Origin of the sequence: Paraglaciecola chathamensis S18K6, assembly GCA_000314955.1 — a bacterium.
Classification (GTDB): domain Bacteria; phylum Pseudomonadota; class Gammaproteobacteria; order Enterobacterales; family Alteromonadaceae; genus Paraglaciecola; species Paraglaciecola chathamensis.
The window spans coordinates 57672-236091 of record BAEM01000056.1; the positions used below are offsets into that span (position 1 = coordinate 57672).

The 178420-nt window shown below is 44.0% G+C and carries 145 protein-coding genes, 5 tRNA genes, 1 other RNA gene and 3 pseudogenes (1 of these 154 running past the window's edge); 69 read left to right on the top strand and 85 right to left on the bottom strand.

Going from position 1 to position 178420, the window contains the following annotated elements:
- On the bottom strand, nucleotides 1-76 hold the beginning of the coding sequence (locus GCHA_RS19880) for a 2-dehydropantoate 2-reductase (RefSeq protein ID WP_007991565.1). Its footprint begins 1007 nt before the window's first position; only the first 76 of its 1083 coding nucleotides appear in the window; its start codon is at nucleotides 74-76; its stop codon lies off the left edge, out of view.
- A gap of 321 nt (nucleotides 77-397) precedes the next feature.
- Between GCHA_RS19880 and GCHA_RS19885 the strand changes: the two genes are divergently transcribed.
- From GCHA_RS19885 to GCHA_RS19900, 4 genes are all read left to right on the top strand, one after another.
- Nucleotides 398-1423, top strand: coding sequence for a GGDEF domain-containing protein (locus tag GCHA_RS19885; protein ID WP_007991566.1), 1026 nt, complete (start codon nucleotides 398-400; stop codon nucleotides 1421-1423).
- 4 nt (nucleotides 1424-1427) lie between these two features.
- Nucleotides 1428-2690 carry a glycosyltransferase gene (locus GCHA_RS19890; protein ID WP_007991567.1) on the top strand — a complete coding sequence of 421 codons (1263 nt, stop codon included), beginning with the start codon at nucleotides 1428-1430 and terminating at the stop codon, nucleotides 2688-2690.
- A 103-nt stretch (nucleotides 2691-2793) separates the two neighbouring features.
- Entirely contained in the window at nucleotides 2794-4245 is a 1452-nt protein-coding gene (locus GCHA_RS19895) for a GGDEF domain-containing protein (protein ID WP_193362840.1), read from the top strand.
- A 105-nt stretch (nucleotides 4246-4350) separates the two neighbouring features.
- Entirely contained in the window at nucleotides 4351-4650 is a 300-nt protein-coding gene (locus tag GCHA_RS19900; protein ID WP_007991569.1) for a hypothetical protein, read from the top strand.
- A 38-nt stretch (nucleotides 4651-4688) separates the two neighbouring features.
- On the opposite strand, the gene GCHA_RS19905 is transcribed toward GCHA_RS19900, so the two are convergent.
- Nucleotides 4689-5408, bottom strand: coding sequence for a DUF3307 domain-containing protein (locus GCHA_RS19905; protein ID WP_007991570.1), 720 nt, complete (start codon nucleotides 5406-5408; stop codon nucleotides 4689-4691).
- Entirely contained in the window at nucleotides 5408-6040 is a 633-nt protein-coding gene (locus GCHA_RS19910) for a hypothetical protein (RefSeq protein ID WP_007991571.1), read from the bottom strand. Before GCHA_RS19910 ends, GCHA_RS19905 begins: the two co-directional genes overlap by 1 nt.
- A 299-nt stretch (nucleotides 6041-6339) precedes the next feature.
- On the opposite strand from GCHA_RS19910, the gene GCHA_RS19915 reads away from it, so the two are divergent.
- Nucleotides 6340-6546: a DUF3565 domain-containing protein gene (locus tag GCHA_RS19915; protein ID WP_007991573.1), complete on the top strand. Its 207-nt coding sequence runs from the start codon at nucleotides 6340-6342 to the stop codon at nucleotides 6544-6546.
- A 76-nt stretch (nucleotides 6547-6622) separates the two neighbouring features.
- On the opposite strand, the gene GCHA_RS19920 is transcribed toward GCHA_RS19915, so the two are convergent.
- Complete coding sequence (locus tag GCHA_RS19920) at nucleotides 6623-7582, bottom strand: purine-nucleoside phosphorylase (RefSeq protein WP_007991575.1); 960 nt, start codon at nucleotides 7580-7582, stop codon at nucleotides 6623-6625.
- Nucleotides 7583-7884: 302 nt separating this feature from the next.
- On the opposite strand from GCHA_RS19920, the gene GCHA_RS19925 reads away from it, so the two are divergent.
- Entirely contained in the window at nucleotides 7885-8424 is a 540-nt protein-coding gene (locus GCHA_RS19925) for an isochorismatase family protein (protein WP_007991579.1), read from the top strand.
- Between the two features lie 87 nt (nucleotides 8425-8511).
- Here GCHA_RS19925 and GCHA_RS19930 read toward each other — a convergent pair whose 3' ends face one another.
- From GCHA_RS19930 to GCHA_RS19940, 3 genes are all read right to left on the bottom strand, one after another.
- A complete protein-coding gene (locus tag GCHA_RS19930) occupies nucleotides 8512-10209 on the bottom strand; it encodes a SufS family cysteine desulfurase (RefSeq protein ID WP_007991580.1) in 1698 nt (565 codons plus the stop codon).
- 124 nt (nucleotides 10210-10333) lie between these two features.
- On the bottom strand, nucleotides 10334-10948 hold the full coding sequence (locus tag GCHA_RS19935) for a DUF6942 family protein (protein ID WP_007991582.1): 615 nt from the start codon (nucleotides 10946-10948) through the stop codon (nucleotides 10334-10336).
- Between the two features lie 2 nt (nucleotides 10949-10950).
- Complete coding sequence (locus GCHA_RS19940) at nucleotides 10951-11343, bottom strand: DUF2750 domain-containing protein (protein WP_007991584.1); 393 nt, start codon at nucleotides 11341-11343, stop codon at nucleotides 10951-10953.
- A 164-nt stretch (nucleotides 11344-11507) separates the two neighbouring features.
- On the opposite strand from GCHA_RS19940, the gene GCHA_RS19945 reads away from it, so the two are divergent.
- On the top strand, nucleotides 11508-15809 hold the full coding sequence (locus GCHA_RS19945; protein WP_039992861.1) for a hypothetical protein: 4302 nt from the start codon (nucleotides 11508-11510) through the stop codon (nucleotides 15807-15809).
- Here GCHA_RS19945 and recD read toward each other — a convergent pair.
- The 6 genes from recD to GCHA_RS19975 form a co-directional block, all read right to left on the bottom strand.
- Nucleotides 15798-17966 (bottom strand): exodeoxyribonuclease V subunit alpha, encoded by a 2169-nt coding sequence (gene recD, locus GCHA_RS19950; protein ID WP_007991589.1) that lies wholly within the window; start codon nucleotides 17964-17966, stop codon nucleotides 15798-15800. The two genes, GCHA_RS19945 and recD, sit on opposite strands and share 12 nt — an antisense overlap.
- Nucleotides 17960-21907, bottom strand: a complete 3948-nt coding sequence (gene recB, locus GCHA_RS19955) for an exodeoxyribonuclease V subunit beta (RefSeq protein WP_007991590.1) — start codon at nucleotides 21905-21907, stop codon at nucleotides 17960-17962. Before recB ends, recD begins: the two co-directional genes overlap by 7 nt.
- Nucleotides 21904-25383, bottom strand: a complete 3480-nt coding sequence (gene recC, locus GCHA_RS19960) for an exodeoxyribonuclease V subunit gamma (RefSeq protein WP_008302792.1) — start codon at nucleotides 25381-25383, stop codon at nucleotides 21904-21906. The genes recB and recC overlap by 4 nt, the downstream gene beginning before the upstream one ends.
- 299 nt (nucleotides 25384-25682) lie before the next feature.
- On the bottom strand, nucleotides 25683-26339 hold the full coding sequence (locus tag GCHA_RS19965) for a peroxiredoxin-like family protein (RefSeq protein WP_007991592.1): 657 nt from the start codon (nucleotides 26337-26339) through the stop codon (nucleotides 25683-25685).
- Nucleotides 26340-26669: 330 nt separating this feature from the next.
- On the bottom strand, nucleotides 26670-27827 hold the full coding sequence (locus tag GCHA_RS19970; protein ID WP_007991593.1) for an SMP-30/gluconolactonase/LRE family protein: 1158 nt from the start codon (nucleotides 27825-27827) through the stop codon (nucleotides 26670-26672).
- 133 nt (nucleotides 27828-27960) lie between these two features.
- Nucleotides 27961-28962, bottom strand: a complete 1002-nt coding sequence (locus tag GCHA_RS19975; protein ID WP_007991594.1) for a zinc-binding alcohol dehydrogenase family protein — start codon at nucleotides 28960-28962, stop codon at nucleotides 27961-27963.
- 231 nt (nucleotides 28963-29193) lie between these two features.
- Between GCHA_RS19975 and GCHA_RS23090 the strand changes: the two genes are divergently transcribed.
- Nucleotides 29194-29370: a hypothetical protein gene (locus tag GCHA_RS23090; RefSeq protein WP_007991597.1), complete on the top strand. Its 177-nt coding sequence runs from the start codon at nucleotides 29194-29196 to the stop codon at nucleotides 29368-29370.
- A gap of 383 nt (nucleotides 29371-29753) precedes the next feature.
- Here GCHA_RS23090 and GCHA_RS19985 read toward each other — a convergent pair whose 3' ends face one another.
- From GCHA_RS19985 to bioB, 5 genes are all read right to left on the bottom strand, one after another.
- Nucleotides 29754-31817, bottom strand: coding sequence for a TonB-dependent receptor (locus GCHA_RS19985; RefSeq protein ID WP_007991600.1), 2064 nt, complete (start codon nucleotides 31815-31817; stop codon nucleotides 29754-29756).
- 353 nt (nucleotides 31818-32170) lie between these two features.
- Nucleotides 32171-32914: a dethiobiotin synthase gene (bioD, locus tag GCHA_RS19990; RefSeq protein WP_007991601.1), complete on the bottom strand. Its 744-nt coding sequence runs from the start codon at nucleotides 32912-32914 to the stop codon at nucleotides 32171-32173.
- 91 nt (nucleotides 32915-33005) lie between these two features.
- Nucleotides 33006-33926: a methyltransferase domain-containing protein gene (locus GCHA_RS19995; RefSeq protein WP_007991602.1), complete on the bottom strand. Its 921-nt coding sequence runs from the start codon at nucleotides 33924-33926 to the stop codon at nucleotides 33006-33008.
- Entirely contained in the window at nucleotides 33916-35142 is a 1227-nt protein-coding gene (locus GCHA_RS20000) for an aminotransferase class I/II-fold pyridoxal phosphate-dependent enzyme (protein WP_007991603.1), read from the bottom strand. Before GCHA_RS20000 ends, GCHA_RS19995 begins: the two co-directional genes overlap by 11 nt.
- On the bottom strand, nucleotides 35142-36269 hold the full coding sequence (gene bioB, locus GCHA_RS20005; RefSeq protein WP_007991604.1) for a biotin synthase BioB: 1128 nt from the start codon (nucleotides 36267-36269) through the stop codon (nucleotides 35142-35144). Before bioB ends, GCHA_RS20000 begins: the two co-directional genes overlap by 1 nt.
- A gap of 98 nt (nucleotides 36270-36367) precedes the next feature.
- Between bioB and bioA the strand changes: the two genes are divergently transcribed.
- Nucleotides 36368-37648, top strand: a complete 1281-nt coding sequence (gene bioA, locus GCHA_RS20010) for an adenosylmethionine--8-amino-7-oxononanoate transaminase (protein WP_007991605.1) — start codon at nucleotides 36368-36370, stop codon at nucleotides 37646-37648.
- Between the two features lie 33 nt (nucleotides 37649-37681).
- On the opposite strand, the gene GCHA_RS20015 is transcribed toward bioA, so the two are convergent.
- From GCHA_RS20015 to hemA, 6 genes are all read right to left on the bottom strand, one after another.
- Nucleotides 37682-38590 carry a SirB1 family protein gene (locus GCHA_RS20015; protein ID WP_007991606.1) on the bottom strand — a complete coding sequence of 303 codons (909 nt, stop codon included), beginning with the start codon at nucleotides 38588-38590 and terminating at the stop codon, nucleotides 37682-37684.
- A gap of 171 nt (nucleotides 38591-38761) precedes the next feature.
- Nucleotides 38762-39139 carry a SirB2 family protein gene (locus tag GCHA_RS20020; RefSeq protein ID WP_007991608.1) on the bottom strand — a complete coding sequence of 126 codons (378 nt, stop codon included), beginning with the start codon at nucleotides 39137-39139 and terminating at the stop codon, nucleotides 38762-38764.
- 82 nt (nucleotides 39140-39221) lie between these two features.
- Nucleotides 39222-40775, bottom strand: coding sequence for a response regulator (locus tag GCHA_RS20025; protein ID WP_007991610.1), 1554 nt, complete (start codon nucleotides 40773-40775; stop codon nucleotides 39222-39224).
- Between the two features lie 113 nt (nucleotides 40776-40888).
- A complete protein-coding gene (gene prmC, locus GCHA_RS20030; RefSeq protein WP_007991612.1) occupies nucleotides 40889-41743 on the bottom strand; it encodes a peptide chain release factor N(5)-glutamine methyltransferase in 855 nt (284 codons plus the stop codon).
- A 14-nt stretch (nucleotides 41744-41757) separates the two neighbouring features.
- Nucleotides 41758-42846: a peptide chain release factor 1 gene (gene prfA, locus GCHA_RS20035; protein ID WP_007991614.1), complete on the bottom strand. Its 1089-nt coding sequence runs from the start codon at nucleotides 42844-42846 to the stop codon at nucleotides 41758-41760.
- Between the two features lie 84 nt (nucleotides 42847-42930).
- Nucleotides 42931-44202, bottom strand: a complete 1272-nt coding sequence (gene hemA, locus GCHA_RS20040) for a glutamyl-tRNA reductase (RefSeq protein WP_007991617.1) — start codon at nucleotides 44200-44202, stop codon at nucleotides 42931-42933.
- Nucleotides 44203-44291: 89 nt separating this feature from the next.
- On the opposite strand from hemA, the gene lolB reads away from it, so the two are divergent.
- The 16 genes from lolB to GCHA_RS20120 all read left to right on the top strand — a co-directional run bounded on the left by lolB (nucleotide 44292) and on the right by GCHA_RS20120 (nucleotide 56267).
- Complete coding sequence (gene lolB, locus GCHA_RS20045) at nucleotides 44292-44948, top strand: lipoprotein insertase outer membrane protein LolB (RefSeq protein ID WP_007991619.1); 657 nt, start codon at nucleotides 44292-44294, stop codon at nucleotides 44946-44948.
- Complete coding sequence (gene ispE, locus GCHA_RS20050) at nucleotides 44933-45793, top strand: 4-(cytidine 5'-diphospho)-2-C-methyl-D-erythritol kinase (RefSeq protein ID WP_007991620.1); 861 nt, start codon at nucleotides 44933-44935, stop codon at nucleotides 45791-45793. The genes lolB and ispE overlap by 16 nt, the downstream gene beginning before the upstream one ends.
- Nucleotides 45794-45848: 55 nt before the next feature.
- A tRNA-Gln gene (locus tag GCHA_RS20055) sits at nucleotides 45849-45923 on the top strand.
- Nucleotides 45924-45953: 30 nt separating this feature from the next.
- A complete protein-coding gene (locus GCHA_RS20060) occupies nucleotides 45954-46901 on the top strand; it encodes a ribose-phosphate pyrophosphokinase (protein WP_006990502.1) in 948 nt (315 codons plus the stop codon).
- A 138-nt stretch (nucleotides 46902-47039) separates the two neighbouring features.
- Nucleotides 47040-48125 (top strand): mechanosensitive ion channel family protein, encoded by a 1086-nt coding sequence (locus tag GCHA_RS20065; RefSeq protein WP_007991624.1) that lies wholly within the window; start codon nucleotides 47040-47042, stop codon nucleotides 48123-48125.
- A gap of 209 nt (nucleotides 48126-48334) precedes the next feature.
- The gene (locus GCHA_RS20070) at nucleotides 48335-48976 is read left to right on the top strand and encodes a 50S ribosomal protein L25/general stress protein Ctc (protein ID WP_007991626.1); all 642 of its coding nucleotides are present in this window, start codon (nucleotides 48335-48337) and stop codon (nucleotides 48974-48976) included.
- Between the two features lie 5 nt (nucleotides 48977-48981).
- A complete protein-coding gene (pth, locus tag GCHA_RS20075; RefSeq protein ID WP_007991628.1) occupies nucleotides 48982-49566 on the top strand; it encodes an aminoacyl-tRNA hydrolase in 585 nt (194 codons plus the stop codon).
- A 44-nt stretch (nucleotides 49567-49610) separates the two neighbouring features.
- Nucleotides 49611-50702 (top strand): redox-regulated ATPase YchF, encoded by a 1092-nt coding sequence (ychF, locus tag GCHA_RS20080; protein WP_007991630.1) that lies wholly within the window; start codon nucleotides 49611-49613, stop codon nucleotides 50700-50702.
- A gap of 241 nt (nucleotides 50703-50943) precedes the next feature.
- Entirely contained in the window at nucleotides 50944-52179 is a 1236-nt protein-coding gene (locus GCHA_RS20085) for an ABC transporter substrate-binding protein (protein WP_007991633.1), read from the top strand.
- Nucleotides 52180-52288: 109 nt separating this feature from the next.
- Nucleotides 52289-53041 (top strand): glucose 1-dehydrogenase, encoded by a 753-nt coding sequence (locus GCHA_RS20090; RefSeq protein WP_007991635.1) that lies wholly within the window; start codon nucleotides 52289-52291, stop codon nucleotides 53039-53041.
- 117 nt (nucleotides 53042-53158) lie between these two features.
- Nucleotides 53159-53611 carry a hypothetical protein gene (locus tag GCHA_RS20095; RefSeq protein ID WP_007991637.1) on the top strand — a complete coding sequence of 151 codons (453 nt, stop codon included), beginning with the start codon at nucleotides 53159-53161 and terminating at the stop codon, nucleotides 53609-53611.
- Between the two features lie 654 nt (nucleotides 53612-54265).
- A tRNA-Met gene (locus tag GCHA_RS20100) sits at nucleotides 54266-54342 on the top strand.
- Nucleotides 54343-54387: 45 nt separating this feature from the next.
- Nucleotides 54388-54472: transfer RNA gene (locus GCHA_RS20105), tRNA-Leu, on the top strand.
- Nucleotides 54473-54476: 4 nt separating this feature from the next.
- A tRNA-Gln gene (locus GCHA_RS20110) sits at nucleotides 54477-54551 on the top strand.
- 36 nt (nucleotides 54552-54587) lie between these two features.
- Nucleotides 54588-54662, top strand: a tRNA-Gln gene (locus tag GCHA_RS20115).
- Nucleotides 54663-54851: 189 nt separating this feature from the next.
- Nucleotides 54852-56267, top strand: coding sequence for an alanine/glycine:cation symporter family protein (locus GCHA_RS20120; RefSeq protein ID WP_007991640.1), 1416 nt, complete (start codon nucleotides 54852-54854; stop codon nucleotides 56265-56267).
- Nucleotides 56268-56395: 128 nt separating this feature from the next.
- On the opposite strand, the gene GCHA_RS20125 is transcribed toward GCHA_RS20120, so the two are convergent.
- The 4 genes from GCHA_RS20125 to GCHA_RS20140 form a co-directional block, all read right to left on the bottom strand.
- Complete coding sequence (locus tag GCHA_RS20125; protein WP_007991641.1) at nucleotides 56396-56965, bottom strand: NADPH-dependent FMN reductase; 570 nt, start codon at nucleotides 56963-56965, stop codon at nucleotides 56396-56398.
- A gap of 25 nt (nucleotides 56966-56990) precedes the next feature.
- The gene (locus GCHA_RS20130; RefSeq protein WP_007991642.1) at nucleotides 56991-57170 is read right to left on the bottom strand and encodes a hypothetical protein; all 180 of its coding nucleotides are present in this window, start codon (nucleotides 57168-57170) and stop codon (nucleotides 56991-56993) included.
- A gap of 56 nt (nucleotides 57171-57226) precedes the next feature.
- The gene (locus tag GCHA_RS20135; protein WP_007991643.1) at nucleotides 57227-59119 is read right to left on the bottom strand and encodes a DUF885 domain-containing protein; all 1893 of its coding nucleotides are present in this window, start codon (nucleotides 59117-59119) and stop codon (nucleotides 57227-57229) included.
- 67 nt (nucleotides 59120-59186) lie between these two features.
- On the bottom strand, nucleotides 59187-60344 hold the full coding sequence (locus GCHA_RS20140) for an FAD-dependent oxidoreductase (protein WP_007991644.1): 1158 nt from the start codon (nucleotides 60342-60344) through the stop codon (nucleotides 59187-59189).
- Between the two features lie 315 nt (nucleotides 60345-60659).
- On the opposite strand from GCHA_RS20140, the gene GCHA_RS20145 reads away from it, so the two are divergent.
- A complete protein-coding gene (locus GCHA_RS20145; protein WP_007991645.1) occupies nucleotides 60660-62303 on the top strand; it encodes a response regulator in 1644 nt (547 codons plus the stop codon).
- Nucleotides 62300-62584 carry a hypothetical protein gene (locus GCHA_RS20150; protein WP_007991646.1) on the top strand — a complete coding sequence of 95 codons (285 nt, stop codon included), beginning with the start codon at nucleotides 62300-62302 and terminating at the stop codon, nucleotides 62582-62584. Before GCHA_RS20145 ends, GCHA_RS20150 begins: the two co-directional genes overlap by 4 nt.
- A gap of 39 nt (nucleotides 62585-62623) precedes the next feature.
- On the opposite strand, the gene GCHA_RS20155 is transcribed toward GCHA_RS20150, so the two are convergent.
- Together GCHA_RS20155 and GCHA_RS20160 are read right to left on the bottom strand one after the other, a co-directional pair.
- Nucleotides 62624-63541 (bottom strand): histone deacetylase family protein, encoded by a 918-nt coding sequence (locus GCHA_RS20155; RefSeq protein ID WP_007991648.1) that lies wholly within the window; start codon nucleotides 63539-63541, stop codon nucleotides 62624-62626.
- A complete protein-coding gene (locus GCHA_RS20160; protein WP_007991650.1) occupies nucleotides 63538-65379 on the bottom strand; it encodes a GNAT family N-acetyltransferase in 1842 nt (613 codons plus the stop codon). Before GCHA_RS20160 ends, GCHA_RS20155 begins: the two co-directional genes overlap by 4 nt.
- A gap of 258 nt (nucleotides 65380-65637) precedes the next feature.
- Here GCHA_RS20160 and GCHA_RS20165 point away from each other — a divergent pair, with 258 nt between their 5' ends.
- Nucleotides 65638-66621 carry a hypothetical protein gene (locus tag GCHA_RS20165; protein ID WP_007991651.1) on the top strand — a complete coding sequence of 328 codons (984 nt, stop codon included), beginning with the start codon at nucleotides 65638-65640 and terminating at the stop codon, nucleotides 66619-66621.
- Between the two features lie 630 nt (nucleotides 66622-67251).
- On the opposite strand, the gene ydiJ is transcribed toward GCHA_RS20165, so the two are convergent.
- Entirely contained in the window at nucleotides 67252-70293 is a 3042-nt protein-coding gene (gene ydiJ, locus GCHA_RS20170) for a D-2-hydroxyglutarate dehydrogenase YdiJ (RefSeq protein ID WP_007991654.1), read from the bottom strand.
- Between the two features lie 344 nt (nucleotides 70294-70637).
- Here ydiJ and GCHA_RS20175 point away from each other — a divergent pair, with 344 nt between their 5' ends.
- Nucleotides 70638-70856 (top strand): PGPGW domain-containing protein, encoded by a 219-nt coding sequence (locus GCHA_RS20175; RefSeq protein WP_007991656.1) that lies wholly within the window; start codon nucleotides 70638-70640, stop codon nucleotides 70854-70856.
- Between the two features lie 295 nt (nucleotides 70857-71151).
- Here the strand turns inward: GCHA_RS20175 and ppsA are convergent, their stop codons facing one another.
- Nucleotides 71152-73527: a phosphoenolpyruvate synthase gene (ppsA, locus tag GCHA_RS20180; RefSeq protein WP_007991658.1), complete on the bottom strand. Its 2376-nt coding sequence runs from the start codon at nucleotides 73525-73527 to the stop codon at nucleotides 71152-71154.
- Nucleotides 73528-73738: 211 nt separating this feature from the next.
- On the opposite strand from ppsA, the gene ppsR reads away from it, so the two are divergent.
- Together ppsR and GCHA_RS20190 are read left to right on the top strand one after the other, a co-directional pair.
- On the top strand, nucleotides 73739-74551 hold the full coding sequence (gene ppsR, locus GCHA_RS20185; protein ID WP_007991660.1) for a posphoenolpyruvate synthetase regulatory kinase/phosphorylase PpsR: 813 nt from the start codon (nucleotides 73739-73741) through the stop codon (nucleotides 74549-74551).
- A gap of 118 nt (nucleotides 74552-74669) precedes the next feature.
- Nucleotides 74670-75353, top strand: a complete 684-nt coding sequence (locus GCHA_RS20190; RefSeq protein WP_007991662.1) for a DUF2461 domain-containing protein — start codon at nucleotides 74670-74672, stop codon at nucleotides 75351-75353.
- Between the two features lie 24 nt (nucleotides 75354-75377).
- Here the strand turns inward: GCHA_RS20190 and GCHA_RS20195 are convergent, their stop codons facing one another.
- Both GCHA_RS20195 and GCHA_RS20200 read right to left on the bottom strand, forming a co-directional pair.
- The gene (locus GCHA_RS20195; protein ID WP_007991664.1) at nucleotides 75378-75704 is read right to left on the bottom strand and encodes an RnfH family protein; all 327 of its coding nucleotides are present in this window, start codon (nucleotides 75702-75704) and stop codon (nucleotides 75378-75380) included.
- Nucleotides 75701-76132 (bottom strand): type II toxin-antitoxin system RatA family toxin, encoded by a 432-nt coding sequence (locus tag GCHA_RS20200; protein WP_007991666.1) that lies wholly within the window; start codon nucleotides 76130-76132, stop codon nucleotides 75701-75703. The genes GCHA_RS20195 and GCHA_RS20200 overlap by 4 nt, the downstream gene beginning before the upstream one ends.
- A gap of 125 nt (nucleotides 76133-76257) precedes the next feature.
- Between GCHA_RS20200 and smpB the strand changes: the two genes are divergently transcribed.
- On the top strand, nucleotides 76258-76734 hold the full coding sequence (gene smpB, locus GCHA_RS20205) for an SsrA-binding protein SmpB (protein ID WP_007991669.1): 477 nt from the start codon (nucleotides 76258-76260) through the stop codon (nucleotides 76732-76734).
- Nucleotides 76735-76891: 157 nt separating this feature from the next.
- On the opposite strand, the gene GCHA_RS20210 is transcribed toward smpB, so the two are convergent.
- Together GCHA_RS20210 and GCHA_RS20215 are read right to left on the bottom strand one after the other, a co-directional pair.
- Nucleotides 76892-78685 (bottom strand): arylsulfatase, encoded by a 1794-nt coding sequence (locus tag GCHA_RS20210; RefSeq protein ID WP_007991670.1) that lies wholly within the window; start codon nucleotides 78683-78685, stop codon nucleotides 76892-76894.
- 109 nt (nucleotides 78686-78794) lie between these two features.
- Nucleotides 78795-81257 carry a TonB-dependent receptor gene (locus GCHA_RS20215; protein WP_007991672.1) on the bottom strand — a complete coding sequence of 821 codons (2463 nt, stop codon included), beginning with the start codon at nucleotides 81255-81257 and terminating at the stop codon, nucleotides 78795-78797.
- Nucleotides 81258-81456: 199 nt separating this feature from the next.
- Here GCHA_RS20215 and GCHA_RS20220 point away from each other — a divergent pair, with 199 nt between their 5' ends.
- Nucleotides 81457-82386: a LysR family transcriptional regulator gene (locus GCHA_RS20220; protein WP_007991674.1), complete on the top strand. Its 930-nt coding sequence runs from the start codon at nucleotides 81457-81459 to the stop codon at nucleotides 82384-82386.
- On the opposite strand, the gene GCHA_RS20225 is transcribed toward GCHA_RS20220, so the two are convergent.
- Together GCHA_RS20225 and GCHA_RS20230 are read right to left on the bottom strand one after the other, a co-directional pair.
- On the bottom strand, nucleotides 82383-83570 hold the full coding sequence (locus GCHA_RS20225) for an MFS transporter (protein WP_007991675.1): 1188 nt from the start codon (nucleotides 83568-83570) through the stop codon (nucleotides 82383-82385). The two genes, GCHA_RS20220 and GCHA_RS20225, sit on opposite strands and share 4 nt — an antisense overlap.
- Nucleotides 83571-83811: 241 nt before the next feature.
- Nucleotides 83812-85178: pseudogene (locus GCHA_RS20230) on the bottom strand (NADH:flavin oxidoreductase/NADH oxidase family protein).
- A 95-nt stretch (nucleotides 85179-85273) separates the two neighbouring features.
- Between GCHA_RS20230 and GCHA_RS20235 the strand changes: the two are divergent.
- The 3 genes from GCHA_RS20235 (at nucleotide 85274) to GCHA_RS20240 (ending at nucleotide 87923) form a co-directional block, all read left to right on the top strand.
- Entirely contained in the window at nucleotides 85274-85675 is a 402-nt protein-coding gene (locus GCHA_RS20235) for a MerR family transcriptional regulator (protein ID WP_007991677.1), read from the top strand.
- Nucleotides 85676-85758: 83 nt separating this feature from the next.
- Nucleotides 85759-86115, top strand: a transfer-messenger RNA (tmRNA) gene (ssrA, locus tag GCHA_RS22730).
- An 89-nt stretch (nucleotides 86116-86204) separates the two neighbouring features.
- Nucleotides 86205-87923 (top strand): site-specific integrase, encoded by a 1719-nt coding sequence (locus GCHA_RS20240; RefSeq protein ID WP_007991678.1) that lies wholly within the window; start codon nucleotides 86205-86207, stop codon nucleotides 87921-87923.
- A 169-nt stretch (nucleotides 87924-88092) separates the two neighbouring features.
- Here the strand turns inward: GCHA_RS20240 and GCHA_RS20245 are convergent, their stop codons facing one another.
- From GCHA_RS20245 to GCHA_RS20255, 3 genes are all read right to left on the bottom strand, one after another.
- Entirely contained in the window at nucleotides 88093-89526 is a 1434-nt protein-coding gene (locus GCHA_RS20245) for a hypothetical protein (RefSeq protein WP_007991679.1), read from the bottom strand.
- The gene (locus GCHA_RS20250; protein ID WP_039992864.1) at nucleotides 89513-90589 is read right to left on the bottom strand and encodes a nucleoid-associated protein; all 1077 of its coding nucleotides are present in this window, start codon (nucleotides 90587-90589) and stop codon (nucleotides 89513-89515) included. The genes GCHA_RS20245 and GCHA_RS20250 overlap by 14 nt, the downstream gene beginning before the upstream one ends.
- A 221-nt stretch (nucleotides 90590-90810) precedes the next feature.
- Nucleotides 90811-91578, bottom strand: a complete 768-nt coding sequence (locus GCHA_RS20255) for a hypothetical protein (protein ID WP_153810727.1) — start codon at nucleotides 91576-91578, stop codon at nucleotides 90811-90813.
- Nucleotides 91579-91842: 264 nt separating this feature from the next.
- On the opposite strand from GCHA_RS20255, the gene GCHA_RS20260 reads away from it, so the two are divergent.
- Complete coding sequence (locus GCHA_RS20260; protein ID WP_007991683.1) at nucleotides 91843-92496, top strand: recombinase family protein; 654 nt, start codon at nucleotides 91843-91845, stop codon at nucleotides 92494-92496.
- 111 nt (nucleotides 92497-92607) lie between these two features.
- Here GCHA_RS20260 and GCHA_RS20265 read toward each other — a convergent pair whose 3' ends face one another.
- The 3 genes and pseudogenes from GCHA_RS20265 to GCHA_RS20275 all read right to left on the bottom strand — a co-directional run.
- The gene (locus tag GCHA_RS20265; protein ID WP_007991685.1) at nucleotides 92608-94455 is read right to left on the bottom strand and encodes an acyltransferase family protein; all 1848 of its coding nucleotides are present in this window, start codon (nucleotides 94453-94455) and stop codon (nucleotides 92608-92610) included.
- Nucleotides 94456-94629: 174 nt separating this feature from the next.
- Entirely contained in the window at nucleotides 94630-95118 is a 489-nt protein-coding gene (locus tag GCHA_RS20270; protein WP_039992865.1) for a GIY-YIG nuclease family protein, read from the bottom strand.
- A gap of 361 nt (nucleotides 95119-95479) precedes the next feature.
- Nucleotides 95480-95710 (bottom strand): annotated as a pseudogene (locus tag GCHA_RS20275) (hypothetical protein); the annotation flags it as partial.
- A 62-nt stretch (nucleotides 95711-95772) separates the two neighbouring features.
- On the opposite strand from GCHA_RS20275, the gene GCHA_RS22935 reads away from it, so the two are divergent.
- From GCHA_RS22935 to GCHA_RS20295, 6 genes are all read left to right on the top strand, one after another.
- Nucleotides 95773-95937, top strand: a complete 165-nt coding sequence (locus GCHA_RS22935) for a hypothetical protein (protein ID WP_007991689.1) — start codon at nucleotides 95773-95775, stop codon at nucleotides 95935-95937.
- Between the two features lie 219 nt (nucleotides 95938-96156).
- A complete protein-coding gene (locus GCHA_RS20280) occupies nucleotides 96157-97893 on the top strand; it encodes a molybdopterin cofactor-binding domain-containing protein (RefSeq protein WP_318249024.1) in 1737 nt (578 codons plus the stop codon).
- 23 nt (nucleotides 97894-97916) lie between these two features.
- Nucleotides 97917-98480, top strand: coding sequence for a molybdopterin cofactor-binding domain-containing protein (locus GCHA_RS23260; protein ID WP_318249025.1), 564 nt, complete (start codon nucleotides 97917-97919; stop codon nucleotides 98478-98480).
- Nucleotides 98481-98483: 3 nt separating this feature from the next.
- The gene (locus GCHA_RS20285; protein ID WP_007991691.1) at nucleotides 98484-98957 is read left to right on the top strand and encodes a (2Fe-2S)-binding protein; all 474 of its coding nucleotides are present in this window, start codon (nucleotides 98484-98486) and stop codon (nucleotides 98955-98957) included.
- Nucleotides 98958-99339: 382 nt separating this feature from the next.
- Entirely contained in the window at nucleotides 99340-100860 is a 1521-nt protein-coding gene (locus GCHA_RS20290; protein ID WP_007991693.1) for an ISNCY family transposase, read from the top strand.
- A 589-nt stretch (nucleotides 100861-101449) separates the two neighbouring features.
- Nucleotides 101450-101767: a hypothetical protein gene (locus tag GCHA_RS20295; RefSeq protein WP_039992866.1), complete on the top strand. Its 318-nt coding sequence runs from the start codon at nucleotides 101450-101452 to the stop codon at nucleotides 101765-101767.
- Between the two features lie 628 nt (nucleotides 101768-102395).
- Here the strand turns inward: GCHA_RS20295 and GCHA_RS22735 are convergent.
- A pseudogene (locus GCHA_RS22735) lies at nucleotides 102396-102635 on the bottom strand (IS4 family transposase); the annotation flags it as partial.
- Nucleotides 102636-102764: 129 nt separating this feature from the next.
- Here GCHA_RS22735 and GCHA_RS20300 point away from each other — a divergent pair.
- Nucleotides 102765-103400 (top strand): hypothetical protein, encoded by a 636-nt coding sequence (locus tag GCHA_RS20300; protein ID WP_229816611.1) that lies wholly within the window; start codon nucleotides 102765-102767, stop codon nucleotides 103398-103400.
- A gap of 344 nt (nucleotides 103401-103744) precedes the next feature.
- On the opposite strand, the gene GCHA_RS20305 is transcribed toward GCHA_RS20300, so the two are convergent.
- The 11 genes from GCHA_RS20305 to GCHA_RS20355 all read right to left on the bottom strand — a co-directional run bounded on the left by GCHA_RS20305 (nucleotide 103745) and on the right by GCHA_RS20355 (nucleotide 118591).
- Nucleotides 103745-106090 (bottom strand): CehA/McbA family metallohydrolase, encoded by a 2346-nt coding sequence (locus tag GCHA_RS20305; protein ID WP_007991700.1) that lies wholly within the window; start codon nucleotides 106088-106090, stop codon nucleotides 103745-103747.
- A gap of 261 nt (nucleotides 106091-106351) precedes the next feature.
- On the bottom strand, nucleotides 106352-108721 hold the full coding sequence (locus GCHA_RS20310; protein WP_007991702.1) for a TonB-dependent receptor domain-containing protein: 2370 nt from the start codon (nucleotides 108719-108721) through the stop codon (nucleotides 106352-106354).
- Nucleotides 108722-108785: 64 nt separating this feature from the next.
- Nucleotides 108786-110003 carry a BCCT family transporter gene (locus GCHA_RS20315; protein ID WP_007991703.1) on the bottom strand — a complete coding sequence of 406 codons (1218 nt, stop codon included), beginning with the start codon at nucleotides 110001-110003 and terminating at the stop codon, nucleotides 108786-108788.
- A 103-nt stretch (nucleotides 110004-110106) separates the two neighbouring features.
- A complete protein-coding gene (gene betA / locus GCHA_RS20320; RefSeq protein ID WP_007991706.1) occupies nucleotides 110107-111777 on the bottom strand; it encodes a choline dehydrogenase in 1671 nt (556 codons plus the stop codon).
- Complete coding sequence (betB, locus tag GCHA_RS20325; protein WP_007991708.1) at nucleotides 111777-113240, bottom strand: betaine-aldehyde dehydrogenase; 1464 nt, start codon at nucleotides 113238-113240, stop codon at nucleotides 111777-111779. The genes betA and betB overlap by 1 nt, the downstream gene beginning before the upstream one ends.
- 1 nt (nucleotide 113241) lies before the next feature.
- Complete coding sequence (gene betI / locus GCHA_RS20330) at nucleotides 113242-113832, bottom strand: transcriptional regulator BetI (RefSeq protein ID WP_008302831.1); 591 nt, start codon at nucleotides 113830-113832, stop codon at nucleotides 113242-113244.
- A 520-nt stretch (nucleotides 113833-114352) separates the two neighbouring features.
- Nucleotides 114353-115711: an ATP-grasp domain-containing protein gene (locus GCHA_RS20335; protein WP_007991716.1), complete on the bottom strand. Its 1359-nt coding sequence runs from the start codon at nucleotides 115709-115711 to the stop codon at nucleotides 114353-114355.
- Between the two features lie 23 nt (nucleotides 115712-115734).
- Entirely contained in the window at nucleotides 115735-116553 is an 819-nt protein-coding gene (locus GCHA_RS20340) for a hypothetical protein (RefSeq protein ID WP_007991718.1), read from the bottom strand.
- A gap of 108 nt (nucleotides 116554-116661) precedes the next feature.
- Nucleotides 116662-117486, bottom strand: coding sequence for a hypothetical protein (locus GCHA_RS20345; protein WP_007991719.1), 825 nt, complete (start codon nucleotides 117484-117486; stop codon nucleotides 116662-116664).
- A gap of 129 nt (nucleotides 117487-117615) precedes the next feature.
- Complete coding sequence (locus tag GCHA_RS20350; RefSeq protein WP_007991721.1) at nucleotides 117616-117948, bottom strand: hypothetical protein; 333 nt, start codon at nucleotides 117946-117948, stop codon at nucleotides 117616-117618.
- Nucleotides 117949-118297: 349 nt separating this feature from the next.
- Nucleotides 118298-118591 carry a hypothetical protein gene (locus tag GCHA_RS20355; RefSeq protein WP_039992867.1) on the bottom strand — a complete coding sequence of 98 codons (294 nt, stop codon included), beginning with the start codon at nucleotides 118589-118591 and terminating at the stop codon, nucleotides 118298-118300.
- Nucleotides 118592-118829: 238 nt separating this feature from the next.
- On the opposite strand from GCHA_RS20355, the gene GCHA_RS20360 reads away from it, so the two are divergent.
- From GCHA_RS20360 to GCHA_RS20370, 3 genes are all read left to right on the top strand, one after another.
- Nucleotides 118830-119813, top strand: coding sequence for a hypothetical protein (locus GCHA_RS20360; protein WP_007991723.1), 984 nt, complete (start codon nucleotides 118830-118832; stop codon nucleotides 119811-119813).
- Between the two features lie 198 nt (nucleotides 119814-120011).
- A complete protein-coding gene (locus tag GCHA_RS20365) occupies nucleotides 120012-120215 on the top strand; it encodes a type II toxin-antitoxin system Phd/YefM family antitoxin (RefSeq protein WP_083881867.1) in 204 nt (67 codons plus the stop codon).
- Nucleotides 120196-120399 carry a type II toxin-antitoxin system YoeB family toxin gene (locus GCHA_RS20370; protein WP_007991728.1) on the top strand — a complete coding sequence of 68 codons (204 nt, stop codon included), beginning with the start codon at nucleotides 120196-120198 and terminating at the stop codon, nucleotides 120397-120399. The genes GCHA_RS20365 and GCHA_RS20370 overlap by 20 nt, the downstream gene beginning before the upstream one ends.
- Before the next feature lie 339 nt (nucleotides 120400-120738).
- Here GCHA_RS20370 and GCHA_RS20375 read toward each other — a convergent pair whose 3' ends face one another.
- The 3 genes from GCHA_RS20375 to GCHA_RS20385 all read right to left on the bottom strand — a co-directional run bounded on the left by GCHA_RS20375 (nucleotide 120739) and on the right by GCHA_RS20385 (nucleotide 121690).
- Complete coding sequence (locus GCHA_RS20375; RefSeq protein WP_153810728.1) at nucleotides 120739-121029, bottom strand: hypothetical protein; 291 nt, start codon at nucleotides 121027-121029, stop codon at nucleotides 120739-120741.
- Nucleotides 121030-121110: 81 nt separating this feature from the next.
- Entirely contained in the window at nucleotides 121111-121341 is a 231-nt protein-coding gene (locus GCHA_RS20380; protein ID WP_007991730.1) for a hypothetical protein, read from the bottom strand.
- 94 nt (nucleotides 121342-121435) lie between these two features.
- A complete protein-coding gene (locus GCHA_RS20385) occupies nucleotides 121436-121690 on the bottom strand; it encodes a hypothetical protein (RefSeq protein ID WP_007991731.1) in 255 nt (84 codons plus the stop codon).
- A 589-nt stretch (nucleotides 121691-122279) separates the two neighbouring features.
- On the opposite strand from GCHA_RS20385, the gene GCHA_RS20390 reads away from it, so the two are divergent.
- Nucleotides 122280-122501, top strand: coding sequence for a hypothetical protein (locus tag GCHA_RS20390; protein ID WP_007991732.1), 222 nt, complete (start codon nucleotides 122280-122282; stop codon nucleotides 122499-122501).
- 318 nt (nucleotides 122502-122819) lie between these two features.
- On the opposite strand, the gene GCHA_RS20395 is transcribed toward GCHA_RS20390, so the two are convergent.
- Together GCHA_RS20395 and GCHA_RS20400 are read right to left on the bottom strand one after the other, a co-directional pair.
- The gene (locus GCHA_RS20395) at nucleotides 122820-127124 is read right to left on the bottom strand and encodes a DEAD/DEAH box helicase (RefSeq protein ID WP_007991733.1); all 4305 of its coding nucleotides are present in this window, start codon (nucleotides 127122-127124) and stop codon (nucleotides 122820-122822) included.
- A 269-nt stretch (nucleotides 127125-127393) separates the two neighbouring features.
- Nucleotides 127394-128149 (bottom strand): DUF6515 family protein, encoded by a 756-nt coding sequence (locus GCHA_RS20400; RefSeq protein WP_007991734.1) that lies wholly within the window; start codon nucleotides 128147-128149, stop codon nucleotides 127394-127396.
- 350 nt (nucleotides 128150-128499) lie between these two features.
- Here GCHA_RS20400 and GCHA_RS20405 point away from each other — a divergent pair, with 350 nt between their 5' ends.
- The 5 genes from GCHA_RS20405 to GCHA_RS20425 all read left to right on the top strand — a co-directional run bounded on the left by GCHA_RS20405 (nucleotide 128500) and on the right by GCHA_RS20425 (nucleotide 132999).
- Nucleotides 128500-128964 carry a (2Fe-2S)-binding protein gene (locus GCHA_RS20405; protein ID WP_007991735.1) on the top strand — a complete coding sequence of 155 codons (465 nt, stop codon included), beginning with the start codon at nucleotides 128500-128502 and terminating at the stop codon, nucleotides 128962-128964.
- On the top strand, nucleotides 128961-131210 hold the full coding sequence (locus GCHA_RS20410; RefSeq protein ID WP_007991736.1) for a xanthine dehydrogenase family protein molybdopterin-binding subunit: 2250 nt from the start codon (nucleotides 128961-128963) through the stop codon (nucleotides 131208-131210). The genes GCHA_RS20405 and GCHA_RS20410 overlap by 4 nt, the downstream gene beginning before the upstream one ends.
- A gap of 10 nt (nucleotides 131211-131220) precedes the next feature.
- Nucleotides 131221-131817: a hypothetical protein gene (locus GCHA_RS20415; RefSeq protein WP_007991738.1), complete on the top strand. Its 597-nt coding sequence runs from the start codon at nucleotides 131221-131223 to the stop codon at nucleotides 131815-131817.
- Nucleotides 131818-132032: 215 nt separating this feature from the next.
- A complete protein-coding gene (locus GCHA_RS20420) occupies nucleotides 132033-132587 on the top strand; it encodes a hypothetical protein (RefSeq protein WP_007991742.1) in 555 nt (184 codons plus the stop codon).
- Nucleotides 132588-132654: 67 nt separating this feature from the next.
- A complete protein-coding gene (locus GCHA_RS20425; protein WP_007991743.1) occupies nucleotides 132655-132999 on the top strand; it encodes a 5-carboxymethyl-2-hydroxymuconate Delta-isomerase in 345 nt (114 codons plus the stop codon).
- A gap of 355 nt (nucleotides 133000-133354) precedes the next feature.
- On the opposite strand, the gene GCHA_RS20430 is transcribed toward GCHA_RS20425, so the two are convergent.
- From GCHA_RS20430 to GCHA_RS20450, 5 genes are all read right to left on the bottom strand, one after another.
- Entirely contained in the window at nucleotides 133355-134155 is an 801-nt protein-coding gene (locus GCHA_RS20430; protein WP_007991745.1) for a glycine betaine ABC transporter substrate-binding protein, read from the bottom strand.
- An 89-nt stretch (nucleotides 134156-134244) separates the two neighbouring features.
- A complete protein-coding gene (locus tag GCHA_RS20435) occupies nucleotides 134245-134793 on the bottom strand; it encodes a thioredoxin family protein (RefSeq protein WP_007991747.1) in 549 nt (182 codons plus the stop codon).
- 87 nt (nucleotides 134794-134880) lie between these two features.
- The gene (locus GCHA_RS20440; RefSeq protein ID WP_007991748.1) at nucleotides 134881-135171 is read right to left on the bottom strand and encodes a putative quinol monooxygenase; all 291 of its coding nucleotides are present in this window, start codon (nucleotides 135169-135171) and stop codon (nucleotides 134881-134883) included.
- A gap of 173 nt (nucleotides 135172-135344) precedes the next feature.
- On the bottom strand, nucleotides 135345-136478 hold the full coding sequence (locus tag GCHA_RS20445; protein WP_007991750.1) for an L-dopachrome tautomerase-related protein: 1134 nt from the start codon (nucleotides 136476-136478) through the stop codon (nucleotides 135345-135347).
- Between the two features lie 86 nt (nucleotides 136479-136564).
- Entirely contained in the window at nucleotides 136565-137590 is a 1026-nt protein-coding gene (locus GCHA_RS20450) for a zinc-binding alcohol dehydrogenase family protein (RefSeq protein ID WP_007991752.1), read from the bottom strand.
- A gap of 130 nt (nucleotides 137591-137720) precedes the next feature.
- Here GCHA_RS20450 and GCHA_RS20455 point away from each other — a divergent pair, with 130 nt between their 5' ends.
- From GCHA_RS20455 to GCHA_RS20465, 3 genes are all read left to right on the top strand, one after another.
- A complete protein-coding gene (locus tag GCHA_RS20455) occupies nucleotides 137721-138656 on the top strand; it encodes a LysR family transcriptional regulator (RefSeq protein ID WP_007991754.1) in 936 nt (311 codons plus the stop codon).
- Between the two features lie 280 nt (nucleotides 138657-138936).
- A complete protein-coding gene (locus tag GCHA_RS20460; protein ID WP_007991756.1) occupies nucleotides 138937-140193 on the top strand; it encodes a patatin-like phospholipase family protein in 1257 nt (418 codons plus the stop codon).
- A 241-nt stretch (nucleotides 140194-140434) separates the two neighbouring features.
- Complete coding sequence (locus GCHA_RS20465) at nucleotides 140435-141340, top strand: LysR family transcriptional regulator (RefSeq protein ID WP_007991759.1); 906 nt, start codon at nucleotides 140435-140437, stop codon at nucleotides 141338-141340.
- A 61-nt stretch (nucleotides 141341-141401) separates the two neighbouring features.
- Here GCHA_RS20465 and GCHA_RS20470 read toward each other — a convergent pair whose 3' ends face one another.
- Together GCHA_RS20470 and GCHA_RS20475 are read right to left on the bottom strand one after the other, a co-directional pair.
- Entirely contained in the window at nucleotides 141402-142508 is a 1107-nt protein-coding gene (locus GCHA_RS20470; protein ID WP_007991761.1) for an NHL repeat-containing protein, read from the bottom strand.
- Between the two features lie 84 nt (nucleotides 142509-142592).
- On the bottom strand, nucleotides 142593-143333 hold the full coding sequence (locus tag GCHA_RS20475) for a putative quinol monooxygenase (protein ID WP_007991764.1): 741 nt from the start codon (nucleotides 143331-143333) through the stop codon (nucleotides 142593-142595).
- 751 nt (nucleotides 143334-144084) lie between these two features.
- Between GCHA_RS20475 and GCHA_RS20480 the strand changes: the two genes are divergently transcribed.
- On the top strand, nucleotides 144085-145245 hold the full coding sequence (locus tag GCHA_RS20480; protein WP_007991766.1) for a serine hydrolase domain-containing protein: 1161 nt from the start codon (nucleotides 144085-144087) through the stop codon (nucleotides 145243-145245).
- A 315-nt stretch (nucleotides 145246-145560) separates the two neighbouring features.
- On the opposite strand, the gene GCHA_RS20485 is transcribed toward GCHA_RS20480, so the two are convergent.
- Both GCHA_RS20485 and GCHA_RS20490 read right to left on the bottom strand, forming a co-directional pair.
- Entirely contained in the window at nucleotides 145561-146070 is a 510-nt protein-coding gene (locus GCHA_RS20485; protein ID WP_229816613.1) for a DUF6265 family protein, read from the bottom strand.
- A gap of 161 nt (nucleotides 146071-146231) precedes the next feature.
- Nucleotides 146232-146942, bottom strand: coding sequence for a DUF1294 domain-containing protein (locus GCHA_RS20490; RefSeq protein WP_007991771.1), 711 nt, complete (start codon nucleotides 146940-146942; stop codon nucleotides 146232-146234).
- A 429-nt stretch (nucleotides 146943-147371) separates the two neighbouring features.
- On the opposite strand from GCHA_RS20490, the gene GCHA_RS20495 reads away from it, so the two are divergent.
- On the top strand, nucleotides 147372-148241 hold the full coding sequence (locus GCHA_RS20495) for an MYG1 family protein (protein WP_007991772.1): 870 nt from the start codon (nucleotides 147372-147374) through the stop codon (nucleotides 148239-148241).
- A gap of 436 nt (nucleotides 148242-148677) precedes the next feature.
- On the opposite strand, the gene GCHA_RS20500 is transcribed toward GCHA_RS20495, so the two are convergent.
- Nucleotides 148678-149577 carry a S1 family peptidase gene (locus GCHA_RS20500; protein ID WP_007991773.1) on the bottom strand — a complete coding sequence of 300 codons (900 nt, stop codon included), beginning with the start codon at nucleotides 149575-149577 and terminating at the stop codon, nucleotides 148678-148680.
- Between the two features lie 1762 nt (nucleotides 149578-151339).
- On the opposite strand from GCHA_RS20500, the gene GCHA_RS20505 reads away from it, so the two are divergent.
- Both GCHA_RS20505 and GCHA_RS20510 read left to right on the top strand, forming a co-directional pair.
- Nucleotides 151340-152194: an EamA family transporter gene (locus tag GCHA_RS20505; RefSeq protein ID WP_007991777.1), complete on the top strand. Its 855-nt coding sequence runs from the start codon at nucleotides 151340-151342 to the stop codon at nucleotides 152192-152194.
- A gap of 140 nt (nucleotides 152195-152334) precedes the next feature.
- Entirely contained in the window at nucleotides 152335-153750 is a 1416-nt protein-coding gene (locus GCHA_RS20510) for a hypothetical protein (protein WP_007991779.1), read from the top strand.
- 36 nt (nucleotides 153751-153786) lie between these two features.
- Here GCHA_RS20510 and GCHA_RS20515 read toward each other — a convergent pair whose 3' ends face one another.
- The 3 genes from GCHA_RS20515 to GCHA_RS20525 form a co-directional block, all read right to left on the bottom strand.
- The gene (locus GCHA_RS20515) at nucleotides 153787-154698 is read right to left on the bottom strand and encodes a 2OG-Fe(II) oxygenase family protein (RefSeq protein WP_007991782.1); all 912 of its coding nucleotides are present in this window, start codon (nucleotides 154696-154698) and stop codon (nucleotides 153787-153789) included.
- 613 nt (nucleotides 154699-155311) lie between these two features.
- Nucleotides 155312-155854, bottom strand: a complete 543-nt coding sequence (gene gloA, locus GCHA_RS20520) for a lactoylglutathione lyase (RefSeq protein WP_007991788.1) — start codon at nucleotides 155852-155854, stop codon at nucleotides 155312-155314.
- 115 nt (nucleotides 155855-155969) lie between these two features.
- On the bottom strand, nucleotides 155970-156398 hold the full coding sequence (locus GCHA_RS20525; protein ID WP_039992869.1) for a GNAT family N-acetyltransferase: 429 nt from the start codon (nucleotides 156396-156398) through the stop codon (nucleotides 155970-155972).
- Nucleotides 156399-156674: 276 nt separating this feature from the next.
- Between GCHA_RS20525 and GCHA_RS23265 the strand changes: the two genes are divergently transcribed.
- From GCHA_RS23265 to acuI, 4 genes are all read left to right on the top strand, one after another.
- Nucleotides 156675-157262 (top strand): alcohol dehydrogenase catalytic domain-containing protein, encoded by a 588-nt coding sequence (locus GCHA_RS23265; RefSeq protein WP_318249026.1) that lies wholly within the window; start codon nucleotides 156675-156677, stop codon nucleotides 157260-157262.
- Complete coding sequence (locus GCHA_RS23270) at nucleotides 157168-157695, top strand: zinc-binding dehydrogenase (RefSeq protein ID WP_318249027.1); 528 nt, start codon at nucleotides 157168-157170, stop codon at nucleotides 157693-157695. Before GCHA_RS23265 ends, GCHA_RS23270 begins: the two co-directional genes overlap by 95 nt.
- A 180-nt stretch (nucleotides 157696-157875) precedes the next feature.
- Nucleotides 157876-158508 carry an acrylate utilization transcriptional regulator AcuR gene (gene acuR / locus GCHA_RS20535; RefSeq protein WP_007991792.1) on the top strand — a complete coding sequence of 211 codons (633 nt, stop codon included), beginning with the start codon at nucleotides 157876-157878 and terminating at the stop codon, nucleotides 158506-158508.
- A gap of 56 nt (nucleotides 158509-158564) precedes the next feature.
- Nucleotides 158565-159581 carry an acrylyl-CoA reductase (NADPH) gene (gene acuI / locus GCHA_RS20540; protein WP_007991794.1) on the top strand — a complete coding sequence of 339 codons (1017 nt, stop codon included), beginning with the start codon at nucleotides 158565-158567 and terminating at the stop codon, nucleotides 159579-159581.
- A gap of 100 nt (nucleotides 159582-159681) precedes the next feature.
- On the opposite strand, the gene GCHA_RS20545 is transcribed toward acuI, so the two are convergent.
- The 8 genes from GCHA_RS20545 to GCHA_RS20580 form a co-directional block, all read right to left on the bottom strand.
- Nucleotides 159682-162099 carry a beta-galactosidase gene (locus tag GCHA_RS20545; RefSeq protein WP_007991796.1) on the bottom strand — a complete coding sequence of 806 codons (2418 nt, stop codon included), beginning with the start codon at nucleotides 162097-162099 and terminating at the stop codon, nucleotides 159682-159684.
- 70 nt (nucleotides 162100-162169) lie between these two features.
- Nucleotides 162170-163342 carry an SMP-30/gluconolactonase/LRE family protein gene (locus tag GCHA_RS20550; RefSeq protein WP_007991798.1) on the bottom strand — a complete coding sequence of 391 codons (1173 nt, stop codon included), beginning with the start codon at nucleotides 163340-163342 and terminating at the stop codon, nucleotides 162170-162172.
- Nucleotides 163326-165689: a beta-galactosidase gene (locus GCHA_RS20555; RefSeq protein ID WP_007991800.1), complete on the bottom strand. Its 2364-nt coding sequence runs from the start codon at nucleotides 165687-165689 to the stop codon at nucleotides 163326-163328. Before GCHA_RS20555 ends, GCHA_RS20550 begins: the two co-directional genes overlap by 17 nt.
- The gene (locus GCHA_RS20560; protein ID WP_007991801.1) at nucleotides 165686-166402 is read right to left on the bottom strand and encodes a bifunctional 4-hydroxy-2-oxoglutarate aldolase/2-dehydro-3-deoxy-phosphogluconate aldolase; all 717 of its coding nucleotides are present in this window, start codon (nucleotides 166400-166402) and stop codon (nucleotides 165686-165688) included. Before GCHA_RS20560 ends, GCHA_RS20555 begins: the two co-directional genes overlap by 4 nt.
- Before the next feature lie 66 nt (nucleotides 166403-166468).
- Nucleotides 166469-167473 carry a sugar kinase gene (locus GCHA_RS20565; RefSeq protein WP_007991802.1) on the bottom strand — a complete coding sequence of 335 codons (1005 nt, stop codon included), beginning with the start codon at nucleotides 167471-167473 and terminating at the stop codon, nucleotides 166469-166471.
- Nucleotides 167470-168843: an MFS transporter gene (locus tag GCHA_RS20570; RefSeq protein WP_007991803.1), complete on the bottom strand. Its 1374-nt coding sequence runs from the start codon at nucleotides 168841-168843 to the stop codon at nucleotides 167470-167472. Before GCHA_RS20570 ends, GCHA_RS20565 begins: the two co-directional genes overlap by 4 nt.
- Nucleotides 168844-168855: 12 nt before the next feature.
- Nucleotides 168856-170010, bottom strand: a complete 1155-nt coding sequence (locus tag GCHA_RS20575) for a mandelate racemase/muconate lactonizing enzyme family protein (protein ID WP_007991804.1) — start codon at nucleotides 170008-170010, stop codon at nucleotides 168856-168858.
- Nucleotides 170007-170702, bottom strand: coding sequence for a GntR family transcriptional regulator (locus GCHA_RS20580; protein ID WP_007991805.1), 696 nt, complete (start codon nucleotides 170700-170702; stop codon nucleotides 170007-170009). The genes GCHA_RS20575 and GCHA_RS20580 overlap by 4 nt, the downstream gene beginning before the upstream one ends.
- Before the next feature lie 300 nt (nucleotides 170703-171002).
- Between GCHA_RS20580 and xthA the strand changes: the two genes are divergently transcribed.
- Together xthA and GCHA_RS20590 are read left to right on the top strand one after the other, a co-directional pair.
- Complete coding sequence (gene xthA, locus GCHA_RS20585) at nucleotides 171003-171812, top strand: exodeoxyribonuclease III (RefSeq protein WP_007991807.1); 810 nt, start codon at nucleotides 171003-171005, stop codon at nucleotides 171810-171812.
- Nucleotides 171813-171826: 14 nt separating this feature from the next.
- Nucleotides 171827-172483: an energy-coupling factor ABC transporter permease gene (locus GCHA_RS20590; protein WP_007991808.1), complete on the top strand. Its 657-nt coding sequence runs from the start codon at nucleotides 171827-171829 to the stop codon at nucleotides 172481-172483.
- A 114-nt stretch (nucleotides 172484-172597) separates the two neighbouring features.
- Here GCHA_RS20590 and GCHA_RS20595 read toward each other — a convergent pair whose 3' ends face one another.
- Nucleotides 172598-173272, bottom strand: coding sequence for a type 1 glutamine amidotransferase domain-containing protein (locus GCHA_RS20595; RefSeq protein WP_007991809.1), 675 nt, complete (start codon nucleotides 173270-173272; stop codon nucleotides 172598-172600).
- A 148-nt stretch (nucleotides 173273-173420) separates the two neighbouring features.
- Between GCHA_RS20595 and GCHA_RS20600 the strand changes: the two genes are divergently transcribed.
- A complete protein-coding gene (locus GCHA_RS20600) occupies nucleotides 173421-174305 on the top strand; it encodes a LysR family transcriptional regulator (RefSeq protein ID WP_007991810.1) in 885 nt (294 codons plus the stop codon).
- Nucleotides 174306-174351: 46 nt separating this feature from the next.
- On the opposite strand, the gene GCHA_RS20605 is transcribed toward GCHA_RS20600, so the two are convergent.
- The gene (locus tag GCHA_RS20605) at nucleotides 174352-174852 is read right to left on the bottom strand and encodes a lactoylglutathione lyase family protein (RefSeq protein ID WP_007991811.1); all 501 of its coding nucleotides are present in this window, start codon (nucleotides 174850-174852) and stop codon (nucleotides 174352-174354) included.
- A gap of 163 nt (nucleotides 174853-175015) precedes the next feature.
- Here GCHA_RS20605 and GCHA_RS20610 point away from each other — a divergent pair, with 163 nt between their 5' ends.
- Together GCHA_RS20610 and GCHA_RS20615 are read left to right on the top strand one after the other, a co-directional pair.
- Nucleotides 175016-175900 (top strand): LysR family transcriptional regulator, encoded by an 885-nt coding sequence (locus GCHA_RS20610; RefSeq protein WP_007991812.1) that lies wholly within the window; start codon nucleotides 175016-175018, stop codon nucleotides 175898-175900.
- A gap of 87 nt (nucleotides 175901-175987) precedes the next feature.
- Nucleotides 175988-177274, top strand: a complete 1287-nt coding sequence (locus GCHA_RS20615) for an endo-1,4-beta-xylanase (RefSeq protein ID WP_007991813.1) — start codon at nucleotides 175988-175990, stop codon at nucleotides 177272-177274.
- 50 nt (nucleotides 177275-177324) lie between these two features.
- On the opposite strand, the gene GCHA_RS22960 is transcribed toward GCHA_RS20615, so the two are convergent.
- Nucleotides 177325-178420, bottom strand: a 1096-nt coding sequence (locus GCHA_RS22960; protein ID WP_039992870.1) for a hypothetical protein, incomplete at its 5' end; no start/stop codon positions are given.

Below are 178420 nucleotides of genomic sequence, written 5' to 3' on the forward strand. Positions count from 1 at the left end.
TTATCCCTAAATGGTGCATGCAGGCACCTAAAAAACTGCCTATTAAACCGGCTCCAAATACTACATGAGACGACATACGGCTCCTTTTAACAGATTGATAACATTCATTTATTTTGCACCAAATTAACACATACACTTATGAAGCAAACAAAAATTTCATACAATAGGGTTTTATGCCAAGTTCGAGCTGGACAATTTGACTTACTTGTACGCTATTTTTCGCCACCTCTTCGTTTATGCCGCGCTGTTTATCCTGGTTATTTATTTCGTTGAGGCTCAGCGGCCACTGCTACTGGACTGGTTTCTACCATTGCCTTGGATTGGCTATGTTGCATTAGCGGTGAGTGCAGTGATAGCGCTACAATTTGGCCGAAGCCGACTTTTCTGGTGCTGCGTAATGTTGGCTATATTACTGCTTATTGGCCATGAAAAAATAGACCTCTCGTCTGAATTTAGCCGCCGTTTACCGCTAATTGTGCTAATGATACTCAGTTATTTAAGTTGCGTTAAAGACAGCGGCTTTTCAGGGCACAATGTCGCGATAACCTTAGTAAAACTGTTAGTTGTCACTGTGCTAAGTTGGGCCGCTTTAACGTACTTGCCAGCGCTAGTCCAAAACCATCTCAGTCCAATCTACACCTTTGCTAATCGGCTTGACCCTGCATTAAATGCTATATACACCCCATTTGAGTGGCTGTTGGTTGGTCTGGCATTGTTTACCTGTTTGCTGCGCTTTATCTTTGTAACGGATAATAATCATGCAGCACTTCTTTTAGGCGCTCTGCTCGTTGCCATTATGCCAGCTTATTCAGGCTTTGAATTGCATAGCGTTTTAACTCTCGTTTTAGCCACAAGCTTTGTATACGCCATGCTAAAAGACAGCTTTAACATGGCATTTAAAGATGAACTGACAGGTGTCCCGTCACGCAGAGCCTTAATGCAATATGTAAACACCCTTGGGCGCAAATATGTGGTGGTTATGGCAGACATAGATCATTTTAAAAAGTTTAATGATACCTATGGCCACGACGTTGGTGACGAAGTGCTAAAATTGGTCGCCAGTCGGTTAAATAGAATTGGCGGAGGTGGCAAAGCGTTTCGGTTTGGCGGTGAGGAATTTATTATGATATTCCCTCGTAAAACCCCGCAACAAGCCTTGCCTTTCGTAGAGCAAATTCGACAACTTATCGCTGATTATCCAATCGCCTTACGTGAAAAACCACGCCCCAAGAAAGCGCCCAAACGCGGCACTGGCAAACCAAACCAGGGTAAAACCGTTAAAATTACCGCCAGTTTCGGGATCGCTAAGCGCAGCAGCGAGTTTAATCAGTTCAGTGATATCATGAAGCAGGCCGATATCGCCTTATATGCAGCGAAAAAAGCGGGCCGTAACTGCGTACAGCTTGCGAAGCAACCCGAGTAATTTTATGTCAATTCAACACGTTTTAGTTATCGGCTATGTATGGCCAGAGCCTAACTCATCTGCGGCTGGTCAACATATGATGAGCCTGTTAACCCTGTTTACTGAGCAAGGCTGGACGGTCAGTTTTGCCAGCCCCGCAGTGCAAGGTGAGCATAAAGTTGACCTTACGGAAATGGGCATAAGTGAGCACAGTATTGCCCTTAATTGCAGTAGTTTTGATGACTTTATTGTGCAGCAAGCTCCCGACCTCGTTTTATTTGACCGCTTTATGTTAGAAGAACAATTCGGTTGGCGAGTGGCCAAACACTGTCCCGATGCGCTTCGTGTGCTTGATACTGAAGATCTCCACAGTTTACGTGATGCTCGTCACAGGGCATTTAAGCAAGGCAGATCTGTTAATGAATGCGACCTCAAAAGCGATTTGGCTTTGCGTGAAATTGCCTCAATCTATCGCTGTGATATCAGTTTAATCATTTCTGACTACGAGCACGCCTTGCTGCAAGAAACTTTTGATGTGCCAGAGTATTTGCTGCACCACTGTCCGTTTATGCTTGATTTAGACAGCGCCGGCGAGCAAACCGCAAACAAGACGTTTTCCCAGCGACAAGATTTTATTAGCATAGGAAATTTTCGCCATGAGCCCAATTGGAATGCGGTTCTGTGGTTAAAATCTGAGATTTGGCCCTTGATCCGTCAGGCCCTGCCCGCAGCACAACTGCATATTTATGGAGCTTATCCTCCACCAAAAGCAACCCAGTTGCACAAGCCAAATCAAGGCTTTCATATCAAGGGCTGGGCAGAAGATGCAAAAGCCGTGATGAGTGATGCCCGAGTGTGTTTAGCTCCTCTTCGTTTTGGCGCAGGAATAAAAGGCAAGTTGGCCGAAGCCATGCTTTGTCAAACACCTAGTGTGACGACCTCAATTGGCATTGAAGGTATGTGCGGCGACAACCACTGGCCAGGTGCTGTGGCGAATACCGCCCAAGAGATTGCGCAGCATGCTATTGCGTTGTACCAAGATGAAATGACATGGCGAGGTGCTTTGCAAAACACAAAACAGGTATTACAGCGCTTCAACAAATCAACCCTTGGGCCTGAACTAGTAGCGCATCTCACAGAAACAAAACGTGCTTTGTCTGCCCATAGACTCAAGAATTTTACCGGCAGCATGTTGCAGCATCATCATCATAAAAGCACCCAGTATATGGCCCAATGGATCGAAGCCAAGAATCGACCTGAGGGTGGCTCAGCTCATTTAGCTAAATAAATATAGCGGCAAATTAAATGGTTGTTTTTTGAGCGATCTTTACCACTAAAATGGTATGTATTTCGTTCGCTTAAATCAGTAGCATTAACTCTTTTTGAACATAATGGAATACCTGTTGAGCACTTCGCAACGAACTCATTTGCCCGCGGTCGGCTTTAAAGTGCCCATTATGCTGTTTGTTATGGCGATAGCTGTTGCAATTAGCGGCTATTTTACCCTGTCAGACTCAGTAGAAGAACAAAGCCGCTTACAACAGCAATCCATGACCCCTGCTTTTGATTTGGTCACCGAGGAATTAGTAAAGCCTCTGCACACAGCTCAAATTCTCGCTAATACACAAACCCTACGCCGCCTAATGGCTGCTAAAACCATTGATGACAATGCATTACTCGATTTGGTTAAGCGTATGTCTATGGACTACAACATGGACTTTTTTGTAGCCAGTGAAAATAGCCGCAAGCAATATAACGCTGACGGCAGCACATTAGCGTTAAAAGAGGGGGAAGTTGAATGGTATTTTAGGATTAAGCAGCAATCGGTGAATGTCGCGGCAGCGCTGGGAAATAGGCAAGATATACATATTTATTTCGATGTGAAGGTGTTTAATGATCAAGGCACATTTTTAGGGTTTATTGGCGTGGGCAAGCGCTTAAAAACCTTTTTAGAAGCCTTTGATCGCTACAAAGACTCATTTGGATATGATTTTGTTTTTGTTGATCATAATGACGACGTTGTACTGGCGTCAGATCCTGAGCTATTAGCCGATGGAAAACGCATTTTATCGGTTGAGCAATTGTCGTGGTTTCAAGCCCTATCAGCACAGCAGAAAACCTTGCCTAGTTTAAATAATACTATTGTCAAAACAGCCAACTTCACTAGCCTAATTGCTCAAATCGACTTAAAAGCGCTGCACTGGAAATTGTACCTGATTACGCCCCTGTCATCACGTAAGGACGCAAGTACCAATGCGTATACCAGTCATACTTCATTCGTTTTATTGATTATTTTTGTGGTGTTTGTAACGGCGCATCTTATTATTCGCTTTTTTGAACATGAGTCATCCAAAAAGCACCAGCTTGATCCCCTAACGCAGTTACATAACCGAGCGCATTTGCAATGGCGTTTTGACAAAGTCGCTAGGGCTAATCAAGCGGCCAGCCTGATTATGGTTGATGTAGATAATTTCAAACGCATTAATGATACCCGTGGGCACAATGTAGGTGACAAAGTACTGATTGAAATTGCGCAATTACTGCAAAGTGAATTACGCGAACATGACGCAATTGCCCGCTGGGGAGGAGAAGAATTCGTTATCTTGTTGCCTGCAACAAAACTCGACAAAGCCCAGAGTATAGCCCAGCGCACCTGCACAAAAATCGCCCAGCGCCCATTGCAGTTAGTCGGTGAAGAAAGTTTAGCCGTTTCCGCGAGTTTCGGCGTTACCTATACAGCGCAAGTGCGTTCACTAGAGCGATTGCTTAAAGTGGCAGATGATGCGTTATATGAAGCTAAGCATGCTGGAAAAAATTGTGTACGCGTACACAAGTTAAGTTAGTCATCTTAGGACTAGCTAAGCACTAATGATATTAAAAAACGATTGTTCACCTATGTTATAATCTATTTTTAGTTTTATTCTTCCAGCCATTTTCTCGGAGTGTTTGTGTTAGCTCGTGTTCGCAACAAGGTGTTATTTACCTCTAAACGTTTCTCAGCTTATTTGGTGACTTACCCAAATCAACATAAGGTTATGAACCATATTGACCCTGTAGCCAAAGGGAAGTACTTCAAATTTAATATTGTATTGCGCCAGCCAAAAATGGGTGGCGTGTTTCATTGTCAAAAGTGCATAGTTAATTTGTTCGGCCGGGTGTATTTATTCAGACCTGACAAATACGAGCACAGTGTTACTCGAATTGAAGAAGGTGAGCGCAAGCTATTGAGTTTTGCGCTTATTCTGTAACGCCTAGTGGTTCTGCAACACTCAAAGAAATAACGTTTTCACAGTCGGTTGACCCACCAGCCCAAAATCAATGCACATGAAAAACTCAGTAATGTGCCCAGCATCATATACTCGGTCAACTTCATGTCTTTTTCTTTTGTTAAATCGCCAAATCGAAAAATCGTTTTGGCGGCCAGCAAGAAACCGACGCCAGCAAATTGCTCAATTAACACAAACGATATAATCAGACAGCGCTCTAAATAACCAATCCAACGTCCTGCAGAGGCAAGGCCTGTTTGTTTATCTTTCAGCTGTACAGTGTATTGATCAAGGGCAATTGAAATAGCGATAGAGACTGGGCGACAGGCAATCACATAGGCGCAGCCTATGGCCAAGTATTTCACCGTTAATAGTGAAAGCAGTTGGTTTTTAATCTGTTCGATGTCAGCGCCGCTCAGTACCCATGCAGCTAAGGCGATAATCAGTACATGAAAAAGTTGATCTAGTAAAAAATAAATCAATTTGTCTGCTTGATAAGACTTCCATATATCAATAAGCAGGTGAGAAAACCCTATTAATACAATCGCAATCCAAGCTTTTGCACTTAAGTCGCCTGCCAGCCATACAGCAATAACCAGTAAAACAAGATGCGACAGGACATGCTTACACAGGCCCCATGAGGCATAATGATGGGTATTTCTGCACGCCACCCATTGATTTTTTTGCAGATAGAAATCCCCTAATACATGGGCCACAATCATCAATAAAAATAGCGTCATTATTCGCTTTCCTTAGTTAACTTTTCCTCAAAAAACACCACATAGGCTTTGATTAAGTCAGCTCCAATGCGCGCTAAATGTTTCGTCACGTTTTGCTGGCTGGTGCTTAATGCCTTCGCCAATTGGGTGTGAGTAGGAAAGTCCATACTTAAATAATGATAAAGCACTTGGGCTTGCTTTTGCGTATGTGAATACAGCACGCTATCTAAAAATTTGGTCGCCAAAACCAGTGCATCGTAAAAAGCGGTGCTCTCGTGATGTAAGCTAATATGCCCGCTAGGCGTATTGTCTAATCCCCTACCAGACAAGGTGAAAGCACTGCCTTGGGAAACGCTGGGCTTATTGCCGTCAATAAGTTGCTCGCCTAAGCCGATTGATAAGGTGATCCCTAGAGGTTGCTGGGTATTTTCAGCGCAAAAAAGTAGGCTTCTCAGTTCAATCGCTGCACGCATTGCGTGTTGTGGCTGTTTAAAAATAAGTTGTAAGCTATCGCCGCGATAAATCTCACCTTGGGTGCTAAAACGTGCTTGGCATTTTGCTAGGTATTTCTCCATTATACCCACTGCAAGCTGGTAATCTTCTAAGGGCATTGCCGTTGAATCCACCAAATCTCCGGTTAATACAGCGATCATATTCGAGCCTTAATGCGTATATTTTGTTCAACTAGGGTAACGAGTTTACGATGAATAAGGGTGAACAGGCAACAAAAACAACCAATTTAGATTGTTAACCAGCTTAACAACCTAAAAAAGTTGTTTCATGAAGATACAACCTGAAAAAGCTGTGGAATAAAAACAGGGGTATTGAGGTAGGATACCAAGCCTTGGCTCAAAACGGCTATCAAATTGCTCGTCGCCTGGAGCATTGAAAATACCGTGGTATACCTCTACAACAGTATTGGGTAAAACGAATAAACACAGGAAAAGCGTAAATGAAACAACCGATTATCGGTTACACCAAAGACGAAGAAGATCATTGGGTAGCCAAACTTGCTTGTGGCCATCATCAACATGTGCGCCACGACCCGCCCTGGACCAACCGCCTCTGGGTGACAACCCAAGAAGGCCGTGAACGTCATATAAATGTTGAACTTGAATGTAAAAAGTGCGACCAAGGAGCAGTTCGAGACTTTCCTTAGCCCAAGCGTATTACTTGCTAAACTCACGTTTCCACGAACAACAAGCCATACTTCGCCGTAAAAGCAAAAGTACTAATTATTCCGCTGCGTAACCGTCTTTAAAGTCGGCCCAGTGCGTAACGATATGATCGACCACCTTACCACCCACGATAACGATGTTATCAACGGTTTCAGCAAACCCACCCGCAGTTTCACCCGGCGCAGGATCAAGGTGCGCTAAGGTTGTTTCATTAGGGTTGCCCTGATCAAAATTCACAGCTCCACGTAAACTCAGCACCCTATCAGTCCCTAATGTTCTTGATAACACTTGGGCAATCGCTACCCCCTCCATTTCAGCAATCATGTAATCATCAGCTCCATATAATTCGCTGATGTACTGAGCTTCAGCAGACAAGCCCGGGCCATGAAAGAAGGTGTCTCCCGCAATGTGAGTACCAACGGTAACCGCGGGTTTACGCCGCGCCTGAGGCTCTGGGTAACGCATACGATACGCTTGAGCTGACGCAGAATCTTTTAACGGTGCGTCTTTGCTTAATGAGAACGCCAAATTGACTAGAGCAGGGTTAAGTTGATAAACACGAATATCTTCATAGCCTTGCCTTGGCATAAACACCGCAGACCCAGGTTCGCCTTCATCCGGCATCCATCGGTGGCCCAAGTCATAATCGATTAGCCAACTTCCCCAATTCACATCTGCGATAGTGCCTTGTGAAGGTGGAATGCCCCCTACTCCACTGATCATGAAATAACTCTGACTGAAATCAAATTGACTGTTCAAAATAATTGCTTGCATTGAAGATGACGAGGCCACTTTCCCCATGCCTAACACAGAACCACACACACCACTTTTATTACAAAATACTGGTGTCAGTGCACCAGCAACATCCATCGATTGAGCATCGATAAAATAACGTTCAAACCAATGTTGAAATTCGCCGGGCTTATCACCTTGATTGGCCCCAATTTCAAACATACCGGCGATAAACACTTTAACCTTTATGGGTTTATTCTGTGCCCCAAGGGCTGACACACTCATTACACAACACAAGACGCAGATTAAAAACTTCAACTAACACTCCAAAATAACTAAATCATTTATAAAACTAAATACTGGCTGCAGCATAGCAATAACCGCACCTGCTACACCCAAAAAATAAACAACTAAAAATCAATACGTTAAGCAGTGATAAGTACAAAGGACAATCCCTCAATGCACCAAAATAAAGCAACATTGGGATCATAACCATGCAGTAGCGTAACGATAATAACGACAAGCATATTGTGCTTGCCACCCATCTTGGTTAACGTATCACTTGGTAACCGCCAGCGAGCCTAAGCATGTTAACGTCAAAAAATACCGGACTAGTGGTCATTGATATTCAAGGCAACTTGGCCCAACAAGTGTTTCAAAGCGAGGCACTGTTGCACAATACATTGACATTGATTAAAGGCGCAAAATTGTTAGCGCTTCCTATCATCCACGTTGAACAAGCCCCGTTAAAATTGGGTAATACCGTTAAATCACTCGCCGACGAGCTTACCCACTACCCGCTGATTAGCAAGCATACATTTGACGCCTGCGAAGAAGCGTCATTTACCAGAGCCTTACAAGAAAGCGACAAAAAAAACTGGCTGGTATGCGGGATAGAAGCGCACGTCTGTGTCTATCAAAGTGTGAGAGGTTTATTGAATTTAGGCTACCAAGTAGAGCTTGTCAGTGACGCTATTTCCTCAAGAACCCATGAGAACAAATCGTTAGCGATGGAAAAATTAACAGCGCTTGGGGCGAATATCACGGGGGTAGAAATGGCTCTATTTGAATTAGTAAAAGATTGCCGCCTGCCAGTATTCAAAGCACTTTTACCTCTGATAAAGTAGTCGGCTAGTCTTTATCTACCCAGCAGCATTGTACTAACGCACTTATCTGTACTAACGCAGCTATTTGTACTAACGCGCCTATCTGCACTAACGCACCTGCCGTTGAATTTCATCAATCACGGCTTGTAAACCATTGCCTCGAGATTGGCTCACATGCTTACCCAGCCCCAGTGACTGAATATACGACGTCAAACTAAATTGCTTTATCTCACTAAGCGTTAAGTGCGCCAGCGGCTCAAAGATAATCGCCAGCAAGCCGCGTACAATTTTACTAGAAGAGTGGGCCGCCAAGACAAGGTGCTTCCCTTGTTTTTCGCATTTCAGCCATACTTGGCTTTCACACCCCATCACTTCGTATTGACCGATTTGATCTTCTGGAGGTAATTTGTTTAGTTGCTTACCTGCCAACATAATCTGCCGATAAATTTCATCCCAACTGCGCGCCTCACGGATTTTGCTCGCAATCGGTAGAACGTCAGTATTTACCGAACTGGCACCATTGTGCGTATTATCAATTTTGCCCTTTTGCTCCAGTTTGTCCTGCCTAGCCGCGGCTTCGACAGAGGGTGATGTAGGGCGAAGGGTATGCAATACACGCTTTAGCACATCCACAAATCGGCTAATATCGTCATGGGTGTTGTAACAGCTTAATGAAGCACGCACCGTACCATCAATTCCTAGCGCCTCCATCAACGGCATCGCACAGTGATGCCCCACCCTTAGCGCAATATTATGCTCATTGAGCAAGACGCCAAGATCCTGATTATTAACCCCTTCAATCGTAAATGACTGGGTACAAATGCTATTGTTAACCTCCCCCCAAAAACGTATACCATCTATCGATTGTAAACCGCTTATAAGCGCCGTATACAAAGCCTGTTCTTGGCTATGAATATCAGACCTATACTGGCGCACAAATGCCAGTGCAGCACCAAGCCCCAACACACCTGCAATATTAGGAGTGCCAGCTTCAAATTTAAACGGTAAGCCTTGAAAGGTAGTATCAGAAAAGCTGACTTTTTCGATCATTTCACCGCCCATTTGATAAGGGGGCAAACCGTCCAATAAGACTTGGCGACCGTACAATACGCCGATCCCCGTTGGGCCGAACACCTTATGCCCACTAAAAGCATAAAAATCACAGTCAAGCGCCTGCACATCAACAGGCATGTGCGCTATTGCTTGCGCACCATCAACGAAGGTTAGCGCTCCATGCTTTTTCGCCTGCGCAATAATCATCGCCACTGGGTTAATATTACCCAGCGCATTAGAAACATGACTAATGGCCACAAGGGCCGTTTTGTTAGTGATCACATTCTTAATGTTATCTATTTTTAATACGCCCTTTTCGTCCACCGGAATGATTTTAAGACGTAATCCATGTTCATTAGCAACTTGCTGCCATGGCACAATATTCGCGTGATGCTCTAAAGCAGACAAAACAATCTCGTCCCCTGACGCCAAGTGGCCCTTAGCTAAAACACTCGCAATTAAGTTAACGCTTTCAGTGGTACCTTTTGTCCAAATAATTTCCTTTTCACTGCTAGCATTAATAAAAGCCGCGACGTCTTTACGCGTCTGTTCAAAAGCCTCTGTGGCTGCCGCCGAGACGCTATGACTCGCACGATGTACATTTGCGTTTTGTTGTGAATAAAAACGGTTGACTGTATCAATCACGATCTGGGGTTTTTGAGTAGTCGCACCATTATCGAAATACACCCATGATTTATCATCATTTAGTTGCTGAAAAATGGGAAATTGTTGACGCAAAAACGACTCAGACATAGCACACTCGATGGGAATTAATAATGGGGGCGAATTGTTGTTAATATAGGCGGCTTAATCAAGTCTAATCATTACATTTATCGCTTGGTCGCTTAGGCGAGCAATACAAGATTACTCATAACACTCACGGCTTATCTAAGCTCATTAATAACTCGACCAAACGGATAATTTTAATATTGGATAATTGCCGATAATCAAAGTACGGGCAGACCACAGTCCGAGCCTTACTATCAATGGCAAATTCTTGATCTAACCAGTATAAATTCAACGCTTGTGCATTAACTGTACTGGCGGTCAACATTGATTTTGCATAGGTGCGCCCCATGATGATGTGAAAATTAGCGACGTCTTCATTGCCATTGTGCCGCTGGCCAATATCCACAGGAGCCGATTGATTATTTATATCTAGAGAGGGAAATATCAATGCGGTTTGACTTGCTCCTTGAAGTAAAAAGCGATCCCTGTAGGCCTGCCAGCTTTGACATTCAGCACCGGCAAGTTGAGCATTTAGCGTGGCATCAGCACCGCGCCAGGCAAAGATTAACTTGGCATACACGTTGAATACTTTACGCCAGCCATTGCCGCATTCTCTATTGATCGCTTCGATATCCCCATTATTGAGCGCCTGTAGATGCTCAATAATAGGGAGATTTTGATAGTTCGGACGATTGCCGATATACACATTAACCTGAGCTTGGTTAGCACCTAAGCCCGCATGCTGTATGACAGAGCTTTTCAAAACTAACCTTGTGGTTGTAGTTCCTCATCAATGCAGGTAAGCATTTCTTCTGCCTCAAGCATGATCCCTTCCTCATCTTCACTCAAAGGAAAGACTAACACCAAGGTACCATTGTTTTGCATACCCGGTAGCCACACTTGATGCCACTGGGCAAAGTCAATTTGTTTAGGCACGCAATCGGGAAAGTCGTTTTTGACCCAAGCTTGGGCAAACTCAGCATATGGCCAAACAGGGATGCATGCATCGTCTTCAGCTTTAAGCATTAACCAGCCATTATCACCGTAAAGTCCCCACAAATGCTGACGCTCGATCATGCTGGTAATCGCATAATCAAAGCGCTCTTCGGGCAACAATTTACTGAGGGCAATAAAATCTTCAGCTGAAATTTCGGTCATATTAACGTCCTGAATAGTGTGGGTTTGTTGTGAATAGCGAGAGCGTACAAACAAGCCATACCAGTGTGGCTTACACCTCAAAATTAAGCAATTTTTCAGCAAAAACTTGATTTTTAGCCTTTCTTGAACTGTTACTTAACAAACCAAGGAAAAGGTGAAAATCAATGTCAGCAAAATCGGTGGCGCAGAATACACTATCCTCCTCTAAAACGCCAAAAAGAAGGGCGTTATTAATCATTATTATTCTGCTCAGTGCAGTAGGTCTTTATACCTACTTGTATTACAGCAATATCGAAGAAGGCTCGAGCAACAATAATCTTTACCGCATTTTGTACGAAGCGACCAATACCTTAAACCAAAACATAGACAAACTAAAACGAGGCCACGATTATAACGAGAGCGAAACATCGATTCGCTCTTTACTTCCAAGTTATCAGCGCACTACCGCTGTACCTTTGCGCAAAGTACCCAAACCCCTAACTTACACGTTAGCTGCTCAGCAAATCCTAATCCGAGATAAAGCAAAAGAATCTATTGCCAAACTAGAAGTACAAGACATTTTGCCCACGCCCAAAGCGGGTTTCAGTCAATATTTATTTGCCAGCAAAGATGGGGCCGTTTTAGCCTCAGCGGGACATGAGAAAACCATATCGATCGTCGATCTCACCAGTATTAACCAAGCGTTTTTGCGCCAAGAAAGCCGCTCTTTGTTGTCTATGGCTGATGCAGTTAAACCACAAGGCAACGCGCCTTTGCCCAGCTATAGTAGCCACATAGACATAACGCTTTCTTATGGTAAATATCGGGTGTTTGCCTTTCCTTTCGCCTTAGATATTCCAATCTCTTATTCTTCCAATGGTGAAACGCACACCCTAAACCACTTATATTTGCTAGGTTTAATGCCGCGCAACAAACTGATACAACAAAGTACCACCAGCTGGAATGCTTCTTTGCTGGTCGTCAGCAGCGTTAGCCTACTATTCGTGCTCTGTTTATTACGTCTCTATTTACTGCCCATTACGCACTCAATTACGGTTATCAATCGCACAGTGACCCACCTGATAAGCTACGGCTTTTTTATCGTAGTGTTGTCTTTACTATTAGCTTATTTTCAAAAATATGTGGTGCGATATAACAAAGATCACCAGGCCATAGAGTATGCGCAAAAAATAACCCAAGATATTGAGCAAGATGTTTATCACGTTTTCGATGAACTGAATCAATTTCGTGGGTTTTATCAAACACTGCTCGATACTACGCAGCAGGCGTCAGAATCATCCGCTAAGCAGAATATCAATAGTATTTTTAAACAAGCCCTAGAAAAGATAAACTTCCACGAATTTACCTGCCCTAGAGCAAACCAAGGCCACGCAGCTATTCTCCCATTAGCGGTTTCATCTGCCGATGAATTTTCCATCGACTATGAATGCACTGAAGACAAGGGGATTACAGTTTCTTCTGACTTTGATGGCGCCAATTTGACTCAGTTTTTAAACCCAGATGGCACTCCGCCTGAAGATGCACAAATACTTGATTTTTTTACTCGAAATATAGAAATAACCCTATCCGCTGAAAATAGCCTAGAAACACATGTAGGCAAGATTGATGAGCATGTGCCGCCCCTTAGCTTACTCAATGTATTTTTACTCAATAAAGATGGCGCTATCTTGACCCCATCTTTTTACTTTGTGGAAAACAATGTATTACCTGAGGGATTTGAATTGTCGAACCGCGATTACTTCAAAAAAATACGCGATCATCAAGGTTGGGCTCTACCGCGCAAAAAGACAAACAAACAGGCAAAACCAAGTGAAACTGACATATCGCCCAACCCTGCGTATCAACAGGCATATATTCAACGCTTGCTAAACGTCAATAACGCGACTCGGGGGACCACCATTTCAATGCCGTTATATCTTGCTAGCGACATTGCACAGAAGGATAAAAAAGATGATCGCTATGCCAGTATCATCGCAGCTGATGTGATTTTGCCGAACATTGTTCTTGCTCAGCCAGCGCCCATGGATCTGACTTTTATGGTGGTTGACAGAGATGACGGACAAGTACTTTTTCACAGTGATGCTAGTCGCGCAATGGTAGAGAATATTTATTACTCAGGCAATCATAGTCCAATCTTGGACCAGCGTATTCGCGCCGCTTTAGATAGCACCCAGCACCACAGTTCTTCCTTATCAACAAAAGCAATTAAAGGATTTTACCATGGCCAAGCGGGACGTTTTTTTGTTCAGCCCAGCCTCATCGATAAATGGGCAGTACTGGTGTTCTATCCTGACGATAGCTTAGATGCCCTGATGACGAGCCAATTTATGTTTTTGTGTATTAGTTTTGCCGTTTTCATAGTGATTTTAGCAACCTTAAGCGGGTTACTTGGGCGTCTCTTTGACACCGATAAACTCAAGCAATATGTCAATTTACCCGCCACGTTTGATACCAAAGAAATGCTTCATTTAAGCTCTACCTTAATTGGGATCATGTACTGTCTATTTACTTTTACACATCTTGCTATCTACCCTAAAGAAGAAGCGGGCTACATGGTTTGGTTAATTGCCATCAGCACTGTGCTGCTTATATTCTACTTTGGATATCGCGGTTACAAACTGCTGTTCGAATCAGCTGGAGAAAGCTTCTCTATTCGTAAAAAAGGGAAAAAGGGGGCACTTTTCTTAGCCTGTGGCTTAGGAGCATTAGCCGCAATTCAAGCGCTGTATTTGGATAATGTGATGACGACGCCCCTGAATAACCTGACGCATTACTACCATTATCAACAATGTAATAAACTTAATCGAGAACACGCTGAGATAGCCGCCTTGGGCTTAACCCGATTTCCTAATTCAATTACTAAACATCGCATGGAGGCATCACACTTACTGTTTGGCGCGAAACATAAAGATGACCAAGTTAATTGGACTGCGGCCCTACAAACAAAATGCGCAGACTATTCAAAGGCAGTGATGCCTGATGATTTCCCAGGTGCACTGGATTTGCTCAGTACGACACAAAACTGGCCGTGGTTGGATTCGTATATGTCGTTTTCCCCTGCCACTGAGGCGCATCCCACTCACGCAAACCAGGAATTAACAATGCCTCGCAGTGCCAGTGCTGCAGGCATACTTGCGATTATATTTGTGCTACTGGCTTGGCTGCACTTCAATAGAGTCACTTTGTGGCGACGTTTGTATTACTCACCTTTTTTCTTGCGTCATATTCGCTGCTTGAACTTACCGAGGCGCCAAGACAATTGCACTGCAACTTCACCCGCTCTGAGGTTGCAAGTTGACTCTCCTAAACCTAATGGTATCGATTTGGTGACCCTGCTTACCTTGTCACCTGTACCAGCAACGCCAGCAGCCCTTAGCGAAACTGACGCAAGCGCTACGCAATCGTATTTCGCCCAGTTGCTCAACGACAGCCCCTATTTACAAACGCTTAAAACCAATAACACCGCTTTACCAAATATTAAAATGGCTTTATCACCGCTGACTGCAAACCCTGAACAAGGCTATCAGCTAGAACTTTGGGATATTGAAGTCTGCCTTGAAGTGCCTAAACTGCGCAGAAAACTGCTGGCGTTATTGATGGAGCTCAAGTCACTGGCATTACTTGGCAAAATAAAACAACTGACCCTTTACTGCGGCTTTTACAGTCTGCAGCGCGTTAAAATGAAAGATCCGCTGGCATCCTTTGACGACACTGCTCCCCTCGCTCATGCGGATTATTTATCCTGGGCAGACTGCTTGTTGGACTTTACAGTGCATTTACCGCCCAAAATTACCCAGCAAATCTCGCCTGAAGTCTTAAATAGTGAGCTAACGCTTTTTGCTGACCTTGCATGCCTATTTCCCAGCGTTGACACAGAGGTTAAAGATGCAGATAAACTTGAATTCCCGTTTGTTCACACGCCTGGGAACTTATGGCGAAACCCGTCACAAATTCCGCGCTTCTACCAACAGATAAAACACCAACCCAATCAAACGTTCAGCACGGGTTATTGGGCGACCATTAACTATATCATTTTGGTTGCCGGGCCTTTGTATCGCTACAAATGGGAATTGTGCTCAAATGCTGAAAAGCTCGCACTGTATAATTTGGCAAAAGGGCAATATATCAATCCGAAAAACAGTGAAATGATAGAGCATTTAGCCTTAGCAGGTTTAATTAAGGTTGAACGCCGACACATTACAATTATAAATCACAGTTTTGCCCACTTTGTTCGACACGCGGAAAGCCCCCAAGCGATGAGTAGATTAATTTCTGACGGCGAAGCAGGTACGTGGAAGAATTATCGGCTCCCTCTGGGCTTACTGTTACTGCTGATTATAGGTGGCGTGGCGATGACCTCGGGGCAATCTTTATATATCATCGCCGCATCGTTAGCCGGAGTCATTGGCACCATCGCCAGTTTAACCAGCAGTGCCAATATGTTACGCGGGCATTTAAAAGAGTAAGCGTTTGGCTAAACCGCTGCCCCGCTGGCAGCGCCGTGCAATACTAAGAGAGAGCGCCTGTTCATCGCTGTACAAGGTGAAAGACTTTTTCGCCCGCGTTAGGCCCGTATAAAGTAATTCACGGCTGAGTAATCGAGCTTGAGATCCTGTCTCTACCCGTGGCAAACACAAATAAACATGATCGAACTCTGAGCCTTGGCTTTTATGAATTGTCATCGCGTACACTGTGTCATGAGGGGGCAAGCGACTCGGAAGCACCCCTCGCAAGGTATTTTGCTCTGTGACAAACCACACTTTCATCAGTTCGTCGTTATCAGCATCCGGCATTACAATGCCAATATCCCCATTAAAGAGCCCTAAACTATGATCATTTTGTTTAAGCATCACAGGGCGACCGGGGTAGAAATCACGCCCTAGTTCAATAGCGCCCTTTTTATTGAGTTCAGATTCTATCAGCGCGTTGACTTGTAGTACGCCCCAATTCGCTTCTTTTTGTGCGCACAGGACTTGCTGCTGTTGTAACAAACTGAAAACCTCAAGCCCCTTGCTATGCAGCGTTCCTTGCGCACAAACGTGTTTTACATGCTCAAAATAAGCTTGGTAATCTGGCAATAGTTTAGCCACCAAGGCTTTTGGCTCATCGCTGGTTTGCCAAACAACATCTGGGTAACGCTCATCAGCGAATAACGCTTTTGAAGGGGCTAATTTGCCACTATTAATTGCCCGCGCTAAGCGACCAATACCGCTTTTTTCACTGAAGCGATAACTCTTATGTAGCAAAGCCAAGCTATTACTGATCGGTGCTTTGTTTGGTGTACTTACCTGCAGATCAATTTGACACAAATCTTTAATTACCCTCAATGCCTCATCGCTGTATGGCGGGGGCTGATCGTACACAGTAGGCGAGAAATTAAGCGCTGCGGCGCATATATCTGACAGCACACTGCCCGCCTCTACCGAGGCAAGTTGATCTTTATCACCCAGCAGAATGATTTTGGCGTGGGCGGGTAACGCCGCAAATAATTTGCTCATCAGGGGTAAATCAACCATGGAGGCTTCATCCACGATCAACACATCTAAATGCAGGGGATGCTGCGCGTTAAAACGAAAATAAGGACTGTTCGCAATACTGCCTAATAACCTATGAATGGTGCTGCACTGGTTGGGTAAATCTGCTTGTAATGCCGTGGGCAGTTTGCCCATAGCCGCACTGATAGACTGACTCAAACGCGCTGCGGCCTTTCCGGTCGGCGCGGCAAGTTTAATTTGCAGTTTTTTATGTGCATGCCTTGCTAGCCCCTGCAATAAAGCCATTAATCGTATAACCGTGGTGGTTTTTCCCGTACCCGGGCCGCCTGTTATAACGCTAACATTTTGACTTGCCGCCAGGCACACTGCCACTTGCTGCCAGTCAATAGGTGCTGCTTGCTGATCTTGTGCGCTGTTTTTTGCCAAGCTGTTTTTAGCCAAGCTGTTTTTAGCCAAGCTGCCTTTTGATTCATGCGTAGCAAACAGCTGAGCTAGTAAGGCTTGGCCTTGGGCAACATCTAACGTCGTTGCACGCCCCGTCATGCTATTTATTTTACTCGCCAGCTGTACTTCGTATTGCCAGTAACGCTGCATATAAAGTTCACTGCCTTGTAAAATAAGAGGCTTGCTTTGGGGCGCAAACACGGGCTCGCAGCTTGTCGATGCCCTACTTTTTAAAGCGTTTTTTTCAGTGCTCTTATCAGTGCTGGCATTCGCTACCTCCCCTGTGTATCGCTCATCAACCACAGCAACACAAGTCGATGCGCTTAACATAGGCAATAGTTGGTCGATAGGTTCGAAGCGATAAAAAGGCAAAAAGGGCTGATAAGTGTTATCTAGATTAAGGCAGCTATCTTGCTCCCCCAAGCGGCTACTTAAATAGGCTGCCAATAACCCCACCACATGAATACCGTTCACATCGACAGCGTGTTTTCCATGTTCGTGAAGCATTACAAATTCAGCAAATGCCAGATCCAATGGGCGAATACGCCCTATTTTCAACAAATTTTGTAAGATACTGGTCGTGGTTGGTACCTGTGCGGCGACAGATGCCTGAGCATCTAGCTTATTTGTCTTAGATGCATCATCATTGTTGGCCATTTGCTTTACCATTGAATCGGTTACCATAAGTCCAGTTGTCCTTGCCCAGAGGGGGCGTCACCGCCGCTACGTTTAGTGCCTGAAGATGTACTGGCTGGTGTGGGCTGATATCGCCCATCAAACAAGGCATCTAAGTCGTCAATTAAAGCTTGTGCGGGCAGTAAGTAAAACACACCATTGCCCGGTTTTTCACTGTGCATTCCTCGCAAGAAGGTATAAAAAGCCCCACCAATGTGCTCGGCATAAGCGTAATCTGATTTGTTATTTTTCAGCCAGCGGTGCAGCGCCACCGTATATAAAATGGCTTGCAAATAGTAATCATGCTCTTGCATGGCACTCGCCATCGCTTCACCATGATAATCCGTAAAATCAGCCCCTAAATAATTCGATTTATAATCCAGCACATAAAACTTGCCTTGATACTGCAGGGTCAAATCAATAAAGCCTTTTAGCATACCGTTTAGTTGTTCAAACTGATAATGATGCTGGCGCTGAGGAATATGCAGGTTGAGAATGTGATTAAACGTCTGTGCTTTTACATCAACTAACGGCAAATAAAATTCCATTTCAACCAATACCTGGTCCTTTGCCAAAATGCCTAAACACAGCTCATCAATGTCGCTTGTACCCTCAGCGATTGGGCTGGTTAACTTAGCCTGCAACACATCAAGGATCCACTGTTCAACCACATCGAACCATTTTTCTTCAATACCGTACCAAGTGCCCTGTTCGACAATGACATCCTGTAAATTAACCGGGTTGGTGAAATCAATTGACTCAAGCACCCCATGCAAAAATGAACCGGCCTGCGCCCCTTTCACAAAGGTGAATTGATCAAGCACCTCTTGTTCAATAAGTGCTTCGCCATCAGCACCAAGCAATGACATTTCTATATCTGACAACAACGAGAGACTGTCATCATTGTTTTCTATTCGATAATCTGTAGGCACATTCTGGACTTGGCTTACAACAGACGTTCTACTGTCATTTACCTCACGCTTTGGGCTCGCTAAACTTGCAATTTGGTCAAGTTTATCAGCGCCTTCATCTTGGCCTGGGGCCACAAACTCGTGATGCTGCTGACTACTAATGGCTGAATAACTGGTTAAACGCCAACGGCGAGTAACGGGCTTAGGCAACTGAGCGGCTTGCAACGCCACGTGTTGTATCTTCTCACTCTCATCACCTGATGCTTTTATGCCATCAGTGGGATTTTTACCACCAGTGGGATTTTCACCAGCGACGCCTGATTCCTGTACATTAACCCCAAGGCCATTTGTGTTTTTACTAAGCAAGAGTTGCTTAAGCTCGGTTACATTGCGCTGCGCTTCTTGGGCCTTAAATCCGTGATACCCCAAGTCAATCGACTTAGATAAATCGTCTAAACGCTGGGTAATTACTGAGTCACTTATGGAAGTACCTTGGTCAAACAGAATCCGCCCAAGGGCCGTTTGCATTAACTGAGACTCTTTTTTACGTTGCGGGTGGCTGTTATTCCACAAGCCTATAAAACAATAATGTACCGCTCGCGTCAGTGCTACGTAGAGTAAGCGAATATCTTCAGCGAGTCGCTCATGATCGGCAAGGGCAAGGTTTTCTTCAGCGCCTAAAAAGTCAATAACCAAACCATCGGTATCACTGTGATAAATGGCTTCTTTCATTTCTCGGCAGCGACTGGCAAACGGAATAAACACCAAGGGATATTCCAACCCTTTACTGGTGTGCTGAGTAATGATCTGCACCAAATTTTGTTCCGTTTCCAAGCGAATTTGTTGGCCTTCATTATCGTTATCTGGCTCGGCCAAGTGCGCTTGAAACCAATGTAAAAGCTGGCTTTCACCCGACATCAACTGACTTTGTACTTGCAACAGTTCTACCAAATGGCGCAGATCCGTTAAACGCCTTTGGCCATCTTGATACCGCTCTACCAGTCTTTGGGCAATACTGAAGTGACGCATTAAAATATTCAGCGCCATCATCAACCCATGGCGTTGCCATAACTGATGCCAATAGGCGAATTGCTCAACTAATTTTTGCCATTGCCATTCTTCGCTGAATAAGGCGTCTAGGGCGCCGGCGTCATAACAAAATAATTCGCTGGCGATCGCCGCCCGTAAATATCGGTCATTACTGGGATTGGCTAACGCTTGCACTATGGCATATAAATCGACTGCTGTTTGACTGGCAAATACACTTTTACGCGCCAAAAACATGCTGTCTACCCCAAGCGCAGCTAAAGCCTGTTTAATGGTGTCAGCTTCATTTCTGTCTCGTACCAAGACGCAGCAGTCCCCTGGCATAATGCCGCGTTGCATTATCTTAGCTTCACCCGTTGCGCCTTGATGAATAAATTGCGCAATACGCCAGGCACATTGTTGTGCCATGGCAGTTTGGGCCTCTCCCCAGCCAATCGGCTGTGCGTTTTCACTGGTTAAGTGATGCACATCTAAGCTGTTGTGACTTTGACCAAGGACCTGCAAGCCCGTTTCTTGTTCAACACTTGCCACCGCTTGAAACGGAATACTGTCTTTAAATAAAAATCCCGCCTCACTTTGGGTAAATAAGGTATTCACCCCTTCCACTAAACTTGGCTGCGAGCGCCAGTTAGTCCCTAGGGTAAATTGGCGCTCAACATCCACCAAGTCTTTAGCGGCAATGTAGGTATGAATATCTGCACCGCGAAACGCATAAATGGCTTGTTTGGGATCGCCAATAGCGACCCAGCAAGGTGAGATATCACTAAATTGCTTAGTGTAAATAATCCGAAAAATATCAAACTGTATTGGATCAGTATCTTGAAATTCATCAATCAGCGCCGCGGGATAACTCTCTTGTATTGCTTTTGCTAAAGATTGTTGCGCTGTAGTTTGATGTTCTGGGTCTGCTTGAGCACCTGATTGCGCTTGTGCCGTCAATGCGCGATGCAAACAGCTAAGCAAATCATCTGGTGATAACAACTGCAAACGTTGTTTGTTATTAGCAAGGTTTCGGCTGATATGCCCTAGCGCATCCAAACTGTAGGCCAGTAAAAGTTGTTCATGGCATTGCTGTTGTAAGTAACCCAAGGTTTCAAAGCGGCTAAAATCTAGATGCGCTAAGCTCTTAGAGGTTTTCTTCATGGCCCCAGCCACTTTCGCTGGGCTAAACACCTGCCATAGGTCTTTATCAAAATCAGCACGGCTTTCGTCGCTGAGACAAAACGCCTGCATTTTGCCAATATAATCTGCTTTTCCAAGCTTGGTGTTGGCTTTTAGATCGGCATCAACTATCTGCTGGGCCACGTTATTATCGAGCCACCAGCGCTTAGTTTCTTGTAAGGTGCGAATATACTCATCAACACATTGATGGCTGGCGCGTATATCTGCCTTTTGCAAAGGAGTGACATGACGGTACAACAAAGAACTCAAGGCAGATTGTAACGCCTGAGGGCTTTGCCAAATACACAGTAGCTCGTTCAATATTTGCCGCGGTAACTGAACAATATGGCCACGCCAGTAATCCTCAACCGCCAGTTTCAACCATTGGGACTCATCAAGCACCAAACTTTGTTCGTACATTGCCCCGCTTTCAAAGGCATGTAAGCTGAGCATTCGTTGACAAAAACCATGTATGGTAAATACCGAGGCGTCGTCCATTTGCTTAATCGCCAACAGTAAGCGGTGGCAATCGAGTTCAATATTTTCACTACGGTCGATTAAATATTGGGTAAATTCGTCGTCACTCTTGTGCGCATAAAAATCAAAATACGCCCGTTGCAGTCGTTGACGAATTCGCTGTTTAAGCTCAGCGGTAGCGGCGTTGGTAAAGGTCACCACTAAAATTTTATCAACACTCAAGGGCGTGCATTCATCCCCTAACAGCAAACGTAGATACAGGTTGACTATGGTGTAGGTTTTTCCGGTTCCTGCACTGGCTTCGATAAGAGAAGCACCGGTCAGTGGAAAGGTCTTGGTATTTAACGGGATCATGACGCCTCTCCTAACCTATCAAGCAAGGGGCCGAACAAGGCATTGCTCACTTCGCTGAACGCGCTAAAGTGCTGTTGTAAATCGGGGCATACACGGCGAATATGCGGTTCATCTCCCTCGCCTTTAGCGAAATAACTACCATAAAACGCATTTTGCGCTTTTACCCAAGCTTTTGCTTCATCTTGTACGCTGAGCCATTCAAAGGCCGTTTTAGGATAAAAATGTAGTACCTGCTGCTGCCCCAAACGCCAATAATGAATAAACACGGCCAATTGGGTTTTCGCCTCAGCCATGCCAATAGCTTCAATACTAAAAGGCGCTTTGTCATCTACACCGATAAAATAGGCGCGTTGGGGCTTGGCCACACTACCGTTGGCACATAGGGCTAGCCAAGTTAACCACAAGTGTAATACGTTGTTCCCTTTGACTTTCCCCGCTCGCCAAAGTACTAAATTTCCGCCGTAGAGTGTGTTTACCCAGCCCGTTATTTGCATACTTTGCGTTGTTGCTGCGCCCGGGTTTTGTGCGCTAGCATGCACCTCATCCTCGGTTTTGACTTTCGTTCCATCGGTTGTCATAGCCAGAAGATTATTCAAGGTAAAGTTTATCTCTACGCGCTGCGCTGGCACCTCATCTAGTGGGCCACCGATGACCTCGACAATCGCATCGAGTAACGCTTGTGACTGCTTATAAACTGGCTGCAAGCTAATATCGGCAATATTACCCGTGGGCAACTTTCCTTCTGCCCGTAGGCGTGTTGTCCAATCCTCTTGTTGGGTAACCACAAATCGTTCATTGAGTATGTAGCGCGCGAGCGCATCTAACTCAAATGGCTCGTCATCGCTTTGCGCCTCGTAAATACGGGTTAATCGAGTTTGCCAACGTTGGGTGAAAAACGCTTTGGCCGGGTTACTAAAAAACGCCAACAGCTCGTCTAATTCCACAGCCGATGTTTGGCTGTGTTCAGGCAGTACCTTAAGCGGCGCAGAACAGAAATCGACCTCTTTGTCAGCATGAACTGTTCCCACACTCAACTGCTGAGCCAGGGCTAACCAATGCGTTTGAAAGCTATTGGCAATACCCGTTGTTGTGTCTGGGGTGAAATACACTGGGTTAAACGGTTGTAAGGCGTGCTCGTGATACAAATGTTGCAGTAAATTTTCTGCGCAATCCTTAACAGGCAGTACGTCATCCCCCGCTAAGCAGAAGGTTTGCTCTGTATATTCAAGTAACTCGCTGAGCAAAATGGATGGGCTACGCTCGGAGTTGTCTTTGGCGCTATAGCCCTGAAAACTTAAATACAAACGTTTACGCGCTGATAATATTGCCTCAAGAAATAAGTACCTGTCGTCTAATCTTCGTGAACGGTCTCCTCGTCGCGCTTTGCCTATGCGCATTAAGTCAAAGCCTACGGGTACAACTTGCCTTGGGTAATCCCCGTCATTTAGCCCTAACAAGCACACCACTTTAAAGGGCACGCTGCGCATCGGCATCAGGGTGCAAAAATTAACATAGCCAGCTAAAAACCGTTGCCCTACCCCTTTACTGGACAAACTTTGTTCAAGCTCAGCCAGAAAGACATCATGCACAATATCGCCCTCAAACTGATGCCCATGGAGGGTCATTTGCTGCAACGATTGGCGCAATTGTAAAATATAAGTTTGGTCATCATCGTCGGGCAAATACAGTGCATCGATGAGTTGCAAAGCATCTTCAATTTTTGCTCTGAGACTGTCTGAACGTTGACAAAACGCCAGTGCATTGCCTAGCGCTTGGCTAAACATATAAAACTTTCCTAATGCGACCACATGCTGCCCTTCAATTTGCTCGTAAGGGGCAATTTGCCCGTGGGCATCATCAAACATACTTTGGCCGCCCATGGCGTATCCGGCAAGTAAGCGCTGTAAACCGAATAACCAGGTATTTTGTGGCTCATTTGGTAGTGACCACCGGGTTTTATCTTGCCCATCCCAGCCCCAGCGCACACCTGCTTCTGCAAGCCAAACGCTGAGTAAATCAAACTCCTCCGGGGAAATATCAAATTTACGTTGCACCGCAGGCACTTCACACAAGGCCAACACGTCAGACAACCCGATACGACTTTGATGCAATGACATTAGCTGTATAAAGCTATTTAGTAATGGCGATTCCTGTTGTGCGTTGCGATCTGAAATCGCGTACGGGATCGAAAGCCCTTTATCAGTTCCACCAAATATACCGTCAATAATGGGTGCATAGCTTGCCACGTCGGGCATCATGACTATCACATCGCCGGGATGTAATTCAGGGTTCTGGGCGAAAAGGTGTAATAGCTGGTCATGTAAAACTTCAAGTTCACGCACTGCGGAATGGCAGGCGTGCACTTGCAGTGTCATATCGTCATTGTCGATTGGAATTTTCGGATACTGCTCACCGTTCGATAATAGCTCTTGTGCAGACAACGGCTCCATCGCCCCGCGATGGGTTAAGGCTAATACTTCATGTTGTAGATGCTCAAGCAAACTATGAGGCTCTTGCTCAATAAAAGCATCATGCAGCTCTACCTCTAATGCGAGGATCATGTCTTGGTAGTCTCGCCCTTGTTTCCCCCAAGAGGCTAACAAAGGGTTCCCCACCAGCAGGTAATCGTCCATACCGCTTAGACCGCCCTGCTCAGCCTCGTTTGCTTGAGTTAATAAACTTTGCAATTTGGCTTGCAGCACTTGTTTGTTGTCAACGATATCCCCCCAATAATGGGCGCTGGGGTTAAACCAGAATATGATCACGTCGCGGTTTTTTGCCAGTGCTGAAAATATTTCCAATTGCTGCACTGGCATAGCTGACAAACCAAACACAAATAAGGGCTTAAGAGACGTATTAGAACTAGGCGACTGCTCAAGTTCCTGTAATAAACGCGTATGTAAGTTCGCCCTATGATAAGGGGACTCTGCCAGCTCTTTGGCATATGCAACCAACGCCCGCCATAAAATAGGCTGCCAAGGTTGAGCGTCTACATCTGTGTCGTCTAAGGTGTTTTCACCCTTTTCCCATGCGAGGATCCATTCAGGGCGATAAACCAAATACTGATCGTAAATATCCGCTATTTTTTGGCATAATTGATAAAGCTTTAATGGTTGTTGCTCATCAAGATATTGGGCAATGCTGGCAAACTCTGTCTGCTCACTCATGCTCGGCAGAATGCTCATGAGTTTCCATGTCATGTTGTCTTTGGTAAATGCTGACTGTTCGGGTAAATCATTAACGTGGCTTTTGTACAATTGCCATATGTAACTAGAGGGGAGCGGAAACTCGATATTAGCCGAAATACCCAGCGCTTGCGCAATTTCTATTTTTAGCCACTGGGCCATACCTGGGCTTTGCACTAGCACCACATCCGGGGAGAAGATGCTTTCTAGCGAACTTTTACTCTCACCTAACCAACCGATCAGATAGGCAGCAAGGCTTTCCATTTTATTTGACTGCACCAGATGCAACATAGCTAACTTCACTCAGGAAATTGATGTCCAAGTGTAGCAAAAATACTGTTTATAAAACCACTAATGATTGGTGATATAACCTTGCCCGCTTTGTAGAAAAACTGAACAAGGTCAATAGGTTGAATATTCTAACGATGCTGGCGTTCACACACTTCGTAAAAACGGAACATTGCTGATTACGCTCTATCCCATTTTTGCAAAGGCGTTATTGGCAGGCCCTTCGCTATCTTTTCTGGCTGAAAAAGATAGCGCGTTAAACAAAGCGAAATAAAGGTAAAGTAAGGGCAAAATAAGCGATATTATTTGTCTTGTTCGGCTTTTAAGGCAGCAATGATGTCCGCTGGTTCAGCACGGGTACGATAGTCCACATCAACGAATCGCCAAATGACCTCGCCCTGTGCGTTCAGTACAAAGGTCGCTGGGATAGGCAGCACACTTCCATTGCCATTATTAATGTTGGCCAAGTCTAAGCCACGATCTTTGCGCATGTGCTGCAAAATAAGCTCTGGCACTTCCCACGCTACGCCGTAAGATGCCGCAACTTGCGCATCTTGATCTGATAACACGGTAAACGCTAACTGGCTTATTTCGCTTTCACTCAAGCTATCGTCAGGCACTTGAGGACTTATCGCAACTAGCTCTGCTCCCGCAGCGTGAATGTCGTCTAGTACTGACTGCAAAGCACGTAATTGCAAATTACAATAGGGGCACCAATCGCCTCGATAAAAAGTAACGACCACTGGCCCTTTAGCACTTAATTCTGTTAACGTTACCTGCTGGCCTTGCGCACTTGGCAAGGTGAATTTAGGTGCTTGCTGGCCAACGTCAATCGCGTCACTGCCTTGTTCGAACTCATGGGCTTTTGCCATAAGCTCATCCATTGATTGCATAAACTCAGGTTTAGCTTGGCGTGATTTCTCTATTTGTGCATCAGTTTGTTGTTTAAGGGTGGACATTGTTTCTCCTTTTTTTGCAGCGCGGGTTTAAAACACACTCAGTGCTGCGTGAAAGATGTAGCGCACTAGATAAGGCGCAGATAATGGTTCACGAAAAATACTCCCCAGTAAAATACTTCTCGGTAAAATACTCCCCGGTAAAATAAAAAGCGTTATGTACCCCGATTCAGAGTAAGCATAACGCTTTTCGTTCCATTGATATCAATTCCAGTTCCAGTTCCAGTTCCAGTTCCAGTTCCAGTTCCAGTTCCAGTAAATAATTATCCTCTCAGCGAAAATTTATTGGAATTGGTATAAGTGAAATATTAAATTTTCATGCGACCTGTATTACTAACGCCCCGCCTTGCCTTTACTTAACGCGGGAAAACGCATGACTTTGAATTCACCCTGACTGGCATTATCACCGCCATTTAACACGGGGGAGCGATGCAGTTCGTTTACGGTAAAATAAATATAATCATCAGGGCCATACGCAAAGCCATCAGGCCACACTATTCGTTGATCTTTATACAAGGTACGGCTTTTCCCTGCAGGGCTCGTCACTTCAATCGCCCCTTTAGTCACCGATGTCACATATACGTTACCGCCGCCGTCTATAGTAATTCCATCCGAAAGCGACTTATCGCCATAACGCTGTATTTTGTCTTCAAGTGCTGGGGCATCTAGTGTTGTATCGATTAAGTCAGCTGTTTTTATGCGATAAATGGCTGTGCCTGACATAGCGCCAAAATATAACCAGTTTGATTCTGGATCAATCGTAATAGGGTTTACCCCTAAACGCACTGGTTGGCCACCTAAGGTTATCGCCCTATCTTCAATCGTCATATCAACATCTTCGGCTTGGGTAAATTCACTCCCTTCTAACACGCGCCTTACTAGGCCCGTTTTTATATCGGCCACTATAATAGCTGCGCGTTGGTTCGCCGCCGTATCAGCTATATAGATTTTTCCATGTTTTGAATCAATCGCTAAATCATTTAAAAACGACCCGGGATTGATCATGGGTTTGGCAATATAAATGATTTTTTCTAACGATTCTGAGCGTGTATTCCAACCTACAATGCGCCCTGCGTGGTCGTCTCCTGAGGTATCAAGCATCCACAAGATACCGTTTTGATCCACATTCAAACCCAATACATCGTAAAGTCCTAGCTTATTTTCGCCCGGTTTAGTCGCCCATTCTTCATTTGGGTAGGGCTTCACGGAGCCGTCATTAAACAACTCAACCACTTTTGTGGGTTGGCCGTAAAAACCATGCACACTTAGAAATTTGCGGCCATCGGCGCCAATCGCGATATTACCAGGCGGGGTCGTCTCCCCAAAGGTTGCGTATGTTTCAAGCTCGTGACTTATCTCTTGTTGAGTATGAGTTTCAGTTGCTGGTTGCGTTTGCGCCACGGCAATATTTGAAGATAAAATCGCGGCGCTAAGCAACGTAAGCGCAGTTAGTTTTGTGCGTAATTCAACCAATGAATTAACCGTTAACATCATATAATTTCTCAGTTCGTTTTTGATGAATGACTATTGCAAGGCATGCATTTAACCCATTGACGGTAGTGACCGGCAAAACAGTCAACCCATTTCATATTGACTCAGCGGCAAGCAGAAACCGCCACACAGATTAAAAACCGCTTAAAACCAGTTTGCCCACAGCCGTTTGTGACTCCAGTATTTCATGGGCTTTAAGCAGATTCGCTAGGTTAATTTTGCCCAATTCTTCTCCTAGGGTTGTGATCAAAGTGCCATTATCAATAAGCTCGGATACTTGATTCAGTATGTCATGCTGTGTTTGCATATCCGTTGTAGTAAACAGTGATCGGGTAAACATAAACTCCCAATGCAACGACACGCTTTTACGTTTCAACGCCACCACATTTAATGACGCTGGGTCGTCAATTAAAGCAAACTTACCTTGAGGTGTAATGCAGTCAACGATTTGCTCAAAGTGCTGATCGGTATTGGTTAAACTGACAATATTATCAACACTATCAAAACCAAGGGCAGCCAGTTGCTGTGCCATGGGTTTATGATGATTGATCACATGATCAGCGCCTAACTTACGGACCCAGTCGGCGCTTTTATCCCGAGAGGCGGTAGCAATAATAGTAACATTGGTTAGTTGCTTGGCTAGTTGCAGCAAAATGGAACCGACGCCCCCTGCAGCACCAATAACCAACAAGCTCTGTGTGCTGTCATTATCAAGTTGCAAGCGATCAAACAATAGTTCCCATGCTGTCACGGCTGTTAAGGGCAAAGCGGCTGCTTGGGCATCTGATATCGATTTAGGGGCGAAGCCAACAATACGTTCATCAACTAATTGATATTGCGCATTACTCCCTTGGCGCGTCATATCACCCGCATAAAATACCCGATCACCCACCTTAAACAGGCTCACGTTATCCCCTACCGCTTTTACTGTCCCAACCGCATCATATCCCAGTATTTTCATGTTAGGCGCGGGGTTTATTCTGCCGCGCAGCTTAGTATCCACTGGGTTTACTGATACGGCTTTGACTTCAACTAATAAGTCTCTGGCAGTCGCAACAGGTATATCGACCTCATATTCTTGCAGGGAATCAGCGGCAACTGTTTCACTAGGCTGCGTATAACCAATGGCTTTCATCACACTCTCCAATTAACAGGTTTGTTTGAAATTAACGGCGATATTGTAAATCAGATAACGGGTAGAAAAAGTGTTGTTTAAGCGAAACATTTTCAAAATTTTATTGAAAAGCATCGCTATTTGCTTAGCAAGATAAATTTCACACATAAAAAAACCAATAATGTATATACATTCGATATTCATTTGATATACAGTAAACCCTGATAAATCAAGATTCGGTTGGGCAATCCTTTGAGTGCTAAAAAAGCAAAGAAGAAAAATAGTCAGTTAATTGTCCGCATTAATGATCAAGAACGTGCTGAGTTTGTAGACTTATGCGAAGAACTTGATACCAGTGCAGCCCGAGAAGTACGCAGATTTATCCGTCAGTTCATTGATGAGCATAACCGTCCTTCAGCAGAAGACTAACGGGCGCTCACATGACATTATTAAATTAATTACAAGGAATATTTAAATGGCAAAATCAGATGCTAAAGCGTTAAAGAAAGAAATTAAGAACCGCAAAGCTAAAATTGCTAAGCAAGAAGGCAAAGTGAAGAAGTTGAAAAAACAACTTAAGAAAGCCAAGTAACCGGCGTTGTGTTTGGCCGCAGAGGTATTCTCCCTGCGGCTACTATATTTTTTGTTTATTGGGGCTCACTTTAAAAGAAGCCGCTTAATCAGGCCTAAACCAAACACTATATCAAATAGTAAATAAAGCCGCGCGACAGGTCACTCTTACATCTCCCCTTCAATTTAACAGCCGTTTCAACTGTCACTACAATCAATACCAATGTTAAAACGATACAGTGTTAAAAACGAAAGCCGACTGTCACTCTATATGTGCGTGGCTCTATGATGTGATAATGAATGTCTTCTACTCCTTGGCTTGCTTCACCGGGCAATCGCGATGCATAGAAGTAATCTATGTCGTGGGCATCATTATCAAAGACATTAAGCACTTCCAGTTTTAATTCGTACGCCCCCCAACGTTTACCAAGCAAAGCGTTAACTACGGTCGAGGCGTCAGATTGCACGCTATTATCTTCAATCAAAGGACGCTCGCCAAAATGCCGAACACGGATGCTGCCGTAGCCAGTGTCACTAAAAGACGCACTGACACCCATTTGTAGTACTTGGTCGATCGCCCCAGGTATATGCGCTCCCTCGGGTCGGGGATCTGAGAATTCAGAGTCGGTCATAGAATACTCTAGGTCAAAGGAGAGGTTATCCGTCATTCGATAATATGCAGTCAACTCCAGACCTTGGCGTTTACTCGGACGACTCGCCTCGGTATTACCTGCATCACCGACGAATAACAACTCACTGTCTAGCGACAACTGCCACAAAGCCAGTGATGCGTTAACACTGTCATCGAAATCGACTCGAATACCTAGCTCTGCACCATCAGAACGAACCAGCGCATCAACTGGGGTGGTCGATTCTCCACTGTTTGGATCAACTTTGGTGGTGGATCCTCTGGCATCATTGGAATGAAAACCTTGTCCTGCCGCAATGTACACTTCAAACAGATCATTGATTTGATAAGTAATACTGCCTTTAACAGAAACCAAACCCTCATTGTGCGAACCATTATTGTCGTTCAAATTGACATTGTTAATGTTTAGGTCGATTAAACTCGCCACATCGAAATCAAAATAGTCATAACGAATGCCAATGTTGCTGCGTAGCTTAGGTGTTATGTCGAAGGTGTTTCGCACATATAGGGCGGCACTGCTTTGTGTTACCTCATCACTTCGAACCGTGCCTCGCCTGACACGCTCGGTGGTTTTATACAAACCCACTTCTTGAATATCATCTATTCGGGTTTCAAAACCTAACGTAGTGCGAGACTGCTTATGGTCGAAATGATAGTGCCCCTGGGCGCCATACACTTTACGTTCATCAACCTGTTCAAACTGATCACCATTAATAGGATCATCAAGAAAGTAGGTAAAGTTAGAAAACAAGTTGAGATCATATTCAATAAAATACGCCGTAAGCGACGCGTGCGCTGAATCCCAGGCGGCACTTGCGCTATAGCGACTCGAATCCCCGCCGAGCGATGTATCAATCGAGCCAAGTTCATCTATATTCCCGTTAGTAATGGCCCGTTGCGGTATTTGGTCAGCGCTATTCCAGCTGTTGTCATAAGCCATAAGCGTAAACGACAGTATTCCATCACTGAGCTTTTGTGAGTGTTTAATCAAGCCGTTTATTTTACTTACGCCTTCATCAATATCATGCCATGGCCCTTGATATATTTGCTTTTCTACTGCGTACAACAAACTCCCGTTTGCAACCTTTTCAACACTATCAGCCACTAAAAGGCGCGTATATTCATTTTCCCCTAAGGTTAAACTAGCCATACCGGTTTCTAAGGTATTTGGCGTACTGAAAAATGCGCTGCCTGCTCCTGAGAAGTCCCCGACTTCGGTAAAATAAGGGCCTTTCTTATAAGCCAACGTTTCTACGAGCTCAGGAATAATGAAGTTTAAATCTGTGTAACCTTGGCCGTGGCCATGGGTACGCATATTCACTGGCATGCCATCCACAAAAGTCGCAAAGTCAGTGCCGTGATCAAGATTAAAGCCACGTAGAAAATACTGATTCGCTTTACCACTTCCACTATGCTGAGTAGCAACCATGCCCGGCACGAGCTCCATTAGTTCACCAGTGCGTAGCAGTGGCCGTACCTCAATTTCCTCTTGTCCGACAAAACCCTCTGAGGCGGAAATAGCCGATCCTATAAGATTAGTAGAGCGCCCCTTAACAGTGATTTGTTCAAGCTCGTCATTAGCACGAGCAGTCTCTATATTCGTTAGTAAACAAGCAGTTAACGTGGTCGCGATTGCCGACTTAAAAAATATATCCATATTCATTCCATTTTTTTGCGTGTAACGTTTTTATATTTCAGAACACAAAGTCTAAAAACTCATAACATGCATGATAAGTCGTGCATGCCTTAACCTAGTTAACGCCTATGGTCTCTATTCGGATGCAATTAATAGTCGATTAATAGAAATGCTTATTGGATTGAGCAGGCACAAAGAGGTGAATGTTACCTAAAATCACTAATGAGAATGACATCAAGCTTCAGCAGAGAATGACATCAAGGTACAGCAGCAAAGTGTATTGCCAATTAGTCTTTTGCTATAAAAGGCAATGTCGCCGTTGACGAGCTACAACCTATTTAGCGGCTAATATTTACACCTGCTTTGAAATAAAATCACTTTATAAGTCCAAGCTGTTGCAGCTCAAAACTTGTTTTTACACTCTCGGGGGAGTGTGCTTTGGGTATGCGAGCAAGCAATGGCGCTGTGAGTAAATGTTGAAGACTTTGGATGTTTTCTTCTAAAAACGGCATATCTGGCTCGAGCATATTCGCCACCCACCCCGCGATTTTCAAGCCGTCCTGCTCTATTGCTTGCGCAGTTAACAATGCATGATTAATACAACCCAAACGCATGCCTACCACCAAAATAACAGGTAGTTTTTCTGCGATAGCAAAGTCTGACAAAAACTGTTCTTGGCCATTGTTATTTTGCCCCAAAGGTAAGCGCCAGCCACCTGCCCCTTCAACCAAAAGCACATCGCTTTGCTTAGCCGCTAAAGCAGAAAATCCCCTATGGATAGACGAAAGCTCAATAGGTTGCGCTTTGCCCATGGCTACAAGGTTCGCACAGGCAAGATGTGGTGCGATTGGCTCTTCAAACGCAATAGGATTCACTTCGTTATAAGCAAGTGCCATGTTGCTCGCCTGTTGTAATTGCAATGCATCTTCATTTCTAAGTCCATTGGGGGTTACCTCGCAACCCGCTGAGACCGGTTTGTATGCGGCCGTGGAAAAGCCCGCATCAGCGCATGCCGCTAACAGCGCACAACTGACAAAGGTTTTTCCTACCTCTGTATCTGTGCCTGTGACAAAAAAAGCCTGCTGCCCCTGTGACGGTTGGGTATCAATTCGTGGCATGCGCTTTCCTTACTATATTGCTTTGATTCATAAATGGCAGTTGGAATATTAGGCTGAATTAATGTAATGACATGCTGAAACTTAGTCAGCGTTAGTTAACGGGTTTGGTGAGCGTTAAAAAACAAACACTATAGGTTAAGGGTAATCCTTCAGCACCACCAAATGTTTGCTGATAACACTGCTCGAGCGAACTAAGGGTATGGCGACTAATGGCTTTTTGCTGTTTATTGCTGGTTATTACATTAGCACCAATTTGCTTTATTGAGCCGAGTAACGCTCGTACATCTAAATGCCGAGTCACGTAATTTCTTTGTTGTACTTTGACCTGCAATCCAGCCGTTTTAGCATCACGCGCCCACGTTTCAGCGCAAGTAAATTGATTAATCTTGCGTGTGCTGTCTACCTGCTGCCAGCACGTATCTAGTTCATACATTGAGCCTTTACACATGATCGCCAGCACTCCACCAGCGCCAGGGGCCAATACACGATGAATCTCACTGCACACTTGACGACTATTTTTACACCATTGTAATGCCATTGAGGAAAACACTGCACTGGCTTTATTGTTGCTTAGTGGTAAGTGCTCGGCATCCCCTTGTAACCAACTGATATTAGTAAATTTAGTCGTGCTCCCCGCTTGTTTTTTAGCGTGCTTCAGCATGCCAAGCGCAATATCCATGGCCAAAATACGGGGTGTTTGCAGGTTGTTTATATTCGCTAATTGACGGGTCACACGCCCCGTCCCGCACCCGATATCGAGTATATGCTCAGGCAGTTGGGCCGCGCTTTGATAGCCCTTATTAACAAACATCGCCAGTGCATCATTGGCAATATCAATTTGGACTTGTGCAGCCGCATCGTAACGCGTTGCCGCGCGGCTAAACTGTTTTGCAATTCTGGATTTCAGCTGTTGTTCACTGCTAACCGTCAGCGACGCGCTCTTGCGTTTAAGAGGTTTTATAATAGGCGCATTTGATGGGGTTTCTTCATTACGCACAACTTCAATTGTCACTGCGTAACTCCCCCAATGCGAGCGTCAACCCATCAACTAAAGCCTGAATATCTTGTTTGTGATGAGATGCACTTAGGGTGATCCGCAATCGATCTGTTCCTTTTGGTACAGTCGGCGAACGTATCGCGCTGACCCACAACCCCATTTTGCGCAGGCGTTGACTTAGGGCAGTAGTCTTTTTGGGACAACCGACTATTATCGGTTGAATGGCAGTTGTTGAAGGGCTTAACGTTAAGCCTGCCGCTTCGGCTAATTGGCGAAAGGTCTCAATATTCTCTTGTAGCAACGCACGTTGATCGCTTTGCTGAATCGCTTGCAGACTGGCCAAAGTAGCAACAGCCTGAGCCGGTGGCATAGCAGTACTATATATATAATGCTTGGCAAAATTGGTTAGGTAGTCAATCAAGTCTTGGCTGCCAGCAACGAATGCCCCCGCAGTGCCTACTGCTTTGCCAAACGTGGCCATTAATATAGGAACGTCTTGGTCACTCAAACCTGCTTGTTCTAGTGCTCCCATTCCTGTGTCACCTAAAACGCCAAAGCCATGTGCATCGTCCACCATCAACCACGCATCATGCTGCTTGCTCAACGCGGATAAATCAGTAAGTGGCGCTTGGTCACCATCCATGCTGAACACACCTTCAGTGACCACCAATACATCAGCTTGTGTTACTTCGCAACGTGATTCAGCGCCAAGGATTTTATTCAACTGGGTATGTAAATGCGTGCAGTCATTATGGGCAAAGCGGCGTAAAGCCGCATCGCAACCCATTGCTCCGTCAAGCAACGAAGCGTGCATAAGCTTATCGGCCAGTATATAGCCGTCTCTTTTTTCGCTTAGTATTGAAGGCTGAGCTTGAAATAAGGCCTGACACACCGCTTGATTTGCTGCAAAACCAGAACCAAATAACAACACAGCTTCGCGCTCTAGCCCTTGTGCTAGGCTATCTTGCAGTGCTTGGTGCGCTTGGGTATGCCCAGTCACCAAAGGTGAGGCGCCGCTGCCGCCACCAAACTGACCAATTCCGTCTACCCAGCCTTGCATCACCGCGCTTGATTGGCGCATACCAAGGTAATCGTTACTTGAAAAGTTTAAATAGTGCTGGCCTTCTACTTCGATTAACGCACCGACAGCAGAGTCCAACGTAGTGACCTGCCTAAATAACATGTCTTTGCGCCGCGCAGCTAGCGCGGCCTGAATAAAATCAAACGCCATTAACCTGCTACTGTCTCAGGCTTTTTCTGGGTAGCATCGTAAAATAGTTCAGTTGCTTGGGGAGCTTCAGCGCTATGAGAAGCTTCAGTGCTTTGAATCTCTTCGAGTAAAGCTGCTTGATGGGCTTCATCTGAGTATTCACGGGTTTGCTTCGCGTTAATGCCTAGTTTCTTAAATAACATAACATCTTCATGTGTATCAGGGTTTGATGTGGTCAATAGCTTACAACCGTAAAAAATCGAGTTTGCGCCAGCCATAAAACACATTGCTTGCATCTGTTCGTTCATGGCTTCACGTCCTGCCGATAAACGCACAAAAGACTTTGGCATCATAATACGCGCCACCGCAATAGTACGAATAAACTCAAAATAATCTAAATCTTCAACATTTTCCATGGGTGTGCCTTTAACCTTCACTAGCATGTTAATAGGTACACTTTCAGGATGATGCTCTAAATTGGCGAGCTGCATCAATAAACCGCTACGATCTGAACCTGTTTCCCCCATACCGACTATGCCCCCAGAGCATACATTCATACCTGCTTCACGCACCGCATCCAAGGTATTCAAACGGTCTTGATAGGTACGCGTGGTGATGATGTCACCGTAAAACTCAGGTGAGGTATCCAAGTTGTGATTGTAATAATCAAGGCCAGCTTGTTTTAACGCGATTGCTTGGTCACGTGTTAGCATGCCTAATGTCATACAGGTTTCTAAACCCAGCTTTTTCACTTCACGCACCATGTCGGTAACATAAGGCATGTCGCGTTCTTTTGGGTTACGCCAAGCGGCGCCCATGCAAAAACGTGTAGAGCCGGCAGCTTTTGCTTCACGCGCGCGCTGAATGACTTTCTCAATTTCCATTAAGCGTTCTTTTTCAAGGCCGGTATCATAGCGGGCGCTTTGTGGGCAGTATTTACAATCTTCTGGACATGCACCGGTCTTAATCGACAGCAAGGTGCTCACTTGTACGTAGTTCGGGTCGAAATGCGCTCTGTGTACGCACTGTGCTTTGAATAATAAATCGTTAAAAGGCATGGCGAACAATGCATTTACTTCATCTAACGCCCAATCATGGCGTATTTCACTGGCGCTGGTGCTCAGAGGCTGATTGACACTGACTGACATACTTGGTCCTTTACATCATAATAGTTCGCGCTTAGTCTAAGTCCGCTTGACGCATTGTCAACTTAATTTAAAATCAAATCTTTACAAGTGAGCATTTTTTGAACGACTCAATTCAGGCAAATCTCGCCTTCGACCAACAACATATTTGGCACCCCTACACGTCAGCACTTGATCCATTGCCTTGTTATCAAGTGTCAGGCGCCCAAGGTGTACATATTCATTTAGCCACAGGTGAAGCACTTATTGATGGCTGCTCATCATGGTGGACTGCCATCCACGGCTACAACCGCCCTGAATTAAATCAAGCCGCAAAAGTGCAAATCGATAAGTTCTCACACGTTATGTTTGGCGGCCTTACCCATCAACCCGCCATTGATGTTTGCCGTAAATTAATTGAGATGACGCCCTCGGGGTTAGAACGTGTTTTTTTAGCGGATTCTGGCTCGGTATCAGTGGAAGTCGCCATGAAGATGGCACTGCAGTATTGGGCGTGTCAGGGCAGCCCAAATAAGCATAAATTTATTACCCCGCGCAATGGCTATCACGGAGATACCTTTGCCGCTATGTCGGTATGCGATCCCGTAAACGGTATGCATTCACTGTTTACTGATGCCCTCGCCCAGCAAATTTTTGCTCCTGCGCCACAAACACGCTTTGCACAAACTTGGAACGAAGATGACATTGCGCCGTTAGAAGAATTGATTCAACGGCATCACAATGAGTTAGCTGCGCTGGTACTAGAACCTGTCGTGCAAAACGCCGGGGGCATGCGTATTTATCACCCTGAATATCTAAAACGTGCACGTCAAATCTGTGACGATTATGGCTTACTGCTGATATGCGATGAGATTGCGACAGGGTTTGGCCGCACCGGCAAATTATTTGCTTGCGAACATGCAGATATTAGCCCAGACATTATGTGTGTAGGCAAAGCCTTAACAGGCGGTTATGTCACCCTTGCTGCGACTATCTGTACGGAAGATGTGGCTCAGGGTATCTGCCAAGGTAGCCCTGGGGTATTTATGCATGGCCCAACTTACATGGGTAATCCGTTAGCCTGTGCTATTGCCAATGCTAGTTTAGATATTATCGCCACAGGGGAGTGGCGACAACAGGTGGCAAATATTGAACGGCAATTAACAGAGCAATTAAGTAGGTGCAGTGAACTAGAAGCGGTCGCTGATGTGCGGGTGATAGGTGCAATTGGCGTAGTAGAATGTAAATCAGCCGTTGATGTTGCCACGTTACAACGTAAATTTGTGGCTGCAGGCGTGTGGATCCGCCCTTTTGGCAAGCTGGTTTACATTATGCCACCCTACGTTATTCAGCCTAAGGAATTAAGCCAATTAACTCAGGCAATTTATGACGTGCTGGCTTAATTAAAGGTCGATTAAATGAGCCTAAGAGGCTCATTAATGCATTACAGGCGGGGTGATATCCATATGTTTCACCTGCTGTGCTAATAAACTAGCAGCGGGGTCTTGAGGACATTGACGAATGAAATATTGGTAATCGACAATGGCTAATTGCGGGCAATCTAACTCGTGTAACAATACCCCCCTATCCCGCCGCTCATAAGGATTATTTGGGCAAAGGTGGATCAACAAATCGATACTGCGCAGAGCATGTTCATAACGCTTGGCATTAATCAGCGATGATTTCACTTGATGCAGCATATGCACCACGACCTCGTCGTTACTCGCGGGGTCTAGCGCTTCTTTAGGCATGCATTCATTATCAATGTCTTCAATCACGCTAAAGTACTTTTGCTTCAATACATCAACACTTAAAAGGTGACCGTTAATGGGGTCAACCATCACACTGTGTGTTTGCTTGTGCTCTGCATCACTTGTTTTATGACAATGGGCCTGATTAAGCGCAGTAGACAATGCGAAGGAGTCAGGCAAGGCTTTGTCTTCTTTACAGACAATGTCACAACGCACTAAAAAGTGCCCGGGAAAGTTAACACAACGGGCATTAAAACCAAGACGTTGAGCAACATGACTCAAAATAACGGCTAGGGTAACCGGAGTACCATTTCTGTAGGCGAAGACTTCATGTAATAAGTTCGGTTGACAGGTATCTGCACTGTCGTGGGCGCCAGTAAACGCTAACTCTTGATAAAAGAACGTCAGTAAACGTAAAAACGCACTATGATCAGGCTGTGATATGTGTGCGTGTATTTGCGCTTGTCTTGCCCAACGATCAAGTTGTTGTAAGCAATCTGAGATATCCGTATCAACCCCAACACTGTGGCGGCTGGCTAATAAGCCAGCACATAAGAGTTGGTTGCTTTGAATTGCTTGCTCTAGTGACTGCACCGAGATATGACCTTTTCCTAAACCTGTTTATTTTATCGGAAAGCTCGGCACTTTCTTGATATCAAATGTGGGTATATTTTAGCGGCGTTTGAATTTAAGAGAAATATTGCCTAAGTACGGCTTAGGCAATATGGCTTTAGTAAAATCAAACGCAAGCTTACATAGGAAAGATTATACAAATAAGATAGGTTGCTTACTGATAGCGACCAGAGCAGTAAAAGCGATCCAGCTTAACGCGCCGATAAAGCCGATTACGCGCATAAAGTTAGTACGCGCCATTTTAAGGGCAAGCGCCACCATAAAGACGTACATAAACAAACCGACTAATTTTTCTGTGACCCAAGGGGTGACAAATGGATATTGGCTGATGAGCACACATAAAGTAGCCGCACTTAAAATCAGCAAAGTATCAACAATGTGCGGCGTTATCTTCACCCACTTTTTCTGAAGCATGCTCGATTGGGTCATGGTCCAGATAAAGCGCATGATAAATAACAGCACACTTAAGGCAATACAGGTCAAATGAATGTGTTTTACGGCTGTGTACATTAGAGGTCCTTTAAAAGTAAACGATTGGCTATTCGCGTGCAGCTATGCAGACAATGCGAATTATACCTAAATGGGGCGCATATTAACGCACCCAATCTAGGGTATCATCCTCAATTTTTCCAATATTGTCTGTTAGCATAGCGACAATGTTGGGATCGAACTGACTTGCGCTGCGCGCCTGCAAGTGTTCGAGCGTTTTTTGCACAGACCAAGCTTGGTTTTCAGCTGTCTCACTGCGCAGTATCGTGTACGCAACGGCAACCGCAACAATTCGCGAATATAAATGTATATTCTCCCCTTGCAGACCATCTGGATAACCTTGACCATTCCAGTATTCATGATGCTCTTTGGCAATAATCGCAGCGACTTTAATCAAGGGCCGGTTTGAGCCTTTGAGTAATTGATAGCCAAACTCAGTATGCCGTTCAATTAACTGCACATCTTCAGGAGACAAGCTGTCTTGCTTATACAATGCGCGAGTGGGCGAGCATAAATTCCCTACATTATGCAATGGCGCAGCAGAAGTCAGTAAGTTTAGCTGGATGTCGTCAAGGCCAAGTGCTTTGCCTAGGATACGACACGCTTTTACTGTACGAAAAATATAGTGCTCATTAATTTCATTGCCTTCGGTCGATTGGCTCAAGCGCTCTATCACTTCTCGCTGAGTATCTTCGATGTCTTTTGTCAGCATGATATTGTCGAACGCAATTTGCACATTTTTCGAGAACATTTCGACTAACGTTTTTTGACCATCTGTTAATCGTTTCGGTAAGCCAGATAAATATAATAAAGAGCCACAACTGGTATTACTGTCACAATACGCCACAAGATACTCATCTGCATAAACTAAGGTTTTATCAATGAGTGCAACTCGGCAAGCTTCCAAATGCTCACCAGATAAAACAGCAGGCAATGCCTTACCTGCCGCTTGCTGGTATTCCCCTTGCCCGGTGAAGACAAATAAATTCTCTAAAGAGTGTTTTTGGTTATTGGCAATGGGATGTGGGCCCGCCACTGCACACGTAAGATAAGCCGCGTTTCTGCTGCCTCCGAGCAAGGACGAGAGTTGTTGTACAATTCCCTGGATAAAGTTTTCCAATGAATGGGTTTGAAACAAGTTTGCGGACGCAGAAATAATTTTTTCAAGCCCAATGCGATTTTCGTCTATCGCAACAATGTCGCGATATGAACGAAGTGCAGCAATGACCACGGTAAATAACTTCTGTGCAGTTAATTCGGTTTTCGATTTGTAGTCATTGATATCATAATTAATGATGACATCGCGTTCGGGGGCTTGGCCGGGTTGGCCTGTACGTAAAATAATACGAATGAAATGGTTGTTTGCTTCATTGCGAATAAAATCGGCTATTCTTAACCCTGCATCGTCCGTTTCCATTACAACATCTAACAGCACAACGGCGATATCTCGCTCTTTAAGCAAGACTTCCCTTGCTTGCTCACCATTAAATACACTGATGAATTCTAGGTTTCTATTTTGAAATTCAAAATCACTCAAAGCCAATTTAGTGACGGCGTGGATCTCTGGTTCGTCATCGACAATAAGGATCTTCCATGTGCCTTGATACTCTACGCTTTCGTCTTCGTGGTCATCTGCAAATAACAACTCGTCGTTCATTCATTCCTTCCCTTCGCATCTCCCGCGAATAACTTATTTGATTTCGTTGTACTTCTATATGCATGTCTAAAATAGTACGCTTTTCAAATAGTTGCAATCTTGCGACGATTTAATTAAGCCTTGTAGCACCCCAGTGTTACTCGGGGATGGCCATTTAAGTCGCTGACAGAACGCACTTGCTCGAAGCTATTTTCGCGCAACAGTGCTTGCACGCCTTGTGCTTGTAGGTGGCCATGTTCAAAGACCAGCCACGCATTAGGCGCTAGGTATTCAATAGCGTTAGGAATAATAAAGCGAATATCGTCTAAACCGTCTTCGCCAGACGTTAACGCACTTGCAGGCTCAAAGCGCACATCACCCTGTTGCAAATACACACTACTTTGTTCGACGTAAGGTGGATTACTCACAATAAGATCGAATGAAGCTGCGCTGAGATTTGAAAACCAGTCACTTTGCGTGAAGCGCACATGGGGCAGCTTATTTGCCTGACCGTTTTGTTTTGCAAGAGCCACTGCATCTGCGTTTTTGTCTATCCCGGCTACCTGCCAGTCTGGTTTTTCACTGGCTAAAGCAAGAGCAATTGCGCCAGTACCTGTGCCTAAATCCAGTACGTTGGCTTCATTATTCAGCGGGAGATCAAGCGCCGTTTCGACAAGTAATTCGGTTTCGGGGCGAGGAATTAAGGTGGCAGGTGATACCTGTAAACGCAAACTCCAAAAATCGCGATAACCAAGAAGGTACGCTACAGGATGACCTTGTTTACGTTTTTCCACTAGATGCTCAAAGGCACGCAATTGCGCCGCATCGAGTGGTTTTTCTGGCCAAGTCATTAAATACACTGTGTTGCATTGTAACACTTGGCACATCAGCAGCCGGCTGTCCGTCGCCGCGCTGTCGCTATCTTTAAGCTGTTCTTTAGCAAATGCTAACTGCTCAGCGATACTATTTTTCCCTTGAGCAGCAGACATTGTACTCATTGGCTTTAACCTTCGTCAGACAATGACGCTAATAAGTCAGCTTGATGCTCTTGACGAATAGGTTCAAGCACAGCGTCTAAATCCCCCGCCACCACATCATCTAAGCGATATAAAGTGAGGTTAATACGGTGGTCGGTTACTCGCCCTTGAGGGAAATTATAGGTACGAATACGCTCAGAACGATCGCCACTGGCCACTAAGTTTCGTCTGGTTGACGTTTCTTCTGCTTGACGCTTTTCTTCTTCGAGTTGATTCAAGCGCGACTGTAATACCGCCATGGCTTTGGCGCGGTTTTTATGTTGCGAACGCTCGTCTTGACACTCTACCACTATGCCAGATGGAACGTGAGTGATGCGTATGGCCGAGTCTGTTTTGTTAACGTGCTGACCACCTGCGCCTGATGCGCGAAACGTATCAATTTTAAGATCGGCTTTGTTCACTTCAATCGCTTCAGATTCAGCCACTTCAGGCATCACCACGACGGTACATGCTGAGGTATGAATACGCCCTTGAGATTCTGTTTCTGGCACTCGCTGCACGCGGTGTCCACCAGATTCAAATTTGAGGATACCGTACGCGCCATCACCAATGATATTGGCAATCACTTCTTTGTAACCGCCGTGATCGCCTTCGTTCATCGTCACGACTTCCACTTTCCAGCGCCGAGCTTCAGCATAACGGCTATACATGCGGAACAGATCACCGGCGAAAATCGCCGCCTCGTCACCGCCTGCCCCAGCACGAATTTCAACAAAGCAGTTACTTTCGTCGTTAGGATCTTTGGGCAACAATAATATTTGCAATTCGTCTTCGTACTGCTCGATAGCAAGCTTGGATGATTTGTATTCCTCTTGCGCCATTTCACGCATTTCAGGATCACTTTCTTGCATCATTTCCTGCGCGGACTCAAAGTCTTGCTGGGCACTTTGATAATCGGCGAAACATTTCACCACACCTTCAAGTTGCGAATACTCTTTAGTTAATGCGCGATATTTGTCTTGATCGGCGATAATCTCAGGCTGGCTCACAAGCGCCTGCACTTCTTCAAAGCGTTCGGTTAACGACTCTAATTTACGTTGAACTGATTCTTTCATGTTATTCCTGTAAGCCCCTTATTTTACATTGCAGCTGCTGGCTCATACTGAGCATTCGCGCGAGCCTTAAAGGGGTAAATGAAGTTACTTAGATGAGTCGCTTGCGCGCGCTAATCCTAGCGCGTCCTGCAATAGACTCATATTTTTATTATCTTGCTGCATCGCAGCTTTTTTCAGTGCTTTGGTTGGCGCATGTATTAACGAATTCGTCAGTTTATTTGCCAACTCTTTGATCACTTGTTCTGCTTCTTTGCCATCCGCTAATTGATTAAGCGCCTTAGCAACAAGTGTATCCCGTTGATTTTCACTTTGTTGACGAAAATCGCGTAATACATCAATCGACGTTTGCCCTTGGCGCCACTGCAAATATTGTTGAGCTTGTTGGTCAATCATTTGCTCTGCTTGTAAAGCAGCGTGTTGACGTGACTCAAGGTTTTTTTCGACGATTTGTTGTAAGTCATCCACCGTATATAGATATGCGTCATCTAATTCGCCGACTTCTGCTTCGATATCCCGAGGAACCGCCAAATCAACTAAGAACATCGGTTTATGTCGTCTGTCTTTTAACGCTCGTTCAACCAACCCTTTTCCAAGTATGGGCAACTGGCTGGCGGTAGAGCTAATAACGATATCAGCGTCTTTTAAGTGATGTGGTATTTGCGTCAGCGTTAAAGTGCTTGCTCCTAATGGTTTAGCAATCGCTTCAGCTCTGGCCAAGGTTCTATTGGCGACACTGAGTGACTCAACACCTTGTTCGTGCATATGCTTAGCCACAAGCTCAATGGTTTCACCGGCACCGATAAGTAATACATTGCTTTTCTTCAGTGAAGAAAATATATGCTTGGCTAATTGCACCGACGCATAAGCAACAGATACTGCATTAGAGCCGATATCTGTTTCGCTGCGCACCCGTTTTGCCACTGAAAAAGTCTGCTGAAACAAGCGTTCAAAATCACTTTTGATGACACCTGAATCTTTGGCGCTGACGAAGGCTTGCTTCACTTGTCCAAGAATTTGCGGTTCACCTAAAATCAATGAATCTAATCCGCAGGCCACACGCATAATGTGTTTAATCGCATCGTCTTGCTGATAAATATAACTATTGAGGCCTAATTCATCTGCTTTAGCTTGATGAAATTCAGCTAACCATTTTGTTAACGCAGCACCGGTCAAATTTTCTGCTTGTGCGTATATCTCTGTTCGATTGCAGGTAGAAACAATCACAGATTCATCGGCCCCTGTATTAAGGGCTAACGATTTAAGGGCTTCAACCATAGCATCCGGTGAAAAGGCGACTTTTTCGCGCAATTCTACTGGTGCGGTTTTATGGTTAATCCCAAAGGCAATTAAGGTCATGCAGATTACAGCTTTTTCATTAAACGGTGTTAAGGCCAGATCAGGGCGGCATTGTACGCAAAAGGTAAAACTATTGAAAGCACCCTGCTATGTATGTTCCTATAGCCGCCTTTGATATTACTAGTATGGTGGCTGTGAGCGTGCGTTCAACAATACATTTCGTATTACTTATACTTACTGCGGTTTTACTTAGCGCCTGTGCCACTCCTCCGCCTGCCCCAATTCAGGTGAACAGCCAAGCACATCAAGCAAGCTTACAAAATACTCAGCAGTGGACATTAAAAGGCCGAATGGCATTTAAGAGCCCCGACGATAAGTTCAGCGCCAACGTAAACTGGCAACAAATACAAGACAGTTACCATCTTTCACTGAATACCATGTTGGGTATTAATATCTTGTCCATGCATGGGGATGATGTTTCCGTTGAATTAGACGCTGACGGCGAGCACTACCAAGATACCGATGCCAGCCACCTTATTTGGCGTATTACCGGCTGGCAAATTCCAGTGTCACAATTTCCATTTTGGATAAAAGGCCAGGCCGCCCCTAAAGATGAGGCGATTTATGCCCAAAGCGGTGTCATCGACCAATTAATTCCCCGTTGTGAAAACTGTAACGGTTGGCTAATAAGCTACAAAGATTATCAGAAAGTGGACGACATTTGGCTGCCACATAATATAAAACTGAATAACCCCATGCTGGGGAACCAAATTCTTATCAGAGTAAATCAATGGATCAAACAATAGATTGGTGGCCTAGCCCCGCTAAACTGAATCTCTTCTTGCACATTAACGGGCGCTACCCTAACGGCTACCATAAATTACAAAGCCTATTTCAGCTATTAGATAAAGGCGATGAGTTAGCTTTTTCAATCACGCCTCACAGTGATATTGAATTACTCACGCCCATCGAAGGGGTAGCCAATGAAGACAACTTGATTGTTAAAGCTGCCCGTTTACTGCAAGCTCATACAAATTGCCAGCAAGGCTGTCAGATTCAATTACGCAAAGTATTGCCTATGGGCGGTGGCATTGGTGGCGGTTCGTCGAATGCAGCCACCACATTAATTGCCCTTAACTATTTATGGAAATGTAACTTAAGCCTGACAGAACTCGCTAAATTAGGCTTAGTACTGGGTGCGGATGTGCCGGTTTTTGTTATGGGTAACACTGCGTTTGCCCAAGGGGTTGGTGAGCAGCTTACACCTGCTAGCCTTGCTCAAAAGCACTATTTAGTAGTGTTTCCGCAGTGCCACGTATCAACCGCAGAAGTCTTTAACGCTCCTGAACTGCCGAGAAATACACCAGTTATATCTTGGCAAGAGTATGATTTTGACCAAACCCATAATGACTGTCAGCAATTAGTCTGCAATCGCTTTGAGAATGTTGCAAATACATTACGCTGGTTGTTAGAATACGCGCCGTCTCGAATGACAGGCACAGGTGCTTGTTTATTTGCGGTCTTTACCAGTAACCAAGAAGCAGAAAATGTACTCGCTAACTTACCATCAGGTTGCTCAGGTTTTGTCGCTAAAGGGGTCGATGTGTCTCCTGTGCATGACAAATTAGCGCACCTAGATAGTATTAGCTAGCGCAAGTAAAACGCGTATTTACGCGGCGAAAGGTTATATTAATACAGAGTATTTTTGGGATATCGCCAAGTGGTAAGGCAACGGGTTTTGATCCCGTCATTCGTTGGTTCGAATCCAGCTATCCCAGCCATTTTCACTTTTACGCACTGAGGAATTTAACGTGCCAGACATGAAGCTTTTCGCTGGAAACGCAGTACCTGAACTTGCACAGAAAGTAGCCGATAGGCTCTACACCAAACTTGGTCACGCCAGTGTTGGGCGCTTTAGCGATGGGGAGATCAGCGTAGAAGTACATGAAAATGTGCGCGGCTCAGACGTCTTTATTATTCAATCAACATGTGCGCCTACGAATGACAACTTAATGGAATTGATTGTAATGATCGATGCCTTTCGTCGTGCATCAGCAGGTCGTATTACTGCGGTTATTCCTTATTTTGGTTATGCCCGTCAAGACCGTCGTGTACGTTCTGCCCGTGTACCTATTACCGCAAAAGTTGTTGCAGATTTCTTATCAAACGTCGGCGTTGACCGTGTATTGACTATTGATTTGCATGCCGAGCAAATTCAAGGCTTTTTCGATGTACCTGTTGATAACGCCTTCGGTACACCGATTTTATTAGACGATATGCGTCGTCGTAATATCGAAAACCCAGTGGTTGTATCACCAGATATTGGCGGTGTGGTACGTGCTCGTGCTGTTGCTAAACTGCTGAACGACACTGACCTTGCTATTATTGATAAACGTCGTCCTAAAGCGAACGTTGCTCAGGTCATGCATATCATCGGTGACGTACAAGACCGCGACTGCATCATAGTTGACGATATGATTGATACTGGCGGCACACTCGCTAAAGCAGCGGAAGCACTAAAAGCCCATGGCGCGAAAAACGTTTTCGCCTACGCAACCCATGCGATCTTCTCTGGCAATGCAGCACAGAACTTACGTGATTCTGTTATCGATGAAATTATCATTACCGACAGTATTCCCCTTAGTCCTGAAATCAAGGCATTAGATAAAGTGAAGCAATTGACCTTATCAAACATGCTTGCTGAAGCAATTCGCCGAGTTAGCAATGAAGAATCTATTTCAGCGATGTTTGAGTATTAGGCTCTCATTCTTAAATTTGATTCATTAAGCCGCTTTTAAAGCGGCTTTTTTGTGTTTTTTATTCCGCGCTCCATAAGTCTCTGCATTTGGTACATAACTTGCCCCATTAAGTTACCGTTAAACGACTGTGGAAAGTTTATGGAAGATGTATGGCAGTTCATCCCCTACCCCTGGCTGATTGTTGGCGGATTGGTCAGCATCAGTGTTACTGGCATGTACCTAGTCAAACGCTTCGTATTGGTGCAATTGCAAAGCATAAAACGCAGCGAAGGGCGGCACGTCACTAGTATCTTGCTCAATTCACTGAGTAAACCCCTGAGTATATTTATTCTCGTGTTAAATATTTACCTACTGCAATACTTATTACTCAAGCACGAGTTGATAGCTGATCAATATAACAAACAGGTAGATATCACAGCGCAGATAGGGATTATTATTGCATTGTTGGTATTTGCAGAGCGATTCTGCAACCAGCTAGTCGTCAGTTACGCAGACTCCTCAGACGTTTTGCGCAATAGTCAAAGTATCATTCGCGGTACCAGTAAACTGCTCATTATCAGCATTGGTAGCTTAGTCATTTTAGGCACGCTAGGAATATCAATTACCCCGATTGTGGCATCACTAGGCATTACCTCACTTGCAGTGGCGCTCGCCTTACAGCCCACTCTAGAGAACTTCTTTTCTGGCGTGCAACTGGTGATTGATAAACCCATACGTGTCGGTGATTTTGTTGAACTCGACTCAGGTGAGCAAGGGTTCGTTGAGAAAATAGGATGGCGTTCAACCTGGATAAAGATGCTTCCTAACAATATCGTCGTCATGCCAAACAGCATATTGTCACAATCTAAGGTGATCAATTATTACTACCCTGAAAAAGAATTATCAGTACCTGTCGATGTAGGTGTGCATTATGATTCCGACCTTGAACACGTGGAACGCGTGACGTTAGAGGTGGCTAAGGAGATCTTGCACAGTCATAAATGGGGCATCAGTGATTACGACACCTTTGTGGTATTTCATACCTTTGACAGTTCAAGTATCAACTTTACTGTGATGCTTAGGGCCGAGGAATACTTCAATCGATTTTTCATCAAATCTGCCTTTATCAAAGCATTACATGCACGCTATCGCCAAGAGGGTATTGTTATTCCGTATCCTATTCGCGCGATAAACACAGAACAAGAAAAAGCAGAGCCCAGTAATCGTAACACGGCCCCGCCCTAGGCTTCTTTAACTGACGTAGGGAATAAAACGCAGTGCTGGAACAATCGAAAGAGATCTTTCTTGTTAACCGCCCACGCCAATGGTAATATTCGCCGCCCTTTTTATGGGGCTGCAAGTTTTCTTGTCATATTGGCATGTTAATTTAGCGAACATAGTAGATTTTGGTCGCAGAAATCTACACTTAATTACTTACTTATTGGAGTTATCTCATGTCTGAAGGAATTTTCACTCTAGACGCAGAAGTCCGTACTGATTTAGGGAAAGGTGCGAGCCGCCGCCTACGTCACGAAGACAAAGTACCTGCTGTATTATACGGCCTAGGTAAAGAAGCCGTTTCTTTAACTTTGTCTCACAACAAAGTTTTCCAAGCGCAAGAATTCGAAGCTTTTTACTCTCACGTTCTTACCTTGAACGTAGACGGTAAAAAAGTTGAAGCCGTTGTTAAAGACATGCAACGTCACCCGTTCAAGCCTCGTGTAACTCACTTGGATTTTTTACGTGTTGATGCGAAGCAAGCTCTTCAAACAAACGTACCTTTACACTTCGTAAACGAAGACAAAGCTGAGTCTATTAAAACACTTGGCGGTCACGCTGAGCACCACATGGTTGACGTAGAAATTAGCTGTTTGCCAAATGACTTGCCAGAGTTTATCGAAGTTGACGTTGCTAACGTTGAGCTAGGTCAGACTCTTCACTTGTCAGACATCGCTCTTCCTGAAGGCGTAACGTCAGTTGAACTTGCTAAAGGCGAAGATCACGATCTAGCTGTAGTAACCGTTAAAACAGCCAAAGGCCCAAGCGTAGAATCTGCAGAAGATGATGCCGAAGGTGAAGAAGCTGCTGCGGAATAAGTTGTTTGTCTAACATTCAACTGATTGTAGGCCTGGGTAATCCAGGCCTCGAATACAAATACACCCGCCATAATGCCGGTACTTGGTTAGTCGAAAACCTCGCCCGGATGCACAATTGTACTCTGAGTTTACAAAGCAAGTTTTTTGGTTATACCGGTCGGGTGACTATCGGTGGCCAAGATATTCGTTTACTCGTCCCTACCACTTATATGAATAAAAGTGGCCAAGCGGTTGCGGCACTGGCCGGATTCTATCGCATTCCCCCTGAATCCATTTTAGTGGCCTATGATGAACTCGATTTGCCACCGGGCATCGCTAAATTTAAATTTGGCGGCAGTTCAAGCCAAAATGGTATTCGCGATATAGTATCAAGCTTGGGAAATAACAAAGATTTTTATCGATTACGTGTAGGCATTGGCCACCCTGGCCACAAAGGCAAAGTGTCAGGTTATGTACTAGGCAAGGCCCCTGCAAAAGAACAAGAACAAATGGATGCCGCAATTGATGAAGGCGTTCGTTGTGTAGAAATACTAATTAAAGACGATTTGAAGAAAGCCATGAACCGGCTGCATTCATTCAAAGCAGAATAAGCATATCAGTTAATACTGAGACTAAAGATAAAGAGGATCTAAAAATGGGTTTTAAATGCGGCATAGTAGGATTACCGAACGTAGGTAAGTCTACACTTTTCAATGCTTTGACCAAAGCCGGTATCGAAGCCGCTAACTTTCCGTTTTGTACGATTGAGCCAAATACAGGCGTGGTACCTGTTCCCGATCCTCGTTTAGACAAGCTCGCTGCTATCGTTGACCCTAAGCGCATCATACCTACCACGATGGAATTTGTGGATATCGCCGGATTAGTTGAAGGCGCGTCAAAAGGTGAAGGCCTAGGCAACAAGTTTTTAGCAAACATTCGTGAAACAGATGCAATCGGCCACGTTGTTCGTTGTTTTGATAACGACAATATTGTTCACGTTGCGGGTAAAATTAACCCTCAAGATGATATCGACATCATCAATACAGAATTAGCATTAGCGGATCTTGAAACCACTGAAAAAGCGCTTCTACGCCTAGCGAAACGTGCTAAAGGCGGCGATGCTGATGCCAAATTCGAGCTAAAAGTACTTGAAAAAATTAAGCCGCATTTAGATGAAGGCGAGTTACTGCGCTCAGTTGAGTTGGAAAAAGAAGAATTAAAAGCCATCAGCTACATGAACTTCTTAACGCTTAAACCGACCATGTACATTGCCAATGTGAATGAAGACGGCTTTGAGAACAACCCATACTTAGATAAAGTACGTGCGATTGCAGAAGGTGAAAACGCCGTGGTTGTTGCAGTATGCGCCGAAATGGAAGCGGAAATTGGTGAGCTTGAAGATGACGAGCGCGCTGAGTTCATGGCTGAAATGGGACTTGAAGAGCCGGGCTTAAATCGTGTTATTCGTAGCGGTTATAGCTTGTTGAGCTTAAACACTTATTTTACGGCTGGTGTTCAAGAAGTGCGAGCGTGGACCTTCCCAATCGGTTCAACTGCACCGCAAACAGCCGGTATTATTCATACCGATTTTGAAAAGGGCTTTATTCGCGCTGAAGTCATTGGTTACGACAACTATGTAGAGTTCAATGGTGAACAAGGTGCGAAAGACGCAGGTAAATGGCGATTAGAAGGTAAAGAGTACATCGTTAAAGATGGTGATGTTATTCACTTCCGTTTTAACGTTTAGCGATTAGCGATTCTATCGTTACGCTAACGCATTCTTCCCCTGTAAAAACAGAGCAATTTTGCTCTGTTTTTCGTTTTATACCCATTCCCCCTAATATAAATCGGTATTCCTAGACTAAAGCCGTAAAGACAAATCTTGCCCCTAGATTAAGCTATTAACACGAATCACCAACTCGCGCTTTCTTCAGGGTAAGCCGAGCGTCGAATAATTAGCCTTTGTGCTCAAGAGGGGTTCACTTCACTTGCGTTTTTTCTCTTTAGTTCTGTTACTAATCGCTATTCTGTTGCCACAAAAAGCATTGGCGAGAGAGACGTTAAATATTGGCTTGTTGATTGCCAACAAAAGCCAGCGCGCGGCGTACAACCAACTTGCGGTACAGTTCGAAAAAGCATACCCCCACCTTGCTGTTAACTACATAGTGCTAGACGACAAACGTTATAAACATTCTATCGACGTATGGTTAAAAAAGAAAAAAGGCCTAGATGTGCTTTACTGGCAAGCAGGAAATCGCCTCAAGCAGTTTGCCTCTATGAATTTACTTGAGCCTTTGGACTCACTTTGGCTTGAGCAAAATTGGCGAGATAACTTCCCTTCAAACCTTCAAAACACTCTGCAACACGATGGGCACATCTATGCTCTGCCCTACGCCTTTTACCAGTGGGGTATTTACTATAAGAAGTCGCTGTTCGCAAAATTCAACCTTAACGCGCCCAAAACATGGAGCGCTTTCCTTAACGTCTGCGATGTCCTCAAGCAAAATGACATCGCCCCAATCGTAATTGGTGGTAAAGGAAGTTGGTCAGTAGCCGCATGGTTTGACTACTTTAATCTGCGTATAAATGGCCTCGACTTTCATCAACAGCTTATGAGCGGAAATACCTCTTACACTGATAAACGCGTAATCCAAGTATTTAAGACGTGGAAAGTCCTGATTGATTTAGAATATATTGTATCTGCGGCCGACAATAAAAACTGGCAAGACGCCTTACCTTATATTTACCACGATATCGCTGGCATGACGTTATTAGGCACGTTTGCAGAACACCATATTGCTAAGTTGCGTAGTGATGACATTGGCTTTTTTCGCTTCCCGCAAATAGTCCCAAGTATGCCGTTTTATGAAGAAACGCCGATTGAGGTATTTGTTATTCCCCAAAATGCCCAACACAAAGAAGGTGCTCGGCTTTTTCTAGCATTTGTTGGCCAACATGAAGTACAGGCGCAGCTTAATTTAGCACTTGGTTATGACTCAGCGCATTCATACGCCACTAAACATCACTTATATCCTTCAGTGACGCCTGCCGAAATAAGCTCAAGCAACAGTGGGATCGCACAATATTTTGATCGCGACACCAACAAAGCCATGTCACTAAGAGGGGTGAAAATTATGTCAGAATTTCTAAGCGATCCCAACGTCGCCCTCGCCACCAGTGAACTCGAAAAAGTGCGCTTGAGTACACGCGCTCAAACGCCTTAAATTGCGTTGCATTAATGTGGGTACCAAAGTGCTTTTGCGCACTTAAAAAGCGAATGCATCAACAGCATAATTCCTCTACCCTTGTTTTTTAGGTCAACGAGAAGTCTTTATGCCTAACAACAAAGTTGTATTGATAACAGGTGGCAGCCGCGGAATAGGTGCACAAACGGCTAAATTGTTCGCAGAACATGGATATGCAGTGTGCATAAATTATCGTCAAGATGTAAATGCCGCTCGCGACGTCGAACAATACATACACGATTTAGGCGGCAACTGCATATTAGTGCAGGGTGACATAGCAAAAGAAGAAGACGTTGTGCGCCTTTTTAGGGAAACCAAACAAAAGCTAGGGCCCATATCAGTTATGGTTAATAACGCGGCAATACTTCATCAACAAGGAAAAATTACCGAGTTAACCGCTGCGCGAATTGAGAACACATTCAGCGTAAATGTCACAGGCAGCTTCTTGTGCTGTATCGAAGCGGTGAAACACATGGCATACAGCTATCAAGGCGACGGGGGCGTTATCATCGATGTTTCATCTATGGCGGCGCTGAGTGGCTCAGCAAATGAGTATATTGATTATGCGGCTTCTAAAGGCGCTATTGATACATTAACGAAAGGGCTTGCCAAAGAAATGGCACATGAAGGAATTCGAGTTAATGGTGTCCGGCCCGGCTTGATTTACACTCAGATGCACAAAGATGGCGGCGAAGCTAACAGGGTCGACCGATTAAAAAGCAAAATCCCTTTGGGCCGAGGTGGTCAGCCACAAGAAGTCGCTCAAGCTATTTATTGGCTCGCGTCTGATGCAGCGTCGTTCACCACAGGCAGTTTCATTGATGTTTCTGGTGGTCTCTAGCTTTAATTTTTTACCGTGATAAATATATAACCATTCTTATGACTAAATCCGCCTCCCTCGGTGGTAAAATCGACTTCAATCAGTCAACACTACTTTTAACCTGATAATAGAACACACATGAAACCCATATTTGATATACAACCTTTGATCGGTACCTCACAAATTCCTCTAAATGCACCACGAGAGCAATTACTGAGTACGTTAAACCAACCGTTTAAATCGATAAATAAGTACCCTGAGCGTGCACAGCCAAGTGATGCATTCTATCGCAATGATGTACATGTCTCTTATCAAGGGCAACCTGCTAGCGTGGAGTCAATCGAATTTGCCTACAGCGATTTATACGATATCACCCTATTAGGCGAGTCTATCCTCAATCTCCCAGTAAAAAGTGCTCTGTCAAAGCTTGAACTGCTCACCGGCCACACGCCTCAAACAGACGATAATGGCTACACCTATCAAATTCCTTCGCTAGGTATCTGGCTATGGCGTGAATCAAACGATAATTTCGATGAAAACGGCTTTTACTTTTTCACTATAGGTGTAAAAGCAATAGCAGAACCTCTTTAGATACCTAACGACCCGCCAGAATAGTGCGCTTTGGGCTCTCGCTGAGAGCCTTCGCCTGACGAAAGCACCACCACTGGGCATTTATTGTTTGGGTTAAATGATAACGAGGGCGAGCAATCTGTTTTATCGTTTCGAGTTTATTGTTTCGAGCTTATTATTTCGAGCTTATTGTTTCGATTTTTAGATCTTAATTTTTCAGTTTTGTTTTTTGGCTTTTGCTTTTTTACTTTAATTTTTTGCCTAAACGTTACGATTACTCCCCTGCCTAACTGCGAAAACTAAGCAGCAATTGAAGTTTTCCCAAAAAAACGTAATTTTTTAGCGTAAAACGTTTGTTTTTAACGAAATATAACCTGCCGATACCGAACATTAGCTAGCAACTACCGATTAATGAACACGAATGCAGGGTTAATTTCATAAAAATACTCAAAAATAGACAATATGGGCAAAACTAATTTCACACTAGGCGGACTGCAAAACCAATCAGCAGGACGAAAAACACGCAGCGATAGTTAATTTTTAGCCACAATTAGTATAAATTCACAACAGCTGTTTATTATGCGAGCAAACAGTCATCTTATCTTAAAAAAACGGTTGACGACTAAAAGCCTAATCAGCATAATACGCGCCACTTCCAAGAGGGAGTGAAGGAATGGCTACATAGCTCAGTTGGTTAGAGCACATCACTCATAATGATGGGGTCGCAGGTTCGAATCCCGCTGTAGCCACCATTTCCTGTTTAACTAAATTTATTTAGCAAGCAGGGAAAAAAATGTGCGGGAGTGGTGGAATTGGTAGACACGCTGGATTTAGGTTCCAGTGCTTCACGGCGTGAGAGTTCGAGTCTCTCCTTCCGCACCATGTTTGGGATATCGCCAAGTGGTAAGGCAACGGGTTTTGATCCCGTCATTCGTTGGTTCGAATCCAGCTATCCCAGCCATTTTTTCAATAAATAGATTGTTGATATCTGTTTTATTGGGATATCGCCAAGTGGTAAGGCAACGGGTTTTGATCCCGTCATTCGTTGGTTCGAATCCAGCTATCCCAGCCATATTTAGTGAGTTATCTCACATGTATATGCGAGAAAGCCAGACTTATGTCTGGCTTTTTTCGTTTTCAGGCTAAATCTTCTGTAATTTACTTTTTCCGGTCTTTTCCCTTCTTTGTACCTAGACACACCTAGCATTAAACGGCACACTTTATTCTAATAATCATATAATTATAATTTACGGATCGCCTTTTGATTTCTGAACTCGTCAGTTTTATAAATAATATATTATGGGGTGAAGGCCAGGTACTGATTTACCTGCTTATCATTGCCGGTGTTTGGTTCACACTCAAACTGAACTTTATTCAAATACGTCACTTCCGTCATATGTTTAGCGTCATGAAAGGCAGTGGTAAGAGTGACAAATCAGGGATCAGCTCTTTTCAAGCTCTGTGTACCAGTTTATCAGCTCGTGTCGGCACGGGTAATTTAGCCGGTGTGGCCGTGGCCATTTCACTGGGCGGAGCCGGTGCAGTCTTTTGGATGTGGGTCATTGCATTACTTGGTATGGCAACGGGATTTGCAGAAAGCGTTTTGGGCCAATTATATAAAGTACGCGATGACAACGGTGAATATCGAGGCGGGCCCGCTTACTATATTCAACAAGGGTTAAATAAGCGTTGGTTGGCAATTACCTTCGCATTGTTTTTATTCCTTGGCTATGGCTTTATTTTCAGTGCAGTTCAAGCCAATACCATCACAGACGCCCTCAACTTCGCCTACGATATCCCTACTCTACACTCAGGTTTAGTGATCATAGGGCTAGCAGCGCTTATCGTGGTTGGCGGCTTGCGTGCTATCGCTCGGTTTGCCGAATGGGTAGTCCCTTTTATGGCAGTCGGCTACATCGCTGTGACCTTGTTCGTTACCATCATGAATATTGATCTATTACTTGCCATGTTGATGGACATCATTCAATCCGCCTTTGGCTTACAAGAGGCCGGAGCTGGCGCGCTCGGTGCGGCATTCAAAAACGGTGTGCAACGCGGGCTTTATTCGAACGAAGCCGGTTCTGGTAGTGTACCGCACGCAGCAGCCAGTGCTACGCCAAATCCTAATCACCCTGTATCCCAAGGTTATGTACAAATGCTTGGGGTATTTATCGATACTATGATCTTATGTACCTGCACAGCGTTTGTTATCTTGTTGGCAGGTGGGTCATCAAGCGACCAAATGGAGGGCATTCGTTTAACGCAAAATGCCATGAGTAGCCATTTAGGTGGTGGTGGGACAGAGTTTGTCGCAGCCGCAATTAGTTTATTTGCATTTACCTCTGTAGTAGCAAACTATGCATACGGTGAAAGTAACCTGCACATGTTTAAGCTCGATAACAAACTTGGCAGAGCCTGTTATACCACAGGCTACTTAGCCATGATTTTGTGGGGTTCAATGGCCGCGTTACCAGAAGTATGGGCCGCTGCGGATATGGCGTTAGGGCTGATGACGGTGATTAACATTACCGCAATCATTATGCTGACACCAACCATAGTCTCCATTAGCAAAGATTACTTTGATAAACATAAGCAGGGTAAAAACATGGAGTACCACACCGGCGATTGTGAAATTCAGGGAGAAAGTGAAAAAGGCATATGGGATAAAGGCGATTAAGCTTACCTCAACGACTCTTTTGTCCTTGTATTGATATCCATTAGGACCCCTCACACAAAGAAGCCGCTAAATTTAGCGGCTTCATGCTATTCGGTTCTAATACCAATTCCAATAAATAATTAGCCGGCCTAATTCGATGTTTCTGAAATAAGCCGCGCGACAATTGAGTTCAAAGCACGTTGCTGCTTTTCGTTGGTTAGATTTCCTTGCTCATCAAATGCGGTCATTCCACCACCAATAGCGAGTTGCTCTGGGATCACCATCACCTGAATATTGCCAAGTAACATGCGAAGTGGCACCAAGCCACGCAAGCCACCGAGCGCGCCAGGTGATGTAGACGCCAAGCCCGCAACTTTATCAGCAAAGGCTGACAATGGACGTTCTTTCTCTGTATGTGGGCGTGAAATCCAATCAATCGTGTTTTTTAACAGAGCTGAAAACGAACTGTTGTATTCTGGCGATGCAATGAAAATCCCTGAGTGCTCAACAAACAGCGCTTTAAGTTTAATCGCATTTTCTGGTAAGCCACCAGCCACTTCATCATCTGCATCGTAAATCGGTAAAGGGTAATCTTTAAGATCTATAAAAGTCGCATCAGCCCCTTGCTCCATTGCTAGCTCATAAGCGACTTTCGCCAATTTCTTATTTAATGAATCTTTTCTCGCACTTCCTGCTAAAAATAGTATTTTTGAAGACATAGTTTTTCTGCTTAGTAAGAGATAATTAATTTGATGTAAAGTGCATAATGAGCTGCACGATAACCATTACCACTAAAAGAGGTAGTATCCACCGGCTCATTTTCGACATTTGCTCATTAGACAACCTAAAGCTTGAGCGTTCAAGTAAGGGCACCACAATTAACAGGGCGACTAATAAAACGCCCAATATGATTAATACGGTCAACTCACTCTCCTTATCCTGTGGTCAAAAGTTATCGGCATGCTGGTTGCGGTTCACCACTACTGGGCACCGTTACTGGCTATCCAGCGTTTAACATCGCTTCTGACTACTGACATGGGGCGAGCACCCGGTAAAAGCAAGAGATCATGAAAGCGTTTTAAATCGAATTCACTGCCTAATGCCTGTTCAGCCAAATGACGAAGCTCTACAAACTGCAACATGCCAAGTTTATAACCAAGCGCTTGACCGGGCAGCGCCATATAACGCTCAACTTCAGCAATGACGTCAGTCATACCCGTGCCAGTGGTTTCATGGAAATACTCAATAGCCTGCTCTCGAGTCCATTTTTTACGGTGCAAGCCCGTATCGACTACCAAGCGTACTGCACGATAGAGTTCTGCTTGTAATCGCCCTAGATCACCAAAGGGATCCCCCTGATACATGCCCATTTCTTTAGCAACTAACTCAGAATATAGCGCCCAACCTTCTACGTACGCATTAAACGGAGCATTTTGTCTCAGCAAACCTATATCTTGCTGCGCCATATTAAGCGCAATTTGAAAATGATGCCCAGGTACGGCTTCATGATAGGTTAGCGTTTTTAACGAAAAGCTCGGCACAGCAGACATATCCCGCAGGTTGATCCAGAAAATACCTGGACGCTCTCCGTCCAATGACGGTTGAGAATAATAACCACCCGCTTCGCCTGCTTCCGTGACTTTCGGGATACGTTTTACCTCTACTTTCTGGGTTGGCAAAGTACCGTAATACATATCGGTCTTGGTCATAATCTCAGCAATTTGGCTGTTAAGATCGCTCAGCAGTTGCGCGCGCCCTTCGTCACTGTCTTGGTACAAAAACTCCTGCTGTTGCGCAAGCATTACCATGCGTTTCCCAACACTGCCTTCGTCATAGCCCTGTGCGCGCAAAATAGAATCCATCTCAGCGCTGATACGCTCTACTTCATCTAAACCGACTTGGTGAATGTCATCAGGCGTCAGACTCGAATCCCCTAGATAGCGCACCTCGTGAAGATACATCGCATCGCCATTAGGCTGCGCCCACACTCCGTCGCCCGCTGGTGCGTGGGCCTGCGTAGCCTGTAACGTGTCTTTGACCGTTTGATAAGCAGGATATACTACATTTTTCACCGCCTCTTTTGCTTTCGCTATCAAGTCGTTTTGTACACTTTGACTGATATCAGTTTGTGCCAGTTTATGCATAAAAGAGGTGACTAATGCATGTTCAGTAACTGGACTAGCGAGAAAATTTTCGAAGTACGCTATTGTTTTTGGATATAACTTTTTCGGTAACTGGACCCCGTTCAATTTGTCCGCCTTGTACTTCTCTATGACACCGGCGACTAAGAAATCGAAGTGCGCTAAACGAGCGATATACTCTTCTGCTTGCGCCACACTCGACACAGGTTGCTGCACTTGCATCACTTTCGGTACATCGATGAGTGGTCCAGATAGCTGATTAATAATATAAGGTAGATGCCCTGCCCATGTATCAATGTAACCGCCATGGAACTCAGAGAAACCAGCGTAATAACGTAAGATATCCGCTACGATTTGTTGATGCCGCTTCTCATCTTGTGAAAAACCTTGGCTATTGACCTTTGCCACAGCCAAAGCAGCGCTATTCATATCATCTTGTAAAGCACGCATGCCCATTGGCGAAAAGTCAGGAAAACGCGTGTTGTAGCCCTCGGCCGCTAAAGACTCCGGTACCCCTATCGCGGTGGATAGCAATGGCTCATGATGTAAAAACTGTTTTGTGTATTGCTCAACCAACGTCTGTAACTGGGCTTTGCTAGCGTGGCTGCTTGCTGCATTTTTTGCTTGGTTTGCGCTTGATGTCTGTGTATTTAACGCACCTCGCTCGTCAGATGAAGAGCAAGCACCAACAAGCGCGCTCAGCGTCAATGGGATCAAAAGTCGTTTTATCATTATTATTCTCCTAACCGGTTTGCCACATGTATATATTTAATTTATGTATTTGAAATGTTACGTACGCTCAATGCAGACCCATGGCATATTTCATAACCTGATGCTTAATTGGACCACCATTATTAGCTAAGGTCAGCCCTAGACTACGCAACGTTTTTATCAATGGATTACGCTGTTTAAAAGTCCCATAAATCGCGTCCATAGCACTCATCATCAATAGGTTGTCACGTCGTCGCTTGGCTTCATATTTTTGCATTATGTCTAACGTGGGCACCTTATCATCAATGCATTCAAGCAAAGCTGCCACGTCTTTAAAACCAAGATTAACACCTTGCCCAGCCAACGGATTAATAGCATGTGCAGCATCGCCTACCAACACGACATTATTCTTAACATATTGATTTGCGTGCATTCTCATTAAAGGAAAATGGGCGGTATTCATGACATCGAAATCCACTAACTCATCTGGAAAGGCGTGTTTAATCTCTTGTTTAAGCGCAGATTTAGACAATGCTTTTAAACGCTTAATGTTGTCGCTAGTGTTGTACCACACCAAAGACGCAAACTGCTCATACATGGGTAAAAACGCAACGGGTCCAGTTGGTATGAATTGTTGCCAGGTAATGTCTTGCGGTGCAGCATGGGTGACAATTTGAATAGCAAAAGCTTGCTGACGATACTGCCATCCCTGCGTCCCGATATTCGCAGCGCTACGCACTCTAGAGTGCAGCCCGTCAGCGCCAATTAACCATTTGCAGGTCAGTTCAGTGTCATCTGAAAAGTGCACTTGTGCACCAGATTGCTTGGTACTGCCCGGTGCAATGTTAGTGATTTCACTCTGTGTAAACCACGTCACGTTCTGCAGTTGCGTTAACGCTTTATGAATACCGAGTTGTAAAATGCGATTTTCGATAATGTAACCTAAGCGCTCTGCTTGAATATCTGCACTATCGAAATCTGTGCGCGCTGCTGGTGCTTCCCAGACCGATAAACGCCGATAGCTGCAAGTGCGCATTTTTGCTATATGCGACCATGCGCCTAAAGACGCCAACAATAACTGTGAGGTGACGCTTATCGCCGATACCCGCATATCAGGCTCATCGTCGTGCTCAAACGGCTTGGGCATATTTGTTTCTACCAAAGCAACAGAAAATCCTTTCTGGGCTAGACCTAAGGCGGTTGTTGCACCCACCATTCCTCCGCCCACTATACAAAAATCAAACACCTATGCTTCTCTTATCATTGGTTTTTCCAATGCGTTTATAATAAACAACAAACTAAAAATAGTACTCGAATTATACTGCCAGATTAACATAAATCCTGCTTTTCACTGCTATATCGCAACGGCGAAAAGATACACTTGTGAGATAAAACCTATACTAAAGGATAAGATCACATAACCAACTTTACGTAAAAACCTGTAGCGTATACACCTCAATAGGGGTTAATTATTTACCCTTAACTGTTAAGTTGTGATAAAACACTTAACCAATATCACTGCTAAGCACCTTATGTAACGGACACTAAAGGTAGATAGATCATGAATTACTCTGATAAACGCGTATTGATTGTGGATGACCAGCGCCCTTTTCTCACGTTGCTCCGTGGCGTCGTCAACAACATGGGAGCGCAATCTGTCGTAGCAGTACAAAATGCCGACTCGGCTTTGGCTGCCTGCAAGAAAGAAAAATTCGATTTTATCATTTGTGATCTGCACTTAGGCTCTGGCAAGAAAAATGGCTATCAGTTTTTAGAAGAAGCAAGACAAAAAAATTTAGTCAAACCGGAAACCGTATTCGCTGTCGTCAGCGCCGACTCTGAACGGCCTGTCGTGTTTGGCAGTGTTGAACAACATCCCGATGACTACCTGATAAAGCCGTTTTCCCAAGCTCAACTAAACCTTAGGTTATCAAAGGCCTATCAGAAACGCTTAGCACTACGCTCAGTGTACGAAGCAATGCAAAAAAACGATACCCCTGAAGCTATAGCAGCTTGCCGGCGGTTAATTATGTCAGGTACGCGCTATGCAAAAACCTGCTGTCGTTTACTCGCTGAGCTTTACTGGAAAGCCGGTGAGTTCACTCAAGCCAAACACATGTTGACCCCGCTTTTAGCACAAAAACCTCAGCCTTGGGTGACGATTGCGCTGGCAAAAACTGAAATGCTGATGACAAACTATGACGCCGCTATCGAGCTGGCGATTGATATGTGCCATCGCAACCCACTGCTATACGAAGCACAAGACATCTTGGCCCAGTGCTACTTGCTACAACGCGATTACCCTAATGCGTTAATTGCAATTGAGCGTGCAATTGAGATTGCCCCTTACTCAGTAGAGCGGCAATTAATCGCCTGTAAAATTGCCCGTGAAAGCCACAATTATGAAATGGTTAAATTGCGTAGCTTGGATGTATGGGAACTGTCGAAAAAGTCTATTCACCGGGATATAGCGCATCTATGTAGTTATTTTCGCAGCATTTTAGATGCAGCAGAACATTGTGAAGACAAAAATATGCGCAGCCGTTACCAACATGAAATGATGACCGCAATTGCACGCTATCGTAATGATGAAGCCTTAGCCAGAATTGACGAGGATTTCGACTATGGTATTTACGAAAATATTTTAACAGCGCGTATCAACTACCTTGACGGGCGCTTGTTAGAAGCCAAACGCACTCTTAACGAATGCCAGCAACAAATAGCAATACGCTTCACGGAATATCCTACAGCCTTTGCCCCTGACTCAATCAAAGTGATGCTTGATTTAGGTGAGTACGATGATGCTGAACGCCTGAGTAAAACCCTTACGAAAAGTGGTAAGCAGCTCGATGAAAGCACGCTTTTCTCGTTAAAAAGCAGCGTTGATAAAGCAGCACAGCGCAGACACAGTTACCAAAACTTTAATAAGCAAGGAATCGAACATTACAACAGTGGTCGCTACCAAGAGGCTTACAATGCGTTTCTTGAAGCGCAAAAAGTCGCACCGGTCAATACAGGTGTCGCGCTGAATATTTTGCAGTGTAACCTTAAATTAATCGCCCAAATGAAGAAACCAGAAACGCGTGCCATCAACGCGTTAAAACAGATGTATCGACATTTAAAAAATATGGTTATGCTTGAGTCACACCAACAAAAATTTGAATCACTTAAAAGTGATCTCGGAAAATACGTCGAGGTAGCATGAAAACACAGCTATTGCTTGCCAGCACAACCCTAATCCTATGCCTTTCAGGGTGTGCCAATAAACAAAAACCTTGTGAAGATATACTTGAAGTTAAGCGCCAAGAGCAGCAATGCAACGAATGGCGAAAAATCATGAAAAATAAGCAACATCCGCAACAAGCCTTGACGGCTAAGAAGCGTTTTGAAGAAGCCTGTGTAGATTTACGCTACTATCGAGACGGCTACGACACCATCTGTAAAGGGACCGACAAACCCATAGGCGAAAGAAAAGACCAACCATAACATTCGCCGCAGCGCTGGCCGTTTATTGATAGCGCTGAGCTATTCCATTATCCCTTTGATGTGGGCGATTACGCTGCGCCCTAATGCATTTAACGCATACCCCCCTTCCAGCGTTGAAACGATCTTATTGTCACAATGTTTCACCGCCAGCTTTTTGAGCTCTGCACTTAGCCAATGAAAATCAGTTTCAACTAAATTGAAGTGCCCCATGTCATCTTCATAGTGGCTATCAAAACCAGCAGAAATAAGGATAAGCTGCGGAGCAAAGGCATCGATTTTAGGTAACCATTTATCGCCGATAGCCTGCATAAATTCATCGCCGTAGGTGCCAGCGGGCATAGGTAAATTTAAAATATGTTCATTGCCTGGCCCCATGTTGTACGGAAAGAACGGAGACTCAAACGATGAACAAAACAACACCCGTTCATCGTCGAAAAAAATGTTTTCTGTACCGTTACCATGATGTACGTCAAAATCGATGATCGCTATACGTTCTAAACCATATTGCGCCATTGCATAGTGGGCTGCTACGGCTATGTTATTAAAAAAGCAAAAACCCATGGCCTTCGCATATTCTGCGTGGTGCCCAGGCGGGCGCACCGCACAAAAAGCTTGCTGGGCTTTACCTTGCATAACGAGGTCAACCGCCATGACATTTGCCCCTGCGGCATATAATGCGGCCTCTAAGCTGCGTGGGCCCAACTGGGTATCTGGGGCTAATTCCACAATACCTTGTTCGGGTACGCTAGCAAAAACGCTATCCACATAGGCTTTGTCATGAGCAAGGTATAGCTGCTCCTTTGTAGCTTGAGTAGCCTGTTGCTTGTCAATAATAGCATCTAGACGTGAAGCGATGAGTTGATCGTTGATAGCGTGCAATCGGCTCGGGCTTTCGGGGTGATCATCTACTACCTCGTGAAAGCCACAGCTGGGATGGCTTATCATGACTAAACTCACAGTTGGTCTTCCAGTCGCAATACTAAACTCACTTCACCGGGCTCCTCTACTGGTTGTCGCTCGAATTGAGCACTTTCAAAAACACGTAACATATTGCGGTTATCCGCCCTGACGATGGCGAACATTTTTGATAAACCACGCTTTTTAGCAATCATGATCATTTCTGCCAGCAAGTGTTTCGCCATGCCCTTGCCATGAAATGACTCACGTGTAACAAATGCCGCCTCACAACTATTACTACTGGCGTTCAAATAGTAGCGCCCTACCGCTTGGATTTCTGCTACCGAGCCATGCTGGCGAACAATACACAAGGCTAAATCATGGTTTTGATCAACACTCACCAAGTTACATGACTTTTCCCGCGTCATCTGTGTGGGGTAATGGTTGTATCGGTAAAATAAGGTTTCTTTGGTATGTGAATAAAAGAACTCTTGCAATCGACGCTCATCCGCAGGATTTAAAGGCCGCAGATCGAAGCTTTGATTATCTACCTGAATAGTTTTAAACCCCAGCGGGCCAAGCTCAGGTACATCCCGAGGGTAGTTCTTCTGATAATGCGGCACCCAATAATGTTCGCGTACTTTAGCCAATAACTGCTCACGAAATTTAGGGTGCGCTACGCGAATAAGCTCTAATGCACGCTCACGAATACTGCGGCCCTTTAAGGAAGCAACGCCAAACTCGGTCACTACATAGTGTACGTGCCCTCGGCTCGTTACCACGCCACTGCCCTCGGTGATAATAGGCACAATACGCGAAATACTGCCCCCTTTGGCCGTAGAAGGCATGGCAATAATAGGCTTTCCACCTGGCGACATAGCGGCACCGCGAATAAAATCCACTTGCCCACCTATGCCGCTATAAAACTGATAACCGATAGAATCTGCCACTACCTGCCCGGTTAAATCCACCTCCAGCGCACTGTTAATTGCCACCATCTTGTGATTTCTAGCGATATTGGCCGGAGAGTTGAGGTAATCACTCGGGTAGAATTCAACGTGCGGATTGTTATCCACAAAGTCATACAAGGTCTGGCTGCCTAAACAAAAACTAGCCACGGTTTTACCTGGATGAAACGTCTTTTTACGGTTGTTGATCACCCCTTTAGTGATTAAATCGATAATACCATCTGTAATTAGTTCGCTGTGCACGCCTAAGTCTTTATGATTCTGCAAATAATACAGTACTGCATTGGGGATTTTCCCCACGCCAAGTTGCAGGGTAGCGCCATCATCGACCAACATAGCCACATATTGGCCAATCCGTTCTGTTATTTTGTCTGGCACATAATGGGGTAATTCCGGCAAAGGTTGTTCAACCTGTATGCACGCGGCAATGTCGTCAATACGAATAAATGTATGCCCGCTAGTTCGCGGCATTAGCGGATTAACTTGCGCGATCACGTACTTAGCTTTTTTCACTGCGGCTAAATTCACGTCAACCGCCACACCTAACGAACAATAACCGTATTTATCAGGCAAGCTCACCATGACGAGCGCCGCATCTAATGGCAAAATATCCTGCTCAAATAACGAAGGTACTTCCGATAAAAAGCACGGCGTGTAATCCACTCGCCCTTGTGCCACAGCTTGACGAATTTTATCCCCACCGATAAATAAGGCATTCACTCTAAACAGATCTTTAAATTGCGGCTCGACCCAGCGGCTTTCTGATAAGGTATTAAACTGCACCAGTTCAATGTCTTTTAACTCACCGCTGTTGGCAATTAAATCATCAATTAGGGCGTTAGGCACAGCCGCATTCGAACCGATAAAGATTCGATTTCCGGATTTGAGTAAGGTTTGCCAGTCCGGGCGATTGGGTAAGGCGGTTTCCATAGTCACTCCTTAGGTCTGCTCACATTGACTATGCCATAGAGACACCGAAAGATGCATTAAGACCTTGGTCTGTCCTAAAATTTTTTTCAATCCTTTCAGATCGACCCGGTTATCAGCTGCTATATCTGTTATATGGACACCCAAGTTAATTTCAAATCAGAATTTATCCTGCTTTATGTAGACACCCATTATAAAAATGGTTAATTTTCATCCCTCAACTACACTTGTTGCGTGTTCCATTTTATTGAGTCGACTGTTATGCCTCAGTCACGAAAAAGCCAAATCAGTTTAATCGATACGCCTTATTATCACTGTGTGTCGCGTTGTGTTCGCCAGTCTTTCTTATGCGGTACTAACACGCTGACAGGGCAAAGCTACGAGCATCGTCGTGGTTGGGTAGAAGCGCGTTTGTTGTTTTTATCGACCGTGTTCGCTATTGATATTTGTGCTTATGCAGTCATGAGCAATCATACCCATGTGGTGCTTTGTGTGGATAAACCTCTGGCTGATAAATGGGATACCGAATCGGTACTAAAGCGTTATCACACGCTTCATAAAGGTACGTTACTCACTCAAAAATTTATAAACGGGGATACCTTAACCCAAGGGGAGTTAATCACCCTTGATGATACCGTTGAAATTTACAGAAAACGCTTGTACGACATCAGCTGGTTCATGCGTGACTTAAATGAATATATTGCCCGTCAAGCCAATAAAGAAGATGACTGCACCGGTAGGTTTTGGGAAGGGCGATTTAAATCTCAAGCCCTATTAGATGAAAGTGCCGTGCTGGCGTGTATGGCCTATGTGGATTTAAACCCGATTAGAGCGAAGATAGCCAAAACACCTGAAACAGCAAAACACACCAGTATCAAAAAGCGCATTCACGCCGCTAAACATCACCATGCTCAACCAAGCACGCTAATGCCCTTTGTGGGAAGCTCAAGGGAAAATATGCCCGAAGGAATCGCTTACTCTCTCAAAGACTACTGTGAGCTTATCGATACCACAGGTCGCTGTATTCGTGATGACAAGCCTGGTTATATCGATAACACTCAAAGCCCTATTCTAGAAAGGCTAGGACTAGACTCAGCACAGTGGTTAGCCTTAACCACTGACTTTGAAAAACACTTCTGCTACGCAGCAGGTGCAGAGCAAATGATGAATGCCTTTAAGCGCCACACTCATCATCAACGAATACGCGGGATGAGTAATGCAAGGCAGTTGTTACAAAAAATTTAATACTACCTCTGTCACTTCCGACAAATAATAGTTTCATAAGCCCATCCATCGAATAGGACCGGTAAAACTTTTCGACAAAGCAGTTCTCAAGTTCTCAACAACGTTTATTAAATTTGTAGGTTGAAAGCCTACCTTTCATATCGAATAACAAGTTTCATATTTGTTGACGGCTACAGACCACAACATTGACTTCGCGAGAGCAATAACCAAGCTAGGCTAAAAACCGTTTTAGTGATATTTAAAATAGGTGTCTTATTAAAATGGTTTTTGGATTATTTAATATGGATGTCCATATAAAATTCTTGTTACGGATGCCATAGTAAATTTCTTTGTAGAACTGACAGCAACTATTCATTATAAACTTGGGTGTCCATGTAAAGTTATTTAAAATGGGTGTCCATGTAAAGTTTTTCGGATTATTTAACATGGATGTCCATATGAAATTGTTTATAAAAGTAGATATCTTTAAAAAAGGACTAGGCTGAAACAAAAAGGCCTGAGTCCGATCGGTTGTCGAATTCAGGCCTTTGTATTTGCTTGGAGTCTAATTTTTAGAGTCTAGCTTTATTTTTAGAGGCTCGCGTTATGGGCTCACTTCGTTCACTGTCTTTTATTTTGCAAACGCATCATTTATGACAAATGTGCTAGCATCGCTTGCAATGGGTGCTTGGGTTTTTCACCTTCAATTCGGGCGACTTGGCTTCGACAAGAATAGCCTGTGGCAAGAATTTTCGAGGTATCAAACTTAGCGATTGCTTTCTCCCAGCTAAGCGCGTAAATCCCTTTAGATTGCTCTAAGTGGCTTGCTTCGTGACCAAACGTGCCTGCCATACCACAACACCCCACAGAAATAGGCGTAAGTGACATGCCCACACGCTGAAACAGTTGCTGCCAATGTTTCTCACTCTCCGGCAACGCTGTCTTCTCAGTGCAGTGGCCGAAAAATGCGTATTGACTATCCGTTGAGCTGCCGCGCTCTGGAAGGGTAATGGTTGCTAGCCACTCATGCACCAACTTCACCTCAAAGCTTCCTCTGGTCTCCCCTAGCACTTTATTGTACTCATCCCGATAACACAGCACCAATGACGGGTCGACACCAATCATAGGTATGCCTAATGGAGCAAGTTTGTTCAAAAAGTCAGCGCTGTCTTTTGCTGTGCTTGCAAATTCTTTCAAAAAACCTTTTACGTGCTGGGGTTTTCCATTGGGCATAAAGGGCAGCAAAATGGGCTCATAGCCTAAACACTCAATTAATTTCACCAGATCATGGAGCAAATCCGCTTCATAAAAGCTTGTGAATGGGTCTTGCACTATCAGTACTTTTCGCGCTCGCTCGTTGGCACTTAACGCTTGCAATGAGCCTAAATCAAATTGGCCAGCCTGATGTCCAGCAAGTTGCTTCTTTAATGAAGGGGAAGACAATAACGGCGTATCAACATAACCGACCGTTTTTTTAATAAGCTTGTTCATCCACTGTTGTTTCAAAAAAGCATTAATCAGCCTAGGGGTTTTGGCCATTAAAGGTGCCATTGCTTCGATATTTCCTACCAAATAATCCTTGGCAGGACGCATATACCGTTGGTAATAAATTGACAAAAAGCGGGCACGGAATGTCGGTACATCTACGCTGACAGGGCACTGACTAGAGCATGCCTTGCACGCTAAACATCCGTCCATTACCTCTAACACTTCATGTGAAAAATCGTTAGATTGCGCCTTACCCATAGTGTTGTTAAGGCGTTTGAGGAAGTTCTGAGTTTTACCCTGTACTTCAAGAAGATTCACATCCACCTGCTTATTCGCAAGTAAACGAAGCCATTCGCGCATGGCGCCGGCTCGCCCTTTAGGACTGTGGCGCCTGTCTGAGGTAATCTTACTTGATGGGCACATAGTCGACGTGGTGTCGTAATTAAAACATAAGCCGTTACCATTACAATTCATCGCTGGTGCGAAAGCATCGCGCATGGCGATGGGGATTTGGCGATCAAACTCACCACGCTTAACATCTCCAACGGTAACTAAAGATGCATGACTGTCGATGGGGGTGCAGATTTTTCCCGGGTTCATTTTATTAAGGGGGTCAAACGCGGCTTTAATTTTACGCAATTCGGTGTATAGCTCTTCACCAAAAAATGCAGGAGCATATTCACTGCGATAGCCTTTACCATGTTCGCCCCACAACAGACCACCGTATTTGGCAACCAGCGCTGACACTTCGTTTGAAATGTCGGGGATCATGGCCTCTTGCTCAGGGTCGCACATATCAAGCGCCGGGCGCACATGTAGTACACCGGCATCCACATGGCCGAACATACCGTAGTGTAAGTTACGGGCATCAAGCAATGCGCGAAACTCCATAATAAAATCGGCTAAATTTTCCGGCGGTACGCCAGTATCTTCAACGAATGCTAATGGCTTTTTACGGCCTTTGGTTTTACCTAGTAAACCCACAGACTTTTTGCGCATCGCATATATTTTGCCAATGTCGGCATTGTCATAAGTGATTTGATAACCAATGACACCACCTTCATTGCTATCAAGCGCAGAGTCTAAGTTTGCGCACAACAGGGTGATTTTTTCGCGTAATTCATCTTCAGAGTCACCGTTGTACTCAACCATATTTAGGCCGAGTACTTCTTTGTTTTCAACTTCTTTGATGAGCTCTTTAACTTGATGCCAAATGATATCTTGCTTAGCTAAGTTCAATACGTTGCTGTCAACGGTTTCTACCGATGTTGCCTTAGCTGCCACCATATGCGGCGCGTGTCGCAGCGCAGATTCAAACGAATCATATTTGATGTTCACCAAGGCTTTGTGTTTAGAGATTGGGGTAACGTTAAGTTTTGCTTCTGCCACAAACGCTAACGATCCTTCTGAGCCAGCAATGACGCGGCTGATGTCCACCGTGGATAAATCATCGCTCAAGGCATGCTCTAAATCATAGCCGGTTAGAAAGCGGTTCATGCGTGGGAACTTAGCCAGAATTTGTTGGCGTTTATCCACACAGGTAGTCAAGATCTGCTTCACTAACCTACCGGTTGTACTTTTCTGCTCAGCGACTTTTTTGGCTTCATCCATACTCATTGGCGAGCTTTCAAGCAAAGTACCATCAGCCAGAACCGACGTTAAACCAAGTACGTGATCACTGGTTTTACCGTACACCAACGAGCCCTGCCCTGAGGCGTCAGTATTCACCATTCCGCCTATCGTTGCGCGATTACTGGTGGATAAATCCGGTGCGAAAAACAAACCGTAGGGGCGCAGCGCATCATTTAACTGATCTTTCACTACACCCGCTTGTACTTTAACCCAACGCTCTTGCGGATTAATTTCAAGGATATTGTTCATGTGCCGTGATACATCAACAATAATACCCGAGGTTAAGGATTGCCCATTCGTGCCCGTACCGCCGCCCCGCGCGCTAAAAGCGACATCTTCGAATTGGCTGGCGAGTTCACCGATAACTTGTAAATCAGCAACTGATTTAGGTAGCACCACGCCTTGAGGTAGCGCTTGATAAATAGAGTTATCAGTAGCAACAGACAAACGACTAGCGTAACTGAATTCTATATCCCCACTAAATTCACTGCGCCTCAAAGCCGAAAAAAAAGCTTGATAGTTTGATTGCGGGCTGGATTCTACATCTAAAGCAGGTAATTCATGCTGGGGCATAATGTGGTTTTTTCTCACGGTTTAACAAGTGCGCGCTATTGTACAACCTAAGGGCTACTAACTTCTAATAGGTGAAGGGATTTATTTATGTTTTATCTCGATTAATTATTCCATTTTCAGCGCTCTTTATATTTCCCTTACATTTCCTCTTATATTCCCCCATGTATTTCCTGCTTATCCCCGTCTCATATCCGCATTTTTATAAGCGGTTTTTTGTCATCTTATTTATCTATTTTTCTTATATCTTCATCGGTTACGGTCGTTACACCCAGTAACATGTACAATATTGCATTTTTGACGAAGTTGGCATAAAAGTTAATGACTATAGAAGGAATGTGCTCACCATGAAAAATATTCGTATCGGATTAGGCGCGTTACTTGTCATTGCAGGTATCGTATTGTTTATAATCCCAGGCTCAATGTTGTTAGTCATCGCTGGCCTGCTGTTGCTGAGTGTTGATGTGCCACTTGCACGAACTTGGTTAAAGCGCTGCCAAAGCAGTATGGCTCGCTCATCCGCTAAACTTGACCGAGTGCTGCTCAATCGCAAACTTAAAAGCTAGCCGTAAAGGCTAGAATTACACGCTAATAATATCCGCCTAAGTCCCATCATATAGGCCTTTCATTTAAGACACGTTAGTCCTTTTCGCAACAGGCTAATATTCCCAACTATTTCCGCATGAAACAGCGAGTAGCTAGCGCTTTTTTTGTTAGATGTTTCCATAAAGAAGTCCTCTTTATGTCAACGTATTTCCGTATGGAACAGCTACATAAAAAAAGGCTGTCGCAATGACAGCCTTTTTACCGTAGGGCACTGATTTATTATTATTGTTAGTCAGCGGTGTATTTTAGCGCCTGTTACTTCGCGTGTTTTTCCCCTAAGTACAACCATGTTTCAACAACGGTATCTGGGTTTAACGATACGCTGTCGATACCTTGTTCAACTAACCACGCAGCTAAATCTTCATGGTCAGATGGGCCTTGGCCACAAATACCTACGTATTTACCACGTTTTTTAGCTGCCTGAATCGCCATAGCCAGCAACGCTTTCACAGCTGGGTCTCGCTCGTCAAATAAGTGCGCTATCACACCAGAATCACGGTCAAGACCAAGCGTTAATTGCGTCATATCATTTGAACCAATCGAAAACCCATCAAAAATGTCTAAGAACTGGTCTGCTAGTAATGCGTTTGACGGTAACTCACACATCATAATAACGCGTAAGCCATTGTCACCTTGCACTAAACCTTGCTCAGCCAACAACTTAATCACACTGCGGCCTTCTTCAAGAGTTCGTACAAATGGGATCATGATTTCTACATTGGTTAAGCCCATCTTGTTGCGAACTCGCTTAATCGCTTCACATTCAAGCGCGAAACAATCACGAAATTCCTCAGAGATATAACGGCTCGCCCCACGAAAGCCCAACATAGGGTTTTCTTCGTCTGGCTCGTACTGGTATCCACCTACCAAGTTGTAGTACTCGTTCGATTTAAAATCAGACATACGCACAATCACTTTCTTAGGTGAGAATGCAGCACCAATGGTAGCAATACCTTCAACCAACTTCTCGATATAGAACTCAACAGGCGATTCATAGCCCGCGATCATCTCACTGATTTCTTCTTTAAGTTCAGAAGGTTGTTGGTCGAAATTAAGTAAAGCTTTAGGATGCACACCAATCATGCGGTTAATGATGAACTCTAAACGCGCTAAACCTACACCCTCGTTAGGCAAACGAGCAAAATCAAATGCTCTGTCCGGGTTACCAACATTCATCATGACTTTCAGTGGAATATCAGGCATAGCATCCACGCGCGACGTCACCACATCAAAATCAAGCACATCACCATAAATAAACCCGGTGTCGCCTTCAGCACAAGACACAGTAATTTTATCGCCATTGTTGATAAGGTCAGTGGCATTGCCACAACCAACAACCGCCGGAATACCTAATTCGCGCGCAATAATCGCAGCATGACAAGTACGGCCACCACGATTAGTAACAATCGCTGAGGCTTTCTTCATGATCGGCTCCCAATCAGGGTCGGTCATGTCTGTAACCAGTACATCGCCCGCTTGGATTTTATCCATCTCTTCAATAGAGCCAAGTACTTTCGCTGCGCCTGCGCCAATTTTGTGACCTATCGAGCGGCCCTCACAAACAACGCTTGCTTTACCGTTTAAACGGAAGCGCTCAATCACTTGAATATCTTCGCGGCTACGTACGGTTTCGGGTCTGGCCTGAACGATATACAGTTTGCCGTCAATACCGTCTTTAGCCCACTCAATATCCATCGCACGCTTATAGTGTTTCTCGATGATTTGCGCTTGTTTGGCTAACTCTTGAACTTCGTCATCAGTCAGTGAGAAAACAACACTGTCGGCGCGGTCGATATCAACGATTTCCACTTGTTTACCATGACTCGTATCATCTGAGTAAATCATCTTAGTTAACTTGCTACCAAGATTACGGCGCACAACAGCAGGTAAACCTTTATCTAGGGTTGGCTTGTGAACATAAAACTCATCTGGATTAACGGCACCTTGCACCACCATCTCACCTAAACCGTAAGACGATGTAATAAACACTACGTCTTCGAAACCAGATTCAGTGTCAATGGTAAACATAACGCCTGATGCCGCACAGTCACTACGTACCATGCGTTGAATACCTGCAGATAACGCCACGCCTTTGTGGTCATAACCTTGGTGCACGCGATAAGAAATGGCACGGTCGTTAAATAAAGAGGCATAAACATGCTTGATGGCCACCATCACAGCATCGATACCCTTTACGTTTAAGAATGTTTCTTGTTGGCCGGCAAATGATGCATCCGGCATATCTTCAGCAGTCGCAGATGAACGTACAGCAAACGATGCTTCATCACCTGCATCTCCTTGCAAGGTTTTAAAGGCTGACGTGATGTCGGCTTCTAATTCCGGTAAGAACGGCGTTTCGATGATCCACTGACGGATTGTATTCCCCGCTTCGCCCAAGGCTGGAATGTCATCCACGTCTAAACTGTCAAGCAATTCGTGTATGCGCGCCTCAAGGCCACTTTGTTCTAAGAAAAGATTAAACGCTGATGCCGTTGTAGCAAAACCACCGGGTACTTGTACACCAGCATTTGAAAGATTAGAAATCATTTCGCCAAGGGATGCATTTTTTCCACCGACAACGCCCACGTCGTCCATTCCCAATTGCTGATACCAAAGCACATTTTCTTGCATTTAATTCGTCTCCAAGATGAACTTAATTGTAAAAGCTGCCAACGATGACAACCCCAGATAGTTAGTCAAAATGACGCTCGCTAAACGTCGAAAAAAATTATATTTCTCAAGTGCCTAGCTTTTTACGTGAGGGATTTTAGAATGCAGTTTAGAAGAAAGTAAAATTTAATTTATTTATGTAATTATATTACTACATTGTTAAGGAAATGTTATGCGCACGGCTTATTATATTTCAGATGGAACAGCGATAACTTCGGAGGTATTTGGCCACGCTTTGTTGTCATTATTCACGATCGAGTTCGAACATATCACGGTTCCGTTTGTTGAAACTGAAGAACAAGCGCAACAAGTTGTTAAAAAAATATCTGAAAGTTTTCAAGATGACGGGCAACGGCCGTTAGTGTTTTACACAATAGTTAACACTGAGGTACGCAAAATAATTTCCAAATCGGTAGGCATTAACTATAACTTCCTCGACCAATTTGTTGCCCCATTAGAAATCGTTTTGGGCGTACCCTCAAAACCAGAAAAACATCGTACTCATAGCATCCATGAAAAAACCTATGACATCAGAATAGAAGCCGTAAATTACGCACTAGCCAATGATGACGGATCAAATTTACGAGAATATGACCAGGCCGATATAATATTGGTCGGTGTGTCGCGCTCAGGCAAAACCCCCACTAGTTTATATTTAGCGCTGCAATATGGCATAAAAGCGGCAAACTACCCTTTCACCGAAGAAGACATGGGCGATATTTTGCGCATGCCCCCGGCCCTAAAACGCTTTAAAGATAAAATGTTTGGTTTAACTATTGACCCACAGCGCTTACATCAAATTCGCTCTGAACGCAGAGCTAACAGCCGTTATGCGTCTTTGCAGCAATGTCGTATGGAACTGCGTGAAGTAGAAAATTTATATCGCAAAGAAAAAGTGCCGTTTCTAAACAGCACTCGCTATTCCATCGAAGAAATTTCCGCCAAGATCTTAGCCACCACTGGGTTAAAGCGTAAGAAGTACTAAGCAGAATGAAAGACAATCTTTACTTTCAAAAGAATCTGTAACAATTGTCACCTTGCCGGTTATTGATTTGCTGCAACCAATGAGTAAGCTGGACTTCACTATTTTATAAGGCCAGCTTATGTTTACTCACTTCGACCCTTCCCTATTTACGTTTTTACAGCAACTAGAAAAGAACAATGACAGAGAATGGTTCAATGCGAATAAACAAAGGTACGAAGATTTAGTGCGCGGCCCTGCGCTTGAATTTATCACTGAAATGCAGAACTGGATCCCGCTGATATCCCCTCATTATGAAGCAACACCTAAGAAAATGGGCGGTTCATTAATGCGGGTTTATCGAGATGTGCGCTTTTCAAAAGACAAATCTCCCTACAAAACCAATGTGGGTATTCAATTTCGCCATGAAATAGGCAAAGACGTACATTCCCCTGGGTTTTATATGCACATTGCCAGTGAAGAATGTTTCTTAGCGGTTGGTACGTGGCATCCTCAGCCCGACGCATTACGCGCTATTCGCGAACATATTCAGCGCAAACCTGCCGCGTATCAAGATGCAATTGAACACACGCCTTTTACCGAGTTCTACCATATGGCAGGAGATTCATTAGTGCGCCCGCCAAAAGGCTATGACACGCAATCACCTATGATTGAAGAAATTAAGCGCAAAGATTTTATCGCTATCTGCCCCCTTGATAGAAAGCAGTTATTAGAGGGTAACGTGTGTGAACTAGCTGCAACCCGATATGGCCGGGCCCAGCCATTACAGAAATTTTTGTGCGATGCGTTAGGCCTGAGATTTTAGGCCGATTGCTCGACCAGCAAAAACCTAAGCGCGCCCACCTGTCACTTTATTAGCGCGGCCTTCTTCTTTGGCTTTTTCAGCACGGCGACGGCGAGCTTCTTTAGGATCTGCAATTAACGGGCGATAAATCTCGATACGATCGCCATCTTGTGGCACATCAGTCAATTTGCACGTGCGATTCCAAATACCGACTTTACTCGTGGTTAAATCGATATCAGTAAAACGCTGTAAAATACCCGATGCTCGAATGGCTTCTTCTACGGTATGGCCGTTCTCTACCACTACTTCAAGTAATGCTTGGCGCTCTGGCAAGGCATAAGCCACTTCAAGGTTAATTTGTTTATCCGTCATGGGTAAATCTCTTTTGCACGATTCGTAAACGCCACGACCATGTTAGCCGCTATCGCATTGAATACACGACCAAAGGCCATTTCAACCAATCGACTTGAAAAAGCAAAGTCCAAATTCAATTCAATTTTACAGGCATTGTCAGATAACGCTTTGAAGGTCCAGCCACCGCGCAGCTCAGAGAAAGGCCCGTCGACTAAGTTCATTCTAATATACTCGCCGCGAGACAATTCATTACGTGTACTGAACCACTGCTTAATCCCTGCCTTTGAAATCAGCAATGATGCCTCCATGCAGTGCTCATCAGCATGAGTCACTTTCGTTTGTGCGCAACCTGGTAAAAATTCAGGATAACGTTGCACATCATTTATCAAATCAAACATCGATTCAGCGCTAAAGGCGACTAAAGCGCTGCGGGTCACATTAGGCATCAATTCCCCTTGAATTGAGTCAGTCGGTTTTTATAGGGGCAAAATACTAGCATAAAATCAGATATCTATTTCAATATCAGTGATTTTTGTTGTACCCCGTTAGACAACCATTATAATACGGCGCCATGAAAACAAAGAAGTCAAAATCAACTAACAACACCATCGCATTGAATAAAAAGGCGCGGCACGACTATATCCTGCAAGATAAAATCGAAGCTGGCATTGAATTACAAGGATGGGAAGTGAAAAGCATTCGTTCAGGCAAAGTTAATTTGTCTGACAGCTACGTTACCTTACACAAAGGCGAAGCCTTTTTAGTCGGTAGTACTATTCAACCTCTTAACCAAGCATCAAGCCACGTGGTGTGTGAGCCTTTACGCCAGCGTAAGTTGCTGCTTAACAAGCGTGAACTCGACAAACTGATTGGCTCAGTAGAGCGCCAAGGTTACTCAATTCTTGCCACTGCCATGTACTGGAAGAAAAACTGGGTAAAAGTCGAAATTTACTTAGGTAAGGGTAAGCACGAACATGATAAACGTGATGCCGTGAAAGACCGTGACTGGGCGCGCGACAAAGAACGCATGATGAAGCATAAAGTCTAGGCTTTATACTTCATGCATGCTATTAGCTTAACGCTTCGCGGCGTGAAGCTAATAGCATGACTTCGAAAGAGAACAACTATTCATTCAGCCATGCGCCTCGTTTAAGCTCTTTTACACTATTGCTGAGTGATCACTTATTAAAGTGGAACGGTATAAGTTAGTCACTAACCGCACGTACCCATTGAGGTAACACCACTGATTGCTCTATTGCGTACTGCTCCCAAGCGTCGCGCATTTCGGCGAATTTCTCTGGCTCTGAGCTAACCAAATCGTGTTGTTCTCCTGGGTCGTTAGCTATATTGTAAAGTCGCCAAGACTCACTGTTTTGAGGCGCTGCTAACCACGCTGGTTTAGACGATAACCAAAGCAGCTTCCAATCTCCTTTACGAATTGCTTTTTGTCCAAATAATTCCCAACCTAGCACTCGCTCATCTTGTTTGATACTTGCTACATTGCCTTTTAAAAATCCTTCGATGGAACTGCCCGTCATAGGCCTCACTGCCTTTCCTTGATACTCATGACCAGGGTGAGCAATACCTGCAAAGTCCAAAATAGTCGGCGCTAAATCTTTTACCGATACCACATCGCTTACCATCTGCTTTTTATGCGCCACCTCTGGAAACGAAATAATGGCTGGGGAACGAATCCCCCCTTCCGACAAAAATTCTTTGTAGTGCTGAAATGGCCCAACACTCGCCCTTGCCCAGCCCGCGCCAGGGTAAACATAAGATCCCTTCTTTCCCATGTTCTGGTAACTTAAATCCCAAGCTTGGGGAAGCCAAGTGTCATTGCCCTCCAATTTGGAGCGGTCAGAGCCATCAGCGCCGTTATCTGACATGAAAATAACAACCGTATTTTCAAGTTCACCACTTTCACGCAGCGATGTAAGCACTCGGCCGAGTTGGAAATCCATACGCTCAACCACTGCGGCGTAAATTTCCATTGATTTTGCCTGTATTTTTTGCTGCTCTTTAGACAGCTGAGACCATGAGAGCATATAATTATCGCGATTGGCAGGCGTTACATTTGGGCCAATAATTCCTTGTTTAATTGCCGATGCAATTCGCTTTTCTCGAAGGATGTCATAGCCCTTTTCATATTGCCCACGGTACAAGTTAAGATGCTCGTCGCGCACCTGCAATGGCCAATGGGGCGCTGAAAATGCCAAGTAAGCGAAAAAAGGTTTGTCATCGTCTTGATTTTTATTCAGTTGTTGAAGAATAAAATCCGCATAATATTCAGTGGCGTAAAAATCCTCCGGTAGACTCTCTACTGGTTTACCGTTGTGACGATAAAGCGCTTTTGGCACTTGCGAGGTCAACCCCATCATGTCGTTAAAATAGCTGGCGCCACCTTGCAAGAGTACAAAAGACTCTTCGAATCCTTGACGATCTGGTAAAAAAGCCGGTGCCTTCCCTAGGTGCCACTTACCCGCCATGTAAGTGTGGTAACCAGCCTCTTTCATCAAAGTTGCTATGGTCACGGCATTGGGGCTAATGTGCCCTTCATAACCTGGCTTGCCCCGTTGATTATCCGCTAAATGCTCAACCATATTTCCTAGACCGGCAGCATGACTATCACTACCGGTGAGTAGCATAGCTCGAGTGGGTGAACAGGTAGCGGAGGTATAAAAGCTATTAAAGCTCACCCCATTGTCAGCTAGAGCATCAATATTAGGTGTGCGAATTTCACTACCAAACGCACCAATATCAAACATGCCTAAATCATCCGCTACGACCAACAATATATTGGGAGCCTCTGAAGTAGGTGAATGTTGTAAGGTTCCATTTTGCTCTGCCACATTCGATAGGCCAGCGATTTCCTCATCCGCTGTACTAGCTTGGGCCAATGATAAATTCAGTAACGTCACACTGACGATAAAACTGACTCGCTCCAATAGAAACCGAAGGGCGCGGGGTAAAGCGCAGGAAAGAAAAAAGGCTTGTGTCATGAGGTTCCTCTTTAAGAAAATGTGACATATCAGCTATCACGGTCAATAAACTCAATAAAAAGCGTGCTGCGACACAGCTTCCGCCGCAGCACGAGAAAGGCCCGTGTGGTTAATCGGCATAAAACCGATAACGGGCTTGCAGATAAATCTCTCTTGGGCGCGCTCTATTCTCAAAAGAACTCCCAGAGTCCGCTTGCGTACGAGACGTCGTTGCGTACTCTTCATCCGTCAGGTTTTTAGCCCCTAAGGTAAATTCCCAATCTTCTTCAGATGTGATGTAAGTCACACTGGCATTAACCGTTGAGTAACTGCTTTGCGCATTTCGCGGGCTGTTTTCTATGCTGTAAAATTGGTCATCTGTGTACATCCAATCGATGCGAGAGCGCATAAATGCTCCGCTGGTAAAATCAAAGGTATGGTTCACCCCAAAGGCAATTTGCCAATCTGGGTTGTAGGGCAATTGATTTGCTGTGGTAATGGTCGTCAGCGTGTTATCCGCTCCAGATACCAATTCACCACCTAAAATGGAGTCAAGCGAGGAGTTCAAAAAACCAATGGAGACGTCGAATCGTAAATTGTCGGTCGCTACATAATTTAATTCAGCCTCGAAACCTGAAATACTCGCCTCACCTAAATTCGAGGTATTCGGTGCACCGTTTAACACAGGATCTGAGAACTCAAGCTGCATATCTTGATAATCCGTTTGAAACACGGCGGCATTCAGGCGTAGCACACCGTCAAGCATCATTGACTTTATGCCAAGCTCAAATGAATCTACTTGTTCGGAGCCAAATTCCACGGTATCAAGATCCGGAATGCCCTCAGGCAATCCAGGGAAGCGCACCGGCCAGCCCCCATCTCTAAAACCGTTAGAGAATTGGCCATACAGCATCACGTCATCACTGTAATCCCAGGATAAATTAACTAACACATTGGTTTCTTCAGCACTTTGTTCATCGCGCTGCTGCACTGTAAACCAAGGGGCTGTTTTGTCTCCACGAAACAAATTCAGATCCACCATTTTGTCATTCTTGGTGTAACGGGCGCCCAAAGTTAAATCGAGCGTCTCGCTAATGCCATACACAAGCTGGGCGTAAGCAGCTTTAGAGGTGTTCTCTACTTTTCGCTCTATGGTTTGAAAGAAAGGCAAAGTAGCTGCAGCAGGCGCTGCCCCCGCTGGCGGCAATAAAGGGGTTATCAAAGACACATCTTGCTGCGCATCTTCGTTGAAATAATACAAACCTGTCACATAGGACAAACTCTCGGATATTTTCCCCGCTAACTGAAACTCATGGGAATATTGGCTCTGCTCAAAGTCATCATTGTCGTTTTGAAAAATAACATAAGGTGTAAAGTCGTTATCATTGGTGAAACTTGCATCCATTTCCCGGTAGGCGCTAGTCACGGTTAAGGTGCCTATGTCCATATCCCAGGAGAATATTAACGAAGCGCCTCCTGCATCAAGTTTTTGCTCAGGGGTGATTTTATTGCCTTCTTTATCAACCCATAGCGAATTCACCTTGTCATTGCCTAGAATATGCGCGTTGCCATAGCAATCAAGGCTGGTATTAACCAAAGACGCATCGCTGCAGGTCGCGGTATCAGTCGACACCCAAGCCGCATTCGGGGAAGGCACGCTCGCCCCAGCGAAATGTGCTAGGCCTGTGTTAAACCGAAAAGCCGACGGAAAGGTTGAGCGGTCATCGCCAGCAACATTTCCCGAGCCTGGTTCAGCTGAAATATTGCCTAGTTGAGTGGGCAATATCGCCGCTGGCGGATCTTGTCGCTTTGACCAATCTGCCGCAAAATCAATACTCATATCATCACTTAGTTCAAAACGCAGTGCACCGCGCACACCCCAAACGTCTTCTCCGCCTAGCTGTAAATCGTCGTACTGCACAGCATCAACATAACCGTCTCGCTCACGATAAAACCCACCGACTCGAGCTGCGACGTGCTCAGAAATAGGAATACTGCTTGAAGCTTTTAAAAATCGGTAGCCGTTTTCACCTACCGCTAGGGACACATTGCCTTCAAACCCTTGTGCAGGGTCAGGCTTTTTAGAAATAAGGTTAATTGCCCCACCAATGGAATTACGACCAAACAACGTGCCTTGCGGTCCGCGCAGCACCTCAACTCTGTCTAAGTCCATCAAATCCGTTAAGCTACCTAACATTCTGCCCAGATAAATGCCGTCAATGTACATGCCTACAGCAGGGTCGTTATTGACGTTGAAATCGCTTTGGCCAATACCGCGTATAAAAACCGTTGGCGCAGCAGACATACCACTGGTCGATCCCCCTGTTTGAAAATGCACATTGGGTGATGCAGCAGCCACGTCAGTAATATCAACGGCCCCGCGGTTTTCTAGTTCGAGTTCGCTAAAGGCCGAAATGGCGATAGGGGCGTGTTGCAACCCTTCCTCCATTTTACGCCCTGTTATGGTGATTTCTTCTATATCGAGTTGGCTTTCAGCGTGTGCCGATAACCCTGCAAAAATACTCAGTGACAATAGTGAAACAGCGGCGCTAGGCATCCGTAAAGCAAGTGTGTTGGGTGTGTTATTTTTCATTCTTTGTGCCCTATTGAAGTAGTCTATATCCAGACCTTGTTACCAAATTAACAATTAGATACATCTATTTAACAATTGGACGATAGCAAAGGCGTAGTGTTAATTATATTTGATTATTGTTTATATATTGTTAAGTTTAACTTACCATAATTCGCGAATAGCAGCTTCATATGAAGTGCGTGAAATAGGTAATAAATAAATGGAAATCAGGCAGTTACGTCATTTTATCGCAGTGGTCGAGGCAGGCAACTTACGCAAAGCCAGTGAGAATACCCACATCACCCACCCCGCTTTGAGCATGAGTTTAAAAAGTCTTGAAAGTAGTTTGGGGGTTAAGTTGCTTGAGCGTGACCGGCGTGGCATAGCGCTGACATATGCCGGTGAAAAGTTCCTGCCCGCCGCTCACTCTTTACTAAAACAAATCGATGATTTGCGTTCTTCTTTACTTGGTACACAAGACAGCCCCACAGGAAATGTTCGACTGGGTATTCCCTACGGCATTAACAATGCTTTAGCTGCGCCTTTGTTTAAGCAATTGCAAGAGCGCTATCCTGGTATAAATCTCATTATCGAGGAAGGCAACACCACAAGTTTAGAGCGCTCTTTTGACAATGACTTACTCGATTTAATGATCAGCTATGACATTCAAAAGAAGCTTGACCAAAAGTCTGAGCCGCTTTACGTAGAGCAGCTTTATTTGGTCAGTGCCTTTGATCCCACTTTGGCCCAAGATGCCGAAATCAACTTTGCTGACTTAGTTAATTTCCCTATTGTATCCAGCCCTGGTACACACTCTATGCGCAGAACACTTGAGCGATACGCATTTGAAAACGGTATCCAATTTGATTTTTCATTGGACTTCCAATCTGCCCATTCCAGTTTAAAAATAGCCGTTGAAGGTCTCGCCCACACTATTGCTCCTTGGGATTTGATCCACGATCATGTGAGAGGTAATTTAATCAGCGCACGGCGCATAGTTAGCCCCTGCATGGAGCGAACCGCCTGTTTAGTTTCATCTTTACGAGGGGTTCACACCACCGCTACAGACGCGGTGATTTCATCGATAAAATCAGCCATCGACAGCGCAAGAAAAGACGACAAAATACGAGGACGGTCATTTATTCATTAACGCTTAAAGCTGGCTGACAACGTCTTTGGGAGCTTGATATGTTCTGCGGCAACTGGCCTTTTCAGGCTCACCAAAACCAAGGCGGTTATCACCATGCAAAGTAAAGTGAGTATGGGCAGCCAATATAACGAGACATGTGTCATCAGCAGTGATACCACATATGAGCCGAATGCCATGCCTGTGGCAAGCGCAACGTGACTTAAAATTGCCAAGCGCCCAAATTGGTTAAACACCGACATTAAGCCCACTAAATAAGGAATGGTGACCACCCGCGAAATGCAAATTAAGCAGGAACCTAATAAAAAGTAGCCCACATTTGTACTGCTGAACATGAGTAAAATAGCGCCACCTGCTCCCATGAATAAACCAATAGAAATAGGAGCAGCTCGACCATAACGCGTTCCTGCAAGTGTGCTGAGAAAACCACCGAAAATTGACGAAACCGTCGCCGCTGACAATACCCAGCCCGTATCAGCCAACGATATCCCTTCGTATTCGCCCATAGGGACAAGTGCTGACCACATAATACTCGTGCCCATGGCAAAGACGAATAACGCGATTAAAATCAAAATATTGTTACGAGGAAAATAAAGTACTGAACTGCTTGCCGCCCCGTTACATTGCTTATTAACCGATGCGTAGGCATTACTGGGGATCGCGTTTGTGGGCCCCATCAGTAACAAGCCAAGCACAGCTAATATGAAATAGACGCCATCAACCCCAAACCGTGTGATAACTAAAGGAAGTAGCGCCATGCCAAGCGCACTAAATAGAAGTTGCACCACCAACTTACCGGAAAAAATGCGCTCGGTATCAGGCAAAGTGGCGATCACCACCATATACAAAATAAGTAAGGTACCTGAAAAGAAGCCCCCAATACCGCGCAGTATCGCTATGTAGGTAAAATCAACCAACAATGTACTTATTAGATTTATTAGCACTAGCGCCAATAACGACACAATAGAGACGCCGCGCCAGCTAATTTTTGATACCCACCATAACGCTGGCACGGCAGAAAATGCACTGGCTAACAACTCAGTTGCAATGACAAACACAGCCTCAGACTCGCTGAACTGATAGCTACTAACCAGCCCGCTGATCAGCAAAGGAGCAAACACCAACGCAGCGTTCGCCACCATAGACGCGGTGCCAAAATAGAGTATTAAGCCGAATTTGATCGGCATGCAACGTCCTTCATAATGATCGAAAGACGTAACATACAGGATCTTGTTACAAAAAGGTTAAATTTACTTAATTTTTAATTTACTACTTACACTTCAACAAATTGAAATGAAACGGATGTATCAAATTATGAGTAATAAATATCCCATTAAAAGGCTATCTAACATACATTTAAGGGATAAATACCCCTGCACAATGACGTTTTCGCGCCCTTGCTGCTCACCCATAACATAGCTTGTTCTTTCACATCAGCTCATCATTAAAGCGTTTTCGATAACGTTTGGTGAGCTTGGCAGTGCGCACCTGATCCAAAATTAAACTTATAATGGGTGACAACTTCCCTTGGGGGCTTTTCCCTCGCCTACCCGGCGAATTTGCCTTTTCACCATTGCCATAGTGGCAAGGCCCGACAAGGTTTTGTCTTTCCATTTAAGCTTGGGCATGACGTGAACGTCCTCTTGTTTTTGCTGCCACTTATTCGGTAAATCAGGGGTAAACGCCAGTGCAGTGGCCATACCCACTAATGCCACGCCTGAATCTATCACCTGCTGCGCTACGGGTAATCGAGTGATGCCACCTGTGGTCATGATTGGCGTAGATGAATGCGCACTAATCCCTTGCGCAAACTCTAAAAAATAGGCTTCTCGGGCTAACGTTCGCGCATCTGCAGTATTGCCTTGCATAGCGGGAGCTTCGTAACTGCCGCCCGACAACTCCACAAAATCAATGTTTACCTCGCTGAGCATATCCACGACCATTTGTGCATCAGCAGGCTCAAAGCCACCGCGCTGAAAATCAGCAGAATTGAGTTTCACTGAAACAGAAAAGAGCGAGCCGCATGCTTGTTTTATTTCACGGGTAATGGTTAACAATAATCGCGCACGGTTTTCAATGCTGCCGCCCCAATGGTCATTTCGTTTATTCGTTAAAGGCGACAAAAATTGAGCTAGCAAGTAACCGTGGGCAGCATGAATCTGTACTCCATCAAAACCGGCTTTTTGCGCTTGCTGAGCACTGTTTACAAAACGGTTAATCACATCTTCTATTTCAGCCACGTCCATCGCTTTAGGCTGACCAAATAAATGTGAATGCTTACCCATATCAAGGGGTACGTTTGATGCGGATAATACCTTTCCGCCCATTTTGCTAAACACTTGCCTTCCAGGGTGATTAATTTGCATCACCACCTTGCAACCATTGAGCTTTGAGACACGCGCCAGCTTAGCAAACGCCGCTATATCGGTGTTTTGCTCTAACGCTAGCCCTCCAGGGCCTGTCATGGCTAAATGGTCCACCATGACATTCCCCGTCAAAATAAGCCCAGCGCCCCCTTCTGCCCACTTACGGTACATAGTGAGCAGCGTTTGCGAGGGTACCTGTTCAACCGTTGCTAGGTTTTCTTCCATGGCCGCTTTCACAATTCGGTTTTTAAGCGTTAATCCACTTGGTAAGGTAAATGCTGAAAATAGCGTATCTACTTTACGGCTTGGCGCGTAACCTTCATCAATACGAGCAGCAGTAGACGTAGCAATAGGCGCAGCCGGCTCCTCATTTTTTAAGGTAGCTTTCTTAGCAATGTTATCGCTCGCGGCTTTCGGGGTGTTTGGCATAAAACAGCTTATTAAATTGACATTGAATTCACTATAACCTTAAAGTCAGCTTTAAGGTCAATAGGCTATTTAAAACCAACAAAGAATGAGCAAGAATGAAAATAGGTGAATTAGCAAAACAAAGTGGTGTTAGCGCCAGTACCCTGCGCTTTTACGAAAGCAAAGGCTTACTGAAAAGCAACAGAAACAGCAATGGTTATCGCCAATACACTCAAGAAAGCGTGCGTCAAATACAACTAATAAAATTCTCTCAAAGCTTAGGCTTTACGCTAGATGAACTGCCAACGGCTGAAACAAATGAAGCAAGCTTTGATCATGACTTAATACTGCAACGGCTAAAGAACAAACGCCAAGAAGCGCACCTTTTGCTAGCCGAAATACAACGTAAATCAGACCGCCTAGACAAACTGATCGAGCTATTGAACAAAAACTGGGCAAACGGACAATGTTTACCTGAGCAAACTTTAAGCAAAGTGTTAGATGAAGCGAATTATTAACTGCGCTGGCTACGCATATTAGTGATTTCCCCCAAGTTTATGTTACAATGCGCAGCGTTGGTAGTTTGCAACCAACCACATTTGGGGCTGATTTTGGATTCGACAAGATTCTTGAGGCTTTAGGTGCATGCAGAGGAGCGGTTTGCCTCTTAAAAAGCCGCATTTAAATAGTCGCAAACGACGAAAACTACGCTCTAGCCGCTTAATAACCGGCTAAGCCCTTCCACTCATACTTTTTCTGCTAGTAGAGGTTCGGAAGGTCATCCCAGCAGAATAGCGAGGGAACCTTGTCTAAGGGTGAACCGCGAAACAGTATTAGACCCGCTATGAGAAATCCTGTCTGCCGGAGTTCGAAATAGTTAAATAAAAGACAGAATAAGCATGTAGTACCGACGGTTGACGTTTTTTGGACGCGGGTTCAACTCCCGCCAGCTCCACCAAACAAAGACCTAACTCGTTTATTTACAACGAGTTAGGTCGCCTTTATCACAAAGGCAACTGGCATGTGTCACACTAAGGTGTCACACACATGTCTCAAAAAACTCCCTATCTCATTAAAAACAGAAACAATAATTATTATCTTCGCTTCATAGTTCCGCTCAAGTTATCTAACAATGAGAAACGAAAAACTGAAATCCGATTCTCTTTGAAGACAAAAATATTTAATGACGCAATGCTTGTTTACCCGATAGTTGTGCCATTCATTCAATTTAAAATCAGAGATATTAAGAGCATGAGAAGAACAGAGGCACAAACAATTGCCGTAATTACACTGTTTAAGACCAACGTTGATCATTTCATCAATAAAAAAATAGAGAAGCTTATTGAAGTCGCATCTAAAAACAAAAATCACTGGAAAACTGGGCTTGCTAGCCGTTCGTTGGAGCAATCTATATATGATTGTTTGTTAGAACCGATAACTGAACTCATTCTAGAGACGTCTAACAGCAATGCACGAGCGTCCAAGGCCGAATTTGAATCCAAACAAGGTCAAGTAAAGAGCAATCAGAAGATAATTGAGGCGTTGAATAAAGTTATTTCCAAATCGCCCCCTCCTTCTGCTCCTATTGGGACCACCAGCGAAAACAAGCCCTTGCATGAATTATTAACAATATATTTAGATGAACGGAAACCATCACTGAGTATAAGAACACACAGCCAACAAGTTAAAACATTAGAGCGCTTTATCGAAATTGTAGGTCTTGAACTACTTAGTAACGATTTAGGTAATGATGAACTGGACCGATATATCAAAGTTACCAAAACAATTGCGCCAAACTTTGGTAGTAACTTAAAAGTAGCCAAGCCTACAGACAGCGAGAGCTTAGTCAAGTTTTGGTTAAAATCAGCAGAAGAAAACACAGGGAAAACCCTAGCATCAAATGGCATAGAAAAGCACTTTTCTACTGTTAGACCATTTCTAAAGTGGTGTTTTGAGCGCAACAATATAATAAATGATGGCAGCGTCTACCCTTCGTTAAGGAAACAGAAAAGAACTACGGATACACTTGAAAAAACACCATTTTCAAGACAGCAACTCAGCTTAATTTTTGATTCGTATTTGTATGGAGATACATTAAGACCAAAAGAGCAGCCTCGTAACTACCAGTTTTGGCTACCATTGATCGCGTTAAGCACCGGAATGAGGATCGCTGAAATTGTAGCGATTGAGAAAAAAGATGTTTATGAGCAAGATGACGTTTGGGTTATTGATGTAAATGATAAATGGCATAGCCCAAAACATCGCAACCCAAACCATTCTAAACGGAAGAAGAACAAGTCTTCATGTCGAATAATCCCTATTCCAAATGTTCTAATCCGTGCAGGATTATTAAGCTATGTAAAAGCTCTTAAAACCCACGACATGCTATTTCCGGAGCTGAATTTAGGGGAGCACAAGGGGCTTGGTGATTACGCTTCTAAATGGTTTAACGAGCGCTTTTTGAAATACATCAGTTTAGACAAAAGGAGTTCTGATGGTAAGCAGGGAGTATCATTCCACTCTTTCAGGCATGGGTTCGTTACCAACTTAGATAAGACGATTATAAATGGTGTGGCATTGAATGATTCAGATCGTCACTATATTACAGGGCATGAGCAAGAAGGTGTTAGAAACAAAACTTATAACCACGGAGGAGTAAACCTTCAGCATATAAAAGAATATATGGATGCAATGGAACATAATGTTGCTTTGAATAATATAAGTTTCGAGAGATACCTTAAACGTAGAAAATTTATTACTGAATAATTGTATTTTAAATGTGGGATTGGTTTAGTTTTACTTTATCTATTCCACATTAGGTCTGATAATTCAGCTCTACTGTGGAGCTGCTCAATTTTATTAGAGCATTGTCATCAATACAAAAAACAGCATTTATATGAGCAATGATCTATCAAAACTCTATAATCGAATCGAGCTATAGCCCGAAGATTTTTAACGTTGCCGTAGAGTTGAATATCATGTAAGCAATACCTAGTTGGAATAATCCTACTGTGAACAATGACCCCCAATAAAAGAATTTTGACCATATTAGGTGAGAATCAATCAGTTTGTTTAGATCCTTAACAGATATATGATTATGTAACATCCCAGACCAGCTTTTTAAGGCCATTTCTGATACTTTCAAATCAGCGCTTGCGTTCAACCACCTGATGAAAAAACTAACAGAAAGGTATATACCCGCTATTTTAAAAAGTATTATTCCCTCATCGGAATGCAATAATGCATTGTTAACCACCGCTTTGGATATGGTACCCACTGTAAATATAAAACCAATTGTTAACATAGATTTAAGCAGTTCTGAGGCTAACGAAAATGCTTTCAACGCGAATTTATCTGTAACAGTTTGTATATCGTTAAAAATTTCTTTTAACTCTTTACGATAATCGTCACTTCTTTTTGCAATAACAAATTTATAATTATTTTTCGCCTGCTCTAGTGCATGGGAAAGCACCTTTTGTCCAACTTCAAATAAGTTTCCAGAACCACATTCCAACGAAAGTCTATCGATTACTAATTGCAAAGGAACATCAGGGTCTTCTTTATCATAACACCAGCATATACAATCAGAGAGGGTTTTAATTCTTTCTGAAGGAATATCAACACCTGCAGATTTTAGCTCTGCCTCCAAGTGTTTTACGCCTTTAAATTCCAGTTTTGAATCACTGTAATAATTTGTGCATAACGATACAAATAAATTTTTGGCGAAAGCAGTCCTGTATGGCTTAGCCAACTTACAGTCAATGTCACCCCACGTCAGTTCAAATTGCCGTGGGTTTATTTTTAATGGCTCACTGCATACAACATGAACATGCTTATGAATAATTTCTGAGCTAGGTAATCTACTACCCGATAGCCAATCCTCCCCTAACTCAATATGATGAACCGGTATAACTGCTAATTTGGGACCACCAAAAAATACACTCATTTTATATACATGAATTCGAGTGTTATTTGAGTTGTTAACGGCACCTTCCAATAAAGGTGAAGTTAGCCCCAATCCTTCCAAGCATTCTTCTAATGCATCCACAGAGCAGAATAGAATTTCATCTATGTCACCTGCTCCAGAACATATTTCTTGAATAAATGCTTTCTTCTTAAAAGTAAGCTCGAATTCCGCGCAGTGAGATTCGAGTGTATCACCAGCAGTAACTCTCTGCCCATCAACGAGCAGTATGAAATGTTTAGCGAGGTTATTTTTTTTAACTAATTTCGTCAATTGACCTAATAGCTCTGAAACGCCTTCTGCAAAGTAGCCTCCCACATAAAAATTATCAATATTTTCATTGCTATCATTTGCGAAACTTTTAAGCTCAGTTAATAACTCACAAATATTATTAACTAATATCATTTACGCTATCTGCTGTAACAGTATAAACAATTTTACCGGCAACTTTTTTCCTCTCAATACCGGCCTCTTTCATTTCACCTTCCCACTCTAATTTGACGTTCATGTTTGTTTTAATTTTAGTTTTCTTTTCCATAGCTGGGATACTGTTTGGTTTCGAAGTAAACTGCACGCCGCTTAATTCTACGTCATCCATATAGTCGTCGAAACTGACTTTGAGTCTACGTTTTGTATCATCGCTCTCGTGGTTACAAATTAACTCTTTTATATCATCTACGTTTATGGCTTGCTCTTCATGAGCTTCTATATATTTAATAACACGAGCCCTCACATCCGATGGTACTAGTTCTTGATGTTTTTCTGCCCACCTTTTTGAATGTGAAATGATCTTTCTTGTCATGACACTATTATCTTCTTTTAGTGTCACACTCAGAAACTTTTTAAAGTGATCACCAATTGCAACATCTGTATCTTGTTTAGAGTTAGCCTTTCCTCTCTCAACAGCAATCACGTCCCACTCGAAAGATTGACCAACATCAATAATAGCCCTTTTTTGAATAGCGGCCTTCTCTTCCAGTAAAGTATCGGTGATTTCTTCGAAAGTTACTTTAGAAGGATCCTTTTCATCCCTTATTTGATGTAAAACCGGCTTATAATCTAGCTTCATAATGGCAACAAAGTTCTGCGCCTGAGCATTCACTATCATGCTAAATGTCGTGACAATAACAATCCCGTCCGCCATCCTTTTATCGTGCTGCGCTTTGAAATTATGAGCTATCTGTTCACTAGTTTGAACGAACAAATCATTATCATCCAAATTGTCAACAAGCTCTTTACATTGTCCTTTGAGCGTTGCTTTTTCTTCATCAACAAATAAGTATTTTGTACCTCTAGATGACTCAGAGATCATCTCTTGAAAAAAGCTCTTATGTTTATCTGAAAGACTAACAGCCGACAAGTAATCAACTTTCTCATCTTTCGTTATTAAAATATGATAAATAAATTTGTGAATAGTAATGCTTTCTCTCATTACTTGTGAGATTGCAAGCGAACGTGGATTGGCCAAAATAAATGTCCTTATTAATTTTTTAGGCACAATAAACTAAATGCCATGAAAATACGAACGAAAATAAACAACTTAAGATTGCTAACAATAACTCCTAAATGGTTATTTTTGATAATGTTTTAACAGAGAGTCAATTTACATGTCTGTTTAGTGTAACTATAAGGTTTCATTGGGTGAGCAGCTTTTTTTCTTTAACCATTCCCACCAAATTTAATGAAACCTTATAGGGCTTTACTCTTTGATCTGCGCTTACCTTCAGCAATGACCTGTTCTAAATATGGCAGCATTAGAGTTTTCAGTGACCGGCTCATAGCGTAGTTTTTACCACCGTAAAATAAACTATCGGTCATAGATTTACACAGGTAATCCGCAAGCCCTTCATTGATGGCAATCTTCTCTTTCGCTTCGTACCTTTGACAATAGATATTACCTTTAAGATCTGTCGCTTTACTACCGCACTTCCAAAATGATTCCGATGGGTAATCCTCAATCATCATGTCCATCTCATTGATTTCCTGTTCGGTTAGCGAGCCTTTATAGACACTCAATATGTAACCATCACTAATGTTTATCGCTGAGGCAGCTAAGTGCCCATACTTATCCGTCTTAAGCCAACCCGTTGCCTTAAGAGAATCTCTAAGCTTAGTTACTGTGCTTAACTTAATATTCATTACGATATGTGCGTGAATATTTCCAGACGTAGACTCTTCCAATACAAAGAAGTAGCTGCTGACATCAAACGGTGTAGCAACTTTAAGCCTTAACATCCTATTGAAGTACTGTGCTGGATTACGAGTTTTGCTACCGGCTTTGAGCTTGAGTGAAAACTCAGAATTAAATTGTACTGTTATATGATGAGTTTCGACCCCCATGGTAGAGTTAGCTTCTTCGAGTAACCCCCATACTGCGGCTCTTAAACCATAGTTTATGCAATGGTTTTTTGAACCATCTAAAATGTGAGTTACATAGATATTTTTCTTACTTGTCACGATAGGTAAATTACATACTTTGTAACTGCTGTTATAACTATCATAACTGAGTACTGGTCTCCCTCCTGACAACCCTATCTTCCGCTTCTCCGCAGCCCTTTTAAGTACTGGATTTACTGGTGTTAATGAAGCGCTCGTTGGCATTGTGTTTTTGACCCATTTTTCCTTATTTAAGATTGACGCCGAAACTACCTGTACTTATAGTTAAACGCAACAATACAAAACACAACCAGCGTTGCTATCTTGTAAGGAATGAGCATTCACATGAAATACGTTATTTATCTAAGAGTCAGTACGAAAGAACAAGGAAAATCAGGATTAGGGCTAGAAGCTCAGAGACGCGATATACAGCTGTATTTAGATAACTACAGCCCGTCACCCTACTCTGTCATAGATGAGTGCTTAGAAGTTGATTCAGGAGCTAATTCGCAAAGAATAAAACTAGTTGATGCTATTAATTTAGCTAAAAAACATGATGCAGTTTTACTAGTGGCTAAACTTGACCGTTTAAGCCGAAAAGTTTCATTTATCGCAAAGCTGATGGAGGATAAGAAACTAAATTTTAAAGTAGCAACAATGCCACACGCTGATCCCTTTCAACTTCACATCTACGCAGCCTTAGCCGAGCAAGAGAGAGAGTTTATTAGTAAACGAACTAAGGCCGCACTAGCAGAAGCTAAATCTCGTGGTACTCGTCTTGGGGGCTTAAGAACTCAAACTAACGAGCGGAACATTGCTAAACGTAAACAAGCAGATGACTTTGCCAAAAACTTGTGGCCAATGATCGAACCCATGGTTGAAACATCACTTGGATATACTGAGATAGCAAAGCGCTTGAACAGTATGAATGTCAAGACAGCCAACGGTGGAGCCTTTTGGGCAAGCACCGTCAGTAATATAGTTAAACGCATGATGTAATCAGCAACTATAAGAAAACGCATTTCTTATATGTATGTGCTAATTTTTGCTAAAAATTGAGAAGTTTTGTTAACCCAATCATGCATATTAGCTGTCTACTCAACGAGTACTTTACTCGAGAAAAATATCCTCTAAATATGTCAGGCTCTCAACTGCATACCAAGGGCGCATATGATTGTTATCTCTGTAGAAAAATCCTTGCGAAGTATTACTTGTTCTACAAATCCCCTCATTACATAAGTACTCAATAGGATCTATTATTTTAATATCACTTAGTTCGGTAAAAAGACCTAAAGCCTTCTGATGTATAGTGTAGTTTTTTCGTGCCTGTTCTTCCGTGATGAAATCATTTAAACCATTCCTAATTACCGTTTGCGGATTAAACTCTTCCCCTTTTGGCTCACCTAGAATTAGATAAACGTCATCAGATGCTGCTTTTAACCTCGCTAGAAAAGTATCGTATTCTTTGGTTCTCACCGAAATCTGTTCTTGTCTTTCAGTTTGAATGTCAGATAGATAAACATCAAAACTGAAAAAAGAGGTCACAATTTTTTCAAATTTAACGCTATCTAAAAGAAACTCATAATTTTGTAGGTTGTCGCAGTTCCACTTCGGGTGTTTCATAGAAGGGGTTGCAAGGCAGCCTCCGTTAGTTAAAAAATACACATTGTAGTCAGAGTTTAAGCTCTTCACATACGGATATAATTGTTCAGTGTGACTAGCGCCGAGTATAAGAATATTTTTATCCGTTTTACCGCTTATTAGTCTAATTTTAATGGGACCCATAAACTTGTTCGCATCAGGGTAACTCCAATCATCTTTGGCGGCAATTGCAGAAGCAACCAATGTTCTCTCAGGTTCTGCTAATCGCTCTAGTAAACCATTTGTTTGAAATACTACTAACCCAAATACTGCAATAATCGAAGCAGCAGGTAGAGGCTTCAACAAATATCTTCCTTTATTTAAGCCGTAGTCAGCTAGAGTTTTAGATTCTATAAACACAAAGCTAAGCGCGCCCAAGAGAATAGAAAGCGGTAAACCTATAACCCACCAATTATCTCCTAGAGAAAAATAGAAACCAGCCACAATAATTGGCCAATGCCATAAGTAAATTGAGTAAGACCATTTACCTAGAAGGTGGCAAATTTTGTTATCTACTAATACCGACTCCCCATTGTTTGAAATCAAAACTAGACATGCCCCTAATATTGGGAGCAATGATGCATAACCAGGCCAAGGTGTTTCAGCGGAGAAGAGGAAAAATGAAAATACGATCATAGCTAAGCCAGACATTAAGCCAAAACTTTTGCCTTTTTGACCCAAAGCAATTGGATATAAAAATACCAGCCCTCCGGCAAGCATCTGCCAAGCTCTAGTGGGTAACAAGAAGTAAGCTGCTCTGCTAGTGTTGAACGTAACGTAGATTGAAAGAAGTAGCGTTAAAATCGTTGCTGCAACAAGTAGCAACTTCAACTGCTTTAAATTCAAAAACTTCTTAAGAACTACCAGAACTACAGGATATATTAAGTAAAACTGCCACTCTACCGACAAACTCCAAGTGTGTAGCAACCACTTTTCAATTGATGAAGCATCAAAGTAATTTGACTCTTTCCAATAAACGAAATTCGATGTAAAGGTTAAACTTGCAGTAGTATGTTTGCCCATATTTAAGTAATCAATGGGAGACAGCAAGAAATACCCTAACACCATTAGAACGAAGCAAAGAAAAGCTAGAGCCGGAATAATCCGCCTCACTCTCGCTTTATAGAAATCTATGATTGAGAAGGTTTCTCGATCTAAACCTTTAATTATAATCATAGTCATCAAAAAGCCAGAAATGACAAAAAACACGTCAACACCAGCGAAACCGCCCGGTAGCCATGAATGATTAAAATGAAAAATGACTACAGCTATAACGGCGATCGCCCGCAACGCGTTTATATCTTCCCTGAACTTCATAGGCTCTTTACTTTAAGTGATTGGTTATTGAAGGTATCTCGGGGAGCCCAAAGCTACCAAGGATTACTTACAGCTCTTGTTTAGCTTGATGCAATGCTATATACATTTCCATGTAAATTGAAGTTATCCGGCAATTTTAATTTTACTAAATTTTGGTAATGGGCTCATCTTAGCTTATTTTTTTTTAGTCGGAGAGCCATGAGGCAGTATAACGAGGTGATTTATACAGGAGAGAGCTGCTTTCATCCTCGATTTAATCTCAACAGTTTCGCTTAAAAACTCCTCTCTTAGATTACATATATAAGCGCCCAAGTTCCGATATTTAATCCCGCCTTTTGAACGCATATAGGCAATTTTCAACATTTCCGATTCAATATCTTCTGAAACCCCAATATCGAAACACTCAGTTTTTCCTTGTAAACCCGACATAAAGCGCCCCATCTTCGCAACGTCACTAGAATCTTTACGTTTGTCCTGAAAGGTTCTCAATAGTTCTTGCTCTAGCTGTCTAGTCGATGATCTGGAACCCATTAACGTAGGAGAATAACAATCTGCTTTCCCAAAAAATGGCTTCAAGCTGTTCAAACGTGAGAGCGCACAAGATGTATAACCAATTTTACACAGACCAACTTCAGGATACTTGAAGCAATAAACCATATTCATAATAGTATTTCTCTTCTAAATTCACAGAAACACGAAGAATACAGATCGAGAAGATAACATTCAACTCATTGTTTTATAAGCAAATAATGTCATTGCCGACATACTTTCATAAAAATAACTACAGGATTAAAGCTGTTAATCATTCCGCCTATATGTGTCACACACAGGTGTCACACTTTCTGTTTATCGGGAACTTGATAAGCCCTTAGCCTACGTATACTGTAAGGGTATAAATCAACTTTAACTGTGTGTCACATCCCGCCAGCTCCACCAAACATCGCGATGAAAAGGCTCTTCAGAAATGAAGAGCCTTTTTTGTTGCAAGAGCAGCTGATCCTACAGGTACACCTGAGTAAACCATTTACCCTACTTTAAACTGGCTTTGCTCTACCTCTTTAAGCCAAATCGGGTTGCTGTAGGCTTTATGTCCGTTTTTATCTTCTACCACCAGCGCGACCCAGCCAGAGGTTTTGGGCAGAGTGAATGTTATCGATGCACTATCACCACTAAGTGTTTGTTTGTTTAGCACCTGATGATTTGAGCCGCTTTGGCCAGATTGCTGTTGTTGCTGATTTTTTTGCTCACTTGGCGAACTTTTTACCATGGGTGTCTTTGTAAATTGCCAGCACGGGCCGTGGCGAGCTTCTGCCCCCTTTGAGCAATATTGCTGATTTGATCAAGAAAATCGCGTTCGCAGTGGATAAAGTCGCTATTACAGAAGGATTAGCCTTAGAAATCTCAGACGAGCAACTTGAACAGAGTATCGATGCTTCGTTTTGGAAAGCGGAATATCGACCTCATAAGCGGGTGAGTATTTAAAGCCTAATTAACTTCAACAATCCAACTCACAAAAAATATGCTCCTCACTCATGGGAAACCCCTACTTAGTATTACTTATTATTAATGTTTAATAAACTATACTTTATGATAACATCTTGTTAACAGATATTTAGCAAGCTGCAATTACCTGAATTAAATAAACGACTTTTCTTAAGCTTAAGTTAACGATCGAAGGTCTTGAACTGAAAAGAAGAATTTATGACAAAAAGCAACCATGCAGAACAAATAGACACGATTACCTCCTCACAGAAACATGATCAATCCGATAATGGTGACGAACACATTGTCGAGGCAGAAAACACCGGACGAAGAAAGTTTATTGGTTACATGCTCAAGGGCTCGAGTTTTGCCGTTGCGTTACATATAACCGGTGGTGCTCTTCGTCCTCAGGATGCCAACGCCCAGTTGTTAGGAATACCGGAGCTTGCAGATGAACTGGATTTAACAGACCTGCTGCTCATCTCCGGTGACCCTTTCTACTACGATTATTTAATTAAGATAACGAGTGATAATCGCGTCCGTTTTGAGCTTCCACGAATGGAAGTGGGGCAAGGTATATTAACCGCTGCAATGATGATTCTTGCCGAAGAGCTGGACGTTGAAATGTCCTCCATTGATGCGACTTTATCTCCGGCAGAAATCAGACGAGCGACTGGTCAAATTACAGGAGGCTCTCACGCCATAACCTCTCTTTGGGATCCGCTGCGCAAGGTCGCGGCAGCCCTGTTACATAAGATAAAATTATCAGCCGCCGTGCATTTCGGGCTTTCTGTGAACGACATTAGTACAGAAAATGGCTTTGCGATTGGTAACGATGGCAGCCGTATTGCTTACTCTGCACTCACCGCAGGTGTTGAAGGACGCAACGATGCCGCTCGACTGGCACAGCCTAAAGATCCGTCACAATACAAAATTATCGGTACGCAGCAAAAGCGGGTTGACGCGCGCGATATCGTTACCGGCAAACTAGATTTCGCGATGGACCTCGACGTAGTACCAGATGCGATGCCCACTGTGGTCGCTAGGCCACCCAGCTTAGGTGGTCGCGTGATCACGTTTGACGATTCTGAGGCAATAGGCCTGCCCGGTGTCCTAGCCATCAGAGAAGTTCCGCTGGATGTTGATGCAAATTCCTCTGGCGTGGCCGTTGTTGCGCGTTCCTTCGGCGAAGCATTTCGTGCGCGTGATGCACTTAATATTTCATGGAGTGAGGGTGCTGCCGAAAATCTATCTGACGCCGAGGTCATTGAGCAGTTACGTGCGATAAACCTGCCAACCTTACCTAATATTCCGCTGGCTACCGATTCGGTTGGCGGCGAGTTCATCTTTCCTTATTTGGCACATGCCCCCATGGAAACCATGACAGCACTTGCCGATGCAACCGGCTCAAAGGTAAGGGTTTGGACTGGCGCCAAGACGCCACTTGCAGCACAAGCCAAAATTGCGCGCGAACTTGGAGTCTTACCCACTGACGTCGAGGTGAATGTAATTCAAAGCGGCGGCTCATTTGGCCGTCGCTTATTTTTTGATGCAGCAGTTGAAGGCGCGCGTATTTCACAAATTGTAAACCGACCCATCAAACTTATGTTTACCCGACAGGACGACACAAAGTTTGGCCGCGCACGACCGCTCAGCTTGCATAACGTAAAAGCGACTTACACTAGAGGTTTTTTAATTGGCAAAAAAGTGTTGTCGTTTGACCATCGCGCTGCGACCGCTGAATTGGATCTCGAACATGGCTTTGGCGACGGTATTACTGCATTGGGAGGAGAATTAGCGCCCGCTGCTTTCAGCCAGACAATCTGGCACTCAACGCAACTAGTGCAATATAAGTTTGGTGTAACTTCCTTGCTGCTAAACGAAAAAAATTCGTTGTGCCAACCTCCTCTTGGCGCGGCATCTACTCCGGCACAGCTGCCGTCGCAAACGAGATAGTTGTTGACGAATTGGCACGCGCAATGAACAAGGATGAATACCAGTTCAGGTTACAAATGCTGGATGATGATCGCTCCAAAGCTGTTCTGCGGAAAGTTTCTCAAGAGGGCAATTGGGGAAGGAGTATAGAAAAAGGACGTGCCCAGGGCCTCGGGTTGCATAAAGAGTATAAGTCTCGAGCTGCCGTGCTTGTTGAATTACAAACGTTCAAAGATCCGGAGAAAGAAAGTAAAGTCACCAAGATTGTTGTCGCGCTGGATGTGAACCGAGTATTGAATCCAACCGGCCTTGAGGCGCAAGTTATCGGTGCGGCAACCGATGCCATTACCTACATGATTCGCACCAGTTTACACCTCGACAATGGCGCAATACGCGAGAGCAGTTATGGCGATTTTGAAATTGCTCGAATGCGCAACACGCCACCGGATATTGAAGTGCATTTTATGCCGCCTAACGGAGAAACACCGGGAGGTGCAGGCGAGTTGGTAGTGCCTGCGGCGGCAGCGGCGATAGCCAACGCATTTGCCAGGGCGACGGGTATTGCACCACGTCGTTTTCCACTTCGTGACTTCTATCCAGAGGGTTAATTCATGCCACAAATTACATTTAATGTTAACAATAACCCGGTTTCTATCGACGCTGAAAACGACGATGAGCTCCTGTATCTCTTGCGTGATCGACTTGGTATTACTGGCCCAAAATATGGTTGCGGTGTTGGCGTGTGTGGCGCTTGCACTATCTTTAAAGACGGTGAGCTAGTCCGCCCATGCATTGTTCCGATGGAAGAAGTGGAGGGTGCATCGCTAACCACTATTGAAGGGCTTGCGGTCGATGACATTCTGCATCCGGTGCAAGAAGCATGGATAAACGAAGATGTCGCTCAGTGTGGGTTTTGTCAGGCGGGACAAATTTTAACCGCCGTCAAACTCTTGGAGTCTAATCCCAATCCCAACGATGATGACATTGATGAAGCTATGAGCGACAATATCTGTCGCTGTGGTACCTATCATAGGATTCGAAAAGCCATTAAACATGCTGCAGCTTTGATTCAGCAGACGACATAAGAGGCTAATTGTTGGGAAAACGGGTTGGGCTGAGAAGAACACCTTAATTTGTATAAGCTCAGATCTAATCTGAGTATTTCGCCTATAGGGTTGGTAGTCTTGTAGACTGCTTAAAGCGAATTGCAGGAATTTCACCTGCTTTTAATTGGAGGGCTGCTCTACGTACATTTCTGACGTTCAGTTTAAGTCGCAAGCATTTGAGCTAAATGTTAGATCGAGTCTAAGCTACTACACCTAATCATGTTAACACCAAGCGACTTTGTCGTATCTTAATTACCAAGCAATTCTGTCGTAATTGCTAATTACCAAGGGAAACTGTCGGTCTCTTTTTTTACATGTTTGTTAGTGTTCTTGTTTTTTGAATACTAGAGGCGTGTTGAGGATGATTGTGATGGATTCTAAAGCTCAACTAACCGTTGATATAATTGCTAAAGTTGTTGAAGGCAGAATAACAATTGCCAATGCAGCTAAATTACTCAGTAAGTCTCGGCGCTCCATTGAACGTTATGTGAAACGCTATCAGCAAGTAGGTATTCAATTTGCAGTACATGGTAACAGTGGTAAGTCACCTCCAAATAAAACGCCCAAGTCAATTAAACAAGCGGTACAAGCCCTAATCAAAGACAAGTATTTTGATCTGAATTTGCTTCATCTAGCTGAGCAATTAGAAGTGAATGAGCATATTTTTGTGAAACGCGAAACGTTACGCGGTTGGGCACATGACATTCACCATGTTAAGCGAGCTAAACGAAGACGAGGCAAAGCCCGTAAACGCAGAGAACGTATGGAAGCAGCTGGCTTAATGATGCAAATGGACGGTAGCCCACATCGTTGGTTTGGTGATAAGAAACACTGTCTAATTGCCATGATTGATGACGCGACCAGTGAAATACATGCTGAGTTCTTCCCATCAGAAACCACAGCTGGTTGTTTGAAAGTGATGCGCGATTGCATCGAGACAAAAGGGCTATTTAAAACACTCTATGTCGACAGAGCAGGTATCTTCGGTGGCCCTAAGCGTTGTAACTTCTCGCAAATGCAGCGAGCCTGTGAGGAGTTAGGCATTGAAATTATCTTTGCTAATTCACCGCAAGGCAAAGGTCGTATTGAGCGTGCCTTCGATACATTCCAAGACCGCCTTGTACCTGAACTGAGGCTCAACAACATCAAAGACATTGCCAGTGCCAACGCGTATCTTAAGCACGTGTTTATCCCACAGTTCTGGCAGCCTCAAATCCAAGTAAAATCAAAACAACAAATATCTGAATTTACGCCTTTATCGAAGCATACAAATCTCGATGACATCTGCGTTATTAAAGAACACCGCAAAATACGTAACGACCATACCTTCAGCTATGGCAATAAGTTCTATCTGATTGACTCACCGCTTAAACACTCTATCTCTAACCAAAAGATTGAAATCAGAAACACCAGCAAAAAGGGCTTCACCGCTCACTTTGCAGGTCGGCAGCTCAAAGTATCTGAGGTCATTGAGCCAAATAAAGTCACAATCGAAGAGTTGGAAATCCAAAAGAAACTAGAGGTATTGGCCTTGGTCGATAAGCTCGGAAATGTCAGTGCAGCCTCACGCCAAAGTGGTGTATCTCGCGATACTATTTATCGCCACCTGAAGTTGGTTAAGCAAGGTGGCCCAGATGCGCTAAAGCGTCAAGAAACACCCAACCTACGACATAAAAACCGTTCAGATACTGAGCTTGAACAAGCTGTCATCGACTTCTCACTTGAAAATCCGCATCTTGGTCAACAGCAAGTATCGCTGCAATTGAAAGCCAATAAAATCGTTGATGTGAGTCCTGCTGGGGTTCGCTACATCTGGTTGAGGGAGAACATGAACACCATGGCCCTGCGTGTTCAACGAGCAAGAAATGCTGAAATCGCTTAAGGAAGTAGCCAGCTTAACCACTGGCTGATATGCTCTTTACGACAAAGTCGCTCGGTAATTAGACCGACACAATCCCTTGGTAATCACACTACTACACCTAATCAAATACAGTTCAGTGAGTTTTCGTTCTAACGTTGTGAAGAGGTTGCATCGCAAAATCAGGGTTAGTATTCGAGCTTATATTATCCACTACCCCACATTACAACCATCTCTATAGCTCTCCCCTGACAAAGTAAGTGCAGTTCTTTTTTACCGCAGAAGAGGCTTTTTTAGCATTTTTACACTGGACTAAGTTACATTTAGCAACTTAATCAACTCTCTTGGGGCGTGGTATGATGGCCATAGAAAATTGTTTTCTACATAAACTGTATTTAGCTCGCTTCAACTTATTGCGCAGATAAGTATTAACTATAGCTTCCGTATAAATCATGTAACACCTTCTCTATTCATAAGCAAACAACTTAAATTGGACGACTTGTTTCTTGTCAATCATTTATTATTTTTCAATGATTTAGCAATGTAAAAGTAGCTTATAATAGTAAGCCAAGATAATATTCGTAGATAGATAAAGTGTTATAGTAGCTAAAAAATGATAGATATTTCTCCTGCTGAATCAAACGATATGAATGTAACAGACGCTGAGTTGAGCAAGGTTACTACTATAGTGATAGAGCTACTTAAAAAGTGGGGACTGAATGAAAAGCAAAAAACGGCCTTAATTGGTGAATTTACTTCACCCGAGATACATATGAGACTCTCGCTTTTATTAAATATCCACGAAGAACTACGATTGATGTTTGACAACCCATTAAACATCTTTGGCTTTATGACAATGATAAATCACAATGAACCATTTTACGGCATTCGGCCGATTGATCTCTTGCATGCCAAAATATTGAAGGACTGAAACTTACATATCAAGCCATTCATAATATCAGCGCTTGAGTTTTTAAAATCTCCCCCGTTTCGGCTAGCTCTATTTGTTAATTAAGCAATTGGATTTATAATTCTGTATTTTATGCATGATTTATTTAGTATTACTATAAATAGATTTGAACAGTAGGCCATACTTCAATATTTTCAGTAAGGTACTTTAAAGCTTAGGCATACTGATAGGCATACCACAAGAACAAAATAAAAAAACAACCTTAAATAACAACGACTTAATGCTTAAAATCAACTCCCGCCAGCTCCACCAAACATCGCGATGAAAAGGCTCTTCAGAAATGAAGAGCTTTTTTTGTTTTTAACGAGTTCAGTATTTAGCCTAGGTTAATGCCTCTGGGCTCCCTGCCAAAAAAAACAAAAAGAAATAATATACATAAAACAAACACTTATACCTAAATTTTCAGTTAGCATGTCAAACCTAATAGCCTGGCTCCACGCCCACAAAAAGAGAAGTTAGAAAAACTATCGAGGTTAATTCTTATAACCGCTGATTCTTTTTATCTTGGATGTCTTTGTCAATTTGCTTTTTATCTTGGGTGTCTCTGTAATTGGGTGTCTCTGTAATTGTAATTTTTATCTGTAATTTTCCAACGGTACATGTCGAGCCGCTCGTTATGTAGGTTGTAAATACCAAGCCGTCTGTCGATGCGTTTGATGCTGTGTTTCGGAGCTATTGAGCCTGAGGTAATCCGTCCTAATTCCGTCAACAACAGTTGCTGGCCATCTAGCAAAGATTAGGTGGCAATCATCAGTGAAGAAAGACGTTTGGCATGTAGATTAGGGCATTGTTATTTAAGCAAATCGTGTAAGATAGAAATATCACGCATGGTGTTGTTATCTAGTAGGTTTTTGGCGAAATTTATTAGATCAAATAGCGTCATGCGTGTCTATATTATTGTTTCTGCTCAGAATTGTGAGGGGATTCGTTAGGGCAAAGCGGTATGTTTCAGGGGAACGTGGAAATTATTATTACTCTAAGCGGAACAAAAATTATCGAAGGTATTGAATTTAATGCCTTTCCACCTCCTAGCACTTTAATCAAAGCAATGGAGAAGCAGTGGGCCGAAAAATTAATTGAAAATGGTACTGTCAGGTTAAATTCTCTTGAATTCTATCAAAACCTAGAAAACGATGAGCTAGGTGATTCTACAGAAGGGTTGGGCGAGCTAAAATCGAAAGGCCACCCGTACAATGTAAGCTCTGTAAATAAAATTTTTGTTTGGTGCGGCGCACTTCCAGATACTTCATTTCCAACGTTATTAAGTCTAGACACTAAATACGATACAGTCATCAGGGTAGTCAACCCCCTTGAATTTACAAAGAGAATTGAATTAGCTCTAATTGATAAAGATTATTCTTTCGCTCATCCACATATTGGTTCCATAAACTATTCGCGTTCAGATGAAGTTGATATGAAATCTGTACAATCACAGTTTTTTCACTGGAATGTATTTCAAAAACGAAAGAAATATACACATCAAAATGAATACCGTTTAGCATTTACTGATACATCTTTTACTTTAGAAAATGATGAACCCATAGATTTGGAAATTGGTTCGTGCCTAGATCTGGTGCAATTAATCAAAACATAATAAGTCAAGTAAGCGGACATTAACTCGTTTCCCTAAACTGCATTTCTATCCTTACACCAATACCTTAAGACAAACACGCATCTTCCATTATTTAAAAAGAAATATAGCGGCGCTGTTATTATGTCAGCACGATAAACAATTTGCTGAGTATGCAGGGTGTCGCGAACTAAATATTTCGTGATGGGCGAGCAAAGCAAAAAGGCCCTTTAAAATAAAGGGCCTCCTGTCTGTGTCGGTAAACGTTATTAAACGCTGGTGCCTTTAAGCACCACTGAGGGCACGCTTAAGCAGCCTTTTCGCCGGAAACCCCTCAACTACTGGTAAATTAAAGCGCCCCACTCCCTTTAATTTACTACGTTCAAAAATTGGCTTTGCTCTACCTCTTTAAGCCAAATCGGGTTGCTGTAGGCTTTATGTCCGTTTTTATCTTCTACCACCAGCGCGACCCAACCAGAGGATTTGGGCAGAGTGAATGTTATCGATGCACTATCACCACTAAGTGCTTGTTTGTTTAGCACCTGATGATTTGAGCCGCTTTGCCCAGATTGCTGTTGTTGCTGATTTTTTTGCTCGCTTGGCGCAGCAATTAATGACACTGACTTAAGCCCATTCACCGCGACCAAATCAAAACTGATGGATTGTGGCTGATCTTTGGCGAGTTTAATCGTGTCACCAAACATGACATCTTGCGGATAAATAATCGGCCCATATGACACATAAGAGCGGCCGTTTTTCATGGCTTGTGCATACGCCTGGGCACTTGGTTTACTGCCTGTGTACACGAACATACGGTTTAAACCGCTGGTTTGGTTCCACACATCGTGCGTGTCAGAACCGGCCGTATAATAGTAAGGCAAACCTTGTGACCAAAGCTGATGGGCTTTATCCATGGTTGGCTGGTTATCGACGGCGGCGTTTATCTCAAACAAGTCAATGCTGGGATTGAACCCGCCTGGGGCTGTGTTTTTATCTAAACTGCTCAAGTAACCGTAGGGTATGTACGGGTGGTTCGATGCAATCACCGTCGCCCCCATGCGGCGCATGTCTTTGATCAAAGTATGAATATCGTCTACGCCCGGGTCGACAGACAAGGTGGCCCCTGCGTTTATCGGAAAGGCATTAAAATGGCCCCATGAAGGCGACACTTCAATTGACGGAATAAAAGGCACGCCGCGTTTATCGGCTAACGCTTGTATGGCTGCGTTGTTCTTGGTGGAATCATGATCGCTCACAAACAACGCATTTAACCCAGCAGCCAGTTGAGAGCGCACTAAATACTCGGGTGATGTTGAACCTTCAAGCACGTCTGCATGATGATGCAAATCAGCTGCGTACCAACCTTTTTGCGTTGGATAAGTGCTAACGGTAACAGCACTGGCTATGTCTGTGGTGGAATTCCCTTTTACTACAGTGTTAATCAATTCTGGCTTTGCATTAAAGCCACCACCAGGTGAAATACTCAGTTGATATTCACCTGGTGCGAGCGGAAACATTGCATGACCGGTGCTATCAAGTTCGGTGAAAAAGGTCCGGGAACCTAAAAATTCAATCAAAGGCTGATTGCCTTTTTCAATCTTTATCTTGGCATCAAGGGGCGCTTTAGTATTTGCATCTGTTACCTCTATGCTGACCTGGCCTGGTGAGAGCAAATCGTCAAAGGATAAGGTTTGAGTGGTGTTTTCACTGATTTCAATATCATGTATTTTACTGTCAGAATAGCCTTTCCCGGTGGCATAAACTTGGTATTGACCAATCGGTAAGTCAAATTGGTATTGGCCGTTTTTGCCCAAGCCCCACATGTAAGGCGTACCCTGTTTACTTACCACAATCGCCGGTTGCGTTAGGGCATTTTTGTTTTGGGTTTGCACTTCACCTTTCAGCGTTCCTGCTTTCGTGTTTTTACGCTCAATTTCGGCGCGTACTACTGGCGCTAAATCGCCACTGGCCAACACTTGGTAATCGCCAGTGAAGGTCACTGATTGCCCTTTTTGCAAACTATGCTGGGCGTACAAGTCTCTTGATTGGTTTTTTACTTCAGTCATGTAAGGCGCATGCAAAGCTACCGCCCAGTCAGCGCCATAACCCACAAACCTATCAGTAATAAAGTTCGCTGCCGGCTCTTTTTCCTCACTGGTCTTATATTCAGGTACGGCAAACTTGTATCCCGCATCAGGCCACAAAGTAAACCCAGAGTGCATGTCTACTATGGCTTCACCTTGATTGGTCATGGTCGTTTGCACGTGAATCAAATCAGAGCCTGATTGCAGACGGTAAGTCGTGCTTATTTCAACTTTGCCGAAATCACGGATGACTTCAACAATGGCTTCATCTTGACTGTCTTTGATGATGTTAAGCGTTTGATAGGTGTTAGGCCAACTAGACCAATTATTCGGGATGAAATCTGCAAACGCTACGCGATCAGGACTTAAGCTGCCATCAGCTTTAACGTTCGCAATATCCACAATACACCCACGTGCAACGCCCCAAGGCGGAGCAGAGCCAATGGCTAATGAAAACGCTAATTTGTCATTTTTAATCGTCAGGTCGTTGTCAGAAATAGCATTACCATGGGGGATGAGCGTTTTGCCCTTAGTAATACTGACGTCGGCAATGCTTGGTGCACTAAGCAACAAACCAATAGTGGCCAAAACGCTGGAAATAAATGATGAGTGAAGCTTAGGTACTTTCATGATTATTTACCTTTGGCAGGCCAATAACCTGCCCTTGTTTTAATTAGTTTGCGTCTGTCACGCGTGCGCGAAATAAAAACTATAAGCCCTTTTTATGTCAGTTTTTAAAGGGTGGGATAATGCGCAGAAAATAAAACTCAAAACAGTGAAACAGACAGAACAAGTACTGTACACATGACGAAAACATAAAATATTTGCGCTCAATCAATACAAAAAAGGCCACAAACAGGGGACTGAATGTGGCCTTGTAACTCGCTATTATTACATTACGAATCTAACGTTGAACGATGCAATACGCGGCGCACCAATCCAACCAGCATTTGGCGCGATTGAGCCAAGATACTCTTCGTCAAATACGTTGTTTACGGTAAAGCTAAGCTCTACGCTCTCGATGCTGCCACCGATATCGTAAGCCGTTTTACCCATATACAAATCACTTACGACGTAAGAATCAACTTCTTGCGTGTTCGCTTGGTCTAAGAAGCGCTCACCCACGTATTTCGTGCTGAAACCCGCGTAGAAGTCATTTTTCGCGTAATCGAAGCTAATAACCGCCATATCTTCTGGGCTACCGATAACCGTTTTACCACGGATATCTTGATCGTCATCCGTGTAAGTCGATTCATTCTTGGTATAAGAAACGTATACACCGAATGTGTCAGTAATTTTGTAGTCGATTGAAGCCTCGATACCGTCAGATTCAATACCACCGTCGTTAAGGTAACCACCAGCAGCAGATTCTAAGAAATCGATACCATTTACGTCTTCATTGCTCACAAAGGTAATACGGTTTTCAAATTTGATGTTGTAGTAAGTCAAACTTGCGTTAAAACCAGGCGTTGAATAACGTAAACCAAAGTCAATGTTATCTGCTGTTTCAGGCTCAACTGTGCTCACATCAGCATCATCGCGCTCTAGTACTGCATCTTTAACCGCTGCAAAGTTTTCTGCGTAGCCACCGAAAACCTCTAGGCCGTTTACCGGTAACGGCGCAACAAAACCTGCTGAGATAAGTACGTCTGAATCAGATGACACGTCCAAATCGTTCTCTGGTACAAATTGGTCTTCTTTCGCCACATCAACCTTGAATTGCTTTGCACCTAAACGGAACTTTGCAAACCCTGCATCAAGTTCGTCTTCAATGTAATACATTAGGGTTTCAACCGGGAATTCGCGGTCGTACTGCACCCAATAAGGGGTGTTATCAAAGCGCGGGCCTGTTGCTGCATCTATGGTTTTATGCCAATCACGATACTCTTCACGTTGATAATCTTCATACCAGAAACCACCACGCAATACGTTGTCCATATCTGAAATGCTGGTATGCCAAGTGAAATCACCGTTTACCCCGTAACGCTTTTTATCATAATGCGTGTGACGGTTTGAGCTGACAGGAATAGCACCTTGCTCGTAACAACCTGGGTCGATTTCTGCTCCGCCACCGCCGTATGGGAAGCCAATTGAGCTTTCGCAACCTGCGATAGGTGATAAAGACTCACCCGCACGGTTCACAAAATAAATTAGGCCCTGAGACGCGCCGCCGAATGCGGTCGTCGATGAATCTAGCTCAGAGTTAGGGTTACCTACACCATCATCGGTAACATCAGCGATGTAATATGGGATCCACTTACCCGCACCTTCGTTTTCGTGATAGTAAACATTCGTACTGAAATCAACTTCACCCACAGCGAAGTCAGCTTTTAGGTAAGTGAAGAAGTTTTCACGCTCAGTTACCCAACCTTCACGGAACACTTGGTCTTGATAAGGCACACCAGACCAATCTTCAGTTAGGCCGTCCCACAAAGGGTCTTGTTCATACTGAGCTAAACCGTAAACACGCTGGTAAGTGTATTCTTCGGCATCGTCATAACTCACGTAACCCGTAATATCCACTTCACCTATGGTGCTGATAATTTTACCTTCGGCGTGATCACGTTTATTAGTGATAGAGCCATCCATATAATCATCGTTTTGCTGGGTTGACAGTGACAACCAAGCGAATGTGTCTTGCGCTATTTCGCCTGTGTCGTAACGTACGTAGAATTTTCGTGCGTTTTGCTCACCTAGTGTGGCGCTGACCGTTAATTGCTCGTCTAAAGCAGGTAAAATTGTGGTGAAATCCATGGTGCCACCTAGCGCTTCGTTTGAACGAGAGCTAATGTCAGCAGTACCTTGAGATACTTCTACGCCACGCAAGTTTTCGGTATCAATATAACGGCTGGCTTTTGTACCGCCACCGTAGTTAGAGTTACCGTTTGATATGCCATCAACCGTCATACCAATTTGTTGAGATTCAAGATTCAACTGAAAACCACGAATTGAAATACTAGTAGACCACTCATCAGAGCCAAACGGGTCACCTTCAGTCACCAATACGCCAGGTAGGTTATCTACCAAAGCCAATACGCTTGTCATCGAGGTTTGCTGCTTTTTCATTTCTTCAGAAGCGGCACTGTTTGCATAAGACACATTACGCCCCGTCACCACAATAGACTCTACGTCTTCTTGCTGCTTTTTAGCGTTGGCTTGGGTTTCTGCTTCCTGAGCAAAGGCCGACAACGACGTCATCGACATGGCTGACAGCACAGACAAAGCGATTAGGCTTTGCTTCTTTGGCACATAGGTATTCATAAATAATCCTGTTTTGTGTGTTGTGTTTTTATTGTGTGTAGTAATGGTAAAGTCCTTTATTTCACTAAGTTCCTGAATCTATTTTCGTGAAGTCGATCTCGTTATCTTTTGGTGAGCTATCGATATTTTTAACGGTTTTAGGCTTGCTGTAGGCAATGAAAATTGCGCAGCTAAAAAACAAACCGATGACCAATGCCCCGACCCACTGAATTTGTAAAAACTCTAATTTGAACAACAATGTCAGCAACGAAAGCGCGACTATGTTCAGTGCCATGTACTTAAACTTACCTAAGCGTTTAACGGTGAGTTTTAGGTTGTCTGTGTACAAGCGAATAAGGGAGTCGAGCGAGTTGATGACAAACACAATGCCCACAAAAGCCATGGCGAAGTTTTTCAGCCCTGCTGTAGGAATACCCGCTTCGTGATATTGATAAATAACGCTGAACCAAACCGCGATAGGAATGGAAGGAAAAATCAACATAGCGCCCAGCACCTGATAGGTTTTCAAGCCCCCCACAAAACGTGAGGTAAATTGACCAATCATGATGCTCCAAGCAAACCACCAGAATAAGTAAAACTCGTGGTATTCGTTCAATGGCAAAACAAAGTCATCTAGGTTGCCAAAGTAACTTCCTATCAAGCTTAAATTATTAACGAACGCAGCCACATGGCTGTCTTTTCCTAAGAAGGCACCAGCCCACATAAAGGCGATCAACGCGATAAATAGCCAAGTGGTAGAGATACTCAATAAACGTACATATTTGATGTCAGTACTGGAATAAACGGCAAAGCAGATTGCCGCGAAAACAGTAAAATAGAAGGTAGGGATAACCGATTCGCCATCACCAATAGCGGGTAGATACCAAGGTAAATTAGACAACAACAAAAAGGCGGTAAATGCACAGGTGCCGATAATCACCACATTATTGATAAGTTTAACCAAGGGGATTTCGAAAAACTTAACCTTGGGCTCAACCACACAGAAGTAAAAACAGGTTAGGAAGTAAAACCCCCAAATAAGAAATCCCCAATAACCAAACTCTATCGCCATAGGGTTGGTAAAAGCGTATTCAGGGTTGGCCTTTAGGTTTGCGTAGCCGCCAAACTCGGTGAGCGGGAACATGATCAAGCCAACGTCTAGCCCTGAGGTAAATAAAATAGCAATAAAGGTAAATAGCCTGACCGGTGTCACACCGACGCAAACGACATTGCCCCATTTAAGTAAAATAACCACAATGGCCAATAGGGTGAAAATGATCCCAGCGTTAAGCCATAAGGTCATTGGTCCCTCCCCAAAATAAGCGATAATGCTTCATCTTTCTTCCTGTTTATTGACGCGCATTACGCAGCAAAAAATACAATTTGCTGCGCTTCAGATGGCCAGATTAAATCGTTGCGTTACGTTGCACTGTTTGCCAATTGCTTGATGTAGCAACCTTCACGGGCGCTTGACTAAGCTCTGGCTTTCCTAAAATCATGTCTGCTGCTTTTTCCGCAACCATGATAGTTGGCGCGTTCAAATTACCATTTGGCACAGTGGGGAAAATCGACGAGTCCACTACTCTCAAACCTTGAATACCGTGAACCTGAGTGCTGGAATTCACCACGGCCATGGCGTCTTCTCCCATTCGGCAAGAACACGAAGGGTGGTAAGCACTTTCAACCGCTTGGCGCACGAAAGCATCAATTTCTTCGTCTGTTTGAACATGCTTGCCAGGCTGAATTTCGTCATCACGATATTCATCAAACGCGCTTTGCTCGATAATCTCTCGGGTTAGGCGCACACATGCGCGAAAACCTTCAATGTCGTCTTGATGTTGCAAGTAATTGAACTGAATTTTCGGCGCTTGTGTTGGGTCAGCTGATGTAATCGTGACCGCACCGCGACTTTTTGGTTTGTTGTGACCTACGTGTACTTGAAATCCGTGCCCAGCAAACGCACTACGCCCGTCGTAACGCATAGCAGCCGGTAAAAAGTGGTACTGTATATCTGGCCACTCAACCCCAGGTTTTGAGCGAATAAACGCACAAGATTCAAAGTGATTCGTTGCGCCTAAGCCTTTGCGCGTAAACAACCAACGTGCACCGATCAAACCCTTTGAAATCAAACCGAGTTTGCCGTTTAAGGTAATGGGCTGCTTACACTTGTACTGAAAGTAGAATTCCAAGTGGTCTTGCAAGTTCTGCCCTACACCAGGTAAATGATGTTTCACCTCAACACCCGCCGCCTGAAGCGTATCGCTATCACCGATACCTGAAAGTTGTAAAAGGTGGGGAGAGCCTATCGAACCAGCACTTAACAGTACTTCTGTGGTGGCCTTCGCAGTGGTTTTATTACCATCGATACTGTATTCAACACCTACGGCTTTTTTGCCCTCAAGAATCACCTTTTCAGCCAAAGCACCGGTCACTATGGTTAAGTTGTTGCGTGATTTAACCGGGTCAAGATATTCACGACTGGCAGAACTGCGTACGCCGTCTTTCACCGTCATATGCATAGGGCCAAAGCCCTCCTGCTGTGCGGCGTTGTAATCATCGGTGGCGGCATAACCGGCTTGCTTACCTGCTTCGATAAAGGCGCCATACAGCGGATTAGCCATTTCATTGCCGTTATTTACGCCAAGGGGCCCTTTGTCACCGCGATAAGCATCTTTGCCTAAATAGAATGATTCGGCTTTTTGAAAATATGGCAAACAAGATTGGTAGTCCCAGCCTTGTGCACCATGCTCTTGCCACTCATCAAAGTCTTTGGCGTGGCCGCGCACGTACACCATGCCATTAATAGACGATGAACCACCTAACACCTTGCCCCGAGGGCAATGCATTTTTCGGTTATCTAAATAAGGTTCGGCTTCGGTGTGAAATTGCCAAGCAAGTTTTTCAGTGTTCATGGGAATAGACAGCGCGGTGGGCATCTTGATAAAGATGTTTTTATCGCTGCCGCCGGTTTCCAATAACAACACTTGATTGCTGGCATCTTCGGATAAGCGATTTGCCAGCACACACCCTGCAGAGCCTGCGCCCACGATAATGTAGTCGTAAGTTTGCTCAGCCATTAAAACGGGCTCTCTATGTCGGTCATACCCACGTAAATGGATTTAGTTTGGGTGTAGTGATCAAGTGTTTCGATACCGTTTTCGCGACCGATACCAGACTGCTTATAGCCACCTACCGGCATTTCTGCAGGTGAATTGCCGTAACTGTTGATCCAGCAAATACCGGCTTGTAGTTTATGAATAACGCGGTGCGCGCGCTTGATATCTTTGGTGAATACACCAGCGGCCAAGCCTAAGTGGGTATCGTTTGCACGGCGAATAACATCTGCTTCGTCATCAAACACCAACAGACTCATCACCGGGCCAAAGATTTCTTCTTTGACTATGGTCATATCGTCGGTGCAATCGGTAAATACCGTTGGTGCCACAAAATAACCGTTAGGGGCCGATTCAGGGCTCAACGTGGTGCCACCTGTCAGCAGGGTTGCGCCCTCTTCGGTGCCCTTGTTGATATATCCCATCACTAGGTCTTGATGCTTTTTCGAAATCAAGGCACCCAAGTTAACGTTCGGATCGAGCGGATCACCAGCGATAATGTTATTTTCTATGCGGGTTTTAAGCTCATCTACAAACGCTTGATAAACTGACTTATGAACGTAAACACGGGTGCAATTGGTGCACACTTCACCTTGGGTGTAGAAGTTACCAAGCATAGCTGCGCTCACCGCTTGGGATACGTCAGCATCTTCAAATACTAATAGAGGTGATTTCCCCCCTAGTTCCATGGTCACGTCTTTCAATGAGCCTGCGGCACTGGCAACCACTTTTTTACCTGTACCTACCTCACCGGTAAACGAGACTTTTTCAATATCTGGGCTTTGGGTTAACCATTGGCCTACTTCCGCAGCGCCTTGCACCACGTTAAATACACCAGCAGGAACGCCCGCCTCTACAAAAATTTCCGCGAGCTTAATTGCACCTAAAGGTGTCTCTTCTGACGGTTTGAAAATTAAAGCATTTCCTGCAGCAAGCGCTGGGCCTGACTTCCAGCAAGCGATTTGCAATGGGTAGTTCCATGCGCCAATACCGGCACAAACGCCTAGCGGCTCTTTGCGGGTATAGTAAAAATCATCACCAACCATTTGTTGCTGACCCACTTGAGCTGGGGCAAGACCCGCAAAATACTCAATAACATCTGCGCCCGTTTGCACATCAACGCACTCGGCCTCTTGCCAAGGTTTACCGGTATCCAGTACTTCAATTTTGGCCAGTGCATCATTGCGTTCACGCAGTAATGACACGGCTTTTATTAAAATACGGCTACGCTCAATGGGCGTCATCGCTGACCACTGTGCGAACCCTTCTTTAGCGCTTTTGATTGCCGCTTGTTGAATTGTCGCGTCTGCCACCTCAACGTGGTAAATCACTTCGTCAGTGGCTGGGTTTTTAACGGCAAAGCTCTCGCCAGATTGATTTGCGAGAAATTGGCCATGAATGAAATTTTGGTAAACTGGTGTTGTCACGTTAGTGTCCATATTGTTTGATAAGTGAACGCACATAGTCTTTTGCTAGCCGCTCACAGTGTTCAAATTCATCTTTGTCAGACTTGCTTAGTACTGCTCGTAACCACAAGCCATCGATCATTGCCGCGCTTAATTCAGCGGCAACTCTTGCGTCTTCTACGCTCATTAGTTGTCTAAATGAGCACGCTAAATTACTGCACAGTCTTCTGCTGTTTACGTTCTGTAAGCGATGCAATTCAATGTCGTGCATGGACTGAGCCCAAAAGCTCAACCAAGTTTTAGTTGCATCACTTTGCTGTTGAAGCCGCGAAAAGTTGGCTTCAACAATTAACATCAACCGTTGTTCAGGTGTGGTATCCGCCTTTAATCCACCTAACAGCGATTGCTTCAAATTTGATAATAAATAGCGCACGGTTGCTTCAATCAGGCCCTGCTTACCACCAAAGTAATGGCTGATAATGCCCGACGACAAACCCGCTTTTTTACTGATGCTATTAATGGTGGTTGCACGTAATCCAAGTTCCGCCACAGATTCAATAGTGGCATCGATTAATTGCTGACGACGTACAGGCTGCATTCCAACTTTAGGCATATTTCTCGCTAACGCTTTTGTTAATTGAACGTTCAATAAAAATAAAGGTTAAGGTAATAGGATTGATAATTCAACGTTGACAATCTGTAAATTGACCAGATAAATGCGTAGAGCTGAATCTAACTCGCCGCAATACCGCGTCAGTAAAGAGCAAACGAAAGAATTAAAAATAATCACTTTTTTTGATAAAAAATCGCTAAAACCAGCTAAAAATGCCGCTTTCGATCACATCAGGCTTAACAATTGATATGAGAAATGCCGTCATAAAAATGTAATATTTGGTAGTACACTAACGATTTATTGCGTGGTAAATTTCCCGTCTACCAAGTGGTAGAAAGCGGTACTGATTTGAAGAAAATAACCTTAGAAAAACGGCTGTGCAGTATTCAGAATAAACAAAACAAGTCGGGTAATTGGCCTAGTGCCATGTGAGATACAAGATGCTAAGAGCTAGATGCAAGAAATGAGAAGTGGGAAGCGCCAAAGGCTATAAATTAGCTATTAACGCCATAGTCTCTTGTTAGGATAACTTGGGATGCTTCAAACCAGATAACACGTTAACAACCTCTTTTAACTTGGCTTCGGAATGTGTAATCGCTGTAAAGAAGGCTAAATACGGTTCCTCTTCAAAATGATTTTCATTGAACTCAAAATGTCTCGGAACTGCTGTATCGATGCGAATATTAACATCAGGAAAAATGGCTTTAAGTTTGATATTGGTAAAGTCCCCCCAAGATTCAATTTTTCCAGGGTTTGCAGCATATAGTGGATAGTGAAGGCAATGTATTCCACTCTCTTCGGACTCAAACGTTAATTTTTTTGGATCTAGTCCTAATTGCAAGTAACAATGAATTTTCTCTAAATCATACCCACTTCGATTCATTGCGGACAACCACAGCATACCTCCAGGTGAACGCGCATTAACTTCGATAAGGTGAAGCTCTCCTTCCGACTCGATTCCTTCTATATGAAAAACACTATCAGGGTATCTCAGTCCGCGGAGTATATGTTTAGCAAATTCGCATACAATTTCTTCTTCGGTAGTTAAAGGTTTGAAATTTTGAATATTTTCGTCAAATGACTTGATTGGAGGAGTTACAGTAGGACCGTCTCCTATATAGGTACTTTGGATGACTTTTAATTTATGTTGTACGATCGCGTAAATTTCATCGCCGATCAAATATCCATCAATCGAAAATTCAGTTCCGTCTATAAAAGGCTCTATAACTTTAGCCATGCGTCTTTCGGACGAAACATTCAATGTTTCGAGAACGTCTTCAGGAAAAAGTTTATTTTCTGGAATTGGCTCCTTTGCGTATTCGACTGCACGAAGCCAAGAATTAAATATTTTAACTCCCTCAGCACTTGCACCAAACGCAGGTTTTACGACGTATCTATCACTTGGAGACTCTATCTTTTTAAGATGTAGAGAGGACTTTGCATTTACTTCAACAAATTGTGTGCAAAAATTAAAGTGTGATAAGTATCTTTCTTTATCACACTTGTATAGAGACATAGTTTCTCGACAAGCAATCTTATCGCAAGCGCACAAAGTACCTAAATCAAAATTACCAAGTACCTCTTTTTCAATTGCTAGCTTTGCTAGCAAAGCAAATTCATTTAATGCAATAAAGCGCAAAGTTCCAGAGTCCATTTCTTTAGGAAAGAAACGAATGAGTTCCGACTTTAAATTCTTTATATCTCCTCTGAAAACTCCGCTGACCCCTAAAGGAACGTCGCTGTAGCTTGAGTTCCAACCATCAACAATCGCGATAAAAGTCTTAGAATCTTTACCTAGATGCTCTCTCAACTTCGTCACAAAGCGATGAGTCTTCTCGTAAATTTGGTCTACAACGAGTATTACAGTTAGTTTTTTCATAAACCATTACGACCTAATAGCAACTAGCTGTTTTTGGCGTTCGATTTATCGAAATACAAGTTAAGCAAGTAAAAACCGAACATTATTTTTCCTAAAAACAACATCCAAGCAATGCTATTGGCGGAAACAGCAGAAGCAAATAACTCAATATTATCTAGAGAGCATTTTGTTAGAAAAATATGCTCTTTAACAGTTAAGCAGTCACGGCCTGGTGCTGCCAGTTGGGCTGCTCCAAACAACAGTATACTTAAATTAGTTACTGTATCTGGTGACTTAAAATTTCTGCGTAATACTGAATACAAAGATAGAACTATGAGGCAATTGCAAGTATTTACCATAAGCCTTAGAGCTTGGTCATTCTGTTCATTGACCGTTTCACCTTGAATACTTCCACGCCAAAGTGTAAACGCGACAAGTGCAAAACCTATAACAACAATAGGTAATATTTCCGCCCTTCGTTCCTTTTGACGAGGAGAATTTTTACTCACAAACACCCAAGCTAAAATGAAACAAATAGTCCCAAACATTTCAATGTATGGCTCGACAATTTGCTGATCGTGATTGATTAAATGGAGCGCGCCTATCAAAAGGTATGCCAGTGACAAAAAACCTAATGGCATTGTCATTGGCTTATATGAGGAATCCATGCAGTCATACATAAAGCACACACCTAGGAGCAATCCTATAATAAAGCTAATAACTGCTGAAAAGTTCGCAGTTGGATTTACCTCAATAAAAAAGGCCGAAATTATAGCCACTACGAGTCCCGAGACTACTGTTCCTAGCCATGTGCTTTTCTGGAAATACTCATCTACTCTTTGCTTTGCCGAAGTTACATTCATTTTAAATGGCTCCATTACAAAATTACTAGTTACCCCATTGAGGCTTGCTTTCAGTGACTAATTAAATCCAATGTAATTTTAAGTCGAACAAGTTTAGGTTGTCGTAAGCTATTCATCCTTTCGATCACGAACTTTTTCATCAATTTCAGCTGACATAGTGTGCTCAACTTCCTGGCCACTTGAGAGACCAGTCATCGCGAACTTTAGTCCTGCAACGAGCCAACTTATCCCGAACGCTATTAAGCAAACTACCTCGACCCAAAATATGGATTGGTCACTCGGCGCATCAGTATCAGCCAAAAGAAATCGTAGACAAATAGAGGCAATCATACTTAGCCCGCACATGTAATAAATGATTCTTCGCCTAAAAAGCTGTTTTTTAAATTGAGGATATTTTTTTTCTTTTTTGCATGTTCTATGAGCAAATATAAAACATAATATGCACAGTATCCCAATAAGTCCGAAAGCTCCTGTAAAGTGTACTGTGGGCGTCAATTCCCACGAGTACATATTGCAATGTGCGTCTGGTGAATTTTCCCAGAGTTCTTTGCACTTTGTTGGTAAATCTCTAAGAATGTGGGGGTTTTCCTCCGTAAGTATAGCAATCCATCGTCCATTGATGTCAGTGGGGAAACAGGCCACCAAAAGAGCAAACACTCCAGCTAATTTGGTCAAGATGAACTGAATTCTACTCGTACCGTGAAAGGCAAATAAGAATGACGCAACAATACATAGTATCCCAACAAACGGAATAACTGAGCCCAAATGAAAGGTTACACTTATGCTTGTTGGAATATTCGAGATCGTCCACGTTAGATCGGTATAAAAAAAATAAGTGATAGTAGTGATAAGCGCAACAGCGATTGCCAATAAACCAACTATCGTCCTCAGAGCCTCATAGTAGAAGATTTCTTTATGAATCGCTTTATCCATACCTTGCCCATCCCAATTACACTTATGCTTAATCCTACATTCGACAAGCTGCTTCTTTTAGTAAGCTATCATTTCTAAAAAAGTTAAATCAGACTTAAGTGTTACCTGTCAGATTTCAAATTTTGCTGATTAAAAGTTTGCACTAAAAAGAATCATAAAGCCGCCCACATCTCTTTTCTGTATTAGATCTGAACTGTCTGTAAAGCTCGTTGTATCGCCGTCTTTTAAACCATCGCGTAGTGTTTCAAATTCTGTATATCGAAAATACCCAAACCCTATATTCATCACATTTTTTTGACGCAGGCCAAACTTCGCCCTAACTCCCATTACCGACCCTAAGCTATTAGCTTGCTGCGTGGCAAGACTAACTGATACAAATGGACCAACGCCATATTGGTATTTTCCTCGTGACCAATCCCAAAAATAATGAGCTTCAAGCATCAAAGCTAACTGAGTGCCCACCTTTTCCCAACAAATATGGTTCCATCGCCTCCTTCGGCATTGCTTTCAATTTCAACATCTTCAATATAGTCTGGCCCGTTGTATGAAAGGAAAACTAGCGCGGGGTTCCAATTAAACCCACCGAAATCAGCAGCTTCCTTTTTTCTTCTTCTGCCTTTTTTGCGTCCTCAATAGCTTCCACAACTTCCGTTGGAGCAGGCGCGACAGTATTTGGATTCGATGTTGACGAAGCTGAGCTCAAAGTACTCAACCGCGATAGTGCAGGGTCCTTTCCTGTTGCAACTCTTTCTAACAATAAATTTTCTACGTTTTTAGCTGCTTTTGTATAAAGATGAATATCTTCGGTTGCTTAAGGCTTTTTAGGTAACCCGAAACCTGCGTCCACACACTCTTGAACATTAACAAAATTGTTTCTATACCCAGATGTTGTCAAAGGGTAATAAGTAGTTCCCTTTCCATGGCATAGGTAATTTCTCGAAAGTTTAACTTCAGCATCTTTGCCTTTACTATTCTGTATATAGACACCGAACTCTTCTTGATTTTGGGTTTCCGCTGCAATATCAGCAACTTGAGCTTGACTTGTGGAGGGGTAAAAAATTAGAAAAACGGTAGTTGTTATAAACAATGATTTGAGAGGTGTCATAGAAATTCCTTTTCCTTGCTAACGTTATCTTTCACAAGTTAATTAATGAAGTCGAAAACCAAGCTGATCATTTTTTAACCTAACAAAAGCAACAAAGCAAGATATTTGTTTAAAAATCAAACAAAACATCATTCTATGACCAATAAAAAAAGAAAGAAAGACACCCATGATAAAAATGGTCAATTTTATAGGCTAAACTACACTTAATTTGTGTTTCATTCTGTCAGGTAGATGGACTATGCCTCAACCGCGAAAAAGCCAAATTAGTTTAATCGATACGCCCTATTACCATTGTGTTTCCCGATGTGTCCGTCAATCATATTTATGTGGCACTGATAAGCACTCTGGGCAAAGTTACGAGCATCGCCGAGGTTGGGTAGAAGAGCGTTTATTGTTTCTAGCGACAGTATTCGCAATAGACATTTGTGCTTATGCAGTCATGAATAATCACACGCATGTAGTGCTTTGTGTGGATAAAGCGTTGGCTGATAATTGGGATAGCGATGAAGTGTTGAGGCGCTATCACAAGCTGCACAGAGGCACATTGCTGACTCAGAAATTCATGAATGGCGATACGCTGAGCCAAGGAGAGCTAATCACCTTTGATGAAACCGTTGAAATCTATCGACACCGTTTGTACGACATAAGCTGGTTTATGCGTGACTTGAATGAGTATATTGCTCGCGAAGCCAATAAAGAAGACGGCTGCACTGGTCGTTTCTGGGAAGGGAGGTTTAAATCTCAAGCTTTGTTGGATGAAAGTGCGGTCTTAGCGTGTATGGCTTATGTGGACCTGAATCCCATTCGTGCAAAAATGGAAAAAACACCAGAAACATCAAAGCACACCAGTATCAAAAAACGCATTCACGCCGCTAAAAACAAACAACCTCAACCGAGCGTTTTAACACCCTTTGTGGGAAACCCTCGTGAAAATATGCCCCAAGGTATCCCCTACTCACTGAAAGACTATTGTGAGCTCGTCGACACTACGGGCCGATGCATTCGTGATGATAAGGCAGGTCATATCGATAATACTCAAAGCCCAATTTTAGAACGACTCGGCTTAGATTCTGCTCAATGGCTAACGTTAACCACTGAGTTTGAAAAACACTTTTGCTACGCTGCAGGTGCGGAGCAAATGATGAATGCGTTCAAACGCCACACCCATCATCAACGACTGCGAGGAATGACCAAAGCGAAAGCGTTGTTAAAACGCGCATAAGACATTGTAACTAACACATTTAATGCATCTCTTGTAACGTAGGCGTTTGCCTAAAAATTGACCTTTCGCGCCGTTTTCTCCTTCAACGCTTAATATTCCGGTAAAAATCCCCAATCATTCAAATCAAAAGTACTTTGACGCTTATTGAGGGGGATTTTCCCCTAAACAGCAGAGCTTTTTATACGATTCTAAAGATGGCTGTCTTTATTAGTAGTAACTCGAAGAGCTGGTGAAGCCTTTATTGTAATGAGTGCTGATGATTGGGAAAGAGAGCAAGAAACATTACATGTATTGCAAAGTAGTAACTTGATGCAACAAATTGCCGAATCGATGGAAACTAACGGAAGCAGTAAAGGCTATAAACCAACAAAAGAGCAATTAGATGAGATCACTAGTTTTTGAAGGTAAAACTTGGCTCAACTATGAATTAATGAGAGAGAAAGACAAGAAACTTCATAAGGCGCTATGTAAATTATTAAAAGAAATGATGCGCTCAGATCCTGCTAGTGGTTTAGGTAAGCCGGAGCCATTAAGGCATAACTTATCTGGCTTATGGTCAAAGCGTATTCTCAGAAAGATAGGCTGATTTATAAATTTGATGATGAATACATCTACATTTTTGCACTAGGTGGTCACTATGATCAAAATTAGAAAAATATAACGACGGTGTAGAAAAACCCTCTCCTTTGAAAATTGATATAAAAACCAGCCTCATTTGGCCTTATAAACGCGTCGCTACGTGAAACCCGGATAGGTTTAACCATTAAACAACAGAAATATTTTACGTGGCGCGCTACGGTTTATTGACTTAGACCTTTTTCTACAGCCTCAACTTTTAAATAAGGGGCGATAACGCGCAGGCTAAAATACGGAACGAAGTGACGGTAGTCTACGTGTTAGTGTCCCGCTGACTTGGTTTGTTATATTACGTTTTCACCAAACTCGGAATGGCTTTTTTACAGCTAACACAATTAGAGGGTACATCGATATTTCCTAAAAAGCTGGCTGATACGCCAACGGGCTTGTCGCATTCACTACACTTAATCGAAGCTAAAGAGGCAAACCCATAAGTATTACTAACAACCAGGCCTATAATTAAAGCCACAAAACCTATCGTACCCAATGAAATGGAAAAAATAAAAAATAGAAATAAAATGCCACGTGATTGCCATACTTTCGATCTAGCAACTGAGCGGTAGTAATGCTGGTTTTTCATAAAGTAATAGCCCCCAAGCATGGGATTTTATGAGCGCTTTGGGAGAAGCCCAGTGAGTTTACGAACAACATAATTCACTTGTTAGGTGCCTGACTTTATAAAAGGTCTAAAGACAAAGAACAAGCTAACTAAAACAAAAATACTAATGAACAACCAATATATAGCAGGGTTATCAATGGTATTAATAACATCATGTTTCCCAAATGGAAGCCGACCAAGTATTAACGAAATGATTGCTAGTCCAATAAATAAAGCAGCAACTATCCAGTCACCTTTAATTGCTTTATTAACGGATTCCTTAAAGCTATTCATTCAATGAGCACCTAACGCCAAGCGCACCAGAAAACACGAGTGCTTTGGCCGAAGGCCAGCGAGTGGTTTTCTGAGTGACGCGCCTTGTTAGCCATTAGCGGTTTATGCCATAGACATTTGGCTGAACAAAATTTACGAAAGGCGGAAACTCACTAACATCATCAATGTAATTTTCTAACGTTTTACCGACGAAGTAATCATCAAAAATTTCGATAACCTTAGTTTCAAACTCTTTACCGCCTATCTTTAATATGACCACATCACCCAAGCGAATTTTGAAATTCATAATTGACTGCGAAGAATCACTCATAACAGTCATAGGCACGGAATCGTTTATATCTAAATCCATGATATTTCCTTAATGGCTAACGCTTATCATCGAGCATGTCGTACATGTAACTTCTCGATTTGATCTGAATTCTCGTCATTTCCAGCACTTACCTTCTGATTTTATTGATCATTATTGCTTTTCATGCCTTCAAAACCACTCAGAGTTACAAAAGCAAAAGGAGACCTGTGTATAACGCGACTTTTCTGCTTCCCATTAAATGCTATGTGGAAAATATTTTCCATAGTTAAATTAATAGCTTAGCGTTTTTGTGGGAAGCAAAGTGAGACCGAACAAAATTACATAGTGGGAAGCGATATAGGTACTCTTCGTTAAATCTCATTATACCTGAGTTTTTATACATGTAATTTAAGCAGAGATTAATTCGCGAGCCAGTCAACTGAGAGCTTTATTAAATGGGATCTTATGGTGCACAAAAAGCTAATGTCGAATATTCGCAGTGGGCACTTTACACGCAGTAGGCACTTTACCCGCTGGGGTTGAATAACGAGCTGCTGCCCTAAATATCTATTGGTAGGTCTTGCTAATCGAGCGAACCAGATAAGCTATGTATACAAGCTAGCGATAAAACGTTAATCAAGGAGCCTTTATGACTGACTATAATGATAAAAGTAACCTAGAAGACAGCCCCGCCGTTGCGACTAAAGCGATAAAAACAGCCATCGCCAATGGCGACGAAACGCGCTTAAAAACGCTGCTTACCAATGAAGTATTTGATGAATTAGAAAAAAGTCACTTTATCGATATGGCTAAAGAGCAAGGCAACCCAGCAATCGTAAAGCTAATTGAAGATACCCCAGCAACGCCTTAATTTACGACGCGCCAGCCCCCGAACGTAAAATGCGCAAGTTCTAAAACTCGAAAAAGTTAGACACTCGCGCTTTGCCACCGCGATTGTCGGGAGCATTCAACAGCGAGCCACAAGCCCTGCAGCAATACTAGGCTTTAGGAGTACTTGGCGTCAGGAGTACTTGGCTTCAGGAGTTCTTGGCTGCAGGCCACATTAATCTAATATCAATGCTTATTGTTGCGACTTGCGGCAGCCGTTTCGCTGCTGCGTATGGGGGCGGTCGCGGTGCTCGATGCTCGGCACGCGGCCATTCCTGTTCGATAAGTCTTACGTTTTTGTTTAAAACGTTTCTTTCAGTAAATTCAGCATATCGTCTACCGATAGCTTCGCCGATGCTTCGTTTCCTGCTAACAGATTGTCTGCTAAGTCACGTTTTTGCTTATGCAGCGCAACAATCTTTTCCTCGATTGTGTTTTGGGTAATCAGTCGATAAATCGTTACTGGCCGCAGTTGCCCGATCCGATGGGCTCGGTCTGATGCTTGCTCTTCTACTGCTGGGTTCCACCAAGGATCCATGTGGATCACGTAGTCTGCGGCGGTTAAATTCAAACCTGAGCCACCAGCCTTTAAGCTGATTAAGAATATATCCCCCTGCCCGCGCTGGAAGGCGTTAACGCTTGCTTGCCGCTGCTTTTGCGGCGTTGAACCATCTAAATATTGATAATCAAAACCTTTGTCTTCTAGATGTTGCTTAATCAATTGTAAATGCCCAACAAACTGACTAAATATAAGCGCTTTATGATTGTTCAGTTTCAGCTCTTCTAATAACGCATCGAGGGCGGCTAGCTTAGCACTGGGGATAGTCGTTTCTGCCATGACCAATTTCGGGTTACAACATGCTTGGCGCAATTTAACTAATTCGGCAAGCATTCTAATGCGCTGCTCACTCGCATTGGCCTGTTGACCACTTTGGTTAATATTGTCTATGGCGTTTAATCTCAGCGCTTCATAGAAATCACGTTCTTGAGAGCTCATTTCAACCCGAATATTGATTTCAGTTCGTGATGGTAATTCCGTTAACACTTGGTTTTTCATGCGCCGTAAAATAAAGGGCTGAATAAGTGTTTTAAGGGCTTGGCTAGCCTTTCGTGCCGCTAGTGGGTCTTCCTGCGCATTTTCGATTGGCAGCGAGAATCGCTGTGCAAAGCGTTTAATGTTACCCAGCAACCCAGGGTTGATAAAGCGAAATAGACTCCACAACTCGGTCAAATTGTTCTCAATGGGAGTGCCTGTGGTGATCATCTTAAAGTCGCTTTTAAGGGCATACGCGGCTTTGGTTCGTTTGGCCAATGGATTTTTAAGTGCTTGGGCTTCATCGGCGACTATTGAGTGCCATTGCACCTTTTTAAGTATTTCACTTTCTCTTTGCAATAAACCGTAGCTGATGATGACACAATCAAATGGGCCTAATTCACTGAGTAATACTTCACGGGCAATCGTATTAGTTGAGTCAGCGAATACCTTAATGATCAAAGTAGGCGCAAATTTCAGTGCTTCTTGTTGCCAGTTAAAACACACAGATGTAGGGGCGATAACAAGGCTCGGCCCTTCGTTCGCTCGCGATAACAAAATAGCTAAGGCCTGAAGGGTTTTACCTAACCCCATGTCATCCGCTAAGCACGCTCCCGCCCCCCAATGAGCAAGACGAGATGCCCAGTCAAACCCGACGAGCTGGTAATCACGTAATTGGGCTTGGAACGTTGACGGAATGTTTGGCATAAGCGCATTTGCTTGATGCATTTTTTCAGTTTGCTGCTCCCAGGCGTGAATGGTTTTCATGCGCATACCAGTGGTAGCTTCTTCCATTTGCAAGCTCGCCAAGGGATGAAATTTGCCGTCGTCTGCGACTTGGTTGATTGCCTCAAGCTTATGGCGTAAATCATCAGACAGAGCGAGTATTTGCTCTTCGCCAAGGGCGATAAACCGACCATTGCTAGTTTTTACCAGCTCTAAGAGTTTACGAAGCTCAATAACTTGTTCATTGTCTATTTGTAAGTCGCCGGTAATATCAAACCATTCATTTTTTTGACTCACTGCCAGTTGCAGGTGTTCACTGCTTAGGGTTTTCGACAAGGTCATTTTTTTGCCTTTCGGCCAACGCAGAACCAAGTCAAATTGATTGGCATTATAGGCTGTTTCGAGTTGCTCTAATGTGGTCAGTGCGGTTTGTAAATCCTCTAGCACTAAAACATTATCTGCCATATTCAAAAACATAGGGCATGCTTGGTCGAGCTGATCGAGTAGGGTTTCTTCGCGCAGTAAATCGCGCTGGGTTGCTATTCGTTTGCCGTTTAACTCTGTGGTTAAACTGGCATTACCCACCCCGGGTTTAAATGCCGGGCCTTGTTCTGAAAACGGCATCACCACACAGGTAAAAGTAAGACCTTGTTGATTTGGCTGAATATTTACCACCAAATTTTTGTCGCATTCATGGTTCTCTAACCCAGTATCGAGTTCAGTGATCTCAGATTGAATGTTCAAAAATGGCGCAATGGCCGAAATACCTTCAAGGGCTTTTTGTTTCGCACTGATGGGGATCAGCAAGCCTGCCTCGCCAATGATTTCAGCGACTTTCAAATGATCCGTATCAAAAACGGTGAGCTGATATTGGCTATCAGAAACAGCCTTTAAATTGTAAGCCTGCGGGGCGTCATATTCGCCCATCGCATCGGGTAAATCGGCAATACTCAAACACAATTGGTCACCTATTTGACTGACCAGCAATTCGGGCTCACGCTGGGCTATCTCTATGTGCTGGGTTATGTCGTCGGCTTTATAAAGATTATCTATGCCAACAGCCGCTTGCAGTGCTGGCAACCCTTGCAACAAATACTCGGCCTTTGAGTAGTAGCCCCAATTTTGAAACACCTCAATAGCGTTGCAGAGCTTTTTGTCGCTATCGGTTAGGTAATCGAACGTGTGGGTCTGTTCTTTTAAGCGTTTGAGTGACACAACGCGCCCTTTGCTCCAGCCTGATTTATTCAATTTTTGTTCACGGGCCGTAAGGCTATGACCATAGGTGTCTTCAAATTCCCAGATTAAGCGCACAGGTTTGACTGCTATTTCACTGGTCGCAGAGTCAGCGTTTTCTGCATTTGGATTAAGCGCTATGAGTTTATCAAGGGCGAGATCCCACTGTGATTTAGTAACGATAAGCTGGGTAATATCGACTAAATGTGACGTTTGTGCTGATTCAGCTGAGCTGCGGGGTTCGGCAACCTGCTTAGGGTCAAAACCGGCCGCCATTTGTGCACATAATTCGGCAAACAAGGGGTAATCAAGCTGCATAAAATGCCCTTGATATTTTAACGCTAAAGAGGCCAATGCAGGGTCTTTACTTTGGTTGCACCAAAGCTGCGCTAAAAAGTAATTGAAATAACACATCTGATGCGCAAAATGATCTTGCTCATCATCAACACTATTGTATTCAATATTGATGGCATATTTTTGCCCCGAAGAAAGACACATAATAGGCTTAACAATGCCCTGCCCTACATAATAAAAATCGCTGTTAACCTTACGGTCACTTTCTTCATATTCCACTTGTTGCAAGGCGGTGGTGAACGCACTCACATCATCCTGATTTGCCTGTACGATTAATGCCAATTTGTAGAAGTAACCCAGAAGCTCATTTAAGTATTGTTTTTTACGTTTTGTGAGCTTGTTTTTTGCCAACATAGCTTGTTCAAAATAATCGATGGCCAGCGCGTTTTGACCAATTAAAAAGCAATGTGTTGCCTGCAATTGTAAGCCGTAGCTGCTCGTATCCTGTGGGTCGTGTATGCGCAAAAAGTCATCAAACCTTAGTTGATACAAATATTGCTCTGCCAATAGATGATGGCAATCAATATTGTACGTTGGTTGTGATTTATCCCCATTGGCAGCGCAAACGCGCTCTAATAGTTCAATTGGATAAGCACAACTTTGTCCTTCAATTTGAAAGCACCTTAGCAGGGAAGCAAACGCCTGATATTGCACAGCTTTCGGTTGTTGCAAAAACGTTTCTAAATCAAAAGGTAAGAACAGTATCTCCAGCAATATTTTATTTTTATCATGCTCGATAATTTGTGGATTTTTATGAAATGACATCGCCTCTTCAAGCTGATCTGTTTGCTTTAAATAAAACAGATCTCGAATAACCCGCGCTCTATCAGCTTCTTTGTTTTGCCAGCTATAGCTGTTTACCACAGGCACTACCTGCTCCGCGGCCATGATAATTTCAAGTAACGTTTGCCCAGGTGCTAACGCAACATCTGTGGGCAGTTGGTCGATTATTTTAATTAAACAGTTGCTCAGCAAGGGGTTGAGTTGCAAACCTTCACGGTTGTTGACGAGCAGTCCTTTAGATGTCAGCTGCTGTTTTTGCTCGCTAGTGAACAAATAGTCCTTTTTGGGGGCGCTTAGCAAACCGCGGCTGTGAAGAATGGCCAGCACTTGCGCTAATTTTGTTGCGCCAATCGGCTTGTGTACCGCTGCCAAGATGAACAGCGTAACCTGATGAGCTTCATCAAGGGTTGAAAATGCTTGGTACTGGGCGTCAATTTGGTGATGGATTTGAGGCTGGATCAAAGCGGCAAGCTTCATAGTAAATTGATTCTTCATGACTATTTGTTTTCAATGGCGTGAAACTAGCAAAAACGATCCAGCTAAACAATTACTGTCACTAATAAAGCCCAGGAATAGGATAAACAACAGCGAAACTTTTGCTGATTAATCGCTGATGGGTTACTGATTGAACACTGGTTAACGAGCACTGGTTAACGAGCAATGGTATAAAGTAGCAAAGCAAGGGCACAATCCGCGTAAAAAGTGCTTAACGTCATGTGCCCAATGCTTGATTCAGCTTTAGCGCCTTAATTTAGCTTTAGTGCCAAATAACGTACATTCCCCCCTGTCGATTGCGGTAAAAAGTAAATATTGCGGTATTGAAAATACTGCTGGCCGCTCACTGTCACCAGTTTCGCACTTGGCGGAAGTGAACCATAAGTTTTACCTAGTACAAAACCACTCGTTTGATTGGCATACTGCTGGCTTTCAACTGAGTGCGCTACGATAGTGCTTCCCCCAGCGTTGTAGACATCATCTTGATAGATGAGCGTATCGCTAGGTTCGTTAATGACACGGTAAGCGCCGTCGTCAAACACATAGTAAATTCCCTGGGCGAAATAATATGTTAGACCTCTAGCAACGATGCGTTCATAACCAGCCGGTAAATAGCGTACGGTTAGCCCAACAGGTGGACGCACCACTTTATAGCCTTGCTTATAGTGGCGGTAATACAGGCCGTCATGAAAAATAAATGACAAACCACCAAAACGTAGCGACACTCCTTTGGCAGGTGCTCGTTGCACGACCGCGCCCGTTTTATACACCGCACGTTTATGCGCCTTATGATTTTTCACGCCGGCTTTGTTTACAACCGTTTTATTCACGACTGTTTTATTTACAACAACAGGGGCACTATGTTGTTTATTCTGCTGCTTGTTCTGCTGCTGATTCTGACGTTGTTCGTAACGCAGATCCTGACGCTCGTCTCGATGTTGAGCATGACCTAGTAAAGGAGCAACCATTAAGCTGACAGTAAAAGGTAATAACCATTGTATTTTCATCTTGATTCCTTAATAACGCTTTCGTTTTATAGCGATATTAGGCTGGAAAACTGAATATAAACTGACTGGCATTGCCCAGCGTTAATGCTTTACTCAAACTTTATCTTTCTTAACGCATCTTTACATTTTTGCTTCTTTTCACGCCGATATTTTCGCTATTTCTCTGACGAGCTATCGCCAGACATAGGCGTAGCTTCCCTGCTATTGGCGCTATTTGTTGTTCAATTACGCATTTTTCGCAGAAGGTGCTTACCGCCCATCCATGATTAACGTCAATAACGAGATATGATTACTTTTTTGCGACAAGTTACTTTACTCTAGCTATATCAAAGTAAAAGTAAGGCGCGCACATGCAAATAAACGTAAACGGTACACAGCACGAAGTTGATGTAGACGAAGAGATGCCACTTCTATGGGTGTTACGTGATGAGCTAAACATAACGGGCCCTAAATTCGGTTGCGGTATTGCAATGTGCGGCGCCTGTACAGTGCATATTAATGGCCAACCCGCTCGCTCGTGCTCTATGCCAGTTGGGCAAGTATCTGGTCTTATAACCACCATAGAAGGCCTTGGCACGCCCGATGCCATGCATGAAGTACAAGCAGCTTGGGTAGAGCATCAAGTTGCCCAGTGCGGGTATTGTCAACCTGGGCAAATTATGTCGGCAGCCGCATTATTGCAAATGAACCCCAACCCTGATGATGAAGCCATTGATCACGCCATGTCAGCGAATTTATGTCGCTGTGGTACCTATCCTAGAATTCGTGCTGCGATAAAAGCAGCTGCGCAAAATATTCGGGAGAAAAGCGCATGAGCACCTTAGGCAAAATCACCCGACGCACCTTTGTTATAGGCTCAACTGCCATCACGGGCGGTGTGTTATTTGGCGTGTACAAGTACAAGCAGCCCTACCCCAATCCTCTTGAAAAAAACTTGGCGCAAGGTGAGACCGCCCTGACACCTTACGTGTTAATTAATGCCAATGGCGTAACGATTATCGCGCCTCGCGCCGAAATGGGCCAAGGGGTGAAAACCACACTTGCCGCATTAGTAGCAGAAGAATTAGACATAGACGTGCAAAACGTCAGGATTGAACACGGCGTACCATCAAATGCCTATTACAACGCTGCTGTTTTAGAAGAAGGGGTGCCCTTTCCTCCCCAAGACACCAGCAGTACAGCCCAAATGGCGCGAGATTTTATGCATGTACCGGCAAAATTCTTCGGTGTACAAGTCACGGGGGGCTCTTCATCGACCGTAGATGCATTTGAAAAAATGCGTATGGCAGGCGCCACAGCCAGAGAAGCCTTGCTGTTAGCGGCAAGTGCCAAGCTAAATGTGGCTAAAAACACCCTAAGTACAGACAACGGCGAAGTGATATCAAAAGACGGCCAACGCATTGCGTATACAGAGCTCGCCAGTTTAGCGGCAAGCGTTGAGTTACCTGATGACGTAAAACTCAAGCCAAAAAGCGAGTGGAAGCAACTCGGCCGCCCAATTCCTAGAGTCGACATGGTGGAAAAATGCACAGGAACCGCCACCTTTGGTATCGATGTACTGCAAAAAGATATGCTCTACGCCACCATAAAAGTGAACCCACATCTGGGGGCAAAGTGTCACGCATTTGATACAAATAACGCCGCAAACATGAAAGGCGTTAAAGCCATTTTACCCTTGGCAGATGTAGGCGCTGCAGTGGTGGCAACCAATACCTGGTATGCCTTTAAAGCCGCCGAGAAAATTGATTTTGACTGGGCCAAAACACAGTATGCGCAAAGCACAGATGAGCTGTTTGAATCCGCCATTGCTGCGTTTAACGAAGAACACCAAGACAGTCAAAACCGCGATGACGGCGATGTTGATGCCGTAATTGGCGCAGCGGGCGATGCCACAATACATCGCGAGTACCGTGCACCGTTATTGGCCCACGCCACTATGGAGCCCATGAACGCCACGGCTATCATGAAAGATGGCCAGCTTGATGTGTGGGTTGGTACTCAAATGCCCACTTATGCACTGTCTGAAGCCGCTAGAGTGTCAGGCATTGAGGCACAGAACATTCGTATTCACACTACTTATTTAGGCGGTGGCTTTGGCCGGCGTCTGGAAATGGATTTTATTGTCTATGCGGTTATGGTCGCCAAACAGCTTGAGGGCACGCCAGTAAAAGTGACCTGGTCGCGAGAAGAAGACATGACCCATGACAGCTACAGGCCATTCGCCGTGGCCCGCTTTGAAGGCGTCACCCAGGGCAAGAATATCACTGCCTTGGATGTGAAAGTCTCCTCGCCTTCGGTGATGGAATCGCAAATGGGTCGCTTAGGAGTGTCGCTCCCGGGGCCAGACAGCACAATCGTGCAGGCCTTATGGGACCAAGCTTACACGATAGAAAACTACCGCGTGACTGGGTATAGAGTGCCAATGGGCATTCCGGTGAGTTCGTGGCGCTCTGTGGGGGCTTCACAGAACGGCTTTTTTAATGAGTCCATGATCGACGAATTAGCCATTGAAGCCAACGCCGATCCTATTGAAATGCGCTTGAGCCTAATCACCCATCAACCTACTAGAAACGTGCTTGAAGCGGTTGCCAATATGGCTAACTGGGGAAGTGACGTTGCAGAAAATCATGGCTTAGGGGTAGCGCTAGTGACCTCGTTCGGCGTGCCCGTGGCGGAAATTGTAGAGGTGGTCAATACCCCCCGCGGGATCAAAATTTTAAACGTGTATGTTGCCGCCGATGTAGGCCTTGCCATTGACTCACGGAATATTGAGGCGCAATTAATCTCAGCCGTTAATTTTGGTTTGGCCGGGGCCATGATGGGCGAAATTACCTTGCTTGACGGTAAAGTACAGCAGACTAATTTTCACAATTATGACGCGATCCGTATGCACCAGGCCCCTGTTATACATACCAAAATACTTGAAAATGGCGAACGTATTCGCGGTATCGGCGAACCAGGAACGCCGCCTGCGGCCCCAGCGCTTGCCAACGCAATATTTGCGGCAACAGGCCTGCGCATGCGTGAAATGCCATTTAACAAACACATTCAATTTGTGTAGGAGCAACATCATGAAAATAAAGCTATTTTTGTTAAAAACCGCTGCTCTTATACTCATGCCTGCATTTTTCGCCACTGCTCAAAGTGTCCCAGTGCAACCAGACGAGATTAGCCAATCAAGGGCCGCTGAAGCGTGGAGCAAGGTTTATCAAGTGTTCTCTCACCCGCGCTGCGCAAATTGCCATGTACCTGACGACAACCTGCCCCGCTGGTCAGGCCCAAGTTACGGCAAAACCAGCGTGCATGGTATGAATATTTCAGGCGGACAAAGCCGTATTGGCGTTGAGACCGTCATGTGCAGCACTTGCCATGCACACAGTAATTCAGACGAGCCTCACGGCCCGCCGGGATCACCCGTATGGATGCTTGCCCCAGTGGAAATGCTCTGGTGGCAACAAAGCTCAAAACAGATTTGTGAGCAAATTAAAGATCCTACGCGAAATGGTGGGCGCACCCTTGAAGAAGTGGCTCATCACATACAAGAAGATGAGCTTGTACATTGGGGCTGGGACCCAGGAAAGGGCCGCGAACCAGCGCCCTATTCAGCAAAAGAAACCGCCGACTTTGTTACACTTTGGGCCAACGCTGGCGCCCCCTGTCCTGAGTAGTCAAGGAGTGAGCAGCGTATGGGCAAAACGGCAAAAATCGCTAAGCGTCTATTGCCCATAATGACCCCGGTTGTATCATTGAAGCACAAGAAAAGGTTTTGTGCTTTTATGTTACCCTACCCGCTTGAAATTTTACGCAACACCTTCACATAACGCTGCTAAGAACATCAAAAACTCAATCGCAACGTTAGGTGCGAACTCACAAAGGTAATGACATGAAAATATTAATAGCTATAGCCATCATTATTGCTATTGGCGCAACTTTTTGGTTCACAAGCCAAAACCAAGAAGAAACGCTCAATGAACCCGTTGCAATGCTGCCAGTCATTACCCGAGAGCAAATCCTCACCGCATCCGATTTAGTTGAAGGTGTAAAGCAAGCCCTAAAACAAGATGATGAAAAAGCAATAGAACAATGGTTAGACCGTGCGTTAGCGCTCGCCAAAAAAGCCGGCATTGCACAAGAAGACATCAACTTCATTCAATCTGACAGCGCTCGAGATTATGTTATTTTTCAGGCCAAGCGCAGTCAATTTAACGATGCTGTAGAGCAAGCTTATTATGAATTACAAGGGATTGATGCCATCAAGGCCGCCTATCCACAAGCTGAGGATTTATTTGCTAGCGCCGATAAGTTGATCATTGAACGTGATAAAATCATTGAAGAAATAGCAACTGAATTAGCTAACGGTAACACACCGACAAACGCAGAGCGCCAAGCCGCGCGCCAGCAATGGCTAAAACGTTATAATGAAAAACAAAGCCAATAAAAATCCGTTTACGGCAAGTAGAGCGCACAGTGCAGCACGTCATTAATTGTTAAAAGGGAAACCTCATATGCCAAATTTTGTTATCGAATATAGCGCCACGCTTGACCAGCAAATCAGTGAAGAAAAATTAATGGACAGTGTATTTGCAGGCGCGAAAAACAGTGGTCATTTTCCACCTGAAGCAATCAAGCTTAGAACTGAAAAACGCAGTGGCTTTCGTTTACATGGTAAACAAAAAGACTTTTTACATGTCTCAGCGCATATTCTAAGTGGCCGCACGGACGAACAAAAAAGCGAAATATCAAATGCGGTGTTAGCCCAGTTAAAAGAACTGGCATTAAACAGTGTTTTCGTATCAGTGGAGGTGGTTGATATTCATCGAGCGAGTTTTGTCGATTTTGAATACGAATAGCCGCGAACCGCGGCTATTTACCTTCAGCTAGATTAATTTTCGATGAATGACTAATTATTTATTGAAATTGGTATTATACCATTCCACGTTAATAAGTGATCACTCAGCGAGAGTTTAAAAGGGCTTAAACAAGGCGCATGACTGAATGAATAGTTGTTCTCTTTCGAAGTCATCCAACGCAGTGTAAGCCCTTTTAAAACTCGCCTACAAGGAATGCCCCAGCGGCTTTTGCTCTGCGTTCTCACTATTTGAAAGGGAACAACCATTACTACATAGCGACGCCTTAATCAAAAACCGCTGGACGCATTCTGAGGCGGTCACTTATTAATGCGGATTGGTATTAAACATTCAGCAGTTAATTTAAAAAGCCATTGGTCTTCAACCAAGTATTAGCGACACTATCGATGGCCGCACCTTCTCGGCTTACCTTGTAATCTAGCTGAGCAATGATCTCGTTTGAGAAGCGCAAAGTATCTAAACGCGCTAACTGTTGTGAGCTAAACAGCGCCTTTTTATCATCACGAATAAGTAGCACGGCCCTGTCAACTATGCCTAACAGGCCTTTGGGCTCAACAAGCTCGCGAATGGTATATTTATGGTGTAAAAACTGTGGCTTCCATAGAGGGACCACTATCCATTGCTTATTGCTGACCGCTTGCTCAAATGCACCAAAACACGCGTCTTCTGTACCTGGCGAGAAAGTGTAACCTGCATCACTTAACCCGTATTTTTGCATCATCTGGATTGAAAAACGGGTGATGCCTGCGCCTGGGTTTATACCCTGTATATGCTTATGCATTCTGGCCATCACTTCGGGTTTTAGCAGATCACTGACCTCGTTCACAGCAGACACAGGGACATAGTCCGGTACGCCCCATAACGCATAAGGTTCATAATGTAGGCCAAGTTCGGTCACTGAAATAACCTCTTCTACATCGGCTTTGTATATGCCGTGACTTGAGGGCAACCAAGCGGAACTGAGTAAATCGATTTTGCCTTGCTTAAGATTAATAAAATTATCTTGATGAGGAGCATATTCCCGCTGCACCTCAAACCCCATATCCTGCAAGATTTGCGTTACCAAGGCGGCAGTCATGTGATGAAATGATAAGTCGGTAACGCCCAGCTTAATGGAGTTAGATGTTAAAAAGGTCATGGTAGACACTCCGAAGTAAAATCAGCCTTATCGTCAAGGCTAGTTAAAAAATAAATTGATGGGCTAAACAGATTGGGTCAGTTAGCGGGTTAATCGCGCCACTTAATCGAGCACCCCATGCTGGGCGTTTGTTGCCTTGGCCCTTGACCGGTTTTAGCAATTTGGCGCATCGCATTTAGCAGCTCTGGTACGCGGTTATCGGCATTGCCCATGCGCGCATTGTCTAAACGTCCGCGATATTGCAACTCGCCTTTGGCATTGAATCCAAAGAAGTCCGGCGTGCACACGGCCCCATAACGTTTGCCTACTGATTGGTCTTCATCAACCAAATAGGGAAAAGCGAATCGGTGTTGTTCACCGAAGCGCTGCATATTCTGTGGTGAGTCAGCATCAAGGTAGTGGTAGTCGTTAGACATGATCGCCAGCACATTTATACCCTCGTCCATCAGTAACTTGGTATCACTGGCAAGACGCGCAGCGATACGTTGTACGTACGGGCAATGATTGCAGATAAAGGCAATCAATAAGCCTTTATCCCCCAACTGCTCACTTAGGGTGTAAGGCTTTCCTGTTGCGGTTTTCAGAGTGAATTCGGGTGCTTGGTAGCCAAAGTCACAGATGGGGGTGTCGAGTAACATAAAGACTCTCCAATTCGATTGACGCTATTTTTAATACGATAAAAGTGCGCGCTTATATTAAGCGCTACTTGTGTGAGATAATGACCGTTAGGCTATGTGGCTCATTTCATTCAAGGTCCATGACTCTACTGCGTTTTCAACCGCTTCACCGTATGCCTTCATGTAATCTGCGTCCATATGGTGCTGCCACGATGCGCGATTTTGCCAGTTTTCGTAAAACATAAAATGCGCTGGATTTTCATTGTCTTGATGCAAGTTGTAATCTAAGCATCCTTCTTCAGCGCGAGTCAGCTCAATTAACTTCAGTAGCTCGCTTTTTACGAACTCTGCTTGGTCTGGTTTTGCTACTATGTTTGCCAATATCGTTAGTTTACTCATGGTGTATACCTCTTTTTTGGTTTTTGCTTTTCAAAATCACTTGGAAATAATTTGAAGTACTAGCGCAGCGCAAAATAGCCGAGTTTTAAGTGACTAGCTGTACCCTATCTCGCCACGCGCTGCGCTATTTTAACGAGCGGCTTTACCACTAGCCGCCTCGCAATGAGTAATATTTATTTATCAATCTTAATCCGTAGGATTCTATATGGCTTAGTTCCTTGCGCTTCACCCTCATTCAAGGATGCCGTGAGATGTAACTGGTTTTGAGTGACGTACAGCCAGCCATTGTCGATAGCGAATCCGTCAGGCCAAGACAACATGGTGTTATCTTGGGCGATAACCTCGACGCCTGTGCTGGTGATTTTAGTGACAGATGAATTCTCAATGTCACCCGCGTAGATAGTGCCATCGGTATCGATAACAATCCCATCTGACGGCCGTTTTTTACTGTAAAACTCTATTTTCGCATCCAACTGGTTATCATTATTCGCTGAATCAGCCAACGCGCTAGCTGGGATACGAAATAACTCGCTGCCATTGACTGTACCGAAGTAGACCCAGTCGTACTGTGCATCAATCGCGATGGGGTTCAAGCCAAGATAGATAGGATCTTTACTGCCGTCTTCGCGCTTAGCCCCCATTACAGAACCATTAACCACGACTGTATGCTCGGGCGGCATTAGTTTTGGGTTAGTTTGCAATACACGGCGTGATTTACCTGTTTTTATATCAACCACTACAAAAGCAGATTTAATTGCGCCAAACAGATTTCCCAACGTGGTATCGGCGATATAAATCTGCTGGCGTTTCTCGTCAATAGCGAAATCTTGCAAGAATGAATTATCCACTGTTGCGCTTTTATCGATAGGAATAATTTTGTGCAATTGATTGCTGTTGGTGTCCCATGCAACCAATTTTGCCGGGCTAGTAGCACTGCCCATGTCCAATACCCACACGATCCCATCTGTGGTGGTGTGCACACCGATCACAGATTCAAACCCAACCTCGCCTTTCTCAGGGCCGTCTGCCCAGTCAAGAGTTGGAAAAGGCTGTAACTCGCCATTTGCCATCACTTCCACCACACGCAGCTCAGGTGCATCAAGAGGTTGTTGCGACAAAATCATACGGCCGTTTGGGGTAATGGTTAAATTTCCCGGGCGGGTGTTGGTAATTTCAGCCACGACATCAATCTTGTTGGTTGTGACCTTGCTTGTTTCACCGTGGGCTTGGCTCACCAAAAGTGTGCTTGCTAACGTGGCAGAAACCGCAATCATGGGTTTGAATTTATTCAAAATAGTTGTTTTCATGAGATATCCTCAGTCGTCAATTGGAAGTGCTACCCCTGTTTTTAGGCTATAGCACTCAAATCATTAAAAGTATGGAGTTTGGCGGCTTAGAAGCCTTCTAAAACAATCTTGCCGATAGCGCTTCCAGCCTCTAAGGCGGCATGAGCTGCGCGTAGATTTTTAGCGTTTATCGTTCCCATATGCTGGCCCACGGTGGTTTGAATGTAGCCCTGGTCAATTAGGTCAGCCACACGGTTAAGCAGCGCGCTTTGCTCTTGCATATCTGCGGCGTTAAACATGGAGCGGGCAAACATAAATTCCCAATGCAAAGACAAACTCTTCATTTTCAGTTTCGTGACATCCAGAGCCTCTGGGTCGTCAATCATGGCGATTTTGCCAAACGGCGCGAGTAAATCTGTGTAGGCTTCAAAGTAGGTATCTGTGCTGTTTAAGCTAGCCACGTGAGTGACCTCGCCAATATTCAACGCTTCGATTTGCGTCTTCAGGGGCTTGCTGTGGTCGATGACATAATCAGCACCTAATTTTTTAATCCACGCACTTGAGCTTTCACGTGACGCGGTACCTATCACGGTAGCGCCTGTTACTGCTTTGGCTATTTGCACTAAAATAGAACCTACGCCCCCCGCAGCACCAACTACCAAAATAATCTCATCTGACGTTTCTTTTGATTCGGGAGTTGTTTGTTTGATGGCTAAATGCTCGAACAAAATTTCCCACGCGGTAATTGCGGTTAGGGGCAGCGCTGCCGCTTCTGAGTCAGATAAACTCTTAGGTTTAAATCCAACAATGCGCTCATCTACCAATTGGTATTCGGCATTTGCGCCTTGGCGAGTAATATCGCCTGCGTAATAAACGATGTCACCAGGGGCGAAATGATTGGCTGATTCACCAGTGGCAACCACTTCGCCAACGGCGTCCCAACCAATGACTTTACTTTCACCTTCTGCCGGTGCCATGCCCAAACGTACTTTGTAATCTGCTGGGTTAACGGCAATACTTTTTACTTTTACCAGCAAGTCGTGACCGCTGGCGATGGGTTGAGTCAGCTCTAAATCAATCAATGACTCAGGGTTAGAAACGGGTAACGATTTGGTATATCCGATAGCTTTCATATTGTGGCCTCACATATTTGTCGTGGTTAAGCAAAGTTGATGTGAAGATGATAGGCCTTGATTTACCACTGATAAACAGCATAATAATTGAAACATTATCAAATATTATTAGACAATAAGTGGCCCACCAATGTTATTAGAAGACTTGAATGTCGTGCTAAAGGTAGCTGAATTTCGCAGCATTACTGCAGCAGCCGCCAGTTTAGATATGCGAACCGCCACGGCAAGCGCGGCTTTAAAAAGGGTTGAAAGTAGCTTAGGCGTGGACTTATTTGTGCGTACAACTCGCCACTTACGCCTATCAGCGGCAGGCGAGCGTTATCTTCCCCATTGCCAGAACGCAATGCAAACCTTGGAGCTGGCTAAACAAAATGTAAAAGGCGATTTAGATATTATTGACGGTGAGCTGCGCATAGGCTTGTCGTCTGATTTAGGGCGCAATTTGGTGATGCCTTGGCTTAATGAGTTCATGCAGAATTACCCTAAGTTGAGTGTTCGCGCCAATATTACTGACAGCAATATCGACTTTTACCGCGACTCGGTAGATTTAGCCTTACGCTACGGTTCCCCCAATGATGCCAGTATGTACGGCTTTAAAATTTGCAATGTGCCGCGCATACTGTGCGCTACGCAAACGTATTTAACTAACCACGGCACACCAACGCACCCTCACGATCTGGCCTCGCACAATGGTCTTTTTTATCAACTGCAAGACATCATCAAAGATGTATGGGTGTTTTCCAATAAAAGCGGTGAGTACAAAGTCAAAATGAAGGGTAAACATGCCTCTAATGACGGAGATTTAGTCAGGCGTTGGTGCATTGCCGACCAAGGGCTGGCTGTGAAATCGTGTTTAGATATGTCAACAGACTTACTGAACGGCAATGTAGTACCTGTGATGGCTGATTTCGCCCCGACCCCAACCGAGCTTTGGTTAGTCTTCCCAAGTCGCCAATCCATTACACCGGCTGCCCGATTACTGCGAGATACTATTAAAACCAAATGCCATGAAATTCTCACACAGATGGTCAACACAGGTATTTTATCTAATAAGGTGTTCGATTAGCCAAGGTTCGATTCGCCAAGGTTTGATTAGCCGAGTTATGCCGTTCAGGCGCAACATGCGCCTATTTTAAAGCAAGAGGCTCGTTAGCTGCTTGCTTAAAAACGGCTACATAGCGACAAAAAAACGAGCCCTTACCTTCTTTTATGCAACTTACCTCACCGTTCGAGAGAATGAATCAGAGCGATTGATTCTTTCAATTATCTCAAAGCCGCTGCCTTGTTTAGAATTGCGTTATTAAATTTTCTACCCGAATTTGCCACCTTAACGCGAGAAAGTCAGCATGAAATCCCTAGCTTCAAATAACGCCATTTCCTTGAACAATGCAGCACAGCCTAAGCTTGCGCTGATTGCAGAAGGTGGCGGGCAGCGAGGGATATTCACCGCAGGAGTACTTGATGCCTGGCTTGAAGAAGGCTATGACCCATTCGATATGTTTTTTGGCACCTCGGCTGGCTCACAAAACCTCACCAGCTACCTAGCTAGACAAAAAGGTTACGCCAAACGGTTGATACGTGGCCTATCACGGCATAAGCGTTTTTTTCACTTAGGCAGAGGCCTAGTGGGTAAACACATAGTGGATTTAGATTGGTACTTTGATAAGACCACTGAAGCAAACCGTATACTTGATTTTGAAACGGCTAAACGCAGCTTAGGCACAAGAGAGCTGTTTATTACCGCCACTAATGCCCGAGATCGTAACCCCTACTTTTTAAGCCCAACGGGTGAAAGCCAGCAATGGCGAGAGTTGCTAAAGGCATCTAGCGCACTACCGTTTTTATATAAGCAAGGGGTTAAACTTACACCCTGGTTGGGCGCGAGAGCTGCCAATGAGTCGGGTGCGAAAGCAGTGAACGAGTCAACTTCAGACCTAGCAAATGGGCAAAAGTCAGGTACGCCGCAAGCAGACTTTTATCTCGATGGCGGCCTAGCAGCCCCTTTACCTGTGATTGAAGCCTATAAGCGTGGTGCACGTAAAATTGTGGTTATTCGCACTGCGGATGCACAGTTTCAGGCACAATCGGCATGGGTTCACAAACTCAGATCAGTTGTATGTAAAGCGGGCTACTGCCCAAAAACCATTGATTACTTGGTGCAACATGAGCAAGCCTATCAGCAAGAATTAGCCTTTATTGCCAATCCACCAGCAGACGTGGAAATTGTGCAGATTTTTGCTGGTAAAAAGCTACACAGTAAGCTTCTCGGCAGCACCGACAGCGATCTTAGGCATGACCACAAAATCGGCGTAGCCGCTGGTAAAGCGTATTTAGAGCAACAAAATGCGTTTGAGAGTAATGCATTTGAGAGCAACGCGCTAAATGCGATTAACCAAGCAGAAATAAGCGAATCTAGCGAAGCTGACTATGCTCACGATCCACAAACCCAATCTGCCCGTCTGTGGACAGAAGCACAGCTTCAGGCAATAGAGCAAGAGGAAGTGGAGCAAAAGGAAGTAACACAACAGGAAGAACACCAGCAACTTGCGCCCCGAGAGCTGGTTGCACAGCGCACACTACCACCCCAGCGCCTGTCTGCTTAACGGGTAAGGATATAAGCTCTTGATCTAATCTGAAAGGCAGTTGTGTACGTAAAGCGGACGTAATCAAGTTAACCTCACCTCATCGATTCCGAGCCAACTGCGGAAGTAAGTTTTAACTCATATCTGCGCCAAATCTTATCAGAGACCGTACGGCTAAAAGTAAACTCAGCTTATGAATTTTTAAAGTGATACGGTAAAGTAGCACTACTCTGTTGCTATAATCCTGACTGTGCCCCTAATAATGATAAATCTAGACTATGTAAAACTATTTATTCGGGTAGCTGCCACTCACAATATATCTAAAGCTGGAGCTGAATTTGGCTTGTCATCGGCTGTGGCTAGCGCTCATCTTAGTAAGTTAGAGGAAAGCCTGGGTATTCGTCTAATACATCGTACCACTCGAAAGGTATCGCTTACCGATGAAGGAGAGGCGTTTCTTCCACATGCTAGAGATGTTCTTGTGTCGGCTGATATAGCAGTATCGTCAGTCAGAGGGGGAGCTAAGACCAGAGGAAAATTACGAATAACAGCGCCGGTTTCTTTTAGTCATATACACTTAATACCTGCATTAAATGAATTTATGGAGATTTTCCCTGATTTATCTGTAGAGCTTCGTCTCAGCGATACAATAGTAGATATTGTTGAAGGTGGATTTGATATTGCGATTCGAAATGCTGAGCTAAAAGACTCTGCCTTGATAGCCAGAAAACTCGCTATAGACAATAGAATTATCTGTGCCTCACCTGACTACCTTAAAAAGCATGGTAGGCCAATAACCCCTGAAGCACTGCAACAACATAATTGTATTAACCTAATTGGTAATGACAATTGGCTGTTTAAAACCTCAAAGGGTCTATTAAATATTAAGACAAGAGGGGCGTTTACCACAGACAACGGCAAAGCTGTTTGCGATGCATGCTTAAACGGGATGGGGATTGTAATGTGCTCTACATGGATTGCTTACGAGCATTTAAGAGCTGGGACCTTAGTACAAATTCTTGAAGACTACCCTTTAGAGGCCGATGCCTCTATATGGGCTGTCTACCCTTCATCAAAATTGGTTGCCCCTAAGGTTCGTGCGTTTATAGATTACTTTTCTGAGCGTTATGGAAGCCCACCTTACTGGGATAGGATACAGGAAGAGTAGTTTACCAATATAACGGCCAAGATTATCTGACCGTTTATTCATCTGACTGTGATACTGGTGATTATTTAATAGGCACCACTGATATCGTAAAAGGCGCATCAGGTTTAGTATTAACCATAGTTGACGCACCAAATGCAGCGTCAAAATTAGTTACATAGGCAATACCAGCACGTACGATAACTTCTCCCGGCGCATCTAACATGTTTTTGCTGCCGTCGGTATTTCCGTTTTTGGCTAGCAATTTAGCTTGGCCATTCATATCAATACGGTAAACGGCATTATCAAATAAATCGGTAATGTAAAGTGCATTAGAAGGTGCATCCCACTGGATGCCATCACTTGCGATCAAACCTTTATTAAACAGTGTGGTTTCTAGCTTAGAGCTATCTTCATTGAAAGTGCTTTTGTATATGGTGCCGTCCTCCATGATACCGGTATAAAGGTTGCCCTTTCCGTCAACTGCCAAGCCATTTGCCCCAAAACCTAGGCTACCGTTTGATTCAAATATCTCAAATAGGTGTGCGTCGTGGTTGTTTTTATTCTGATATTTAGAAATCTGTAATGGATTTTCAGCACTAAGTTCATCTAACCTTAATTTATACACACCACTTGTCGTTGATATTCCTTTCTCAGTCGCAAGTACCGTATCAGAGATAAACACATCGTTACCCCTCCAAGCTACCGCGTTAGGAAATGAGAAACCTTTAGCAACAACGTCTACATCAATGGCTTTACCATCGATAACATTCACTCGAAGCAAACGAGATTCACCGCCAAACCATAATTGCATGTCGGCAATATAAATGTTTCCATCTGGACCTTTAGCAATCCCCATGGGAGTGACAACACCGCTGTTTGGCTCTAAATCCTGTTGCTTAAATGTGTACCACACAGACACTTGATTGTTGTTATCAATAAGCCCAATTGTTGGAGCCGCCGCTTTAGTTATAACACCTTGCTCTACAAGCGTTTGGTTATGTAGGTTAGGTGATGTGAACAGAATATTGTTATCTGAATCAAGCGAAAAGCTTGCTGGAGAGTTAAATTGTGCAGGTAAATCTTGCAGCGAGTATTGTTGCTGGGCTAATACTGTTTGAGAGCATGCTGACAGCGCAACAATAGTCAGCATTACACGTAATAAATTTGTATATTTGTTTAGAATTTTCATGGCGTACCTTTAAATTGTTAACGTATGTGCTAAACGCAACCGATAACGATTAGATTGCTCGTATCGGCTTACTCATAAGATTGACTATTTTGCAAAACCACCAAGCGGTTTTAGTAGTAAAGGTGAAAGTGAAGCGTGCATCTCACGTAGCTCTTGTGGTAAGTCACCTAGGTGTACCATACGGGTGGGTGTTGCTGCTGCAATCCATCGTTCGGCATGATCATTCCAGTTTTCGATATGAATAAAAGAAGCTTCTAAATCTCGAAAACGCTCGTAAACTAATATGTCCCCCTCATCAGATAGGTAATATTGATAGTTTAGTGTGCCTTCTTCTGTTTTGGCTCGTGCAACTTGAGAATTCATTACTTCTTTAAATGCTTCGAACTGACCTTGATTCAGTTTTGCCTCCACAATCCAACCAAAATTTTCGAAGCTAGTATCATTCCCATTTTTAATTAAGCTTCCTTCATACTCTTCTCTTGCAAAACCAGCCAGAGGCTTTAACCAAGTAGGTACTAGCGAAGCATGACGTTCACGAACATCATCTGGCAAGTCACCAAGATGAAGCATGCGTGTTGGTTGCGCGGCTGAAATCCAGCGTTCAGCATGAGCATCCCAGTTTTCGATATGCTCATGTGATGCATCAGCATCAGCAAAACGCTCATAAACTAAAATATCGCCGGAGTCTGACAAGTAATATTGATAGTTGAGCGTACCTTTTTCATTCAAAGCACGGTTCACTTGCGAATTCATTACCGCTTTAAAGTTTTCTAGCTCACCCTCTTTAAGCTTTGCTTCAACAATCCATCCAAAATTCGTAAACATGATTTTCTCCAATTTAGTGGAAGCACTATTTCTTCCGACTTAACAAAAATTTTATATCGAGTCGATAAGTTGACGACGGAAGAAAGATTAACAGAGGGAATTAGCTTTGATAATGAAGGCAATTAATGAACACTTCGTAGATTTTATTGATAATAAGGCGCGAAAGATGACAACTCACACTAAAATTTGCTGATTAAGAACCGCTGATTTATGCGAGCAGATTATTAATCCCTGAACGTCTATCTTGGGTGTTAAGCCAAAGCGACTATTAAAAGTCCGGAATGGCCGCAATAGGCACGTAGCTGAAGCGGAATACCACCGCGTTTCCAACCAAGGACCTCTAATCGCTCAAACGCCCCGTTTGCATTTCAAATTAAAGACTATTCGCAGGCTACTAAACTTAGATCTCCATTAACGTAGCGGATTCAAAATCTATCAATTAGCAATTTATCATCCTAAGAACCTTGGAATAAAAACAAGCTCGTTGGACAAAAACAGCCACTAAAACTTCAACAGATTTTTTAATATGGGTGACTAGATAAGTTCTTATTCACTAAAGAGGACGTTAGGAATTTAGTGCATCTAATAGGTATTGAGTCTTTTCTAACATTTCAATGAACCTGTCCCCACAGGTTTACTCCTCTTAACCCTAAGATTTGATTCTCAAGAGGTTTAAACTAAGGTTGTATGGTTTAACAATCTATAAGTTTACGATCTATTTTCATTGACAAATCAAAGGAAAGCCACTGCCATGAAAAATATCACTCGGTTAGTTTCTGTTCTTCTTCTTTTCATTCTGAATACGTATGCCTTTGCTGATACACCAAAAATTATTTCCTTAGAAGGCAAACTTAAGTCACTTATACCAGCTAACGAACCGGGTTGTTCGGTCGGTGTTTTTGAAAAGGGAAATGCAATCATCAAAAAAGGTTACGGATTGGCGAACGCCGAATTAAATATCGCTATGTCTGATAATAATGTGCATCGAATGGCATCTGTTTCTAAACAATTCGTTGCAATGGCGGTTCGTTTATTGGCTGATCAGGGAAAAATAGAACTAAAAAATGACATATCAATCTACGTTAGTGACCTACCTGATTATGGCGCTAAGGTTTCGATAAATAGCATTATTGGTCATACCGCAGGCATGGGAGACTACGACTTGATCTCGACATACGGATATCCAAAAGATTTTATAGCAGAAGAAGGGGCCCTTAATTTAAAAGCTGTTTCAGGTCATCCATTTCGGGTTGGAAATGAAGATTACTTAAGCGTATCAGAATTTCATGACGTAGTTAAAACCCTACCTTTAGTAATAAAACCTGATACAGAATGGCGTTACAGCAATATGGGCTACATCGTGTTAGCTATTCTTGTAGAAGAAGTAAGTGGATTAACACTTCGTGAATATACCGATAAATATATATTTAAACCACTTGATATGAATAACACCTTTTTCGCAGATAATGCAGTAGAGCTAATTAAGAACAGAGCTTACGGGTACGCTAAGGATGAAAGCGGTAATTATATAAACGATATGACAAATTTGTTCGTTGTAGGAGATGGGGGACTGCATACCAACATTAGCGATATGCAGAAGTGGAATGCACAGTTTGATGCGCCAAAACTAGGTAAAAATCCAAAAGTATTTATACAAGAGTTCATGCTACCAAATAGCTCACTTCCGGTTAGTCCCGAAATTGGGGCTGATATCCTTTACGCTAATGGACAGTTTATTTCTAAAGATGAAAATGGAAAGTTGGTATCTCACTCTGGAGGTTGGTTAGGTGCAAACATCATGTATCGTCGTTATCCAGATAATCAATTTATGAACTTAGTTATGTGTAGTAACACATCAATTGATGTTAAGAATATTGCCGATACGATAGATAAGTGGTATTTCAGCGAATAGATACCTCAACAGAGCATTAGCTTCTAATTGACTTCTAGAATTTTTAAATTGCCATTCGACATTTTTGTCTTCAATAGCTGTAACTTGGACTTATGCGAAATTTACTTATTAACGGCCTATGCTTTCTCTGTCGGATCTGCTGTCTTAAGCATTGAAAATGATCATGTTCGCTTTTTCACTCTTATAGGCTGACAGGCTAAATGATAGCTATTTCAATTTGGATTGTTAACACCAAACGCTTTGGCTTGAGTTTGGGCATGGTTCTGCAACAGCTCTTGTTTCTGTTTCTGCTCCCTTGCTTACACAAGATGCATTTCACTCAACCCTTTTATAATTAAACTTTTCTTCTGTGGTGTTGCCCTCGTGTTCAATGGCAACATAAATATTGATCTCCTTGTCGCTTAGCCGCTCAATGGTTAGGCCGTTGAAGTAGACTTTATTGTCTGTGACTTTGACTAATTTGAAATCGACCTTTTTGTCTTTCTCTTCCCAGCCTGTTAGGTCTTTATTGAAGTGCTTCAAGCTGAATATAAGGGTGTCATTGACCTGTGATATGGTTTCAATTTCGTAGAATTGTACTTGGCCTTCAACCACCAGCTTAAATGCGCCCATCATACTGCCGCCCAGCGGGGGTGACCACACCTCTTCCACTACCCCGCCAAACGCTTCGCCTCGCCAATGGCCTGAAAGCCACTGGATCACGCTCAAATCTGCAGGTGGTGACTGCTGGTTATCGTCTAAAAATAGTAGGTTGCTAAATTTGTTATCTGCTAAAACATCAAAAGAAAATAGCAATAGGAAGTAGAAAGCCCCTTTAGTCATCATCTTTGCCTCATCAGTTTGTTGAATAATTTAGGTTGTTGCAACTTGTGTTGAACCTTGTGCTGCCTCTTGTGTTGCACCTTTTATTGAACCTTGCTGCTAGCTTAGCTAATAACGCTTGGCTTTGCTTACTATGTGCTGACACTTTGCACGGGTGTAAATCATTATAAAAGCCCAGCGAAAAGCGGCATAACATAGCGGTTCAAAAACTGTATGCCCTGGGTTGTGTGCAACCAATACAAACCACCTAGGTTTAACAACACAGTGATCCAATAAACATGCTTAAACTCGGTTTTACTTGATTTATGCCTTAGCCAATTTTGCGCCAGTAATGCCCCAGGCCAGCCGCCAAGTAAAGCAAACAGATGCAAGGTGCTTTCTTTGGTACGCCAAAGCCCTTTTTGTGCGGCGTTTTTATCAATCGCGTAGGCGAGAAAAGCAATAACACTCGTGGCCACATAAATACCGCCCACCACAGGCGGTAAAGGGCTGACCAAAACAGATAGCGCTAACCCTACACAAAACAGCAAGATAAACGTATTCGCTAAGGTATGACTTTGTGCTTTGCCTTTAGGTCGACGGCTTTGACTGGCTTGGTTATTTTTACCGCTGTTTTTGCTATGTACGTTTTTTGAACTTACGCTTTTGTTTAACGCACCTGTTGCGTCCCGAGAGAACTGAATATTGACCGCTTTAGCGCGATGATTATCTTCTCGAACAAGCTCATAAATAATGATGTCACCATCAATGGGCCGCCTTGAACGCGGGTTAAAGGCCTTTATATGTACAAACGCCCTTTCGCCACCGCCATTTGGTTCAACAAAACCAAACCCTTTGTCGTCATTCCAATTAAATATCTTTCCTTGAAAGCGCATAATCCCTCATTAACTTAACTTTTTACCGTGCCTACCCGCACGTACTTCACGGTATTAACAGCCTGCGCAGCGATACCGTTGTTAAAATTGTATCACTGGAACTGCTGCGAAACACCCACATCGATGTATCAATGATACAACTCTCAGAAAGATGAACATTCACAATGAGATAAGCAGCTTAGAACAATTAGCCTTTCAGTTTACCCAGTATTTAAAAGTCTTATAACTCAACAACTATACGCAAAAAATTCATCACCCGAGAGCAAACTTATATTGGCGACTTGCTAATTAGTACAAAATTGCGCTTTGTTTTCAGATAGAATCGCGTCATGTTTTTTCTTGTGTAAATAACAACGTGCTGAGTCGTTTTTATTCTCAATGTATAGCGAACGACGCCTTTCTTTTCTTCTCAATAAATGACTCAAATTAATGACTGATAAAATTGTAGTAACTCACAGTGGTAGTTTTCATGCTGACGATGTGTTCAGTGTGGCGGCTCTTAAGCAAATACTTCCGTCTTTTACCCTCATTCGCACGCGTGATAAAGACACTATCGCCAAGGCGGATGTGGTAATTGATGTAGGCGGCGAACACGACCCAGCAACAGACCGCTTTGACCATCATCAACGTGGTGGCGCGGGCGAGCGTGACAATGGCATTCCCTACTCCTCTTTCGGCTTGATTTGGCAAAAATATGGCCTCGCTATTTGCGAAAATGATCAAGGCGTAGCGAATGCACTTGATTCCGGGTTAGTTTCGACCATTGATGCCATCGACTGTGGGCATGTAAAAGGGGTGTCTGAAGGTATTAGCCTTAGCCAAACCATTTCAATGTTCAACCCAACATGGCAAGAAGACAGCGATTTTGACAGCGGCTTTAATGAAGCCGTAGAGTTTGCCTCTCGGGTATTAACGCGCTTTATCGCTGGCGCTAAAGGTAGTATTAACGCAAAAGCCATCGTGGCCGATGCCATAAAAAATGCCCAAGACGAAAGAGTGATCGTATTGGAAAAATACACGCCGTGGAAAAAGACAGTTCATACCTTATCTGAAAAAGCGTTATATGTGATTTACCCATCACAATCTGAGCAATGGATGATTCAAGCCGTACCTGTAGAGCCGGGTTCATTTGAAGACAAAAGACCCCTACCAAAAGCATGGGCTGGGTTGTCTGATGAAGCACTTCAGGATGAAACAGGAATTGAAGACGCCATGTTTTGCCACAACGGCTTATTCATAGCCGGCACCGCATCATTCGAAAGCACAATGAAAATGGCAGCACTGGCACTAAAAGAATAAAGCAAGCTGCGAACACCTTCGCTAAAAGTTGCTATCTCACACGCCAAAAACCTTGGCTACCTACGCAGAAGCGTAGCCAAGGTTGCCCCCACCAAGTAATTAACAATCAAAATCAGACAGCTATTAACCGCGTCTTGTTAATTTCTTTCGGTGCCAATTAAAAAAATCGGGCCAACAATTATTATGGCTGTCCTGTTAATTTATCCTGCTAATTTAGTAACAATTATCATGGGTGTCTTCGTAATTTGTAATTTCTGCTTTCGTAATTTCTGTTAATTTACGGCAGCAGAACAACCATTAATATCAATAAAAACAATAATCTAACAGGCTAATTTCATCCTGAAATGTATTCTCTTTATCATGGGTGTCTTCATAATTTTTATGTGAAAATGAGAGATAATACTTAAGTCGCCTAACTTCCAAGACAGCGGGGCATTTATGCGTCCGCTTGCCTTTGCTTGTTAAGCGCTAACTGGTTTAAAGCTTTAACGATTTCTTCTCCTCTTTTATCTACTAGGGGAATCAGTTCTTTTAACTTTTGCGATGAAACCACTAGTCCTAGATTGTTAGGAATATTCGAGCGAGCTTGAAGCTTCGATTGCGCAATTGGTACCTCGACAATATCGCCAGTTGCAGTATGCTGTGGTCCTGCATATAGAATACCTAAGAACTTAAACAGCCCCTTACCCATTTGATATGAGCCAGATTTTGATTGAGTCCCAAGCGGGTTATATAAAAATACTGGGGAGCCGCTGGAGCCAGGAAAGCATGCCGCATCAATCAAAAAAACAGGTTTATTGTTCCAGTTGAGGGCTGGATCTGTTGAAGTTACTCCTTTTCGAATCACTGGTTGATTGTTGTGTTCATCCCATATTCCATTTGGGTAACCAACCATAACAATATCTTGTACAGCAGCTAAATCACTTAACTCTTCTAAGGTAGGAACTGTTTCAAACCCCATTAGACCGTAATAGTAGTAACGCCCTTTATCCGCCCACATTTGAAGTGTAGGACCTAAAATGAAAGCACATAAATCCACATCTGTTTCAGGATGACGAACTAAAAAAGAATCAAACCCACTAATAGTTATTTTTTCAGGAGGTGAATCCATTGGCATGTCATTTTCATCTTTTCTAGTTAAAAAGATTGAAAAAGATTTTGCCCCATCAAGAACATGCTTATTCGTAATTAAAACGATCGTTTGCAGGTTCTCTTCTTGAGATATAACAAAAAAGAACCCTGTCCCAGTCGTCTTACCTCCAGAACTTAAAGTGGTTTCAATTCGGGTTGTACAAAAACGCATCCATTCTGACTTTGAAACAAGCTTTTGAGCCAAACTATCTTCCCTACACTTAACAATATTAATATCTGGAAAATTTCCGTATTAAATAACGAAATTTTTCCATCTTTCTACATCTGTCTTTTTTTAGCATACACCGTAACTTGTTGTACAGGTTAAATTTTTTCCATCTATTGAACTAGTTGTTGTAGAAATACTGAAAACTCCCAAGATTTCGCTGTTTACCGGAATGACAGTGGAGAGTGTATATAAAAACAACCGTAAAGTTGATTACATCTAAGTGAGCGAAGCGAATGCTTCGGCGACAAAGTCGCTGCTTTGCTTTATCCACCGACTCAAGTTTCCCGAGCATCGCAGGCTCACACTGGTTAGATTGAAGGGATTTAATCTAAGTGAAAGCCGCGTCGGGAACGCGTTTTCACGACCAGAGTGAGTCAAGACGCACAGGAATAGAAACTTGCTGGAGGGCGGCCCTTTTTGTTTACTTTTTGCGGCGTTGGTAAAAAGTAAATCGAGCCCTCGGGACGAGGGGTTGAAAAAGCGTCATGGATGACGTGGGCGACGCCCATAAACAGCGAAGCTGTACTTGCTGCACGAAGTGCATAACGTTTGCGCAGCACATGCTCTGGCGACAAAGTCGATGCTTTTGATTTTTACGCGACTCAAACTTTCCCGATAAAAGTATCGGCTTGTCAGATGGCCAGACATGGGTGCACCCGAGGCTCTTAGGAGCACTGCTCCTATCGGGTAAACGGTTCGCCATGGATGGTGAAGCTGGGTGAGGTACCAAGGACGGATTTAAAGTCAGTTTTGTATTAGAAGTTTTCGAAGAGCTTAATTAGCGAAGTGCTTTACAGGGATGTTTCCTCACGCCGCTCTGACATTAAAGCCGTTACTTTTAGCGGTGAAGGAAGTTTGGTGGAGACCGGCTTCTTTTATGAAATACATCCATGTATTTCACCTGCGCCAAGAACGCTTAGGCCATCCTTCGGATGTTCAAATTCATTCCCGATAAATTTGTGCTTACTTTTCTTAGCTGTTGAAGAAAAGTAAGTTGGACGGAATGGATTCCGTTTGAAAAAGCGTCATGGATGAAGTGGGCGAAGCCCATAAACAGCCAAGCTGTGCTTGGAGCACGAAGTGCATAACGTGTGCGCAGCACATGAATAAGCGAAGTGCATAACGTGTGCGCAGCACATGAATAAGCGAAGTGAATACTCTGGCGGCGAAGTCGCTGCTTTGCTTTCGATTTTTTCTTTTATACCGACTCAAGTTTCCCGAGCATCGCAGGCTCACACTGGTTAGATTGAAGGGATTCAATCTAACCAGTGTGAGCCGCGTAGGGAACGCGTTTTCACGAGCAGAGTGAGTCAAGACGCACAGGAATAGAAACTTGTTGGAGGGCGGCCTTTACAAAATACGTCCTGTATTTTGCCTTTCAGGCCTTACTTCGTAAGTTCAAAATGGTTCCCGACCATTTTGTCTTGATCACTTTTTTCGGCTGTTGGAAAGAAGTGACTGGCAGACCATGGATTGTCTGTCATACCCAGCATGGATGCTGGTGCACGAAGTGCATAATGTGGGCGAAGCCCATAAACAGCGAAGCTGTGCCTGATGCACGCAGTGCATAAATAAGCAAAGCGCATGCTTGGCACACGAAGTGTGTAGGCAGCGAAGCTGTGCTTGGAGCACGAAGTGCATTAGCAAACGCAGCGAATAACCAAATCCAGTGTGAATTCCCATTTCCTCAGGTAGAATACCGCCCCTTAATTGATTCACTTTCCCGGACTATTTCTCTATGCAAATCAACCGCGTGCTTCTGACGGCTGTGGGCTGTGTATTACTGGCTATGGTCACCATCCAATCTGGTGCGTCCTTGGCAAAGCAGCTGTTTCCTATTGTTGGCCCTGATGGCACCACTGCCCTGCGCTTAGGCTTTGCAGCAATTGTACTTTGGCTGGTATTTCGGCCGTGGCGCGCTTTACCTCAAGGGCGTGATTGGCGCAGTGTAATTGTTTACGGTTTATGTTTGGGCGGCATGAATATCTTGTTTTATTTGGCGATTGAACGCATTCCATTAGGTATCGCTGTTGCCCTTGAATTTACCGGGCCCTTGGCTGTTGCGCTGTTTTCTTCGAAGCGTAAAAGTGACCTTGTTTGGGTAGCCTGTGCCATAGCGGGAATTGTTCTTCTCATGCCTGATTTAACCAGTGCCCAAGGGCTGGATCTGGTCGGCGCATTAATGGCGCTAGGGGCTGGGGCTTGCTGGGCAGGTTATATTCTATTTGGTACCCGCACCGGTAAACAAGCATCCGGCGGCATTACGGTGGCGTTAGGCATGACGGTAGCCGCGTTGGTACTCGTGCCTATTGGTGCGGTCACGCAAGGTATTGAACTGTTTAGCTGGCAAGTGTTGCCCCTTGGGCTGCTGGTTGGGGTGTTATCTAGTGCGTTACCTTACTCGCTGGAAATGGTCGCCCTTAGAAATATGCCAACACAGGCATTTAGCGTGTTGATGAGCCTGGAGCCGGCTGTTGCTGCCCTAGCCGGCTTTATTATTTTAAGTGAACAACTCACATTGTTGCAGTGGGCCGCTATTGGGCTGGTGATTGTGGCGTCAATTGGCAGTAGCCTTTCACCGCAAAAGCGCTGAGTTAATACTATTTTGGCAGATAAACACTAACGCTATTAGCAACCTCAGCGTTTCGAGTGTTAGTCATGCTTGGCAAAGTCAGGCATAATAAATTTGGATTTGTACTCTGCTATTACTCACGAAAAGAGATACTCCTATAAGTGGATAACGTTAAACTCACTCAAGATGAAAACCTCTCCATTAGAGTGGCTTACAAATTGTTACCCAGTGATCAGCAGCGTCTTGATTTGTATTTTTCTATCCCAGAAGAAATGGGAATTAACGCCAAGACCTTATCAGAAGAGCAGTATTTTCATCACAGCATTCAGTGTCAAAGCGCTTATTATTCAGATCAGCTTCATGTGCCTTTGGTACGTAGTCGTTTTATCAGCCAAAAAAAAGGGGAGCAAAGCGATTACCGTTTGAACTTGAATTTGTATTCATACCAAATACATACCGCCCTTGATACTGATATAAAGCAAACCATTAAGCTTAAAGATCCCAAAGCGTTCTACCCTCATGCGATAGAACTCGCTGAGCAAACTTCTGGCCTGTTGAAAAAACTGAGACGCTACACCCCTTCTGACCAGAAGCTCAGAGCCTATTTTGAAAATGCAGATAACTATCTCAGTTGGCAAGTTGAGCAATCATTCTTAAAGCTGTTGTCGCGCGCGCCTAAAAGTAGTGATTTTGCCAGCGAGCACCAATTTTTAATTGGTCTTTGTCGTCGCGAAAATCAATACCGCAAGGAAAACCAATATAATTCCTCTGTTACCCTGAGTGATCCCAACCGTATCACCAATAAAATGCGCTTATTGCAGCGTTTGATTGAGTACGGTGTGGTGTTTCAAAAGCAGGTGAAAAGCTTAAACAGTTATTTGAATCGTCTTGTAAAGGGCACAGTAACAGCCATTATCATGGCGTTTGTGATGTTATTGGTACTTAACGCCCGCACCAACTTCACCGAAGTCACGATAGCACTGGTAGGTATGTTAGGTGTGATTTATGGGCTCAGGGAAATTTTTAAAGAAGACATTACACGCCTGATTTGGCGGCGGATCCAAAAGGGTTTGCCTAAATGGCGTTTGCTGTACAGCCACAGTGTGACGAAAAGCAAAGTAGCTCGCCAAACCATCTGGCTTGAATATATCAGTAGCAAAGATCTACCAACGCAAATTGATAAGGTCTTTCAAACCAGGCGTCAGCAAAATAAACAAGCAGCTAAGCTATTGCATTTTCGCAGTGAAACCAAAGTCAACGCCAAGAGCTTTCTGCCCGGCTACGATGAAATTCAGCAAAGAATATACTTTAACCTCACCCCGTTTGTACGCTTTTTACGCAAAGGTGAAGGGCGACTATATTCCCTGGAAAATCAAAAAATCACCAAACAAGCGGTAGAGCGACGTTATCAAATCAATGTCGTGATGATGCACACCAATAAGGCCCGGGAGCAGCAGATCCAGCGTTTTAAACTTACGCTTAATCGCTCTAATATTATTAATATCGAAGCAATTGACACCCCAAAAGACATTGAACCGAAAAAGACATCAGCCGCGCCAGACAGGGAAACACCCTAAACACTAAGTTGAATGTTCCCCCATCTTGGCACGAGCTTAAAACGGCGCAAAATTGTCTAATTTTCCGGTTGGCATTGTCCAGCGTAGCTTCGCATCAACCTCGCTGCGCTGCGTATCTTGAATTGGCATTCTGCCATTGTCACCAAATAACCAAAGTACCAAATTTGTGCGCTCACCACTGGTAATAGGCTGAGCCGCATGCACCACATTGCCTCGGTGGATCATGGCACTGCCTGAGGTAAATGCCAGTGGGATCATTTTTCCTGCACTTGGGTCGTAAAAGTCCACCGTTGAACCAGTAAAAGGTTCGTCCGGCAGATTGATATTAATGTTCAACGTGACCGCTGAGGCATCAGTATGGGGACGAATCGATGTATCAGTGTTTGGCTTATAATGAATCGAAAAACCAAAGGTTTGCGTATCGTAGCCCATAATTTCAGGGAACAATAAGCGCGCTATCGGGCGCATATAGGTGTTAAGTATTTCACGATAAAACGCCTGAAAACTAGGTGCAGCCAAGTAACCTTCTGAACGGCTGTCGAGCATCGCACCTCGGCGATTTAATACGATACCATAGGGCGGGCGAAGGGGAATTTGTGCATCCCACGCTTGTTCAAGGTAAGCACGTAAGTCGGCCAAGCGCTGGGGATCAAAAAACTGAAACTCAAACACATCGGGTGCCACTTCATGCATCAATTCTAACACGGCTGATTCTTTACTTGGGTCAGCCCACGCTTGTGTCACCGCTTCGCGTAAACGGCTGTCTAACAAAGCAGTGCCTAGAGGTGCAAGGCTGTCATTTTGACTTTCCTCCCACTCTTTCCATGCATCGCTCAAAAGGTCGTAATTGTGCGTCCAAAACTGCTGTACCGAAGGTACTCGATAAAGCATAGCTTCACGGGATGGTAACGTTAGGTTACGTGCCTGATGTAGTTGATTAGTTGACATATTCGTTATTCCTCTGATGTTGCTAAATCTTATATTTGCAATCTAGAACGACAATTTATTACATCTTATTTGCAGGATAAATAAGCTGCCAGAGGAAACAATATCAATTAATTCTATATAATCACCTCTCAACAAAGCAAGCGATAGCCCAATGCTGTTAACTATCGGCTGAGCCCATAAGGCTATATTTGATTGAGGCTAACACCGCGCACTAAGCGCAGACACTACTGACCAACAAGCTGAGGGGTTGTGAAGTTGTGAGGTAAAATAGAAAAGTAGAAAAGGTTAATACCATTCCACGTTAATAAGTGATGACTCAGCGAGAGTTTAAAAGGGCTTAAACAAGGCGCATGAGTGAATGAATAGTTGTTTTCTTTCGAAGTCATGCAACGCAGTGTAAGCCCTTTTAAAACTCGCCTGCAAGGAATGCCCCAGCGGCTTTTGCTCTGCGTTCTCACTATTTGAAAGGGAACAACCATTACTACATAGCGACGCCTTAATCAAAAACCGCTGGACGCATTCTGAGACGGTCACTTATTAATGCGGATTGGTATAAGAGGTAAAAGACAGCGGGCGCATGAATTTACGCCCTAAGGTGTCTAAGGTTTTATGTTTACAGGTGATCAGCGATAGCGCCTGCGACTTTATTGGCATCAAAAATCTCAATCCAGTAACCATCTGGGTCTTTTATAAATGCGATCCCTTTCATTGAACCGTCATTGGGGCGCTTCTGAAACGGCACGCCTAAGTCTTCAAAACGCTGGCATGAAGTTTCAAGATCAGGCACATGAAAGCCAATATGCCCAAAGCCTTTCGGTTCACTATTGCCACTGTGATACTGGATATTATCCGCTGTATCAGCCCAATTGTGCGTCAGTTCTAACATGGCCGGGCGGCCAAAAGTTTGCACTGTGCGGGTATTGGTGTCTTGGCTTACATCAGAAAAGTCGTCTCCTGTAGCTAAAAAATACAAACTGAATTTCATTTCAGGAAAATCAAGGCGCTTTAACAAGGTCATACCCATCACACGTGTATAAAAATCTAACGAACGCTTGGGATCAGCAATGCGTAACATAGTCTGGTTAAACACATAACCAAGCGTGGTGGGATCTCTATCTTCACACAGGCCATCGGCCTTATCAAAATGACGACTCATACAAACAGCTCCTTTAAATTTAATGTGTAGTGACAGGATGGGGATCACAAGGGTGATTAACAATGGGCAGCGCCAAGACCCGCAGTGATAAAAAGGCAAATAAAATCTATCAAAGCTAAATAAATCGACACATGCCTGGGCCGAGTGTTGCATTCGGCCTTTCTATATAACCGTAACGCAGATAAAAACCTGTTTTCCCCTGGGCCGCCATTAAACCTATTGTGGCGCCCTTGTTGGCTGCGGTTTGCAGATATCGTTCAATATTAAGCATAATTTCATGGCCTAGGCCTTGCCCTTGATACACAGGTTCGACAATAACGTCCTGAATATAAAAATACATCGCGCCGTCTCCTACGACTCGCCCCATAGCGAGTAGTTTTTGTGATTGACGAATACACACGCTGTACAGACTGTTTTGCAGACTTTGCCTAGCCATTTCAGGGCAAGTCTCGCCCCACTCTGCTTGCTTTCGCAAAGCACAAAACTCAGTAACCATTGGGGGTTGGTGAAACACTTGATAATGTTCCTTTTTAACGTATGTCACGTGAGGCTCCTGTTCGTTTTTACATTTTATTAGTTGGCTTCTTAGCGCCGGTTTAGCACTAGGTTACACCGCTTAACTTTCAATTTTATTTTGAAAATTTTTCATCATGCCCCTAGTTTTTCTTATTACCTGGTTGCTATAAAGTAACTTCATCAGACAGCAACAAGCTGGTTCCACTTGTTTTAGCTGCAATATGACGGGTGTTTATCACCCGTCATAATTATCAAAAAATTATGATTAATACTCGGTTAATCACATTAAATTGGAGAAGTTATTATGTCAGTACCTACACGAATGAATGCCGTTGGATTCACTGAATCCCTGCCTATCGATGAAGAAAACAGTCTGTTTTCATTTACGCTACTTGTGCCGAGCGTCAGTGAAAACGATATTTTAGTGCGCTTAGTAGCGACTTCTATTAACCCAGCTGATGCAAAGAATCGCGCGCTGTCAGCGGTAGAAAAGCCGCATCAACAGCCACTGATTTTGGGTTACGATGCAGTTGGCATTATCGAGTCCATTGGCAAAAACGTAACGGGTTTCGCCATTGGCGACAAGGTTTATTATGCAGGAGACGTGACACGCGCTGGCGCAAACGCAGAATTTCAAGTCATTGACTATCGTATTGCTGCCCACGCGCCCGCCAGTCAAACTGATGCTCAAGCAGCGGTGATGCCCTTGGTTTCACTGACCGCGTACGAAGCCCTTTTCGATCGATTGCGCGTTTCAAGAAAAGAAAAGCTTGCTGGTCATCGGAGGCGCAGGCGGTGTGGGGTCGATTGCCATTCAACTGGCCAAGCAGCTCACAAACTTAACCGTTATCGCCACGGCTTCTCGCCCAGAAACGAACAAGTGGGTGCGTAATATGGGTGCAGATCATGTGGTTAATCACAGAGAGTTGATTGACTCTATGGGCAAAGCAGGTTTTAACCAAGTAGACTACATCTTTAACGTTGCCGATACACAAGGCCACTGGGACGCAATGGTTGAACTCATTGCCCCGCAAGGCATGATAAGCTCGATTGTAGAGGTTGACAGCAAAGTCGATATCGCTCCACTGGCTATGAAATCAGCCGGGTTTGTATGGGAGCTTATGTTTACTCGCTCTATGTTCAAAACCAGCGACATGATCCGCCAGCAAGACATTCTCGCTGAAATCGCCCAATTGCTAGACGATGGCAAAATTTCAAGCACGCTAACGCAAACACTCGTCGGTTTTAATGTTGATACGTTTAAAGAGGCTCACCGCATTATCGAAAGTGGAAAATCCATCGGCAAAACGGCAGTTATCTATTAAATTGCCCGATATACGCTAATTAATTTGCCGCTTTGCGCTGCACCTTACCCCTGCTTATCCCGGCGCGTACCCCGAATAAACCCGCTAAAAATGGGCTTTTTCGGGGTGGTCACAACGCCCTCATCGCCGCTCAAAAATTAACCATTGCATTTTAATAGACGATCGGTCTAATATAGCCATATGAAAATACCTATCGCAAAACCAAGGCGTGGCCGCCCACCAAAAGTGGCTCGCGACAATCCAGATACCAGAGCTGAGCTTATTCGGGTTGGCCTAGAGCACCTGACTGAATTTGGCTTTGCTTCTTCAGGTATAGAAACCATTTTGAAAAAAGCTGGAGTGCCAAAAGGGTCGTTTTACCATTACTTCGCAAGTAAAGAAGCGTACGGTGAAACCCTTATCGCCCAGTATGACAGCTACTTTTCACGTAAATTAGATGTTCATTTACTCAACAAACAGCATACCCCTTTAGCGCGACTTGACCATTTTGTGGATGACGCGGCAAACGGCATGGCTCGCCACGGCTTTAAACGTGGCTGTTTGGTGGGCAATTTAGGCCAGGAAATAGACGCGCTACCGGTTAATTTTCGTGGGCAACTGACAAATGTGTTTGCCAACTGGCAGGATAAAGTTGCCAATTGCTTAGAAGACGCAAAAACACATAATGAACTGAGTCGTACCGCAGATTGCGGCGCATTAGCAGAGTATTTTTGGATCAGCTGGGAGGGCGCAGTAAGCCGCGCCAAACTGGTACAAAGCGACAAACCACTCAAACTTTTCTTACAGTATTTTTTACAAGCCCTTCCTAAATAACACGTTGGGCATTTTTTTTAGCTATTAATAGACGATCGGTCTAAATTGGAGAAACCATGAACAACAATTCAGTAGCGACAGACTCAAAATTCAGCGGCATTCTTATCAACAAAGATGAACAAGGCTATCATGCCTCGTTACAGCAAATTGACGACAGCTTGCTACCAGAGGGCGACGTCACCATTAAAGTATTGTACAGCACATTGAACTACAAGGATGGGCTGGCGATCACTGGCAAAAGCCCAGTCGTACGTCAATTCCCACTTGTGCCTGGTATTGATTTAGTGGGCGTGGTGGAACACAGTGACAGCGCAGATTTTAAAGTAGGCGATGTGGTGATAAACAATGGTTTTGGCGTCGGTGAAAAGCACAGCGGGGGCTTAGCGCAAAAAGCGCGAATGAAAAGCGAATGGCTAATTCCCCTGCCCGCTAATTTTAGCCCCAAGCAAGCCATGATCATAGGGACTGCAGGTTACACCGCCATGCTAAGTGTTTTGGCCTTAGAGAAGAATGGGGTCACCCCAGATAAAGGTGAAATACTGGTAACCGGTGCCAACGGCGGTGTTGGTAGTTTTGCCATTTCAATCTTGTCGAAACTGGGTTATAGCGTAGTCGCCTCAACTGGGCGCTTAGATGAAAGCCCTTATCTTAAATCACTAGGCGCAAATGAAGTTATTCACCGAGAAACGCTTTCGTCGCCAGGTAAGCCACTTGCGAAAGAGCGCTGGGCCGGCGTAATTGATTCTGTAGGTAGTCATACATTAGCCAATGCCTGCGCCAGCACCAAATACGGCGGTACAGTGGCAGCCTGCGGTTTAGCGCAAGGTATGGACTTTCCTGCCAGTGTTGCCCCCTTTATTTTACGTGGTGTGACCTTAGCCGGTATCGACAGCGTGATGCGCCCCATCGAAGACAGAAAAGAGGCATGGCAGCGTCTAAGTGATATTCTTGAGCCGAGCGTGTTTGATGATATCGCCCAAGAAATCAACTTAGAACAGGCAATTGAAGCAGCCGCTAAATTACTTGATGGCGAAATTCGCGGGAGAGTAGTAGTGAACGTACAGGCTGAATAAGGCCCATTATATTAAGGATAGAACGGGTATCGTTTAGATAGCTATGACACAAAAAAACGCCCAATCTATTTTGGGCGTTTTCGTTACTGATTAATACATATTATTTAGCGAGGCGTTGTTGGTACATAGTCGATGTTACCTCCTTCACCGCTTCTATCATGTGCGGGTACGGAATATCAGTCACAGTCACAAAACCGATATTGGCGTTTTCGCCGTCAAAGGCACGCCCAGTAATCGGCTCGTCAATATATTGGAACCAATGCGCGCCCACCATGTAAGGTTTGTCCAGTACGCTTTGCATGTATTCTTTATACATCTTTGCTCTGTCGACCTGGTTGGCTGCATGCACAATTCCTGGGTTGTACATACCTGAACCTTTAGTGCTTCCAATATGGAACTCACCAATAACCACTGGTAAATCAACCTCTTCTAAGAATTTCCAATAATCTTCCTGTACACCCTCTTCATAAATATTGAAGCTCAGCACGTCTGAGTATTTTAACGAAGCGCTAATAATCTCATCAGGCATGCCCCAATTCGCCATACGCGCGCCCATGTATAAATGGTTCGGCAAAGCCGCCTCTAGGGTGTTATGTACTACTTTAAAGTATTGCTCCCCCAACATTTCCAGCATTTTTGATAAATCGCTTACCTGCTCAGCACTGTAGTCTTTGAAGGTTGCCCCCTCGTCGAACGCTTGCCAGTTAGCAAAATCTGTTGACCAGGCTGTGTTTAGGGCATTAATCTTCTGATACTTTTCCTGCAGGTAGCGACTAAACGCCTGTTTCGCAGGGCTTTCGCTCACCCCTTTGGACAGCGCATCTAATATTACGCCATAACGCTGAGAAACTGAGCCTTCGCGCTCGCCCCAACTTTTCTCATTATCGATAAACACCCCTGCACACCAAGGTGAAGATTGGATATTCTGTGCAATGGCATCAATGGTCACTTGTGCACGTTCTGCGAAAACAGCATCGAAAGGGTCGGGCATCAACCCCCAGTGATTGGTATGCCCTGACAAGGTTTTAAAATCACCGATGATCCAACCATTGGCGAAATAAGGTACTTGTTCTGATTGATAAAATGCCGGATCAACCCAATTGCCAAAGGAGGTAAAGCCCCAATCGTGCATGCGTTTTGCGGTCACGTCATGCCAAGTGTCTACGTAAGAAGGTACACCATTTTGTTCACCTTGATCGCCTTGATCACCATATCGACGCTCTAAGTTTGCACGATAAAAACTAAAGGTTTCACCGTGAGGAATTGGCCCTTTATGCGTCGAGCGGCGGTAGCTGTAATGTTCTGCTATTTCATCATCATAGCTAGGTAGCCACTGAAACATGTCATGACGTGCCTTAGAAATAACATAACGTTTGTCTTTGATTTCGTTAGGAATGTGAACGATCCCCATTGAATCTTCTGGCGTGATTTCTTCGCTGCTGCGGGTCCGAATACTCGGCTGATCGTAGTCAATGCCGGTTAGGGTTGTCATATTCGCCATTCGCACGTTAGCAGGGCCATGGGAAAAGAACGGATAACCCTCTGGGTCAACCATCCACCATTTCCCGTCGATTTTTTCAGTTCTAAAAAAGCCGGTTGCTTCCCGTTGTGGGCCTTTGGTATAGCCACCAAAACGAGAGCGATCTGCCATGCCTGTTGATTTGGCTAATTCAGCCAGTTCTTCGTCAGCTTTTTGTTTCAACTGTGCATCAGAGTGCACATCAAGTGGGGTACTTTGTTTGGCGTTTTGACCATATTTATCAATTAAACCCACCATGACTTCAGGGTCGTGTGCTGGGTTAGCGCGCAAACGCACGTCATCTAAAATCACCGATTTGTTCTGCAATATTCCAATGGTAAAGAAATTAAGAGCTTTGAGCTGACTATAATCCTGATCAGCTTTGCGCCAAGATCGCCAAACCATTAAGTCATCTTGGGTTTGCCAGTGAGGCACATCGCCCCACATGCCACTGTCAGTTTGTGCTTCGATACCGTCAAGTGGGAAATATACCGTCCCTGTGTAACCTGGCGTCAACGAAATTGAATGGCTCTGAATTTGCCCCTCAAGATTTTCTAGAGACAAATACAAATGAACCGAACTTTGACTGGTGTTTTGCACGTCAAAAGCAATATTGTAGTTTTCATACTCAGACAAGTCCCAAGGCGTTAGGGGCTCAACACGTAAAGTAGAAATATTGCCCGTTTTAGCAAATTCCACGGCGAGTTGTTTGTTAACCAAGCTGTCGCTACTGGTGATCTGCGTCAAGGAAATATCGCTTTCATGCAACCAAGAAAGTTGCTCTTTGTTGTCAAAGTCAATCAATGAAGCAATCTTTTGCTCGTTAGCAAATGCGTCTTGCGCTGCGCCCTGTTGGCTATTTTTACCAGCAAACTCTTCTTGGGCACGCTTGGACTGAGCCACTTCTTGTTGATCATTACTACAGCCGGTCAAAGCAATGGCTAGGGCAATTGCGCTCAGGCTAAAGGAGGCCTTTTTGGATAATTGTCGGTATTTCATCTTGTTCTTCCCGTTATTAAATAGGATGCTCAACCTTGAGTATGTGCGGATACCCAAGGTTGGGCAGAGCCTAAAGTTTTAAACTAAAACTAAGTAATTGGTGGTGAGCCGTAACAAAGACTTTTGTTTGATCTGCGTTAAACGCTAAGTTGGCCGATATACTCGGCATATGTACTTTGGCAAGTAATACGCCTTGCGGATCGAACAACCAAACTCCCCCAGGCCCAGTAGCAAACACAATACCGCTGTGATGCACTTTCAACCCATCAGGTAAACCATGTTGGTTGTGCGACTGAACAGGCGCTTGATGGAACAATTTACGGCTGTGTACCCGACCATCATCGCCTACTGCGTAGCTATACCAACCAGGATTAGCAGCGTTGGAGGCCGACACATAAAGTGTTTTTTCATCAGGGGATAACGCTATGCCATTGGGATAAACAAGCGAGTCATCTAGCAGGGTTAACTTACCCTTGGGGCTCAATGCATATACACCTTGAAACGCCAGTTCTTTGGCCGGATCTTCTAATTGCTTAGCTAACCCATAGGGGGGATCTGTGAAATAGAGCGTGCCTTTGGTGCGTCCTTTACGACTGAATACGCCATCATTAGGGCTATTAAGCCTTTTACCTTGGTAGCGGCTAGCAAGAACGAGGTAGTTACTTGTGTCAAAAATCGCATCGCCGGTCTTTGTTTCTTTCTCGGTGCGCCCCTCTGGTGTTGCTGCAATAGGTTGGGCACGCGTTTTCCTGTCAGCCAGTAACGTACGCATTGGGGTGTTTAATAAACCAATTTGTCGTGTGCGAGACTGGAGTAAAATAAGCTGCTGTTGGTTGTTAAATACCAAGCCGTTTGAAAAACCGCTGTGCGCAAGCAACTCGCTTACGCCCTCGCCCGCTTTATAGTGATAGACTTTATGGGTTGGAATATCTGAAAAAAGTAAGGCTTCGTTTTCAACAGACCAAACGGGCCCTTCCACCCACTCGAAACCTTTGGCTAATACATTAATTTTGGCATCTAGGTCCAAAACACTGAGCACTTTAGGGTCAAAAATTTCAAAGGCACCGGCGCGCACAGGGGCATTCAATGAAGCAGAATGCAACCTTGACGCTGGGGTACTTTGAACCTGAGCTTGCGCCCCGTCACCTGACGGCGAATTTTTTGCAGTGCATCCGCTTAGCACAATCAGGATGACGGCACTAAGCATAGAGGCTGTTACATAGCGTTTATTGAGACTGTGCATTGCCAAAACGCCTAGTGTAAATCTGCTGGTTAACTTCTTTAGCCGCATCGACCAAAGGCTGATAAGGCGTATCGGTTACACTGACAAAGCCCACGTTGTAGTTTTCACCGTCGTAAGCCCGCCCCGTCAAAGGAGAATCAATGTATTGGAACCAATGCGCTCCAATTAAATACGGGTTATCAATGACGCTATTGACGTATTCTTGATATTTTTTCCCTCTATCTGCTTGCGATTCAGCGTGGATCAAGCCCGGATTGAGTAAGCCTGAATCCAGTGCGCCGTTATGAAATTCTCCGATAATACTGGGTTTGTCTATCTCAGCTAAGAAGCCCCACGCTTGGTCGGTAATAGCTTCTTTGTAATAATTGTAACTCATGACATCAGCGTATTTTGCCGCGGCTTTGCGAATTTCATCCGTCATGCCCCAGTCGGCGAAGCGTGCTCCCATATACATATGATTAGGCAGCGTTTGCGCGACCGCATCGTGTACAACTTCAAAATACTTTTTAGCGTATAGGCTGAGCATGGCCGATAGATCCGCAATCAAGGGGTCGTTGAATTTATCTATGGATACACCTTTAGCTAGTGCATCCCATGAGCGGATCCCTGTGTTCCATTTTTCATTGAGTTGCTGGATATCGCTGTAGTGACTTTTTAAATACGCCACAAATTGTGCCTTGGTTGGGCTTTCTTTCGCGTCAACATTAAGGGTATGAATAACGATGCCATACTTGCCTTCAATGGATCCCTCTTGCCCCCAACTTTTTTCATTGTCGATAAACACACCGACACACCAAGGATTATCCTGTACTTCTTGGGCAATCTTTTTAGCGGTAACCATTGCTCGGTTTTTGAAAACAGGGTCAAAGGGATCAGGCAAAGGGCTCCAATAGTCATTGCCACTACTGACCGTTTTAAAGTCTCCTATGATCCAACCATTAGCAAAGTATGGAATGCGGTTTAGTTGATAAAAGCTAGGGTCAATCCAATTCCCAAAAGAGGTAAAACCCCAATCAAGCATTCTGTCTACTGTAGTGTCGCGCCATTTACTCATAAATACATTTGGCTCGTCACTGGCATATTTACGCGCTAAATTGGCACGGTAGAAACTGTAGGTCTCCCCTTTTTCAACCGCGCCGGTGTGTACCTCGCGCCGATAACCGAAATGCTTTCCTAGCGGTTCATCATAGCTAGGCAGCCAGGTGAACATATTCGCTCTTAACTCAGAGCTAACGTAGCGGCTTGGCCAGGCTGCTTCAGGAGCGCGATTCAAGCCGATAGAATCTTCTGGGGTAAAGTCACCTGCTGCGCGCTGTTCAATAAACTGCTGATCAAAGTCATAGCCGGTAATGGTTGACGTGTTTGACATACGCACATTGGCGATACCATTTGAGAAAAACAAATAGCCTTGAGGGTCAACTAAGGTCCATTTCCCTTGGTACTTTTGTGTATGAAAATAGCCTGTGGCCGCGAGTTTAGGGCCATCTGCCCAGCCGTTGAACTTAGAGCGCCCATCAGGCACAGTGTGGCTAAATGTGGCTTGTTCTTTAGCATCTAATGCGCGCAATTGCTCAACGGTTTCTATTTTGTTGTTGAACTGACGTTTGTCGTTTTGGCCGAACTCATCTACCAAACCCACCAGATATTGGTCATCTAATTTCTGTGGTTTGATAAGGCGCAGGTTATCAACAATAAGGTGCTTGTCTTGCGCTACGCCGCGGACATCAAATTCAATGCTTTTCACTTGGCTCACGTCGATATTTTTGCTGCCGTATCGCCAAATCATTGGTGTGTAGTCACTTTGCCAATTATTCGGATTCGAACGAATACCGGTTTCGATAGACAAGTCCGGATCACTGAGCGCCATAAAATAGGTATCACTCGAGTTTGCCGGCACGACAAAACTACGATTGTGTGATTGCCCTGCCGCATCTTTGGCAGATACATAAAGATGAACAGAGTTCGCATCGGGGTTTTCAATGTCTAACGCGAAGGCAAACTGCCCTTCTTGGCTCCAATCCCACGGCTTAGAAGGAGTGAAACTGAACCCCGCGCTTTTGTGATCTTTCGAATGCAGAGCGATTGCCAATTTTTGCTCGCCGTTTTCACCAATAACGCGCGTATCTGCTGCAGTCAACGTCAGGCTTTTTAAAACCTGGGTATCGGAAAAATCCCATGGTAATGCAGTAACGGCTGTCAGTTTCTCCGTAGCGGTATTCGCAGGGGCAGCAGTGTTATCGGCCGCCTGTTGATCGCAACCCGTCACTGTCGTAAAAGCGAGAGCGATTGCGCTTAACATAAAGCCTTTAGCGCTTAAAAAGCCTTTGGCATATAAAGAAGTGTTCATTTTGCCTCCTTAACAGGGTATTTTTTTAAGGTTTCAACTATTGCGGCTACCTTGGTTATCAGGGCCTCTGCTGCTTCCTCACTGCGCACGGGAGATGCCAGTGCTCCGCCGATACCAATGCCAGCTGCGCCGTTTTGCATCCATTGTTGGTAATTGTGTTCATCAATGCCGCCCACGGGGAAAAACGTCGTGTTTAGTAACGGACCTTTAGCCAAGTCTTTTAAATACCCAGTGCCCATGGCCCCAGCGGGGAAAAGCTTTACGATGTCAGCTTTGGCTTGCGTAGCATTGACCACATCAGTGGGTGTTAATGCCCCCATCACCACAGGAACGTTCAAACTGTGAGCATGGCGCACCACATCAGCGCTGGTATTCGGGGTCACCAAAAATTGCGCACCTGCTTTTGTAGCTTCATCTACCAAGCTAATGTCGGTGATCGTGCCTGCGCCAATTAACATATCTGGGTAGTGTGTTCGAGCTTGAGTAATGGCGTTTTGATAACCTGGAGTGTTGCTGGTGATTTCGACCGCCCCAACCCCGGCTTTATGCATACACGCTATAATCGGCGGAATATCGTTTGGATCAGTCACTCGAATAATTACGACCAGTTTTTCGCGGATAAGGCGCTGGCGCACCTCATCACGGCTCATGGTATTTGATTTACTTGTTGCTGTGATTGTCTCAATCGTCTGGCTGTTATCTGACATGGCCATTTTTGTTCTCACTTTCTGATAAATTAAATTCACGTTCTCTTGCAGGTACTTTGAAAAAGCCCAGCATTACCGAATGATATGGCCTGATATATTGCCTTGGGCCACTGACATAATTTCTGCTTCACTTAGCCAGTTTTGATCGCCGTAACAGGTATGCCCTAGGGCGAATGCGGCATTGGCGAATTGCACGGCTCTATCTTTGCTCCAGCCTTGGAACAATCCATGTAGGATACCGGCGGCAAAGGCATCCCCGGTGCCAAGTCTGTCAAGAATGTCGACTGTGATATCGTTTGAGGCACAGACTGTCTCGCCGCTTAAATAAAAACCGCGTAAGGTGTTTCGGTTGGCACTATGATGAATGCGCTGTGTGATCGCCGCCTCCACAGCAAAGTGGTCTTGCAGATAAACGCCTATTTCTTGTGCTGCCTTGGTGCTGTCATCTGATTTAGGCACAAAATCAAACACGTCTTGCATCACCCCAGCATTGCCAAACGCCAATGTGCTGTGGGTTAAAATTTGGCTGAAATAATCTCGTGCAAGACGGCTGTCTTGCCATAAGCTGCGGCGATAATTTAAATCGAAGCTAACAGATAGCCCCATTTCTCTGGCTACTTTCGCCGCTTTTATGCTCTGGGCTGCGCATTGTTCTGAAAGCGCAGGCAAAATGCCGCTCAAGTGAAAGTGCTGCTTATTAGCAAAAATTTGTGCCCAATCGAATTCATTTTCACTGATTTGAGCAATAGAGGAATATGCCCTGTCGTAAACAACTTTTGATGGGCGGATTGACGACCCTAGCTCGATAAAATAGGTACCAATTCGCTGACCACCGCGTAACGTATGCGCAGTGCTGATGCCGTATTGATGCAGGCTTGCCAAAGCATGATCAGCTATCGGGTTTTCCGGCAATTTAGTCACAAAATGGCATTCGTGCCCTAAGCGCGCCAATGAACTGGCCACATTGGTTTCTGCACCTGCAAAATCGACACTGAGATTTTTTGCCACAATTAGCTGCTGTTGGGGCATGGCTGGTGTTAATCTAAGCATTAGTTCACCAAAAAAAACGCTACTCATTTTGTGTCTCCGCTGGAGCTTGGCAGTGGTTGTATGACTTGGGTATCAGGGATTGGGGTGCCATCATCATCTAGCGCGGGTAACTGAATTTGCTCTACCTTGCCCACAAGGAAAAGGTATGAACACAAACCTATTACGGCCAAGCAAGCAACAAGCATTAGCGCAGGTTTGAAGTCACCGTCTTTAGCTAAATAACCTATCGCAATAGGGACAGTGACAGCCGACAAACCGCCGATAAAATTAAAGCATCCGCCAACTAAACCCACCATATGTTTAGGCGCTATTAGTGACACAAATACCCAATTTATCGATGCCAGACCGTTACCGAAAAACGTGACAGATAAGAAAAACGTGACCCATTGCGTACTTTCTACATAGTTGGCAAAAATCACCGAACTGGAGAGTAACAAGCCGATAATAATCGGCGCTTTACGGGCGACTTCATTCGATACCCCTTTGCGTACCAACCAATCTGAAACAAACCCTGATAACAACACGCCACAAAAGGCAGCTAAAAAGGGAATGGAAGCAACAAACCCAGTATTTAACTCGCTCAAGCCGCGATACTCAGCTAGGTAAGTTGGAAACCACGTTAAAAAGAAAATAAGGGTGCCACCTAAGCAGAATTGCCCGATGTAAATGCCCCATAATTTACGGCTAGAAAAAGCAATTTTGAGGTTATTCCAGTTCGCTGCTGCTTGAACTTGATACTCTTTGTTATGGTCATTTGTTGAGGCTTCGCTGTCAGTGCTGCTAGCCTCACTTTCAGGAACGGGATCGCGATACAGTAAGTACCACACACCAGCCCAAATGATGCCAATACCACCTGAGATAAAAAACAAACCACGCCAACCAAACCACTGCTGAATAATCGCCAGAACTGGCATTAAAAAGGCGAGTCCAATAAATTGCCCTGAGGTATATACCGCGATGGCGCCGGCTCGCTCTTGCTCGGCAAACCACTGAGTGACTATTTTGTTATTCGCCGGGTAGGAGGGCGCTTCAAAAAAGCCAATCGCCATGCGACAACTCACAATGGCGGCAAAGCTGCTTAACAATCCTTGGACTATGGTTGCAGCGGACCAAGCGACTAAAATAAACGGATACAACAGGCGTATGCGTATTGAATCCACTAACATGCCGCCAGGAATTTGCATAATGGAATAGGTCCAAGCGAAGGCCGAGAATATGATCCCCATCTGCACTTTGCTTAATTCCAAATCATCTGAGATAGCTTGTGCTGCAACGGATATATTGGTGCGATCCATGTAGTTGATCACCACGCTTAAAAAAATTAGCGCTAGAACACCAAACTTACTCTTGCTCTTTACGGCAGTAGAACTGCTGTTAATTTGCTGTGTTGTTGCCATCTATTTACTCGCTTACCAGTTGGTGTATGAGCCGTCAGGCTTGATTAAGCGTGGTGGCTCCCAGAATTTGAACCCATCTTTAGGAATGCTTGATTCATTCACATCAATGCCTAAACCTGGGCGATTAGTTACTTCAAAGGTGTTGTTCGACACTTTAGGGCGGTAACTAAAAATGTCGTCATATTGTGCTAAGTCTCCGTCATAGGGGGCGACCTCAAGCCAACTCAAGTTGGACAATGCCGCGCAGTAATGCACAGATGCCGCAGTGCAAATCGGGCTTAATGGATTATGTGGCATCATGTCGATGTAGCGGGTTTCACACATAGCCGCTATTTTCATAGCCTCGCTAAAGCCGCCCGCGTTGCAGATATCGATTCGTGCAAAATTAGTTAGCGCTGAATCCACGTATGGGGCAAAGTCCCATTTGCTCGAGAGTTCCTCTCCTATGGCAAAGGGCACATCTACCATCGCTCGCAAGTTTTGATAACTCACCAAGGACTGGTCTCTGATAGGCTCTTCGATAAAATCTAAGGTTCCACTTGGCATACGTTGGCAAAAAGATGCGGTTTCTGGCACCGTTAATCTATGGTGATAATCAATGCCTAACACCGTTTCGCTACCTAATGCCTCACGCGCTTTTGTTAACCAAGTTGACGCCTTGGCAATGGATTTACGCGCATCGAAAACATCACTTTTATCAACCGTGCCGTGCTCGCCTGTCGTCGCTCGAATAGCTTGCCAACCTTCATCTTTAAGCTGACAAACGTGATCGATGAAGGCATCACCAAAGTCTAATGTTGAGGTAACAAACAGTGGAATACGTTCACGTTGTTTACCCCCTAATAACTGGTAAACCGGCATGTCGAAATATTTGCCGCACGCATCATGTAAGGCTATATCAATAGCGGATATCGCGGCGGCAAGCACCCTACCGCCTTCGAAATATTGGCTTCGATACATTTCTTGCCATAGCGCATTGATATTCAGCGCTGATTGACCAATTAGAAAATGTTTGAAGTGCTCAACAGCCCCAATAACAGCTTGTTCTCTGCCGGATAAACCGGATTCACCCCAGCCATAAATACCCTGATCGGTTTCCACTTTGACAAGGCATATATTGCGAAAGCCAAGCCAAAAACCATAGGTTTTGATATCTGTTATTTTCATGCGGAAAGCTCACTTAATTGTTCGGTAATGACACTAGACCAATAGTCACCGCCGCTGACTACGTGCTTGGTTAACGCACGTACAGCAGACTCATCATCTCCAGCGTTAAGTAAATACAAGATGTGATCGTGCTCTTTTAACGTGGCATTAAATCGCTCTTGGCAAACCGGTAGGTCGCCATGAAGGGCTTGTAAAATAAGCTTTTTATTTTTCCATAAACGCAATGCACTGGCGTTGTAATGATGACGGTACATTTCCCAGTGAAACGCAGTATCTAGGTCACGCAGGCCGGCAGAGTCGCTCACGTCTAAAGACTTTAGCTGCGCTTGAATTGCATCTAATCGCGCCAGACTTTCAGCGCTGCAGTGCTTGGCATACCAAGACAAAAAATAAGGTTCAAGAAGCTGTAAGATCTCGAAAACTTCACGCATGGTGGCGTATTCGAATGCGGCGACGCGCGCGCCACTATTTTTTTGAAACGTGACGAATCCTTCGCCTTCTAGCTGCTTTAACGCCTCACGAACGGGATTAATACTGGTTTGGTAACATGTCGCTAGGTGCGTTGTTACTAGGCGATCACCACTGATTAACTTGCCAGTAGCGATGTCTGCCAGTATGCGATTGTAAATGCTTTGCTCACCTTGCAATAATATTTGCATGCCAAGGCTGGTTTCTGAGACTTGTTCACTCATGGAAAATCCAAATTACACATAAAGTTGAGAAGTAAATAGCATTAGAAATCGATAAGTCGCTTTCCAATCCTCTTATTACACATTCTACAAATTATAGTAAATTGTCAACAATTAACTTTAATTTAATTAACTAAAATAACGCGTTTAGGTCACAAGAATGGAGCTTAACCTAGTGTTTGGAATATGAATGCGATCGATTAACGCCGCGAGAAACGTTTTATCAGGATTAATTAATGGAAGTGGCGCACTAGGGTCTGATAAGATAAAGGCCGTTTTAGCGATATAAATAACTGGCTTTTTATGAAAATAATTTCTTTTAACATCAATGGTATACGTGCCCGCCTTCATCAACTAAAGGCACTTATCGACAAACATCAACCTGATATTATCGGCCTGCAGGAAATTAAAGTGCATAACGATATGTTTCCGGTGGCCGACGTAGAAGCTATGGGTTACAAAGTGTATTTTCATGGTCAAAAAGCACATTACGGCGTGGCAATGTTGTGTAAAGAAGAGCCTTCTGACGTTCAATATGGGTTCCCGACGGATGATGAAGACGCCCAACGACGCATGATCATGGTCAGCTACCCTATGCCTAACGGTGAATCGGTGCGTGTATTGAATGGATACTTTCCTCAGGGCGAGAACCGTTCACACGAAACCAAATTTCCAGCCAAGCGCAAATACTACGAAGATTTATCGATTTATTTAAATACCCATCACACACCAGATGAGAACGTTGTTGTAATGGGTGATGTGAATATTTCGCACACTGATTTAGATATAGGCATAGGTGAACCAAACCGTAAACGTTGGTTGCAAACAGGTAAATGCAGTTTTTTACCGGAAGAGCGTGTATGGCTGAATGATTTGATTGACTGGGGCTTTAGTGATGGATTTCGTACTTTGAATCCAGAGACAAACGAGCACTTTAGCTGGTTTGATTATCGCTCAAAGGGCTTTTTAGATAACCGTGGTTTACGTATCGACTTAATATTAGCCACTAAAAAATTACATGAATCGCTCAGTGATGCCGGCATTGATTACGAGCTGAGAGGCATTGAAAAGCCATCTGATCACGCGCCTATTTGGGCTGAATACAAAGATTAGTTGAGGAACAGAGTTTGTTAGAATACACCACCAATATTCAGTACCTTGCGTGGGTGGGATATGCGGCATGTTTAATGGCAGTCATACGCTTTTTGCCATTATCCAGTTTAGTAAAAGATAAAAAGATCCAACATTTGGTGTTTGGAAGTGCAGCCAGTGTGTTCTTTTTATGGATTTTTCAGACCGGTATTTACCCTGGATTGCAGGTGCACTTTTTATGGCTCACCGCATTGATGTTGGTACTAGGCTTTCGCTGGGCTGTGATCAGCTCGTTTTTGGCATTGCTTGGCATCACTGTTGTAGGTGAAGAAAGTTGGCGAATGTTTGGGGTAAACGGCCTACTTGGCGTGCTTGCTCCTTTGAGCTTGAGTTATTTAATTTATAGCTTTGTATTTCACAAATTATCCCGTCATGTGTTTGTGTATATATTTCTGTGTGCATTTTTACCTGGTGCTTTGATGATGGCAGTGAAAATGTATTTGCTTGGCGGGTATTTCTATCTAGATGGTCAATATGATTGGCACACTATTCAAGACAATTATTTGGTGCTGATTTGGTTATTGTTGTTTCCTGAAGGCATGTTAAATGGCATGACCATGACTTTGATGATCATTTATAAGCCCCAGTGGGCTTATACATTCTATGAAAAGTTTTACATCCATAAAAAGTAGAGTTTGAATCGGTTGACTGATTATTTTGTATCAGATTAACACACTAAAAACGCCGCTAAATAAACATTTAGCGGCGTTTTTTAATAGCGTTTTTATATACCGGTAACGCGTCGACTATTGGGCTAAACGTTCAACCATCGCTTTGCCGACAGCACCTGCCGAGGCTGGGTTTTGCCCAGTGATTACGCGGTCTTGTTTAATGACGTATTCACCCCAAGGAGCGATTTTAGCGTACTGCCCTGCCCGTCGTGTTAGGGCTTCTTCTAACAAGAAAGGGATTTTATTAATCGTACCGTATTCCACTTCTTCTTCGCGCGTAAACCCCGTAACCATGATATCTTCAATCAAGTATTTACCACTTGATAATTTAATAGGCAGTAGACCTGCAGGGCCATGACATACAGCGCCCACCACAGCACCCTTTTCAAATATAGTCGCCGTTAGCTTAGCGACATTTTCATCATCTGCTAAGTCAGACAGCAAGCCGAAACCACCTGGATAAAACACAGCATCGTAGTCATCTGGGTTTACATCACTGGCTGTTTTCGTGTTTGCCAATTTAGTGGCTAAATCTTCGCTTTTAAATACATCGCTGTTGATTTGGTCATCTTCCATGTCTACGCCGTAGACAGGGGCTTCTCCACCTTTGATTGACACTAGGTCGTAACGATAGCCCGCTTCTACAAAAGCATGTAAGGCATGAGTCAGCTCGGGAGAAAACGTGCCGTTTGCTTCGTCGGTGGTGCCTAGCGTGGCATGATTAGTCAGAATAATTAGTACATTTTTCATGGGTATCTCCTAGCGTTGAAATCAATTAGTTTTTACGATGAAGAGAGTGTAGCTCTTTGGCATATATTTGATAATGCCAATAAATAGCAAATCATTATTGCAAATATGCAATAATACAAATAACTAGATTGTGTAATATCAGAGTTATATGAGTTTTAGCTTCAATGGGATCATAGAATTTGTAGCGGTGGCCGAAACCCAAGGTTTTTCAGCGGCAGCGCGAAAATTGAACGTCAACGTATCGCATATTAGCCGTAAGGTGGCCGCCTTAGAAAAAGAACTAGGCGTGTCTCTACTAGCCCGCAGTACGCGAACTGTGCGTTTAACGGATGCCGGTCAAGCGTATTTTACTCGCTGCCAAGAATTGGTTTACGGCTTACAAGAAGCGAATGAAACCGTATTTGATAAACAAGTTGAGCTAAGCGGCACGTTAAAGGTGTCCGCGGCAGGTGAGTTCGCTGAACAACATATTGCCCCACTGTTAGTCGAATTCGCTCAACTGCACCCAAAGCTCACTATTGAAATGGATTTTAACTCGCAAATGGTCAACTTTATTGACGATACATTCGACTTCTCGATCCGCTATGGCCCCATGAAAGATTCAAGCTTAATTGCCCGAAAACTTACTAATCGTTCGTTAGTGGCAGCAGCCAGTGAGCGTTACTTAGCCGAGAATGGTATTCCGACTCAGCCCAGTCATTTGACAGAGCATAAGTGTTTGATGACCAATAATAGTACCTGGTTTTTCAAAGATACCAACCGAGCCATTGAAGTTAAACTAGATGCAAGGTGGCGCTCGAACAGCGTGCGCAGTGTGGTTTTGGCATGTGAACGAGGATTAGGCGTTGCTTATCTGCCCCGCTCGAGTTTCGGTGATGCCCTTAATAATGGTTCAGTAGTCCCTGTGCTAGAACCCTATTGGAACCGTGAAATCGCGACCTGGATTGTCTATGCAAATCGTAATTATTTACCTGCAAAAGCACGCTTAGCGATAAACTTTTTGTTAGATAAATTCAAAGACTGGCAAGAATAGCTCCCTCCCAGTAGGCCATGGCAAGAGAGAGCATAAATTAACAGCGTTAGTAAGCGCCAGCAGAATACGTTAACTCGTAACTATGGCTGTAGATTTCAAGGATATTGCCAAACGGGTCTTCCATGTAAATCATGCGATAAGGCTTTTCGCCAGGGTAATAGTAACGTGGCTTTTCCATGCGCTTTTTACCACCGGCGGCAACAATGGCCTCGGCCAGCTCTTCAAGGTTTGGGTCTTGAACGCAGAAATGGAACACGCCGGTTTTCCAGTATTCGAAGTTATCTGCTGGATCTTGTTGGTTAGCAAATTCAAACACTTCAACGCCCACTCTGTCACCCGTAGACATATGAGCAATCTTAAATTTTTTCCAATTTGCACCAAACACGTCAGTGCACATTTCGCCAATAGGACTGTCATCCTCGACAATTTCTGTGGGTTTCATGATCAAATACCAACCAAGAACCTTGGTATAAAACTCGACGGCTTTTTCTACATCTGGAACCGAAATACCGATGTGAGAAAACGTGCGTGGATATGGGGTCGTCATAGCGCTACTCCTATTATAGTGATTTAACTCAACCGTGCGCAGTACATAAATATCAGTACCGTCGCCTTTTGATTGATGGCTTATCCATCAGGTGACGTTACTGTACTCCCCATGTTAAAGTATGAAAAATTATGATTTAAAATTAAAATAAGTACATTTTGTAATGATAAATCCTATTTGGCTAAAAACGTTTTGCACCCTTGTCGACCTCGGCCACTTTACAAAAACGGCTGATGTGTTGTTCATGACCCAGTCTGGGGTGAGTCAACAAATTAAAAAACTTGAAGAACAACTGGCCACACCGTTGCTGATCCGCGAGGGTAAGTCATTTACATTAACCGATGCCGGTATGCGTCTGCATACGGATGGAATTAAGCTACTCCAGTGTGCCGAATTACTTGAACAAAATGTAAAGCAAGACGAACCCTTTGTCGGGCCAGTGCGCATTGCAACCCCCGGCAGTGTCGGGCTCACCCTATACCCCTTTTTGTTGGACATTCAAGCCCAGTACCCCGCGCTACATATTAGTCACGCTTTCTCTCCTAATAAGAGTATTGAGCGTGACATTGGGCTGCGACATTTTGACTTAGGCTTAATGACTCACCCAAGCACGTCTGCTGAGGTTATCACCGAAGCGGTAGCCCAAGAAGCACTGGTCTTAGTCACACCAAGTACAATAGAAAGCCTAACCTGGCAGACCTTGCAAAACTTAGGTTACATAGGTCACCCTGATGGTCATCAGCACTGCCAAGCACTTTTACAACCTAATTTCAGTCAGTTTGAACATCCTTCTCAATTTACCGAAAAAGGCTTTTCAAACCAGATCAGTCTGATCCTTGAACCCGTTAGCCGAGGTTTTGGCTTCAGTGTTTTGCCTCTTCATGCGGCCAGAGCATTTAACGCACAAGAATCTATCCGCATTCATCGCCTGTCCTCGCCCGTAAACGAAACCTTGTACCTATGCCGTCACTCCCATGTTGTGCAAAGCCAACGGGTGCGCTATGTCGCTGAGCAAATAAAATTGCTGCTTAGTCAAAGCAAGAAATAACACCTGATACAAAGCAAAAATCATAATCGCCACAATGCTCAGCTGACAGCATCATGAAAAAATGATAAATAGCTAACAGGAAAAAGTATGTCAGTGCCTTACGTATTCGAGACTTACGAGTTAAAAGCTTACGGGCTAAAGGCTTACGAGTTAAATACTTGCGGTTTAAAACGCAACATTTTAGCAATCTCACGTTCTATTTTGGCACTTGTATTAATGTTCGCGGCTGCCATAAGCCATGCAAGCGCAGCTATAAACGCAAATGAATCAGCCTTGAGCCACAATGTAGCAGCCCTGAGTCAAAAAGAATCTGCTACAAGACAAGTAAGCAGCTTAAAAGCACATTTTAACAACCAGTTTTTAGTGGGCAGCGCTATCAACGCACAGCAAGCCAAAAAAACTAACAAAGACACTCACGCAATAATCATTGCGCAGTTCAATACCATCACTCCAGAAAACGAAATGAAGTGGGAACGTATTCACCCAAAACCTGACAAGTACGAATTTTCACTCAGTGATGAGTATGTCAATTACGGCTTGACCAACAACATGTTCACCATTGGGCATACGCTTGTATGGCATAGCCAAACACCCGATTGGGTATTTGAAGATGCCCAAGGCAAACCGATATCCAGACTGGCGCTGCTAGCGCGCATGAAAGATCATATTCATACCATCGTTAGTCGCTATAAAGGCAAAATAAAAGGCTGGGACGTGGTCAATGAAGCACTCAATGAAGATGGCAGTTTAAGGGATTCAAAATGGCGGCAAATCATTGGCGACGACTTTATTGAAAAAGCATTTACCTATGCTCACGAAGCAGATCCAAACGCAGAGCTGTATTACAACGATTACAATCTATACAAGCCTGATAAAAGTGCTGGGGCTGCACGTTTGATTAAATCACTACAGGACAAAGGAATACCCGTTCACGGTGTTGGTTTACAGGGGCATTATTCTTTGACTCACCCAGATTTAAGTGAGTTAGACGAGGCATTAACGTTATTCTCTACTTTAGGTATACAGTCGATGATCACTGAATTAGATGTCTCTGTTCTGCCCTTTCCAAGCGAAGCTGAACAAGGTGCAGATATCAGTCAAGACTTAGACTTGCAAAAAGCGCTGAATCCATTTCCATATGGTTTGCCACAAAAACAGCAGGATGCGTTAAGTGCCCGATACAGAGCCCTTTTTTCATTGTTTTTGAAGCAGCAAAATCACTTGTCTCGCGTCACTTTCTGGGGTGTTAATGATGCCAACAGTTGGCGGAATAATTGGCCAATGCGTGATAGAACGGATTACCCACTACTGTTTGATCGAACGAATCGAGCCAAAGCAGCCTATGATGCAGTAATTGCGCTGCCTGTAGACTGACGCATAAACGGCCTCCCATAAATACATAGGAGGCAATTTTAATAGGCCGTTTATGCCTCCATGGTTAAACTGTTGTTTTGCACTAGGCTTTTCAACAACTCCTGATCGGCTAATGAAACGCTAAGTGTATCTGCTGCTGGCTCAGAGGTTGCAGCAGAGTCAGCACTTTTCATCACGTTAACCACTTCATTGTCTTCAGGGCTAGTGAACAGCTCATCAGCAGGATCGGTAATGAGATCAGCAATATCTAACGTCACTTCGGCACTTTCGCCATTCACATCTGATATATCACTCTCATTCTGAGTGACAGATTCCGTAGAACTTTCTTCGAACGTGAAGGAGAGATCAATCTTTTCTTCATCGTCTAAAGCAAAACTAAGTGTTTCCTCTTCAGCAACAGGCTCAGACGCTGCTTTTGCCGACGGTGCACTAGGAGTATCTAAAATATTGCCTAGTGCATCATAGCTATTGAGTACGGTTGTCGTGTTGCCTGATAGATCAGTCACACTGGCTTCAATATCGATCAAACTAGGTAACCCTAATCCTAAATGGATCCCAAAACCGCCACCTTCTTGAACCACTGCTTGCGTTTCTATGGTGGCAATACCCAGTGCGGAAATACTCACCGATACAATGGTTCCTGCAGGTTCTGAACTAGTTCCTGTAAGCAACGGCCCTAAGGTTAATACATTGAGCAAATTCAGGTCGTCTAAAGTTAATGAAGGTGGTGAGACATCAATTAACCCTTGCGCTGTTTCAGTGCTCTGATTACCAGACGCATCAGTAACGCTAAGCGCGATATCAACATTCCCTTCAATAAGTTGCGCAAGAGCTAAAGGTACTGATACTGAAATTAAGCCGCCGTCTAACACGGTCGACGTTAATACATGCTCAGTTCCCCCATTATCGGTTAATGTTAGGGACACTAACGAACCCGCAGGCTCACCACAGCTGCCGGTAATCACAGGTAAGCCTAGGTTTACATCAATATCACCGAGCTTATCCAAGGTGATAAGGGGCGCGGTTAAATCAATCGGCACGGTGGCATTAACAATGGTTTCATTGCCTGTGATATCTGTGATACTCACCACCGCCGAGGCATCCCCTTCGGCCACTGTCAGCGGCACTGCAACCGTGAATAAACCA

Excerpts from the sequence above, each read along its gene's own strand:
- GCHA_RS19885 (WP_007991566.1), top strand. The coding sequence starts at position 398 with ATGTTGGCTATATTACTGCTTATTGGCCATGAAAAAATAGACCTCTCG.
- GCHA_RS19890 (WP_007991567.1), top strand. The coding sequence starts at position 1,428 with ATGTCAATTCAACACGTTTTAGTTATCGGCTATGTATGGCCAGAGCCT.
- GCHA_RS19895 (WP_193362840.1), top strand. The coding sequence starts at position 2,794 with ATGGAATACCTGTTGAGCACTTCGCAACGAACTCATTTGCCCGCGGTC.
- GCHA_RS19905 (WP_007991570.1), bottom strand. The coding sequence starts at position 5,408 with ATGACGCTATTTTTATTGATGATTGTGGCCCATGTATTAGGGGATTTC.
- GCHA_RS19910 (WP_007991571.1), bottom strand. The coding sequence starts at position 6,040 with ATGATCGCTGTATTAACCGGAGATTTGGTGGATTCAACGGCAATGCCC.
- GCHA_RS19915 (WP_007991573.1), top strand. The coding sequence starts at position 6,340 with ATGAAACAACCGATTATCGGTTACACCAAAGACGAAGAAGATCATTGG.
- GCHA_RS19920 (WP_007991575.1), bottom strand. The coding sequence starts at position 7,582 with ATGAGTGTGTCAGCCCTTGGGGCACAGAATAAACCCATAAAGGTTAAA.
- GCHA_RS19925 (WP_007991579.1), top strand. The coding sequence starts at position 7,885 with ATGTTAACGTCAAAAAATACCGGACTAGTGGTCATTGATATTCAAGGC.
- GCHA_RS19930 (WP_007991580.1), bottom strand. The coding sequence starts at position 10,209 with ATGTCTGAGTCGTTTTTGCGTCAACAATTTCCCATTTTTCAGCAACTA.
- GCHA_RS19940 (WP_007991584.1), bottom strand. The coding sequence starts at position 11,343 with ATGACCGAAATTTCAGCTGAAGATTTTATTGCCCTCAGTAAATTGTTG.
- GCHA_RS19945 (WP_039992861.1), top strand. The coding sequence starts at position 11,508 with ATGTCAGCAAAATCGGTGGCGCAGAATACACTATCCTCCTCTAAAACG.
- recD (WP_007991589.1), bottom strand. The coding sequence starts at position 17,966 with ATGGTAACCGATTCAATGGTAAAGCAAATGGCCAACAATGATGATGCA.
- recB (WP_007991590.1), bottom strand. The coding sequence starts at position 21,907 with ATGATCCCGTTAAATACCAAGACCTTTCCACTGACCGGTGCTTCTCTT.
- recC (WP_008302792.1), bottom strand. The coding sequence starts at position 25,383 with ATGTTGCATCTGGTGCAGTCAAATAAAATGGAAAGCCTTGCTGCCTAT.
- GCHA_RS19965 (WP_007991592.1), bottom strand. The coding sequence starts at position 26,339 with ATGTCCACCCTTAAACAACAAACTGATGCACAAATAGAGAAATCACGC.
- GCHA_RS19970 (WP_007991593.1), bottom strand. The coding sequence starts at position 27,827 with ATGTTAACGGTTAATTCATTGGTTGAATTACGCACAAAACTAACTGCG.
- GCHA_RS19975 (WP_007991594.1), bottom strand. The coding sequence starts at position 28,962 with ATGAAAGCCATTGGTTATACGCAGCCTAGTGAAACAGTTGCCGCTGAT.
- GCHA_RS19985 (WP_007991600.1), bottom strand. The coding sequence starts at position 31,817 with ATGGATATATTTTTTAAGTCGGCAATCGCGACCACGTTAACTGCTTGT.
- bioD (WP_007991601.1), bottom strand. The coding sequence starts at position 32,914 with ATGCCACGAATTGATACCCAACCGTCACAGGGGCAGCAGGCTTTTTTT.
- GCHA_RS20000 (WP_007991603.1), bottom strand. The coding sequence starts at position 35,142 with ATGGCGTTTGATTTTATTCAGGCCGCGCTAGCTGCGCGGCGCAAAGAC.
- bioB (WP_007991604.1), bottom strand. The coding sequence starts at position 36,269 with ATGTCAGTCAGTGTCAATCAGCCTCTGAGCACCAGCGCCAGTGAAATA.
- GCHA_RS20020 (WP_007991608.1), bottom strand. The coding sequence starts at position 39,139 with ATGTACACAGCCGTAAAACACATTCATTTGACCTGTATTGCCTTAAGT.
- GCHA_RS20025 (WP_007991610.1), bottom strand. The coding sequence starts at position 40,775 with ATGAACGACGAGTTGTTATTTGCAGATGACCACGAAGACGAAAGCGTA.
- prmC (WP_007991612.1), bottom strand. The coding sequence starts at position 41,743 with ATGTCTGCTGCTCAAGGGAAAAATAGTATCGCTGAGCAGTTAGCATTT.
- prfA (WP_007991614.1), bottom strand. The coding sequence starts at position 42,846 with ATGAAAGAATCAGTTCAACGTAAATTAGAGTCGTTAACCGAACGCTTT.
- hemA (WP_007991617.1), bottom strand. The coding sequence starts at position 44,202 with ATGACCTTAATTGCCTTTGGGATTAACCATAAAACCGCACCAGTAGAA.
- lolB (WP_007991619.1), top strand. The coding sequence starts at position 44,292 with ATGTATGTTCCTATAGCCGCCTTTGATATTACTAGTATGGTGGCTGTG.
- ispE (WP_007991620.1), top strand. The coding sequence starts at position 44,933 with ATGGATCAAACAATAGATTGGTGGCCTAGCCCCGCTAAACTGAATCTC.
- GCHA_RS20065 (WP_007991624.1), top strand. The coding sequence starts at position 47,040 with ATGGAAGATGTATGGCAGTTCATCCCCTACCCCTGGCTGATTGTTGGC.
- GCHA_RS20070 (WP_007991626.1), top strand. The coding sequence starts at position 48,335 with ATGTCTGAAGGAATTTTCACTCTAGACGCAGAAGTCCGTACTGATTTA.
- ychF (WP_007991630.1), top strand. The coding sequence starts at position 49,611 with ATGGGTTTTAAATGCGGCATAGTAGGATTACCGAACGTAGGTAAGTCT.
- GCHA_RS20090 (WP_007991635.1), top strand. The coding sequence starts at position 52,289 with ATGCCTAACAACAAAGTTGTATTGATAACAGGTGGCAGCCGCGGAATA.
- GCHA_RS20095 (WP_007991637.1), top strand. The coding sequence starts at position 53,159 with ATGAAACCCATATTTGATATACAACCTTTGATCGGTACCTCACAAATT.
- GCHA_RS20125 (WP_007991641.1), bottom strand. The coding sequence starts at position 56,965 with ATGTCTTCAAAAATACTATTTTTAGCAGGAAGTGCGAGAAAAGATTCA.
- GCHA_RS20135 (WP_007991643.1), bottom strand. The coding sequence starts at position 59,119 with ATGATAAAACGACTTTTGATCCCATTGACGCTGAGCGCGCTTGTTGGT.
- GCHA_RS20145 (WP_007991645.1), top strand. The coding sequence starts at position 60,660 with ATGAATTACTCTGATAAACGCGTATTGATTGTGGATGACCAGCGCCCT.
- GCHA_RS20150 (WP_007991646.1), top strand. The coding sequence starts at position 62,300 with ATGAAAACACAGCTATTGCTTGCCAGCACAACCCTAATCCTATGCCTT.
- GCHA_RS20160 (WP_007991650.1), bottom strand. The coding sequence starts at position 65,379 with ATGGAAACCGCCTTACCCAATCGCCCGGACTGGCAAACCTTACTCAAA.
- GCHA_RS20165 (WP_007991651.1), top strand. The coding sequence starts at position 65,638 with ATGCCTCAGTCACGAAAAAGCCAAATCAGTTTAATCGATACGCCTTAT.
- ydiJ (WP_007991654.1), bottom strand. The coding sequence starts at position 70,293 with ATGCCCCAGCATGAATTACCTGCTTTAGATGTAGAATCCAGCCCGCAA.
- GCHA_RS20175 (WP_007991656.1), top strand. The coding sequence starts at position 70,638 with ATGAAAAATATTCGTATCGGATTAGGCGCGTTACTTGTCATTGCAGGT.
- ppsA (WP_007991658.1), bottom strand. The coding sequence starts at position 73,527 with ATGCAAGAAAATGTGCTTTGGTATCAGCAATTGGGAATGGACGACGTG.
- ppsR (WP_007991660.1), top strand. The coding sequence starts at position 73,739 with ATGCGCACGGCTTATTATATTTCAGATGGAACAGCGATAACTTCGGAG.
- GCHA_RS20190 (WP_007991662.1), top strand. The coding sequence starts at position 74,670 with ATGTTTACTCACTTCGACCCTTCCCTATTTACGTTTTTACAGCAACTA.
- GCHA_RS20195 (WP_007991664.1), bottom strand. The coding sequence starts at position 75,704 with ATGACGGATAAACAAATTAACCTTGAAGTGGCTTATGCCTTGCCAGAG.
- GCHA_RS20200 (WP_007991666.1), bottom strand. The coding sequence starts at position 76,132 with ATGCCTAATGTGACCCGCAGCGCTTTAGTCGCCTTTAGCGCTGAATCG.
- smpB (WP_007991669.1), top strand. The coding sequence starts at position 76,258 with ATGAAAACAAAGAAGTCAAAATCAACTAACAACACCATCGCATTGAAT.
- GCHA_RS20210 (WP_007991670.1), bottom strand. The coding sequence starts at position 78,685 with ATGACACAAGCCTTTTTTCTTTCCTGCGCTTTACCCCGCGCCCTTCGG.
- GCHA_RS20215 (WP_007991672.1), bottom strand. The coding sequence starts at position 81,257 with ATGAAAAATAACACACCCAACACACTTGCTTTACGGATGCCTAGCGCC.
- GCHA_RS20220 (WP_007991674.1), top strand. The coding sequence starts at position 81,457 with ATGGAAATCAGGCAGTTACGTCATTTTATCGCAGTGGTCGAGGCAGGC.
- GCHA_RS20225 (WP_007991675.1), bottom strand. The coding sequence starts at position 83,570 with ATGCCGATCAAATTCGGCTTAATACTCTATTTTGGCACCGCGTCTATG.
- GCHA_RS20235 (WP_007991677.1), top strand. The coding sequence starts at position 85,274 with ATGAAAATAGGTGAATTAGCAAAACAAAGTGGTGTTAGCGCCAGTACC.
- GCHA_RS20240 (WP_007991678.1), top strand. The coding sequence starts at position 86,205 with ATGTCTCAAAAAACTCCCTATCTCATTAAAAACAGAAACAATAATTAT.
- GCHA_RS20245 (WP_007991679.1), bottom strand. The coding sequence starts at position 89,526 with ATGATATTAGTTAATAATATTTGTGAGTTATTAACTGAGCTTAAAAGT.
- GCHA_RS20260 (WP_007991683.1), top strand. The coding sequence starts at position 91,843 with ATGAAATACGTTATTTATCTAAGAGTCAGTACGAAAGAACAAGGAAAA.
- GCHA_RS20265 (WP_007991685.1), bottom strand. The coding sequence starts at position 94,455 with ATGAAGTTCAGGGAAGATATAAACGCGTTGCGGGCGATCGCCGTTATA.
- GCHA_RS20270 (WP_039992865.1), bottom strand. The coding sequence starts at position 95,118 with ATGAATATGGTTTATTGCTTCAAGTATCCTGAAGTTGGTCTGTGTAAA.
- GCHA_RS20280 (WP_318249024.1), top strand. The coding sequence starts at position 96,157 with ATGACAAAAAGCAACCATGCAGAACAAATAGACACGATTACCTCCTCA.
- GCHA_RS23260 (WP_318249025.1), top strand. The coding sequence starts at position 97,917 with ATGAACAAGGATGAATACCAGTTCAGGTTACAAATGCTGGATGATGAT.
- GCHA_RS20285 (WP_007991691.1), top strand. The coding sequence starts at position 98,484 with ATGCCACAAATTACATTTAATGTTAACAATAACCCGGTTTCTATCGAC.
- GCHA_RS20290 (WP_007991693.1), top strand. The coding sequence starts at position 99,340 with ATGATTGTGATGGATTCTAAAGCTCAACTAACCGTTGATATAATTGCT.
- GCHA_RS20295 (WP_039992866.1), top strand. The coding sequence starts at position 101,450 with ATGATAGATATTTCTCCTGCTGAATCAAACGATATGAATGTAACAGAC.
- GCHA_RS20305 (WP_007991700.1), bottom strand. The coding sequence starts at position 106,090 with ATGAAAGTACCTAAGCTTCACTCATCATTTATTTCCAGCGTTTTGGCC.
- GCHA_RS20310 (WP_007991702.1), bottom strand. The coding sequence starts at position 108,721 with ATGAATACCTATGTGCCAAAGAAGCAAAGCCTAATCGCTTTGTCTGTG.
- GCHA_RS20315 (WP_007991703.1), bottom strand. The coding sequence starts at position 110,003 with ATGACCTTATGGCTTAACGCTGGGATCATTTTCACCCTATTGGCCATT.
- betA (WP_007991706.1), bottom strand. The coding sequence starts at position 111,777 with ATGGCTGAGCAAACTTACGACTACATTATCGTGGGCGCAGGCTCTGCA.
- betI (WP_008302831.1), bottom strand. The coding sequence starts at position 113,832 with ATGCCTAAAGTTGGAATGCAGCCTGTACGTCGTCAGCAATTAATCGAT.
- GCHA_RS20335 (WP_007991716.1), bottom strand. The coding sequence starts at position 115,711 with ATGAAAAAACTAACTGTAATACTCGTTGTAGACCAAATTTACGAGAAG.
- GCHA_RS20340 (WP_007991718.1), bottom strand. The coding sequence starts at position 116,553 with ATGAATGTAACTTCGGCAAAGCAAAGAGTAGATGAGTATTTCCAGAAA.
- GCHA_RS20345 (WP_007991719.1), bottom strand. The coding sequence starts at position 117,486 with ATGGATAAAGCGATTCATAAAGAAATCTTCTACTATGAGGCTCTGAGG.
- GCHA_RS20355 (WP_039992867.1), bottom strand. The coding sequence starts at position 118,591 with ATGACACCTCTCAAATCATTGTTTATAACAACTACCGTTTTTCTAATT.
- GCHA_RS20360 (WP_007991723.1), top strand. The coding sequence starts at position 118,830 with ATGCCTCAACCGCGAAAAAGCCAAATTAGTTTAATCGATACGCCCTAT.
- GCHA_RS20370 (WP_007991728.1), top strand. The coding sequence starts at position 120,196 with ATGAGATCACTAGTTTTTGAAGGTAAAACTTGGCTCAACTATGAATTA.
- GCHA_RS20375 (WP_153810728.1), bottom strand. The coding sequence starts at position 121,029 with ATGAAAAACCAGCATTACTACCGCTCAGTTGCTAGATCGAAAGTATGG.
- GCHA_RS20380 (WP_007991730.1), bottom strand. The coding sequence starts at position 121,341 with ATGAATAGCTTTAAGGAATCCGTTAATAAAGCAATTAAAGGTGACTGG.
- GCHA_RS20385 (WP_007991731.1), bottom strand. The coding sequence starts at position 121,690 with ATGGATTTAGATATAAACGATTCCGTGCCTATGACTGTTATGAGTGAT.
- GCHA_RS20390 (WP_007991732.1), top strand. The coding sequence starts at position 122,280 with ATGACTGACTATAATGATAAAAGTAACCTAGAAGACAGCCCCGCCGTT.
- GCHA_RS20395 (WP_007991733.1), bottom strand. The coding sequence starts at position 127,124 with ATGAAGCTTGCCGCTTTGATCCAGCCTCAAATCCATCACCAAATTGAC.
- GCHA_RS20400 (WP_007991734.1), bottom strand. The coding sequence starts at position 128,149 with ATGAAAATACAATGGTTATTACCTTTTACTGTCAGCTTAATGGTTGCT.
- GCHA_RS20405 (WP_007991735.1), top strand. The coding sequence starts at position 128,500 with ATGCAAATAAACGTAAACGGTACACAGCACGAAGTTGATGTAGACGAA.
- GCHA_RS20410 (WP_007991736.1), top strand. The coding sequence starts at position 128,961 with ATGAGCACCTTAGGCAAAATCACCCGACGCACCTTTGTTATAGGCTCA.
- GCHA_RS20415 (WP_007991738.1), top strand. The coding sequence starts at position 131,221 with ATGAAAATAAAGCTATTTTTGTTAAAAACCGCTGCTCTTATACTCATG.
- GCHA_RS20420 (WP_007991742.1), top strand. The coding sequence starts at position 132,033 with ATGAAAATATTAATAGCTATAGCCATCATTATTGCTATTGGCGCAACT.
- GCHA_RS20425 (WP_007991743.1), top strand. The coding sequence starts at position 132,655 with ATGCCAAATTTTGTTATCGAATATAGCGCCACGCTTGACCAGCAAATC.
- GCHA_RS20430 (WP_007991745.1), bottom strand. The coding sequence starts at position 134,155 with ATGACCTTTTTAACATCTAACTCCATTAAGCTGGGCGTTACCGACTTA.
- GCHA_RS20435 (WP_007991747.1), bottom strand. The coding sequence starts at position 134,793 with ATGTTACTCGACACCCCCATCTGTGACTTTGGCTACCAAGCACCCGAA.
- GCHA_RS20440 (WP_007991748.1), bottom strand. The coding sequence starts at position 135,171 with ATGAGTAAACTAACGATATTGGCAAACATAGTAGCAAAACCAGACCAA.
- GCHA_RS20445 (WP_007991750.1), bottom strand. The coding sequence starts at position 136,478 with ATGAAAACAACTATTTTGAATAAATTCAAACCCATGATTGCGGTTTCT.
- GCHA_RS20450 (WP_007991752.1), bottom strand. The coding sequence starts at position 137,590 with ATGAAAGCTATCGGATATACCAAATCGTTACCCGTTTCTAACCCTGAG.
- GCHA_RS20455 (WP_007991754.1), top strand. The coding sequence starts at position 137,721 with ATGTTATTAGAAGACTTGAATGTCGTGCTAAAGGTAGCTGAATTTCGC.
- GCHA_RS20460 (WP_007991756.1), top strand. The coding sequence starts at position 138,937 with ATGAAATCCCTAGCTTCAAATAACGCCATTTCCTTGAACAATGCAGCA.
- GCHA_RS20465 (WP_007991759.1), top strand. The coding sequence starts at position 140,435 with ATGATAAATCTAGACTATGTAAAACTATTTATTCGGGTAGCTGCCACT.
- GCHA_RS20470 (WP_007991761.1), bottom strand. The coding sequence starts at position 142,508 with ATGAAAATTCTAAACAAATATACAAATTTATTACGTGTAATGCTGACT.
- GCHA_RS20475 (WP_007991764.1), bottom strand. The coding sequence starts at position 143,333 with ATGTTTACGAATTTTGGATGGATTGTTGAAGCAAAGCTTAAAGAGGGT.
- GCHA_RS20480 (WP_007991766.1), top strand. The coding sequence starts at position 144,085 with ATGAAAAATATCACTCGGTTAGTTTCTGTTCTTCTTCTTTTCATTCTG.
- GCHA_RS20485 (WP_229816613.1), bottom strand. The coding sequence starts at position 146,070 with ATGATGACTAAAGGGGCTTTCTACTTCCTATTGCTATTTTCTTTTGAT.
- GCHA_RS20490 (WP_007991771.1), bottom strand. The coding sequence starts at position 146,942 with ATGCGCTTTCAAGGAAAGATATTTAATTGGAATGACGACAAAGGGTTT.
- GCHA_RS20495 (WP_007991772.1), top strand. The coding sequence starts at position 147,372 with ATGACTGATAAAATTGTAGTAACTCACAGTGGTAGTTTTCATGCTGAC.
- GCHA_RS20505 (WP_007991777.1), top strand. The coding sequence starts at position 151,340 with ATGCAAATCAACCGCGTGCTTCTGACGGCTGTGGGCTGTGTATTACTG.
- GCHA_RS20515 (WP_007991782.1), bottom strand. The coding sequence starts at position 154,698 with ATGTCAACTAATCAACTACATCAGGCACGTAACCTAACGTTACCATCC.
- gloA (WP_007991788.1), bottom strand. The coding sequence starts at position 155,854 with ATGAGTCGTCATTTTGATAAGGCCGATGGCCTGTGTGAAGATAGAGAT.
- GCHA_RS23265 (WP_318249026.1), top strand. The coding sequence starts at position 156,675 with ATGTCAGTACCTACACGAATGAATGCCGTTGGATTCACTGAATCCCTG.
- acuR (WP_007991792.1), top strand. The coding sequence starts at position 157,876 with ATGAAAATACCTATCGCAAAACCAAGGCGTGGCCGCCCACCAAAAGTG.
- acuI (WP_007991794.1), top strand. The coding sequence starts at position 158,565 with ATGAACAACAATTCAGTAGCGACAGACTCAAAATTCAGCGGCATTCTT.
- GCHA_RS20545 (WP_007991796.1), bottom strand. The coding sequence starts at position 162,099 with ATGAAATACCGACAATTATCCAAAAAGGCCTCCTTTAGCCTGAGCGCA.
- GCHA_RS20550 (WP_007991798.1), bottom strand. The coding sequence starts at position 163,342 with ATGCACAGTCTCAATAAACGCTATGTAACAGCCTCTATGCTTAGTGCC.
- GCHA_RS20555 (WP_007991800.1), bottom strand. The coding sequence starts at position 165,689 with ATGAACACTTCTTTATATGCCAAAGGCTTTTTAAGCGCTAAAGGCTTT.
- GCHA_RS20560 (WP_007991801.1), bottom strand. The coding sequence starts at position 166,402 with ATGGCCATGTCAGATAACAGCCAGACGATTGAGACAATCACAGCAACA.
- GCHA_RS20565 (WP_007991802.1), bottom strand. The coding sequence starts at position 167,473 with ATGAGTAGCGTTTTTTTTGGTGAACTAATGCTTAGATTAACACCAGCC.
- GCHA_RS20570 (WP_007991803.1), bottom strand. The coding sequence starts at position 168,843 with ATGGCAACAACACAGCAAATTAACAGCAGTTCTACTGCCGTAAAGAGC.
- GCHA_RS20575 (WP_007991804.1), bottom strand. The coding sequence starts at position 170,010 with ATGAAAATAACAGATATCAAAACCTATGGTTTTTGGCTTGGCTTTCGC.
- GCHA_RS20580 (WP_007991805.1), bottom strand. The coding sequence starts at position 170,702 with ATGAGTGAACAAGTCTCAGAAACCAGCCTTGGCATGCAAATATTATTG.
- xthA (WP_007991807.1), top strand. The coding sequence starts at position 171,003 with ATGAAAATAATTTCTTTTAACATCAATGGTATACGTGCCCGCCTTCAT.
- GCHA_RS20595 (WP_007991809.1), bottom strand. The coding sequence starts at position 173,272 with ATGAAAAATGTACTAATTATTCTGACTAATCATGCCACGCTAGGCACC.
- GCHA_RS20600 (WP_007991810.1), top strand. The coding sequence starts at position 173,421 with ATGAGTTTTAGCTTCAATGGGATCATAGAATTTGTAGCGGTGGCCGAA.
- GCHA_RS20605 (WP_007991811.1), bottom strand. The coding sequence starts at position 174,852 with ATGACGACCCCATATCCACGCACGTTTTCTCACATCGGTATTTCGGTT.
- GCHA_RS20610 (WP_007991812.1), top strand. The coding sequence starts at position 175,016 with ATGATAAATCCTATTTGGCTAAAAACGTTTTGCACCCTTGTCGACCTC.
- GCHA_RS20615 (WP_007991813.1), top strand. The coding sequence starts at position 175,988 with ATGTCAGTGCCTTACGTATTCGAGACTTACGAGTTAAAAGCTTACGGG.